Genomic DNA, 230,686 nt, shown 5'->3' on the forward strand with positions numbered 1-230,686 from the left:
GTGGAACTTCGAGTCGAGCGTGGTCGGCTAACCGCTTACGGTAAAGGCAAGGCGCACAAGCCTTATGAGTTCGGAGTGAAGGTGTCCGTGGCCACGACACTGAACCGTTCAAAGGGCGGCCAGTTCGCCCTGCACGCGACGGCGCTGCCCGGCAATCCCTACGACGGCCACACGCTCGCGACCGTCATTCCGGATATGGAAAAGATGATCGGCAACGAGCTCTCCCGCATACTGGCCGATGCTGGATACCGCGGCCATAATGCTCCCCAAAGTCACAAGCTGAGGGTCTTCACCAGCGGCCAGAAGCGCCGCATCACGCCCGCCATCAAGCGCCAGATGCGACGACGATCGGCGGTCGAGCCCGTCATTGGACACCTCAAGAGCGAACACAGAATGGACCGGAATTATCTCGCTGGCGAACAGGGGGATGCCGTCAACGCGGTTCTGGCCGCCGCCGGCTACAACTTCTCCCTCCTGCTGCGATGGTTCAGGCAACTTTTGTGTCTGTTCGCCGCACTCTTCCTCGCGTTCCAGAGCCGACCACTGCCGCAGCAAACGGCTTGAAAGCGAGTTCTTCACGATCGACTATTCAACACCGGCAGGGATGACAAGCAAGCTGAATATCCGCGCATTCCTGCTTTTTACGCGCTCCCTCACGCGCGGGCCTCGAGTGTCTTTGTGCGGTGGCGTCTCCTCTTCGGCACTCTCGACGGCATTATTGTGCATTTTCCGACGTATCATTAGTCCGGATGAGCATCGAACTATGAGTGGAGCGCTGCTTAGCCGCAATCGGCGCAACAGGGTCGCCGCCTGTTCCGGGATACATTCGCTCATGGATCTCACGCGTCCGGGAAATCGCCAGCTTATGATCGTCTTCCAAATGGACGCGCAACGTTGAAGAATCCAGCTCTGTCACTGCGAATTTTGAACCAACGGAGACCGAGCGGCTGCCGGTCAGCTCGACAATCCGAAGGGCAAAATCAACGTCGCTTAAAATGCATATGCCGGCCCCGCGGTTGTCCTCCGTGCAAATTGCGCTGATGTCCTCTTGGTCAAGAAGCGCGCGGAGCCTGTCGCGTTCCGCGATACTGCCGCACGACAACACCGCTGCGTCGGGAGCCAGTGTCACAGAAGGGGCGTTCCCATGCCCTGTGACGACCGTGCCACTAACTACTCCGCCGCTCGTGAGCGATTTGCAAGCAATGGTGACCGAGTGCTTTTCGGCATACTCCACCGCCCTGTGGTGCAGCACTTTCGCGCCATATCTCGACATCCGTGCGATTGTCCTATAGGCAATCTCCGGAATCAGTCTCGCTCCCGGCACGAGATAAGGGTCTGCTGTATAGACGCCCGGAACATCCGAGTATATTTCACAAATGTGTTCTCCCAACATGGAGGCAATTACGATAGCTGTCAGATCAGAGCTATTTCTGCCGAGAAACGTTAACCTGCCCGACTGATCAATTGCCTGTCCGCCTGTGGCAATGACAATGTCATTCTTCTGTAGTGCTGCGATAATTGAACAAGGATCTACGCTTTCTATTGAAGCGCGGCCGAAGTCTGAATTGGTACGTATCCCAAGAGAATAGCCGTTTAAAGACATCACGGGAATCCCTTCCCGGCTTACGGCGGCCTCCAACAGGCAGGCACTGAGCATTTCTCCGGTCGCAAGCGCCGCATCGAGGTTCGATGGTTTTGCTTGTTTATTGACGCCGAGCGTGAGTGCTTTGAGGTTGTCGGTCGTTCCCGACATTGCGCTGACCACGGCAACGATTTTGTTTCCACCGGCCGCGAGTCTCTCGGCTAAATGCCGAGCGACTCGACCGAAGTCTTCGGGATGCCGAAAACTAGAGCCTCCGAATTTCAGAACCGTTGCGTTCATTTTCCACCAATGACGTTGTTGCAAATTGCAAGCTTTGCGATGAGAAGTGCGTTAAGCGCCGCACCAACCTGAAGATTATCTGCGACGATCCAGAGCCAGAGCCCGCACGGATTTTGGGGGTTAACCCTCACGCGCCCGACGTGAACAATCGTAGGATCTTTGAGAAGGCGCGGCGTGGGGTATTCTTCGTGAGTTCCGTCTAAATAAAGCCGAACATCGGGCTCTATTGCCAGCAACTCATGAACCCGCTCCAGGGGAACGGGCTCGTGTAGCTCGAGATAAACCGCCTCCGAATGGCCATTTACTACGGGAACCCGAACGCAGGTGGAGGTTAACCGCAGATGAGGCAGACCCAAGATTTTTCGAGACTCTTGAACGAGCTTGCGCTCTTCTAAAGTTACCCCCTCCGAGGCGATCTCACCAACTTGCGGTATTACATTGAACGCAAGGGGAAAAGGGAAATGCTTCGCGCATTGAGGCGCTCGCCCAGCCAGTGCGGCTCTGGATCCTTCCAATAACTCGTCGATCCCTTTCAGGCCGCCCCCCGAGGCCGCCTGATAAGTGGTCAAAATGACCTGATGAACATCAAAGGCAGTTACCATTGGTCTGAGAACGCGGACCAGCTGAATTGTGGAACAGTTTGGGTTTGCCACTATCCCCGAACGCGGGCGAGCCGCGAGCGCATTAGGATTAACTTGTGGTACGAGGAGTGGTACGTTCGGATTCATTCGAAAGGCGTTCGAGTTGTCGATCACGAGGGCGCCTTGGGCGGCGAACAGATGTCCATATTTGGCGCTTACCGCGCCGCCTGCGGAAAAGAATGCGATATCGGCTTGGGTATCGTTGATCTCGTCGAGTGGCTCCACGATGCAGATTTCATCTCGAAACCTCAAGCGACGACCGCCCGAAGTGCGGGATGCCAGCAGCCGTAACCGAGAGACCGGGAATTCGCTCGATTCCAGCAACTTGATCAGTTCAGCTCCGACGGCCCCCGTTGCTCCAATGATAGAAATATCCAAGGCTCTCATGATACTCCAGAGGGCAGTTCCGGGCAGCTCGCTGCCCGCGTGGCTATGTTCTGCTCCTATAGAAGGCTGTGTGAGGCTCCTACTGGGGTATGGTGGACGACCACCGCACCACCACACTCTATGTGATGATGGAATCATCAAAAACTACTAGGTTCGGTAGGCGAGTAGAATGCACCCGCTGTGCATCACAAAGAAAACATTCAGCATACTGTACTATTTCTTGCAGGCGCCCTGTCACTGCCAACGTTGGTCCTAAAATATCCGAGACTCGCAAGAGCACCTTCGTGAAGCAGTGCGATCACTTGGCGCCTGCGTGCGCCGCAACATCGCCTGGCGTCAGCCGTTGCGAAAGGTATAGCTGTAACCATTGATGGCCGGCCCGCCACCCAGATGCGCGTAGAGGACCTTCGATCCCTCTGGAAAAAAGCCCTTCTGCACGAGGTTGACCATCCCTTGCATTGATTTGCCCTCGTAGACGGGATCGATGATCATGCCCTCCAACCGCGCGCACAAGCGGATGGCCTCCTTCGTTTCCTCGGACGGAATGCCATAACTGGGATACGCATACCCCTCGAGCAAAAGCACGTCGTCGCCGTCGATTTCCTTGCCGAGCTCAACGAGCGTTGCAGTATGCCGAGCAATTTTTAGCACTTGTGCCTTGGCTTGGGCGGGGGTTGCGGAGGCATCGATCCCGATCACGTTGCGCTGTCGCCCGTCTCTTGCGAACCCGACCACCATGCCGGCTTGCGTCGACCCCGTCACCGTGCAAACCACGATGTAGTCGAAGGCAAATCCAAGCTGCTTCTCCTGTGCACGGACTTCCTCCGCGAAGCCGACGTAGCCGAGACCACCCAATGTGTGAACCGATGCCCCGGCTGGTATTGCGTAAGGTCTACCCCCTCTGGACTTGACCTCGTCGAGTGCCGCTTCCCAACTGCCGCGGATGCCGATGTCAAAGCCCTCATCGACCAGCCGCACCTCTGCTCCCATGATACGGCTCAAGAGAATGTTTCCGACTCGGTCGTAAACGGCATCTTCATGTGGTACCCAGCTTTCTTGTACAAGCACGCATTTCATGCCGATCTTGGCGGCGACCGCCGCAACCATCCGCGTGTGGTTGGACTGCACGCCGCCGATGGAAACAAGCGTATCGGCTTTTGACGCGATCGCAGCGGGGATGATGTATTCCAGCTTGCGAAGCTTATTTCCGCCTAACGCGAGACCGGAGTTGCAGTCCTCCCGTTTGGCGTAGATTTCCACCTTTCCCCCTAGGTGCTTGCCGAGGCGGTCGAGCTTCTCAATGGGCGTAGGTCCAAAGGTGAGCGGGTATCGTTCGAACTTCTTCAGCAATGTTCTCTCCGGTGACGTACTTAATTAGACTTCAACCATTCGCCGGCTACCCAGGGTTCGGAACTGACCGGTGGGAACAGCCTCTGCAGACGTTCCAGCTCTCGGATGAAGCCTCAGCCGCCGCATCGGACCCGGCGGCAAGTGCAATCAATCATCCTCCGCCCGATAGCTTCAAGATCGACCTGTGGCGCCGCCGAAGGGCGAATTGAGGACATAGGGGACATCCGGGCGAAGCGATCGGGCAACCGCCGGAATGATCTCTTCCACGATCGTGCTCACCGACAATCGCTTCGGCAGGCCGAGCATCGCCGCCAGCTGGTGGATCTCGCTGCCGCCGCAACGACGGCGAGTGATGGCGACAGTCGCGTGGCGGAAAGAAACTGCGCCACTTTCGCATCGACAAAACATGATCCCACAAAGTGAAAAGCGACTTTTGGAGCAGATCATGTTCGACTACAGCTTTTGTTCAAGCAGGCCCATCATGGAATCCCGGGCGTCCACGGCCGCCTCAAGCGCCATCTGCAACGGCTCGAATTTCTTGCGCGTCACGGCTCTGGCAAGCTGGAACTGCACTGATTTCGCCACCTCCGAAATCCTCCGTGCCTCACCAGCCGCCTCAGCGAAATCCGCCGACAGCCAATCGAGATGACTGCCCGTCAGCTCGAAATTGGCCCCGAGCTGGCGCAGCGTATTGAAGGCATATTTATGGAAAAAGCCGAAGGACCGCTCGGCCACCGCTTCCGCCTGCGCCGGGAAAACCGCCGCGAAGGCACGTATGGGGTTGGCCGTGGGGCGGCGGCAGAAATGGAAACCCAGGAGCTGCCGTGACGTTTGCCGAATGGCGAATTCTCCCGGCGCCTTTTCCGGGAATTTAGCAAATTCGGTATAGGGCAGGAACGGCGGATCCTCTTCCGTAAGCTGCAAATGCAACAGTCCGTCGAAATCGTCGCCCGAAAGGCTGAAGAAGCCGCCATTGTGAAAATAGTCGAGCGAACGGCCAGCGATATCAAGCCGATTGATCGCCATCGTCGTCTTGCCGTGCTCGCAGCGATAGCCGAGGCCCTGCGTATCCGGCATAAAGAAGGGGTCCATCTCCACTAGGCAAAGCCGGCCACGACCGATCTGTTCGGCAACGTGATGATGGACCTCGTCGTAGATCGCCAGCTCCGTGCAGCGGATGCCGTAGATCGCTTCAAGATCTTCGAGCGGCACCTTGAAGAAGGGGAACTGGTCGCCCTCGAAATCCAGAGTCACAGTGAAGCCGAGCATGGCTTCTGGAGGAAGCCTAAGCGTGTTCAGCACTTCGATCCAGAGGTCGATATAGCAGTTGGTTTCGGGCCACATGCGCTCGCTGGCGTGCAGCGCGTGCGACTTATGGGTAGCGGGATCGAGGTCCCTGAAGACGGAAGCCATGATCAACCCCACAGTGCCTTGCGCACGCTCTCGGGCCAATCCACGGTATCGAGCCCATGATGATGGAGAAGGGCAAGCGCGATGCGCTCGAGACCGAATCCGACGCATGCAGTGTGCGCGACGCTGCCGTCCTCGAGGTTCAGACCCCATTTCGCGCCGAAGGCGTCCTGATGGTAGTTGAAGCTCATGCAAGCGGTCGGCTTGGCGGTGGAGGTGATCGGGATCAGCAGCTCGAACTTCAGTTTCTGGTCGCGCTGATTGTTGGCGAGCATCTTGCCGGCGCGGCCGAAGAACGGATCGTTGGCGACATCGATGGTGACCTCGAGACCGACGGCCTTCATCATCTCGGCGACGCGATCCATCCAGCTCTGGCGGAAATCCGTGACATGCTTGTCGGTGCCCATGCAGACATATTCGCGCATGCGAAATAGCTGCTGGCGGGCCGGGTCCTTGGAAGGCTCATGGCGGAAGCAATAGGACTGCAGGTCGAACAGCGCGCCGCCCTCCGGCAAGGGACCGCGCTTCGCGACTGTCGGGTAGAGGGGATAGCAGGCCGCCGGCGTCAGCACGATGTCCGTCGCTTCCTGGTCCTTCGTCCAGTCTTCGCCGACTTCCATGCATTTCAGCAGGCTCATGTGGTCGAGCTCGTTGCCGCAGAAGCTGTGCACGGTGCCGGCGAGCTGCGGAAAGCTCTTCATGTAGCCGCTCGTCTCAAAGAAGGCGCGGTTCATGCCCGACGGAAAGCGGATGACTTCGGCGCCATCGGCGCCGCCGAACCTGTCGATCAGCCGCTCGAAGGCGGCGATGACATCTTCAAACTGGGCGCTGCGGCCATAGAGGCCGTCAACGCCGGTGTCGATCAGAAGACCGGATTCGAAAAGAAGGTCGAGAAACGACGTTTGTATATCCATGCCATTACCCCAACAGGCTGGTATCTTGCTTATGGACGAGCAGCATGGTCGACGTATTGCCGAGAATACGTTCGTCCGAGATCATCAATTGAGCGGAATGCGCATCGCGCAGATGGCGACCGAGACTATAGGGCGTGCCGTTTTGGTAGCCCAAGAGGCCGCAGATGAGCATGGCGTGGTTGATGATCGGCAAGATCATCTCCGACGACGCGATTTTGACGTTATTCATGGCGACGGCAAAGGCCATGGAAGAGAGCCGATTGGGATCGGCCCTAGCCTCTTCATAGATTTTCAGGCCGCCAACTACATTGGATTTCACCATCTGCAACAGGCTGGAAACCTCCGCCAGACGCAGCGCCCCGGGCGGCGTGCCGGGCGATTTGCGGGCGGCATCACGCACGAAAGCCTGGGCACGGGCGACCGCATCGGCAGCAATGCCGTACCAGACGCCGCTCCAGAGCAGATGCGAGCTTGCCAGCATCGACTGCGCGGCGATCTCGGCGAACGGCGTCGGCAGGATCTGTGCGGCCAGCGCCTCGCCCTTGAAGAGGAAGCCGTCGGAGCAGGTGCCGCGCATGCCGAGTGCGTTCCACTCTATAGTGCGCTCAAGCCTGTATTGATCCCTGAGGAAGACAGTCAGCACTTGGTTGGAGGGGGCCGCCTCGGCATGGCTGCGCGAGGTGATCAGGATCGCATCGGCATGGGCACCATAGGAGATGACGGTCGCATCCTTCTCCAAAAAACAGGTGTCGCCCTCGAACTTGAGGGCGCAGATGCTATTGCGCAGATTGCCGCCGATCCCGCGTTCCGACGTCGCCGACGCCAGCAGAAGCTGTTCTTTAGCGATACGGCGCATGAAGTCCCGGTGCCAGTCGCTGCCGGCGCTATGTTCGACCAGGCTCGACAGCTTGATCTGGTGCATGGCGAAAACCATGGCGCTGGCAGCACAGGTCTGCCCGAGGATCGAGCAGAGCTCGGCGATCTCGGTGATCGACGCACCCTCGCCACCAAGATGGGTGGGGATCTGGATCGACAGAAGCTTCTCGGCCCGCATCGCCTCCACCGCCTCGCGCGGGAAGCGGCCTTCGACGTCGACAGGATCGGCATATTTGCCGGCGATCGCCGAGACGCGCGCGGCACGCACCGCCGCCGCGTCTCCGGCCCTGGCTTCCATCAGAGCGCCCTCGACGTTCATCAGACGACCTTTCGGCTATTAAGGATCATGCCGACTGTCTTTTCGATGGCAACGATGCTGGCAAAGGATTTACGGTTCAGCAGATTGTCGGGAAACTCGATATCGAAAGCCTCTTCGATGCCGAGCATGAGTTGCACCGACGCAAAGGAAGACAAGCCTGCCGCATAGAGATCAGCGTCGTCGGCAATCTGATCCATCGTGATGGGGAGCGCGCCACACTTGGCCAGCAAATCGCGAATAGTCTCATTCATCCTGTAGGCCCTCTAGGCAATCGCAAACATTATGACAGTCACGCCGTCTTATCCTGAGCCGAGAAGAAATAGGGAAAGCCCACCTAAGGGGGCGCCGATACTCGGAGTGTTGGACCCGGTTGGAGCGCGTCGGAGCATTCATTTGTCGCCCTCATGATACGCTTGCGATTGATAGCGTCCTTCCTGGCAATGATCGAAACGCTTAGTCTTTTGGCGACCGCTCTGAGCGCGGCTAGACCGCCAGATGAGAAAGAACATGCTTGCGAAATAAGCGACTTGAAGAAGGAGCCAAGCACCCATCGTTGTGACCACTACGCTGCGGATGGAATGCGAGACGAAGTAGCTCGTTAGGCCACTGGCGCCTACGACGAGCAGCAGGAGGCAGAAAAAGATTCTGGCGGGCAACTCTGTTCTCCTGATTTGTTCGCAAGATCACGCAGCAACCTTGTCTGCGGCAACATGAGTCTGGCAGTTCTTCGGGCAGACGCGGGCACAGGCTCCGCAGCCAATGCAACGGCCGGCATGGTCGACGACCATGATCATGCGATTGAGCTCGCCATCGAAGTCGTCGTCCTGGCCGTCGCAGATGCCGAGGATTTCACCGGTGTCATCGATGCCGTGAAGGTGCATGACCTCGCGCGAGCAGACCTTAAAGCAGCGGCCGCAACCGATGCAGGTCGCGCCATCGATAGCGCTCAGGTATTCCGGCATCCATCCGGAGCCGTCGCGGGTAACGAAAGGGCCAATCATCGTGAGTTCTCCAATGCGCCGAACTCTCGCTTGGCAGCCTCCAACTCGGCAAAAACCCCGAACGTCTTCTCGGCGACCGCCTTGATCTCGGTCCAGTTGACCGGGAGGTCCTCGGCTAGGTCGTGCAATTCCATCTTTGCATTGCCAGCCCGCGACTGCAGCTTGCGGACCTTCTTCTGCAGTTCCTCAAGGTCTGACATGATCTCCTTCCTCAAAAATCGGGCCCATCACGCCCGCGCCACATTGGGATAGACGTCGATGACTGCGATCGCATCGTCGACCATTTTCGTGCCAACCTCGGCAAGTTTGCCAAGCGTCTCAAAGCCGAACCGGTGGACATCGCGCAGGGTCTTCGACAGAACGACCAACCGCCCAGTCGTGAGAAGCACGCGGCCGAAGCCCTCGTGGCTAATTGACATGAGCGGCGAGGCCACCAGGCCGGCGCGCTCCTCGATCGCCAGTCCCACGCAGGTGTAAAAAGTCTGGAGCCGCCACAGCACGTCCGGATCGGGATCGCCGATGATCGGGATCTTACGGCGCTGCTCCTTGGTGAGGATGAAGGCGGCCAGCAGGTCGGCGTCGCATTTGCTCTCCCATGCCCCATGGGTGTCCTGAGCGCGGACGAGCCGTATGAGGCATCTGAGGAAAGGGGTGGCAAGGGCCCTATCCTCATTGACAGCACGGCCATTCGCAATACCAGTCAATGTTCCCATGATTAGTCGTCCTCATCGTCGAACGGTTTCTTTTTTACCGCGCCTGCTTCCGTTAGCACCTTGCGCAACCAGGGCGGCGGAGCCGTCCTGAGCATCGTCCGGGTTCGGGACAGTACGTCTTCGATTGATTGAGGATTGGGCACTTTGATCGGGTGGATCTTGGCCGAAACAACCTTAGCTGCCGAGGGTCCGCCGATGGCCAGGCAAAATAGCAGGTGACAGCCCTTCAGTGCCTCTACTTTCGGGGTAATGCGGTCCTCGCCCTCGGTGCGATGCTCCCCGCTCTCGTCGGAAACGTCTTCGAAGTCCAGGACTTCCACAAGTTTCCAGCCTTCGGGGCTCACGTCATAGATGGCGAAGCGTTTGGCCGATCCAAAATGAGCATTGAGGCTCTTCATATCTTGCGTGGCGATCGCTACACGCAATGAACCTGATTTCCCTTTGGGCCCCGGTGGGTGAACCTCGTCAGTGACGAGAGAAAGTCGGCGGGCGGCTGTCATCTGGCACTTCTCGGTTACGGAATGGGTCGAGTGATTGAGGCGTCGGCGCGTGCTGCCTGGCCTGGAAGATATTGGCAACATCGAAGATCAGGTCGCGCGTCCCCTGATAAAGCGTCGTGAGCCTGTGCTGGCTGCCGAGTCGGTCGAAAATCGGGAAGCCCGCGCGCATGAGCGGAATGCCCAGGCGCTCGGCCGCCTGCCGTCCATGCGAATGTGTGACAAGCAGATCAGCGCCCGCTGCAAGAGCTTCGAGATCACCAAGATCGCCGACCTGGACCTGCTCAGCCGGCACTTTCTCGAGAATTTTCGAGGTGCCGGTCGTGGTGACAGCCGCTGCGATCTCGGCCCCCATGCCGGTGAAGAACGTCGCGAGCTGGTAAAGTTGGTCCGGCTCGGCGGCGATGGCAATCTTTTTACCGCTGAGATGGAAATGTCCGTCGAGCAAGGCGTCCTGCAGCTGCGAGCGGCGGCGGCGGATTCTCGCCGGCGCTGAAGCACCGGAAACCGACGAAAGCAGCGAGACGAAGCGATCTGTGTCCGTCAATCCTGTAAGCGACTGGAACAACGCGTAAGGCACTCCGGTCAGCCCCTGCAGTACCTCCGCCGGGCGGCGCATATGTTCGCCGATTGCGATGCACTGCATCGCTGTTCCAAGCTCCTGGATGTCCTTGACGGTGGTTCCGCCATAGCTGGTCGGCACCCACCGATCGTCGGGCACCGTACCGTCGAGCGAGCCGGAGAGGTCGGGTAGAATCACCGCCTTAAGCCCGAAGCTTTCTACCGTTTCGCGCAAATGCTCGATGTCGGCGACGGTGAGATTCCACCCTGGCAGGATCGCGATCTTCTTCGACTGCCGCGCCTGCTCACCCCGCAGTGTAATCCTTTGGATCATTGCAGTGACCGCCCTGGCCCAGCCCTCCTCGATCGCGCCATCGAAATCCGGCGTGTTGGCCAGAACGATCTCGGTGCCTGCGAGTTCTCTGGCGCGCAGCATTTTGATGTTCGAGAGATCCCTTGCGAAATCTTCGCTGCGGGTTTCCACCAGCGCCGTTGTACAGATCCCGATCAGCTTCGGGTTCGTGCGGGTCTTTAGATTGAGGATCGCCTCTTCGAGATGGCCCATGCCGCCTAGGATCGTGGCCACCTCGTCCATCGCCGTCGTCTGCAACGGAATGACTTCCTTGAAGTGCCGCACGAGAAGTACCAGGGCGAAGCTGGTGCAGCCTTGGCTGCCATGGAACAACGGTATCGCACTACTGACCCCCAGAAAGGCGAGGGCGGCGCCAAGCGGCTGCGACGACTTTAGCGGATTGACCGCCGCCGATCTGGTTTGTGGAAGAATACGGGTCATAGGCTTTCCTCAGCGCTTGCCGAAGCCAACAGTTGCGGTGCGGATTCTTTTTTGGCGTGGACTGTCTCGGGTCCGCCCTGCGTACTCGGCAGCTCTTCCTCGACACCAGGTTGGTATTCCCAAGGTGCCGGCTCCCTCACCTGGCGCCAGATCGGGTTATGAATGGCAAGGTCGATCTGGCGTACGAGTTCTACCATGCCGTCATAACCAGCATAGGGATGGTGCCGCTCCTGGTTGATATCGAGCCAGGGGGTCTTGGCCTTCAGCGCAACGAATTGCGTGCGCCCGCCCGAGAGCATAATGTCGACTTGATGGTCCGCGAGCATGGTGTAAAGCTCGCGCGGCGCCATCGACTCGAACATGTGGTTCTCGTCCTTGAGAATCTGCTTGATGCGTTCCTTGTCTTCGACCGTCGATTTCTTGACGGAGGTACCGACGATCTCGATGCCGATCTCCATCAGTGCATGGACAACCGACCAGGACTTCACACCGCCGGTGTTGAGCAGCACGCGCTTGCCTTGGAGCCTCGGCCGGTATGCCGCGAGTTTCTTCCACGCAATCGCCTCCTCCTCCTCGATCAATGCCTCAGTGCGCGTAAGGATTTCCGGATTGGCGCCCTTCGCCACGAGCAGTTTGGCGATCTGCCTGAGTGCTTCCGAGGTGTCGGTGATACCGTAGAAGGAGCCCTCGAAGAATGGGATGTCCCAGCGCTCCTTCATCTCGCGGGCGAGATTTATAAGTGCCGTCGAGCACACCAACATCGACGCCTTGGCGCGGTGCGCGCAGGCAACATCCCGGTAGCGCGCGTCGCCCGGAATGCAGGCGCGCACCCGGATGCCGAGGCGATCAAGGAGCGGCTTCACCAGCCAGAACTCGCCGGAGAGGTTGAATTCACCAAGGATATTGATGTCGTAAGAGCCTACATCATCAGGTTCCACCGTGCCGATGACATGGTCCAGCAACGTCTCGCCGGCAAGCTTGTTGCCAAGATTCTTGGAACCGACGAAGCCCGGCGAATTGACCGGCACCACCGGCAAGCCGAACTTTTCCGCAGCACGCTTGCAGACCGCCTCGATATCGTCGCCGATCAGCGCCGTCACGCAGGTCGAATAGACGAAGATCGCCGGCGGCGCATACGCTTCGTTGATCTCGCGGATTGCTTTGAACAGCTTCCGCTCCCCCTTCCCCATTACCACGTCGAGTTCCGTGAGGTCGGTTGTGAAGCTCGTGCGCCAAAGCATCGGCCCGGACGAAGCCGTGCCGCGGTTGTCCCAGGAGTTGCCCTCGCAGGCAAGTGGGGCATGGATCAGATGCGCGACGTCGGTGATCGGCTGCAGCACGATCTTCGCGCCGTCGAAAGCGCAGCCGCCGGCTGCCGCCCCCGGTGTCAGCGGCTTCGAACAGCCGCTTTTGCGCGCCTTGGCATCCTTGCTGCGGTTCTTCTCGCATGCGGGCTCGTTGAAGACATCCTGGATTTTAGCAGTGAGCGAGGGCATTGCGCCGGGTCTCCAAGTCCAAATGAAGTCGGCCGGCCGTAACAGGGCCGACCGCCGCTCCTAGCGGGTCAGGTCATAAGAATAGTCCGTCACACCCGGCTCGCTCGTCTCGCGATCGAGCTTGTCGAAGATCTTGTCGAGGATCGTCGTTAAGATGCGCAGTCCGCCCAGGTAGCCCATGAGCGGGAAACGGTGGTGATGGTGCCGGTCGAAAATAGGAAAGGTCAGCCGGATCAATGGGGTGCCGGTGTCGCGCTCGAGATACTTGCCATAAGAATTGCCGATTAGCAGGTCCACGGGTTCGGTGAAGAGCAGCGAGCGCAACGCCCAGAGGTCCTTGCCCGCCCAAACCTGGGCATCCTTGCCAAAGGGCGAGGATGCGAGCAGTTCCTTCATCTCGGCTTCCCAGGCCGACGTTCCGTTTGTGGCGAGGCAGTGGGAAGGCTCACCGCCAGTTTCCATGACGAACCGGGCAACGGCGTAGACGAAGTCGGGATCACCGTAGATCGCGTATTTCTTGCCGTGCAGCCAGGCCTGACTGTCCGCAATAGCGTCGACAAGTCTGCCGCGCTCCATGCCGATTTTCCCGGGGATTTCCTTGCCGGAAATCTCCGAGATCTTCATCAGGAATTCGTCGGTCGCCTTGACACCCAGCGGATAGTGGAACGAGGCCGTCGCCTGACCGACCTCGTTGCAGTATTCCAGCGTTTTGCGGGTGTTATAGTGCTGCAGCGACAGTGTCGCTTCGGCGTTTAATGCCGACTTCACGTCCTCGATCTTCGTGCCGCCGTCATACATGCGGTACATACCGTCCGACGGCGTGTCGAACTGGTCGGAGGCATCCTGGATGAAGATGTAGAATACGCCCATTATGTCGAGTAGGCGCTTGAGTTCGCGGTTGTTGCCGACGCAGAAGCCGTCGAAGCCGGGAATGATGTTGATGGCTTTAGCCACTTCCTTGCGTGCGCTGCCGTTCCAGAAGTTCTCCAGAATGCCCTTGATCATGCCATCATAGCCATCGACGTGGCTGCCGACGAAAGCGGGGGTGTGGGCGAAAGGAACATCGAAGTCGGGCGGGACCGAGCCCTCGCTCTTGGCGTTCTCGATGAAGCTATGCAGGTCGTCACCGATGACCTCCGCCATACAGGTGGTCGATACAGCAATCATCTTCGGGTCGTAGAGCGCATAGGTATTGGCGAGCCCGTCGACCATGTTCTTCAAGCCGCCGAACACCGCTGCATCCTCGGTCATCGAGGACGAAACCGCTGATGACGGTTCCTTGAAGTGCCGCGACAGATGCGAACGGTAATAGGCAACGCACCCCTGGCTGCCGTGAACGAAGGACATGGTCCGCTCGAAGCCTGCGGCCGCGAACACGGCACCGAGCGGTTGGCAGGCCTTGGCCGGGTTCACGACGAGGGCTTCGCGGGCGAGGTTTTTTTCGCGGTATTCCCAGGTCTTGGTGTACTCGCGTTGATCGGTAACGATCTGGTCCGGGTGCGGGCATTCAAAATTCAGCTTCTTCTCGGCGAGCATCTGCCTATATTCCGGCTCGCGGAACAAGGGAGCATGGTCGAGAACTTTTTCGGCCGACTGCGGCATGGTGGTCACCTTTTCCTTCTGGCGCGCCGGGCGGCGGCACAGGACCTCGAGACATTTCAGGTTCCCGCGGATCAAAGGTCGCGGGCGTTCATCGAACCCCTGCTCCCGGGAGGCCAGTTTCTTATTCGGCCGCTACCGCCATCGGCGGCACGGCTTTTTTCTTCCAGGGGGCGTCGTAAAGGTCCCAGACAGGATTGTTGATGGCCAGATCCATGTCGCGGGCGAAAATGGCGAAGCCGTCATAGCCGTGATACGGTCCGGAATAATCCCAGGAGTGCATCTGACGGAACGGGATGCCCATTTTCTGCACCGGGTACTTCTCCTTGATGCCAGAACCAACGAGATCAGGGCGGATCCCCTCGATGAACTTTTCCAGCTCGTAACCGGTTACGTCGTCATAGATCAGCGTCCCCTTGTTCACGTAATGGCCGGTGCGCTGATAGTCATCGTTGTGGGCGAACTCGTAGCCGGTGCCGACGATCCTCATGCCGAGGTCTTCGTAAGCCGTGATGACGTGGCGAGGGCGCAGGCCGCCCACATAAAGCATCACCGTCTTGCCTTCGAGGCGTGGCCGGTACTTGTCAATGATTGCATCGACCAAGGGCCGGTACTTAGCTATGACAGCCTCGGTCTTGTCGATGATTTCCGGCCCGAAATGCTTGGCTATCTCGCGCAGAGAGGCTTCGATCTGGGAAGGACCGAAGAAATTGTATTCCATCCAGGGGATGCCGTACTTTTCCTCCATGTGTCGGCAGATGTAGTTCATTGAGCGGTAGCAGTGAATGAGGTTGAGCTTGGCTTTCGGCGCACGCTCCACCTCAGCGAGCGTTGCATCTCCCGACCAATTGCCGACCACGCGCAGTCCCACCTCCTCCAGGAGGATGCGCGTAGCCCAGGCGTCGCCGCCGATATTGTAGTCGCCGACGACGTTAATATCGTAAGGGCCGGCTTCGAACTCCACTTCCGTCTTGTCAAAAACCCAGTCGCGGATCGAGTCGTTGGCGATGTGGTGACCGAGCGACTGCGATACGCCGCGGAAGCCTTCGCAGCGCACCGGCACGATCGTCTTTTCGTGCTCCTTGGCTTTCTTGCGCGAAACCGCCTCAATGTCATCGCCAATCAGGCCGATCGGGCACTCGGACTGCACGGAGATGCCCTTGTTCAGGGGAAACAGTTCTTCTATCTCGTCGATGACCTTTTCAAGCTTCTTGTCACCGCCGAAAACGATGTCCTTTTCCTGGAAGTCTGAGGTGAACTGCAGCGTCACGAACGTGTCGATGCCCGTCAGGCCGACGTAGTAATTGCGGCGTTGCGACCAGGAATATTGACCGCAACCGACCGGCCCGTGTGAGATGTGGACCATATCCTTGACCGGCCCCCATACCACGCCTTTGGAGCCGGCGTAGGCGCAGCCTCGGATCGTCATCACGCCCGGAACGGACTTGATGTTCGATTTGACGTCGCATTCGGAAAGGGCCTTTCCCTCCTGGCCCGGCTGGTCGCCGCTCGTTGCGACGTTGAGGTGCTTCCTGCGGCGCTTCGCCGACTTGTCTGGATATTGTGACAGCACTTCCCCTATAAGCTTCTCATGGAGATCGCTGTCATTTTCGTAATCAAGGCTCATGGGCCTTTGCCCCCTTTCTAGGTTCGGATAACGCCCCGCCGGCGAGGCATCGTTCGTGGAAGGGCGCGCCGGGTGGTCCAGAGGGCCGGCGCGCCCTGTCGACAGCGGCGTTATTGGGCTGCCGCCACCGTCGCTTCCTTGGCCTGAAGTTCGGCAAGCATTTGCTCGTCGGTCTTCATGATGCCGAAATCAAGCAGCATGTCCTCGAGTTCCTCCATGGTAATCGGAGTCGGAACGGTGCCTTGGCCCGAATTGGCATGGATCTTTTCGGCTAGCGCGCGATATTCCCCTGCCTGCTTGGAGTCCGGCGCGTACTGGATCACGGTCATCTTCCTGAGTTCGGCGTGCTGGACGATATTGTCACGCGGCACAAAGTGGATGAGCTTGGAATTGAGCCTGGCAGCCAGCGCCTCGGAGAGATCGAGCTCGCGATCCGTCTGGCGCTCGTTACAGATCAGGCCGCCGAGCCGCACGCCGCCTGAGTGGGCATATTTCAGGATGCCCTTGGCGATGTTGTTGGCGGCATAGAGCGCCATCATCTCGCCAGACATGACGATGTAGATCTCCTGAGCCTTGTTCTCACGGATCGGCATCGCGAAGCCGCCGCACACCACATCGCCGAGTACATCATAGGAGACGTAGTCGACATCGTCATAAGCGCCGTTTTCCTCGAGGAAATTGATCGATGTGATGACGCCGCGGCCGGCGCAGCCGACGCCCGGCTCCGGACCGCCGGACTCAACGCACTTGATACCTTTGTAGCCGGTCTTGAGCACGTCCTCGAGTTCAAGGTCTTCCACCGAACCTTCCTGTGCTGCGAGATGCAGAACCGTGTCCTGTGCTTTCGCGTTCAGGATCAGGCGGGTGGAGTCGGCTTTGGGATCGCATCCGACAATGAGGATTTTCTGCCCTAGGTCGACGAGCGCCGCGAGCGTATTCTGAGAAGTGGTGGACTTGCCGATGCCCCCTTTGCCGTAGAATGCGATTTGACGCAAATCTGACATATTGCCTTCCTTCCTTCGTTCCATCCATCGCGAGTGCCGGTCGACAGTTCCCGCCTCGCAATGAATAGTTTCAAAACGCGTGCCAATCTGGTTGACCGAGTCGACGGATAAATCTTTTGCAAGTTTTTCAGCTACTTAGGTGTGACCAATATCAAGAGATTCGGCTAAACAATCCTATGTCGCTGACCCGACAAAACCCACAGACGGTTGTCGACACGGTCTACTGAAGACCGCTATAGGTCGATCTCGCGGAGAGAGGACGACGACTGACAGGAGATCAAGGGTTCGCACATCGAAGCTTCCCAATGGACAAAGGGGCGCTTACGATCCCGCAAACACCGAGGGAGATCGAATGCGAACATGAGTTTGATAGGCACATCGTGCGCTGAACGTCTTTTTCGGGTGAAAGACGACATCGGGTACGTTGCCTCTTCGGGCGCTGCCCACGAACCGCAGAATGAAAAGGAACTATTAAGTGCCCGACAAACTTGCCGCGATACCGCTTGGCCCCGAACTCGCTGAGGAAAGGCGCGACGATAATGGCCGCGGCTTAGCAGCCGCGTCCGCCAAGGTACGCCAGATAAGAAATGTCGCTCGACCCTATTGCGTCCCGCAGCAGCGGCAGCCACTTTTTGGGGAAGGCGAGCAAGCCCAAGCCTTGGGCACTCGGGCTACAGAGGATCAAAGACGGCAATCAGCTGACCAGCCCGCCCGAGACGCTGCTTACGCAGCTGAGCTCTGAATGCGTGTCTTATATCGAGGCCAAACCATTTCCCGCGCGGGAGCAGAAGAACCTTGCATCCGCTGTGAAGCTATCCGCGATGCGATCTCACGCTGGGTCCGGGTTCACCCGCTTCATCGACGACGGTCGCATCGAGAACGAATATCACATGGTCGAACGGTCGATGCTCCCGCTCGCCTTCAACAGGAAAATCCCTCTTCGCCGGTTCCAACGCCGCGACCGAACAATGGCCAACCATTCTTCGTTGATTGACCCTCAGTCTCCGACTGAGGGCCTCAGCTCTCTTCAATGAGTCCGCAGCCAGCAAGGGCTGAGACAAAATCGTACACGTCGCCACCGGTGACGTCATACTGTTCTGCCTTAAGCTCGCGCAGTATTCTCGGCATCGTATGTTCGCCGTCGAGTTTTGAAATCATAACGGCAACCCAAGGCGGAGGAGACTGGATGAGCTTTTTTGATTTTCCGGGGATCTTTCGGACGCAGATACTCCCGTCCTCTGCTACCAACACCTGATGAGAACGCTTTAATAAAGGTTTGATGTAATTCACGAGGTGCCTCACTCAAAACGAGGGTCGACTTCGCCACAGGTTTACAGCCTGGACAAGCACAAAGTCGCCTTTGTTGCAGTATTGGCTCTTCTTCGCCAATAGCAAAAATGCGCTTTTCAAGGTCCGAAAGTACAACGTCGTTCATGCTCCTTTCCTCTCTTCCTTAAGCGCCCACGTCATAGTTGGTGACATTTCGAGCGTATCAAGAAAACATGTTTTTGACGCGGCTTCGCGGAGGGGCAGACGGTTGTGATTGAGCACTCCTGCACGGATTACGCTCGACCGTTTTCGGCCGAACACTTGCTGACACCAAGCTCCTATCCCTCGCCACGAGGACACTCAAAAATCGTGCCAGCTGCGCACAGAGCCATGGAAAGCGTTATTCAATGGCTTAAACGAGGCTGCATCAGCAAGCTGGTCGGACAGTATCGTGTCGCGGATTCGACCAACTCGGCTGCGCCGCGTCCTCCTGCGTGCCGATCAACTGGAAGCTGAGGGGAACCCGCCGAGCAGCTTGAGCGCTGGCTGAAATGACACTTGTGGGTGGCCTCGAGGCATGCGCAAGCGGCGGGCCTTGCGCGGGTTGCTCGCCGCGGAAAACTACATCTAGCAGGCTGTTGAAAAAGTCTGCGGTTTGGCCTTGAGGATGGCCTCGTCGCCGTTGTTGTATGCGAACGTAATCTCGACCGAGCCATCGTCGAGTAGTTCAGCATGACCGTCGCCCGAGACTTCGTCCATCTCGTCAGATCCATACCATGTGAAGGAAACGGATGATGCGCCATAGCCGATGTCGAGGCTGGCTTGCATGGCACCGAAGGCAATTTCTCCGGAGTCATCTGGCCGAATGGTGATCATCGCCGGCTCGACCAGGTCGAGATATTCCCGATCCCAGATGTCTGCCGCTACAATCCGCCAACGGCCGACCAGGTTGCAGTTTGAACCCGCCTCACTCATGAGGACACCGCCATCAGCTTCGGTAACCGCACGAGATTGTAGGCCGCTGCCGCGAAGGTGAAAGCCCATCCAACCCTGTCGCGACCGCGGAATTTTGTCTTGTCCTGCCCCGCGACGGTTTTGATCCAGCCGAACGCCTGTTCGATACGCTTGCGAATGCGCAGGCTGACCTCATAGCCGGGATGGCGTGTCGTGCGTCCGTCGATAGCCGAGTGGCGACCATTGACGTTCTGTGCCACGTGGGGCGTCACCTTCATCGACCGCAAATCTTTGACGAAGTCTTTCGTGTCATAAGCCTTGTCGGCACCAAGCGTGATTGCCTGTGGCCGGTCGCAGAAGGGTTCAATCATGTGAAGAGCCGCGATGCGTTCGGCGTAACCGGTTGCTTCCGTCAGGTAAGCATTGACCAGAAGACCATGGCGGTTTTCCATCAACCCATGCCCCATGAAGGACAGCTTGGCCTCCTTGCCCTTTCCCTTCCTATACAGCTTTGCATCCGGATCGGTCGTTGATGCATGCGTCTCGTTGGAACGCTTTTCGCCATGGAAGTCTGCTTCCGCGTTGCGACCACCGCCATCCGACGGCGGTTCGTCCGAACCGTCCTTCGGCCTGAAGCTCTTCATCGACGCCCAGGCTTTGATCAGCGTGCCATCGACAGAGAAATGGTCTGTGGACAGCAGCCGCTTTACCTTGGGCTGGGAAAGGATTGCACCCAGGAACTTCACAGCGATGTCACCCTCAAGCAACCGGTCGCGGTTCTTCGAAAACACTGAATGGTCCCAGGCGGGATCGTCAACGCCGATGTCGACGAACCAGCGGAAGAGAAGGTCGTATTCCAACCGCTCCATCAGAAGTCGCTCAGAACGGATCGAATAGAAGGCTTGCAGAAGCATGGCGCGCAGAAGCTTTTCTGGCGCGATCGACGGTCGCCCGATCGGTGAATAAAGCGCGGCAAAATCTTGTTCCAATAAAACGAGCGCTTCGTTCACGATCTGCCGGATGGCCCGTAGAGGATGATCTTTTCGAACACGAGCCTCAAGATCCACATAGCTGAAGAGTTCGCCTGTCCTCACATCGCCGCCGCGCATCCATCAGCTCCAAATCGCAATAAAGCGAGTGAATCACGACAAGAGCCGATGCGCTAGGGCCCTTTTTCAACAGCCTGCTAGAAAGCTGGAAAAGGCCCACATAGCGGCCACGCATGATTTGCATTGTCGGTGTAATCAATTACCGGTCAGTCCACGTCGAGCGCTATAGCGCTGGCCTCCGGGAGAATGATATCGGTGAGGAGCATCGCGACCCGAAATCCAATTCGCGATGCCCTACCGCGTCGCACGACGCGATAGTCACATGACGGCTCTGTCGTCATGTAAGCGGCGAGCGTTGTTCTGTGCCACAAGCTGCCTCTCGGGATCCCGCCAGAAACTGCAGAGATATACCGCGGCAGGTAATCAGAGGGACCTTGACCGGTCAAAAGTCGCTGCCAAGCGTCTCGGAGTCGCCCCTCGAGCCGCGGCCCGCCGAAGTTTGCCAGACTTCTCGCCGATTGATTGGCGAACCAGAGAATGGCCTTCTCGCCATCAATGTCTTCGAGCCATGGATCGTTATCGGGCATTTAGCGTCGGGCGAGGTCTATTTCGGTGAAGATCCGAACTACTTCGGATCGAAAATCACTCCGTCGTCCGAGCAGGCGGCAATTCTGTCACTTCGGGCCCATGACCCAGCGACTTGTTGACCTCCGGGATGATCTTATCTCCCCAGAGCTCGATTTGCCGCAGCATCGTTTTCTGGTCGAAATCTCCCAATTGGGTCTGAATAGCGATCTGGTTCGGTTTCAGGATGTCTATCTCTTCCAACAGCCGATCGATCACATGATTCACGCTACCGATCGGCAGGTTTTCGCGCATCGTCTCGAAGGACAGGTCCCGCTGCGTCGGCGTTTCATGCAGCAGATAGCCATCTAGGCTTTGCTGGCGGCGCAAAAGCAGGGCTTCGGACAACCGGCGTTGGAAGCGGGCATTATCGAGATAGCTGTTGATCTCCTCCTCCTCGTCGCTGGCATAGCAGCAGCGCAGCAGCGATATCTTGGCGTCCGTAACATTCTTACCTTTTGAAACTGCTGCTTTCTCGATGCTTTCACGCAGCGTGCTCAAAGTGTCCAAGCCGTCGTGGAATGCTGTGACGAAGAGATTGTGTCCCTCACGATAAGCTCGACCCATGCTGTATCCGGACGCTGTCGCGATCCAGATTGGCAGTGTTGGCTCCTGGGCTGTGCGCACCGAAATCGATGTTGGAGGTATCTTTTTATACCGCCCGTCGTGCTCGAAGATTCTCTGATTGAGACCCTTGAGAAGGATGTCCAGATATTCCGAAAAGACAGACGGCGCCTCATTGATATTGACGCCAAAGCGCTCGAACTCGAACTGCTGATATCCCGAGCCGACGCCGAGCTCGAGCCGGCCGTTCGAAACAATATCGGCCAATCCGATCTCGGAGAGCAGGCGAAGCGGTTGATAGAGCGGCAGCACACAGACCGCGGTGCCGAGGCGAATAGTGCTTGTCAGGGCGGCGCAGTGCGCCACCATCATCAAGGGCGACGGAATTAGGCTATAATTGTTGAAGTGGTGCTCGGCGAACCATGCGGTGTTGAAGCCAGCCTGCTCCGAAAGGACTGCCTGTTCGATGGAGTTGCGGATGACCTCGTGGGACGATTGATGATAGCCGCGCCGAGCGGCCAAGAGGAATGTCGCGAATTCCATGGTGTTTCCTTGTTTACGGCAGATTAGCGGTCACGGGTGCGCCAGCCTTGGTAGCAGCTGGATCTGTTCGCCTTTGAAATTATTGGCCCCGATGAGCCGCAGCCAGTCACGTGGAAGACAGTCGAAATCATTCTGCGGCCTCCGTTAAATCTTCTGTGTTCGTAGGCTAATCCCGCAGCCCCGGGCGAGGTCCAACCACCGTACACGTACAGGGTTGAGCCGTTGACGTATGATGCGTCAGTCGATGCCAGGAAAAACGCTGTATCAGCGACCTCTTCCGGCTGTCCCAGCTTTCCATCGGGATGCGCCGTCTGATTGATGTCCAGTCGATGTGGCCGAGCTTCACCAACTGAGCAACACCAGGCGTGTGGATGTAGCCAGGAGCGACGCGCCATGTGTCCCATCGGCACGCGCGGGCGCACCGGGGCGAGGTCTATCTTGCCCGCGCGTTCAAGTTCCGAGACCATCGGCGTGCGTATGTAGCCCAGTGCTACCGCGGCTACGCGAATGCCGCGCGACGCCAACTCGCATGCTAGCGATTTCGTGAACGATATCGCTTTCGAGGCGGCGTAGGCGTTGCGTTTGGGATTGCCGAGCACGCCCGCCAGCGTGGCGACGTTGACGATGAAAGCGCCTGGCTTTATCCGTAGAGCTGCTTCGCGGGCCATTGAGAGGGGCCCGATCAGGTTTACAGCCAAGACGCGTCGGAAGGCGTCGATAGTCGTGTCAAAGGTCGCAGCCATAGTAGGCTCTATGGCGGCGTTGTTGACGAGCACGCCAGCTTGGCCGAATTGTGCTTCGATCCGTTCATAAAGCGCAAGTAACTCCTCTCGCGAGACATCGAACTCAAGGCCCGGATGCGGGTCGCCGAGCCCGCGGGTCAGGCTCAAGCACTCCGCCGCCAGGAGGTCCACAGCGACGACAATATTCCATCAGCGGCAAGGACATCGACCAGAGCAGGACCGATCCCGCTTGGGGCGCCTGTGATGATGACGATTGTCCTGCTTGTTTCATGAGATACGTTCTACTGACCAGCGTTGGCAACCTCAGGCCATGGATCCTAATGATCCGTCGCGCTACTGCAGCACGTCGTGCTGGCAAGGAGTTTCCGTTTCAGTAGAATTGTGCGTGCCGTCGATTAAGCCTCACTTTCATTTATGCAGCGCTTGCCCAGAGTGTAGACCGGGTCATCTGGATGCGATCCTCCGATCGGCTGCCGGGGGCCGAACCGCTCCTTCTCGGATGCCGCGGACAGGCTCTGTTCCTCGACCAAATCATAGACCACCGTGCGTTCGGCAATTCGCCAGTCCCCTCCCCTCTTCTGAAATAGATCACAATAACGACCGCAGATGAGGACCTGACGTAGCGTCCCGACACCGTCCGGGGCGCGTTGCAGTGCGGCGAAGTAGCTCTCGACAGCGGCCTCTGCCGGGCTAATGAACTCAATCAAAATGTTTGTGATCTGATGGATGTTGCGCGGTCCGGTCTTGAAGACGCCCATCGCAAACTCAACGAAGCCCTCTGCCGAGCCTGAATAGGCCCCGTGGCTGTCATGCGCATCGGGCCAGTAGGAACCGCGTAGCGCCGCTTCATCCGCGCGGTCTATCCCGCGGCAGTACCGATAGAGACAGTCGCGGATCGCCTCGCGGTCGAGCAATTGGGTAATTTTCTTGTGCTTCATCGCTTTGTCGCAAATCTGAGAATGGGAGAGGCATTTCGCGCATCCGGTTGCGCACCCGAGGTCTCGACTGTTCGTCGGTTTACGCAGTCGCACTGAAGGCAAACCCTCCTGTCGCTTGGGCATGCATGCCAAACAGCTGCCGTAGAAGTTGACCGACTGGGGCAGCTGAACGGGTACGGTGTCTGGACAGAGACCAGCGCCGACATATACCTGTGACGTTCAATTTAACTCCCACAGTGTTGATTGAACAAAAGGCGATCAAGCAATACATCGGAGCTGCAATCGATTTCCAGCGCACGTTCGGGGCAGGATCGAGCGCCTCGTGACGCGAGCAGTTCGTCTTTCTCCTCAACATCGATATCGCCGGGCAGTATGTAGCCCTCGTCATTAAGGTTGAAGATGTCGGGCGCTTGCGCCCAGCATCGAGCATGACCTTGGCATTTGGCATTGTGGACGATGATGCGCATGCGGTACCTCTATATCTGTGTCCCGGCGCCAATGGTCAGGACCAGTCCAGGATTAGATTCTCGATTCCGAACACATGACCGCCATAGGTGATAGGCGCGGTACCTTCCTTAATACGGAAGTCGGGGATGCGAGACAGCCACTCCTCCAGGCAAATGACGATCTCCCGCCGGGCAAGGTGCGAGCCAAGACAACGATGGGGACCGTAGGCAAAAGCGGTGTGGCGATTGTCTTCTCGCGCCAAATCGATCGTGTTGGGACATTTGAATTCCGCGGGGTCACGATTCGCAATCATCGTGGCGCAGGAAATATAGTCTCCCTTACGGATCGGCGCGCCTTCGAAATCGATATCTTTCGTTGCTACGCGGATCATCTGCACGGTCGAATAGGCGCGCAGCAATTCTTCGGCTGCGAGCACGATTCGACCCGGTTCACTCCGCAGCAATTCCTGGTCTTTGGGATTGCGCGCGAGATAGGACAGGTCAAAGCCTATCGCCGTTGCGACTGTGTCGAGTCCCGCGACGAACAGAAGCACGCCAATGCCGCGGATTTCCTCGTCTCTCAGCGGGCGGCCATCGACCTTTGCCTGCACGACGAAGGTCATGAAATCGTCGGCTGGTACCTTGCGGCGCATGGCTGCAAGTTCGTCGATAAACGCCAGAATTGTGCGGGCGGCTGCTGTTCGTTTGATGCCGTCGCCGTGGAGCAGATCCTTTCCCCAGCCGACAAATGTGTCGAGTCGCCCACCGGATAAGCCCAGAAAACGAAGGAAGATGCTGACCGCAAAAGGAAAGGCTAAATCCTTCATCACGTCGCAACTTGTGCTCGACGCGGAGATCGTGTCGATCAGCGCGACCGCGCGCTCACGCACAGCCGGTTCCAGTGCCATCACCCGCTTGGGCGAAAGCAGCGGATTGAGGAGTGAGCGAAACAGGCCGTGCGCAGGGGGGTCGAGTTCAAGCGGGATCAACGGCCAATTTTCGCCGAGCGCGGAAGCGAAAAGGCTGCGATGGCTGGAAAAGGTTGCGGTGTCTTGCAGCAACCTACGCTGATCTTGGGCACGAGTGATGACCCAGGTACCTCGGCCATCGCGTGTGTTGCAGGGGGAATAAAAGATCGGCGGCCCGTTATGGACGCAAGCGACAGCTGAATGCGGATCCCCATTTTTGATGCGTTGCATAGCAGGAGACGTGAACAGGCTGAAGTCCCTTACCATTTCGGGCGGGACATGATCCGGAACTGCGTTGCTCACCACTAGGTTTCTCCTGTCAGCAAACCACCCACCAGGCTGCGCGGCGCGTTGCTCACCCGACAATATTGTAAGCCCCTCGCCGGGATACGACATTCTCGGTGAAGAGCGTGGCTTGGTCGCTGGCCAAGCGATCGACACTCGTGTTCCACGGGTTTTACATCCCACCGATAGATACGATGTGACGCAGACCTGAATTGTTACTTTCCTTCGTTCTCATCCGGAGCGGTCACTGGCGAAGTGAATAGATCGACAACACTCGCAGCCTTGACTCAAAACTCGTGCCAATTTGACTCATCGAGCCGAGATACCAATTTTGCGATTGTTTCCAGGTATTTAGCCTGAGGCGAAACAAAGAGATTGGCTGTGCTAGCCTGTGTCGCGTGCCCGACAAATCGGACAAAAGATGACGCGCGTTTGAGACCACTAAAATGTGCCCTCACAGAAACGCGAGTTGTTTGGTTCGCGGTCTCGATCAGCGCGCCACGACGATTCTTAAGGCAGCGACCGGAATCGCCGCCACCAGGATGTTTTTCTGGAAGATGGCATCGCCCATCTTCGTTCTCAATCTTAATAACCATCGCCGACGCGATCAACATGCACGAGTCGACTGTGAGCCGGGTGACGTGGAATAAATACATGCTCACGCCCCGCGGTGTGTTCGAGCTGAAGTATTTGTTCGCAGTCGCGATCCCCTGGCGAGGCGCTCTCCGCCGAAGCTGTCCGCCATCACATAAAGGCGATGATTGCCCCAGAAACGTTCGACGATGTGCTTTCCGACGACGGCATCGTTGTCCGGCTCAAGGAAACCGGCATCCCATCGCTCGCCGCACCGTCGCATAATATCGCGAGGTGATGAACATCCCTCGTCCGTGCAACGCCGCCCGGAGAAGCGCGGCGGTTTGTGTTGATGACGGCTAAGGCGTGACGCTCTCATACCTTTGACGGAAGCTTTCTTAACCCAAATCGATCCCTTCCTTGAGTGCGAGGCGGCTGTTGCCTTCCTCTGGGCCGAAGCAGTCTTTCAAATCATTGCACTCCGGGCAACTGGGCGCGGTACACAGTGAAAAACCTTCAGCCTCGCAGAGCTTGCGGTAGAGGTACTTCTTCCATCTCATCTTTTGGGTATTACCGGCCGCCAGCTTCGGAAAATGTGTGGCAAGCAAGCGGCTGAGCTCGGCCTGGTTGGAGAGGCCGAGGTCCTGCCAGAGATGGTCGTTGCGTAAAGCACGCCGGGCGATGATCTTGGCAAAGCGGGCGCTCGTAATGTCGTCGGCGCGGGCATGCGCCAGCAGCATGCCGCGCAGAAGTTCTTCCTCAAGGCCTAGCGCGGGATCGCTCACCTTTTCTAGGGAGAAGGCCAGGGCAAGCCTTGCGGGGAAAAGGCGGGTTAGGATATCGTGCAAATCGGCACTCGAAAGGCCGGTTGCCTCGGTCGCCGTCGCCTCGCCAGCATCGATTTCCTCCAGCGCGCGTGAAAAGACACAGGCAAGCACATATTCATCGAAATCCACCTCCACGTCCATCCGCGGCAATCGCCCGGTGCTGCGCGATTGGTGTCGTCGCCGATTGTGCTGGTAGGACATTCGGACTCCATGGGGGATGCCCTTTTTCCAAAAACCGCGCATCCGAGGCATATCTGACATTGCGCTTTCATTCCTTCGTTCCATTGGTCGATGTCAATCGGTCGGCTCCTGCCGCTTCGTGACGAGGGCGATTCAAAAATTGTGCCAGCTCGCAAACGAGGCTTTAGGAAGCGGAACAATTTATTCAATTTTCCCAACGACCTAGGTTAAAACCAGCGGGAAAAGCCGAGGCCAAATACCAGAGGTCGCCTAATGGACAAGGCCGACAGTAGTTCCTCCTGCTCCAGAATGTCTTCTCTCTTTGGCACGGTACATGCACGGTCATCCGCGACCGCGCCATCGACTAAGGAGAAATCATCGCATGATCACGCTCACCGAAAATGCCCTCACCGTCATGAACTCTGCGCTTTCCCAAGCCGCCGCACAGGTGGAAGGTTTTCGCATCATGGTCGAGACCGGCGGCTGCGCCGGCTTCAAATACGTGGTGGGGCTGGAGAGCTCCGCGCGCGAGGGCGACGCGGTCGTCGAAACCGATGGGGTCAAGGTGTTCGTGGACTTAGGTTCGCAATGACATGTGGCCGGCATGACCATCGACTTCGTCACGGGGCTCGAATCCTCCGGCTTTGTCTTCGACAATCCCAACGCGGGGGAGAGATGCGCTTGCGGCAAGTCCTTCGGCTGATCATCGGATCTGAGGAAGGGCTATGCTGAATTATAGCGAAAAGGTCATGGAACAGTTTTTCCATCAGAGGGATGCCCTTATCAACAAGTTCACCACGATTGAGCGGGTCACTGAGGACGCCAAGCCTCGCAGCCAGGTCACATGCTTCAAAGCCATCGAAGCAGTGGTTGTCGGTCTTCACGCAGCGTTGGTCAACGAAGGCCACATCAAGAAAGAGGAGGCCTTCCCGACCGGCACAAAAAAGGTCCGCGCGCTCAAGAGCACGGCGCGGTCGGAGCCGCTGTGAAAGCAGCAATCGTTTCCTGGGGTTCGTACAACGGCGCCGCCCGAAACAGTTCGGGTCTCAGCGGGAAGGTCCGGCAAATAATGATGCTGCAGCGAATTAGACTGAATGGAACCGATGCCGAGGGCAGGCGTTCTCACCTGCGCGCTGACGGCGGAGACTGCGACCTTGTCCACGACAACCGCGATCAGGCTCCGTCAAACCGGCCTGCGCCTGGACCCGTGGTCTGCTCGCCTTGGTCACTATTAATCGATCCTCAACGAAACCACCGAGCACTTAGCCCTTTGCGTCGTTCTCATCCGCCGAGATTGCAACCATGAAATCTATCTATCTCGACAACAATGCAACGACACGGGTCGATCCTGAAGTGGTTGAAGCCATGCTGCCGCTCTTTACGGATCAATTCGGAAATCCTTCGTCGACGCACGCTTTTGGCTCCGCCGTCGGCGTGGCAGTGAGGAAGGCGCGCCGGCAGTTGCAGGCACTGATCGGCGCGGAGTTCGATGATGAGATCGCGTTCACCTCAGGCGGGACGGAAAGCGACAATGCAGCGATCCTTTCGGCGCTCGAGGTGATGCCCGACCGCACCGAGATCGTGACGTCCGTAGTCGAGCATCCAGCCGTGCTGTCGCTCTGCGCGCATCTTGAGAAGGCGCGCGGCGTCAAGGTGCACAGGATCCCAGTGGATCGCCATGGCCGACTCGATCTTGAGGCCTACGGGACCGCGCTCACTCATCGCGTGGCAATCGTTTCGATCATGTGGGCGAACAATGAAACGGGTACGATTTTCCCTGTGGTTATGCTTGCCGAGATGGCCAAGAAAATCGGCGCACTTTTCCACACGGACGCGGTCCAGGCAGTCGGCAAGGTTCCGATTGACCTGCAATCGAGTGCAATCGACATGCTGTCGCTATCCGGACACAAGTTCCATGGACCAAAGGGTGTCGGCGCACTCTATCTCAGACGGGGCGTGCCCTTCTCGTCGCTGATTAAGGGGGGCCATCAGGAGCGCGGCCGACGCGCGGGTACAGCGAATACGCCCGGCATTGTAGGTTTAGGTAAGGCTGCCGAGCTCGCGTTGAAATTCATGGACGACGAGAGCATACGGTTGAAGTCGCTTCGAGACCGCCTGGAGAAAGGCGTTCTCCAGCGTGTTCCAGACTCCTTCGTTACCGGCGATCGGCTGGAGCGGTTGCCGAACACGGCAAACATCGCCTTCCAACATGTCGAAGGCGAGGGTGTGCTTCTTCTTCTCAATCGTTACGGCATTGCCTGCTCTTCCGGCTCTGCCTGTACCTCCGGTTCGCTGGAGCCGAGCCATGTCTTAAGGGCGATGGACATCCCTCATGCTGTGGCACACGCGACAATCCGCTTCTCATTCTCACGCGATAGCTGTGACGAGGATGTCGACCGGGTTCTCGAAGTTATAACTGGCATCGTGGAGAAACTACGGGACGGTTCCCGGTCTCTGCCACGTGGCTAAAACCTGCAATCCGGTCCCTGCGGAGGAGAAGAGCAGGCGCTAATGAAACGACAAGTCTTTCTCAACGATACGACCTGCGAGACGGCGAGCAGTCGCCCGGCGTCATATTCACTGCGGCAAAAAAGCCGGGGCTCGTTCAGTCGATTGCCGTGTCATCGCCAATGCAGTGGTCATCGAGGACGTCCCGCGCCGTGTCACCGTAATGGGCAAGTCGGTGCATCGGTGGATCGATCTCAACCACCTGCCAATACGCGATCCAGTGCCGACGCGGCTGCCTTACCTTCGACCGCATCTCATTCCTCGAACAGCGCATTTCGCAGGTTGCAGCGGCAGCTAGCGGCGAATGGTCTCGAGATCACCGCTCACGACCAGGGAGAATCCAATGTGCCGTTGCTCCGCTAACTGCAATCCCATCAATGTCAACAACATCCTCGAGCGGCTGAAGCGCCTGTCGGCTGCGGAGGAGTTCTTCGCAGTCCTTTGGGTCTCCTATGACCCGAAAGTTCTTGATGTCTCACGACTCCATATCATGAAGCGCATGGGGCAGTACCTAGCTTCAGAGGACTTCTCCGATCTCCCCGACCGGGTGATCGCTGCCCGCGCAGGCGCCATGCTGGAACGCGCCTACGATGATTTCGCGACTTCCCCGCCGCTCACGCACCGGGTCTTCAAGGTGCTCAAGGACCACGATCCGGACAACCCCGCCACACCGGGCCGCACCTTCGTCCCGTTGGACTCCTTCCTGATGCCGTTCGAGAAGGAATGAGCGTGTCACTGTTGCGACACGACAATGTCGAGAAGTAGGCAAATCCAGCCATACGGCCGCAAGACTTAAAAACGCTTGCGTTTCAAAGCGATAGGGGAATGCAACGTAATTGGCACTTATGATGCTTGCAAGGATATGAAGTGCCAAGCCCGCCATCCATATAGGGAGGGAGTAAGAAATCGCCATGCACATCGTAATCTGTATCAAGCAGGTGCCGGATTCCGCACAGATACGTGTCCATCCGGTGACGAACACAATCATGCGTCAGGGTGTGCCAACCATCATCAACCCCTATGATCTGTTCGCCTTGGAGGAAGCCCTTGAATTGCGCGACTCTCATGGCGGAGAGGTCACCGTGCTCACTATGGGGCCGCCCATGGCAGAGGACGCGTTGCGCAAGGCGCTCACCTACGGCGCGGATCGCGCCGTACTCCTGACGGACCGCCATTTTGCCGGCTCTGACACTCTTGCAACCTCATTCGCTCTATCTCAAGCAATCGCGAAAATCGGAGAGACCTTCGGCACGCCTGACATCGTCTTCACGGGCAAGCAGACGATCGACGGCGACACCGCCCAAGTCGGGCCTGGCATCGCCAAGCGCCTCGACCTGCTGCAGCTCACCTATGTCGCGAAGATCGCTTCTATTGATCTCAATGCGCGTGAGATCATGGTGGAGCGTCGCTCGGAAGGTGGCATGCAGAAGCTGAAGAGCAAGCTCCCTTGCCTCGTTACCATGCTGGAAGGCACCAACGAGATCCGCCGCGGTTCGCTCGACGACGCGCTGCGCGCCGCGCGCAGCGAGATCGTAAAGTGGAGTGCTGCCGACGCTGGCATTGAGGACCTCACCAAATGCGGCCTGCGTGGCTCGCCAACCGTCGTCAAGCGAGTCTTTGCACCTCCTGAGCGGGTGGAAAAGGCGGAGCAAATCGACACCACCGAAAAGACGCCGCGCGATCTCGCGGATGAGTTGATCGCCGGGATCTTCTCGCGCCAGCCGGCGCTAGAAGACGAACTTGCCTTCAACGGCGAGGCGTGAAGGCAAGGAGCGACGATATTGAGCACGAATCGAGAAACCCCTCCTCCAGCCGCTGGCCGCGCCGGCATGAAGAAGGAGCTGCCCGAGCAATTTAAGGCCTATCGGCACGTTTGGGTCTTTATCGAGCTGGAGCGCGGCCAGGTCCATCCCGTCTCCTTCGAGTTGCTCGGCGAAGGCCGCAAGCTCGCCGACAAGCTGGGCGTCCAGCTAGCCGCCGTCGTTCTCGGACCGCCGGGAGAGGCCACCTGGTTTGCCATCGCCGAGGCCTTTGCTTATGGCGCCGACCTTGCCTACATCGTCGAGACCCCACTGCTCACCGACTATCGGAACGAGCCTTTCACCAAAGCATTGACGGATCTCGTTGTTACCCACAAACCCGAGATTCTGCTTTTAGGGGCGACGACGCTCGGCCGCGACCTTGCCGGTTCCGTGGCGACGACCTTGTTGACAGGGCTCACGGCCGACTGCACCGAACTCGATGTGGATGCGGACGGCTCCCTTGCGGCGACCCGGCCGACCTTCGGCGGCTCCCTGCTATGCACAATCTACACACTCAACTGCCGACCGCAGATGGCAACGGTGCGGCCGAGGGTCATGGCAATGCCGCAGCGCGGGAATAACCAGGTCGGGCGTGTCATTCAACACGACGTGCCGATGGTCGAGGAAGAGATCGTCACCAAAGTCCTCGGCTTCATGTCCGACGGTCAGTCGGCAAAGGCCAATCTCGCCTATGCCGATGTCGTGGTTGCCGGAGGCCTCGGTCTCGGCGCGGCGGAGAACCTGAAGCTCGTGAAGAATCTCGCGCGGGCGATCGGGGCCGATTATGGCTGTTCGCGCCCTCTGGTCCAGAAGGGCTGGATGCCGGCTGATCGGCAGATCGGGCAGACTGGCAAAACTATCAGGCCGAAGCTCTACATAGCGGCCGGCATTTCCGGCGCCATCCAGCATCGCGTTGGCGTCGAAGGAGCTGATCTCATTGTAGCGATCAACACCGACCGCAACGCGCCGATCTTCGATTTCGCGCACATCGGCGCCGTCACCGATGCGATCCGTTTCCTGCCGTCATTGACGGAACTCTTCACCCATCGGCTGTCGCCGCACAGTCGCGAAAAGCTTGCAAACTGAGGGGGCACGGCCATGACCGAGGAGAAGTTCGATGCCATCGTTATCGGGGCCGGCATGGCCGGCAACGCAGCTGCTTACACCATGGCAAGCCGCGGCATGAAGGTGCTGCAGTTAGAGCGCGGCGAGTATCCGGGCTCCAAGAACGTCCAGGGCGCCATCATGTACGCGGACATGCTGGAGAAAATCATCCCGGATTTCCGAGATGATGCGCCTCTCGAGCGGCATCTCGTCGAGCAGCGCTTCTGGATGATGGACGACACATCCCACGTCGGAATGCAATACCGGTCGGATGACTTCAACGAGTCGAGGCCCAACCGCTACACGGTCATTCGCGCCCAGTTCGACAAGTGGTTTTCGCGCAAGGTGCGCGAAGCCGGAGCGACGCTTCTATGCGAGACGACGGTGACGGAACTCGCCCGCGACGCAAAGGGCAAGGTGATCGGCGTCCGCACCGACCGCGGTGGCGACGCGATCCTTGCGGACGTGGTCGTTCTCGCAGAAGGCGTCAACGGACTGCTCGGCACGCGGGCGGGCTTGCGTGAAACGCCAAAACCCGAAACCGTGGCGCTCGCCGTCAAGGAAATGCATTTCCTGGCCGAAGAGGTGATTGACCAGCGGTTCGGCCTCAAGGCCAACGAAGGCTGCGTCATCGAGGCAGCTGGCACTATCTCCCGCAACATGGCCGGGCTCGCCTTCCTCTATACCAACAAAGAGTCGATCTCGATCGGCATTGGCTGCCTCGTTTCCGAATTCGCGGCGACAATGGAGAGCCCTTATGACCTGCTCGAAAGGTTCAAGAACCATCCGTCGGTCAAGCCGCTGATCGCGGGTTCGGAAGTCAAGGAATATGCCGCTCATCTCATTCCGGAAGGTGGCTACAAAGCAATCCCGCCGCTCTTTGGCAACGGCTGGGTCGTCGTCGGCGACGCGGCGCAGCTCAACAACGCCGTGCACCGCGAGGGATCCAATCTCGCCATGACGTCGGGGCGCATCGCCGGCGAAGCTATCGTCCAGATCAAGAACCGCAAGAAGCCGATGATCAAGGAGAACCTCGGCCTTTACAAGGCGATGCTGGAAAAGTCTTTCGTCATCAAAGACTTGCGCAAATACAAGGACATGCCGGCCCTGCTGCACACCAATTCCCGCAATTTCTTCACAACCTATCCAAAATTGCTGTCGCAGGCCGCGCAGAACTTCATGCGAGTGGACAGCACCCCGAAGATAGAGAAGGAACGGGCGACCATGGCCGCCTTCATCAAGGCGCGCTCGCGCTTGGGGCTGGTCAGTGACGCCGTCCGATTGGTGCGCGCCTGGCGCTGAAGGAGAGATGAGATGACGGTTGCAGTGACCAACATACGCGTAGAGGATAAGCTTTACCAAAACCGCTACGTAGTCGATTCAGGACGCCCGCACATTAAAGTGCGACCGCATCAGCGGCCGAGCGTAAATCTCTACGCCCTGACAAGTGTGTGCCCGGCCAAGTGCTATGAATTGAATGATCATGGCCAAGTCGAGATCACCGCCGACGGGTGCATGGAGTGCGGCACGTGCAGAGTACTTTGCGAGACAAGTGGTGAGATCGAGTGGAATTACCCGAGAGGCGGCTTCGGTGTTCTGTTTAAGTTCGGATAACCGCTTGCAATGCGCCGTCTGATTGATGTCCAGTCGATGTGGCCGAGCTTTACCAACTGGGCGATCCAGGCGTGTGGATGTAGCCAGGAGCGACGCGCCATGCGTCATTGACTCAAGGGCCTCGAACCAGCATCGCGATTTGCAGCCAAAGCCGCAGCAGTTTTGCAAGATCCATGTCAGAAGCTTGAAAATCCGCATTAAGGTTCATATGAATACTCGCAAACAGCCCGTGCGATCGGACGATGGAGTAGAACCTCTATCTGCACTACCTGCTAAACCTGTGCGCTAAGCGGGCATCCCATAGTCTACGAAGTATCGAAGGTTCTGACTGCCCCGGCCCGGCTAGAGATCACGCTTGCCAATGTCGTGAACCTTCTCTCTTCCTTTCTGCAGATACGGCACGGAGCAATCGTTGTCCCGGCCGCGGAAGGACAGCCCGAGATTGCCGCAACCGCCGACATCCCCCGTCCCTCTCAATCGAGCGCTCGCAGCGTCATACCAGAAGCGCTAATGGACCATATTGTGACAACGGGCGTGCCCCTCGTTATACAGGATGTTAGTAAGTCCAAATTATTTCAGGCTGATCTTCAAACGCGTTGGAGCAGCGGCACGGTCCCAATTACATTCATTGGCGTCCCGGTAAAGGCTGAGGACAAAATTCTTGGCACATTGGCGATCGACCGTGTCAGGAACGGCACCACGATCTTCCCCTCCGACGAGGACGTATGCTTCTTAACCATGGTCGCCAACCTCGTCGGTCGGACAATTCAACTTCATCGCATTCTGAGCCAGGAGGGTCAGCGGCTTATCGAAGAACAACAGAGACCCGAGAAGTCGCTCATCGCGGAAAGGAGCGCCCCGGGCCGGCATCCTCACATCAAAATCGACGGGATTGTCGGGAAAAGTCCTGCCCTCACGCAGGTCGTCGGATTTAGCCTGCAAGAACAGCCAGTGCCTTTCTTTACTCTCCTCTGGAAAAGGGGTCCACGGGTCGCACTGCGGCAATACCATTGATGACCTTGCCCAGAATAATGTGATGCTGACTGCATCGCCGCGCTCGAGCCGATACATCGGTGCGTCGCAGGACGACGCATCGTCCGTCAAGGCGTGTGATCCGATCCCGCAATGGGGTTGCGTCTGACGGAACGGGACCGGCTGATCGAGGCGATGGAGAAGGCTGGCTGAGTTCAGGCCAATGCGGCTCGTATCCTCGACATTTTGCCCTTCTTGCATTTTGTATGCTTGAAGTCGGTGGCTTTCACGACCAATCGCTGTCCATTGTCGAGAGCCTGACAAAGCTGTGTCCGAACAAACGGACGGAATGGGGCAAGAAAACCCAAAGATGTTGAAGTATACCGGCGAGCATTGACGCCGACTCGTCATGGGAACCCAGACAGCTAATTTCCGACTTATTGTGCCAAACGTTCGAGAAGGCAGTTCATGAGAGACACCTGGGTGTCGAACCGCGTCTTGACTACGACGATATCGTCGATCACTGCTGCCGCGCTTGGAACAGGCTCATTGATCGGCCGTGGAAGATCATGTCAATCGGAATGCTCGATTGGGGCGCATCGGTCATGATCAGCACACGTTGGTACAAAACCATTCTTTAAGTTGGCATCGCTTTTGCGATTTGAGATGCGACGTTACCTACCAACGGAGTCTTCAATGTCCACACCGATGATTTCGCTTGAGAGCCTGGCCAGCAGGACATCCTTGGATCAATTGCTGGCGACCTCGAAATCCGGTGGGTGCACATCCTCATCCTGCGGCGCCTCCACAAACCCGGACGACATCGACCAGGCGATCTGGGCGAAGATCAAGAATCATCCCTGCTATTCGGAAGAAGCCCACCACTATTTCGCGCGCATGCACGTTGCGGTCGCACCAGCCTGCAATATTCAGTGCAACTACTGCAACCGTAAATATGACTGCGCCAACGAGAGCCGGCCTGGAGTGGTCTCAGAAAAGCTGACGCCGGACCAGGCGCTACGCAAAGTCATTGCCGTCGCCAACGAAGTGCCGCAGCTTTCCGTGCTCGGCATCGCCGGACCGGGCGATGCCTGTTACGACTGGACGAAGACAAAGGCAACGTTCGAACGAATTGCCATGGAGATCCACGACATCAAGCTGTGCATCTCCACCAACGGGCTTGCGCTGCCGGATCACGTCGCCGAGCTTGTGGAGATGAATGTCGATCACGTGACAATCACTATCAACATGGTCGACCCGGAAATCGGCGCAAGGATCTATCCCTGGATCTTTTACGACAACCGCCGCTACACCGGCATCGAAGCAGCCAGAATCCTGCACGAGCGGCAGATGCTAGGCCTGGAAATGCTGACCGCGCACGGCATCCTCACCAAGGTTAATTCGGTGATGATTCCGGGCGTCAACGATGAGCACCTGATAGAGGTGAACAAATGGGTCAAGGAGCGGGGCGCGTTTCTGCACAACGTTATGCCGCTGATTTCCGATCCGGCCCACGGCACCTTCTACGGCCTGACCGGGCAGCGTGGCCCACGGGCGCTGGAATTGAAGGCGCTTCAGGATCGCCTCGAAGGCGGCGCAAAGCTGATGCGCCATTGCCGGCAGTGCCGGGCCGATGCAGTCGGCCTGCTCGGCGATGATCGCGGCCAGGAATTCACTCTCGACCAGATTCCCGGCGAGATCACGTACGACGCCCGCAAGCGCGAGGCCTATCGGGAAGTGGTCGCGCGCGAACGAAGCGATCACGTGACGGCCAAGGACGGGGCAACCGAAATAGTCAAGGCAGCCCGCGGCGGGTCTCTCCAGGTCGCAGTGGCGACGAAGGGCGGCGGCCGCATCAACGAGCACTTCGGTCACGCGAAGGAATTCCAGGTATATGAAGCTTCGCCGAAAGGGATCACCTACGTCGCGCATCGCAAGGTCGAGCAGTATTGCCTTGGAGGCGAGGGCGAGGAAGCCACCCTCGACGGCATCATCGCTGCGCTCGAGGGCATTGACGTCGTGTTATGCGCCAAGATCGGGGAGTGCCCTAGGAATCAGCTCATGGAGGCTGGAGTCCGAGCAACGGACGCTTATGGCTATGATTACATCGAGACCGCCATCGGCGCCCTTTACGCCGCCGAGTTTGGGATCGAACCGGTAGCGGCGACGGCGTGAGCGATCTTATTCTAACAATCTCAAGAGTTGAAAAGGGCCTTCAGGATCATCGTATCCCACTGCACCCAGTGCGGTGCTAGCGAGTTCGAATGCCCTCCGGCGCGATCAAGTTCAAGCGCGCGAGCTACGTGATCGATCCGGACAAGTGCACCGAATGCAAGGAAGCCTTCGAAACCCAGCAATGCGCCGCGATCTTTCCGGGGCCGAAGACCCGCGTTGCCGGCGCACCCTCATTTTAATCGCCGGCATGGTCGAGGGCTCCTGCGGAGCAGCCTTGAACGCCTTTATTGACATCCTGCAGCTCGCAAAAGGAGGAACGGTCATGGGCCTTGGACGTGAACAGGAGGTCGAAATCCGCAAGCCTCCACAATTTATACCGGGCGAGCGGGTGCGGGCCACACTCCACGTCAAGAATGACGGGAGCTATGGTGGCAAAAATATCGGCGAAAATCTGGTGCGGAAGGGCGACGAAGGCTATGTGCGCGACATCGGCACCTTTCTGCAGCAGTTTTACATCTATGCCGTCGAATGGGTCGGTCGCGGCACTGTCGTCGGCATGCGCGCGCGCGAACTAATAAGCCTCGACAAACCCGCGGCTTCGGGTGCTACTGAAACCGCCGTGCCCCCCCCAAGGAAAGAATTCCGACATGAAGGTAATGATCCGCAGAACGAGCGCCGGCCTGTCGGCTTACGTTCCCAAGAAGGATCTCGAAGAGCCGACCCTGAGACTGATGACTTGTGGGGCGGAGAAGCATCCATGCAGCTGGATAGATGAAAACATGCATTTCAAGGGCCTTCACCTGAACCTGCAGTTTCTGCATCAGCAGAAGACAACCCACGCGCTGCTCGAACTAGGATCGGCCCCGACGGTTATCGACCCGCGGATCCTCCGATCCGACCAGAGCGGCACGTCCCGACCTCAATCCCGACCATCCGTCCTGGCCAACCGCCTGCAACGATGTCCGTGCTGTACAAGGCCCATGGACAGCCCGCGGCAAATCCGCAATTTATGACGCAGTAAGGCTAGACAACCCCATCAGTCTGAATTCCCGGGTCGCTTCTCAACAGAAATCAACAAGTCATCCTGGCTGGCGAGCCGCTTCTCGTAGAAAATCACGGCATACCCATGCAACATCCCCTCACCGCGGCGGCTATAGCCAGACGTCTCATACATCATTTGAGCACCGACTTGGATGGTTGTTGTTTCGAGCATTATGCACTTGAAACCTAGGGCAGCGGCGCGCAGCTCCAATTCACTAAGTATTCTTCTTCCAAGCCCTCGTCGTTGAAAGGCGGGATCGACCCGCATCCGCTTCAGCTCTGCAACATTATCCTCGGCAGGTTTCAGTCCACCCATAGCGACGAGTTGGCCTCCAATATGCGCAACTACAAAATCTCCGCCTGATGCTAGATATACGTCACCTACATTGCGTAAATCATCCTCCCATGCCCCTTCCGGCACATGTACACCAACAGCGTCGGATGCGCTTCGATGCAACCGCCATACATCTTCAGCATCTCCTACCTCGAATCGGCGAAAGACCACCTCGGCTTGAGATATTGACCATTTTCGCCTGATGTCGGAGATATGCTTGATCGAGGAAAATGCCACCTCTAGCTTTGGTGCGCTCCCTAACAGCCGCTGCGACAACACATCCTCAATCCTTTCCGACATATCAACTCCAACAATTGGGAGACCCGGCCCTACCGTATATTTCAGGGCCGCACGACGATGCATCCGGGTAAACCGATCCAGCGCACAAACACAGGACGCGTGCAGCTCTCGGATTTCGCTGCTCTGGCGCTCCACGATGGACGAGACCGTTGCGAGCTTAGGGAAAGGCGTTTTCCCTTCAAGCCAGCTTGGCTGGGTTCTCGCGCGTACCTTGTCTGGTGATAACCAGCGAAATACGTCGTCAATGCATTTTTGAGGATAATATTCCCACAACCGATATACATCCTTGTAGAATTGCGGCTTCTGGCGCAACAGCTCTTCGCCGATCAGTAGAACCGAGACCGCCACGACGCGGGCAGAGAAACGACCGCTTGGGCCAAGCCTATCCTTGTAAGGGTTCTTTCCGTAGAACATGCGAAATTGGCCGAAAAGATCGTGCGACATATGTTCATAAAAACGTTCCAAAACATCAATGGCTGACTCCAGAGACTTCATGCACAGCGATAGACACTTGCGTGCATCTGCCGCGACCGTGTCTCGCAACTCAAGCAGAGCTTCTATTGCCGACTGTAAGTCACCCTCAATAAGTTGATGGCCGAGGCAAAAATCGCGCTCCTCGACCCCAGCTGAACCGAGGCAATATACGCGAGGATCGCTTTCCACTGGGTTGGTGAGGATCATGTCTTCATAGGAGAGGACATCAATGCTAGGCTGCCGCTGACGACTTAATTGTGCAATACGCATCAACGGTTCTCCTACCGTCAACTCCGCATCGACGGGATTGAGGCCGGCAAACGCGGACAACTGATAAGCACAATTGACGAGATACTGAATGTCTGTCTTAGCCACTGCGAAGTCGGACTGGGGCAGATTTATTAGCTGCGCCTCACAGTCTGTTCCCCGTATCATCGCGTTGATGCGCTGCCCAAGCGCCCTAACCGCTTCATCTGGCCGTTCATTCCCTTTGATCTGCGCAATATGGTGCGGGAGTTGCTCGGCGACGAAATCGCTGACAATCCCAAGCGGGCGTTTTGCCTGGCTGCGGTCGATGCTGTCGACCAGGTGAGAAAATATCCCCCGCGCCTGATGGGCGGGTCGATCTGGGATGGAAATGGACGAGGTAAAGGTCATTGACTAGGTCCCCCGACTTCACCGAAACACAGCTTGCATTTTCGCACTTAAGCCGCACCGTCCCGCTGGCGAGTAACGTGCTCTTCCAAGAGGTCGGTCTGGCAAGCAACTTCGCCGGCTCTCGACGGGGAGCAAAGTTCATGCCAATTTGTATTTTGGCGCTGAGATTTCCTTTCAGTTACTTAGCGAAAACATTGAGGAGGCCAGGCCAAACAAGCCTCCTAAATTCGCCAAAACAGACATAAATTGTCGGACACCCGTCGAAGGCCGCTGAGCCTCATCGTCGGGGACGAGTTGATCGCCGAGCCATGCCGCGAGGTGGGCCGGGCCGAGATGACGCAGATCGTCGTTGAAGTTACCGAGCTGCGGCCGCAACACCAAAGCGAGGATCCCGGACTCGCCTGCGCGCTGGCTGAGACGTACGATGCCGCGCCGGCCGGCAGAGTAGGCATCGGTTGCGATGTAGAGGCGACGGTAGCCAAGCGAAAGTTCGGGCCGGCGAGGTGATTGGCCGAGGTGGCGGCGGCCACCGGCAGCGCCGGCATTACCACCTTAAGCGACCGGGCACCACCATCAGCCCCCGGAGCCCTTCGCCGGGACGACGATTGGGCAAGGCACAAGTCCGGAAGCAGCACTAAGGTGACTGCGTGTCCCTAGATTTGGCCAAGCCGGTCCTAGCAGACCCCATAGCGGTGATAGTAGCGCCAGTCGAGCGATAACGCACAGGCATTCCAGTTTTGACATCTTCTTGACAAAAATTCCCCCTTCTTCCCTCCTAAAGGCGTTTCAGCACTGCTCCATTACACGGATCAAAGGCATCCGAGGGCCGGCGTAATGGAGGCACGAGTTCGCGGCAAAGCCTGATGACAGAGCGAACGGAGAGCGCCCGGCTTGATGATGTCGACTGTCCTCACATGGCGCAGGGCAATCACCTTCCGCTCCTTCAACTCGGTCATGGCACGCGATACGCTCTCGGTTGTCAGGGCGAGATAGTCCGCAATGTCCTGTCGCGACATCGGCAATCTTACCTGACGAACACCACCCATACGGTTGGAGAGATCCATCAAGAATGCCGCGACGCGTTCAACCGCACACTGCCGCCCGATAACCAACAGATGTTCCTGAGCGCGCTTCATGCCGCCCAGTGCAAGTGCAAGAAGGTCCGGCGAATGCTCCTGGATAGGATGCCGCGCAAACACGATTACTTTAGTATCGGCGATAGCCTCGGCAAAAAAGCGATGCTTTGAGGCCGCTTCAAAGCCGAATGTCTCCCCTGCGAGATGGAAGGAAACAACCTGCCGCCGTCCGTCCGAGATGAGGCCGTATACACGGACAGCTCCGGCACAAACCTGATAGCATTTATCCACGCTATCACCTTCGGCATATATCACTCGGCCGCGTTTATATGTCGCAACGAGGTGCGCCCCCGGAAATTGTGGCCGCGCAAAGTTCTCCGGCATTACGGTACTCTGCGCTGCGGGTTTGAAAGTGGCATACATCTCGTATTCCCCATGGCCAAGGAAGATTGGCAGTTCTTGCCACGGTGAAAAATTCGGTTAACTCACTAAGGGAAATTACTTAGACGAGATCCCGTGCGGTTTGCACCAGCGAGTCCCCAGGCCTGCGGCACGACGGGGATTGCGCGAGATCAACACCGCGAAGGGCCGAAGCCGGCCACGAGAGCCATGCGCACGAGATGTGGGAGGTTTTTTGCTTTCATTTTTGACATCGCGCTGGCGCGATGCACCTCCACCGTGCGGGCACTGATATCGAGATCATGGGCGATTGATTTGTTCGGAAAACCGGCCACCACGGCGCAGAGCACCTGGCGCTCTCTCTCGCTCAGGGTTTGGAGGCGCGTTTGAATGTCCGTGATCCCGTCGGCCTTGGCCCCTGGAACGATTAGATGTTCTGACGCTCGTTCGATTGCCTCTATGATCACGTTGTCCTCGAAAGGCTTTTCGATGAAGTCGACTGCGCCTGCTTTCATGGCCGCGACTGCCATCGCTACATCGCCATGTCCGGTAATCACGATAGAAGGGATGGGGATCTTTTTCACACCGAGTTGCCTGATGAGATCGAGACCCGAGATCTCCGGCATCCTGAGGTCAGTCACCAGAATTCCATTATGGATGCTCGGGGCGAAGGAAAGAAACGAGGCGGGCGATTGATGCAACTTCACGGCATAGCCGTTGATGGCCAGCATGAAGGCAAACGATTTCCGCACCGGCTCTTCGTCATCGACGATATGAACTGTGTAGTCAGTTATCTCCACCCGTTCGTCCTTCCCCATAGGCGGGCAGCGTGAACCGGAACGTAGCTCCGCCAGCCGCATTTTTCGAGACTGTCATTTCACCACCATGGGCTTCGACAATGCGTTTCGAGATCGAAAGGCCGATGCCCATTCCACTTGCCTTGGTCGTGACGAACGGCTTGAAGAGCTCCGCGGCAATTTCATCCGGAATGCCTCCGCCGGTGTCTTCCACAATGACGGCGACTTCGCCCGCATCGGTGGGCATCGTGCGGATCGTGAGCTCGCGATAATCGACATGGCGCATCGCCTCGATGGCGTTTCGCATCAGATTGATGAGGACCTGTTGGATTTGAACACGATCGACCATTACCATTTCAGCACCGGGTAGGTATTCGAACACAGTTATGACGCCGTTCGCGCGGGAACCCACTAGTGCCAGAGCGCCCGCTTCCTCCACCAGTTTGCGAATGTCTTCGGGTGCCTTTTCCGTTTCGCCTTTCGTGACGAACTCCCTAAGACGTTTGATGATCTCTCCCGCCCGTAAAGACTGGCTCGCAATCTCTTCCAAGCCCCCTCGCAATCTCGTTGCCAGGGAGTTGTCCATATCGCGCAAAAGCCTCGTACACCCCTGAGCGTAATTTGCGATCGCAGACAAGGGTTGGTTCAGCTCGTGCGCGAGCGTCGATGCCATTTCGCCCATTTCGCTCAGGCGGGCCAATCTCGCCAATTCAGCCTGAATTTGTTCGAAACGAGCGGCCGATTCTTCTCGCTCCGTCATGTCTCTGATGAAGCCTGTGAAAAACAGTTCACCGCTCGATTTCATCTCACCCACGGTTAGCTTCATGGGAAACGTCGATCCGTCCTTCCTGCGCCCGACGACACCGCGATCGATGCCGACGATGCGCTTCTCGCCGGTTCTAAGGTACCGTTGCATATAGCCGTCGTGGTCGCCTCGATAAGGTTCAGGCATTAATACTCGCAGGTTCTCGCCGATGACTTCCTGTTCCTCATACCCGAACTGCCGGACGGCGGCGGCATTGAAGGAAACAATCGTGCCATCGGCCGCACTGACCACCGTCGCGTCGGGCAATGTGTCCAGGATCGATCTCAGATGCGCATCGCGGGCTGCCGCGAGAGTTTCTATCCTGACAACGGCGTGTCTCGTCGCCTGGAGTGACTCTCCCAGACAAGCAACCAGAAACACCGACGCGCCAAAGAAGGCCAATTCAACACCAGTCGGATCGACCGCATTATGCAATCGCTGAACAAAGATAGCTGCGGCAAGCGACGCCACGGCGGTAAGCGCGACTGGCTTCAAACCGCCGACTGTTGCGACGATCACAATAGCAGGGATAAACGAAAACAGAATAAGCCTGTCGCCAACAAGCTCCGTAAGTGCCAATCTCAGTGCAAGAATAACCAATGGAGACGCGGTGATGATAATACAGGTCGCGACCGGCTTGTCTCGCCACTTGACGATCATCCTGCCGAATCGCATTCTCCCACCAACGCTTTGTGAATGCATTCCATGATCCACCATAGGATTAGTAACCTGGCTACGCCACCTCTCGACTGGCAGAGCGCAATTGAGTCCCATGCTTTTCATAGACCATACAGCTGCCATCAGTCATTCCGCCATTTGCCTATATGTCCGCGCTCGACCGCGGAGCATAAATCACCGGAAGTCCGCAGCACTCCTTGTTTTCGATCAACGAACCAAGCGACGCGCGCACCTAGAATGCGACACAATGCCCGAGCACCCTCCCGAAAGAAGGATTTCAAATGCAATCGGCTCTTGTTGCAAAATATGGCGAGGAGCGATTGCCTCGCTATACGAGCTACCCGACATCGCCGTGCTTCTCACCCGCTATTGACACCAGCACCTATGACGACTGGCTTACCGCCATTCCTCCGGAGAAGGCGGCTTCTCTTTACGTGCACATACCGTTTTGTCGGTCGATGTGCTGGTATTGCGGCTGTCATACGACCGTCGCCCGCGGCGACCAGCCGATCCTCAACTACCTGCAAATGCTGCGAGAGGAGATATGCCTTGTATCTGCCAGGACGAAGGCGCCACTCAATATCGATCATCTGCACTTCGGTGGAGGAACGCCAACAATCATGGGGCCGAAAAAAATGCTGGGCCTGATTGGGCTCCTGCAGGAGCATTTCGACTTCACCAGTACTAGCCAGATCGCATTGGAAATCGATCCAAGGACTCTGGAGCAGGAGATGGCGGCGGTCCTCGGGGAAGCGGGGGTTCACCGTGCAAGCCTCGGGGTGCAGAGCTTCGATCCGGTGGTGCAGAAGGCGATCAACCGGACTCAGAGCGATGAACAGACGATGCAGGCGGTGTCTCGCCTACGTCGGGCGGGCGTCGACAGCATCAATTTCGATCTCATCTACGGTCTGCCGCACCAGACGGTCGAATCCTGCATCGAGACGACTAAGGTCGCAATCGAGATGCGTCCTGACCGTCTCGCAGTCTTCGGCTATGCGCACGTACCTTCCTTCAAGAAGTGTCAGCGAATGATCGACGAAGGAGCGCTCGCCGACGCGGAAAGCCGTGTTGCCCAGGCGGAGGCAATCGCGGAAAATCTTCTTGCAGCCGGCTATCGCCGCATTGGGCTCGACCATTTCGCTTTGCCGGGAGACAGCCTAGCAGTGCACAGGCAAACGGCCAACTGCATCGCAACTTTCAGGGCTACACCACCGATGCCTGTGAAACGCTCATCGGTTTCGGTGCATCGGCGATTGGCCGCATGGCAGACGGCTACGTCCAGAATGAGGCACTCCCCGGTCGCTACGCGCAGGCGATCGCATCCGGGCGTTTTGCGACAATGAAAGGTTATCGCTTGTCGGCCGAGGATCGGCTACGAGCAAACGTCATCGAGCGCCTGATGTGCGACTTCCAAGTCGACATCCCGGCCCTCGCGGCCGAACATGGCTTCGATTCTGGCGCATTTCTCGACGATAATGACAGGCTCACCATGCTAGAAAGCGATGGAATTCTTGAAAACGCGGGCGGTGTCATACGTTTACGGGAAGAAGGGCGATTTCTGATCCGCGCCGTTGCTGCCGCTTTCGATTCTTATCTTCTGCAATCGGCGCGGAACTGCAGCAAGACGGCTTGACGTTGCTCTCCGCACTGCCGCAACCATGCCGGCTCTGGTTCGCAACCTGCCCAACTTATCAACGGGGTTGATCTCTTGTGTTGAGAACTATGAAATAATTCACAAGACATCGCGAACTGTTACTTTAAGTGGAAGACCGGCATGAATGAGACAAGAGATCCCTTACCCAGCTCAAGACAAGGTAGGAGAGTCATCGGCATCCGCTGTGCGCCTGCGCACAATCATCTGGAACAGGTCGATATCCTGTAACTTCGTTGCTTTGAGGAAAAGGTAGAACCAAAATTGGTACTCTAGCGCGCTTTCGCTGAACGCGGAATCGGAATTTGATGGCAGGTGCTGTGCCGTGATTCCCTGCCGGCGAGATAAATGTCATGTGCATTAAGCGACGAACTTCGCAGCCGTGTTCTGGCGGCTCTGCAGACGGGATGTCTGTACGCACGGCGGCGGCGCGGTTTGGAATTGTGATTTTCGACGGCTATTGTTTGGATAGCCAATGCATGACACCGTCAATTGACCGCAGACAAACAAGGCCGGCGTTCTGGCTCCAGCTGGATGCGAATGAGGCATTTCTAATCGGCCTGATCGATGACATCACGCTCAAGGAGATGGTTCTGCGCTTGCGCACCGATAAGTCTGTATCGATCGGCCGTAGTGCTCTTGATGTGTGGCTTCGCAAGCGGGGCTGTTAAAAAATGTATGGCCCACCCGTCTGCAAGAGGATTTTACAGCGTTCTGATCAGTCTGCGTCAAGGTAGACGGTCCCATGGCCAAGATGGACATCCGGTCGTTCAGAGCCCAATAAGACCGTCGGCACCCCTGCATTTTTTTAATTGGGCTTTCCAACCGCCGCTCAACTGTCAGGCCAACTTCACGATCCTTTCTGCAAATTGGCCTGATTATGCCGTCGCTAGCAGGTTAGGCGCGTTCAAAGCGTATCTGTTTAAAGCGGCGTACGTGCCAGCTTATTGGCCAACGCCACTACCACGGCATTAGGATGCATACCTCTCTTGATCATTGCCTCCAGCCATCATCCCATGGGCGTTTCGCTCTTTGAAAGCGCTGCAATGCCGCAAAGTACGCAGATAGGTGTTGCCGCGCTTGGATATCCCAAGCAGCCGAGCTTTGCCGCCTGTGCTGTGTTGTCTCGGACCAACGAACCGCAGGAATGCGCAAACTACTTCGTAGCAGCCCGATATGACCCGATTAAATGGACGTGCTCTAACCGCCCAGAACTTCACCGGATTAAAAACGGTAAGTGACGCCGGCGCCGATTAGCCATGGATCGAGCTTGGCCTTGCCGCTGACGCCGGCGCCGCCGACATTGGCATCGAAATCGGGTCTCAGAAAGATTTTCTTGGCGTCAAAGTTCAAGCCCCAATGGTCGTCGACCATATAATCGAAACCGGCCTGTAAGGCGACGCCAAAGGTGTTCTTTACATCAAGGCTGCGGGCACTCTTGCCGGACTGGTTGTAGAACAGCGTATAGTTGACGCCGGCGCCGACATAGGGCCGAAAAGTGCCGAAATCGGTGAAATGGTATTGTAAGGTGAGGGTTGGCGGCAGCAGCCATGTCTTGCCGACCTCGTCGAGCGCCGAAATCGAGCCACCGCCATAAACCTTGGCGTAAGTTGTGGCGAGGATCAGTTCCGCAGCGATATTATCGCTGAAGAAATACGAGATGTCGAATTCCGGTATGACCGTATTCGAAAAGGAAAGGTCCGAACCCGGCAATCCGTCGACGCGGCCAGAGTCGTTGGTGATCACGTCAAGTGCCCGCAAGCGTATCTGCCACGGACTCGGCTCTGCCCCTGCAGCAGCGGCAGGGGCCGCACCTTGAGCGGTCGCCATATCCGCCGCTTCCGCGGTACAGGCGGCAACCAAAGCTGTGACGGTCATGATGGCGCGGACGATGTTGCTGGATATCATTTTCCTCTCCTTTGATCCGAATCTCGTAACGGTCGAGAGAGATAGCACCGTTTGGCGCGTGGTGATTTGAGCTGGATCACATATGAAAACTAGAGTCTTAGCGAAGCCTCTGATATTTCTCATTTGCTCGCTAATCGACGATCATTTCCGATATCAGCGTTACGCGCATTTCCACTTCCGGCGCACAGATGCTGACCTGATGGCAAATCACCGTATGTCGAGATTCCGTCCTGTCCACGCCTCTGCGAAATATAGGCAATTGAAAATTATGCACGAAAAGGCCCGCGCTGATATTCGCACTTTCAACCACCGCGGTTGCTAGCCTGAGTGACATACGCTTCAGGTCGGCCAAGCATAAAATATGAGGGACTCTAAAATCGAACAGCACCAGCTGCGGCAGCGACGAATCTCATGCTACCGCCAGCAAGGCTAGGCGCTTCTGCTTGCAGGTCACGGAGCATCGTCATCATCGGCCAATATACGACATGAAGCACCCTCCAAATCATCGTACTGCCCGCTCTTCAGCGACCACCAAAATGCTTGCAGGCTAAGCGCACCCATAAACAATGCGAGCGGAATAAGATAGATCAGTATGCTCATGGTAGCGAGGAAACCTCGACTTCAAGTGTTCATTTTCCTGGCCGTTTCCAGCCGTTGAGCCGCAGCGCATTGGTCACGACAATGAGCGAAGACGTTGACATCGCCACGGCAGCGATGAGAGGCGTTGCATAGCCAGCGATAGCGACCGGGACGGCCAATACATTGTAGCCGATGGCAAGCGCGAAGTTCTGGCGGATCAAAGCGGCCGTTCTACGAGCGATCAGGATGGCTTCGGGAACAGCGTCGAGGCAGTCGCTCAGGAAGACGAGGTCTGCCGCCTGCCGGCCAATGTCGGAGGCGGTCGCGGGAGCCATAGACACATGCGCTGCCGCCAGCGCGGGCGCGTCGTTGATGCCGTCGCCAATCATCATCACCTTGCTGCCCGCTTCGCTTAAACGGGCGCATTCTTCCACTTTCTGCTTCGGATTCAATTCCGCAATTGACCGGTCCACATGCAATGCCCGTGCCGTCGCTTCGACGACGGCTTTCCGATCGCCCGAAAAGATCATCGTTTGCAGCCCCGCACGACCGAGGTCCCGAATGGCGCCAGCCGCTCCCGGTCGAAGCGTGTCTTCAAAGTAGAAGCGGGAAAGTATGATGCCGTTCCTCGACAGCACAACCTCGGAAAGCGAACCACTCAATTTTTTTTCGCGGGTCGGATTGGAACAAGCAAACTCGATCTTGCCTAGACGATACAGGCCGTCGGCGGTATCGACCCACAGGCCTGCGCCCGCAACCTCGACAACGCTGTCAAACCGGCGCGCGTTGCTACCGGCGCTACTCAGCAATGCCTGAGAGAGCGGATGGCGCGAATGCGCCGCAAGACCGGCTGCGATCGCCGTTTCCTCTGGTCCTGCATCCACCACCTCAAGGAGACGTGGCCGGCCAAATGTCAACGTGCCGGTCTTATCGAACGCGACAGCATCGACTTCCGCGAGGCGTTCTAAAGCGGAACCGTCCTTGATCACGATGCCGCGGCGAAACAGGTTCCCTGCGGCAACGATCTGCACGACTGGCACAGCAAGGCCAAGCGCGCAGGGGCAGGTAATGATTAGCACCGCGACCGCGATAAGCATGGCGAGCTTCCAATCCCCGCCAAAAAATCCCCAGGCAAGAAAGGAAACCAGCGCGATCAAATGAACCACCGGAGCATAAAGACCGGCGGCGCGGTCGGCTATCCTGCGATGGCGCGCCTTTCCCCCTTCTGCCGCCTCCATAAGATTAATGATCTCTGCAAGTAGCGAATTTTCCGCCGTCTTCGTGGCGCGAATAGTCAGCGAAGCCATGAGGTTCATCGCACCCGATCTCACCTCCGTGCCGTCCGCAACGGCGACCGGGGTACTTTCTCCGGTGACGATGGAAAGGTCCATCTCGCTCGCGCCGGCGGTCACGACACCATCGATCGGGCAACGTTCGCCCGCAACGATGAAGATGTTGTCACCAATGCCGATATCCTCTACGGCGGTGTAGCGCTTGCTGCCATCGGCGGCTATTACGCGGGCGCCGCGCGGCGCAAGTCTTGCCAGATTATTGACGGCAGCTCGCGCCTTTTCCCGCATGATGTGGTCGAGCGTGCGGCCGATGAGCAGGAAGAACAACAGCGACACGGAGGCGTCAAACCAGGTGTGCTCGCCGTGGTGGATAGCCTCCCAAAGCGATACGGCATAGGATAGAATGACCGCGAGCGAGATTGGCACGTCCATGTTGGTGCGCCCGTGCTTCAAGCCGTCCCAGGCGGACTGGAAAAAGAAACGTCCGGCGTAGGCAAGCGCCGGGGCGGCGATCGCCGCCGAGATCCAGTGGAACAGGTCGCGGGTCGCCGCTTCCGCGCCGGACCAGACAGATATGGACAGCAGCATGATGTTTGCGGCTGCAAAGCCCGAGACAGCGACAGCCTTCAACAGTTGGTCGCGCTGGGTATCGGTCTGGTCCAATGCCGAAGTGGGAGTAAAGACATATACGCGATAGCCTTCGGCCATAATCGCCGACAGGATACCTGTTGGATCGACGACGACATCCCCCTGTCGCTCGACATAGGTGCAGCTGACCCGCCGGGCCGTCAGGTTGACCCGCGCGCTTTTCACGTAGGGAAGTTTGCACAAAGCCCGCTCAATCGTCGAAATGCAGACTGCGCAGCGCACGTCTGGGACACTGAGGACCAATTGACGCAATCCGTTTGCAAGCGGGTGGCTGGCCAGCGCGATCTCCTCGGCACTAAGCGAATGGCTGCCCAAGGCCATGATGACTTCCGCATCCATGGTACAGCACGTCATAGCCCGAAATCCGCCATATCGATGCGCACGGCTTCATGCATCACCGTGACATCCTTGTTCCGTGAGATAATTTCAACGATCCAGTCGCCTGATCGAACGTGATGTTCCACTTCGAACCGGCCTTCGCTCTTCTTCGTGAGTGCGAGCTGGAAATCCTCGCGGTCGCCGACCGGCCTCCTGAACGTCAACGTCACATCCTGGACCGTTGCCGGCGACCCGTCGCGATTTTTAACATCGTAATGGATGCCGTCACGGCTGAGAGAGAGGTTTCCCGAAATGCCGGTGGCAGCCATTGCGCGCATCGCCGCGGCTTTACTGTTGAATTCCTGGCTTGCCACGTAGGTATCTTCAACCACAAGGCCGCTCCATCTCCTAGACGCGAATGTTGCCATCACAGCGTTCACTCCAATCACCACGGCGAAGAATGAGGCCATGGCGATCAGCATATGATGGCCGGTAAAGGTGCGATGAACGGCGCCTTGGTTCCTCATTTTGGTGCTCCCGGCGTGTTGAAGGCGGCGTGGTAGGTTGCCTGATCCGAATGATTTCCATCCTCTATGACAAATCGGAATTCGCTGAAGGTGGCATCCTTGGCTTGTCGCGTTACGAACACTTTGAACGTGGTGGCCGCATCCGGGTCCGCTTCAATCCTGAAGCGCCGGCCCTCCGCGGTGGAGAGCTCTGGGATTTTCATCGTTGCGCCATCGAGGCCCTCGAGCCGGATATCGATCTTCCTCGGTATCGGCACCATGTTGAGCACGCGAAGCGTATATCCGTTACGGATCGAGCCATCCGACTCCAGCACATATTGTGGATTCCGGTCGTGAACCACGTTCAGTCTCAGCCGCTCCCGGAGCGCCAAATGCACGAGCAGGGTTATTCCGATCGACGCCCAAATCGCCGCATAAAAAAGGACACGCGGCCTGAAGATCGCCCAGCAGTTGAAGTGCCGGATCCCCTCAACAAAGCTTCCGTCAGCGTGTCGGATGAGATTCGGCTGCACGGCGTTCTTTCCGCCATCGGTCGCAAGAATGACGTTGCCCGCATACTCACTCAGTGTCGCATAGGAGACCAGGGCACGCTGCTTACCGAGCTTGTCCATCACACTATTGCAGGCATCGATGCACAAGGCGCAAGTTATGCACTCCATCTGCTGGCCATTGCGGATGTCGATTCCCATGGGACAGACCGCAACGCAGGCACTGCAGTCTACGCAATCGCCGATCAGTCGCCCCGATGCCTGGGCCTTCTTAGCATGGCGCGAACGAGGCTCTCCGCGCCAGTCGTTATAGGTGACGACAAGGGAGTTTTCATCGAGCATAGCGCCCTGTATGCGCGGCCAAGGACACATGAAGGTGCAGACCTGTTCCCTCATCAGACCGCCGAGAACGTAGGTGGCCGAGGCGAGAACGGCGAGGGTTGCGTAGGCAACGGCTGGCGCTTCGCCTTTGAACAGGGCGGAAGCCAGGGAGTGCGCGTCCGCGAAATAGAAGATCCACGCGCCACCTGTAGCAGCGCCTATCAGGAGCCATATGAAATGTTTGGCAACCCGCTTCGCGATCTTGTCCATTGTCCAGGGCGCTGCGTCGAGTTTGATGCGCGCATGACGATCGCCTTCGATCGCATGCTCCACGGCAAGCATTAGATCGACCCAGACGGTCTGCGGACAGGCGTATCCACACCATGCTCTTCCCACCGCAGATGTCACCAGCAAGAGGCCGAAGCAAGCCATGAGCAATAGACCGGCGACATAGTAGAATTCCTGTGGCCAGATCTCGATGAAAAAGAAGAAGAAGCGGCGGGACGCCAGATCGACGAGAATTGCCTGATCCGGAGCATAGGGCCCGCGGTACCAACGGATCCACGGTGAAATGTAATAAACACCAAGCGTGATGATTATGACGATCCATTTGAACCGTCTGAACGGACCCTTCGCCCGCTTCGGAAACACCTTCTTTCGCGCCGCATAAAGTGGCTGACGCCTGCGCCGGGTGCTGACCTTTTCGACGTCGAACGGTTCGACGCGATCGTCAGGTGGGCCGGGAGCAACGTCGAGGTTCATCGCTTACTATCCTATTGATGATCCTCATCTCGCATTCGACGAGCCGAGCGTTCTTGACGTAAATCAAGGAGAGCCGAACAGCCGTCGGCTCAACCCGAGAAAGAGCCACGCTCCCGACGGGAGCGTGGCTCGGAAGAACTACGGTGAGAAACCGCAGGGACGTCTTCCAGCCGCGGATAATATCGTCTTGTGATCTGCGGTCTTTAATCGAAATCAAATTCGCGATGAAACTTTCTAAAGCGCATCCAATTTAATCGGGCTTTGGCTGCCGAAAACTGGTTGTCATGCCGTGCGTTCGCGATCCAGGCATCGCCGACGAAACCTGATCCCGCATCGCTTCGCCGCAAAGCGCGCCGACATCCCATCTTGGGCAGCAGCCAAACGCGGCTGCGAAGATCGTCACTCAGTGCTCGTGCCATCCATACCTCCGGATTCGAAGGCAGGGAATTATCAAGCACGCCAGATGTCACCAGGTCCGCGTTCAACGGACGCGCTCTAGCTTTTCGCGGTGGCCTTCTTGCCCCGCCAAAGGCAACTGCGTTGCTTGATCGCAAATGCGTTGGCGATCAACCGCACGGCGTCAAACATAGGAGGTGTAGAGGATTGTGATATGGTTGACTGTTCTTCTTTCTTCCTATTTCCCCCCGCCCAGCGAATGAACAAACACTGTGACTTCCTTTACCACGGTGTCGCCCAACCGGGCCGACCACGCCGGCATGACGCCGTGCTTAGGCGCAGTTACCTGGCGGATGATCGCCTCCTCCCCTCGCCCTTTGAGCCAGATGCCGTCGACGAGATTCGGTGCACCCATCTCCTGCTTGCCCTTTTTATCTTCACCGTGACAGACGGCGCAATTGTCGATGAAAACCTGCTTTCCAGCTTCCGCCAATGCCGGATTGGAAGGTGTGTTAGTCAGTCCCCACACATAAGCGGCAACCTGGCGTATCTGCGGGCGTTCGAGCACGTCACTGAAAGCGGACATCTCCGACACGCGCGTCTCTGGATCTTCGTCAAAGCGGATGCCGTGAGCGATAGTCTGTTGAATGGCCGTAAGATCGCCGCCCCAGAGCCAATCATCGTCGTTCAGGTTAGGAAAACCCAACCCACCTGTCGCACCCGAACCATGGCACGGGGCGCAGTTGACTTTGAAGGCAGACGCACCGCCTGCGATGGCTAACTCGCGCAGGGACGGATCCGCGTCGATTTCCACTACGGTCTTTGCGGCGATCTGCTGCTCGAACTGCGTCTGAACAGTCCTCGCCAGTCGCACTTGCTGCTGCAGCTCCGCGCGGCTGGAGAAGCCGAGCAAGCCCTTAGTAGTTTCTTTGATCATCGGTATCGACGGGTACGCGAATGCATAACCGATCGCCCACAGAATGGTGGCATAAAATGTGAAGATCCACCAACGCGGCATGGGATTGTTGAGTTCTCGAATTCCGTCCCATTCGTGACCCGTCGTCTCGACGCCGCTGATGTCGTCAACGTGTTTTTCCGGCATCTCATTCATCCTTCAGCGGTATGATCGCGGTGTCGTCGGCGATCTGTTTGCTGCCGGGACGGAGGGTGAAAGAGAGCGCGCCCACAAAGAACACCGCCATCGCCAGAAGTCCCCAACTGTCGGCGAAGTGCCGCATTGCGTTGTAAGTTTCCATAGTGACCCTCATCGATATCCCGTCGCGTCGTCGTACGTCGAAAAATCAACCAGAGTGCCGAGCATCTGGAGGTACGAGACCAATGCATCCATCTCCGTCAGTCTTGAGGGTTCGCCGTCGAAGTTACCCACCTTTGCTTCCGGGTAGCGGGCAAGCAAACCGGCCGTGTTGGCGTTTGGAACGGCCTGGGCGCGCATGTCGGCTTCGGCGTGCGCCAGCATGTCGTCGGTATAGGGCACACCCACGTCTTCGTTGGCCTTCAGATCCATGCCGATGTTCTTAACTGTCACCTCCCTTTCTTTGAGGAAGGCGTAGCTTGGCATGATCGATTCCGGGACGACGGCGCGCGGATCGGTCAGATGCTGCACATGCCATTCGTTCGAATAGCGACCCCCCACCCTGGCGAGGTCAGGCCCCGTGCGCTTCGAACCCCATTGGAATGGATGATCATACATCGATTCAGCCGCGAGCGAGTAGTGGCCGTAGCGCTCAACCTCGTCGCGAAATGGCCGGATCATTTGGCTGTGGCAGAGATAGCATCCTTCGCGGATATAGATGTTTCGTCCGGCGAGCTCGAGCGGCGTATAGGGGCGCATGCCCTCCACTTTCTCGATCGTGTTCTGGAGATAGAACAGCGGCGCGATCTCAACGATGCCGCCAATACTCACAACCAGGAGGGACCCAACGAGGAGCAGCGTGGCATTTTTCTCAAGGATCTGATGTTTTTCCAGGATGGACATCTTGTTTTGCCTCATTCGCCGGCGTGGGCGCTGAACGCTCCGGGGATGACGGCTTCTTCGCGCCGGTTTCCGCGGATGGTCATGGCGACGTTGAAAGCCATGACCACGGCGCCGGCCAGATAGAGGCCACCGCCGAGCGCCCGCAGGAGGTAGTAAGGGAACATCGCTGCGACAGTTTCCGCGAACGAATAGACCAGGAAGCCTTGAGTATTGTACTCGCGCCACATGAGACCCTGCTGGATACCGGCGACCCACAGAACGGCGGCGTAGATGGCGATGCCGAGGGTGGCGAGCCAGAAGTGCCAGTTGACCATGCGAAGGCTGTAAAGTCGCTCGCGACCCCAGAGCTTCGGCGTCAGATAGTAGATCGCACCGAAAGTGATCATGCCGACCCAGCCAAGCGCCCCGGAATGAACATGGCCAATCGTCCATTCCGTGTAGTGACTGAGGGAATTGACTGTCTTAACCGCCATCATCGGACCCTCGAAGGTCGACATCCCATAAAAGGCGATTGCCATGATCATCATGCGGATGATCGGGTCTGTGCGGATCTTGTCCCATGCGCCCGATAAAGTCATTATACCGTTGATCATGCCGCCCCATGAAGGCATCCAGAGCATGACCGAAAACACCATGCCGAGCGTCTGCGCCCAATCCGGCAGCGCCGTATAGTGCAGGTGATGCGGCCCAGCCCAGATATACATGAAGATCAGGGCCCAGAAGTGGATGATCGACAGGCGGTAGGAATAGACCGGACGGTTGGCCTGCTTCGGCACGAAATAATACATCATGCCCAGGAAGCCGGAAGTTAGGAAGAAGCCAACCGCGTTATGGCCGTACCACCACTGGGTTAGAGCGTCCTGCACGCCCGAAAAAAGCGAATAGCTCTTCGAACCGAGGAAAGAGACCGGCACCGCCAGATTGTTTACGACGTGCAACATAGCGATCGTGACGATGAAGCTCAGATAGAACCAGTTCGCAACGTAGATATGCGGTTCGTTGCGTTTCAGGATCGTTCCGAGGAATGCAACGAGATAGGCGACCCAGACGATCGTCAGCCAGATGTCGACATACCATTCTGGCTCCGCATATTCTCGTCCCTCAGTGATCCCAAGGAGGTAACCGGTCGCGGCCATGACAATGAAGAGCTGGTAGCCCCAAAATACGAACCAGCCGAGGTTGCCGCCGAAGAGGCGGACCCGACAGGTGCGCTGCACGACGTAGAAGGAAGTCATTATTAAAGCATTGCCGCCAAACGCGAAAATGACGGCGGAGGTATGAACGGGGCGGAGCCGACCAAAGTTAAAATGTGGCGCGATATTCAAACCAGGAAAGGCCAGTTGGAGGGCGATGACGACACCCACCAGGAAGCCGATCACACCCCAAAAGACGGTGGCGATCAATCCATACCGGATAACCTCGTCAAAATAGGCCCCCGATCCGGCCTTGGCGCGAGCTCCACTTGGCGAATCAACCCGCAGCAGCAGCACCGTGCCCGCCAGGAGGCAGAAGAACAGGACCCCCATGTGGGCCGCAAAAAGCTGATCATGAGCGGCCCCGGCACCAACCAGTGCCAAGAAAGCGCCGACCGCAACCAACACGGTTTCAGCGGGGTAATTCATGTCATGGCCTCCAAGCCGCAGATGACTGCGCCATGGACAGCCGTCTTTCTTGCCGCTTTGGGGAACAGTTCCCACGAGAAGGGAAACAAGTCCTTGATCTGTATCAACGAACGCTACAGTTTTCTCGTTTTGCTGACTTGGTCAAAAGACAGTGCGCTTATCAAGCCGATGGCTGTTGCGTGAGGGTCGCCATTCCGAGCGTGCTCATCGACTATCGAGCCGGGACAGGTGGATGCGCAGGGAGACTGCGTCCGAGAGGAGAGAGTGCGAGCTTACTTGCTGTCCACCCTCAAAATATGATTCGGAATTTGCTCAATCTCAAAGAATATCTGCCGATCTCCACCTAAAGTCGGGGGCTGATGGCTATTCGGCCTCCAAACGGAGATAACAAATGCGTTTTAAAATCGGTCCGATCATTGCAACGGCAGCCTTGGCCTTTTCGGCGATGCCACTCGTGGCGGCGGATTACCAGATCCGGATGCTCAACAAAGGCCCCGACGGCGCAATGGTCTTTGAACCGGGGTTCGTGAAGATTGCACCCGGCGACAACGTCACCTTCATTCCCGTTGACAAGGGCCACAATGTCGAAACATTCGAAGACCTGATCCCCAACGGGGCGGCCGAATTCAAATCTAAAGCAAACGAAGAATATCGGGCAAAATTCGACATTCCGGGCGCCTACGTCGTGAAATGCGCGCCGCATGCAAGTATGGGAATGGTGGCCCTCATTGAAGTTGGCGATAACCCGGCCAATCTCGACGCCATTAAGACTGCTAAACTTCCAAATCTAGCGCGCAAGCGCCTTGATGCCCACCTCATGCGTGCAGATAAGAAAGGGCCGAGCGAACAATAGATTGCTTGCAACAACCCTTGTAAAGTCGCAATGAGGAGCTTGAGAGCTATGTATATAGCTGACACGGCACTGCCTCGCTCCGCACTCGCGCGCGGCCGGTTGAGTTAGAAACCGGAGGCACCAGAGTTAGAGCTTGCGGCTTCCGCTGACAAGAGATCGGTCTGACGTCGCTGAACCCTCTCGGAAACAGCTGCCCGCCTCTGTTGCGGAACTTGACAGCTGTTTTCTACCGTCGTCTTTTCGCTGTCGTCGGAATTGGTGGCTTGTAGCGGGACTTGCGCTTGTGCCGGGGAGCTTGGCCGCGTTGCAGTGTCTTGATGTCAGAGAGCATCCAATACCTCAGTTCGCAGATTAACGCATCGATGATCCCGATCGGCGTTACCTCACCGGAAGCCCCACGTCCGCAATCTCCTCCGGGTCGGGCAAGGCGCCGCCGTCACAGCTGCCATCTGCCACCATTGGCTTTGTAGTCGGCTGGTTGATATTGGCGCACATGAACTCTCCGGCGGCGGACATGTCCGGGAGCAATCAGGCAAGGCTTCTTATTCAGTAGATGCGACAATCGGTGAGGCACCATCCTTATTACCACGTCGGCCAGTGCCTGCGTAACATGTGCCATCGCTACACGGAGACTGACAGAGGGGCCATTATTGGGTATCCCGCCGATGAGGTTTCCGTGACTGCTGATCGTCCTACAAACTGGCGTTGACGATCCGCTTTGGGCAATAGGTCGTCGATCGACTGGCGGCGGTGGTTAGGCTTCTGTGGCGCATAGTTGATCGCCTCGCGCAAGCCACCTCGTCTATCGGACTCCTCCAACCATTTGGAGCATGGATGGATCTCATCCAAACAATCGATTTTGCCACTCTGCGTGAATGCCGCATAACGTGTCCCCGCAGTGTTCCCCGGGAGATTGATCACCTTTGGATGCATTGAAAAGGAAATTTGCATGACGTGGCTTTGTGCAATTCGTGCTTTGTGCGCGGATCTCGATCTGGAAGGCGACCCAATTTTATCGGGCCGCGCTGGAGATACATAACTATTGGACTAGCCCTCGTGACGAAGACTACCGCGTAGATGAGAGTGACCCCGACTGAGGTCGGCGCATTCGCCGGAGCAAACACATGCACGTTCTCGATGTTAATCAGATGATCCAGTCCTTCGTGAAGTCGCTTGAGCTGGTTTCGATCTTCGCTACCTTTTGCGCCGCGCTGGAGCTAACCTTTCCGGCTTATCGATACAGTTTTGCCTCGTACGTGCGCGGCGTCCGGAATTGGATCATTCGACTCGGATTGGGTGCGTTCGTCTGGCACCTCTACGCCGTAAGCCTGGTCTGGTTAGGGGTAAAGCCGCTCGTAACAATCAATTTCGGCACATTGCTTCAGTCTGAGAACGCAATCATTAACACTGGATTGGCTGTCCTTTCAGGGGTCTTGGTCGCGATCGCCGGCGACTTCTTTTACTACTGGATGCACCGCGCTCAGCATGCTGTTCCATTCCTCTGGCGCCTGCACGCTACTCACCACTCGATCCGCGAATTGACGGCATGGAATTGCAATCATCACGTTACCGAGCCCCTCATTTACGCAACGTTAGTAGCACTACCACTCGCACTGATCCACTTCGAATCTGGCGTGGTGCCCGTTGTCGCCATGACCCTGATTACGTTCCAGGCTCATCTTTCACACTCCAGCACCCGCATCAATCTTGGGCCGCTTCGATACATCATTGGCGACAATAAGTTCCACCGCATTCACCACTCTATGGAACAGCATCACCGGCACCGAAACTATGGGTTCTTTACAACCATCTGGGACACGATTTTTCTAACGGCATACTGGCCAAAAAAGAATGATTGGCCGGAAGTTGGCCTCCGGGACCAGTCCGAGCCGCTCACCGCGCGCGATTACATTATGTTCCCATTTGATCGACGTCGCTGGCGTAGAGCTAACGTCGGAAGTGGTGTAGAGGCTCAGGATTGAACGAGTGGAGATTTGCGCTTCGAATATTAATGACCTCGTGTCGTGGACGGCCTCTGCTCCCGGCATGGCGGGCGGGCAGCCAATCGAATTGCCGCAGCCGACTCTGAAGCACTCGTCAAGATCGGAAGCTATTTCATGCCAAAGCAGCCGAGCCAGAAGAATCAATGAACTTATCCGTGGGATACGTGGATCCTCGAATAACGCGTGTGCGGAAGAACCCGATCAGGATGGGACGACGCATTGAAGTAAGCCTGATCCCGTGTCTGCCGGTCAAGCGTAAATGTGCGCGTCGTTGGTTGTAAAAGTTTATACTAACTCCGACACGCTTTTGTAGGCATGGAGATAGACCTCCTCAGATCGACCACAACGTCATAGGAGACCAGCTTACGCCGATGCCATCTTGGATCGTCTCGTCCACAATGCCCACCGCATCGCATTGAACGGCGACAGTCTACGCCGAAATCAAGGCGGTCAGGCCCAAGGACCTCGAGTATGTCAGGTTTCCCGCGTTCGGCGGAGGTGGTGGACGTTTGATCCATTGATGCCATCATGAGCTCCCCCTCGCAGCTTTTCAGCTGCCTTCACGCTTGCTGGATAAACCGGTCTTGGATGGCAAAAATCAGCGTTGCCTGAACGCCAGACGGTATATACGAGGTTAACGAAGTAAGCGACCTGAACCACCAGAAGTACTGGAAGCAGCACAAAAATAGTCCGAGTTATGGATAGTGAGGCTGCGTATGCTGAACCTCCACTTACGATGGCAACCAGCAGCAGGATACGAAAAAATATTCGGAAGGACACGATAAACTCTCCTAATGACGCGTATTATCAATTATCGACGCCTGAAGCGTCGACATGGTATGACAGTTCTTTGGGCAAACACGCGCACAGATGAACCGCCCTGGCTGGTCGACGACCATGACCATACGATTTAGCCGATCGTCTAATTCAACACCTTCGGACACCTCGAAGATCTCCCCCAGCTCGTTTACGCCGTGAAGACGCATCACTTGTCGCGAGCAGACCTTGAAGCAGCAGCCGCACCCAATGCAGGTAATCGCATCGGTGCTAGTCGGGTTTTGAGGTTCCCAGCTTGAACCATCGCGCGTGTAAAATGGCTCAATCATCGCTGCTTCCCCGAGATTGACAGCTTCTTGCGAGCGGCGTCCAATTCTGCAAAAGCATCAAATGTCTTCTCGGCCACAAGTTTGATGTCGGTCCAGCGAACCGGCAGGTCCTCAGCCAAATCATGCAGCTCCAGCTTCGCCGACGCGGCCCGGAACTGCAACTTGCGTACGATTTTGAGCTGTTCATCTAGGTTCAGCATGGTTCCCTCTTTTACGTCGAACTTTTTGCCCGCGCCACATCCGGAAAGGTAAAGATGATCTTCATGGCATGGCCGACTAACGCTTCACCACATCCAGATAACTTGGAGCCAAACCCAAACCGATGGACATCCCGAGGTGTTTTCGACAAAGCCACCAGGCGTCCGGTCATAACGACACGCCCGAACCCATCGTGGTTGATTGTCATCAACGAGGATGTTTGAAGGCTGGAACGTTCCTCCACTCCGCACGCTATGCAGGTGTAGAACAGCTGGATCCTGGAAAGCAGTGTCGAGTCAGGATCGCCAATAATCGCCATTGCACGGCGCTGTTCCTTCGTAACAACGTAGTCGGAAAGAAGCTCCTGGTCGTTCTTTCCTTTTTCGACCAAGAAGACTGGAGGGAGATCGCCATGGCCTCCGGCGCAGCCTTGGGGTCGCAACCGACGATTAAATTTCTCTGCCCAAGATCGACGAGGTCTCCGCTGGCGTATTCTTGCAGGTTGTGGATTTGCCGATCCTCCTTTGCCGTAGAATGCGATTTGACGCAGGTCTGCCATCCTGCCTTGCTCTTCCTTCATTGGTTTTCGGCGTCCGGTTGGCACCTCAGCCGCGCCGCTTGCAGTGTTTCAAAACGCGTGCCACGTGCAACATCAGCTTCAAGAGCGATCAACACGGTATTTCCGGGCATTGATGAGACAACTGCAGCCGTATTGCGAACAACCGATTGTCACAGGACGGACAAATTGATCATGGCTGTCCGGAGCAGGCCGGCCGATCAAAGCGGCCGCCTCGAAATGTCGCCCAGCGAGACCAAAGTTCTCTACTTTGCCGCTGGCCGCCTGGTCACAAAGTCACGAAATCAGCCGGAGCGACTGCCCGTTCGTGCTCGAGTTTATGCATCTCACACAGAAGCTGTTTCTGTCATAAGCGAACGTAAAGCGCCGCCTTCCAAAGCTGATCAGGCGGCTGTGGTTTCTAGGGACACGAATTGGCGTGCCAATGCCGGATATACCTGTTCTAAAGGCGCCATCCTTGCGGCCTCTTCAAGAAGCGTTTGGCGCATCCAAAGGCTAGCAGGATCAGTATTGTGAAGCATGGGCCACTGAACTGCCTCGGTCAGCTTCGGAATTGGCAGCGGTAGATTCAGAATGCGCAGCGGCGTACTCTGTGCACAATGCTGAGCAAGTCTCAAAGGCATCGTGCCAATACGACGCGTTCCAGAGAGCATTCTTGGTATTATGCTGAACGACTGGACCACGACCTCTACGCGCCTCGAATAGCCGCTTTCGCGCAAGTGCCATTCATCAAAGGCTGGTTTTAGGGAACAACCGAACTTAACAGCTACATGCCCCATCGACATGTACTGATCAAAGGAGAAAGATTCGCCGATGCAGTCGTTCCCTTCACAAGCCACGCATACGAAGACATCGTCGAAAAGCCCTGTGTGAGGGTGCTTCGACATGAATGACTCAGGCATGATCAAAAAATCGACGTCCCCGCGCTGTAGGAGCTCGTCGAAATCTTCGGCGATCGGCATGAATTCAAAACTTACCCCTGGAGCCTCTCGCGCTACCCGCTCCACTACATTTTCGATAAATACGAGCGTGACGTAGTCGGACAGGATCACTCTGAAGCGACGTTCGCTTTGAGCGGGATCGAAAGGCTGCCACGAAATAACCGATAGCTGGATGTGCAACAACGCTTCACGCACCGATGCTGCGAGTCCTTCGGCTCGGGGCGTCGGGACGAGCTCGCGGCCCACCATCATAAACAGCTCGTCTCGAAAATATGTTCGCAGCCTGGCAACCGCCGCGCTCATCGCAGGCTGGCTAAGGTTGATGCTACGTGCAGCCGCGGTAAGATTTCGTTCCGTCATCAGCGCGTCAAGCGCGACGAGAAGGTTAAGATCTAGACCCTTAAATCTCATAGATTTGTCTCTGCTTGGAACACTAGAACGCCTGCTGCTCAGCCACCATTAAAGTAATATAAATGGCAGAAATCAAGTAGAATGAGTTTCAAGTATTGGTAGATTTCTCCTCCTGGGGCAGTCATTCAGTTGTATAAGACGTATTCCGGCTCACGCTATCACGGTCATTATAAATATTGCGCGCATTTCAGGGATTTAAGCCGATTTCTACCCCGTTTTGCGCGCCGTTCGGTCAGCAGAAGCTGCTTAGGGGCCGTATCGGCAGTTCGACCTTCTCCGGTTAGGTTGAACAAACCGAGAAGCAGACATGTAGTTGCATATTTCAAGGCATGCAGAGAAGATCCCTCAGACCTTGCCCCTGTACTGGATTGTTCAAGATGGAAGGGTGTAGCGACCGGGATCCCAGGTTGGGATTAGGTATCCAGAAATCAAAGGTCGGCCACGCCACGCGAAGGCGTCTTAGTTGCTACGATGAATTGTTGCGGGTCGACTACAAACATCAGGTGAAATTCCTATCGCGGATGTCTGCCTCACTCAACCAAAGACGCAAATGCGTCGCGCTCCATGAAAAATAGCAGGTCCTGGTCGAGCTTTCATTTGGACAAGCGAAGCGGCCCCGGGGCACAATCTCTTCCAATCTCTTCCAATCTCTACCAATCTATACAAATCTCTATCAGCCTCTATGAACTCGCAGCAAGTCAACCACGACCGGCCGTGCATCGATTCCGAGAAAACATTTGCTTTGATCGGGTTCTCTTCCGCGCGAGATAGGTCGATGTCGGGGAGCTGCTATCACTCCGTCGACATTCCGACTTTATGCAAGGAACCTAACACTGCGGCGACTGTGGTGAGCTTTTAGGTCCTTGTGGATTCAACCCGGCATGGGATTTGCATTTGTCGGATCAGCGAGAACCGACCGCAGTGCTACGGTCTTCGGGGCGGAAATAGCGTAAGTGTTCGCCTCTGACTCTGGCCTGTGGGTGGATCATTTTAGGCTGGCAATAAGATGAGAATGTTCGAATGAAGTCGAAAGTTTGCGTTCCGCTCCCAGTGATTTTCGCGACGCTGTCGGGCGGCGCGACCAAGGGCGGGAGACGTTGAGGCTGAAGTGAGGCTCCCGTCAAGAATGTTGGAGCGGTGGGCCAGCTATAACAGTGAATACATCGACGTTTCCGTAGTTACGAGCCGGCGCAAATCTGCTCAGCGGACGTTAGTCGCTCTGTACTGCGGCAACTAAGTTGGGATCATCAGGTGCGTCTCCCGCAGCGTTCATGCGACGGAGAGGCCTCGGTCATTGCGAAAGGTGTCACGACGTCACACGTGCAAAACAGGGGTTGATTCTAAAAGAAGAAGCATCGCTTGGAAGGCGAAATACCATCATGCTAGAACACTCTTTGCCGACGCTACCGATGTGGCGCGTGGACCACATCGAGCCCTCGCCAGAAATGTTGGCGCTAGTGGAAGAGGGACCAATCCATCGCGTCCGTTTCCCCTCCGGGCACGAAGGCTGGTGGGTGACAGGCTACGACGAAGCCAAAGCGGTGTTGTCCGACGCGGCTTTTCGACCGGCGGGGATACCGCCGACGGCGTTCACGCCAGACTCTGTGATGCTTGGTTCTCCCGGCTGGCTGGTTTCCCACGAGGGAGACGAACATTCCCGCCTGCGCGCGATTATAGGGCCGGCCTTCAGCGACTTCCGGACAGACTTGCTCGCACAGCAGGTCGAGTCGATAGCCGAACAGTTATTCGCAACGCTTTCGATTCAACCGCAACCGGCTGACCTGCGCAAGTACCTTTCCTTTCCGCTTCCGGCTATGGTCATCAGCGCACTAATGGGTGTGAGGTACGAGGATCATACCTTTTTTGCGGAACTGTCCGATGAGGTGATGACCCATCAACATGAAACCGGTCCGCGCAGTGCGTCCCGCTTGGCCTGGGAAGAGCTGCGGGTCTACATCCGTGACAGGATGCGCGAGAAGCGCAGAGATCCGGGCGATAATCTCCTGACAGATCTCCTGCTGGCGGTGGAGCAGGGTAAGGCCAGTGAGGAAGAGGCAATCGGCCTGGCAGCGGGCATGCTGGTAGCGGGGCACGAGAGCACCGCCGCGCAAATCGAGTGCGGCCTACTGGCTATGTTTCGCCACCCGGAGCAGCGCGAGCGCTTGATCGCCGATCCATCTCTGTTGGACAAGGCGGTGGAGGAAATTCTGCGCATGTACCCGCCGGGGGCGGGCTGGGATGGCATCATGCGCTATCCAAGATGCGATGTGACCATAGCAGGCGTGCATATCCCAGCGGAGAGCAAGGTGCTTGTCGGTCTTCCGGCGACGTCGTTTGATTTGCGCCATTTCGACAACCCAGAAGTCTTTGACATCGCACGCGAGGGAAACCCGCACCTGGCGTTCTCCTACGGGCCGCACTACTGCATCGGCGGGGCGCTAGCCAGGCTGGAGCTGAAGGCAGTGTTCGGTTCGATCTTCCAGCGCTTCCCGGGGCTGCGCCTTGCCGTGAAGCCCGAAGAACTGGAGTTGCGCAAGGAGATCATCACTGGCGGCTTCGAAGAGATGCCGGTGCTCTGGTGATGCGGGGACGGGCTAGCGGCAGAGTTTCTGCACTTTGCGGCCGAGCCTCTGTGGCGCCGGCGGATCAGCCAACCAAACGGGTAACGAAGATGGACGTGAAAGAAACTGTGGCGGTATGCCGGGATGCCTTCGCCGAACTGGCGTCGCCAGCGTGTATCCACGACCCGTATCCGTTCATGCGTTGGTTGCGCGAGCACGATCCGGTCCATCGCGCCACCTCCGGGCTCTTTCTGTTGAGCCGCCACGCCGACATCTACTGGGCGCTTAAGGCCACGGGGGATGCGTTCCTAGGACCGGCACCGGGCGATTTGGCGCGCTATTTCCCTCGTGCAGCGACCAGCCTGTCGCTGAGTTTGCTGGCTTCTACCTTAGCGATGCAGGATCCTCCGACACATACGCGCTTGCGCCGACTGGTCTCCCGTGATTTCACCAAACGCGAGATCGACAACATACGGCCGAACATCGCGCGAATAGTCGAAGAGCGCTTGGACGCTATTGCGCCGGCCCTGGGACGCCGGGAGATAGTGGATCTTCATCGCGAATTTGCGCTTGCCCTGCCAATGCTGGTCTTTGCAGAGCTGTTCGGCATGCCCCAAGATGACATGTCCGGGCTCGCCGACATCATTGGTGCCATCCTGGAGGGGCTGAGCCCGCACGCCAACGATGCCCAACTCGCAGCGGCGGACGCAGCTAGCGCCAAAGTTATGGCCTACTACGGCGACCTGATCCAGCGCAAGCGCACCGATCCCCGCCAGGACATCGTCTCAATCCTTGTGGGCGCTCACAGCGACGACGCCGACAAACTGTCGGATGCAGAATTGATCAGCATGCTTTGGGGCATGCTGCTCGGCGGCTTCGCCACTACAGCTGCGACGATCGGCCATGCGGTCCTGGCGATGCTGGCATATCCGGAGCAGCGACACTGGCTACAGGAAGACGCCGGGGTCGAGGCATTCGTCGAAGAAGTATTGCGCTGCGACGCCCCCGCCATGTTCAGCTCCATTCCGCGGATCGCCCAGCGTGACATTGAGCTGTGTGGTGTGATGATACCCAAGGGTGCAGACGTGCGCGTGCTACTCGCGGCCGGCAATCGTGACCCGGACGCGTTTCCCGATCCTGACCGCTTCGATCCCGCACGATTCTACGGCAGCACCAGCCCTGGCATGTCGAACGACGGGAAAATCATGCTGAGTTTCGGGCACGGTATCCACTTCTGCCTCGGCGCGCAACTTGCCCGGGTGCAACTGGCTGAGAGCCTTCCCCGCATTGAGGCGCGCTTTCCGACGCTCGCACTGGCCGAGACGCCGATACGGGAGCCATCTGCGTTCCTCAGGACGTTTCGCACTTTGCCCGTGAGGCTACATCCCGGTGGAGAGAAGTGAGATGCGCGTTGTGATCGATCAAGAGCTATGCGGAACCACCTGGCAGTGCGTGCTGACCCTGCCTGGCATCTTTCGGCAGCGCGAACCGGATGGCGTGGCCGAAGTTCACGTGGCGACCGTCGCTGAGGCGCAGCACGCCGCGGTTCGGCTTGCGGCCAGTCAGTGCCCGGTGGGCGCCATTCGGGTCATCGAAAGCGACAATTGCGGTGGCGAGCCAGGCAATGTCGGCCCCCTGCCCTCTCCGGCCGAGCTCGGGCGGCATGCCACGAGAGATGAACACAAACCGGGACGACACGATGGGACGGTTTGAGGGAAAGGTGGCCGTGGTGACCGGCGCTGGCGCCGGCGTCGGCAAGGCATGCGCCCTCGCCATCGCGCGCGAGGGCGGCAGAGTGGTGGTGGCCGACATTGACGACTCAGCGGCAACCGCCTGCACCGCCCAGATCGCGGCCGAAACTGGTCACGCGCTGACACTGGCCGTCGACATCGCCGACGCGCAAGCGGTGGCAGCCCTGTTCGAGACGGCGGAGCGCCACTTCGGCGGGATCGACCTGCTGGTGAACAATGCGAGCGCCATGCATCTGACCCCGCGCGACCGCGCGATCCTCGACCTAGACCTAGCGGTTTGGGATCAGACGATGGCGACTAATCTGCGCGGCACGCTGCTCTGCTGCCGGCAGGCCATCCCGCGAATGATCGCCCGTGGCGGTGGCGCGATCGTCAACATGTCCTCGTGCCAGGGGCTCAGCGGTGACACCGCGCTGACTTCCTACGCCGCGTCGAAGGCCGCAATGAACATGCTATCAACCTCACTTGCCACGCAATACGGTCGCGCGCAGATACGCTGCAACGCCGTAGCGCCGGGTCTCATTATGACGGAACGTCTCCTCGCCAAGCTCGACGAGCGATTGCAACGGCATTTGCACCGGCACCAACTCCTGGCGCACGTTGGCCGCCCCGAGGACGTGGCCGCGCTGGTGGCTTTTCTACTTTCCGACGACGCTGCGTTCATCACCGGGCAAGTTGTGTGCATCGACGGCGGCATGCTGGCGCACCTGCCGACATATGCAGATGGCGGTAATAATCCGGCCGAGCGCCCCGTCGATAGCGTGGACGAAGCGCCCTTTGCCCATGAGAGGTAAGAGACATGCTGCTCAACCCGCTGAATCGCCGGCGCAGGCTGCAATACAACATCCCGATCATGCACGGCGCGTTCCCGATAGTGGGGCATCTTCCCGCCATTGTGAGCGACCTCCCCCGGCTGCTACGGCGCGCAGAAGGAATGCTAGGGAACCACTTCTGGCTGGATTTTGGCCCGGGGGGGCAGCTGATGATTTGCCTCGATCCTGATACGCTCGCGGCGCTCCGGCACAAAAACGTCTCTTCGTCACTTATCGGCGAAATGGCGCCCGAGATTCTCGGTGGAACGTTGGTCAGTTTGGACGGTAGCGCGCACCGGCGGGCGCGAGACGGCATCAAGGAGGCTTTTCTTCCCAAGGGGCTCACTGCGGCTGGCATTGGTGATCTGTTTGCACCCATCGTCCGGGCGCGGGTGCAGGCGTGGCGCGAGCGTGGAGGCGTCTCTATCTTACCTGAAACCGGCGACCTGATGCTCAAGCTTACCTTCTATCTCATGGGGATCCCACCGCAAGATCTGCCCGTGTGGCATCGCAAGTACCGGCAACTATTACAGTTGATCGTCGCTCCCCCCGTGGACTTGCCTGGAACACCGCTGCGGCGCGGCCGCGCCGCCCGCGACTGGATCGACGCCCAGTCGCGACAATTCATCCGCGACGCCCGCGCGCGCTCTACTCGAACGGGGTTGATCAACGACATGGTGAGCGCCTTCGATCGCAGTGAAGATGCGCTGTCAGATGACGTGCTTGTTGCTAACGTCCGTTTGCTACTGCTAGCCGGTCACGAAACAACTGCCTCGACGATGGCCTGGATGGTAATCGAGTTGGCGCGCCACCCCGATCTTTGGCACGCCCTGGTCGAGGAAGCGCGACACGCAGGGACGGTGCCCACACAGCACGAGCACCTGCCGCAGTTTCCGGTTGCCGAGGCCCTGTTTCGGGAAACGTTACGCCTGCATCCGGCATCATCGCTCGTACCGCGTCGCACGACGCGGGAATTGCATCTTGGCGGGCGCCGCCTTCCTGCAGGCACCAGGCTTGGTATCCCGCTGCTGCACTTCTCGACCTCATCGTTGCTGCACGATGCGCCAGATCAATTCCGCATTGAGCGTTGGCTGGGACGCGTAGAGCCCGTGGGACCCATTGATATGTTGCAGTTCGGTACCGGGCCGCACGTGTGCATCGGTTATCATCTGGTATGGCTTGAACTGGTCCAGTTTGCTGTGGCGTTGGCGCTGACCATGCAAGAAAGCGGCGTGAAGCCGCAGTTGCTTAACGACGCTGAGAAGGGACGACGTTTCTTCCCGACGGCGCAGCCGTCCATGAAGGTCCGAATCGGGTTCTCATGAACAAGCCTTGCTCAGTCGCCAGCTTGGCTACGGCACCAGCAACATTGCTCGTCGACGCAGTTCCGGGTGAGACATAGGACATGCACAATATGCAGACTGATCCCACGCTACACCAGCGCCGAATTCCCGAGCTTGGTCAACCCTCCGATCAGGCTGGCGCAACATCCGTCGGGCTGCACTCGGAGGCTTGGATGCAGGATGGAGTGAAACGGGTCGAACAGGCACTGACGCAGCTTCTTGGGGCAGGAGACGACGGTGAGACCGAACTCACGGCGGCAATGCGCTACGCCACCTTGAATGGCGGGAAGCGCACCCGCGCTTTGCTGTGTATGGCCGCCGGTGCACTAGCCGAGGCCTCGGCGGCTACTCTGGACGATGTCGGAGCCGCCATAGAGATGATGCATGCCTGTACCCTTGTTCACGACGACCTACCTGCGATGGATGACGATGTGCTTCGCCGCGGCCATCCAACGGTGCACGTCAAGTTCAGCGAAGCCACTGCGATCCTGGTTGGAGACGCATTGCAAGCACATGCTTTTCTCACCCTTGCTGGCTTGGACGCTCCGGCAGACAGCCGCTCCGCACTCGTGCGCGAACTTGCCCAGGCAGTATCTACCGGGGGTGCCGCTGGAGGCCAGGCTATGGACTTGGCACTCGTTGGAAAGACCGTCGAACTCGACACGATCCTGAAGATGCACCGAATGAAGACTGGTGCACTTGTGCGTGCCTCCGTTCGAATGGGCGCGTTGTGTACGATAGCAGAAAATGACGAGCACGCTGAGTTATACGAGGCGCTGGATCGCTATAGCGATTGTTTCGGGATGGCATTGCAGGTGGTCGACGATATTCTTGACGCAACAGCCGATAAGGCCACGCTCGGCAAAACCCCTGGAAAGGACGCGGCGGCGCAGAAGCCGACCTGCGCGTCGATCATGGGACTGAAGGCCGCCCGGCAGTTCGTGCTGGATCTTTTTGGCGAGGCCAGTGAGGCGATCGTGCCGCTAGGCCCGGACGCGCAGCGCCTCGGGCAGATGTTACAGCAGGCCTACGCGTATCTGGCTAAGAGCGCATCATGTATATGAACCCGCACGTGCGCATAGTGTCTACCGGCACCGACCGCGTGTGGCCCGCGTCGGCAATATCTCCTGTTCTTTATCAGAGTCCGCGGCAGAGGCAGGGCGGCCCGGTGATGGATTCGGCACCACTTGCTCGGGCGTGGACAGCGGAGATGCCAGGGCGGAGCAAGAGTGGCGCGCCTAGCGGCCGGTAAACACGGGTGTCATCACTTATGGAAGAAGGCAGCAGCGTGACCGCACCGTCTGACCAGATCCTCTCGGAGTTGCGCCACCTCCTCAGCAAGATGAGCGATGGTGGCTGCGTCGGCCCGTCAGTCTATGATACCGCACGGGCCCTACATTTCAGTTGCGTCGTCGGCGGCAATCATGAGGCACGCGACTGGCTTATCGCGCAACAACAGCCCGACGGCGGTTGGGGAAGCTCGGACTTCCCGTTGTTCCGCCACGCGCCCACTTGGGCAGCCTTTTTAGCATTGCAGCGCGCCAGTTCTTTTCCCGGTGCTGCTGACGCGGTACAAGCCGCAGAACAGTTCCTCCGGCACCAGCCCGATCCATACGAGCATGCGGTACCGGAAGACGCGCCTATCGGAGCAGAGCTGATCCTGCCGCAGCTTCTGGGCGAGGCGACGCGATCGAAAGGATTGAACCTTCCGCGCCACCAAGCATTGGTACGGCTGCGGCAGTCTCGCCTCGCCAAAGTCCACACATTAGCGGCATTGCCGAGCGGGCATCCTCTGCTTCACTCGTGGGAGGCTTGGGGATCATCGCCGGCTATGGCTTCCCCAGATGAGCACGGCAGCATCGGTATTAGCCCAGCCGCAACCGCGGCGTGGCGTGCCCAAGCAAGTGCACAAGCGAGTTCACCGGAGCTGCTCAGGCGCGCCGACGCATACCTGCATGCCGCATCGCTGGCGACGGCCAGCGGCCTCGACAATATCCTTCCCAACGTGTGGCCAATAGATATATTCGAGCCCTGTTGGTCGCTGTTCAGCTTGTATTTGGGTGGCCTTTTGGCGCATCCCGCCCTCGCTCAGGCGGTGCACCGGATCGTCGCGCAACTCGAGGCTTGCATGAGCAAGAATGGCCTAGGCCCGGCATCACATTTTGCAGCCGATGCCGATGACACTGCTGTAGCGTTATGCGTCTTGAACCTCGTGGGCCGGGTGCCTGGCGTCCACGCGCTACGCCAATTCAAGATAGGTGAGGTTTTCGTCACCTTTCCGGGCGAGCGCAATGCTTCGGTGTCCACAAACATCCACGCTCTTCATGCCTTGCGATTGGCCGGCCAGACCGCCGCTGGCACAAGCGCTTTCGTCGACGCCAATCGAAATCCACAAGGTGTATGGGACAATGAAAAATGGCACGCCTCCTGGCTGTACCCGACTTCGCATGCGGTCGCTGCTTTGGCGCAAGGCGCTCCGACGTGGCGGGACGAGCGGGTCTTGGTGGCGCTCCTAAAGGCGCAGCGCTCCGATGGCGGCTGGGGCGCAGGGAGCGGATCCACATTGGAGGAGACCGCCTATGCGCTCTTTGCCATGCGCGTGCTGGACGAGAGAGAGACGCCAGCTGCCCGCGCGCGTGCTGGCCAAGCGGTAGCACGTGCTTTGGAATGGATGCTGGCCCATTATGTAGCGAACACTTCGCCTCACACTGCACTTTGGATCGGCAAAGAACTCTATTGCCCCACACGTGTCGTCCGCGTGGCAGAGCTCGTAGGCTTGTGGCTAGCGCTTTCCTGGGGGAGTAAGCCGGAGCACCGTAATGAAGACTGAGTTTGCGCTGGAACTAGTATTGGATTGGGGCCGAAGCCTGAGCGGGTTCGCCGCGGATCATGCCGTGGAAGCAGTCAGAGGCGGCCAGTACATACTGGAGAGTATTCAACCTTGGTTGGACGAACTTAACGCGCGCACGTTTCGCGATCCGCGGGACGAAACCCTGATCTTAGCCTTCTATCGCGAACTAGCACTCCTGTTCTGGCTCGACGATTGCCACGATCACGACTTGATCGCGCCTGAGCAGCTTGCCGCAGTGGAACTCGCGCTAGCGCAAGAGGCACCCCGTGCTCCCAGCGGATTCGAGTCGTGTGCTGCGCAGCGCGCTTCACTCGCCCAGCTCGCCTACGATCGGCGCGACTATATCCAGCTTCTGGATGATACCCGTCGCTACTGCGGGGCGCTCCGCGCCGGTCACACGCAAGCGGCAACGGGGAAGCAGTGGTCATACGCTGAATACCTTGACAATGGGGTAGCCTCGATCGCCTACACCAACGTGTTTTGCTGTCTCTCGTTACTTTGGGGATTGGACATGGCATGCTTGCGCCGCCGTCCAGCTTTCCGCCAGGCGGTCTGGCTTATCTCAGCGATAGGCCGCTTGCAGAACGATCTGCATGGGTGCGATAGAGATAGGTCGATCGGCGAAACTGACAACTCAGTGATCCTTCTACTGCGGCGCTATCCCGCAATGCCTGCAGCGAAGTTTTTAAACGACGAGCTGGCTGGCCTTACGCGCATGCTGCGCCGGCTTTTAGTAGAAGAGCACTTTCCCTCTGCGTGGGGCGCCCTCATAGACGCTATGACCGGCATCCGAACACATTTTTATGAGACCTCTCGCAGTCGCTACCGTAGCGACGGCACGGGGAGCACAGCAAGGACTGAGCCTCCAGCGTAAGCCGGCCGAAGCAGTTGCAGCGACCCTGCCCCGAACGGATGCAAGTGCACCGGATTTGCTTGAAGGCCGCCCTCGGCTGAAGCAGCAGGCCAATCCTTCGCCCGAGCGGGACAGATCGCGCTATCTCGCAAGGGCTGAGTGGTCCAATATTCAAGATTTTAATCGCCTTCATCCAAACAAATGATTTGTCAGACCCAAGGCGATCTGGAGTAACAGTGGCGCCACGATCGGATTTCACGAAGAAGATGATGCGCAATGGCGAAAGCTGAAATGTGTCCAGTGTCCTTTACCGGGACAATCGGTATCGCGACAGGTTCGAACTTTCACATGGGATTAGGAGGTTAGTCGCAGCGGTTGAAAGTCTATCAAAGCTTCGAAAAAGCGACGCGCCCGGGTCAACATGCCAAGGCGACCCGTGCAACGTCCGAATAACAGCACAGCAAAATTGGTTAGCACTGCGAGACGGCGCTGAGAAAACTGCCGTGACGCAAAGGTTAGAAAGGCCGCTAAATGCAACGTTCATCGACTCCCACGGGTCAGGACCTGGAAGCTATCTCGCGCAACGGCGGAGTGTTCCGCCGCATGGCGTCCCGAATCCCAACATACATGACGGATCTTCGAGAGAACCCCGCTTGGCTGCCGATGTTCCTTTTGGCACGCACCATCCCTTTTCGCAAAGCCCATTGGCTTACCGCCAAACCCGCTGCAATTGTGTCACGCACGCGTGACTCGATGTTCGGCGACCTAAAGGCAGACGCTATCGCGACAGAGCTAAAACGCTCAGGCATTTACCCAGGATTGACGCTCCCAACTGCGATCATAGAAGAAATTGCTCGTTTTGCGCGTGAGACACCATGCTTCGGAAATTTCGACCGGAAGCTCGAATTTTTGCCCCAAGATCATGAAGAGGCCGAGCGCCTCTTCCGCCGGGCGATACTTAGCGGTCACCACTACGAAAGGGTGTTGAAGTGCGACGCCGCCATCGCTGTCCAGCAAGATCCGCTGCTCCTCGAGGTTGCCCGCCACTACCTGGGCGACGGTGCGAAATTGATCACGACGAGGACTTGGTGGAGCTTTCCGACAAGCAGCCCATCGGAAACTGAACTGAGCAGGGCGTCGTTCAAGTTTCATTTTGATTTAGACGACTGGCGAATGCTGAAATTCTTCTTCTATCTTACTGATGTTGATGAAGAGGCGGGTCCGCATGTTTATGTCCGCGGAAGTCACAATCGCCGACGCCTAAAGCATCAACTGACTCTCCTCGTCGGCCACCCGGCGCACGAAGTGGTGGGTTTCTATGGACAACAAAATGTGATGACCCTCACCGGAAGGGCGGGAACGGGCTTTGTAGAGGACCCATTTGGTTTCCACATGGGCACACCAGCTAAAACCAAGCCGAGACTAATGATGGAGGTAGGCTTCGGGATTTCAAAACCCTCAAGGCGGCGCTTCCATGGTGAACCAGTTGTGCGCTGAGCGCACGCCAGTGCTTGTCATGGGGCTCTAGCACAAGCTCTGCTCAAGGAGAGGATGGAACCGCGCAACGCCACTCATGCTGCTGTCATTTTGGTAGCGTTAGCAGAGTGGCGCCATTGCCGATGCGATGCCAAGGGCGTCGAGTTCGCTACCCTCGAATGGTGGATGCGTTCCAACACCGAGGGAGCTTGGAGCTCTTAATGACCGCGGCCGAAGTCGCGTGAAAAGGCTGCACTTCACCGCAACTGATCACATGCCGGATGTCCGAAACCCTTTGCTTGAGCAGGGCATTCAGGAGGCAACCTCTGTATGCCACCCTCTCCGGATCACTCTTCCTCGTATTCCTCCGCGCAAGCCGGGCTCAGACAAGTTCCTCTTAACGCCCCTCAGGCACTAGCAACCACAAAGGTAAGCCCATCCGCCGTCTGGATGAGGTCCCCTCATCGAAACGATTTGCCAGACCGTTACTGCCTCGGGGTAAAGAGGCGCTGCATCGGGAGTTGTTACCATGGAATGCTGCCCCCTCCTGGCCGCAAGGGTTCTTCACCACACCATTCCCAGCACTGATTAGAACTTCGTCGATCCTTGGGGCGGGCGTTGGCATGACTTTCGCATAGCCCTACGGCAGACTGGCTGGAATGATTTAGAAGGACACTGCTACGATGAATACTGAGGCCCAGAAACAAGCACTTAACTGCGCCGGCAGCCCGATGGCCGATCCAACATCACGTGGATCGACGACGCGGATCAGAGATCGTGGCTCACGTCGGACATCAAGACGGCGGCGTACCGAGCAGCACGTTTTCCCTTAGCAAAAATGTCTCTGCAACTGAAACATAGAAAGCGACTGGCAGCACATGTGCAGCACGGGCTTTACACCCTACGGGTTCTCACTAGTAGTTAAGTTCGGCGGCAGCCTAATGCGCGACATTCCGACATGCAAAGATGCGATAGCTGAGTTGGAGCGTCTCGTCGAGTTCGGATACCGGATTTTGCTGGTGCCCGGTGGCGGCCTGCCGGATAAGGCAATAGAGGCGGTTGACGCGAGCTACCCGCTGGCGGCGTTCACAAGCCATCACGCCTGCGCCCTCGCTCAGGATCAAACCGGCTATTTGCTGACGGACCGAGCATTCTCGTCAAAACTCGTCGCAACCTCCGCTTTAGGCGAATGCCGAAAGATATCAGCGGCAGGCATGGTCCCAGTTCTGCTTCCCTCGCGTATTCTCTTCGCCATGGATCCAGTAGACTGGAGTTGGGACGTCACCTCGGACGCCGTTGCCACATGGATCGCTTGGGTAACTGGCGCTGCTTCCGTAGCGTTTCTAACGGATGTTGACGGCGTGTACCGCAGCGGAGGCGCTAGCGAGCCCGCAGAGCTCATACAGCATATAGATGCTGCTGACCTCGCGCGGCTTGGTCACACCTGCATCGATGCCTGCGCCGCCCAATTTATGGCCGCTCGCGGCCTCACGGGCGTCGTCGTCAACGGGTCGCACGCGAACCTCTTGAGGGACTGGCTAGATGGTAAGCCGGTTAAAGCAACCTGTATCACCGCATCGGGTAATCGGGATTAGAGGCATCATGACAGGCGCGGAAAGCGGGATAACAGCTTCTGTGGGCTTGACGGTTTACGGACCGGAGGTAGCGAGATCAGGACTCACAGCCTCTCTCGACAATTTCATCCAACTCAAGAGCGGGCTGAAAATTGATGAACGATCCTTTTCCATTCATGGCCGAAACTCAATCGAACAATTTTATAGCCTAACAAAGTCTACATCTGGAACGCATTGGCCGATCGTGGTCGATCTGTTCGATATGAGGCCGGTTTGCGTCACCATCTGGAAAGGTCACGACGCACTTCATCTTCTGCAGGATCTTAAGGGAAACTCCCATCCCGCGAAAGCAGCGGCGGGAACGGTTCGTAGTTTGTTTTACTGCGATAACGCCGCGAGTAATCTCATCCACGTTAGCGATAGTGCCGAGATAATGGAAGCGGAATTGGCGATCCTTCGCAGCCGCTCCTCCCGCGAAATGGATACGGTGTGGAGTTCTCTCGATTGCGGTCGCGTGACCCACTCCTCGTTACGCATCCTACTTGAGATCCTCGGTGAGCAACTACTCCCGACTCTCTTCAATGGTGACGCTTTGGCGAATGTGCGCTTCTGCGCTAACCGTGCGCGCCTGTTGGCGGCGAGGTCAACACTATTGGGGAGCGTGGAACAGTATCTGGCTGGGCAGTCCGAAGGGCTGGACGAGCTCCTTGAACACGCGGGGATGCTCTCTGGATGGGATCGGCTGATCTTGTCGGCTGGACTGCTTGCAATGCCGGCCTGGCAATATCACCTGGCCGCGCAGCCCGCTATTCATCAGATGGATCACTATGGTCCTTACCGCGTCTAGCCCACGGCTCTAAGGAGGCACGGAATGGATACTCTCAATGAAGTACGAGCCAAACTGGCCCGCAGTCAGCAACAGTCATTTCCCATTCACATGGAAGAGTTCGGCCTGAACCTCGTCGTGAACGAGGGCGTCTTTCCGCCAGCGGAATTCCAAAGTTGGCGATGGCTTGGTGAAAATTTCCCTCCATTTCAAGGCAAGGCGATCCTAGAGATTGGCTGCGGCTTCGGGCTTCCTGGACTTCACCTTGCCAAGAGTGGAGCAAAGTCAATCTTGACATGCGATATAAACCCGGCGGCAGTCGCTAACACGATCGAAAACGCGAGGCGCAATGGTATTAACAACATCCGCGTTGTCCAAAGCGACATCTTTAGTAATATTCAAACCGACCAGCTTTTTGATCTAATTTATTGGAATTATCCATCCTACTATGCCCCGGATCAGTACCAGTTTCGTGATCATCTCGAGCGGGGTGCGGTCGATCCCGGATATCGGTTGCTGGAGCGCTTCCTTTCAGAAGGGCCCTCGCGTTTGAATGGAGCCGGAAGAATCCTTCTCGGCTTTGGGAGCAACGCGAGGGACGATCTTTTCGAGGCTATCGCTAAGAGGAATTTGCTCAGTGCCACCCTTCTTAGATCATCCCCTTCATCCGATGTTGGAGTCACGTATAGGCTTTTCTCTATCCAAAAGACGGCTCCAGCTTCATGATGAACGCAACGACAAGATTGGCCATGTTGGCAATTTCAGGTAACCGTTCCGGTGATAGCTGGATTGCTGGAAGCATGATCCTCGCAGATTTCCTTGATCGTGTCCCGAACGACATCGATATTCATCACGCGAGCGGCAACGCTCTGTCGGACGCGTTCGACAGAGATCTTAGGTCGCTAATCCGAGCAGGCTTTAAAGTGTCGAGCTTCCTTCAGCTTGAAAACGAGCTAGAGGTAAAATTCAAGAGGCTTGGAACCGCGGTTGTATTAAATTGGGTCATAGGAACCGGAGAAGCCCCACAACTCGTCGCCGACAGGGAGCTTGGCACGCGCCTAACGTTGGCGGAGGTCCTTGCCTATAAAGTGGCAAGGTTCAAGGAAGACCCTCTAAGCAAGCATGGAGAAGATCTTCGAGCGCTCCTTCCCCTCCGTCGGCAGAGGATCCCAGAATTCATGTCACTAGGCATTCTTGATATTGGGCCGGTCGAGCGCGAGCAAGAACGCTCCGGAAATAGCACTTCTCGGCCCGCACCTGAAAAACCGTCAGCCGACGCCGACGTGAAACTACTGTCGGATCGAACATGAGAGGCACAGTGCATCTCGATCCTCTTCTGCTCGATAGGATTCGCGCAGCTATCAGCGCATATCCTCCGGCGCTCGCACGTGTGGCCGCATCAATAATTGAGGATCCAGAGTTCGTCATAAATTCATCCATCGACGATTTTGCTCACCATGTAGACAGCGGGTCTGCGTCGATAGTGCGATTTTGCCGCAGACTGGGATATTCCGGCTTCCGGGAGTTCAAAATTGCTCTTAGTGGAGAACTAGAAAAAGCGAAGTTTATCGGTTCATGCGGTGAATGCTCCACAGAGAACCTGTATATCCCTAAGGAGCTCGCTCTTCTCAGCGAGACGCTGCAAAGCGCTGTCGCCGCCTCTGCTCGCTTGATCGATGAGCAACAGGTCATCAAGCTGGCCGGTCGCTTGCGATCTGCAAAGAGGATCGTCGTGCTCGGGGCCGGCGCGTCTTCCGTCTGCGCCGACATTCTCGCGTCCCGCCTCGCCTGGACCGGTCTCCCCATTATCTGCGCGAGCTCACCCGAACTTGCTCGAACGCTCAATCAGTCTTGCGTCGCCGTCGGACTACTCTGGCCAGCGGCAACGAAAGAATCATGGCAATTCCTTTCATGGGCGAGCACTGCCGGCGCGCACTCCATTGCGATAACAGCCGACGAGGCGTGTCTTGTCGCAAAAACCGCCAATGAGACCATCACCATAGCGTCGGATCCCGCCATACGAAAACCCGGATCCTGCCTCCACATTTCGTCGATCCTCCTCCTGAGTGAATACATCCATCGCTGTCTACAGAGCCAATGAGCGCGTGCATGACACTGCTGCAATCGCGCCCAGGCGGAAGGCTGACTTCCCTGGTCCAAAAACTGTTGGGTTCCCGACAGACCGAGGGGCGAAACCGTTCACTTGGCGGCAATCGCGGTTAGTCATTCCCCATGCAGTGCAAGGAGTGTGACAACGCATACGTTGAAGGCTTACGTTGTTCTTACCTTCCCTTGCTTGTGGACCGTCGCACCAAAGATACCAGTGCTAGTCTGTAATCGCGGCCAGTTGGCATCATGTTTGCTTGCTATGATTAAGCCGAATGACAGACCGACGAGGATGCACCGTGACCGCTAGAATGAAAGTACCCTCCGTCATATTTCACACTCGTGTACGCGATGAAGCTATGGACGGCTCAAATCCCTACCGATGGGAGAAAAAGGCATCTTCGGATTTCTTCGACCATAAGCGGGTATTACTTTTCGCCCTTCCCGGCGCGTTCACGCCAACATGTTCAACGTTTCAAGTCCCGGATTTTGAGAAGTTCTATGACCGATTCCTGGAGATAGGCATCGACGAGATCTACTGTTTAGCCGTCAACGATGCCTTGGTGATGAATGCTTGGGGTAAGTCGTTGGGTTTGGAAAAAGTGAAGCTTATCCCAGATGGCTCTGGTGAATTCACCCGCAAGATGGGCATGCTGGTAGCAAAGGATAACATAGGGTTTGGCATGCGCTCTTGGCGCTATGCGGCAGTGATCGATGACGGCGCTGTCGAGCAATTGTTCGAGGAAGAAGGGTATTCCGACAACTGCGAAGAAGATCCATACGGGGTTTCCTCGCCTCAAAATATCTTCGAGCGGTTGAAGCGGGGCGCCGAGGCTTAATGTAGTAAATGGTCTGCCTGCCCTAAGTCAATCAGGAGTCACTCTTAGGATGCAGTATTCAGCAAACCTCACACAGCGGCAGTCCCAATCGCTGGTTTTCACGCCCCAGCTCATACAGTCGATCCGTCTCCTTCAGTTTGCCCATGGTGAGTTACGCCAGTTCATCGAACAGGAACTGGAGAAAAATCCTTTCTTGGAACTTGCGCCCGGCAGTGGGTCGTGTCCCCTGCCGCAGGGCAGCGCGGAGCCTGGCTCTCTTGAGAGCCGAGGTGCTATGTCGGCGAGTTCCGACGGATCGACGTCCCAAAGCGAATGGAAATCCACCCGTAGCAGCCCCGACGTATCGGCGGGCAATTCAATGCCGAGCTTTGAGGAGTATGCTGCCGCGCCCGAAACCCTTCACGAAAACGTAGACCGCCAGATCGCCCTTACACCCTTTAGGTGCGATGAGAGACTGATCGCGCGTGCACTTGCAGATCATCTGGATGATACGGGCTATCTTCATGCCGACCTTCGCGAGATCGCTGCGGTGGCCAACTTTCCGGAGAGCGAGCTAGAGCGAATACTCAGAATTTTGCAAGGCTTTGAGCCAATCGGCATTTTCGCGAGAGATCTCAGAGAATGCCTTGAGATACAATTGCGTCAGCGAGACAGGTTAGATCCTGCCATGGAAGCGTTGGTTGCAAACCTTCCGCTGCTTGCGCAGCGAAACTTTCGTGCCTTGAAGCATCGTTGCGGCGTCGGTGAGGAAGATCTCCTGGAGATGCTGCAAGAGATAAGGTCCCTTGATCCCAAACCCGGCAACCGGTACCACTCGGGCGCACCTGAGGCAATCATCGCTGATGTCCGAGTACTGCCATCCCCTGTCAGCGGATGGCAGATCGAGCTCACGCCTGAGCTATTACCGAGGGTGCTGCTGAACCAGAGTTATTTTACGGAAGTCTCGCGATTTCGACACAATTCAAGTGAGCAAGCGTTCCTCAGCGAGTGTTTTCAAAGTGCGAACTGGCTTGTTCGCAGTCTAGATCAGCGTGCAAGAACCATACTCAAGGTGGCGAGCGAAATCGTGCGCCAGCAGGGTGCCTTCTTCGAGCATGGCGTTGCTCACCTTCGCCCGTTAAACCTTAGAACGGTTGCTGAAGCTGTTGAGATGCACGAGTCGACTGTGAGCCGTGTGACTGCGAATAAGTACATGCTCACGCCACGCGGTGTGTTCGAGCTGAAATATTTCTTCACATCGTCGATCGCGTCCTCAGAAGGAGGCGAGGCTCATTCTGCGGAGGCAATTCGCCACCGGATCAAGGCGATGATCGCGGCAGAGGATGCGAATAGCGTTCTTTCCGACGACGAAATGGTAGCCGAATTAAGACGCGTCGGAATCGATATCGCACGGCGGACGGTCGCGAAATACCGAGAGACGATGAATATACCGTCTTCCTTTCGCCGACGTCGGGAGTTCCAAACGCGACCCACTGTGTGATCAGGCCTAGGCGAGAAGATCAGCTGGGATCATCAGGCTCAAAGCATGCTTCACGGTCCGCGCAGTCGCTGCAGCCTGGGGACTTGCACAAAGCGAAACCCTCTGACTCGCAAATGGTTCGGTAGAGATACTTTTTCCACCTCATGTTATCTTTATTGCCAGCAGCGAGGCGGGGGAAATGCGTAGCCATCAATCGATGGAGTTCGCCCCGCTCGGCGAGTCCAAGCTCTTGCCAAAGATGACCGTCTCTCATACAGCGTCTAGCGACTATTTTGGCGAAGCGGACGCTCGCTTGGCTATCGGGACAGGCATGAGCCAGAAGAATGTCGCGAAGTAGTCCCTCCTCTACCCCGGGCTCCGGGTCCTTTATTTGGTCGATCGCGAGGGAGCCGATCAGCTTTAGAGGAAAGCAGCAGTATACGATGTTTTTGACCTCCTCTCGGGAAAGACCCGTCGCTTCTGTCACGGAAGCCTCTCCCGCTTCGACTTCTTCGAGTGCTCTCGAGAAGATCCTCGCGAGGACATAATCGTCAAAGTCCATCTCCACATCCATTCTCGGCCAACCCCAGGTGTCCGCGAGGCGGAATTTTCTGCGAGAACTGCGCTCTGTGACCGTCCGAACAACCCTGTTTCGAAATCGGTCGGTCACCACTGTATTCTCGCTGCCATCCCACATAAAAATGATTCTCCTCAGGGTAAGTCGACCACAAATAGCCGGCTATCGGGTAAGCATCAAAAACCGTGCCATTCCGTTCCGCAATCGCCAACCTTTTTTGTCGACTCTCCGGCTACAGCTTTGAAATACACAAGACGCAATATCCCCTCGCCCGCTTCCCTCCGTGTCATACTTTCTTGCGACCGCAGCTCCGGTTTCGCGCCTACCTCTCAACGGTGAACCTCAAAGCAGCATCAGGCGAGCAAGGTTGGCACGACAAATGCAGCAAACACAAAGACGAAGATAGGAAGAACCATGATCACTCTCACTGATAGCGCTATTGCGGCAATGAAAGCCGCCATTGAACAGACTGCGGAGCCTGCTAAAGGCCTGCGCATTAAAATTGAGGAAGGGGGCTGCGCGGGCTTCAAGTATGTGATGGGGGTAGAGACCAGCCGAGCGCCGGGCGACGCCGTTGTAGAGACGGGAGGTTTGTGTTTGTTTATCGACAAAGGATCGCAAGCATTCGTCAATGGCCTGAGAGTCGACTTCGTAACCACCTTGGAGGATTCCGGTTTCGTATTCCACAACCCGAACGCCACGGACCCCTGCGACTGTGGCAAGTCGTTTGCCTAGCGAGTACGGTATCTGAATCTGCACTGTCGCCGGGTGCCCGCGTCATCGCGGTCTCCTAGGGCTCGACCAGATAGGGTGGCCGCACGCCAAAGCGACTGCCTGGACACAGCAGACTTGTCGGGCGCCGCCTGCAGATCGGGATCAGTTCGACCAAGTCATGTTGTTTCAGCCATGGGCGTTAAAAAAAGCCTCCGCAAGGGGGGCCATCCGCTTCTCCTTTCGCGGGACAACTCTGATGTGGATATCGACCACGTGCTCGGCGTTAACCAGAGATTGTGGCGTGTCTCCGGTCCATTGCTGGACACCCTGAGAAGAAATTCCGCCTGGTGAGGTGGGCTCCAGCAACCCTACAAGCGAGAAGAATTTTGCACCGGCAGAAGAATACAATTGGAGAACGCAATGAAAACTAATCCCGATAACAGCAGGCCGATAAGCGTTGTAGAAGTCCTTTCGCAGCTGAGAAATCTTTCGGCAGCGGAAGATTTCTTCGAAACGCTCGGTGTCGCATATGAGCGCAGGGTGCTTGAGACGTCCCGTCTGCATATCATGAAGCGCATGGGCCAGTATCTTGCAGACGAGGATCTCGAAGATGCGCCTCAAGAACTTGTTGCCGCGCGCGCTCGCGCCACTCTCAAACGAGCCTATGAAGACTTTGTGACTTCGGCGCCGCTGCACCACCGCGTTTTTAAAGTCTTGCAGGATCATGACCCTCTTTGTGCTACTGAGCACAATATTGGCCGCAATTCCACGTTTGTGCCCTTCGAGAGCGTCCTCAAGCGCTTCGGCGAGGCACCGACGTCGTAGCGGAACATCCTATTGTCGGAAAGCTTACGCTGGCGTTCAAGATCCCCTTGCCATCTAAGCCTTTATGGGGCGAGAGGTGAGATCGAATTGCCCGCGGAAGGTTTTTGGGGTGCTGTTCAAGTTTGGATAGACAGATGGCGCGAGTGTGCCACATCCGCTCGTTGAATCGTATTTGTCAAAGAAGCTTGTAATTTCAGGAATGGCCTCTAAGATACATGACGCTGTATATATACACACACGTTGGTTGCGTTAAATACCAAGAGCAACCTGAGGAGTAGAGCGACCGCGTCTCGTGCTCGCATTGATGAAGTTGGTCCTTTGCGAAGATTTTCGAGCGAAACGCCAGAAACGACGAAGGGCAGCGAGCTCCACGAAATATCGAGGCTACTCGCTGCCCCTATGCGTCTGGATAGAAAATTGGCCAGTGTCGCTGAGGTGCTTCCATCTCTTCTACCGTTGCGCCGTGGGGCAATCACAGTAAGTGCTGGAAAAGAAGACCCTGCCCTCTCGGTGATGATCGAAACTTCCAACAATGCCGCCGATCGCGGCCTTCCGGAAGGTCTACTTGAGCACATCGTCAAGAGCGCCCGGCCCCTTATCGTAAAGGACATTGGAACGTCAGCGCTATTTCTGCATGAACCTTCTAAGGCTACGCGTGGCGAGACGGCGGCTGTGACGTTCATCGGCTTGCCATTACAAGCTGAGCAGGAAACACTAGGAGCACTTTGGATCGATCGCTACCTTGATGATTCAGGCGCAGGTTGCTTTGACGATGACGTGCGATTTTTGACAATAGTGGCAACTCTCGTCGGCAAGGCAATTAAGTCGGATCGTGAGCTTAGGGGATCGGATCGTCAAGTCGTCGCGGTAGGCTCGAAGCCGGACGAGGCGGTTCGAGAGTCGCGATTGGAGCAGCGAAGCAAGGTTGACTGGATCGTCGGTGAGAGCCCTGCATTAAAGCAGGTCCTCGAGATCGCTTCGGCCGCAGCTATGACGAACACCACCGTGCTTCTGCGCGGTGAAAGCGGGACCGGAAAGGAATTCTTCGCGAAGGCGATCCACGCGCTTTCTCCACGCGCAAAAAAGCCATTCGTCAAGCTGAATTGCGCCGCGCTGCCGGAAACACTCTTAGAGTCGGAGCTTTTCGGACATGAGAAGGGTGCATTCACAGGAGCTACTGGGCAGCGCGCGGGCCGGTTTGAGCTGGCGAATGGAGGAACCCTGCTACTCGACGAGATCGGAGAAATCTCGGCCGCCTTTCAAGCTAAACTTCTGCGCGTTTTACAGGAGGGTGAGTTAGAGCGCCTTGGCGGAATGAAGACGTTAAAGGTCGATGTCCGTCTTATCTGCGCTACGAATAAAGATCTAGAGATGGCGGTCGCCAGAGGAGAATTCAGGGCAGACTTGTACTACCGAATCAGCGTCGTTCCAATTCTTTTGCCGCCTCTTCGGGCAAGATCGGGTGACATACCGCGCCTCGCGCAAGTATTCCTCGACCGGTTCAACGAGGAGAACGCTCGTAGCATGGAGTTTGCGGCTTCAGCGATCGATCTAATCTCCCGATGCTACTTTCCGGGTAATGTTCGGGAGCTCGAGAATTGCGTCCGGAGGACCGCCACCCTTGCCCGCTCGACAACGATTGTCTCGTGTGACTTTGCGTGCCAAAACGGGCAATGCTTTTCCGCGCGCCTCTGGAGGGGGGATGCAGATCCAAGCACCATTAGAGCAGTCGATGAGCTTGCTAAAGGTGGTCAATCGCCCGAAGGCGCTCACGTCCTTGGCGTAGAGGCTGGACGCGAACCGCACCCAATCGCAGCTCCCGTGAAGATCTGTGATCCCGCTGATCCGTCTTGTCCGGCGATCTCACCTCGTCTAACCGAGCGAGATCGCTTAATCAATGCTATGGAAAGAGCAGGCTGGGTGCAGGCAAAAGCGGCCCGGCTGCTTGGTATCACACCTCGGCAAGTCGGTTACGCCCTCCGGCGGCACCGCGTCGATGTGAAGAAATTCTAGCGATACTTCGGCAGGATGCGGCAGCATCAATTTTGGATAGTGTCGGCACCTCTTGAAGGGAGGTGTTCATGACCGTTTTCTCATCGCAAACGAAAAAGAGCGGAATGTAACGTTGGGATCACTACATCCAGCTGTTGCCAAGACGTCAATGCTACAGCAGCGGTTTCTTGCTGCCAACGAGATCCCCATCAGCCTAGTCGGCTTGGCAACCATCACACTTGGCACAGATGTTGCTAATTAGCCCGTCATGTTCACAAAGGACGAAGGTGTTTAATGACCACATTATTGATTTCGCCTGACAGCCTGCCCAGCGCAAAACCCTCACCGGGAGGGACGCCACTGAATATTGCACAGGCGGCAGATGCTGAGCCTGGAAATGCTGGCGGAGCGGGGCATCCTAACAAAGATAAACTCGGCTATGATACCCGGCGTGAATAGTAGGCATCTGATTGAGGTGAACAGATGGGTTAAGGAGCATGGAGCGTTTTTGCACAACATTATGCCGCTCATTTTCGGATCCAGCACACGGCAATTTTTTGGCCTCACAGGACGGCGCTCTTCTACCCCAAGGGACTTGAAAGCACTTCAAGATCGCTTGGATGACGGGGCAACGCGGACATCCATGCCGTTGACGAACAGGGGTTCCAATACATTGAAACTGCCATTAGCGCAGTCTACGCGGCTGAAACAAGTGCCGGATACGCGAGGCTTTAGACCCTTCAAACAGGAAAGGAGCGGATGAATGGCTTTCAAGATCATTACTTCTCAATGCACACAATGCGGTGCATGTGAATTCGAATGCCCTTCGAATGCGATCGAATTTAAGGGCGACAATTATGTTATCGACCCGAAGAAGTGCACGGAGTGCAAAGACCAATTCGACACACAGCAATGCGTCTCAATCTGTCCGGTCGCTCAAACCTGCGTACCGGCCTAACCGCAGATCACGCACATGTCGGCCATTTCGGAACAAGAGGTAAATTATGCGAATCGCAATTTCGCCGCGGGTAGAGATCGTCTCAAGGCCAGTATTCTTGGCCGGTGACCTCGTGATAGCCAGGATCGACGTTAAGAACGACGGCACCTATCCGGGAAAGACCGAAGCGGCTATTGTCGGTATGCGAGCAAGAGAACTCGCCTGCGGGAAAGACCGCATGGGCGCGTATTTGCTGCCCAAGGACTAGCAGGATGAAGGTCATGATCCGGCGTTCACCTGAGGGCTTGTCTGCATATGTACCAAAGAAGGATTTGGAAGAGCCAATAGTCGAGTTCGAAAAAGAGAGCCTCTGGGGCGGCTCCGTCCTGTTACGAAATGGGTGGCGACTTCTCCTGCCAGACCTGCCAGATGACACTCGCCTGCCGATAACTGTTGAAGCACGTCGTCTGCTCGACTAGGCAGGCCAGAATACTGTCATGCCAGATGAACTTGCCGTACACGATTTCATGGTCCGGATGTTCACCTGTCGATAGGTTGTCCTAACCAGAATTTCGTCCCAATATGCGTCCTGGTCCGCTCCCTGAGGAAGCTCTCGATTTCACGAGCCAGCATCGTCGGTTCATGACCAACCGTCTTGAGGTGGAGTTCGGGTTGTTCAGGAGGTTCGTACGGCGACGAAACCCCTGTAAACTCCGTGATCTCACCTTTCAACGCTTTCTCATAAAGTCCCTTCGGATCACGTCTCACACATTCCTCAAGCGGCGTATCAATGAAGATTTCCACAAACTCGCCCTCATCCATAAGCTCCCGAGCAATACGGCGCTCCTCTCTAAAAGGGGAGATGAATGAGCAGATGACGATGAGCCCCGCGTCGGCCATGAGTTTCGCGACCTCAGCCACCCGCCGGATGTTCTCGATTCGATCCACGACACCGAACCCAAGATCACGATTGAGCCCGTTGCGCAAATTATCGCCATCAAGAATATATGTATGCTTGCCACTGGCGTGGAGCAACGTCTCCAGCGCGTTTGCAATCGTTGACTTTCCAGATCCGGACAGCCCCGTAAACCATAAGACTGCTGGTTGCTGTCCCTTAATTTCGGCACGGGAAGCTTTGCAAACGTCAAGGGATTGCAAATGTATATTGCGAGGGCGGCGAAGGGGAGAAACCATCATTCCGGCGCCGACGGTCGCGCCACTTGCTCTGTCTACTAAAACAAAGTTTCCGGTCGAGCGATTCTGCTCGTATGCGTCGAATGCGAGCGGCCTCTGCGCCAAGATGTTGCACACTCCGATTTCGTTCATCTCCAGCGTACTTGCTGGCTGGCAGAGTAGAGAATCAACATCAACGCGGTGCTTTAACGCCGTAATGGTCACTTCGACACTGTCGTTCTCCGTCCTCAACAGATAGCCCCGGCCTGGACGCATTGGATCAGGGTCGAACCAGATGAGGCAGGCTTGGAAGTGATCATCCACATAAGGACACGACGAGGGAGATACGAGGATGTCGCCTCGGGAGACATCCAGTTCATCGGAAAGGACCAGTGTGACTGCGTCCCCCTCTCTTGCGGACAAAACGTCCCCGTCAGCAGTCACAATCTTCGCAACTGACGAATGCGAGCCTGATTTGGCAACAACGACGGGGTCACCGACGCGAATCGTACCAGATGCTACTCTACCGGCGTAGCCGCGGAACTCGGAATGGGGGCGAATGACAAGCTGAACCGGGAAACGCGGCACCTTATGCTTCTCAGTGGAGCAAGCCTCGAAATCCTCCAAATACTCAAGAAGCACTGAGCCCGCGTACCACGGGATGTTTTCCGACCGAAAGACAACATTGTCTCCAAACCGCGCCGACATCGGAATGGCATCTACGGTTGCAAACCCGAGGGTTTCGGTGAAGGCCCTAAAGTCGTTGAGAACAGCCAGATACTGGGATTCGCTATATCCTACGAGGTCCATCTTGTTGACCGCGAGAACAATGTGACGGATCCCGAGAAGTGATAAGAGGTGCGTGTGCCTCTTCGTCTGACGAAGAATTCCCTGCCGGATATCCACCACAATAACAGCGAGATCCGCGGTAGACGCTCCCGTCGCCATGTTCCGCGTATATTCATCATGGCCTGGCGCGTCCGCCACAATGAATTTGCGCTTCGGGGTCGAAAAAAACCGATGCGCGACATCAATCGTGATCCCCTGTTCCCGTTCAGCTTGGAGGCCATCCAACAACAGCGCAAAATTCAGCTGCTCACCGTCGCCGTGACCCCTGGCAGAACACAGGCTGGCCAGTTGATCTTCGCACACCAGTTGCGCATCGCACAGCAGTCGTCCCATCAGCGTTGACTTTCCGTCGTCGACTGAGCCACAGGTTATCACCCGAAGCGGTGACTTCGCCGGAGCGGGCGGAGTGTCCGCGCCATGGAGTTTTGGAGCAACTACTGGAGAGCCTGACATCAGAAATATCCCTCGCGCTTCTTCATCTCGAGTGCGCCAGCCTCGTCCTGATCTATCAGCCGCCCTTGGCGCTCCGAAGTGCGCGTGGCGGAGATCTCTGCCAGAATTTCGCGCACATTCGTCGCTCGCGACCTAAGCGCCCCAGTCAAAGGGTAGCAGCCGAGGGTGCGGAAGCGCACCATGGAGTGCGAGATTTGATCGTCGGGTCGAAGAGGCATACGCTCGTCATCGACCATGATGATTAGGTCACCCCGTTGAACGGTCGGGCGGCGTGCTGCAAAATATAGCGGCACCACCTGGATCTTCTCCATCTGAATGTAATGCCAGATGTCGATCTCAGTCCAATTCGAAAGGGGGAAGACACGCATCGTTTCACCCGAGCCCAGTCGGGTATTATACGTCCTCCACATCTCCGGGCGTTGGCGCTTTGGATCCCAAGCGTGCTGCGCGCTTCGGACCGAAAAGATGCGTTCTTTCGAGCGCGACTTCTCCTCGTCCCGACGAGCACCCGCTAACGCTGCATCGAAGCCGTGCTTGTCAAGTGCTTGGCGGAGAGCTAACGTTTTCATAACGTGCGTGTATGTGTTAGCGCCGTCCTTGAAAGGGTTGATGCCCTGTTCAACACCCTCGCGGTTAACATGCACGATGAGCTCCAGGCCAAAGTGGTCTGCGGTACGGTCACGAAACTCTATCATCTCGCGAAACTTCCATTGCGTATCCACATGCAACAACGGAAAAGGCGGTTTCGAGGGGAAAAATGCTTTCATTGCAAGGTGAACCAGAACCGAGGAATCCTTACCAATGGAATACAAGATAGCGGGGCGCGAAAAGTTAGCAGCGACTTCCCGGATGATATGGATCGCTTCAGACTCAAGGTATCGAAGATGGCTTTGTCGCATATCAGAGCTCAACGTGCTGGCAGGGGTCGTCAAAGAATTTGGAATACGGCCCATCTTGGAAGTGGAGTCTTAGCTCGTCATAATTTTGGATAGATCGCTCGAGCGGTCTTGTTTCCTGACGCTCGATGGCTGTTTCAAGCACCCGCTGCAATGGTGCTAGCCCCATAAACTTCAGAACCTGGGAGAGACACGCGTTAGTATCGCTGATCAGATCCTCATAATCGATAACCAGCAGGTTGGATGGTGCGAACGAAGCTCTTACCTTTGACAGGAATTGCTCCGCCTTTTGGAAATAGATCTCGCAGTCCTCAATCCGCAGCCGAACGCTCGGCGGAGGTGCTGCATCGTGGATCGACCGTAACTTTAACCACTTCCCGCTCTGTCTCGCTTGTACTAGCGAGCGCAAAGACTCGAGAGTGTTTCGCCGTTTGAGGAAAATAACTCTTAGCCCCGGCCACCCGGCGAGCTCATCGAAAAAACCCGGCCGCTCCTCGAACTGAGGTTCGTTAATCTTGCAGCCGATGCGTAGCAAATTCTTGTCAATCCGCGGCAGGCTACGATATGCGTATTCCAGTAGTTCTCGGTCGGGCAACAGCAGCCGATCCTTATCTGACCAATCTTCATCAAAGGTGTTGAGGAGTTCGCCACTGCTATGCACCTCGGGGTGCTGGTTGAGGAGAGCTTCGAGATAATGCGTGCCACTTCGCGGCATGCCGAGAATGACAAATGGTTCTGCCAACCTTGTCGTAACGTTCATTGCACTATTTCCTTTAAATGTCCGCGTCCATAAAGGCCAAAGCTGATGGCGCAATGCCGTCTCGTGGCATCATGGCGAAGGAGATCCGTACTGGCGATAAATGTCTTGCAGGCCGACCAAAAGCTCCTCCGACAGTTTCACGTCCGCCGCCGCGAGATTATGTTCCAGTTGTGCGAGCGAGGTCGCGCCTATGAGAGTGCTGGCGACAAATGGCCGGCCGATGACGAACGCGAGGGAGCCATGCACTGGATCAATACCATGCTTCCGGAACAGCGCCGTGTATGCGAATGCGGCATCTTGGGCCCGCTCATTGCTGTAACGAAAAAAACGGCCAAACAAGTCCAGCCTTGAGCCACCCGCGCGTTCGCCACAGAAGTACTTCCCCGTCAGCATGCCCATGGCCAGCGGCGAATAAACCAGGACCCCGACCTTTTCGCGCAACGCCATCTCCGCAAGTCCATGCTCGAAATCGAGGTTGAGCAGGTTGTAAGAGTTTTGTATGCTCGTTACTCGCGTGTAGCCGTGCACATCCGCAAAATGCAGGAAGCTGGCAAGCCCCCAAGGCGTCTCGTTGGATAAGCCGATGTGTCGGACACGGCCGCTCTGGACAAGAGCGTCCAGTGCTTCCAGCGTCTCGACGATAGAAACAGCGGAATCATCGAGCTCATACTTGTAGTCTAGTGATTGGAAGACGTTCGTGCTGCGGTCGGGCCAATGTAGCTGAAAAAGATCTACGTAATCAGTTTGTAGTCGACGAAGACTCGCGTCGACTGCTTCAAACAGGTGTGCCCGTGTGTAGCTGACGCGCCCTTCGCGGATGTAAGGAAGGTTAGCCTTACCGGCGCGCGCGGGACCGACGGCTTTCGTCGCGATAAGAAGGTCACGTCGGCGTCCGGTTTTACGAAGCCAATTGCCAAGGATCGATTCTGAGCAGCCGTAGGTGTCAACGCGGGGGGGTACGGGGTACATCTCCGCCGTGTCCACGAAGTTCACGCCAGCCTCTAGAGCAGCATCCATCTGGGAGTGTGCCTCATCTTCCGTATTTTGCTCGCCCCAGCTCATGGTTCCGAGGCCGAATTCGCTAATATTCAGGCCACTGCGGCCGAGTGCGCGGTACTGCATGACAAAATCTCCTTTCGAAGGCTATGTTGCTTCAGGGCATTAGGCGCCGTCGCAGCAGCGCCACTGCCAGAAAAAATGGTAAAAGAGCATAGAGACAGAGGGCACCCAGATGCAGGCCAAAGCCAAAGCACGGCCCCCCGAGTATGGCTGGCCGGATAAGGTTGATGGCGTGGGCAAGCGGCAACAGATGGCTTGCGTACTGTAAAACTCGTGGTAGTTGAGTGGCCGGGAAGACAGCTCCGCATAAAAAAAGCATGGGCGTCAGAAATAGCGTCTGGTAGAAGATGAAGTACTCGTAGCTTGGAGCAAGCGCCATCACCACCATTGCGAGGCTGGCAAATGCCAAGCCAGTCAACGCCACGACTGGAAGTACAGACCACAGCGCGGCCCATGGAGCATAACCCAAAGCGATCGCGACTATCATTATGCCGGTACCAGCAAGAAACGCCTTTGTGGCCGCCCAAACCAGTTCACCAAGCACAAGGTCGCCGAGCGTGAGTTGGGTGTAGAGAATGGCCTCCCACCTTTGCGTCTGCATCCGGGCAAAAGCGGCATAAATGGTTTCAAACGTTGCCGACGTCATGGCGCTGGCGGCTACCATACCGCCTGTCAGGAATGCCATATATGGTGCGCCCCCCACGTCGCCAACCATCATTCCCAGACCCAATCCTAAGCCGAACATATAGATTATCGGGTCAGCGAGATTGCCCAGGATCGATGCAACGGCAACCCTTTTCCAGGCCAGGTAATTTCGTAGCCAAACCGAAATCCAGTTCCATGCATTTGCCGGCAGCGTCATCGCGATAACATGCCTCACGCTCTCGTCTCCAAGTCGCGACCTGTCAATCTTAAGAAAACGTCTTCCAAATTCGGCGGACGTTGGAGGACACGCAACTCTGGCCTGGCTCTGAAGTGAGCTAGCACGGGCTCCGGATTGCGGACATAGCAAAACACCGTTTCACCGCTGACCTCGACCCGCTCGGCATGGGGAGCAACGAGTGCCTGCATTTCATGTGGATTGCCCCCATATACTTCGATGACATGGCAGCCGATCTGCTCCTCGATAAGCGAATGTGGAGGACCTTGCGCTATTATGCGGCCTCGTTCGACCACACAGAGGCGGTCGCAAAGTCGCTCGGCTTCTTCCATGAAATGGGTTGTCAGAATTATTGTCTTGCCCTGAGCTAATAGCGCGCGCAATCGCTCCCATATGAGATGGCGCGCATGGGGGTCCAGTCCCGTTGTCGGTTCATCCATGACCAATAAAAGCGGGTCGTTGATCAGGGCGCGCGCGAGGGTCAGGCGTCTCCTCATGCCGCCAGATAAGTCGCCTACGCGCGCGTGCGCCTTGTCTTCCAGACGAGCGAACTCGAGGAGAGAGGGTATAGTTCTTTCTACTTCGCCTCTTCTCATTCCGAAATAGCGGCCGAACACCAGTAGGTTCTCGCTAACCGTAAACTCGCTATCAAGATTGTCGAACTGAGGGACAACCCCGATCCGCCTTCGCGCCAGGCGGGCGCGGGCAGGTACCGAAATGCCAAGCACGGTGATCTTGCCTACGTCCGGCTGCGCAACTCCCAGTATCATCCGGGCGATCGTGCTTTTCCCCGCGCCGTTCGGACCTAGAACGCCGAAGCACTCCCCGGCGTTCACACTGAATGACAGGTTTTCCACGACTAAGTTGTCGCCGTAAGATTTCCGGACGCCCTCCAGTTTGATTGCTACCGAAGTCATGCGGTAGCCGTTCCAGGGTATTCACCCTCATCACCACGGGGCCGTTCGTTACGTTCGTTGCTGAAGAGGGTGCCGTCCGACCACACATTCGCAACCTTTCCCCAATCACAGGCAGAGCGGACGTCTGGAAAGAAGCCGCGCCCGTGGTGATTGGCGCTTGTGTTGCAGAGGAGCGGAATGCCGGTGAGGCTTTCGTACTCAACAAGTAGCTGCGCGACTAGATGTGTCGAGCTTCGAGACACGGTCTGCAACCTTGCCGAGCCGTCAAGATGTACAACTGCAGGGATCTCGCGGCGCCAATTGGCACGAGTTTGATGGTCGAACAACATGTAGGGATCTGGTGTTCCCGGATCGAATATCTCGGGCGCCCGGTCTTCCAGACAGATTGGTGCAACCGGCCTGAAATGCTCGCGTAACTTTATGTCGTTGAGGAGATCCTTCATGACCGGTGATGTCGGCGATGCGATAATACTTCGGCCGCCTAAGGCACGTGGCCCTAGCTCCGCATGACCTGTCAGAAATACGACAGGTTCGTTCTTGGCAAGGAGCGCCGCAAGATCCGCTAAGCTGCAGGGCGCGGCTTTCCATCCGGGTGGAACATCAGCGTCTCTCAAAACAGGGCCGCTATAAACGGACCAGTCGATTGAAACAAAGCCGTCACTTGCAGCCATCGCGCTACACGCTGCACCAATGGCGGACCCGCTGTCGTTAGGAAATGGAGGTACAAAGACTTGCGCAAAGAGACCGGTGTTTCGAAGAGCGCTGTTCCATTTGATATTGAGTCCGCAACCGCCCGCGATACAGAGGTTCTGCGGTCCCGGATATGGATGGCGTAGCATCGCCGCGCCCATCTCGCGGACCAAAAGACGTTCGAGGAAGGAATGGAACGAAGCCAGCACGTCCTCGGCCGGCTTACCGGCCAATCGCGCGACACTTGCATCGAAGAATTTGTGAATGGACGCCAACGAGGTATCAGGGTCGCCGGTACCGGGTCCACAATAGTCGTCTGTGCTAGCACGCGACAGAAAATGCTGCTCGTAAAGTTCCTGGAATACGGAAATAACGTCTTCGTGCGGCGATCCGAGCGCGATGAAGGCCATCAGCTTGCCGGCTACCCCAAGGTCCCAAGTCAATTGGCTCGAGCGCTTGTACGGCCCGAAATAGTGCCCCGCAGCCGCATAGGCCTGGCCTATGATTGGAAAAAGCGACTGGAGGAACCGGGCGCCGCCGCGGTCCACGTAGTAGAGGCGCGGAAAGATGCAACCATCCCATATTAGGCAATAAGCGGGCTCTGCGGCGGCAGCGAACGGGCTCGTGCAATAAGCAGAGGCGATGTGGCCGGTGACATGAGAAAAACTCGTATAAGGAAACGACTCGCCGCCGATAACTAGCCCTGTCCCTTCTACAGGATCAAGCACTCCATCAGGCCGACGTTCAACATAGGGTCCGCCCCTCAGCACCAGAGGCGCCTGACCGCTGGATACGTTGAAATGAGACTCCGCTTCGCCGTCCCAGCCATCAATAACGAATTGGTCAATATCCTCGGTTTTCAGTCCGTGATCGCCCAGAATATCGATGACTGTATCGAGGTTGTCGATAGTCTGATATCGCGGGTTGTTGTCGCGCTTCTCCTGTTCTACGGAGAAAATTAGCCGGCGATCCTCTAGCAAAGCTATTGATCCGTCATGTGTTAGCTTAATACCACAGATACGCATAATACCTCCAGGTCTCAGCGCTCAGTAATTCGCGGGTCAAGAAGGGGCTTAAGAAAGCGAGCCAGTACACAGTCCTCGTTGTCAGAGCCGCCCTTCAGCTCAACACGCTCCACTTCGACCAACGTTTCGTTGAGCAATGTCATCACGGTCTCCGCACCGGCAGCGTGCCCCCAACGTTTGCAGTTGGCATCACGCGCGGAGCCAAATAAGAGGTGCCCTCCGGGAGCAAGTATTCGCAACAAGTTGCTGATAGCTGCTCGCATCTGCGCTATCTCTCCCAGGTAGTAGAGAACTTCTGCAACAACGATCAGGTCGTACATCTCTCTTGATGAGAACTGTCCAACGTCTGACACTATCCAACTGACGTTCTTTGGGTTGTTTATCCTGCGACGCGACCGGGCAATTGCCTGTGGTACAATGTCAATTACGGTCAAATGCCGGCAGTGAGGCGCAAGTTTCTCAGTGAACGCCCCAGCAGCACAACCAACCTCGAGTGCGTTGTCAATCGATCTTCCTGCAAGTGCCAGCCTTAACATTTCGGCGTGGCGCTCTCGTTCAAAAGGGTTCCCATCCAGCCGCCAGGGGTCATCCGCAGCTAACTCGCGGCTCAAAAGTTTATAGTTTCCACTCGATTTCATAGCCGTCTCTCTCCTGCATTAGTCTTCGCTGCTGAGGCTGTCGTAAGCCATCGGCCTTGAAGCATCCCGCGCAAGATTTTGTCGACGAAAGGAAGCATGACTGCCGCGCGCACGAGTATTCGGCGAGAGGGTATCCGTGGCCGGTGTCGACATATCGCGGGGGGACTTCTTGACTGTGGATCCTCGCGATAGCCAGTCGCTGTTGCTCAAAGTGCAAAGGGCGTAGGCCTTCACCGGAAGGAGAAGAAAAATATTGATGAGCGTGTGCAGAGAAAAGCCAAGGAACCTAAACTGACGTGCCCGAGCCGCAGTAACGGAGCAGCGAATAATCGTCATTACGCCGATCATGTAAACGGTCCACAAAGGGACTGTCCAAGTCTGAGCGAACTGTGCAATGCCCGCAAGAACCGCTATCGCTAGTAACAAAGGGCCGATGTTCTGGCCAAGGACGTCCAGCGTGAGGAAACGATCGAGGCTGGGCAAGAGGCGTAGCGCCAGAAACGTATCCCGGAAGGTGCTACGCGCCCAGCGGAGTTGTTGACGAAGGTACGGTCGCATGCCTGCCGGGACGACAGTCGCTGCAATCGCATCGGGTACGTATTCTGTTCGAAAACCTGCCTTCAACATCAGGATGGTCAGATGTCGATCTTCGCCGAAGTCGCTTTGCTTCCCCCTGAACATCTGCGTTTCATATTGATCGAGCACCGAAGTCAGCGCTGTCCTGCGATACATCGCGCACGGACCGCAGCAACACATGACCGCGCCGAAGCGCGCTTGTGCGGCGCGCTCTTCGTTGCATGCCAACCAGTATTCCATGTCAATTAGCCGTGTCAGCCATGTGTCATGGCGGTTGCTTGCAGCTAACTGCCCCATCGCTGCGCCGATCGAAGTGTCTCGCATTGCCAAAGCCAGCTTCTTGACAACCTCAGGCTCAAGGATGGTGTCTGAATCAACGTTGAGAACTAGATCTCCGGATGAGCGACGGATTGCGGTAATCTGCGCCTTCCGTTTACCTACGTTCTCCTCCAACAGAATTATCGTAAAACGTGGATCACGCGCAAAGTCCGCATGTACAGCCGTGACGGCATCAAGGTTGCTTGAGCCGTCGTCGACGAGGTAGATAGAAAGCTGTCCAGGGTATTTTTGGCCTGCAATTGAACTGAGGCAAGCGCGGAGAGCAACCGGACTTTCGTTAAATGCCGGTATGATAACGTCCACGCTCGGGAGCGCCACGGGTCCTCTTGGCTCACGACAAGCTCGTTGGTATCCCGAAGGGCGCGCGTAGATAGCCTGCATGCTCTTATAAGCCGCCGACAACGCCGCATATAACGAAATTGCCACTGTGCTGGTAGTCTCAAGCAGGAACATGGAGTTGGCCTCTAGTAGTTTTGCGGAAGCGGGCTGATCGAATAACCGCGAGTGCGCAGGGCAGGGATGAGATGGGCAAGCGCTGCTATCGTTTGGGAGCGGATGCAGGCCCCAGAGGCGGCGTTCAACTCATTCGGAGGACAGCCGTCATGCAACAATATCACTGCCCCAGGCCGGACACCTTCGAGTACCGCAGTGACGATGGCGTCGACTCCTGGGCAATCCCAGTCTCGCGGGTCAACGGACCAGTGGATCGAGACCAAGCCGGCGCGCTGGCACGTTTTGAGGACTTCTTGAGTCCATATCCCATATGGCGCACGCATGTAACGAAGGCAGGCTTGGGGACAGACCGCAGAGATTGTGCTACCAGTCGTGAAGATTTCATCTTCCAATTCGGACGCACTGCACTGCGACAGATCCGGATGTGTCATAGTGTGGTTGGCGATCTGATGGCCTTCGGCGATCATTCGCTGAAGAATCTGTTTCTGGGCTTTGGCATAGACGCCAATTGCAAAAAATGCGGCAGGCGCCTGATACTCCGAAAGGATATCGAGAATTTGTGGGGTGCATAATGGATGTGGACCGTCGTCGAACGTGAGGTACACTGTCGGCGCAGCCGCCCTATCTGCACAAGGTCTTGAGATCTCGTACAAGCAATCCAATGGCGTCATAGCTCTGGTCCGTTTCGATCGATTGTACTCCCCGCTGGCCAGTCCGACATCGACTTTCCAACCGGAAGTACGATGACCAGCGCGTCCTCGAGGCGAACAGGAGCCTTGTCGACTCGAGCCTCGCGCAACGTTGAACGCACTCGGATATCTTTTATGATGGTTAGCGGACTGTACCGACCAAACCGCTCAATGTGTTTGTGGAGCTGAGGCCGAACAGTTCCGAACGCGAAAGGAACAGCGAGCTGCTGCAATACCGGCAGCACCGCATGGATCGAGTGGCTGATACCGAGACCCTCCAAGTCGCGGCGCACCCCGTAAAGTCCAAGTTCCGCAACCAGGACGTCGGTTGAACCAACCCGAATGAATCTCCGCAGGAGACCCATATGAGCCGCAACGCCATTGGCGTCATAGCCTATAGCCCGAAGCTCAGGTCTCGCTCCCGCCCAGCTCCGCGCGTCTATGAAGGGCTTGGCGTTGAACGTTCCTGTGGGTCCGTAAGTTTGGCGAAAAAAATCTGCCAACTCGAGATGATCCGCTAGATCCAACTCGTTTTCCCAGCGCAGCTTCCAGTCCACCTGCGAATTCATGACTTGGCCCTCTTGTTCTGGCATCGCGCCGCAAGGGCGACTTCTCATGCCTAAACCAGCATCCACCATTCCCCGGGAGTCACCTCGACTACCCAAACACCATGCGTTCGGCAGCTACTACTTCTCCGTCCGCGGACATCAACTATCTGCCCCGCGCAGCTATACAACTAGCGCCGGTTTTATACTTGTTTTCTTCTTGACACGCATGTCGACTTAACGACATTTTCGTAATGCACCATCGTGCAAGATCGGTAAAATTGATTGTTTGGATGACACCCATCCATGAGTTGGATGACTAGTATGCGATTTAAGGGACTTGATCTAAATCTTCTGGTGGCGATGGACGCGCTCATGACGGAGCGCAATCTTACAGCTGCCGCGCGCAGCATCCATCTAAGCCAACCAGCCATGAGTGCAGCCGTCGGCCGGCTTCGTGCCTACTTTAAGGACGACTTGTTCCGGATGAATGGTCGTGAGCTTGTGCCGACGCCCCGCGCAGAAGGCTTAGCACCCGCAGTGCGAGAGGCACTACTTCAAATACAGCTGTCAGTGATATCGTTCGAACCCTTTGATCCCTTTAAGTCAGATCGCCGCTTCCGGATAATCCTCTCGGACTTCATGACGCTCGTCTTCATCGACAAAGTGGTGAAGCGAGCGGCGCGCGAAGCGCCAGGCACCAGCTTCGAGTTTCTTCCTCTGGCAGACGACTATGATGAGCTTCTTCGACGCGGCGAGGTTGATTTCCTCATCTTACCGGAGGTTTTCATGCCCGCCGCTCACCCGCAGATGAGGCTGTTTGAAGAGAAGCTTGTATGTGTTGGCTGCGGCAATAACGAGCAACTTACGGAGCCGCTTTCATTTGACAGATATATGTCCTTGGGCCACGTAGCGGCTAAATTTGGCAACTCGCGCAGACCGTCTATCGAAGAGTGGTATCTGCTTCAGCACGGATTCAAAAGGCGAATCGAGGTCGTCGTACAGGGATTAAGCATGATCCCGCCGGTCCTATCCAACACGAACCGGATAGGCACTATGCCGTCGCGCCTCGCGCAACATTTTTCGCAGACCTTGCCGCTCACGATAATGGAGCTGCCGCTACCGCTTCCTTCCTTCAATGAGGCTGTGCAATGGCCTGCCCTCCATAATAGCGATCCGGCCAGCGTTTGGATGCGCGAGATCCTGGCGGACGAGGCGTCGCAATTGTTCCCGACGTCTATTCGGAAACTGAACGAGCTTTAGCCCGGCTCTCCGCCAAAGGATCCTGTTCGGCGCTCTTACACATGAGGCGACCTCGACTCATGAGTCATGACTTTAAGCGCATCGTCGGTCGGTCTCTCGTCACCCTCGCTTAGTCGAGCCAATAAGCTAAACACATCACGCAACGTCTCTTCATCAAAGCACCTGAGCTTTTCGATGCATGCTAGGATCAGTTCCGCCCGGCCTTTAGTTTCGCCCCACAGATGGGGCGCGGCGGGCGCGATGATTTCTTCAGGCGTAGCGCCAAGAACTTCGCAAAGATGTATCAAGCGACCGACTGTGAGGCGTGAGACCTTGTTCTCATACCGGCCATAAACTTGCTCGCTAAGGCCTAGCATGGGAGCGAGTTTTGATCGCGGTAGCTTTCGTCTATCCCGCGCTTCGCGGAGGCTGAGACTGATCTGCCTCTCGAGTTCAGCGCTTAGGACGATCATCCCCTCAAACGGTTTTCTGTATATCGTCTTGCCTGTAGTCGGATCGTCGACCTCCCGCAACCCATGCTCTTTGACCCAATGCTTCAATGACCGTCCCACCCATTCGCTACAAAATAAATTGCTATAATCTTTATAAGCGAAAGTTTGCAGGGTGAAACCATTAAAGTGTTCACCGTGATCATTTTTGGCGCAATCTGGATAGCCCCTGATACAGGGCTTTGTCACGTCCGCGTGCTGTCTTCTACCGCTCAACACAGTTAAGTGGATACCCACCTGGCGACCTTTCAAAGAAAGCTGACAGAAAAACATGAGGATTAGCCGAGGACGGACGAGATTCAGGCAGGCGACCAGCAAACTTGTTGGAGCCAATTTGGCTCAATTCTTCCGTTGCTGTTCAAGGGGCTGCGTCCGCTTCAACGCAGCCGCATCAAGGGCTGGAACCTAACCCCACTAATCGGCGCTGCAGTTGTAGAGTAGTCGCCCACCGCGGCATCGCCACTGGGGGCTTTATTCGCTCGCCAAGGACCAGAACGAGACGCACGAACAAATCACAACGGAGCCCCACCGTCCATTTGACGCAATCGCCGTTGAACACTGCGTCGCTGGCTCGCCTAGAACAAATGACCAAGTGGGTGCCTCTGACGCGCGAGCTGATCAAGGAGCGGCTTGCCCCCACCTGCTACGCTAGCCAGTGTTCCGGCGGTGGCCACCTGGAAGAGCGCCTGGCGCAACGAGCCTCGGCTAAGCCAGCTACAGCCGTCGCCAAAGTTTGATAGACCTAAGCGGACCCGCACCGCCCCGCTCTTGTGTCGGGGCCTTGCACAGGGCCGGAGGAGCCGTCGAGCCAATTTGGATCTGCGACAAATCGTCGGCCCTCAGGGTTTCGAGCCACAATTACCGCGATTTCACAGGGTTCCGGCCGAGGATGCAGCGACTATTTAGCAAAACTTGGCCATAGCTTGCGCCAAATTGATATCTTGCGGTAAGCTTGAACTGCATTTTTGCGCAACGTTACGCAGCCCGCGAGTCGGGCTGTAGATGGAGAATGGATGTAGGAAACCAGAAAAGGAAAACCGCTCCCGAAAAATTCCGGAAGCGGGTCTGAAAGAGATCAATTAAGCCAAATTTGTTCTCGCAGACCCTTCCTTCCTTGTCAACAAAAAACGCCCTTTCGGTGAACGGCGGAGCTTTGCCTGGTCCCAACTGGAGACGGGACATGGAAGATTACACGGACGACCGGCGGCCGGTTGGACGAAGAGTTACCCCTGCGCGTATAGCGTTTCGGCGCTTGGCAGAATCAACTGAACTCGGCTCGGTGACCCGCGGACAGCTGGCCGTGCTCGCGCAAACACTGCCTTGCACCGGGCTCATAAACGGAACTGAGAGCCACCTTTTGACAGTTTTGGTCAACACCGCTCCAGCCGACGCTTTTTCCAGGTCCGGGCGGCCAATCGTCTTCAAGTCAAACCGACAGCTGGCTTTCGAAGTAGGCCGTTCGGCCGGGCGTGTAAGTCGTGTTCTTTCCCGACTTTTCGACCTCGGCCTCGTTACAATGCAAGACAGTGGGAATTATAAGAGATATCCCGTGCGAAACCCGCATGGCGAGATTGCAGAAGGATTTGGGATAGATCTCCGGATCTTGGTAGCACGCTATGGGGAACTCAATGAGAACGTGAACCGGGCACGAGCTGAAAAGAGAGCTAAGGATGCCGCCGCCCGGCGATACCGCGGTGCGCTGCGCAACGTACGCTACGCAATTTCGTCCCTTCAAGGGCACACTTCAGTTCAGGCGATCGGTGACCGCATCAACCGGGTTGCCAATATTGTGGGCATCCCTACAAAAGCAACGGAGGGCAAGCTCCGCCGGGCCATTGCCGTCATCGAATCTTGCGTGGATCGGCTTATGCTTCTGACAAGCGGCGGAAGTAATCCGAGGGGAAAAACGACACGCCCGTATGTCTCAAACGACAAGCAACACGAGAATACACTCCCTAATCAATTAGCAAGTAACGGCTTGCAAGCGGGAACAGTGGCGGCCACAGCCCAACGTCGAGCAGGAAAGGAGCATGCGACATCGGTGCTCGATCAGCATCAGCAAGAAATTCGGACAAGGCCCTTTAATTTCGATCGACCAGTCTTGGTAGGTATTCGCGATGTCTTGCGCGCTGCGCCATCGCTCACTGACTTCGGGTGCGCTCCACGTAACTGGTCGGACCTTGTTCAGGTTGCGCCTCTCTTGTGCCGTTTCATTGGAATAACAGAACTGGTTTACTGCAGCGCGATAAATCAGATGGGGCAGCAACTGGCCGCTGTTGCCGTCGCCATTACCGTAGAAAAAACTAACCGGCTCGAAGTGAAATCACCAAACGGCTACCTGAGAGGCATGACCAAGCGCGCCGCGGCTGGTGAGCTACGTCTCAGTCGCTCAGTGTTCGGGCTCGCTGCTCGTAGCCCACCACAAGAGATTTGTTGAGGATAAAGGGTGCGCTGCGGTTTATCTGTACTCAAGCATCGGTGCCCTCTGTGCGGCTGGATGCCAAAGCAGTTTCATGGACTTGTGAAACGAGACGCCTAAGAAGACGTAGTAGATCACCGACCACTTCGCCCGGTAGCTCCCTCGTGAGACGGTCCACAGCGATTCGATCTGCAGCTTCCTCTGGCGTGGCGCCCCAAAGGTGAGGAGCGGCATGGAAGATAATATCAAGCGGCTTGAATCCTAAGATCTCGCAGAGGTGGATCATTCTCGTGACGTTCATCTTTGAAAAGGCGCGCTCGTAGCGCCCATAGACCGCTGTTGAGAGACCGAGCATCCTGGCAACATCGGCCCTAGGGAGACCGACGCCCTCGCGCGACCTCTTCAAAAATCCGCTGATGAGAGCTTCCATCTCTCCCAGTTCCGTGATCGCACCATCGAAACCAGGCTTTCTGTAAACTCGTTTATCTACCTCGGGATCCGTGGTCTCCACCAGCCCTTTCGCTTCTGCGTATCTTGTCAAACTATCTCTCACCGAAATCCTTTTCCAACAGCTCACTTGTTTACGCGATATACGGCCATGAAGACCTTTGCTCAGTCCAATCGGACCTGGGCGACCGATTTTTTTCTTGTTATAGCAACAATGCCTCACTTAGCCAATTTGCTTCATTGCGCCCCTGAATAAAGATGTCAAACTCGCCCATGGAGGCGCCGCAAGCTGGAATTGGCACCGATCAAAGCGCAATATCAGCACTCGTTAAAATAAAAATAAGCCTCTGAGAACAAACGACGATCACTCTTCGACAGCGAGATGGGCGGAAGGACGGAGGCTTGCAACCGCTCGACAAAGCCTCATGCCGACCGCCAGAGATGGCACTACCTTCTTGGCATAGGCCGGGCTTTGCCCATCTTTCCAAACCGAGGGATAGTGGCAGTTCGAAACATGTACAAGTGCCACCGGCGCCCAAGTTCGGATCTAGGGACGGCCAAGTGCTCCAAGCCCTCCTCGCACCACGTGGGTGACATCGCAAATTGCGACAACGGCCGATTGAAAAAAGTGGAGTAAATTATGGAACTACCATATCGGAAAAGGACATGTCTGACTCTGGTAGCGGGTCAACGGCGCCCGAATCGGTCATAGGCGATCAAGGCTTTATCCGGCATGCGATGCCAATCGGGCGGTTACGGTTAGAACTGAACGGCGAAGGGCCCGGCGTTTCGGTCGTTGGGGCTGGCCCTGGAGCGTCAATGCGAACCTTGTTCGGAAGTTGATGAAGAAGGCCGGCGGACGTCCTTTGCCTTTGGCCTTCGTTCCGGTTTAGATTGCTCTCGGTATGCTTTCGGTTCTGCCGGCGATCGACTGACGAAGACCGAGCCAATCGGAGCGCTGGGTCATGTTTAGATTAATCGCTGATCTCAGGGTCTACCTGCATCAAGAACCCATCGACCTTCGCACGGGCATCAACAGCCTTGCTATCATGGTCAAGGAAACGTTGGAGCTTGACCCGTTGGACTGCGTCTTTGCCTTCTGCAATCGCCGGCGCGGCCGGGTGAAGATACTGTCGAGCGGCAACCGAATGGCGAGCAACACTTATGCCGCATTGCGAGATTTCATTGAGATTATCGCCGTATGCTCATCACTTGTTTCCCTCTACTCGCTTGAAAGCGACCACGGCGTTTGTCCCGCCCATCGCGAGAGCATTGCTCAAGGCAACTTCCACATTTCGATCGCGCGCCAAATTTGGGGTGACGTCAAGATCGCAATCTGGATCTGCCGTACCGTAATTTGCTGTCGGTGGGATAATGCCGTCCTGAATAGCAATTACATAAGCAATCATCTCGAGCGCGCTCGCCGCGCCAAGACAGTGACCATGCATGGACTTCGTTGACGATATGGAGAGGCTAGCGGCATTTGCGCCGAAACGCGTTTTATCGCCTTCTTCTCGATCTCGTCGTTGATACGGGTGCTAGTGCCATGGGCGTTCAGGTAATGGACATCCTCAGGATTGTAGAGCAAGCATCAGCGAGGCAAGCGCGCATAGCAGCCTCCGGGCCCTCAACGGCCGGCGAAACAATGTCGAAGGCGTCAGCAGATATACCGGCACCGGCGACCTCAGCGAGAATAGTGGCACACGAGCGACTGCGTGCTCGAAGCTTTCAAGAACCGCCATGCCCCCCGCTTAAAACTACCCCTCTACGATCGGCCGAAAATGGTCGGCAAGTATCTGGCGCCAAAACACGAAGCGCTTCCCATGATTTAAGCACTCCCTACCGAATGCGCCTCGCTCCCTCCTGCAAGCAAAACGTCAGCCCGGCCCAGTCGAATTTGGTCGCAGAAGCGATCGCGTGGTTGCCCGAGGCACAGGCCGACGTCACACCAAAAACGGGCCCGCGCAGACCGATATCCATACTCACGTGAGCGGATGCCGCACTAGGCATAACGCGCGGCGTGGTAAAAATATGGGCTCTGCGGGCGCCCCCCAAAAGGCGGGCCCGATAGTTATCCTGATGGCGTCGCAGCCATAGACTCCAACTCCTACGACTGCCCCGATGCGATCGGTGTTGACGTCGTTAAGGGCAAGGCCCGATTGCGCAACGAACGCCGCAAGGCAACGAAGCCGTGGAAACGTTTCCATGCTTCCGTCAGGAAGTGTGAAGGTATTGCCCAAATCGCCCGGCCATGAGCGCGGCAGCCATCGGTCGGTTTACCAGGATTAGAGTTAAGCATGGCATATTAAAAGTCAGAAGGTGAAGCGTCTGTCCTTGCTATACCTGCTTGAATGCCACAACTGCGTTCGTGCCGCCCATGGCGAAGGCGTTACTGAGGGCAACGCGCACCTTGCGCTCGCGCGGCTCATTGGGAGTAACGTCGAGATCGCAATCGGGATCTGGCTCACGATAATTTGCGGTCGGCGGCACGACGCCCTCGCGGATCGCCATCACGCAGGCGATCATTTCGAGGGCGCTCGCTGCGCCGAGGCAATGCCCGTGAACGGACTTGGTGGAAGAGACAGACATCGAGTGGGCATGATGACGGAAGACCCGCTTTATTGCCGCAGTTTCTATCTGATCGTTGGCCCTGGTGGCGGTGCCATGGGCGTTTAGGTAATCCACATCCTCGGCATTCAGCCCTGCATCAGAAAGGCAGGCGCGCATCGCGTCCTCCGGGCCTTCGACGGCGGGCGCGACGATGTCGAACGCATCAGCGGAGAGGCCAGCACCCGCGATCTCAGCGAGAATTGTGGCACCGCGCCGTGCCGCATGCTCATAGCATTCCAGCACGGCCATGCCCGCTCCCTCACCCAATACCACCCCCTTTCTGTCGGCCGAGAAGGGCCGGCAGGTATCCGGTGAAAGTACGCGTAGCGCTTCCCATGACTTCAGCACGCCCCACACAAGCGGCGCATCGCTGCCGCCGGCAAGCATTACGTCGGCGCGGCCAAGTCTAATCTGATCAACCGCGGAAGCAATCGCATGGTTGGCCGAGGCACAGGCGGACGTGACACCGAAGACCGGCCCACGCAAGCTGAGGCTCATGCTGACCTGAGCGCAAGCCGCACTCGGCATAACCTTAGGTGCAGTGAGGATCGCAGCGCGCTTCGCTCCGTTCAAAAGCATAGCACGATAGTTTTCTTCAATCGCATCCCAGCCACAGACACCGACGCCCACTGTTGCGCCGATGCGGCAGGTGTTTCCTTCATCAATGGAGAGTCCCGCCTGTCTTGCGGCTTCGCGCGCGGCAATCACCGCAAGCAAGCTGAAGCGGTCCATGGAGACTAATTGCTTGCGGTTAATGTCATGCTTCGGCAGCGCCTTGATCTCCGCGCCGATCATGCCTTTCAATTCATGAAGTTCTGAATTGATGATGGGGCCGATAGCGGAACGTCCCTCACGCATTGCTTTCCAGATGGAGGCAGCGTTGGTTCCTAGCCCGCATAGGCCGCCAATGCCGGTAATGACGACACGTCTTCTCATTTAAACCTCCCTAGCGGCCAAGCCGCGGACGGCTTCAACCAAATCGCCGACACTCTGGAGATTTGACCAGGCATCGACTGTGCTATACTCGATCCTGATGCCGTAGGCCTCCTCTATGTCCCAGAGGAGATCTGCCAGTCCCAATGAATCGATCCCCAGCGACGTCAGTTCGGTTGCAGCTGTTATTTCATGATCGCCCACGGGGGAATCAGCACCGTTAGATGCGGCGCTTCTCTTGATCATGGCGATGACGTTATCTGCGATTTGATCTGGCATCTTGTTCTCCTATTGGTTTTTGTTTGGGCGCCAGGGTGCGCACTACATTCCCTCGTCACTGGAAGGATTTCCATTTGCCAACATGCTTTAACGGGCAGCCCTGATGAGCCTTTCAGCAAGTTTTGTCTGGCGAGCGATGATCTCCGATCCTTCATAAGAAAGGTGACCGCTATCTCGGTAAAGAAATTTGCCGTCGATCTCGGTCTTGCATGTTGTCTCATCGCAGAGAAAGTCGTGGTAAGAAACAACCTCTACGCCGGCCTTCAAGGCCACTTGGTTCAACAACTCGAGAGTGCGGGATCTGAACCGGCGGTATTCGGTGACATATATTTTACAGTCACTGTAGCGCCCGAGAATAACGCTTCCCCGTGCCTTTCGCTCAAGGCAATCGCCGATATCAAAGCTGGCGACTGGCGGAGGAGCAACAACAACCACTTGCTTGCCGAGGGCTCGAACGGCTTCGACGAGAGCCTTGATGCCTTCGACGGCTACATCTAGAGAAACTTCGTTCTCCGTGAAAGTATCACCGCTCCTCTTAAGCAGCACAAATTCGCTCGATACAGGGGCATCAAAAGGGCTTGAAATGGCAACGGTGCTGATCTCCGGTCGATTTTTCAGGATAGCCAAAACACCGTCATTGAAGCGAATACAGTCCTCGCCAAAGGCATGGGAATAGGGCGACGCTGACGCCTTCGAGAAGGCAGCAACTCCAATGGCGGGGAAGCACCCGCTCATCGTGAGCTGAGCCAGCCCGGCTTCTCCGACTGTCTTGGCCAAGCCGGGAACCACTGCCATGGCAAATGAATCGCCCCAAACCAACAATTCAGGCTTGCCCGTTGTCTCGCAGTTCTTTGGGATTTCCTGAGGGGGCGATCTGGGACTGAAATCACATGCTTTTCCAAGGCCGTAGTTGATCCGCCGGATCTTCGCAAAATCAACGTTGCTCTCGGTGGCGGCGATAGCGACGGAGGGCGAGAGGCCGAGAAGCACCGATGCGGCAACGAGTCCTGAGGCCAGCCGTACGCGAGACATAACGTGCCCCCGCCGGAATGGCTCCTCCACGAATTGATAAAGAGCCCAGCTCGCAACCAATGAGAAAGCAACCGCCGCATAGATCGCAAAGGCAGGAGGCTCCCCCATCCAAACCGCGTTCATATAGACAAGCACGGGCCAGTGGATCAGATAGAGTGAGTACGATATATCCCCTACCCTTGCCATGCCTCGAACCGCCACATTGCTCCTGCTTGGCGCAAGAAGGAGGATCAGGCTTGCCAAGCAGACCAAAGCGCCATCCACTACGGGATGTGCGAAACCCATAGGGGCGACGAGGATAAATGCGAGCGTCGGGAGGCGCAGCTTCGAAAGCCTGGCAGCCACGAGAGGAGTGGTGGGAAGCAAGGCTCCGAATGAACCAATGGCCATTTCCCAAAATCGGGTCGGCATAAGATAAAATGCAGCGGATGGGTCACGAAAGACCACATACAGACATAGAACCAGGCTGGCAACGAGGAGCGAACTAACGCCTGTCAGCCACCATCTCTTGGGAGCAAAGGCCAAGAAGGCAGGCAGCAACAGATAACCCTGCTCCTCGACAGCAAGCGACCAAAAATGCAGGAGGGGCTTCGTTTCGGCGGCTCCACCGAAATAGTCCGCCTGGAACCAGAAAACGATATTGCCGGAAAAAGTGAGCGCCCCGTAGACTTGATTTTGGAACTCCCTCAGGCCCACATCTGACAGAAAGAAAGGCGCAGCGATCGTCGTAAGAGCGATGACGACGTAGGCCGCTGGCAATAGTCGCTTCGCACGTCGATAATAGAATTCCGAAAAGCTGAACCGCGATTGCTCGAGCTGCGTCTTGATTAAATTTGTGATAAGAAAGCCCGAAATCACGAAAAAAATATCGACCCCAAGGTAACCCGCTGCGAAGAATCCAATATGTGCGTGGTAAAGGACAACCAGCAAAACAGCCAACCCCCGCAGGGCTTGGATATCAGTTCGAAATTCTCGCGGCATTAGCAGGACCTATGGCTTTCGGTTGACTGGATTGACTGAGAGCTCCGCCGCGGGGTGGCAGCTGGAGCTGCCCCGCTGCCAGGATTCGAGTTTCGAGCCCTTCAGCTGCGTGCGTTGGATTGAGCTCTGCCCCTGCCCCACATTGAGGATTTCCGGCGTGCGATATTGGTGATGACCGTCGGCGGTCGTCAATAAACGCTGCCCTAGTCGGCGCCATCGGCGCACTCACCGTGCACTTCGAAGGTGCAATCAAGGCAAGTCACAGCTCCGGTCCGTTTCGATCGATTATTTCACCTGTGGGCCCCTCGGAGATCGGCCGTCCAACCGGCAGAACGATGACAAGTGCGTCGTCGAGACGCGTGGGTGGCTTATCGAGACGGAGCTCCCATATGAGCCGCGACACCACTTGAGTCATAGCCGATTATCCGGAGCTCGTGCCTGGCTCCGGCCCAACTTCGACTACCTTCCAAGGGCTTTCCATTGAAGACCCCAGTCGGCCCATAGGTTTTGCGAAAGAACTCGGCGAGTTCTACATGGTCAGCCAGTTGCAACTCGTTTTCCCAGCACAGCTTCCACCGCACCTCAGAGCACATGCCAACTCCTTATTTTTTGCCGTTTGCCTGCGGCCAGATCACACAATCGAAGCAGCAGGCGATTGTGAACGCCCAGTGTGTCGTCAGTGATCGTGATAATAGCCATTGAGGCGGCAGAACCATTGGTAGCGCCGTGTTTCCGATGCCATATGCGCTCTAGCAAGTTGCTACTACCCTCCTGCACCGCTCGTAATAGGCTGTCGATGTACTTGATTTCGATCAATTGATGTTCTTCTAATGGCATCCCATTTATTTCGTAAAATCGATTGTTTGGATGATATGCATCCACATCTCGGATGAAGGAAAATATGCGTTTCAAGGGCCTCGACCCAAATCTTCTCGTTGCGCTCGACGCTCTGATGACAGAGCGTAGCCTCACGGCGGCGGCACGCGGCATCAACCTCAGTCAGCCGGCGATAAGCGCGGCCGTCGCCCGGTTACGCGGTTATTTCCAAGATGAGCTGTTTACGATGAATGGCCGAGAAATTGTCCCAACGCCGGTGCGGAAGAGCTCGCCACTGCAGCCCGCGAGACACTGCTGCACATCCAGCTCTCCATTAATTTCTGGGGCCGTTTAACCCGGCCGCCCAATCAGATCGTCGCTTCAGGATCATCCTTTCGAATTTCGTCACCCTCACGTTTTTTGAAAAGGTCGCGAAGGGTGTGGCGCGGGAAGCTCCCGCCCCCAGCTTCGATTTCCTGCCACTTGCCGACGACAGGAGGAGCTTCTGCTGCGGAGTGACGTCGATTTTCTCATACTGCCGGAATTGTTATATGTCGAACGCGCTGAAACGGTTCGACGAGACACTTGTTAGCATAGGGTGCCAAGAGAACCCAACAGCTATCACAGCCGTTTACATTTGAAAAATACAGTACATGTCGATCGGGCATGTTGCGGCCAAATTCGGAAATGCGGGGAGGCCCTCCGTCGAGGAACGGTAAGCTAAGTCTAGTGCCGCCAATTGATCGGCCGTCGAAGAACAACGCTGCGCGTTCCTGCCCATCAGCAGCAGCCGCTCGATCATCGGGCTGGAGCGGTCCGGCTTCGAAGGATAGTCTGGGTCATCCTCAAGTTCGACGACGCGAGTGTTGATAGGCTTGTGACGTGCGCGAAGTGAAGGATGCTGGGCCAGCAGCTCATTGATTTTTGTAATGAAGAGCAACTCCTGACTGGTTGCCAGGTTGGCAGATAGCTCATTGCGACGGTCGATAATCTCCGGCATCGACGTGAGCGCAAAAAATGGCCCACGGCTTTCATGATCGACAGATAGGTTTTCTGGCGCTCGGTCAGAACTTGTGCTTTGCCCGCTTCGGCACAATGTAGGTTCGGGTATACGAGTGCTTCAGCGACGTCAGCAGCATCCTGGCAGGTCGCTTTCGTTTTGTCTCGCCGAGACTACGGATGGGTGCAATGATATCGCCAGTGACGGCATGACCTCGAAGAACCGGCTGCCAAAGCCTGGCGCATACCCTGTCGCCAGCAGAAAGCAGAGGTCCCAATCACGGACCAAACGCCATTCGGCGAATTCGTAGTCTTCACCCGGAAGGCTGGCGAGGGGAATGAGGCCGTGCGGCACGGAATAGAGGAAGGTTTTAAACTCGACGTGATAATCGGTCGAGACACCGCTTGGCGAATGGCGGCATTTGCCTCGGCCAGTGAGAAGAAAGTCTGCTTGCGCAACCGCCCCAGAATGCAGGTCTGAGCAAAACGGACTCCGTTCTCAACTTTCGATTTATCCCGCGGCTTTTTTGGCCGTGCTGGAAGAACTCCGACGCCATAGTGGGAGGCCATCATGCCGTAGCTGCGATTGATCTCGGGATCGTAGAAGCTGGCATGGTTGACGCCCGACTTCAGATTGTCGGGGACGATCAGTCGCGGAACACCGTCGAAGAAACGAAACATCCGGACGTGTGAACCGATCCAGTCGGGCAGCGTTTGCGTCCAGGTCGCCTCGGCATAGGTGAAGCTCGATGCACCGAGCACCGCCACGAAGATCTCTGCCTCGCGGATCTCACCGGTCTTGCGATCAACGATTGGGATCTTCTTGCCGGAATAGTCGACGAAGACCTTGTCGCCGGCCGCATGCTCCTGGCGCATCGTCGGCGAAAGTCGCTGCTTGAAGCTTCTAAAGAGCTCACAAAAGCGGGAATAGCCGTAACCTTCGGGATACGACCCACGATACTCCTCCCACAGGATGAGCAGCGTGACGCCGGGCTTCTTGAGCTCGACGGCAAGATCGGCCCAGTTGGGTTCGACGCGTCGTCTCGTGCCCTGTTTGATGCCGTTGCGAGCGAAGAGCTTGTTCTCGAGCGCATCGTCAGTGAGTTCGCCCGGCAAGGGCCAGCTCAATCCAATTGCTGCTGCACGCTGCAAATTATCCTGCACCGTACTGCGCGCTATTCCCAATACGGCTGCAATCTCGCGGGAGCTGGTCCCGCTTCCGGCAAGTCGCAGCATTTGTCGTAACTGTCTCATGGTCAGCCTTCTCTTTGCCGGCATCAAAATGTCCTCGCTTATCACGAGGTATCGATGCCAAAAGTTGCTGACCCAGGAGGTAATCTTCAGTGCCGAAAACTGGCCGGTCTTTGATTGGAACGGTGGCCGGCTTCAAATCGGAATGGTGGCCGGTCTTTGATCCGATTGCCGGCCGGCTTCACGTCGGAATCCGCAGTGATCCTGGCGAGGATCGAAAAAGCCTGCGAAGAGCCGGTCATCTTAACGACTTCGACGAACTTGCGCCGAGCATGGGCAAGGCAGAAGGCCAGTCGCATGGCGGCGACATTGCTCTTCCCCCGGCGTTTGGCCAAAGTTTTATAGGCTTGGTATCCGTCCACTTGCAGCACGCCGGCAAACGACAACAGCTGCCCCGCGACCTCGCGAGCGCTACGGTTTCAGCAAAAGTATAGGCCACCGCCGGCGGCGCCGGACCATTCCACGGCCGATCGTGGGTCGCTTGCAGCCACAACTGGCAGACCTTGGTTCGTTTGCGGCCCGGATCGAGCCTCGAAAGCGGCGTCTCATCACAGAACGCCTTCGTCTGGGAGCGGATGAAGAGCGGGCGACACCGTGGCGGAGCATGTCCGTGGCCTGTCGGGGACTAATTCAATGAGTCGCTACCTGCGGCCAAGCTCCGATCACCAGTAAAGGACCGGGGCAAGCACATCGTAAACTTGATGACGACACCTTATTGAATGGTCGCGATCGGACAGTGAATCAACTGTTTGGATGGAGCGCATCCATCCTATGGATGTACGCAGGAAATGCGGAGCCGGAGCAAACGAGCCAAGCTACGGACAGTAGACTGGGGCGCCTCTCACGCGCTTTCGCGTTGCCGATGGGCACTCTCCGTAGGTCGATCTGTAGATGGCCGAAAACCTGCCGAAGTGAAAGAAACCCCATTTCAGGCAAATTTGCTTTGTCGTGTTTGCGTTTTCGGGATCAAGCAAATCCAAGCGGGCGCCCCGCAAACGGAGCATGGACAAATATGCAGCTGGAGTGGTTTCCCGGAATGCACGGAAGCCCAACTGCAGCGCGCGTGTAGAAACGCCAGCCGCTTCTGCGACCATTGGCATTCGGATTGGCCGGCTGACGTTAGCCTCCATGAATTCTATTGCCCGCCGTATGTGCCACGGTGCTATCATGCAGGGCTTCCTCTCGAGAAACTGAGAAAGCCGGTGGGGCACTGCGCGAATGATCAAATCAGCAAGGGCTTGGGTGATATGCGCCAGCGCTACCGGAGAATGAATTGACGGGTCGCGCAGTGACCGTATAGCGGTCTCGGCTAATGCAGCAATCATCTGCCCGCCCGCAGTGGTTTTTTCGAGCTCTGGCACGAGCGCCAACGATTCCCCAATGGGCCGTTCAAATGTCTGATCCAGTGTCTGCTGTATGATATTCCAATCGATCAGCAGCTCATCGATGACGTTTGACTGACCGTACATCCTCACTTGTTCGGGCTCCAGAGTGTTGTACAACAGGAGCCTGTCTCGACCAGCATCAGCTTTCGTTGAACCGTGGCTGAACCCCATACCTCCGCTTCGCGGTAAAACGATTGACAGATACTCCACTGAACTTTCCGTAGGCTCAATCTTGAACTGGAACTCGTGTTGATGATATCCCGTGATCACAGAGGCCCAGTCGCTGGAGGAATAATCAAGGCTCCAATGAAAGTCTTCCGCGCGGTCAATCAGCTCGCCCTCAAATTTCCCGAACGCGCCACTGAGCTTATCGATCATTCCATCGAACGATGATCCGAAATATTTGAACGTCGAAGGGCGAATTTCCTGAGGCATCTCACGTTGTCTCCTCGATCTGTGATGAGTGGGCCCGTTGCGCTGCGGCTGCGGATTTCGTCTCGCGGGCTGGCTCATGTCATCTTCTTAAGAAACGGCCCTGATTGCCAATTCCTGATGCCTGTTCAGTTCGTGGCAAAGCTTCATCTAGGTTCTTAGCTTCTTCCAGCATTATCTGACGCAGCCAAGCACTTCCCGCGTCAGCGTCATGCAGGAACGGCCATTGAACGGCTTGGTCGTATCGTGGAAGCCTAATCGAATGATCGATAACGCGCAGCGGAGCGGAGGACGCAACTTCCCGCACGAGTCGCGAAGGTACTATCGCCAGCCGTTCTGTTCCCGAGATGGCAGCTGGCACCATGCTGAGATTGGGAACTATCACGTCAATACGGCGCTGAAGACCAAGCCGGCGGAGATAATTGTCCTCGATTGAATAAGGTTGGCCAAGACCTGTTCTTGCTGTGACGTGGCTCGCACCAACATACTCTCTAATGCTCATTCTCCCTGAGAACTTTGAGTTGTTCGCGCACCCTACCAGTTCAAGATTCTCTTCAATAAGTGTTGCTCGAGGATGGCCACTGGCGACGAACAATTCCGGCAGTATCACGAAGTCAACTTTCCCACGCCGGAGAAGCTGGTCCGGATCTTCAGGCAAAGGAAGTAGCTCAAAGCTGACTGCAGGTGCTTCGGATGCGACACGCTTGATCACCCTCTTAAGAAAGACCGTAGTCATGAAATCACATAATGCAATCCTGAAATGACGACATCTGAGCTGAGAGCATAGACTAGGCCCTGAAATTATGTTCCGCTGGATGTGCTGTAGGGCATTCCGAACCGCTGGGAATAGAGCCAATGCCAATGGAGTGAACACGAGCTTTCCTCGTCTGGCGGTAAAGATGTCATCTTTGAAAAAGAGGCGCAACCGACGCACAGCGGCACTCATCGCCGGCTGGCTGAGGTTGATGCGCTTTGCCGCAGCGGTGAGATTGCCTTCACTCATCAAGGCGTCGAACGCGACAAGAAGATTAAGATCAAGACCTTTAAAACGCATGGGTGGTGTACCAGTAGCAAGGCGACAACTCGCATCCAAAATTCGCTCGGCACATCTGACCTTAGCGCGATTGATTGCAAGTGAAACAAGGCACTTACGAATGTTTGATGCGCCATGAGGATACGATCGGGTCGATCTGGATATGCGCGCACAGGCGGATGACCGTAAGCGGCGCCTTAACCCCCTTCGGGATCGGAATGCGACTGTTGATGTTGTTTTGCCGAACGAGGCTTCGACATATGATGATTACAGGGTTTCCGCACGGCGCCAGTCTAGATATGCCGGTTGCAAAAGGACCGCATCGTCGCCGAGAGCTATAACGGCGAGATGTCGATCAGTGCTGTTGCGCGTCGGCATGTGTTGTCGTCCAGACAATTGTTTACCTGCCGTCTGCAGGAAATCTACGCGGGGCTCGAGCCTGTCCTGCTATTGCGCGATATTCGCGCCCTGCAGGAGCGACTTGCTGCGCTTGCCGACACTCCGCCCGCCACGCGCTCTGACGGGCTAACTCAGCCGATCGACCTTTTCCTGGCGACTTTGCGGACGACCTGGAAGGACGGAGCTACCCGGCCGACGGACCGACCGAAAAGCCAAAAGAGGGCGGCGGCGTCCTGACCCTCTCGTTAAGGCGACTGCCGACTTGCGAAATTGTTGATGCCGAACCATGGCGAACCGGCTGTGAACTTCTGTCACGACTGCAGGCCGAGAATTCCGGCGATTACCCCGACAAACTGCTTCGAACACTTCAGCGCCGGCTGAAGGTCTGGCGCAGCGAACAGGCGACGCGTTGCTGTTTGGCACCTTGAACAAGGAGCTGCCGCTCCAGCAGATCGCCAGGCCACGCTGAGGCGCCGTGGCGCTCGCGCCGCGAAATCCCTGCCGTCTCGCGCCCGGCCTCCTTCGCCTTAACACGGGAGCAAAATGAATGAGGCAACGTGCGAATGTCGGGGAGCATCATTACGTGCGGCAATACGAGGGGTCATTTCCCCGTGTCGCTTGACAAATGCCGCGGGGCGTTGCCGCGGCAGCTATCAGCGTTTTTGAAGATCAGGGCTTCAAGTGGCTTGGTCGGCAGAGCCCGTCGTCCTTGGGCGTTGATTTTCATCCTCTTGTGACGACCAGGTTATTTGCCGCTTGGATCGATACCCATAAAATCAATTCATTATACCGTCAAAACGATAATGGCTAGAAAGGCGACCCAGGATCTGATCCGACGCCCAACGGGAGACGGCGGTTTCCTACCGATGCTTGCTTTATCGCGGTTGGCCTTCGCCTGCTGGTAGTTTCTGGGAGGCCGTCAGAACGAGAGGGCTTTAACTGTGCCAGCTGCCCAGAGAGGCGCGTGGTTGAAACGGAGAAAGAAATGTCTGACGCAAAACTAACAGATGTGCTTTCACCTCTATTAGAAGCGACGGGGGGCCTAGATGCTGCGCCCTCCAGTGTCTCCGGTGCCAAGCATAGATCAATTAAATTGGACACAAACGAAAACCCTTTTCCTTTGCCTCTGCCCGTGATGCAGAGTGCAATTGCGGCACTCAAACACCATCATCTATATCCAGAAGATGACAATGTCGGTTTGCGAGAAGCCGCCGCCAATGCATACGGTTTCGACCAAGATCAGGTAATAGCTGGCAACGGCTCCTCAGAACTTTTAAGTGTTATTTACAAAGCCTTCCTCGCCCCGGGAGACTCGGTCGCGATGCTGTCCCCTGGCTTTTCTTTCAATCGAAAACTTGCAAAACTCCAAGGAGCTAGATTCATAGAGGTGGAGTGGGGCGAATCTTACACGCTTCCGATGAAACAACTGCTTTCTGGTCCAGCACAAGATGCAAAGTTCATCGTATTGTCTAACCCTAACAACCCTAGTGGCACGTTCGTCCCAGTAGCTGATGTCGATAGTCTGGCCGCTCAATCGAACCGCCTCATCGTTTTGGATGAGGCGTATGTCGATTTTGCACCCGATGACGCTTTACGCCTCGTCAACCGCCATCCGAACCTTCTGGTCCTGAGAACGTTCTCCAAAAGTTACTCTGCTGCCGGCCTTCGCATCGGGTTTGGCTTCGGTCATCCTGATTTGATCGGAAGGCTACGCAACATCCAAAACCTCTTCAATATGAATGTTATCGCACATGCAGTCGGCATTAGTATCCTTTCGAACCGTAGGGCCTATTCAAACAATCATAAGCACATAAAAGAGGAACGAGAACGCGTTACGACCGCTCTGTCGGATCTGGGGTTCTCAGTGATCCCATCTCACGCAAATTTCCTACTCGCCCGTGTACCACCCGGTCGAAACGGCACTTGGTTGCAAACATCCTTGAGAGCGGAGAATATTTTCGTTGCTGCATTTCCCGAGGATGGCCTGGAAGATTACATCCGTGTGAGCATTGGTAAAAAAGACGAGATGGACGCCTTCATATCCGCGGCCGGTAGGATCTTAAAACAATTAGTACCGCACGAAACCTCTGTCACGAGCCAGTAATCCTTGTGTTGTCGCCACCGACCCGGGCAGGTCAGTGGTCAAGGGACCGGCTACACAGAGCCTTCGGCCTTGCAGGCCGGAGCACTTTACAACTGAACAGGAGACAACTCGATGGCGAACAGCCGCTCAAATATAACTTTCGGAATCTTCGATCACCTCGACGATAATCATACAGACATCGAGCGGCTGTACTCGGAGCGTCTAGGACTAGTAGAATCGTGCGATCAACTTGGCTTCTACGCGTACCATCTCGCTGAGCATCACTGTACACCCCATGGAAGGAGCCCGTCGCCCAATCTGTTTCTGTCCAGCGTCGCGCAGCGCACTCGTCGGCTTCGTATGGGACCGCTTGTCATGCTGCTACCGCTTTATCATCCTTTGCGGGCGTTCGAAGAAGTCTGCATGCTAGATCAATTGAGTGGTGGTAGACTCGAGCTGGGCATCGGACGCGGCTCCCTTCCCGTCGAGCTCGGCTACTTCGGGATGAGCCCCGAGTCGGCCCCTGGATGCTACGCGGAAGCAAGTGAGATCTTGCTTAACGCCATGAAGGGCGGCACGCTCAACCATCACGGTGAGCATTTCGAGTTTAGCCGCATACCCCTTGCGCTTAGTCCTCATCAGCGCCCGCATCCGCCGATATGGATTGCAACGAACCGCCCCGAGCCTGCACGTTGGGCCGCAGCCAATGGGGCAAATATTGCATGCATCGGACCTTCGTCATCTGTCCGCGCGGTTACTGACGCGTTTAAAGCCGAAGGCAACAAAAGCTCGGACAATCAAGTTCTATTTCGCGGATTGCTCCGTATGGTCGTAATCGGCCGGTCAGAATTGAATGCTCGCTCGCTCGCAGCGTCTGCATACGATCTTTGGCTTAGCAGCTTCAAATTCCTTTACGACCTAAACGATCTACCGACACCTCCAAACCTGCCGCTGACCTTTGACGAGGCGGTAGAGAATGAATTGTGCGTAGCCGGAACTGCAGATCAGGTGCGGCAAACGCTGCACGGCCATCTGGAGGAGGCTGGCGCAAATTACCTTCTTTGCCAGCTCGCGTTCGGGAGCCTTCCGGTGGAAGCTTCGTTGTACACCGCTGCCACAATACAATCAGAAATGATGGCGCGTGCTGGTTGATATGAGTAATTCCACTAATCACGGTCAGCAGTGTGGGCTAGGACTGTCGGTACTGTCAATCGGCGTCCAAAAATTCACCCTTGTAAGGTGCGGACGAATTCTTGGACTACTTTGCTGCAATTCCCTGGTTCGGCGGTATTAAGACTTTGATGCGATGCCGATTGTACCGACGGATATAGGAATCTACCTGCTGCATGAGGTCTTCAAGCGTCAAGAGAGCCACATGGTCTGTCGAGCTCTGCGTTCCGGTCATCAAGGCAAAGCAGAGACCGAGCATAAAATAGGAGCTGCGGGCGAACTCAAGCCGCGTGAGGAGTTCCGGTAATGATAGATTTGTCGCGGGCCATCAACCAGCAGTGTCTTTTCCCGGTTTTCCAGGAGCCGCCGGTCGATGCCCAAATCTTTTTTTATAAATTCGTTAGCCTTCTCCAGCAGGTCGTGCTCGAGTTGCAGGCGCTGCACATCCCTACGCAGTGCCTCGAATTCGCGCTCCAGTTCTTCACGGCTGGCTGTTGGTGGTAAATCGCCATTGCGTGTCATGGATGCAGGAACCTTACAACCAAGTTGCTGGCTTTCCAGTCGTACAAAGTCTGGCGGCTGATGCCGACCTTCTGAGCCACCTGCGTGCAGTCTCACGCATAGAGCACAAATCAATCACGCCCGTTCGCTTCTGTTGCTCCGATCTTCGGCGTAGCGGTTATGATTTTGCCAACAACCCACTGCCTGGATCATATCCATCGATACAGGCCGAGAGCTTTTGACGACAAGGGTAACCAAGCGTCTTCATGGTGCCACGCAACGGCCCTTGCTCAGATAGTGCTCAACGGCAATCCGCTTCTGCTCATCTGTCATTTGGCGCGTACTGGACTGCACGAGCTTGGTTGGAGGGCCAAGCGTCTAGCGAAGGAATTTGGATGTGCTCGCAACACTGTCCGCCGATATCTTCGTGAGGGTGGGGCGGTAGCCTTCAAGAAGCCGGTTTGGCGGAGTGCTTTTGATGGCCTTGCTGATTGGCTTCGGGCGTGTCGCCTAATTCTGCCATCGAAGCCACCCATTCGTTTTGCTCGTAGAGCCGTCTTTCGAAGAGTCCAGGTCAAACCGCGTAAGCATTGTTCTAAGCTGACCGTTCTCGCGGCGAAGCCGTTCGGCCAGAAGGGCTCGCATACGCCTGTTTTCGGCGTCCAGGACGTCGAGATCGTCAACCGACGGGGCCTCGATATTGAGGACCTGCGGCGCGGGTTCCTGGCGACGGAAGTCGAGAGCGGACGATCGCACGGCAATCTTAGCTGGGCGTAGCTTCGAGTTCTTGTGCTTTTTGACGGCCGTCGTCGCGTGGCGACGTTTTTTAGGGGATGGTCCTCCGACCGGGTGAGCAAGTGCCTCGGCAGCCTGGGCTCTTGCCGGGAGATCGGCGGGCGCGCTGAGGCTTGGGGCTCCATCCACAGATGTGGAAGAAACCACAGCCACCTTGACGGTTCCCGGTCCTTCACCTGCAGGATTGCTTGTCGCAATCGCCGGTTCCACTCCATCGGAATCGCGCTCCGACGTTCCGAAGAGGTGAGAGGTTTCTTCTTCTACCTCACGGGCAATAGCTTTGAGGTCCGCATTGCCCCAGATTGAAGTTGCCGATGGGTTTTGATGACGACGGCGAGACTTGAATTCGACAACGAAACTCCGCTGCGGTGTTCGCATATCCTAGCCGGGAAACGATGACCGGCCCAGCGCGGGCTTGCCGTGGAAGCCAGAGCCGGCAAATCATGCTAGAACCGATGGGCCGGCACTGCGCGAACGGTTCGTTTTAATCAGACCGAGGCGCTTTCGCAATTCTGCATTTTCCTCGCGCAGTTTCTCCGCCAGCAATTTGCGCAGCCGCTGGTTCTCCGCCTCCAGCTGGACGAGATCGTCCGCTGCGTCGGCAATCGGAACAGACTGGGCAGCGGTCTTGAAGGTAGATTGTGTTGAGCGCTTCCATTGATAATAGGTCTGTTCGGAAATGCCTGCGTCGTGGATGGCTTGTTTCCGCGTGCCCGGGCCGGCGGCGACGGCCGCTTCGATGAACGCGATCTTTTCGCGTCGCTCCTGTTCGGTATATCGGCGTGAGTTGCCGGCGGCAGCGGCTTTCGATCGATCGAGCCGAAACGGGAGCCGTTCTCTGACGCCGTAGCGCCTTAGTCTTGTTCGAAATGGGCTCCCTGTGTTTTCCACCTCCGGAACGATCAGTGCTGCTTCCATATCGTTATCGCCAATCATTGTTGCCTCTCTAGCTCGTTCGTCTTTTCCCGAAGTGAGCTAGGAGTCAAGCTCTGTCGCTCTCCGTCTTCACGGGGCGATGCGATAGACCTTCGCATCAGACCTTTTTGCAATGGGCATGTAAACGCGGGTCTCAGCCGCAAAGCGCAGATAGGCGGTGCAGGTCAGTACGCGAATGATGAACCCCAGCACAGCGGCTACATCTCACCGCGCACCTGCCGGACGCCGTCGCACGTCATAGGTCGTGCCCTACGTGCTGCCCGAGGCGTTCATGATGTCATTTAAAGGCCCACGGCTTTGCGCGGCAAGCGGTCACGCGACAGACCAGCATCCGGGCCCTTTAGGATTATCCAGCAGATTAGTTGAGAGACAACACCTGCGTTCAACTTGCCATTGCCTCCGTGGCCGACACCGGTGCCAAGGAGGAACGGCAAAGCATTGCGAGGTCTAAGAAGAATGCCAACTTCCGGGAAGAGAGGTTCCGAGACACGAAACGCTTCTTCAAGGTGCTCGGGCGCTCCTGGCGAACGCTGTTTTCGCATGCCTTCGCCGCTGAGATCGATGCGATAGGCATTGTGAACGAGGATCCAGGACGGCATCGGCGAGCATTGGGTTTGCAATAATCTCGTACCAGCGATCCAGGCACACCTGGCTGATGACGTTCGTCGATCGCCGCTCGTAGCGGTCTTCGATGTTCTCGAGGAGATCGCGCGCTGGTCATCGTTGAGCTTTTCCAGTCCCCAATCATCGAGGATAAGCAAATCGGTCTTGAACAGGTTGCTGAACATCTTGAACACCGCACCACGTGAGGGCAGATCCGTCGACGGCAGCCTGGCGGCACCTATCGACCGCGGCCAGGTTCGGCGAGACTTACTAGCGCACCTTCACCGTATTACTCTACTTGGATCCACAACTGCTTAGGCTTCGCGTCCTTTGCCCAGAACAATTTTGAGATTGAACGGCCTTGGCGGCTCCTGCCGTTTAGCCGGCCTTTCGTGGCGCGAAGCCGAGCGCCAGGACTAGAAAGATCAAGGTGCCCGTTCCAACCTGCTGCCAGTAGAAATTCAGGCCGCTTAAGAGCAGGCCGTTTGCAACGATCGCAAGCAGCAGAACGCCGAGTACGGTTCCCCAAATATTGGGGCGAGCGTGGGTATGGATGGTTGTCCCTATAAATGCGGCGCCAATGGAATTGAGCAAAAATGCGTTGCCCGAATTGGGCACATAAACTGTTACGGTCGAGGTCAGTACCAGACCTGCCACCGCTGCGATGACGCCAATCAGGACATAGGTTCCTGCAAGAATGATGCGCAGCGGCAGTCCGGAATAGCGCACAATATCGGCCTGTAGGCCCGCGGCAACGACCACGCGGCCGAACCGGCTCTGCGAAAGCACAAAGGCGGCGGCGGCGGCAGTGGCGAGCGCGATGACCAGCGGCACTGGGATACCAAGGATCGTGCCATGCCCGATAGCGCGAAAGGAATCCGGTATCGCATTTTGCGGGAGGTAGATCGGATTCCCGCCGTTGGTGAGCAGCTGCTGAATGCTGCGCCCAACAAAGAGCGTGCCAAGCGTCGCAAGAAAAGGCGAAAGGCCTGCCCAGGAAATGAGAAGCCCGTTGAACGCACCGACAAGTGCCCCCGCCGCAAGCCCCCCCAAAGCCGCAATGCTGACGGGATGGCCTGTCAGCACCAATGACACGAAAGCAAAGCTGGAAAAATCGATCGCCGCGCCGATCGACAGATCAATACCGCCCGAAGCGACGGCGAAGGTCATGGCGACGGCAACGATTGCCAGCAAGCTGAAATTGTTGGCAAGCAGGCTGGTCAGGTTGCTAGGCGTCAGGAAGCTCGGTGCTAGCGATGCAAACAGCGAAAAGACGCAGATCAACGCGATGAAGAGAGCAGATCGGCCGCCCAGCGCGACAACATTCCTTGAAAGAGATTTGGTCGCCATGGTCAAACGTCCCTGCGAATAAGTGTGGTAGCCGATACAGTCAGCAGGATCAGTACACCCTCGACGCCGCTGACCATCGTGCTGGCGAGGTTGAGGAGCTGAAAGCCGTTGAGAAGAATACCGACGAACAAAGCCGATAGCAGGGTGCCGCCGATGGTCGGAACAAGCCGGCGGGAAAACACCGATCCGAGCAGCGCGGTGACGACCACAGGCAGGAGCATCTCGCCCGAACCCGTACTTGCGCCACTGAGATATGCTGTGTTGAGGATGCCGGCGAGACCACCGCAAAGACCGCTGATCAGGAAGGCTGAGGCGAGATAGGCCTTCACCGGAATGCCTGCGGAGCGCGCGGCTTCCGGAAATTCACCAACCGCATAAAGTCGCAGCCCATAGCGCGTACCCTGCACGAGAAGAGACATCGCCAGCGAAAAGGCGATCAGCACATAGCCAAGCACCGGGATACCTAAAGGCCCCTGGGAGGAGAGTGCTGTGAGCACATCGCTGGAGGCAGGAATGACCGTGTTTTCCGTCAGCACAAGCTCGAGCCCGGCAATGATATTCATGACCGCCAGGGTCGCCAAAAGAGGCACAATGCCGATCCCGGCCACCGCAATCGCGTTTACCGCGCCGACCGCAAGGCCTGAACCGAGCGCCGCGATCACGGCGGCGCCGTCACCGTAGCCTGCCTGTATCAAGCTTGCGTAAATGGCTGCACTAACACCCATGTTGGCGGCGAGCGAAAGATCGATGCCGCCGGTCACGACATTCGGACCTCCCGCTATTACGACGACCGTGAGGCCTATCGCCAGAACCCCGGTGATTGCCGTCTGGCCCAGGATATTGCCGATGTTGAACACCGAAAGGAAGAAGGGCGCCGAAACGGAGAATATGACGAGGATCAACAGAAAGGTTATTAAGGCGCCATAACGCAGCAGAGTGGCAGCGAGCCGGGTCTTTTGCTGAGGCCTCTCCGGTTCCGCTCCGGAAACGGGAGCCGCGTAGCTTTCGATATCAACTGACATGACGCAACCTTTCCCGAGCGCCGGTGGCCTCGGCCAATATGTCGTTTGCCGTGGTGTGGCTGGATTGAAGCTCGCGCGTGACGCGCCCGCGGAACATCACGAGGACCCGATCCGTCATGCCGACGAGTTCATCGAGATCCGTGGAGAGAAGGATGACGCTTGCTCCGCTCGAAACGAGGTCGGCGATCAGTGCATAGATCTCGGCTTTTGCGCCGATATCGACGCCCATTGTGGGTTCGTCCAGCAGATAAAGGTCGGTGTCGCGAGCCAGCCATTTCGCTATCGCCACCTTCTGCTGATTGCCGCCAGACAGTGACCGGACCAACGCCTCTCGCCCGTCAGCCTTGATCTGAAGCTTTCGGACGAGTTTATCCGTCTCCCCTGCTTCAGCCTTCCTGTCGAGCCAGCCGAACCGCAAGAATCGGCCGAGGCTGGCGATGGTCACGTTTTCTCTGACACTCATATCGAGTGCCACCCCGTGGCGACGACGATCCTCCGGGACCAGGGCAAATCTTGCCTTGGCCGCGTCTCGCGGCGAGGCAAGTCGGACGTTACGACCTTCGTAGACAATTGTCCCCGAGGTTGCGCGTTCCAGCCCAAAGAGGACACGCATCAGGTCCTTGGCACCCGATCCGAGGAGCCCGGTGATCCCGAGCACCTCACCGCGGCGCAAGGTGAAGGAAACCGGCTCGAACTTGCCTGCCACCGACAGGTCTTGCACGCGAAGAAGGTCCTCGCCGAGACGCACCTGACGAGCGGGAAAGAGATCACCTGTCTCGCGCGCTATCATCAACTGACCGATTTCCTCGGCAGAGGTTTCGGACAAGGCAAGCGTCGCAACATCACAGCCATTTCTCAAGATCGTGACGGTCTGGCAGATTTCTTCGATTTCTCTAAGGTAATGAGAGATGTACAAGATTGTGACGCCTTCGCCGGCGAGCCGCCTGATCAGCCGAAACAGAATATCGGCCTCCTGACGCACGAGCGCTGCTGTTGGCTCATCGAAAACGAGAACCTTGGGCTTGCGGATCAATGCACGAGTGATCTGGATGATTTGCCTTTCCGCCGTGGTCAGCTCCGAGATCAGCGCGTTCTGAGGCAGTTCGATCTCGAAATAGAACTTGAGCAATCGCGCTGCTTCGTGTCGCATGCGCCGACGATCGAGAAAGGGTGTTGCCCCAAGGCTTGGTTCGTCACCGAAGAAAAGCGCTTCCCCGACAGTGAAGCTTGGCGGCAGGAGCCGATCCTGGTGGATAAAGTGGATGCCAAGTTCTTCCGCAAGCTTCGGGGTCAGCCGGGTGAGTGTCGTGCCCTCGATCTCTATTGCGCCATCGTCTGGCTGGTGGAGACCGGCTAGGACCTTGATCAGTGTGGACTTGCCAGCTCCGTTTTGGCCGACCAACCCATGCACTGTTCCCCGTCTTACAGTCAGTCCCGCGCCATCAAGAGCGCGCGCTCCACCGAAGGTCTTGACGATCTGGCTCAGCTTGAGAATGTCGGCAGGGTCAGTTTCCGCTGTGATAATTTGGCTCATATTGGTTCTCCACACGCTGAACGATGGCAGCGCCTTCGAACAGAGGCGCGGCCTGACCGCTAAAGTCAGCCGATGCCAAGCTTTTTGGTGACCTCGCCGACATTCGCCTTGTTGGCGAGAAGCGCCGGCACGTAGGTTTCGCGTGGCAGTTTTTCGCCAGAAAGCAGGCGGGCAACGTTGCGAATGGCGGTGCGCCCGAGTTCTGCTGGTTGCTGTGCAACGTCGGCTGCGGCTGGAGACTTGGGGTCGGCAACCAGCTGCAGGACTTCCGGGCTGCCATCGACGCCATAAGTCTTGATCTCGGTTCGCCCAGCAGCCACAAGAGCCTGCGTTGCGCCAAGCTGCGGCACATCCCAGGCCGACCAGATCGCTTTTATCGAACCTTTATCCGGATAGCGATTGAGGATCGCGGTGACCTGGGTAAAGGCATCTTGGACGGTATTGGGGATGACATCGCGCAGTTCCGGCTTGATAATCTCCACCTTGGGGAAGTATTTGACGACGTTTACGAGCTGATCGTAACGGATCGCGCAAGGTGTGACGCCGTAGAAGCCGTTGAACACGACGATCTTACCTTCGCCGCCGATATCGGACACGAGCTGCAGGGCAAGGTCCTTGCCGAGGCCCCAGTTATCTGAGGTCGAGTTGTTCAGTGAATAGGTGGAGCCGACGTCGATGGTCAAAACCGGTATGCCTGCATCGCCGGCCTTCTTGAGCCAAGGGTCGATGACCGACAGCGTTCCAAGAAGCTGGACAATGGCGTCCGGCTTCTGCCCGATAAGGGTCTGGAGCTGCGAAACGAGTTTGCCGTCGTTGCGCCCCGCATCCACGGCGATCGGCTCGCCACCCAGCCGCTTTACCTCCTCGATCTGGGCATTGTAGGCCTGGAGGTCGAAAAAGTGGTCAGTGCCGGCGGCGCTGATGCCGATACGCTTGCCTTTGAGCGGCAGGTCTTCGTCAGCCAGTGTCGGACGAATCCCGACCGCTGCGACACCGGCAACCGCTGCGCCCGCCAGTGCGGTAAACTTCAGAAAGTCGCGGCGACCTAGACCTGAGCCGAATTTTTCAATCATCATTTACTCCTTTGATTGTGGGTTGCTTTGGCTGTTGGGATGCGAGGCGGAGATCGTGGCAGTTGCAGCTAGCAAGGCCACCATCGTTGTCTCGCAGCTTCAAAACGACGGCTGTCGATCGTTAAGAGACAAGACGACATATTGCGGAAGCACTGGAATACCGTCTCAGCCCCGACTCAATGCACCCCGAGTTTCTCGATGACCTCTTTGACGTTGCCCTTGGTCGCAAGCATGGACGCAACATAGGTTTCCCGCGGCAAGGTCTCGCCAGCCAGGACACGGGCAACATTGCGGACCGCGGTACGCCTAAATTCGGCCGGCTGCTGGACCACATTGGCCACAGCAGGGGAGTTTGGATCGGCGAGCAGTTGCAAGGTTTCGGGGCTGCCGTCGATGCTGTACGTTTTGATATCCATGCGGCCGGCTGCCACGAGGGCCATGTGTGGCTCCCACTTGAGGGATATCCCAGGCCGACCAGATCGCCTTGATCGAGCCTTTTTCCCGGTAGCGGTTCACGATTGCGATGACCTGGGTAAAGGCATCTTGAACAGTATTGGGGATAACGTCGCGTAGCTCCGGCTTGATGATCTCCACCTTCGGGAAAATACTTGATCACATTGACCAGCTGATCGTAGCGGATCGCGCAGGGAGTGACCCCATAGAAGCCATTGAAGACCACGATCTTGCCCTCGCCGCCAATGTCCGAAACCAGCTGCAGAGCGAGGTTTTTGCCGATCACCCAATTGTCCGATGCCGCGTTGTTAGGCGAGTTCGTCGATCCGACGTCTAAGGCGAGGACGGGGATGCCGGCATCAGGGGCCTTCTTGAGCCAGGGATCGATAACCGTGAGCGTGCCGAGCTGCTGGACAATCGCGTCGGGCTTCTGCGCAATCAGTGTCTGAAGCTGGGAGATGAGCTTGCCGTCGTTGCGCCCGGCATCAACACCGATCGGAACGCCGCCGAGGCGCTTCACCTCCTCGATCTGGGCGTTATAGGCCTGGAGATCGGCGTGGTGGTCTGTACCCACGGTGCTGACGCCGATGCGCTTGCCCTTAAGAGACAGCTCGCCGCTAGCCAGGCTGAGCCTGGCGCCGACCAAAGCGGCACCTGCGACCGTCGCGCCAGCAAACGCGGTCAGTTTCAGGATTTCACGGCGGCCGAGACCGCGATCAGCACTTTCCATCATGGATATCTCCTACAATTGCGAAATTGCTGCCCGAGAGGCTCGGGAGGGGAATGCACTTCATGCGTCCTGCACAATATACTTGCAGGACTGCGCGCCATGAGCAGTCAAGTTGCCCAGGTGAGGCCTGGGAAAAGCGGCAACCTCCGCTCGCCCCGTGGGGGCGGTCAGGCCGCAGCGGAATCTTCATCGACTTAATCAGGGCTCTCTGTGCTTAACGCCGGCGCTTGGCCGATGCGCCACTGGCCGGGCGGCGGCGTTCCATTCACTGCGAAGTCACCGACGATCCGGTCCTTGTAAATCCGGGGATTGTGTGACGATATCGTCCGGGCGTTACGCCAGTGGCGGTCGAGGGCGGTGGACGATTTAGCTGCCGAGGCGCCCAGCGTGTCGAACAGGATTGTCGATGCCTCGAGAACAAGATTGGTCACCACGCCGAGGGCTTGTGATGTTTCCAGTTCGGCGACGGCGTTTGCGCGGTCCACGGCCTCGTCATTGCCCGCCAAATAGGCGACATGGGCGCGTTCTTGGGCCGCCGCAACCTGCAACACGATTGCAGTGGTGGCGTAGGCATTGGAACGAATGCGGCCAACGACCTGGAGCACCTGTGGATCCTGGCTCGATCGGGGACCGGCAGCGTGCGAAAATTGGCGTATTCGCGCCGAAACCGCAGCGGCCGTCTCAATGGCTATAGCGCGACCTATTCCGGCCAAGGTCGCCAGATGAACAGTCTGGTAGAATGCAGGGCTGTAGCCAAACTTCGTGTCGTCGACCACGACGTCAAGGGGATCTACGCTCGCCTCGAAAAATGTCGTGGTTCCGCTTGCCGTCAGCTTCTGCCCGAACCCGTCCCAGTCATCGACAACGCGCACACCCGGGTCGTCGCGCCGGACGAGCACGGTGACGCCCTCGCCTTCCAGGCCTGTCGCGCCGACGTCGATCCAATCGGCAAAAAGCGAACCGGTCGTGTAATATTTCTCGCCGTTGAGCACGAGGCCATCGCCTTTGCGAGCGATATGGGTTGCAAAAGTGCCTTGTTTCGCATCGCCAATTTCCGTCCAGGCGTTGCCAGCAATCTCACCGTTAGAAATGCGCTCAGCCCAACGTCTACGGAAAGCACTCGGAACGGTGTTGACGACGTTTTCCACAAAACCAAAGTGGCCGCGCAGTGCCTGTGTTATGTTTGAGTCGGCGGCCGAAAGCTCGATCAAGAGATTGAAGAACTCCGGCAGCGTCGCTCCAAGTCCACCTTCGCCCTCCGGCAGGCGAAGTGCACCGAAGCCCGCACGTTTTAGCGACGCGATCTGGGCATCAGGAAGGATGCGGTTGAACTCGCGAGCAACGGCGCCTTGCCTGATCTCCTCGAACAGTGGACGAAATTTCTTGGCGAGGTTCTCGTAGCGGGCGCTCGGCCCTGCTCCCCAAGCTTGATCAACCTGTGACATGATGCACCTAATGTTTAAGAGGCTGTGGCAGCGATAACGCACCAATCGTTTTCAGCTGGGGCGTCCAGGGCATCGGCTTCGCGGCGCTTGACCGCCTCGATGTCCCGATACGCGTCAGCCGGATGAGTGGCTGGTAGATAGGGACCGTTGCCGAACAACTTTTCGCGGAGCGTTCCGGGGCGGTAGGCTGTCGGATAGGCGCCTCGTTTCTGAAGTTGTGGCACAACGTGCTCGACGACATCTTCGAAGCTGCCGGGCGTCACCGCATAGGCGATGTTGAAACCATCGACGCCGGTTTCAGCCACCCATTCTTGCAGAATATCGGCAATCTGCTCGCCCGAGCCAACAAAGACCGGCCCCATTCCGCCGATGCCACCGAATTTCGCTAGTTCATCGATGGTCCATGATTTGTCGCCGCCGGCAATGTGCTCGACGAAGGAGTGGATCGCGTTTGTTTCAATCCGCTCGACGACATCGGTGGGCGCATACTGACCGAAATCGATGCCACTCCAGCCGGACATGAAGGTCAGCGAGCCGTCATAAGACACGTAGCGCTTGTATTCCTCGAACTTGGCCCGCGCCTTCGCCTCGGTCTCATCTGTTATGATCGTGATCAGCGTGTAGATGAACACCTTCTTCGGATCGCGCCCAACGGCCGCGATACGCTCGCGGATATCGGAGACGTAGCCCTTCAGGAGAGATTTTGTCGGCGCAGCGACGAAGATGCACTCGGCATGGCCGGCCGCGAAAGCCTTGCCGGGACCTGAAGCCCCAGCCTGATAGAGTACCGGCGTTCTCTGCGGGGACGGCTCCGACAGCTGGTAGCCGGGCACATCAAAATATTTGCCCTTGTGCCCGATCTCGTGGACCTTTGTGGGGTCTGTAAAGATGCGCCGATCCCGATCCCGCACGACGGCGCCTTCTTCCCACGACCCCTCAAGCAACTTGTAGAGTACCTCCACGTACTCGCTCGCGATCTCGTAGCGGTTGTCGTGACGTTTCAGCCCTGCCTGGCCAACGTTCTTCGCGCCGCTTTCGAGGTAGGACGTAACGATGTTCCAGCCGACACGGCCCTTGGTATGGTGATCGGCCGTCGCAAGCCTGCGCGCAAAGGTATAGGGATGCTCGAACGAGGTAGACGCCGTGATGCCGATGCCAAGATGTTCGGTGGCAAGCGCGATTGGCGCGGCCAACTGCAGGGGATCGTTGACGGGGATCTGTGCCGCCTGGTGAATGGCGTGGTAGTTGGAACCTTTGTAGACGTCATAATAACCAATCACATCAGCGATGAAGATGCCATCAAAGATGCCGCGCTCGAGTGTGCGAGCCAAATTCTGCCAGTATTCGAGATCCTTATAGGTCCACGACCTGTCGTCGGGATGAGCCCAAAGACCGGGCGACTGGTGGCCAACGCAGCTCATATCGAAGGCGTTAAATCGGATGTGGCGAGTCATGGTGTCCCTCTTCATCGGGACAACCTAACATCGCGCGGTCAATTATATAGATTTTCTATGATTTTTATAGATACATAAGCGGAAGATTTTTTCGTCCCTGATGGAAAAATTCGTATCGGTGACCTTCGGGGGCGCCACGTGAGGGTTTGTAGCTTCACATTGTGGAAGATGGCCGCCCAAACTCATTGTTGGCGATGTCATGAGATCTGACTTTGTGGTCCCAAGGGACTACAGCAAGAGCGTCTGAACGCAAGCTCCTTCAGGCAATCATTCGGCCGCCGTTCCGTAGGCGATGTTGCGGCCGCCATAACGCCTGACGCGCACATTGGCTTGCTCCGCGTGACCGATGAAGCCTTCCAGCATACAAAGCCGCGAACAATATTGGCCGATCATCGTGGCCGCCTCATCCGTCAGGACCTTCTGATAGGAATGGGTCTTAATAAATTTCCCCACCCATAGGCCACCGGTGTAGCGGCCGGCCTTCTTCGTCGGCAGCGTGTGGTTCGTGCCGATGACCTTGTCGCCATTGGCCACGTTTGTGCGGGGGCCAAGGAACAGGGCGCCGTAAGAATGCATGTTGGCAAGAAACCAGTCATCCCGGTCAGTCATCACCTGGACATGCTCCGAGGCGATATCATTGGCAACGTCGAGCATCTCTTCATAGGTGTCACAAACGATGATCTCACCATAGTCCGCCCAGCTCTTTGACGTGGTGTCGGCAGTGGGCAAGATTTTCAGGATGCGGTCGATTTCCGCCAGCGTTGCCTGCGCAAGTTTGTGAGAATTGGTGACCAGGACAGCTGGCGAGTTATAGCCATGTTCGGCTTGACCTAGCAGGTCAGTCGCGCAGACCTCGGCATCGACGGTTTCATCGGCAATGACCATTGTTTCCGTCGGGCCGGCAAAAAGGTCGATCCCCACGCGGCCGTACAGCTGGCGCTTTGCCTCGGCAACGAAGGCATTGCCAGGGCCGACGAGCATATGCACCGGCTCAATCGTCTCGGTGCCGATAGCAAGCGCTCCGATGGCCTGGACGCCGCCCAGCACGTAGATTTCGTGAGCGCCGCCAAGATGCATCGCCGCGATGACGGCCGGGTTCGGTTCACCCTTGAATGCCGGCGTTGCGGCAGCAATCCGCGGCACGCCGGCCACAGAGGCGGTCGCAACCGACATGTGAGCCGAAGCCACCATAGGAAACTTGCCCCCGGGGATGTAGCAGCCGACCGACTGAACGGGGATGTTCTTGTGGCCAAGAATAACGCCCGGCAATGTCTCGACCTCGATATCGAGCATGGAGTCGCGCTGAGCCTGCGCAAAATTGCGAACCTGGGCCTGCGCGAATTTGATGTCTTCCATGTCACGAGCCGAAACCCGGTTCATTAGCGCCTCAATCTCGCTCGCAGAGAGCTTGAAAGACGCTGGCGAGTATTTGTCGAATTTTTCCGAGAGTTCGCGGACCGCGGCATCGCCTCGCGCCTCGATATCCTTCAGGATATTTTCAACGGTGGAACGGACCTTCTGATCATCTTCGGATCGTTCGTTTTCCGGCTTTCCGCGCTTGATATAGGTACTAGCCATCGTCTTCTCCCTTTCTGTGGAGAGCATAAGCTGCTACATCTATGTTGCAAGTTTTCATGCCCGTTATGAAAAATTTTCAGGACGACATCGATGAAGCCGACCGCAAAACAAGTTGCTCATGCAGCCGGCGTCTCCATCGCTGCTGTTTCCCGGGCCTTCACACCAGGGGCCTCGATCAATCCCGAAAAGAAGAAGAAGATCTTCGCGGTGGCGGAGGAGATCGGTTACATCAGCCCGGCCCGACGGACCGCCAAGGCCGTGGCGGCAAGCACGATAACGCTGGTTGCGGGGGACCTTCACAACCCCTTTTACCCGCTCGTGCTCGATACGCTTGCAAGACACCTGCAAGAGAGCGAGCGCCAGTTGCTGGTTTATGCCCTTCCCACTGACTGCAACATCGACGCGGTCACAGACCAGGTGCTGGCGGTACGTCCATCTGGCATCATCGTAACTTCCGCATCTCTGACATCGAACATGGCGCGTGCGTGCCGGCAAAATCAGATCAAGGCCGTTCTGCTCAACCGGATACAGCGCGACATGCGCATCAACGCGGTCTCCTGCGACAATTACCAGGGTGGTCGAGATATCGGTCGGCTGTTGCTCGAGCGTGGTTACCAGAGGATCGGCTTAATCGGTGGCGTCGCCAATACATCGACCCATGCCGAGCGCGTTCGAGGGTTTCGTGATGTGCTTGCCGAGGCGGGGCGAACCATTCACGTGCAGGCAAGCGGAAACTATCAGTATGAGATCGCAAAGCAGGCAGTTGTCCACCTTCTTTCGGCCATCCATCCGCCGGACGCGATCTTCTGCTGCAACGACATCATGGCTTTGGCGGTCATCGATGCGGCAAAAGAGCGGGGATTGCGCATCCCGAAGGATCTCGCCGTCGCCGGTTTCGACGACATCCCGATGGCGAGCTGGAGTTCCTACCAACTCACGACGATCCGCCAACCGGTCGAGCGGATGGTGCAGGAGGCAGTCAGTCTGATCGACGATCCCAACATCAAGGCCTCCGATTATGGGTCCACGCGCATGTTGTCGGGAACGCTAGTCATGCGTGCCAGCACTTGATCGCAGTCGGCGGGACGATCGTTTGCGTGACGCAAGCGCATGAAATCTGCGATACAGGTATTGCGAGGGCCTTTGCATATCAACGGGTCGTGCTGACGTGATGCACGTGGACTGCAACCGTCGGAAACGGTCGAGGGTAAGCATCAAATCAGGTCGCCGAAAGAGCCATAGGCCGCGAGCCCGACGGGTTCGTCTGTTGTTTTCCCGCCTGGAGTTAACACGACCGCCTCGCACGTCCGCTATTCTCCGCCTCGCCTAGCCTGCCCGCAACGTTCGCCAGACGTCGGGTCGCCTTTACGCCGAGGTCGTCGGCACCGTAGACACAATATGCTGAGCCAAGCTGCGCGGCCCCGTCACGCAGCCATGACAACCATTTGTGAAGCCTTACCTTCAAGGGAACCGAGGCTGCGGCTCTCTTCGCGCCGATTTGGTAGAAAGGATGATCAGTCATAGACAACACTCCTTCGCCGGGTTGCGGCCCTGTGGTGCTCCGGAAACCTGCGGACCGGCTACCATGATTTCGGCGAGCACCGACACCGCCAGCGACTTTGGATCGGGCGATGAGGGGATCACACCGATCGGCCCGCGAATCCGGCTCGACCGTTCAAGGGGGACACCAATCTCTTCCAGACGCTGCAATCTTGAGCGTTGAGTGGCGCGACTGCCCTGGGCTCCGATATAGAATGCAGAGGACGTCAAAAGATGCTTGAGAATTTCCGGCTCGTAATCGTGATCATGATAAAAGAGGACGGCTGCTGTGCGCGCATCGACCTGCAATGCAAAAAGCTCTGAAAGGTTGGTCAGCTCGCGGCACTTGTTACCGGAGGCGCGCGTCGATGCAAGTGTCATGGCGTCATGAGAGACCAGCAGCTGTTCGTAACCGAGCCCCTCGACTAAAGCGGCAAAGACCGACGCCTCCGGTCCAGCTCCGAACGTCAAGAACTGCAGCGGCGGCTCGAACCCGAGTGTGAAACCATGCGCATCGTTCTTTGTTTCGCGGACCGGCGCGAGCGTAAGTCGCCCTGATTTCGAGATCTGCAGGCTGACGGGCCGCCGGAGCTTCCTGGCCTTGGAAAGCTTCCGCAGCACCTGGACATCCCGCAGCGGAAACAACATGACATCGATGCCACCGCCGCAGGGTAGACGGATGTCGATGAAGCTCGATCCCTCGCCATAGCGAAGCACCCGCACATCGCCGCCAACGCGAATATCATTTGCATGCAGGATGAGGTCCGCTTCAACACAGCCCGAGGTGATCGCCCCGGCAAAACTCCCATCGGGAAGAATTGCCATGGCCGCTCCTGGCGAGCGATAGGCTGGACCACGAGTTTCCGTCAGAACGGCCAGAACCACACCCTCGCAGGTGGCATTGCTGGAAAATTCCCATGGATCGGCGAGCGCCGGATGCGCGCCTGACAGCAAAGGCGCGGCTTGCAATTCACATCGCATCGGCAATCCTCCGAATCCGTCGTCGCGAAGTGCTCTCTGATCCTTGCGCAGGCGGCTATGGCGCGGGTGCTGGCTCGAAAACCCTTTCGGCTCCGCGGCCCTCCTCCCAAAGAACCTTATTTATCAGTCGAACACTAAACGCCTTCTATGTCAAGTATCAACATCCGCAACAACCAAGTTTCGCGTGGCGAAACAGGTGGTTATGCTTGGCCATCCGGCGTGATTTGCAGGCGGCGCTGCGGCGTGACCGCAGTCCCCCGTCACGATCATTCCGCGGTCCATCCGCCATCAACCAGGAGAGCGCTTCCCGTCACAAGCGCCGAGGCATCCGAAGCAAGGAACAGCACCGCTCCCACCACATCCTCGGGCGTACCCAGGCGGCCAAGCTTGATTTTGGAGACCATGGCGTTGCGGGCAGCGGGATCCTCCAGAAACGGTCTCGTCATTGGCGTTTCGATGAATGTGGGCGCAACCGTATTGACGCGGATCCCGACAGGGCCAAGCTCAACGGCAAGCGCTTTCGTAAATCCTTCCAGAGCCCACTTGGAGGCACAGTAGATCGTCCGATTGGCAGCGCCGACATGCCCCATTTGCGACGACATGTTGATGACTGAACCTTGTATGCGGAGATTTGCCATACGGGTCGTGATTGCCTGGGCCGCAAAGACAGCGGCCCGCAGGTTCAATCCCATCACAGCGTCGAAGTCCTCAACAGTAACATCTGAGAGTGGCCTCGGCCTGTTCGTGCCGGCATTGTTGACGAAAATGTCGTAAGCGGGCATTGCGTCGACGGTTGCGCGAAAGCCGGCGATATCGCGGACGTCTGCAACAAGCGCCTCAGCCTTGAAACCATGGTCGCGGATGGACCGGGCGCCCTCTTCGACCTCGCTTTCGGTCCGGGCGCAGAGGGTGACCTCTGCGCCGGCGCTTGCCAATCCTTCGGCGATCGAGCGACCAAGCCCCCGGCCAGCGCCGGTGACGAGAGCGCGACGGCCGGATAGCGAAAGCCGATCAAGGATGTTGAAACCAGACATGGTTTCGTTCACTTGATCGCTTGCGGATTGATCGGAGAGCCAGCGCCGCCCGGCAGATGCAAGGGCGGGGCCAGGAAAAAGAACTCATAGACCTCGTCCTCGGCGCAATCCTCGGCCAGCTCCTTGAGGTAGAAGATCTCTCCCATCGCGATCCCCATCGCCGGAATGACGACCCAGTGCCAGGGCTGGTTGGCTTCCTTGGTTTGATTTGGACGCACTTCGCATCCCCACGTGTCGGTGCAGATGCCGGCAACGTCCTTGTCGCGAAGCCAGAAGCAGGTATCAAAACCCATACCGGGCGCATCGCCTCCGGCATAGCCCGCCCAACTTCCCATCGCCAGGCAACGCTCCTGATGGCCGGTGCGAACGATCACGAAATCGCCCTTGCGGATCTCCACGCCCTGCGAGGCCGCGCAGCCATCGAGGTCGGTAGGCGTGATCGCGTAACCGTCGTCCAGAGAATCGACACCTTTCCAGCGAGCTATGTCGAGAAGCACGCCGCGCCCGACCATCTTGTCGCGATAGTGCTCGATGCCGAGCTTCTTGGCGCCTTTGACGTCGACCAGCTTTGCGTCGTAGCCGTTATACATCTTTTCATCGAGGAAGATGTGGCAGAGCGCATCCCATTGCGTCGAAGCCTGGCAAGGCATGTTGATCGCGTCATCGGCGTAGCGCAGATAGGGTGCTGGTTCGTCCTGATTGCCGGCGGCCGCATCCGTGCCCGTTGCCAGCATCGTGTGGATCGGGTTCCAGCGACCTCCAAACATGCCTGACTGGATCGGCTCCTTCAACGACAGCCCCAGGGAAAAGGTCCTGCCCTTCCTGACCAGTGAAGCAGCCGCAACGATGTCGGCGGGCTCAATATTGTTGAGAGTGCCGATCTGGTCGTCGTCACCCCAGCGCCCCCAGTTGGAAACCTTCTTGGCGGCGTCATAAATCGCCTGACGGGTGAACGTCATGATGAACCCTCCTCCTAAGTTATCGTTCGATAAATAACCCTCATCGGGCATGGTAGTCAAGAGATCTTTTTCCGTGTTAGAAGGGTCGCATCGGCAACACCCTGACCTCCGAAGGAAAATGGTTCCAAAGCAACCCGCCAAGAGACGCCGCCTACCGCCCACCGAAAGGCGCGAAGAGATCCTCCAGAAGGCCATCAACCTTTTTTCGGAGCATGGTTTCGAGAGCAGTACCCGCGAGATTGCCCGGCAGCTGGGCATTACGCAGCCCCTGCTCTATCGCTACTTCCCAAGCAAGGAAGACCTCATCCGCGAAGCCTATCGATCGGTTTATCTGGAACGCTGGGACGTCGAGTGGGACCGGCTACTCTGCGACCGGACCAAGCCTTTGGACTGGCGGTTGAAAGCCTTCTACGATAGCTATACGCGCGCGATTTTCACCCGCGATTGGATGCGCATCTATCTCTTTTCGGGCCTTAAAGGCGCCGACATCAACCGCTGGTACATTGGCCTTCTGGAGGAGCGGATCCTCCAGCGTATCATCAAGGAATACCGCCATTTGGCAGGTCTCGACGCCGAGATGCAGCCGGAAGCTGAAGAACTTGAGCTTGCCTGGGCATTGCACAGCGGCATCTTCTATCTGGGCGTTCGAGAGCACATCTTCAGCCTTCCGCCTCCCAAAGACCGTCAAAAGATCATCGCCAACGTCGTGGACGTCTTCCACCACGGAATCCAGGTACATTTTTCTAAGATTTCCGCAATGAAGCCGGCAGCGATTGCGGCGCAATCCAAGCGATCAATCGATCATTAGAAGCGCTCGTATGACTGCGTTACTGCGAGTCTTCCACCGAACCCAGGGAATATTACTGTTGACAAATTAAATTATCGAGCGATAAATATAGGCGCTGATGTCCTCCCCCGCGCCGCCTCCCGTGCAATGAGAACATCCAACCAAAGCCCGGGAGGCGGCAGGGGCGCGGAGTTTGTGCTGCGAAAGACTGCATCATCCGCCCACTGGATGCGGACGAAACATCGGTGGGAGCGCACTAACAAAGCGTCACTCGCCGCGTCGCAATTATCCTGCTTGCGGCCGGTCGGGCGGCCAAAATTGGGTCCAACTGGTGGGCGCAAATTGCTTAAGTTCGACGTCGTTCCGCTGGTTCGCCGCATGGCGGCAGTTGCACTCGGGTCGAAGGCGGCGGCTGTCATCCTTGTGACCGGCCACCGTCGGACAGAGGTGGAGACTGCAGTTGAGGGTCTGAACATAGAGGTGGCGGAAAATCCGCATTATCTCACCGGGAATGGCGAGCTCCTTGATCACACCTCTCATTTCAAAAGGTTGCCATATCGACGGGACACTGATCATGCTCGCAGATATGGCCAAGCCTGCTGTTCGCACCTCGATGAGCTAATCGCCGCCTTCAAAACTTCTGGAGAGGATTGCATCGTGCGCGCCGCGTGTCAGGGAAGGCATGGGATCCCGGTAATTTTTCCAATATCGATCCACAAATTTTGCAGTTTGAAGGCGGCGTCGCAGCGCGCCAGATCATCGAAAGGGCCAGCTTGTCTGTTATTCAGGTGGAGATCGGCGAGGCGGCGCTCCTGGGTCTCGACACGCCAGAAGCGGTGAAGGGGCCAGCGGCATCATCAAATGTAAAATGTTCAAGCGAGCGTGCAGCCATCATGGCGGAGAACGATTTCCGCGGTCCATGTTACACCAACGTTAGTGCGGGAGATAAACCAGGCGGCCGGCTGACGTCAACCGTGTCGAGCCAGCGGCTCGACACGGCGTGGCCGTGGATCCCCCCGAAGCGTCATTCGATATCGACGCATCCTGTCGCAGTGGAGCTTGTCTGAACGTCATCGTAGTCGAAGCTCGAGGCGTTCGCGCCGCTGCGCCAGTTGACGCCTCTTTCAACTTGACGGCATGATATAAGCAAAAGCTGAACAGGGCGGGAACACAAGCATGAATCTGCGGCAAATCCGGTATTTTCTCGAGATCGCCGAACACGGCAATTTTACGCGTGCCTCTGAAGTTCTCAATATCGCTCAGCCGGCTCTTTCAAGACAGATCCGACTTCTCGAAGAGGATCTAGGTGAAGCCCTTTTCATTCGATCCGGCCATGGCGTTGCCCTGACCGCTGCGGGCAAGGCTCTGCGTGAAAGAGCAACAGTGCTCGTCTACGAATTTGACAAGCTTCGGGATGTCGTTGCCGATCAATCAGAACCCCGAGGCCATCTCACGGTCGGATTGCCCCCCGCCATCTCCCACATGCTGAGCATCGAACTGGTCGACGCTTACTGCCGGCAGTATGCCGATGTTCATCTTCATATTCGCGAAGGGATCAGTTTGGATCTCATTGCCGGTATCCAGCAGAGCAAAATCGACTGCGCAATCGTCGTCTCCGATGAGAACCAGGGCTTGCGCTCCGAGTTTCTATTCAGGGAAACTCTTTTCCTCGTGGCCCCTGCTGCTGAGAAGTACGACCTTAATCAGCAGCTTACTCTCGATAGAGCTGCTGGCAAGCCGCTCATCCTGACCAATAGAATGAACAATTTCCGGGTGGCGATCGAAGACGCTTTTGGGCGCAGCCAGCTTCCGATGCGGGTCTTGGCTGACAGCAATTCGACGAGCATGATTGCAGCACTCGTCGCGAAAGGCGCGGCTTACAGTATCCTGCCCTATTGTGCGATCGCCGCGGCCCTTAGCCAGGGGCTTATTTCAGCAAGCCCTATTGAGGGCCTCTTTGTCGACTGGGCATTTGTAAGCCCTCCGCAGACGGAACTGACAATTCCTGCCAAGCTCTTTCACCAAATGCTTCTCGATCAGATCCATCGAAAGGTTGAAGGAAACAACTGGCTGGGCGCCGTGATGACAACCACGCCTGCGCCGATCAGGGCAGATGATCAGCAAGCTTCCATCGACATGCTTGGCAACGGTCCATGAGCATTAGCCGGCGGCGGCCATCTTGGGCGTGACGTGAGATATCGCGCCGCCACCGACGTTGAACTGGGCCAGCAACTGGAACAGTGCAGCCGCTTCGGCTGCAAGACTGTGGGCGGCTGCAGCGGATCCTCGACCATCGCCGCATTTTGCTGGGTGCCGCGGTCAACGACGTTGATTGCCTGGTTGATCTCGGCGATTCCGAGAGACTGCTCCTTGGCAGCTTCAACAATCGCCTCGACATTGTCGCTCACCTCCTTGACCTGCGACACGATAGTACTGAGCGCACTGCCTGTTTCACCAACCAAGGCGACTCCGGTTTGGACGTGGACGTTCGAGATGGCAATCAGCTGATTGATCTGTTGCGCGGCCTTGGCAGAGCGCTGCGCAAGTTCACGCACCTCCTGGGCAACGACCGCGAAGCCTTTCCCAGCATCGCCCGCCCGCGCTGCCTCGCCCCCTGCGTTGAGAGCCAGCAAATTGGTCTGAAAAGCGATCTCATCGATGACGCCGATGATGCCGGAAATTTCTGCTGAAGAGGCTTCGATTTTGCTCATCGCCTCGATGGCACGGCCAACGACTGTCCCTGAAACCTCGGCGTTCTCCCGTGTCCGGCGCACAAGACGCCCTGCCTCTTCAGCGCGCCGGCTCGTCTGCGCCACCGTCGTCGTGATCTCATCCAAGGCCGCAGCCGTCTCCTCGACGGAGGCTGCTTGCTGTTCGGTGCGCTTCGACAATTCGTCCGATGCACTGCGGATCTGCTCCGAGCCCGCCGTGATGGCACCGGCATTGCGTGCGACCGCCTGCATTGCCTGAAGGAGCCTGCTTATGGCAGCGTTGAAATTGGCGCGCAGGACATCATAACGGCTTCCGAGATCTGAGCAACGCACCGTCAGATCGCCTTCAGAAAGTGCCGCGAGTGCTTGGCTCAGCTGTTTGACGACATGTGCCTGTCCCGCGGCTTCCTCTTCTTGGATCCGAGAGGCCTCGGAACGCTCCTGTTCGATCAATCTCTGCTGGTCTGCTTCACGCTGTTCCATGGTCAGACGATCACGAACTTTGTCTTGCAGGATCTTTGTGGCCCTCGCCATCATGCCGATTTCGTTCGGCAGGTTCGTGTGCGGAATCGCAATTGAGACGTCGTCGTTCGAGACCGCTGATAAAGATGAATGTATGTGAGTGAGCGGTCGCGTAATGCCACGCACCACCGCAAGTGCTCCGATCAAGCTGATAATGAGGACGGCCGCCACGATCCCCAATGCCTGAATGTAAACCTGATTGATCTTTTCGTCGATGTCATCGAGATAGGCGCCCGTGCCGAGCACCAGCTGCCAGGGGTCAAATGCTTTGGCGAAGGCGATGACAAGGCCCGTTGTCAGCAGGATCAATTTACTGGAGATGCGGAAATTTGACATAGAAGCCTCTGCTGAGGAAAGGAGCTGATTCAGTTGAAGCGCTTTTTTGAAATGACTCAGGAGTTAAGACAGGTTTTAGCAGTCAACCTCCCAGATAAAGTTGGCTGATGAGCTCGCTGTCGCGAAGTTCAGCCGCGGTCTCTGCGGAAAAGGCGACCTCACCGTGCACGAGAACATAGCCGCGGTCAGCAATCCGCATCGCTTCCTGAAAGTTCTGTTCGGCCATGACGACCGTTAGCCCGAACTGCTCCTTCAATTCACCGATCTTCGCGATCGCCTGCGACACCATGATCGGCGCCAGGCCGACGGAAGGCTCGTCGACGAGGAGAACCCGCGGCGAAGACATGATCGCCCGGCCAAGCGCCAGCATCTGCTGCTGTCCGCCCGACATCGATCCCGACAGCTGCCGGCGTCTTTCCTTCAAAATCGGGAAAGCGCCATAACAAAATTCGAGATTGGCGGTGATCTTTCTTCTCGCCGCTTTGCGATAGGCGCCGAGGAGCAAATTTTCCTCCACGGTCAGCTGAGGAAATAGCCGCCGCCCCTCTGGGACGATGCTGATGCCGTGCTCGACGATCTGATCGGTGTCGAGATGGGTCAGGTCGATCGCCTGTCCGTCAAGCTCGAGCGTGATAGAGCCTTGCGTTGGCCGCACGTCGCCGATCAGGCACTTCATCAGTGTGCTCTTGCCGTTTCCGTTGGTACCGAGGAGGGCAACGGTCTCGCCTTCCCGGGCTTCGATTGACAGACCATGTAGGACTTGCACCGTGCCGTATCCGGCATGCAGGTCGCGCACCACTATCCTAACTGCCAAGATATGCCCTCCGCACCTCTGGATTGGCCATGACATCGGCGGGCGCGCCATCGCATATTATCCGTCCCGCAGTCAGGCAAACGATGCGCTGCGAGAACCGCATGACCGCTTGCAGAATGTGCTCCACCATGACGATCGTGATGCCGGAGGAATTGAGGTCCATCAGAATATCAAGGATCTCGTGGACTTCCTTGGTGGCAAGGCCAGCCATGGCCTCGTCGCAGATCAGCAATTTGGGACGAGTGGCGACTGCCCTCGCCAGCTCAAGTTTGCGCAACTCAACCTGCGACAACTGTCCCGCTGGCGCATTCATGCGATCGGCGAGCCGCACACGCCGTAGCAGATCGCTCGCTTCGGAATGAACCGCGTTTTGGTTTTTCGCATCGATCAGACGGTGGACGATGTACTCGAGTGGCACCATCAGGTTCTCGATGACCGTCATCGAATGGAACGGCTTCGGGATCTGAAAAGTCCTCGCCAGACCTGCCTTGGCCCTGCGATAGGTCGCAAGCTTCGAAATGTCTGCGCCATCGAATGCGATTGCTCCCGCTTCGATCGGCAAGACCCCGGAAATGCAGTTGATAAGGGTCGTCTTGCCTGAGCCGTTCGGGCCGATCAGACCGAGGCGTTCGCCCTTGGCAATGTCGAGGTTGACGTCGGTAAGGGCCGTGAAGCCGCCGAACCGTTTTGTGACACCGTCCACCTTCAAAAGGCTAGTCATGCGCTTTTGCTCCTTCGACGAGGCGGATTGACTTAGCGCCTGGTTTCAGGCTTTTGCGCGCGAGTTTTGCCAATCCGACCAGCCCCTCAGGCGCCGCGATCACGAAGATGACCATCAGCAGTCCAACCACCAGCAGGTGAAGCTCTGGGCTTGCAGAGGCAGCCAGTTGCTGGCTGCCGGCGATCAGGATTGCGCCGAGCACGGGTCCCCACCAGCGCGACATTCCGCCGACCACAGCCATCGAAAGGGCCATGACCGAGTAATTCAGGCTGAAGGTCGAACTCGGCTCGACAAAGCTCGTATAAAGCGGGAACGGAGCCCCGGCTGCAGCCATGAGGGCGCCCGATATCGCGCAGGCAATCAGCTTGAGCCGCAATGTCGGGACGCCCGAGCATTCGGCTGCCGCCTCCGCATCTCGCACCGCATGCAGGCCTCTGCCGAGCCAGGACTGCTCGATGTAGCGGGCAATGATGACTGCAATCACCGTGAGGATCGTCATGACGAACAGCAACAGCCTGGTATAGGTGTCGAAACCAAACGGGACCTCTGGGCGGATGATCTGCATACCGGTTGCGCCGCCGACGAAGCGCCAGTTGAGAATGAACGTCTCGATGACGATTGCAGCTGCGATCGTCGCGATCGAAAAGAAGATGCCCTTGAGGCGAAGCGTCAGTAAACCGGCCCCAATGCCAAGCAGGGAGCCAACAACCGCCGCACCGACAATCTGCAAGAAGAGCGGCGCATCGAATGCCTTCATCAGCACCAGTGCCGTGTAGGCGCCAAGTCCAAAAAACGCCCCCGTGCCAAAATTGACGTAGCCTGCGGAACCCCCAAGAATGTTCCAGGCTGTGGCGAGCACGACGTATTGAAGAATGACATACCCGACATAGAGGTAGTATTCATTGAGGCCTAGCTTCGGCAACATAAAGGCCAGGACCGGGAGCGCGAGTGCGAGTAACCAGAATGGGATCGAGCTGTTTCTCATCGTCCAAAAAGCCCCTGTGGCCGCAAGCCCAATACGAGCAGGAGAAGTCCGAAGGCGACCGCGGGCGCCCATGAGGCTCCCAACGCTGTTAGTACGAGCGACTCCATCACCCCCAGCAAAATGCCGGCAATCAATGTCCCGTTCATACTTCCCAGGCCTGCCAGGACCACGACGCAGAAAGTTCTGCCGATATAGACCCTGTCGAGACTGGGCTCGACTGGGCTAACGATGATCAGGAGCGCCCCGCCGACCGCTGTAGCGGCAGTGGCAAGGCCGAAAGCCCACTGTTTGGTCAGAACCGGGTTCGCCCCAATCACCTTCAAAGCCCAGGGGTCTTGGGCAACCGCACGGATCGCGGGGCCGCGGAAGGTTCTGGACAGGTAAAGGTTTAGGCTAAGAACCAGTCCGACAGCCACCACTAGCGCGACAATCAGGCGCCAGGGTATTCGCATTTCCCCAAGCGCGAGACTGCTGCCGATATAGGGTGCGCTCACACTTTGCTGGTCGAGACCGAAGACGAGTGAAAGCACGACCTGAACAATGAAGGCAATGCCGAAGAAGAAGGCGATGCCCCGTACCCCGGCATCGGTGCCCCGTTTCTCGAACGCCTCATAGTAGAAGCGGTAGACAGCGGCGCCGAGGAAGAAGAACGGGATCAGGATAAGTGCTCCGGCCAGAAGCGGATCTATCCCGAAGGATCCGAGCAGGAAGGTCATGTAAGCTGCCAGCACAAGGAAGGAAGCGTGGGCGATATGGGGCACGTCAAGCAGCCCGAATGCAATTGAAAGCCCGATGCTGACGGCTGCATAAAAGCAGCCGACAAGAACACCGAAGACGAGCCCTTCAATCAAAAGATCGATCGAAACCATGGTCAATTCCCCCTCGGCAACGCAGGTTTACCTGCCCTGCGCCTCGGTTAAGGGCGAAACCAGATCGCCGGTTTTATATTTGTCGGGGTAGACGATGACCTGCTTGCCCTCCTGGCGAAATTGTTCGGCATCGCCGTCCTTGACGTCGCGGAACTGGACCATCACGACCCGGGGCTGCGACCATTCTCCGTCAGTGCCCCAACGGATTGGGCCGACGATCGTCTGGACCTCATTGCTTCGCAGATATTTTGCGAGTTCTGCATTGTCCAGGCTTCCGGTTGCCTTAACGGCCTGTTCCAGGATCTGCCCCGAGGCATAGGAAAATGGGGCGACATAGTAGCCGAGGGTTTCGACTTTGGCTGCCTTGGCTTTTTCAGCAAACCGGTCCAGGAATTCCTTGACGCCCGGAAACGCCATGGTCTTTTCGGGGACATAGGTGTGATAGTTGACGACCCCGTTCAACTGGGTCCCCAGGGCCTGCATCACCGAGGCATACTGAAGTCCGACCATCCCGCCGCCGAACAGCTTCACGGAAGATCCAACGCCGATCTCGTTGACAGCGCGAATGATCGCCGTCGAATCTGCAGGATAAGAGGCGACGAACACCATGTCGGGAGTGGCCGCGCGAATGGCCCGGATCATCGCCGAGAAATCCACGGTCGTGGGCGGATAAGTTTGCTCATAGACCGTCTCGAAACCGGCTTTGCCGGCGAGCGCCTCGGCGCCTGCGAGGATGTTCTGGGAAAACTCCTGGTCTGCCGCCAGGAACGCCACTTTCTTGACGCCGACTGTTTCGCCGAGCTTGAAGAAGCCGCCGACCCAGCTTTCCGCGTCGCTCCAAGGTGAATTGTTGAACCACATGTCGTGGTGTACCTTGGAATTGATCTGATAGCCGATCTGCCCGATCAGAAGCCGGCCGCGTTCCTTGACCAGCGGCATAACTGCAGCCGCCGGCACCGTCCCGTAGGGCGCAATCAGAAGGTCGGCCTTGTCGAGGTCGATCAGCTTGGAAAAGATACCGGGACTCTGTGCTGGACTTCCCTGGTCATCATAAGTGACAAGCTCCACCTTTCGGCCAAGAAGCCCGCCGCGCGAATTGACGTCCTCCACCCACATCTGCAATGCAAGCTGCGATTGCCGGCCGCCTGCAGCAAGCGACCCGGACAGAGCCATGCTCGTGCCGATCTTGATCGGCTGATCCTCGGACCAGGCAGGCGGGGTCAAGGCCAGGGCTCCCATAGCGAGAGCCATGACGCGAAGCAATTCGCGTTTCGTAAAATCTGACATGGTTTCCTCCCTGAAATCGTCAGTCTGTGTCTGCGGAACTTAGGCGATCGAGCCTCTCGAGGACGCGCTCCGGCGTCATCGGCATGTGTCGGAGACGAAGGCCGACGGCGTCAAAGATCGCGTTCGCGATGGCAGGCGCCGTTGGCGACGTCGTTGCTTCCGAGAAGCCCTTTGCCTTGTAAGGGCCGTCGAACTGGGGGATCTCCACAATGTGGGTCGAAACGTGATCGTTCGACGGCGCATCTTTTGCCGTCAGAAAGCGATAGGACGAGAAGTCGCCGTTGGCGACACTTCCTTCGCTGATCTGCAACTCCTCCGAGATCGCCTGGCCTAGCCCCATTGAGATTGCGGCATGCATCTGACCTTCGCACGACATAGGGTTGATCGCCTTGCCGAGATCGTTTGCGATGGCGATCTTCTCCAGCTTGACCTGGCCAGTTTCGATATTCACGGCCACCTCCACGGCCTGGGCCGCGCGGGTACAGAAGGAGAAGATCTTGCGCATACCGTCGTTGGCGGCATGCCCGGTCTCCGGGTCGATCTTGCTAGAGGGCACCGTGAAGGTCGCCTTGCCCAACAACTCGCCGCCAGTCGGCAGGAATGAGCCGGTAAAGAACACCGTGCGGAAGAGGTCCCTGACGCGCATGGAGCGACCCGGATTCTCCTTCACGAAGACGATCATATCGGCTAGATCGAGCTCTTCTGGCGTCGCCTGCATCATCTGGGCCGCCATCGTCAGGATCTGGTTCTTCACATCTTCGCAAGCCATCAGGACGGCGTTGCCGGCCGCGAATGTGAGGCGGCTCGACCCGGTCAGCTGGTCGTAAGGAGTGACCCAAGTGTCGACTTCGGCCGTCCTGACCCGCTCAGGCCCGACCTTGAAGAACTCCGCGGTGATCTGGATAAGAGTCGTCGAGCTGCCTTGGCCGATGTTGCCAGCGCTATGGCGAATTTCGACAGTCTCGTCGTTATGGATCTTGACGATGGCAGAGGATGCCGACGGGGCAACGCTGTCCTTGTTGGCAAAGGCGATGCCTCTGCCGCGGCGCCAGGGTCCGTCTTCCCGTTGCAAGGGGCCGTGACGCTCCAGGCCAGCCTTTATCTCGTCCAGCAGCTCAGCGCCCGCGACCGAATGCTGGATTTCGCCGGCTGCGTTTATCTCATTCTCCTTGAGAACATTCTTGCGGCGAATCTCGTAGGGATCCATTCCGATTGCATGCGCGAGCTCATCGATGTGAGATTCTAGTCCGAAGTGGATCTGGGTGTTGCCGAAACCGCGATAGGCGACGCCCGGAGGGTTGTTGGTATAGACAACGTAGTTGTCGAGCTTGAAATGCGGGAAGCGGTAAGAGCCTAGTGGACCATAGCTCGCCTGGCGGGTGACGAGGAAGCCGTGCTGAGCGTATGCGCCACCATTGACGAGCACGAACATCTCGCACGCCGTGATCACGCCATCTTTGCGCACGCCAGATTTGATACGCATTTCGAAAGGATGCTGCACCCCTGCCCAGCAGAGTGATTCCTCGCGGGTATAGATGATCTTGATGTGTCTGTGGCCGGCGGCGCGGGAAAGCACGGCACATAAGCCTTCTGCCTTCATTTCTATCTTTCCGCCAAAACCGCCCCCGACATATTTCGGGATGATGACGCGGACGCGCGAATGCGGGATGTCTAGCGCCTCGCTGATCTGGTTCAGCAGCGGATAGGCGGCCTGAGCTGACGACCAAGCTGTTACCTTGCCGTCGGCGTCCCACAGCGAGATAGAATTGTGCCGCTCCATGGTGGCGTGCGCCATCATGGCGTTGGAGTAGGTCTTCTCCAGGACGACGTCCGCTTCCGCAAAGCCTTGCGACACCTCGCCGGTGCGGATCCTGTAATAACCGAACGCGTTGGGGTGCTTCGGATCGTATTGCGCGGGTCCGATAGGCACGCGGCGGTAGTTAGCCTGGTCCTCGTGGATGATTACCTTGGGTTTGGCTCCGAAGGCTTCCCAGGGATCGAAGATTGCCGGCAGGTCCTCATAGTCGACCTCGATCAGATCACAAGCTTGCTCGGCAATCGCCTCACTCTCGGCTGCGACCGCTGCGACCGGCTCGCCGATATAGCGGACCTTTCCACGGGCGAGCAGCGGCTCGTCATAGCAGCCAAACCCGAACAATGTCTGAGGGCAGTCCTTGTCGACTATGACGGCATGAACACCCGGCAATGCTTGCGCGCGGCTGATATCGATGCCGATTATCTTGGCGTGAGGGCGCGTACTGCGCTTGATTTTCGCCCAAAGCATCCGTGGAAATTCGAGGTCGATGGCATATTTGCCAAGGCCGGTGACCTTTCCCGGACCTTCCTCGCGGATGACGTTCTTGCCGATGACGTTGAATTCTTGATCGGGATTATTCATGTGCGTGGCTCCGCATTTCGCTTGCAGCTGCCAAAACGGCATCGATGATCTTCACGTAGCCGGTGCAGCGGCAAAGATTGCCCCTGAGTGCATCGCGCACTTCGGCTTCCGTCGGGTCTGGATTGCTTTTCAAGAGTGCGTCGGCAGTGACGATCAAGCCCGGCGAACAGAAACCGCACTGGACAGCGCCGAGCTCCAGGAACTTCCGCTGGAGCGGATGAAGCGTATCACCATCGGCCATGCCTTCAATCGTCGTGATCGATTTGCCGTCCACCTGGACCGCCAGCGTCAGGCAGGATCTGACCAGTTCCCCATTGACATTGACGGTGCAGGAGCCGCAAACGCCCTCACCGCATCCTTCCTTGGTTCCCGTCAGGCCGACTTCCCATCTCAGGAGGTCGAGCAGGAGTGTGTTTGCTGGCACGTCCAGCGAATGTGATCGTCCGTTGATCACAAGGTTGATGTTGCTGTGCATGATGTGGTTCCTCCTCCTAAAGCCTACGCCGCGCGGCTTGCTGCCGCCCTCAAGGCGTCGCGCACATAGACACCCACCAGCCTGCGTCGGTAATCGCCGGATGCGTAGACGTCGCTGTCTGGCGAACAGTCCTCCGCCGCGATGGCCGCTGCTTGAAGGATAGCCACATCGTCGAGCTTACATCCGATCAGTGCCTCCTCCGCTCGCGAAATACGGACAGGCGTTTCATCGGCTCCGGCAAGTGCGATAGTTGCACTGCTGCAGATGCCGTTCCTGGTTGAAACGATTGCTCCTGCCGCAACAAGGGGGGTTTCCATGGCAGCTCTTCCACTATGCGCCAGATATGCCATCCCCGGCTTGTCATTGCGTCTGCGTATGCGCACTTCGCGAACCAGCTCGGCGGCGTCGAGGGAAGTTGACATATGGCCCACGAAGAATTCGCTGATTGGAAGGATGCGTTCCCCCTGAGGGCTCACGACGACAAGTTCGGCGTCGAGGGCGAGCAAGGCCGCGGACGGGTCGCTGGCCGTATGTCCGACGCAGATATTGCCGACGATCGTCGCGGTGTTGCGGACCGCTGTCGTTGCGATCCTGGCAATGGCCTCGGCCAGCAACGGGAATTCCTTCTGGACGATGTCGTTGCCTAAGGCGTCGCTCTGTGTTGCAGTGGCGCCGATACGCAGCGTATCGGCATCACCTTCGATGTAGCGCAGGCCGGGTATGGCCTTTACATCCACCAGAAGCTCAGGCGCCATGATGCGGAATTTCATGACGCGCAGTATCGACTGTCCGCCGGCGAGCAATTTCGCCCCGTCCGGATTAGATGCCAGTGCTGCGCAAGCCTCTTCGATACTTTTTGGTGCGAAGTAGTCAAAAACCGGTAGCGCCACGTTCGTTTGCCTCCCTTAAGCGATCTCTGCGATGCGCTCTTGCGGCGCATCCGCCTTGAGATAGCGATCATACCACTTGATCGATTCCGCGATCACCTTCTCGAACACGTCCGGATTGACGAATTGATAGACGTCGTAATGGTCGGCGTTCGGAATCGTGACGAGTTTCTTGGGCTCCTTGGCCTTTGAATAAAGTGCGTAGCACTCGTCGATCGGCACGAGGCCGTCGCATTCGGTATGCATGAAGAGGATAGGACGGGGAGCAATGGCGTGCGCGAAATCCTCTGGTTTCCAGCGCAAAGTCGCTTCGGCATTTTCCAGAGGGTAGCCTTGCGTATAGGTTTCCGCCGCTTTCACCTTCTCCTGGATGACTTGCCGTGAGTGGGGATCGCCAGGCATCAGCTCCGTGACGTCAACGCGGCGGGATTCTCCCGTCAGAACCCGCTGGCGGCGGTCCTCGGCCAGAACGTCCTGAAACTTCAGCCACTCCCAGTGCTTGCGAAGGCTCTTCAGCCAGCGCTCACCATTGCCAACGGGCACAACAGAAACCACGCAGCGGACGCGATCGTCGGTTGCTGTCGCGACCACGACATTGCCCCCGCCGAACGACGTGCCGTAGAGTGCAATGCGGCCGGTATCCACTGATGGCAAAGTGGAGACAAAGGTGATCGCGTTGCGAATATCCTCTACCTGCTCCGGCGGTATCAGACGCGCCCGCACACCCTCGCTCTTGCCGAAGCCGCGATGGTCGAATGCGAATGAGACATAACCGTGCACGGCCAAGCGCTCAGGAACGGGGAGAAGATATACGTCCTTCATGCCGGTGTAGCCGTGGCAGCACACCACGGTTGGGCGATTTTCTCCCGGCTTGAGATCGTCCGGCTCATAGAGCAAGCCCTTGAGCTTCAAGCCTTCACTAAAGAACGTTAATTCCGTAACCTTGGGCATAGTTCTACCTTTCAATTCGTCGATTGAATGAGGGGTCGGTGAATTTGGAAATTTCTATTTCGCTTCAGCCGTGACGGCCCCATTTTGCAGATGCTTCACGAGTGTCTCGAAAAAGCGATCGGCAATTTTCTTGCTGGTACTGGCGATCAAACGCTGTCCCAGCTGAGCGATCTTGCCGTTGACGTTGGCTTCGGCCTCGTAGGACAGAAGCGTTCCGCCTTCGCCTTCTGGTGCCAACTTCAGAGCCGCACCTCCCTTGGCGAACCCGGCGATGCCGCCGTCACCCTCGCCGATGATCCGGTAGCCGTTCGGAGGGTCCAAATCCTCCAAGCGAACTTTACCTCGGAAACGCGTCTTCAAGGGACCAAGCTCGAGCCGGACGACAGCCGCGAATATGCCGTCTGCACGAGCTTCCAGCTCCTCGCAGCCTGGAATACATTCGCGAAGCACGTCCGCATCATTGAGCGCGGCGTAAACCTCATCCTGGCTTACTGGCAAAGAATAATTTCCCGATAGCAGAACCGCCATCATCAACCTCCCTGGGTACGTGTGGCCGGCCACACTCTAGATGCGCCGTGCCTTACCAAACCTGCCGAAGACGCTTCGCGCCTCGAACCTGAATTGAAAAAGAATTCAACAAGCCGTGCGGCGCCCCGCGTCAGCTCCCGTCCATCAAGCCGCTAATGTCACAGACTGCGAAATCTCATTGGCGGCTTCACAAGATGAAAAACCGCTTCGTCGATCGAAGCTCTTACTAGGCGGCGGTCGGGGCATACGTGCTTTGCCTCTACAAAGAGGCCGAGCACCGTGCTCTATTGCGGGGCCGCTGCGTTATCGATGGCGACCGGCACTTCGTAGATCGACAGTGTCGGGGGCGCCCCGTAGCGTTGTGTCAGCGACTGGCGCCACTCGTCGGTGTATAGCGCTTCCGCATCAGGCCGGCTCGACCAGACGTAGAAGGCTCCGCCCTGACCGGCGCCATCGAACAGATAGTGCTTGCTTAGAAGACCGGGCATACCGGTAAACCGGGGCGCGGACAGCTCGTACGCTTCCTTTATCTGCTCCATCGTCGTTCCAGTGGGAACGGGGAACAGCACCAAAGCTGCGATCAAGATTTCTCCTCCTATATCTCCCAAAGGCGGCTCCATTCCGCCTGTCAAGGAACGAGCCCTTGAATGATTGTCACGGTAATCCCGGCTCTGATGCCGGTCCAATATCATTTTGCTACGAGCCGATACCGGACTACTATGGCTGTCTCTAATCCCTCACGCAGATCAGATTAGCGGCAAGATAGCGCGCCCTTGCAATGGGGGACGGCGAATGATCAGTTCAAGAGACCGTGCAGAGTAAGTCAGCGGCTCCATCTCAGCCGATAGCAGGTGGGGATGGTTAGGGAAGCTTAGCGCGGGGCAGACGAGTCGATCGCCTGAAAAGCACCTCTTGCAGCGGCGCCGCGAAAGCCTACTGCTTCCGCGGCGCCGCTGGAAATCAAGGCTTGGCTGCGTCCCAAACGCCACCGACGCCATCGCCGGTGACATCGCCTTGCTTGGCGTCCTTGGACCAATAATAGAGCGGCTTACCGTCCTTTGCCCACTGCTTCGTGCCGTCTTTTCGGGTCAGGATCGAGTAGGCACCGTGACCCTTGGCGCTGGCCGCAGCAATAGCCGGGAGCCAGTTCTGCGCGCATTCATCGTAGCAATTCGAGGTTCCCGCTTCGTCCTTCTTGAAGGTATAAAGCGTCCGGCCCTTTTCGCCGGAAAGGACCACGCCTTTTTCGGTCTTGACCACCTTGAAGGGAGTAGCGGCGAAGACGATACCGGTCATCGAGGCCAAAAGGATCGGTACAAGAATGAGTCCTTTCATGATGATCTCCAAAATCTAATGTCTGATTAGCGGCCGTAGGCGGCTGTGAAGGAGGCCTTGCCGAGCAATTTGTCGCCGAGGCCCTTGTTCAGCACGAAGCCATGCAGCGCCGCCGTGCCCGTTTTCGGAACGCCCGCGGCCGCGTCGATATCATCGACGGCCAGCGCGTAAAGCGAGAATTCGTACCTGTGCGGCTTGTCGCCGACGGGCGGGCATGGGCCACCATAGTTGCCATTGCCGCCGGTTGCACCGGTGTCATGGTAGTCGTTGACGCCGCCATAGGCGCCTGCCGGCAGATTTGCCGGTGCATTGCCAGCACCTTCGACCAGCTCAGTGACATTGGCGGGAATATTATAGACCGTCCAATGCCAGAAACCGCTGCCGGTGGGCGCATCCGGGTCATACACTTGCAACACGAACGACTTGGTGCCCGCCGGCGCGTTTTTCCATTGCAGGGCGGGTGAGATATTCCCGCCCTTGCAGCCAAAGCCATTGAGGACGAATTTGTTGTCGATCTTGCCACCAGGCGTAATGTCAGGGCTCGAAAGCTCAAACTTATCTGACGAACCGGCGACGGCCGGCACCGAGGCAAGGCCGCTTGCGCCCACAAGGAGGGCGGCAAGCAGTGAGAAGCGGGTAAATAGTTTCATGGTCATGTGATTGCTTTCAAAGAAATTGGCCGAGTGTCTTCGGCTCGATGGTCAGTTTGCGGTCGTTTGGTTTTTCAGGCCCAACACCTGGATCAGCTCGATGGCGGGTGCCACAGCAAAGAGATCCGGTGCCTTTGCCATCAGGGTTTGTGCGATCGGGCCGGACAGGTGGTCCTGCCGTGCCTTCTCGTCGTGGAACGCGTCGAAGATGCCGAATGTCGTGTTCGACAGTCGCAATGCGAACCAGATAGGGGTTGAGCCCTCATCTTTAGCCAATTCGAGCGCGGCTTTCAGGAACGCTTCGACATCAGCCTCTTTGCCGGGTTTGGCTTCGAGGCGGGCAAACAGGGCGTACTGGATCATGGGTTAACTCCTTCACTCGGTGTCGGACAGCCGACGAGAGGGACATTAGGTCCCGCAATCTTCAAACGGTATTGCCGCAAATGACTTTTTCGATATCATAAGCGCCATGAAGATCGTTGTCCTTGCCCACAACAACGTATTCGACACCGGTTTGGCAGCAGTGCTCGACACCCTTGGCACAGCAAACGAATTGGCCGAGCTGGAATCATTTCCGGTTCCCCGGTTCGAGTGCGTCGTCGCCGGCGTCAGAGACACTGTGCAAACCTCTCTCGGTCTGACCGTACCCGTCCAACCGGCGGTCAACATCCGGCAGCCTGACTGGGTAATTGTCCCGGCGCTCGGCACCAAGATGCCGGAGCCATTGATCGGAGTATTGGACGGCCGCGAGGCGCAGGACGCCGCCGAACAACTGCGGGTCTGGCACGGTCATGGAGTGCGGATCGGCGCGGCATGCATCGGCACGTTTCTCCTGGCTGAGTCGGGCCTTTTGTCTGGGCACGAGGCGACGACGGCCTGGTGGTTAGGGCCGCTCTTTCGTCAACGCTATCCTGAAGTCCGGCTCGATGAACAACGCATGTTGGTTCCATCAGGTGACGTCGTCACTGCCGGCGCTGCAATGGGGCACCTAGAGCTCGCCCTGTGGCTAGTGCGCCAGACGAGTCCGGCACTGGCCGATATGGTGGCACGCTACCTCCTCGTCGATACAAGGCCGTCGCAAGCCCCTTACATGATCCCGATGCACCTGGCCACCGCCGATCCGCTTGTCCAGCACTTCGAACGTTGGGCGCGTGGCCGTTTGCACGAAGGTTTCTCTCTCGACGTAGCGGCGGACGCCCTGCATGTCAGCAAAAGAACCCTCCAGCGGCGCATGGAAGCTGTGCTCGGGAAATCGCCGCTATCGTATTTCCAAGACCTGCGGGTTGAGAGAGCGGTTCACCTTTTGCGCACCAGCCGCAAGGATATGGACGCGATTGCCGCCGAAGTGGGATACGCCGACGGGGTGACCTTGCGCACTCTCATACGGCGGCGGCTGGGTCGCGGTGTGCGCGAGCTGCGGACTGTTTATGATCCCTGAGCGAGAGGGAGGAATGCCGCGCCCGATCTCTCTGCGTAACGCCCCGCATCGACAGGCGCGGTTCGGGTCCCTCCTTCAGAAGCCTCCCCGGTCCTCCCCCTCGGCCAGCACGACGATGTCGTCGATTAATGCCTAGAATTCCGGAGTGCTGACGCGTTCGCTCGGCACGGCGATAATCGACACGATCGCGCCATGGCGCGAGACGATAGGGCTCCAGCGGCAGGACAGCCCGTTGAGGTCATGCCGCCCAGGAGCTCTCGGCGTCCGGCAAGGTGACCGGTGAGATGCGCGACAGTTTCGCCCGCTCGGCCCGAAGCCAACACTCAAGCGCATCGACGATTGGCCGACTTTCCTGGCGCCGCAGCAAGCGTTCGTCTGCAAGTCAGTCGATCTCACGTCAGACATCGAACAGAGCGTCGTTGCGTTTGACCGCCTTAAGCCCGATCGGCGAGTTGGTGGCAATGTTCGCGAGCACGAAGATGAGATGACCGGTTCCGGTAGGGACGATGGTTGCCCATCGCCCCCCGGCCAGATCCGTACGTGCGGAACTACCGCATACGGCTGTTTTGACGGTGAGCCGAGCATCTGGATGGGGATGCACCAGCCGGCATGGCGGCAGGTATTTGCGAAGCAGTCTCTGGAAACGCTCCCAAGACAGGCGGTTTCGTTGGCTTCGACGCATCAAAGCGTGTCGCCAAGCGCGACCGACTTCCCAGCGGAACCCACCCAATCTTCGTAGATTGCCGGGAACCGCATGGTAGTTCAAATACCCCTGTAACACTTGCCGTAGCCACCGACCTACTACTGCCACCGGTTCATGGCGTCGTCGCATTAGCGTTCCTCGAATGGCCTCCAGCGTCGTGCGCATGCGCTTCTTGATCGTCAGACGGACAATCTTGAAGCCTCCATCATTGCGCCGCCTGCCACAGCAATGTGTGAATCCCAGAAAGTCGAAGGTCTCTGGCTTGCGGATACCACGCTCCCGGCAGTTTCTCGCAGCATACCGCCCAAAGCGTATTAGCCGCGTCTTTTCCGGGTGTAGCTGCAAACCAAACTGAGCGAGACGCTCCCGCAATGCTTGCAGGAAGCGCTGCGCCTCTCCTTCGTACTGGAGCCCAATTACGCTGTCGTCGGCATATCGTACAATGATCACGTCGCCTTTGGCATCTCGAGTACGCCATTGCTGGACCCATAAATCCAATGCGTAATGCAGATAGATATTCGATAGCACTGGGCTGATTACAGAGCCCTGAGGAGTTCCTCGCGTTGATGCAACGCGACGGCCATCCTCAATCGTGCCCGCTTTCAACCATTTGTGGATCAGACGTATCAGCCGGCGGTCACCCACTCGATGCGACAGGAAACGAACCATCCACTCGTGATCGATTTCATCGTAAAACGAGCGAATATCCGCATCCAGTATCCAGTTGATTTTCCGCTTGTCGATCCCAACCCACAAGGCGTCCAGCGCGTCATGCTGTCCCCTTCCTTGCCGGAACCCGTATGAGAAGCCGAGGAAGTCCTGTTCATAGATCGCGTTCAGAACCGTGGACACGGCCATCTGCACGACTTTTTCTTCCAACGCTGCAATGCCGAGAGGACGGAGTCTTCCGTCATTCTTCGGAATGTAGACCCGTCGGGACGGTTGTGCACGATATGCACCGGATTGAATCTCCCGGTGCAGTTCGTGCACGCGCCCTTCGAGGGTCTTCTCATAGTCGTACCACGTCACCCCATCCACACCGCTTGCCGCTTGCTTGCGAAGCGCATGGAAGCTCTTCACCAATAGCGCCGGAGTGATGTGGTGCATCAGCGCCGTGAAACGCATCTTCGGGTCCCGTTTGGCGGCTTCCCGTACGCCCTCGATCCCCATCGAAGCGTGTTTGATCCGGCTCTGGGTCCGGTACGCTGGGGTTTCGATGACGTTCCCTCCGATTACACCCCTTCCCTCCATTGCCTCCGCAGGATCATCTCCCTTGTTCGGCAACTTCTCCGGTACTATGGGCGTATCCGACTTCTCATCAGCGTCGATGACTGGATTGTGGTCAAAGACCTTCCCAGCCCCGTCCAGTAGATTGCTCCGGATATGCACTCGTCTTCTGCCCGCGGTCGACTGACGAAGGCGGAGCCGATCGGCAAACGTTCTCATGCATCCAAGGTGAGCGCGCTGCTGCCGAACGGGGTCAGTCTGACGGTGGAATGCAGCGATGTCGATGGACTGGCGGCGATCATAGGAGCGTTGGGTCATGTTCAGACTGGGCGCTGACCTCAAGGTCTACCTCCATCGGGAGCCGATCGACTTCCGCGCGGGCATCAACAGCCTTGCTGTCCTGGTGCAGGAGGTGATGGAGCTCGATCCCTTTGCTCCCGCGGTCTTTGCCTTTTGCAATCGCCGTCGTGACCGGATGAAACTATTGTTCTTTGACCGGTCCGGTTTTGTGATGGTCCTGAAGCGGTTGACCGAGGACAAGTTCAGATGGCCCCGCCGCGAGGTGCCGGTCGTTGTGCTGACGACAGAACAGCTTCACTGGATTCTCGACGGCATTGATATCGACGCGATGATCCGCCATCCGATGCGGCAATATCAGATCGCCGGTTGAAGGTGGCGAATTGAACTATCGACGCAAAGGGGCGGTTCAGATTCAAGAATCGGATGGTACGAGCCGGCGATCCTGATATTGCAGTGCTGATGGCGCAGTTGGCGGCAAATGCTGCCGAAATCGCTGCGCTCAAAGCCGAGAAGGAAGCGCTCTCGCTACGGGTCGTCAAGCTGGAAGAGGAGCTGGCACTGGCAAAGCTGCATCGCTTTGCCCCGCGCAGCGAAAAGCACATTGATCGCCTCTTCAACGAAGCCGAAGAGGCCGCGGACGAGGATGATCGTGATTACGGCGATGACGTCGCCGATCTCCCGGATACGGGCTTGCCGACGGTCGATAGCGCGGCGGGTAAAAGCGGGGACGCAGACCTCTGCCGGAGGACCTGCCACGCGAGCGTGTCGAATATGACCTCCCCGACGATCAGAAGGCTTGTCCCTGCTCAGATGCATCGCATGGGCGAGGCCGTTACCGAACAGCTCCATATCGAGGTCAAGGCAAAGGTCCTGCAGAATGTCCGGTTCAAGTACGCTTGCCGCCATTGCGACCGCACCGGGATCAACACGCCGGTCGTGATCGCGCCTATGCCGAAGCAGCCCCTGCCAGGCAGTATCGCTACCGCCTCGACCCTAGCCTTCGCGCTCGTCCACAAGTACGTCGATGGCACACCGCTCTACCGCGTGGCGCAAACATTCGAGCGTGCTGGTGTTCCGATCAGCCGCGGCGCTCTCGCTCACTGGGTGATCGGCTCAAGCGAGAAGCATCTGCACCGCATCTATGATGCGCTGAAACTGCGGCTTAGATTACAGCCTCTCATTCATGGCGATGAGACGACGGTTCAGGTCCTGAAGGAAAAGGACAAGGAGGCCACCAGCACATCGTACATGTGGGCCTACCGGAGTGGCGAGGATAGTGACCAGCCGATTGTGCTGCTCGACTACCAGCCGGGCCGCGGCCAGATTTACCCTCAGACCTTCCTGGGTGATTATCGCGGCATATTGGTGAGCGATGGCTACACAGCCTGGCGCACATTACATGGCGCAACCCACGTCGGATGCATGGCTCACTCCAGGCGGCGCTTCGTTGATGCCCTCAAGGCGAGAAAGAATGGCGGAGGCCCGCCGGAGCAAGCTCTCAGGTTCTTCGAGCAGCTCTACCGGATCGACAGGCAGGCGCGAGAGATAAAGCCCGAAGTTGGTGAAACGCAGGCCGACCGCATTCACCGCTTGCGGCAGCAGCATAGTTTGCCTGTCCTGAACGCTCTAAAGACGTGGCTCGATAACATCGCCCCGAAAGTTGTGCCGGATACCAAGCTCGGCGACGCCGTGTCCTACACATTGAACCAATGGGATTATCTGACCCGTTACGCCAGCGACGGCAGGATGCCGATCGATAACAACATTCTGGAACGCGACATCAGAGTTTTTGCGACCGGAAGGAAATCGTGGCTGTTCAGCGACACGGTTGACGGAGCCAAGGCCAGCGCAGTGATCTATAGTTTGATGCTGACATGCCGCGCCTGTGGCGTCGACCCACTCACCTGGCTCCGCCACGTGCTCACTGAGTTGCCGAAGCGCGACGAAGCGGCCGACATCGGCGACCTGCTACCGTTCAACTTCTCCAAAACCACTACGGCCATATAGCGCCGGATATTCCTACCGATACGGGGCGATTCAGCGGTGCTGCAGCCGTCAATGCGCATCGAAAATCGCGCTTACAGATGACCGTCTTACGCGATGTCGCAATGATAGCCCGCACTGTAGCCTCCATTTGCGCCGATCGCGCCTCACGCCAAGGAGGATATTGTGATGCCTGTCATGCATTCATTGGACTGGACGTTCACAAGGACACCATTTCTGTCGCAGTCGCGGGCATCTTGTCGACACGACAGAAGCGGTAAAGCGTGCAAGTGCGTCCAGCACAGCGCCTGTGTCAATGGACGGGAATCGCGGTCCGATTTGAATAGCAGTTATGGCCACCACAGGCGTTCGCCTACAGGATACCGGTGAAGGCCTTCAGATGGCGCTCGGGATGCTCTTGCCGCCGATCGCGCGAAGCGAGTAGAGTGCCGCTGCGGCGATTGTTCTCCGAACGGCCGGTCATCCCTGACTAGGTCCAGATGCGGCCCGTATCGGTCTTGCCGCGGGCGAGGATCGGTGGTGTCCTCGCCATGCAGGCGCTCGGCGGCCACCATATGGCGGCTTCAGCGCCGCGGCGCGGCCCCCTACCCGGTCGGCGGGTGTTTAGCTCGTTCATCGGTGGCTCTGATGAAACGCGAGGATGCCGTCGCGGACAGTCGGACAGTATCTGCTGCATGATCATTGGCGAGGGCGATGTCACGTTATCGGCGCCTTACCGTTGGCGGATAATTCGGTTAAGATGAACGCATCGTCCATCAGCTACAAGAACCACCGCTTTCCACCGCAGATCATCGCGCATGCGGTCTGGGCTATATTTCCGGTTTCCTTTAAGCCTCAGGGTTGGTCGTGGAAATGTTGTTGGAGCGCGGCAATGTTGTGTCTACGAAACGATACGGCGATGGGGTCACAAATTCGGGGCCGGTTACGCCAAACGGTTGCGTAGTAATCTACGTCGTCGGCGTATTTTAGCGCTCTGTGGTAGTCGTCGTGACCTTAGCTCTTTGTTCTTCCAGGATCAGGCGGGTAGGTTTAGAAAACCGAGATGACAACTTCGTCCCCATAACAGGACATTGCCCCCTGGGCGAGACGGCCGGAGCGCCGCGAGCCTGACTATGCTGCCTGGCACATTAGAATAATTCCAGCCATCCGGCGACCGATTCCCCCCAGGAACGGCAAGCCGCAGAGCGGAAGCAAAGCCGCAGCTTGCCTTGAGGGGCGCTTCCGTTATGCCTCTTGAGGATCATACGAAGGTGAAGTTGGACGCGGTAAGGTGCATATTGGCGAGGTCGGACTCGCTGTGTAACAAGTGAGCAAACACATCTACATGATTAGCCGAGGTAACGTAGGCTAGATCCGCGGTGTTGGTCTCGGAGTTGTGGTAGACAATGATGTCGCCAGCTCTCTCACTGGATATCGCGATCGCGGCGGCAGAGCCATTGGCGAAGCTCCTGTCTGTGATTACTACAACGTGCTCGCCATCCGCACCCGAGGCCTTGCCGCTATAAAAACTATCTACCGGGTAACCTGACTGAACAGAGGCGTTGTTGATGAAGTTTGCGCCAAAGCCATCGTTGTAGAGCCCCGCTGCATCGAAAGCGAACGTATCATGTGCAGGGTCGAAATCCAGGATCAAGGATACGTCCGGTCCCTGCGGCCGGTCTGGGTAATCCCCGATAACAGGATTGTGGAGCCCTGGTGTCGGATTGTGGAACTGGAACACATATGTGTCGGAGCCTTCTCCTCCTCTCAGCCAATCCTTACCGTCCCCGACGTAGAGAACGTCATGGCCGTCCCCACCGGAGAGATAGTCATTGTCCTCGCCAACAATGCGGGGATTGGAGCGGCCGTCGTCGCCAGAGAGACGATCGTTACCCCCTTCGCCATAGACTTGATCACTGCCCGCACCACCGATTACGCGGTCGTTTCCCGCCCCAGCGAATGTACGGTCAGCACCTGCACGAGTGTCGATCCAGTCATTGCCACCGTAGTCAAAGATCACATTGTCACCATTGTCGGCGATGACCGTATCGGCGTCTTCACCGCCCCAATAAGCTTTCTCCATCTAGAACGTCTCCTTCTGATGCAGGGCCTGGCCCCTGCGGGAGGCTTTCATACCTTTCATCGAACGCGTCGTGTAATTAATTGTTTGGATCGAATGTATTGACCGCGCGGATGGTTGCGCGCCACTTCGAGAAGGAGCCGACTGGCGGTCCCGATGGGCGCCCGCGACAATGCAGAATTCAAAGAGCGTTCGTGAACAACGTGACACCGCCTTGGCGAGACATGCTCCGTGACCGCATCTAGCAAATCGCTTAGACCCTCCCCGCAAGACAGAAAGATTATAAGCTCCTATGCAAGCTTCGTGGCATGGAACTGACAATGGACTCCTCACTCGCAGTTCACGTTAACGATTTCGAGCTTCCGGCCGAACGCCCCGCGCTGCTCAGGCGTGACCTGACCGTCCGTCACGATCTGCGTGAGCTCCTCGACCCCGCAGACTTTCGCGAACGACCTTTTGCCAAATTTCGAACTGTCGGCGACCAGGACAGCGCAGTCTGCCGCCCTTATCATTGCTTGCTTGACTGGCACCTCGAGTACATTCACGTCGCTGAGTCCCAGCTCCGCCTCCACTGCTTCGGCGCCGAGGAACGCAACGTCAACATGTATTCTGTCGACGAATTCGACGGTGGCCGGACCAGCAAGCGTATATAAGCCGTCGACTTGCGCGCCTCCAGTGACATGAAGATTAATGTTGGTCCACTCGCAGAGTAATAACCCGATTTGCAGATCATTCGTAATTACAGTGAGGTTCCTGGTCGACTTAAGATGATTTGCCACATGCCACATGGTTGAGCCGCCGTCGATCATGACAGTCTGACCTTCTTCCACCAAGTTGGCAGCGTATTCGCCAAGATGGTTTTTTACGGACGGACGAACCAGGCGCCGAGGTCCATAAGGATAGGTGTGGTTTTCCTTGCGTTCGACGGGAAGAAAACCTCCCTGGGTGCGAATAATAAGACCTTCTGCTTCCAACCGTGCGAGGTCACGCCTTATTGTCGAGCTATCGACACCGAACTCATCCTCAACTATCTTGGAGGGAACGTAGCCGGTCTTGCGCGCTCGCTCCACCATAGCATGCCGTCTCTCGGAGGCGTTATTCATGCTTCTCTCAGATCCTTGGTTGCACAATTTCGCGTACGGAAACAGCCCTCGCGCAAAAAATGGCGAGAGACATTCCCGGATGACCCTTACCCTCCCCTAACGAACCTTTCGTCTCGTGATCACGGAAATAAGATCGTTGCAGATGAAATTGGCACCTAAGCTGAAGCTCCCGAGCCGGTGCACGAGTACGGGAAAATGTAATTCTATGGTGGAGGCTGTTCGAATTGCCGTGACATCATCGAGCCCTGATAACAGAAAATCACAGCGAAGATTATCGTCCGGTACAGTTCCTAATACTCCTATCACCCGCATACCAGCCGCTCGCGCAGCCGCAACTCCCGCTGGCGCGTCTTCAAACACGACGCAATTCGCCGGGTTGACCTCGATATGGCGAGCGGCGGAAAGATAACCCTCAGGATCCGTTTTACCGAAAGTGACATCATCTGACGTTATGACAGTGTGGGGGATACTGATACCTTCTGCCTTGAGGCGTATTTCCGCGACAGCGCGACACCCGGATGTAACAATTGCCCAGGAATTCAGAGCCAATGAATTGACAAATTCAACCGCACCCTTTTTTGCACAAGTGTCAACGGCTTCAGCAACCTCATGCGCTTGAATAAGGCGTATTTCTTTCTCTACATCAAGGCAGGGTGCCGCGAGCTGAACAACATCGCGGTCGCAACGGCCATGTGAGAGCTCTACGATATGTTCAACATCTAGATTGAGCTTGGACGCCCAATGACGCAAGCAACGTTCGATTTGTGAGATTGAATCAACCAATACGCCGTCCATGTCGCACAAGACCGCTTGACAGTTCAGCTGTACGAATGTTCTCGGCATCTAAGAACCTCAGCTCGGCATCGAAATCTTGGTAAGTGGTCACCAGCAGCAGAAGACCCTCCGTCTAGACGCCGTGGTTGTTAGCGAGCGTCTAGCTAGCAAAAAAAGAATTGATGCTGTCGCAAACGAGATGAAGCTGATCGTCGGTCATCGCTGGATGAAGTGGCAGGCAAAGTGTTTCTGCCGCCAAAACCTCCGCAACGGGCAAGTCGCCCACCTGGTATCCGAAATCAACGAAAGCAGGTTGCAAGTGAATTGGGGTTGGATATCGTATAACAGCGTCAATACCATCTTTCCGCAAATGGGACAGCAGATTATTGCGAGAGTCTGTTCGGACCTGGAATAAATGGTAGGCGTGCTCTGCAGGTTTAGCGCCCTCTTGAAATGCGAGCGGTAAACCTTCCAATCTTTCCTTGTAAGCCGATGCCAGTTTAGCGCGGGCGGCGCCCCACTTAGCGACCCGCGCCAGTTTTCTTTTCAGAATCAGAGCCTGGATCGTGTCGAGCCTGGAATTATAGCCGAGAGTAAGATGTTCGTTTTGAGTTGTCTGGCCGAAATGACGCAATTGACGTATTCGATCCGAAATTTCCGTGCTGTTCAAAGTGACAGCGCCGGCATCGCCGCCCGCAGCTAGATTCTTCGCCGGAGCGAAGCTCCAGCAACCCGCGTCGCTTGTTGATCCGACGTTTTTTCCACCGGATAGCGCGCCGATCGCTTGCGCGCAATCCTCGACCACAAGCAATTCGTTACGTTTGGCAATGTCATGGACAAGGGCCATATCAACCGACTGACCAAACAGATGGACCACGATGAGAGCTTTCGTTCGTTCGGAAATTTTCCTTTCGACTTGTTCTAGATCGATCAGAAACGTGTCCGTTCTGCAATCAACCAGAACCGGTATCGCCCCAACTCTAACAATTGCTAGCGCAGTCGCGTGGAAGGAGTTTGTTACGGTAATGACCTCGTCACCCCGGCCGACTCCCAACGCATGCAAGGCAAGGATCAACGCGTCCGTCCCGGAATTCACGCCGACAGCATGTTCTGTCCCAATGTATGCTGCAAAGTCCTGTTCAAAGTCGAAGACCGCATCTCCAAGGACGTATTGACCGTTGTTTAGAAGGTCCTTGATTTCCTGCAGTAGTCCGGCTTCAATGCCAGCGAACTGCGAGGGATAATCATATCGCGCCACCTTGAAATCCATCTTGTTCAACCTGCTCCCCCAGAATGTTCGGACTCGATGCGACCGCTGCCGCGGTTCCAATCGTCTTCGAGTCGAATGACATCATCCAATTCCGGTGTTGAAACTTCTATTAGTGTTACGTCGGTTCGTGCGTAGATGCGGTGCACTTTACCTGGCAAGATATGGATGATGTCACCAGCGCTAAGATCCGCCTGCTTTAACGGTTCGTTCGATGCGTTGGCATAGAGGAACACGCCGCTTCCTCTCAGAACTAGGTTCGCCTCTTCCTTGCGTTCATGGTACTGAAGGCTCGTCTTTTGACCAGCCCTAATGTTGATGACCTTAAACCCAAAGGGGGCTCCTTCAGCTATGAGCCAACGCTCCTCGCCCCATCGCTTAGTGACCTTTTTGGCCGTGGTCACGTGCTCAATTTTGGCCGCGCTCGAAGCACTGCTGCCTGGGCCTGGTGCGCCGGAAAAGATCTCATGGAGGTAACTGTCAATCATGTTTAGCACCTACATTTCCGACCGACGCGAGGACGTATCGCTCGACCGATTCTTCGACCTTACTCTGCAAGAGTACGTCCAATGTTTTTCCGATCCTGCAGCATGCTGACTCAGCGGCGTCCTTGATAGCTCGACATTCGTCAGTGCCAAATACGTAATGGCCTGCAATCATCGCACGATCTGCATCCGAGGCTTGGGAGTTCGGCTTCATCCACTTCTTCCACGCAAGCGATTCGAAGGCTAGTTGCAAGAACTGTTCCAGCTGAGCATTCAAATTAAACTCTTTAAGGACGGCTACGAGCGCTCGCGTTTCGGCAACTCCTAGCTCCGGCGCAATGTTCATCGAGGAGACCCCACAGCGCTTAAGCATTGTGATTTTCTCCGCCGGCAAATAATCCGCATTGTGGGCCTTTAACGCGACGCCCCGCTTGCTGCAACTTTTTGCAAGCTGCTCGATTGAGTGTCGGACCGCAAGGGGAGCCGATTTGATCGCTCCCACATTTTCTGTTTCGAGCACTTTCGTGCCTGTCTGAGCGACCACAAACAATGGCAACGGTAGTTTGCGGTCAGTCAGGTTCCTTAGAACATCATGCAGCTTGTCGGAAAATTCCGGGGGATAATCCGTGTCGACACTTTGATCTTCAAATCCGATTTCAAAGTGAACCGATCTGCCAAGGCCTCTCGCGAAATCATGACAATGCGCGTATAACTCCACCAGCCTTTGCAACGCTTTTTTTGTTTCGGCAACTCCCCTTCCCTCGAGGCTGGTGTCAATATGAACTATCTGGAATCCCGATCGGATATCCTCTTCGAAGGACGCTAGGGAAGATTTCATAGCACTCTCGTCGTCGAGCTCCGTCTCACTTGGATGTTGCCAGGGACCCCCGTGGTCACGGCAAATAAGCAACGAATTCGGCGGACACTCTTTCCGAACGTATTCACAAAACTCACGCGTGGTCCAATTCTCCACATATCCGCCGCCCAGTTTCTTACTTTCAACCTGACGTCTGCTGGCAATCAACATCAAAGGAATGCCGTGGCGGTTCGCAATTCTACCGCAAGCCTGCACTGTGTTTTTTGACATAGGTCCAACCCCCAACGAAGGATTGCCGAAGATTTCCGTCGGCTTAGCGCTTGAGTTGCCCATGTCGCTCCCATGTATCGCTGCATGCTCGAAATGGAAAGCAAGATGCAGGCCACGTCAGACCAGCCTATTCGTCTCAAGACCTTCATTTAGCGGTTATGACCCGGTGGGCTCGCACAATCCGATTGCGGCGCGGCGACCAAAAGTCGATCGCTCTGAACTCAGTTGGAGTGTAGACTTTCAAACAGAATTGACCGAATCCTGTTGCCGCGAGTTTGAGGCGGTAGGACAAATGTCGGAAGGATGGCCGTGGCGACTATAAGAGGCCATGCATGTGTTTGATACGACCAGATTGACTTATGCCGAGAGCCACAAGGACTGAAGCTGAAGCTCTGCTTTGGGATGTTAGCCCGAGTGCTTCGGCCTCGTAAGGCCTTGGCACCGAGCACCATGAGAGGTGTACGGCAGCGTTCAGATATCCTGAAGCTGAGGTAAGATCACCAAGTCGCGAATGGTGACGTTGGCGGGTCGCGTCAGCATATAGACTACTGCGTCAGCCACGTCTTCCGATCGGAGGCCCTCTCGCGCCTCCACCTTGGCATCGACCGCCATGGAGTCGGTGTAGCCCCAGAGCTCATTTAGCACAATACCAGGCGCCACTGAACCGACGCGAATATTATGTTCCATCGTCTGCCGCCGCAAACCATGCACAAAAGCCTGGATCGCATGTTTTGAAGCAGAATAGATCGGCTCTCCCACGAGGGCCTGGTGGCCGGCTACGGATGATGTGACGATAATTTGCCCGCTTGCTTGCTTTATCATGCTCGGCAATACAGCGCGGGCCAGACGGAAGACCGCACTGACATTGATAGCGATTAACTTGTCCCAAGCGTTAGGATCGCCTTCAGCAACCTCCCCAGGGATATAGATGCCCGCGTTAGGAAGCAATATGTCAATCCGCCCAAATCGCTCTGTCGTCGCAGCGACGATATGTTTAACGGATCCCGGAGCGGCAAGATCAGTCGACAAAACAAGCGTTTCGCTGGCTGATTTATTCGCGACCTGCTCGAGCCTTTCGGCAGAACGGCCGACGAGCGCGAGCTTCACACCGTGTCTTCCAAGAGCCAGCGCAGTAGCTCGGCCGATACCTGAACTTGCGCCTGTTATAAGCGCTACCTTGCCTTCAAGTTTCTGTTCCAAGACTTCCTCCTCGATCGCAGTCGAAAACTTGCTTTTCACGCTCGTGCTCGTCCCAAAAAGGCTGTTGGGTCCAGAGACTCCGGCGAGCGTCGTAAAGCTTTGGAGTCGACCGCTTGGTAACTGTGGTCATATGAAGCCGATAGCAGACGCACCCCATTTTCCGTAGCTAACATGTAGAATTCTTGCACAAGCTTTTGAGCAGCAAACGGTTAAGCTAGACTACGTCTTTGCAATAGCCGTGCCAACCAAAACCGCGCAACTTGGAACCTGCCCTCAAGGAGTTATTCCAGGACCGGAACGTCGCATAGCAGCGACATCCACAGGGTTATTTAGACCCATCAGGTTCTCTCCACACCACTAACATTGCCCTCTCGGATCGCCCGCCTCGTTAGCATGATGGCGATTGCGTCACATCGAGCTGGATTGATCACGCCATAGCAGGCAAAGGCTAATGCCGCTCGACACATCGAGTTCATCGGACATCTGTATTTTAACTAGTCTTCGAGTGAGCTTTGAACGGGTCTGCGGCCTTGACCCCTCTCAGTGGCTTTCCCAGACGCGCAGGTTTTTCGGCGTTCGTAGGTCCTTTGACGCGCCCCGGGGAGCGTCCAGATCAGTAACCAGTCATAGCTCAGGACTATGATCTTCAGTTCTGTCCTCGGGGCCCTGCGGAAGCTGCCAGCGAAGACCTTCCGGGCGTTCTTCATTCATAGGACGAATTCGTTCCATGCAGAATATGGATTGGATTGCGGATCCTTACCAATGCTAGAGCGGCTTTTGGGCGGGGTAGATGCACTAAAAAGGAGACCCTCAATGACACTACATACTGGACCTAATGGCGAGGTAGTGAATGTACCTAAGCCCGGCGCCGAATTGCTCGAATGGGCCGCCTCGCACCACTTCGACGTCAGCCAGAACACTTGGGTTCCCAACGTCAGTGGGCCGGCAGAGCCCGGCTTCCACCCAATCGCCGACACCGTCGCGAGTTCAGAGCCCTCACCAGACTGGTGGCATCTCTGAGTGACTTAGATTGTTTAAGGAACCGGCAGCCTTCGCTGCCGGTTCCGACGCCATCGGCCTTTGTCTTTGTCGAGCGGCGGCACGTTTTGTGTTTCCGCAGATGCAGTCGGCATGTTGATTGAGTTCATCCCGCCTCTTTCTCTTGGGTAAGGAATCGGCCGGCCGCTAAGGTTGTACGGTCAGATATTGCACAGGCTTCGGCGAGGCTTCCACGTCTCATGGCTCTGTTGAATTGCCTAGGTCCTCAAGGGCAGTTTGGCTTCAAACTCCGCACCTCGTCATGCCACAAGGCGAGCCTTCTCGTGCTCTGGCGCGGGTAATGGCGTTGCTTTTTTTGCCGCCGAGCGCGGTAAGGCTAAGTGCGGCCGGTTATCCCGTGGGGAGACATTAGTGACAGACTTTGCAGCAACATCGAGCAATAGGAGCGCCAATCCCGCCTCCGCCCTACGCGACTGCCGAACGGCCTTCATCGGCGTCGGCGTTGCAAGCGCACTCGTCAACATTCTCTATCTCACCGGCTCCTTCTTCATGCTCGAGGTTTATGACCGCGTGCTGCCGAGCCGGAGTATTCCTTCGCTCATCGCCCTCTGTCTCCTCGCACTGCTCCTCTATGGATTCCAGGGGATATTTGAGCTGACCCGGAACCGGATGCTCGTGCGTATCGCCGGCGCGCTCGACGAGAGCCTCAGCGGCCGCATCTATCGAGCGCTCGTCAAGGCACCGCTGAAGCTCAAGACGCGGGGGGACAGCCTTCAGGGCCTGCGCGATTTCGATCAGGTCCGGTCATATCTTTCAGGCACTGGACCGTCCGCGCTCTTCGACCTGCCCTGGCTCCCTTTTTATGTGGTCATTTGCTTCCTGTTTCACCCGATCATCGGAATGGTTGCCGTCGGCGGCGGGCTGATCCTCACGCTTCTCACATACCTCACCAATCGTGGCATCCAGGCGCCCGCAAAGAAGGCGGCCGAAGTCGGCGGATACCGCAACGCCTTTGCGCAGGCGTCGCAGCGCAATGCAGAGGTCGTTCAGGCTATGGGCATGTCTGGGCGCATGACTGAGCGTTGGGAGCGCCGCAACGCCGAATACCGTGAAGAGAACCGCCGTACCTCCGACATCGGCAACGGCTATGGGGCGATGTCGAAGGTGTTCCGTATGGCTCTGCAATCGGGAATGCTCGCGGCTGGAGCGGCACTAGTGATCGTGGGACAGGCGTCGCCCGGCATCATCATCGCTGGCTCCATCCTGACTGCCCGAGCGCTTGCTCCGGTGGAGCTCGCGATTAGCAATTGGCGCGGTCTCGTGTCTGCGCGCCAGAGCTGGCGGCGCTTAAAGGAATTGCTGGAAGCCCTACCCGAGACGGAAACGGCCTTGGCTCTGCCGAGCCCGCAACAGCGACTTAGCGTGGAGGCTCTAGCGAGCGGTCCGCCGGCGGCGCAGCGCCTTACCGTCCTGGACGTGACCTTCACCATGCAAGCGGGCAGCGCCCTTGGCGTCATTGGCCCGAGCGCATCGGGAAAATCGTCGCTGGCGCGCGCCATCATCGGCGTCTGGCCCACCTATCGCGGCTCCGTCCGGCTCGACGGCGCAGCACTCGACCAATGGGATAGCGATGCTCTCGGCAAACATGTCGGCTACCTGCCTCAGGATGTCGAGCTCTTCGCCGGAACCGTTGCCGAGAACATCGCTCGCTTTGTCCCGGATGCTACCTCCGAGGGGATCGTTGCCGCGGCCAAGGCTGCCGGAGTCAATGATCTGATCCTGCGTCTGCCGAACGGCTACGAGACCGAGATCGGCGAAGGCGGCATGGCACTTTCCGCAGGCCAGCGCCAGCGCGTCGCGCTGGCCCGGGCGCTTTACGGCGATCCCTTTCTGGTCGTCCTGGACGAGCCGAATTCCAATCTCGATGCAGAAGGCGAACAGGCGCTGAGCGAAGCGATCATGAATGTACGTACGCGCGGCGGCATCGTTGTGGTCGTCGCTCATCGCCCAAGCGCGCTTGCCAGCGTCGACTTCGTCCTGTCGATGCAGGAGGCCCGCATGCACGCCTTCGGCCCGAAGGAAGAAGTCCTTGGCAAGGTGCTGCGCCAGCAGCAGAGGCCGCTGAAGATCGTTGAAGGCCAGGAGATGAAGCAATGAACCGCATGCGCCAGACATCCAGTTCGCGCCGTTCGCTTTCACGTCACATGATCGGCGTTTCCGTGCTGGCGCTTGCGCTGGTCGGAGGCGTCGGCGGCTGGGCGGCGACAACGGAGCTGTCTAGCGCCGTGGTCGCCGGCGGCGTCGTCGTCGTCGACGACAACGTCAAGAAGATCCAGCACCTGACAGGCGGCATCGTCGGCGAACTCCTCGTCAAGGAAGGCGATCGTGTCAAAGCCGGACAGGTTCTGATCCGTCTCGACGGCACCACTGGACGCGCCAATCTCGCAATCGTTGAAAGCACCCTCGCGCAGCTCTATGCCCGTCACGCCCGGCTCCAGGCGGAGCGTATCGGTGCTGCCTCTTTCTCAGTCGATAAGGATCTCGGCCAGTTCATCTCCGGCGCGGCAGCGTCGAAGTTCATCGAAGGCGAGCAGAAGCTTTTCGCAAGCCGCAACTCGGCGCTTGCCGGCATGAAAAGCCAGCTCGCATCGAGAAAGGCGCAGCTCGCTGACGAGATCGAAGGCCTTACGGTGCAGTCGAAGGGAAACGAGGATGCGCTCAAGCTGATCGAGGAAGAGCTAACTCGCGTCGATTCGCTCTATAGCCGCGGACTCGTGCCGGTCCAGCAGGTTACGACGCTGAAGCGCCAGCGCGCGGAGCTCGAAGGCGAGCGGGGACGGCAAGTCGCCGCGCGCGCCGCGGCCCGTGGAAAGCTGAGCGAAATCGACCTGCAAATTCTACAGCTCGATGAGGACCGGCGCACGGAGATTTCCAAGGACCTAACTGAGGCCGAGGCGAAGATCGCCGAATATGAGGAGCGCCGCACGGCCGCAATGGATCAGTTGCGCCGTCTCGACATCACGGCGCCGGTTCCCGGGCGCGTCTACCAGCTCGCTGTCCACACCATCAACGGCGTCGTCATGGCAGGGGAAACGCTGATGCTCGTCGTACCTGAGGCAGATGATCTGACCGTGGAAGCCCGCGTAAACACTCGCGACATCGACCAGATCCGCGTTGGTCAGCCGGTCGAAATCCGCTTCAGCGCCTTCAACCAGCGCACCACGCCTGAGGTCGAGGCAGAGGTCGCGACGGTCGCTCCTGATCTCGTGACTGATCAGCGCACAGGGGACACCTATTATCCGCTGCGGATCCGCCCCAAGCCAGAAAGTCTCGCCAAGCTCAAGGGCCTCTCACTGTACCCTGGAATGCCCGCCGAGGTCTTCATCAAGATTGCCGACCGTACCGTCATCTCCTATCTGACGAAGCCGCTCACCGACCAGATGCAGCATGCGTTCCGGGAGGATTGAATACCGCGTGGCTGGAGCGGCGAGGTGGATATCGGCGAAAGAGGTGGGCCTGGGCGGGGCAGCGAGCGAGGGTCGGAGAAGCTACCTGGCCAGACTTTCGCCTTTGCTCAATGGAAGTCGACGATGCTGCTCCTCAGCTTCACGCGCTGTTATCGGAGATATGGACATGGAGAGAGGGGGCTTGCAAACCATCGACGACCCGTTCGGCACGAGGTCATCACCATGTCTTACGAGCTGTGTTACCTATATCGCCGCCGTCTGGCACGATAAACTCGGTCACCTTGAGATCCCATCAGAGGTGAGTAGCCGCCTCGCACAGTGGCAGTAGTGTAGTCGCTAGCTCTCTGGAGGCTAATGATGCAAATAACAGTAGATCGAACTCAAGCACGGGCCGCTACCCTTGCGATCTTGGCTCAATTTTCGTCTAGTTGGAATTAAAGCAAATCAACATGGCTCGTCACAGCTCTGTCGCCTGGCAGCGAAAAGATGTCTCGCCACACTGCCAGCGGCGGCGATATCGCCGACTTGTTCTCGTGTGTCGCGGCCCATGGAATCCGGCAAAGTTCCACCTCACCTATTCCCCGATGCTCGGCCGACTTATGGCTTCGGCGGATCGCTGCCCTTCTCACCAGGCAGCGGCGAGCGCCGATCAGACGGCCGTTTTGAGGACGCGGGCAACGGTGTCAGGGTCGAACTTCAGATCGACAAGAATGGGCGGTTTTGCGGACATAATCGTCTTTACTGTTGGACGGCGGGCGTCGAGACCGTCTCGATGTTGAAGGCGGCAGCCATCAGCGCCTTGGTATAGTCGTCCTTCGGTGCACCGAAGATATCGGCGGACGATCCCTGTTCGACGACCTTGCCGAAGCGCATGACGATGACGTCGTTTGCCAGCGCCTTCACCACCTTCAGGTCGTGGCTGATGAAGAGATAGGCGAGGTCGTGCTTCTTCTGCAGGTCACGCAGGAGATCCACCACCTGCGCCTGGACGCTCATGTCGAGCGCCGATGTCGGCTCGTCCAGCATCACGAAGCGCGGTTTCAACACCATGGCGCGGGCAATGGCGATACGCTGGCGCTGCCCGCCGGAGAACTCGTGCGGATACCGCCAGCGGGTCAGCAGATCGAGCCCGACTTCCTCCAGGGCCCAGCAGACCCGCTGGTCGCGCTCTTCGTAGGAAAGCGAGCGCTCATGGACCTTGAGGCCTTCGGCGATGATGTCGCCAACCGACATGCGCGGACTGAGTGAGCCGTAGGGATCCTGGAATACCACCTGCAGCTGGTTCCGGAGGGGGCGCATTTCCGTAAATGAATAGCTGGCTATATCCTTGCCGACGAAGCTGATCCGGCCCTGCGAAGAGATCAGCCGCGTTAGCGCCAGACCGAGCGTCGTCTTGCCGGAACCGGACTCGCCGACGACGCCTAGCGTCTGGCCGGCACGCAGCTGCAGGTCGATGCCGTCGACGGCCTTCACATGGTCGACCACCTTGCGCATCAGCCCGGCCTTGATCGGGAACCAGACGCGGATATCCGATCCCTGCATCACGATCGGCTTCGAAGAATCGGCAACAGGCGGTTCGCCGCGCGGCTCGGAGGCAAGGAGATGCCGGGTATAGTCGTGCTTCGGATTGCGGAAGACCTCTTCCACCGTGCCGGTCTCGACGATCTTGCCCTTGGTCATCACGCAGACCCGATCGGCAAACTTTCGCACGATGCCGAGATCGTGAGTGATGAACAGCATCGACATGCCATGCTGGCCCTTCAGCTGTCGCAGCAGTTCGAGGATCTGCGCCTGCACGGTCACGTCGAGCGCGGTCGTCGGCTCGTCGGCGATCAGAAGCTCTGGCCGGTTGGCCAGCGCCATGGCAATCATCACGCGTTGCCGCTGGCCGCCTGACAGTTCGTGCGGATAGGCTTTCAGCCGCTTCTCCGGCTCGCGAATGCCCACCTGGTTCAGCAATTCGAGGATACGCTTGCGCGCCGCCTGTCCCGTCACGCCCTGGTGCAGCTCGAGAATCTCGGCGATCTGCTTCTCGATCGTGTGCAGCGGGTTGAGCGAGGTCATCGGCTCCTGAAAGATCATCGTGATGTCGTTGCCGCGCACCTCGCGCAACGCCTTGTCGGATGCCTTGAGAAGGTCCTTGCCCTTGAACAGGATTTCGCCAGAGGGATGGCTGGCGGAGGGGTAGGGGAGCAGCCGCAGGATCGAGTTGGCGGAGACCGACTTGCCCGAACCGGACTCGCCGACCAGCGCCACGACCTCGCCCTTGCGGATATCGAAGGAGACGCGATCGACAGCCAGCGATGTTTCTCCACCCTGGTGGAATGCCACCGAGAGATCGCGAACGGACAGCAGTGTTTCAGCAGCGTCACTCATTGAAACGTCTTCCTGGGATCGAATGCGTCGCGAACCGCCTCGCCGATGAAGATCAAGAGCGACAGCATGATCGACATGGTGAAGAACGCGGTCAGCCCGAGCCACGGCGCCTGCAGGTTGGCCTTGCCCTGGGCGATCATCTCGCCGAGCGAAGGGGAGCCCGGCGGCATGCCGAAGCCGAGGAAGTCGAGCGACGTCAGCGTGGTGATCGAGCCCGACAGGATGAACGGCAGGAAGGTCAGCGTCGCCACCATCGCGTTCGGCAGCAGGTGCCGCCACATGATGGTGCGGTTGCCGACACCGAGCGCGCGCGCTGCCCTGACATATTCGAAATTGCGTGCTCGCAGGAATTCGGCGCGCACGACGCCGACGAAGCCGACCCAGGAGAACAGCAGCATGATCCCGAGCAGCACGAAGAAGCCGGGTGGCAGGATGGCCGCGATGATCAAGAGGATGTAGAGCACCGGCATCGACGACCAGATCTCGATGAAGCGCTGCAGAAGCAAGTCCGTCCAGCCGCCGAAATAGCCCTGGATCGCACCGGCGGTGACGCCGATGACGGCCGAGCAGATCGTCAGCACGAGGCCGAACAGCACGGAGATGCGGAAGCCGTAAATGACGCGGGCAAGCACGTCACGTGCCTGATCGTCCGTGCCGAGCCAATTGAGGTTGCCGAAGTTGCAGCCGGGGTCGGTCGCGCCCTGCCGATATCCGGAGCAGCGCTCCTCCTTGCTCATCAGCCAGAAGGGCGCGGTCGGCGCCGAATGCGGGATATTCGAGTTGACCGAACGATAGGAGTAGTGGATCGGCGGCCAGATCATCCAGCCATTGGCGTTGATCTCGTCCGAGATCACGTCGGAGCGGTAGTCGGTCTCGGCGAGGAACCCGCCGAACTTCTCTTCCGGATAATTGACCAGCACAGGAAAGAGTATCTCGCCCTTGTAGGACGCGACGATCGGCCGGTCGTTGGCGATGAACTCGGCAAACAGGCTGAGCACGAACAGCACGAGGAACAGCCAGAGCGACCAGTAGCCGCGGCGATTGGCCTTGAAATTCTTCCAGCGGCGGATGTTGGTCGGCGACAGCAGCCCCTTGCGCGGCGGCTTGACCGGCGTTGCGGTGGTTGGATTGGCGGCGGTGTCCATCAGACGTCCCTCCGCTCGAAGTCGATGCGCGGATCGATCCAGGTGTAGATCAGGTCGGAGATCAGGCTGACGAACAGGCCGAGCAGCGAGAAGATGTAGAGCGTCGCAAACACGATCGGGTAGTCGCGGTTGACAACTGAGAGGTAGCCGAGGCGCCCGAGGCCATCGAGGGAGAAGATGTTCTCGATCAGCAGCGAGCCGGTGAAGAAGGCGGAGATGAAGGCGCCGGGAAAGCCGGCGATGATGATCAGCATGGCGTTGCGGAAGACGTGACCGTAAAGCACCTTCCGCTCGTTCAGACCCTTGGCCCGCGCAGTCACCACATACTGCTTCTTTATCTCCTCGATGAAGGAATTCTTGGTCAGCAGCGTCGTCGTCGCGAAGGCGGCAAGCGAGAGCGAGATCAGCGGCAGCGTCAGGTGCCAGAAATAGTCGAGCGGCTTCTGCCACCAGGCGAGCTGATCGAAATTGTCGGAGACGAGGCCGCGCAGCGGGAACCAGTCGTAGAAGGATCCGCCCGCAAAGAGCACGATCAAGAGGATGCCGAACAGGAAGCTCGGAACGGCATAGCCGATGATGATGACCCCCGAGGTCCAGACGTCGAAGGTCGAGCCGTCCTTGACAGCCTTGCGGATGCCGAGCGGGATCGAGATGCCGTATGAAAAGATCATGATCCAGACGCCGAGCGAGGCGGACACCGGCAACTTGTCCTTGATCAGTTCGAGAACCGTGGTGTTGCGGAAGAAGCTCTCGCCGAAATCGAAGCGAATGTAGTTCCACATCATCTCGCCGAAGCGCGTCAGCGGCGGCTTGTCGAAGCCGAACTGCTTTTCGAGCTTGGCGATCAATTCGGGATCGAGCCCTTGGGCGCCGCGGTATTTCGAACTGCCTTCATCGAGGCCACCGCCGCCGAGGAGATCGCCGCCGCCGCCAGAAAGACGAGAATCGGCGCCCTGCGCATCGCCGGTCAGCTGTGCGATGACCTGCTCGACCGGACCACCGGGGGCGAGTTGAACGACGATGAAGGAAATCGCCATAATGCCCACGATGGTCGGGATCATCAAAAGCACGCGGCGAAGAATATAGGCGCCCATCAGCTTTCAGCCTCCGGAGCCCACAGCCCCTGCATTGCAAGCCTGCTCATTTCGCGGTGGTGGACCACCAGGCATCCGGAAAACCAAGGCCATAGGTCGGATATTCGGCCGGGCGGGTGATCGTGTTCCAGTAAGCGATCGATTGCGTGTCGCGATAATACAGTGGCACGACATAGTTCCCCGCCAAGAGCACCCGGTCCATGGCCTTGATCGCGGCGACCTTTTCATCGCGGTTGGGCGCGAAGATGATCATGCGAATGAGCTCATCGACGGCCGGGTTGGCGATACCGGCATAATTGCGAGAACCTTGCTGGTTGGCCGAGCGGGACCCCCAAAACATGGCCTGCTCGTTGCCGGGATTCATTGTCTCAACCCAGGTATTCCAGATCATGTCGTAGTCGAAGCTGCGCACCCGGTTTGCATATTGCGAGGCATCCACAGTCCGAACCCGAGCATCTATCCCGATTTTCTTCAGGGTGTTCGCATAGGGCACCGCCCAGCGCTCCAACGTAGGGCTCGGCAACAGGATCTCGAAACTCATCGGCTGGCTAGTCTTGGTGTTGACCATCTGGTTGTTCTTGAGCTGCCAGCCGGCTTCTTTCAACAATGAGATCGCGGTGCGGAGGTTTTCGCGACTTTTCTGCGGATCACCACCGACCGGATTCGTATAAGGCGTGGTGAAGACCTCCGGCGGAACCTTGTCCTTCAGGCCCTGCAATATTTCAAGTTCCCGCTCCCGAGGCAATCCGGAGGAGGCGAGGTCGGTGTTCCAGAAATAGCTGTTGATGCGCTGGTAGCTGTTGAGAGCAAGCGAGCGGTTCAGTTCCTCAAAATCGAAACCGTAATTCAACGCCTTGCGAACCCTGATGTCCTTGAACAGGTCGCGCCGCATGTTGGGTACCAGAGCCTGCATGACGCCCTTTGCGCGCAGTGGATTGGCGACGTCCTCTTTCTTCACGCGCCCGTCCTTGACGCCGGGGAAATCATATCCAGTCGCCCAGCGGGCAGCGGTCGTCTCCTGCCAATAGTCGCTGTTACCGGCCCTAAAATCCTCGAACTGCGCGTCCCGGTCAGCGAAATAGGTGTAAGTGATCGACCCGAAATTGTTCTGCCCGACGTTCACGTTGAGGTCCTTGCCCCAATAGTCGTCGCGCAATTCGTAGCGGATCGTTGCGCCGGGCGAGAAGGAAGCGATTTTATAAGGACCCGAACCCATTACGGGCTCTAGCGTCGTCTTGGAAATATCGCGCGGCTTGCCGTCCGGCCCCGTGCCCTCCCACCAGTGCTTCGGCACTATGGTCAACTGTCCAAGAATATTGGGAAGCTCCTTATTGTTCTTCTCGTCGAAGATGAAGGTCACGTCGCGTTCGCCCGTCTTCTCTGCCTTAACGACATGCTTGTAGTAGTTGGACAGGAGTTGATTGAGCTCCTTCGATCGGTCGAAACTGAAAACGACGTCCTCCGGCGTCACCGAGCTTCCGTCGGCCCACTGGGCCTCCTTGCGCAGCCGGAACGTCGCTCGCGATACGTCCTCGGGAAAGGAAACGCCTTCTGCCAGCAGCCCATAGGAGGAGAGCAGCTCGTCATCAGGCGATTTCATAAGTGTTTCAAAAGGCAGCGTCAGGCCAACCGCCTTTACCCCCTTCGAAAGCAACGGGTTGAAGGTATCGTAGGTACCGGAGGCGGAAAGGCGCAGATTGCCGCCCTTAGGCGCCTCGGGATTGACGTAGTCAAAATGCTTGAAGCCGGGCTTGTATTTCAGCTCGCTGATGACGGAACTGCCGATCTGGAAATTTGGCTCCTGGGCTTTGACAGGCAGGGCCGCCGCGCCCAGCACCACAAGAGCGGCAACCAGTCTTCTCCTCGACCCGACAAACGCTATTCGCAAACCGCTATTTCGGCTAGGGCGAGAATAAGGGAAATAGAGGCGCAAAAGACGGTGCGCCAGCCCGACAACCGGTAACTTGAGTTTCTCCTGTTGTTCGGTCAGCCTACCTCGTCCCTGTAGGGTGCGGACGATGCCATCCTGGGTAAGGGCTGTAAAGTCATTGCGGAGCGTGTGGCGGTTGACACAAAATTCCTCTGCAGATGTAATTTTCGGCGGCGCTATGCCGATCTCGTTGTCAACGCTACTTCCGATCGCTTCGCGGACCTGATCCGCTATCTGACGCCAAAGCGCCACCCTGGTCTGCCTCTGAACTCGCTTCACTTCAGCCATCGTAAACCCTCTACCTGCACAAAAATTGCGGGAACCAAAACGTCGCTAGAATCGGCGACTGCATATAGCCGGCGGTCACTTGTGCGGAGACCGCTGCAAACACCGCATAAGCTTGATGAAGCTACCTTCATGAATAATCGCCATCGATCGGTAAAATTCATTGTTTGGATAGGGGCAATCCATTCCATGAATTCCGGCAGCAAAGGCAGAAGGTGAAAAAGCGGCGACCACCGAGTCGTCCATGGGAGTTCTCTAATCACGGTTGTCAGGCTGGCTTCCGTTTGCATCGCTGGTCAGGTCCATGGTTCTCTTCGAGGTCGGCTCTTTGACCGCCTCACCATGGCATTGGATTAGGCTCAAATCATCCGCGCCCTGAGAAGCTCTGGTCCCGCCCTGCCTTACATCACGCGCTAGATCGTCTTCAAGCGGTTGATCTGGCCTTCTGCCTGACTCGTTGCTCCAAGGCAGGTCGATGGCGGTATCGCGGCGAAGTACACGGGCAAAACTGGCTAAGAAGGCGAGACCAGAATGAATGGCATCATCGATCCATTGGTCCAGTTCCGCCGAGGTTCGGGCACGACTATGCCGCGAAATCGCATGGCGAAGCAGCGCAAAACAGCAAACGTCCGTGATCCCTGTTTGAGGCGTTTCCGCGCCTGATTGATGGTCAGTGCGCCGCGCGGCTTGATGCAATAAGCAGCGACGACAATAGGTGTCAGGTGCTCTGTCGGAGAGCCCAATCCGATCCGACGCCTCATCCTCCGTATCCTCATCCGTTCGGCCTTTCGGCGCGGCGCGATGTTGCCAGGAAGCACTCAAGATTAGAAAAGCTCACGGTGTACCCTCGGTGCTTTATGTCATGAAACAATGCCGACCATGGCGGTTATCATTATTCTAACACTAGGTGAGGAACGCTTCGAAGTAGAGAGGAGATGTCGGCTGTAACGCGCCCCTGCGTCGATCGGGTAGGGTTTCGAACGTCAGCCATTTCATGATGCCTCATCGGCCATATCCTGTGCGATGTGCAATGTCCGAGCAGGTCAGGCCTTCTTTGCTCAAGGCGTGTACTGTCTCGAACACATCCTACCGTGGCTGTCGATGCGCCCGGCGAAGCCAATTGCGAAAAGGCGTCTCAGGCGTCCCCTCATGCAATGCCCGATCGTCATGATCGTTCTCAATATCCTCGTCTGGTAGCAGTGCCGTGCCTGTAGCTCGGCCGGAAGGGCTCAGCGGTGCGCTCTCCATGATTGCCAATCTCTACCGCACTAGGAAGCGTGCGATCCCGGACAGAGCTCCGATCTCCTTCGCTCCCAAAGGCTGGATGCTTCTCATTTTGCAGGATGGCAAGATCGATCGCAGAGCCTACGAACTTTGCCTGTTCAGCGAGCTGAAGCGCCCGCTTGATGCTGGTGATGTCTGGGTGGAGGGGCGAAGCGGCTTCCAGTCCTTCGAAAGCTTTCCCAATTCCCAGGCCGATGTTTGATCTGATGCGCAAGATGTCGGGGGCCGACCGCGCGAAGTCTGACCACAGCGGCTGTGTTCCAGATCTTTAATCTCGCTCGACTTGATGATACCGCCACGCTATCACAGCGATCTTTTATTACGAATTTCAAAAAGAGCGAAGTTAAATGACAGTCAGAGCCTGAAAAACAATTACAGGTTAGGCGCAATGACACATCGCTCTCTTCTCGACCGCCTTGCGGGGCTCGACACCAACACGGTGTCAGACGCGCTCGACTTCCTTAATCTTTCAGGCGCTACGGTTGGAATTCGTCCCCTCTGGGCCTGCCCGAAGATCGTTGGTTACGCCAGCACCATCCAACTCGGACCGAAAAGCGATACGGCGCCGACCGTTCATCTAATTTCCCCCGTGATCGCGCGCGTCAACAGCGATGACCGAGTTCTCGTCATTGCAGGCGGCATCGATGGAATTTCCTGCTGGGGCGATATTCTCGCCAATGCCGCCAAGACGCGCGGCCTGCGTGGCTCCGTCATTGATGGCTTCAGCCGCGATATCGAAGGCAGCGAAGCAATCGAGTATCCGGTCTATGGGCGCGGCGTGACAATGGTCAGCGCGCGTAACCGCCTGATTCAACTCAACTCAGGCCAGGCCGTTAGAATTGCAGGGGTCCTAGTTCACGAGAACGATTACGTCATTGCCGACCGATGCGGCACTGCGTTCGTACCAGCAGCCCGCATCGAGGAGGTGCTCGATCTCGGTGAGCGGATCGCGCGGCGTCAGGACGGGATGGTGGCGGCCGTCAGGTCCGGCCGCTCCGTGGAAGAGGTGATGCACGACAAGGAGTTTGAAGCGATCAGACAGGAGCAATCGAAATGAGCAGGGAAGACCGTGAACTCGTCAAGCTCTTCGAAGGCCTTGATACACCAGGCGTGTCCGACGCCCTCGACAAGCTCGGGCTTGGCGGACATTGCTTTGATGTGATGCCCCTTGCAAACTACAGCCAAACGATCGTCGGACCGGCCTTCACAGTCAAGTATGTTCCCGCAGCCAACCCGCCTGGAACAGTTGGTGACTTCGTAGATGACGTGGCAGAGGGCGACGTGGTCGTTATCGACAATGGCGGCCGCTCCGACTGTACTGTCTGGGGCGACATCATGACCCAATATGCCGGCGCCCGGCGCTTCGCTGCAACCGTGATCGACGGAGTTTGCCGTGATGTGTCGAAGGCGCTCGGCGACAACTACCCTCTTTTCACCCGCGGACGCTTCATGCGCACAGGCAAGGACCGGGTCGAGGTTGGGTCGGTCAACGAGGTGGTCTCCATTGGCCAAGCCCGGGTCGTGCCGCGCGATATCGTTGTCGCGGATGCAAACGGTGTCGTTATCGTGCCCCGCCGCCGGGCCCGGGAAGTTGCGGAGATCGCTTGTCAGATTGAAAGTGTCGAGTCGAAAATCCGTGAAGCCATCGCAGTCGGCCAAACGCTGAAGCGGGCTCGGGAAACCTTGGGCTACCACCTCCTTCAGAGGAAGCCGTCATGACAGTCGTTTCTCCTATGATGGACCTGCCCGCTGATGTGTCGTCGCGGGCGCTCGCTTTAGGAAGCTCGACGCTCTTCGAAGCATCTGGTCTCCCCTGCTCTGTCGATACGGAAATACGTCCCGTGTGGACGGGCGCTGCAGTCGCCGCACCCATCTACCCTTTGGCCTGCGCACCTGGAGACAATCTCGCCATCCATGTTGCAATGGAGCGTGTTCCACGGGGGAGCGCCCTGGTGGTTGTCACTGGGAATTACATAGCGGGGTACTGGGGCGAGGTTCTGACAGTTGCTGCCGAAGCAGCAGGCGTTGCGGGACTGGTTATCGACGGCGGCGTCCGGGATGTGGCAGCACTTGCGGCTCGTCGTTTTCCGGTCTTCTCGCGCGGCATCTCCATGCGTGGCACCATCAAGGCAAGTGTTCCTTCAGTTGGCGCCCCACTTCTGTTCGGCGGCGTGCCCGCGGCGGCTGGAGATTTCCTGGTCGCTGACGATGACGGCGTCCTCATCCTGCCCAGGAGCGAAGTCGAGCGGACGCTGTCAAATGGCGAAGCGCGCGCGGACAAAGAGCGCAGCATGATGGAAAGGCTCGCCGCAGGTGAGACGACACTTGAGTTGATGGGGCTTGGCGCCTGGAGAGACAAAGCATGAGCGATGCTGCTATGCTCAATCGGCACCTTGCCGCGGCGAAACCCTGCGCGACTTACCGGATGATCGACCGGGTTGCCGCGCGCCGCGAAACAGGCGCAAAGATCATTTCACTGAGTGCCGGCGAGCCATGCTGAACGAGACTCCTGGCATGCGTTGCGACACTCCAGGTAGGGCTTTCTATGGATTTGCCTCCTGCGCAGGACTGATCGGACGAGCAACGCCAGCATCCCAGCGCCCGACGTCGGCACGAACGCGCAGACGATGGCGTGTATGATGGACACCTATGAACGTCGGGGGCACTGCCACCGGTGTCGTGACAGGCAAGCCCGTGGCACTCGGCGGATCTCTTGGACGCCCTGAGGCAACAGGTCGAGGGGTCCTTCATCGCAGCGCAACAAGCTGTCGATACCGGATCAATACTCCCCAGAAGTGCCGTTTGAATCTTCCCCAATTTAGCGTTGCCGCCGGTCTTCCGGGGCGCGCCCCGGAAGACCGGCGGCGCGTCATCACCGATACTGCTCTCGATGGTCGAGAGGGGAATGTTGGTGATCAAACTCGGGGAGATAGTCATGATTTTAGATTTGCACCGGCAGGGGTTGTCGGTGTCGGCGATCGCCAGACAGACCAACGTCGATCGAAAGACAATCCGCAAATATATTGAGCGGGGTCTCGAAGCGCCTGCTTATGGGCCACGCAAGCCGCGCGCGACGGTAATTGATCCGTTCACAGCTTATCTGCGTGAACGGGTCGCTGCCTATCCCGGCCTGAGCGGCCGGCGGCTCCTGCGAGAGCTGAAGGAGCGCGGATATGCGGGTGGCTACACGGCCGTCACGGACTTTCTCAGAGATGTTCGCCCGATCTCAGAACAGGGATTTGAAGTTCGGTTCGAAACAGCTCCCGGCGAACAGGCCCAGGTCGATTTCGCCCAGTTTCAGGTCATCTTCACCGACGAGCCGCTAACGCCGAGGATCGTCTGGCTGTTTTCCATGGTGCTGGGCCATAGCCGTCTCATCTGGGCGCGCTTTGCTATGCATCAGGACCTTCCGACGGTGCTGCGATGCCACGTCGCCGCATTCGATGCAATTGGCGGTGTTCCGCGCGAGATCCTTTACGACCGAATGAAGACTGCGGTCATCGGCGAAGGCGAAACGGGTGGCATTGTTTACAATCGCGCTCTGCTCGATCTTGCCCGCCATTACGGCTTTCATCCAAAGGCGTGCAAAGCATATCGCGCCAAGACGAAGGGAAAGGTCGAGCGGCCATTCCGCTATATCAGGGAAGACTTCTTCCTGGCACGCTCGTTTCGCAACCTCGATGACCTTAACAACCAACTGCGGTATTGGCTTGATACGGTTGCCAATCCGCGGGTGCACGCCACAACGCAGCGGGTCGTCATGGAAGCCTTCGTTGAAGAGCGCTTTCATCTGCGCCCCTTGCCTCTGGCTCCGTTCCGATCCGTGTTGAGACTGGAGCGCAGGATCTCTCGAGACGGCATGGTCAGCGTCGGCGGAAACGCCTACAGCGTGCCCGACGCCACCAGAAGGCGTCTCGTCGAGGTTCATACGCTGGCCAATGAGGTTAGGATATTCGAAGACGGTGCGTTGATCGCTGTGCATCCGGTGTTGGAAGGACGCTATCAGCGCCGTGTCGAACCCGGCCACAGAACCCTTCGCTCACAGCCGCGATCGCGACCGCACGTCAACAATGACGAGATCATTCTTCATGGATCCGGAGACAGGGTCACACAGCGGCCGCTTGCCTTCTACGACGCTGTCGCCCGAGCCATGGCGCAGGAGAACCGCACATGAGCACCGCTCTCGATTCTGTGCCGTCGATGATCGACCGCATTCGTCATGATCTTGTCGGCTTGAAGATGCCGCGTGCCCTTGAAGCTCTCGACCATGTTGTCCGTCGATTGGAACAGGGTGAACTATCGGCTCTCGAAGCAATCGACATCCTTCTTTCCGAAGAGCTGACACTGCGGGAGAACAGCCGCATAAAGACCGCCCTTCGGATGGGACGCCTGGCGACCATCAAAACACTGACCGGCTTCGATTTCACGTTTCAACCATCGCTCGACAGAGATCGGATCTTCACGCTCGCACAACTCGGCTTTGTTGACCGCCACGAGGCCATTCATTTCCTCGGGCCGCCGGGAACCGGCAAAAGCCATCTGGCAATCGCGCTCGGCGTCGAAGCTGTCAAAGCCGGCAAGAGCGTCTACTTCTGCACGCTGGCCGATCTCATTGCTGCCCTATCAAGAGCCGAACGCGAAGGACGGCTGCAAGAACGCATCCGCTTCTTCTGCAGGCCCAGTCTCCTGATCGTCGACGAGATCGGTTATCTCCCGGTCATCGCCGGCGGCGGCAATCTGTTCTTCCAGCTCGTCAATGCTCGCTACGAGAGAGGCGCGATGATCCTCACATCCAATCGCGGCTTTGCCGAATGGGGCGATGTTTTCGGAGATGCCGTGGTCGCAACGGCCCTCCTCGACAGACTTTTGCATCATGCCGTCGTCGTCCAAATCGAGGGTTCAAGCTACAGGCTGCGCCAGCATGCCGAATTGATGCCTGAACACGTGCGATCAAAAGCTTTGATCACCCCGCCATCCTTCGCCCCGCCACAACGCCCGCGCGGCAGACCGCCGAAAAATACCCAATTCTCCACGTCGTCCGGAGCGGCATAATTGGGGAATTTTACTTCGGCACTTCTGAGGAAATTCCACCCGGCATTGACACAAGCTGGTCTTCGGCGCGTCGTCCCCATCGAAGGAGCACGCGTCGCTGTTCAGGGATTTGGCAATGTCGGAGGTATCGCCGCACGGCTCTTCGAGCAGGCAGGAGCCAGGATAGTGGCTCTGCAAGATCACTCTGCGACCCTCGTGGACGAAGCCGGAATCAATGTACTGGCGGCAGGCGAGCACGTGGGCCGGACGGGACCGTTGGAAGTTTTTTGCCGAGTGTAGAAGTTGCGACCGAAACCTTTTGGCTCGTCCCCACCGAGTTTATGGTGCCGGCGGCGTTGGAAGGCCAGCTTCTTTCCGAGCGGGCAAAGCGTCTTGAAACCAAGATCGTCGTGGATGGTCCCAATGGACCGACGACACCGGCTGCGGATGACATCCTCAATGACCGGGGCATTCTGGCTGTGCCAGACGTTCTGGCCAATGCTGGCGGAATGACTGTATCCTATTTCGAATGGGTGCAAGACTTCTCGTCCTTTTTCTGGACCGAAGAGGAAATCAATGCCTAGCTGGAGAGGATCATGGTCTGCGCCTTCGATTCCATCTGGACCATTGCCGACGAGCCGAAAGTTTCGTTGCGCACAGCCACTTTCATCATCACGTGCCAGCGTATCCTCTCGGCTCGGGAGCAGCGCGGCTGTATCCTAAGTTCAAAATCTCGCGCGCTGCTCTTTAGACAAACGAGGAAGTTCCACGGATGAGTCAGATGTTTCAGAAAGTCACATTTACTCAGAACCATTCCGGCACTGACCTGGTGATTTCCGCTATTCATCGCGAAGGAGAGAAGGCTCCCCTTTTGTTTCTTCACGGTTTTGGGTCGACGAAAGAAGACTATGCAGATTTCGTTCAACTACACGCGTTGCAAGGACATTCTTTCCTGGCCATTGACGCTCCTGGCTGCGGTGAGACGTACTGTTCCGACCTGTCAAAACTATCGATTCCGTTCCTGGCGGAAACCGCACTGCGCGTCGCCGACGCAGCCGGATTCGATCGTTTTCATCTCGTTGGTCATTCCATGGGCGGGCTGACCGCCCTGGTACTTGCTCACAAGCAACCGGATCGAATTCTTAGCTTCGTTGATATTAAGGGAAATCTGGCCCCCGAGGACTGTTTTCTTTCGAGGCAGATCCTGGATTATCCCGATGCCGACGACGAGCGGTTTTTTGACGATTTCATCGAGCGAACTCACAGCTCGCCGACATTTTCAAGCGCTCTTTATGCGGCCACTCTTCGCTCCAAGGTGCGCGTAGAGGCGGTACGTCCGATCTTCGAGTCGATGGTCGATTTTTCAGACAATTGGGATTTACTTCCCAAATTCCTCGACTTGCCCATGCCGAAGATGTTTATGTTTGGAGAGCAGTATGCAACGCTTTCCTATCTCCCGGTACTTCGGGCAAATCGGGTCCGGCTCGCAGAGATTCCCCACTGTGGACATTTCCCGATGTATTCAAATCCTCCTGCTATGTGGGATGAGATTGCCGACTTTGTCGCGACGGTATAGCGAGCGCTCCACATGAACTTGCAGCGGGGAAGGTCCAGCTAACGCGCATTCATGTCTTTTTTGTTCGCTTCTGGTTCAATTGGGACACAACCACGTCGACCATGGGATGAAACCGGTTCCTGTTCCATGCCAGCGCTGCGGTGACGACCACCACTCTTTCCTTAAGCGGACGGACCACAACGTTATCCGGTGCAAGTTTCCGCATGGAAGCTGGGACCAGCGCCAGGCCCTGGCCGCAACTAACATAGGCAATCTGCGACGCAACCGACCTCACTTCATGTAGAACGCGAGGTGCGAAGCCGTGCGAACGGCAAACCGAAACCAACATGTCGAAATAAACCGGGCTCACCTGGCGAGAGGACATGACCAGTTGTTCGGCTTCCAACGACTTTAGACGGACCCTCGGCAGAGTGGCTAAAGGGTGCTCCTTCGGCAGCGCAACGGCAAGGCGATCCTCCGTCAGCGGCATGGTGGCGATTCCGCTGCCCAATTCGCCCTCGAGTCTTACGAACGCAAGATCAAGCTCACCGGCTTCCAGACCGGGGATCGCCTCGACGCTATCGATCTCCCTTACGAAGACCGTAAGGTTGGGGTGGGTTGATCTAAGATCATCGAGCAGCGGCGGAACTGTGTCAAGCATTGCAGAGGTGATAGCTCCGACGTGCAGCACCCCGGACTGGCCTGCGGCAACCTCTTTGATAACCGTTTCCAGTTGTTCAACCTGGCCTGCAAACCTTCGGACAGCGGGAAGGATTGCTGCACCAGCTGCGCTGAGCTTGGTGCCGCGCCGCGAGCGATCGAAGAGTTGCAGCTTGAGTGATTGCTCCAAAACCTTGATTTGCTCGGTGAGCGGTGGCTGGGACATCCCGAGTCGGCTCGCTGCGCGGCCAAAGTGTTCTTCCTCGGCTACCGCGAGAAACATCCATAGTTGACGAACAAGCCGGAAGTCGACGACGCTCAAATGCTAGCTCCCAAAATCGATGCCTATTCGGCATTTTATATCGCGGAGCCACTACTACAAAAGATTATAAATCACGTTCTTCGCGATTCCGGTTCGATCCCGAGCACCCCTGCCCGTTCTCGGTAATCACCAGAGCTCTTTGTGATTCCCAGGCCAAGTGCCGCGGTTAACTCTGCGCCAACGCCCCCAGTGTTCCGCATTTCCTATCACAGAGATAGGTTGGTAGAATTTCACATGTCATTAGCAATGAGTAAATTTGCGTGTCCGGAGTCCCACCAATTCGAAGAGACGTAAGGTGCGAGCCAAATTGTTGATCGCTCAGAAACGTGGTCGGCCGATCTGCTGAGGGCCGGCTTGAAAGGCTCGACCACATAGCATTGCCAACCTGGACGCAAACGTTCAACCGCTTCCGGGACGCGTCGGTGCGTACGGCGGCGTCATACCTCCCCATAACCTATGCAGATCAAAGGATTACAAACTTAAGGCATCTATAGCACAGCAGCCGGCATGTCATATTAGGCGGGCCGATTTATGGCGGTTGCCCTCGAAAAACCGCGTCGTCTTTAGCTCGTGGTCCTCACGTGAGAAGTTCGGAATCGACGGTGGACTTCAAGTCCATGGCACGGACACCCGCGGATGATCGAGGTGCCGTTGGCCACCGATTTTCTAAGGTGAACATGAAACTAATTAGCTCCGCCTCACCAGCAGGCCGTTAAGCAGCAGGTCGAAATAGGCTCGCATAAAGGCATCCTTGTTAGGCGTTCGCGCGCGGCGGTCGTCAAATATCAGGCGCAGAATTGTTGTTGTCAAAATGGGCGCGACCACGATGTCGGAGAATTCCACTGGCATCTGGCGAAATTCTCCAGACGACATACCCTCGCGCATGAGATCCTCGATTTTTGCTATGATCGGTGCGATGAACTGATCGTGATGACGATCGATCAGGTCGGGAAACCGGTGCCCTTCCGAAATGACCAGCCGCAAGAGCTCGCGGGTGATGCGGTCTTCAACGATCTGATCGTAGAGCAAACCAAGAATTGCTTTCAGCCGGTCCGTAACGCTGCCGTCGAGCCGGTCGGTGTTGTCAAGCAGTTCATGAAACGCCACTGAAAAATGGCTAATCATGGCTTCGAAAAGCTGCTCCTTCGTCTCGAAATAGACGTAGACCGTGCCCTTTGTGACCCCAACTCTGTCGGCAATGTCTTCGACACGCGTGGCGGTGAAACCATTTCTCACAAACTCCTCGAAGGCAGCATCCAGGATTTGTGCGGGCCGCAACGCTTTCTGTTCGGCGCGTGTGAGTTTTTTCTGGGCTGACATTCCTCGCTCCCCGTCGTCAGTCATCGCATCCATGCGACCTAAGTTTCATTGACTAATACGTCAGTCAATTATATAGGACCTGCCGTTGAGAGCAAGAGGTCAACTATGAGAACCATTCGGATCGTCACAGCGATCGTATGCGCGATCGGTCTCGCATCCTGCAGCGATGAGAGCAGGCCAACCGAACCGGCCCAGAGGGCCGTCGGCGTCGTCGTCGCAAAGCCTGAACCGCTAATCCAGGGCGGCGCGATCACGGGCGACGTCCGCGCCCGCGTTCAGACCGATCTGTCCTTCCGCGTCAGCGGCAAGATCGTCCAGCGGCTGGTCGAGGTTGGGCAGTCCGTGAAGGCGGGACAGTTGCTTGCCCGCATCGATCCGGAGGAGCAAAAGGCCGATCTGGATGTGGCGGCGGCCAATCTTCAGTCGGCGCAGGCGCAGCAGATCCAGGCGCAGCTTGCATTCGACCGCCAGCAGAGCCTGTTTCGCACGCAGGTGACAACGCGTGCGGCGCTCGATCAGGCGCAGGAAGCGCTTCTGACGGCGCAGTCATCCACCAAATCAGCGCAGGCACTATTCGAAACCGCACAGGACACACTGTCCTATGCGGAGCTGAAGGCCGATGCCGATGGCGTGATCACCGCCCGCAACGCCGAGGTCGGCCAGGTGGCGCAGGCAGCCCAGGTCGTCTTCACCCTTGCTCATGACGGCGACCGCGATGCCGTCTTCGAGGTGGTCGAAAGCGCGTTCCTTCGACCGATTGACGGTGATGGGACCATTACCCTTCTGTCCGACCCCACTCAGAAGATCGCAGCGAAGCTTCGCGAGATCTCCCCGACGATCGATTCCTCGACCGGCACCATCAGGGTCAAGGTCGCGATCACGAGCGACGCTCCCATTCCGCTCGGCGCTCCCGTCGTCGGAAAATTCAATTACGTCCCGCAGGACGTCATTCAGCTGCCCTGGTCGGCAATGACGTCCAAGGACGGCAAGCCGGCAGTCTGGATCGTCGATCCCGCGTCCTCTGCCGTTTCGCTTCGAGCGATCGACGTCACGGGCTACGAGACGGGCAGCTTCATCACCAAGTCGGGCGTCTCGGCAGGGGAGGTCGTCGTTACCGACGGGACCAAATTCCTCAGGCCCGGTGAAATCGTGTCTTATGTCAAGGAAGCTGCCAAGTGAGCATACGTCAAAAGATAATCCTCCTGATGATGGGGACTGCCCTGATCTCCTCTTGCACCAATCAGGAGGAAGGCAAGGAAGAAGCGCCCCGTCCTGTGCTGTCGACAATCGTCAAACAGACGCCCGCAACGACACTCGGCCTGACCGGCACGGTCGAGCCGACGATCGAGACCGAACTCAGCTTCCGGATTCTCGGGCGGATGATCGCCCGCAATGTCAATGTCGGAGATGTCGTCAAGCGTGGTGATGTCGTTGCCGCCATCGATCCCGTGGCGCTGGAGCTTGCGGTGCGCAACGCCCAGTCCGACGTGGAAAACAGCGATGCTCAGCTCAGAAACGCGGTGACCACGGAGCAGCGCCAGCGCGCGCTGGTCGAATCGCGCTCCGGCACAGAAGCCTCGCTCGAAGAAGCAGAACAGGCGAGACGGACGGCCGCAGCCGCTGTCGCCAAGGCGCAGGCCAATTTCGACAAGGCCAAGGAACAGCTCGGCTATGCGCAGCTTCAGGCGGAATTCGATGGCGTGGTGACGGCGACCTCGGCCGAGGTCGGCCAGGTCGTGTCGGCCGGTCAGACGGTCGTGACCATCGCGCGGCCGGACAAGCGCGACGCGGTCGTCGACGTGCCCCAAGCAGCCGTTCAGAAATTGAAGATCGGCGCCCCGTTCGAAGTGACGCTGCAGCTGGATCCCGAGATTCGCGCGTCGGGAGTGGTGCGCGAAATCGCGCCGGAGGCGGAAACCGCCACCCGTACCAGCAGGACCAAGATCGCACTCAGCGACCCACCTGAAGCCTTCAGGCTCGGCGCGGTCATATCAGCCTCGGCAACCATTGCCGCCAATCCCGAGATCGTGCTGCCGTCCTCAGCGATCCTTGCCGGAGCCGACGGTCCAAGCGTCTGGATCGTCGACGAACCCGGCAAGAAGGTGTCGCTGCGCCGCGTGAAGATCGACGGCGACGTCGTCGACGGCGGCACCGTGCGTGTCACCGAAGGGCTGGCCCCCGGCGAAAGAGTGGTCGTAGCAGGCGTGCATAAACTTGAAGATGGTCAGGCCATCAAGATCGACCAGGAGATCAGAAAGTGAAGTCCTTCAATCTTTCCGACTGGGCGCTCGAACACCGTTCGCTCGTCTGCTACTTCATGATCGTCTTCATTCTCGCCGGCGCCTTCTCCTACCTGAACCTCGGCCGCGAGGAGGATCCGAATTTCACCATCAAGACGATGGTGATCACCGCACAGTGGCCGGGCGCTTCGGCCGAGGAAGTGACGCGGCAGGTGACCGACCGGATCGAGAAAAAGCTCCAGGAGCTGGAATCGCTCGACTATACCAAGAGCGAGACCGTCGCCGGCCAGACGACCGTCTTCGTCGAGCTGCTGCCGACCACCAAGGCAAAGGATGTCGCGCCGACCTGGCTGCGCATCCGCAACATGATCGCGGACATCAAAAGTGATTTCCCGAGCGGCGTCATCGGTCCATTCTACAATGACCGCTTCGGCGACGTCTTCGGAAACATCTATGCCTTCACCAGCGACGGGCTGACCAAGCGCCAGCTTCGCGATCTCGTGGAAACTGCCCGCTCGGAAGTTCTGACCGTGCCCAATGTCGGCAAGGTCGATGTGATCGGCGCGCAGGACGAGGCGATCTATCTGGAATTTTCCACCCGCCAGATCGCCGCTCTCGGCATCGACCAGCAGTCGGTCATCCAGACCCTGCAGGCGCAGAACGCCGTGACCCAGTCCGGCTTCGTCGATGCCGGGCCGGAGCGCATCGCCTTGCGGGTGAGCGGGCAGTTCACCTCCGAGGAAAGCCTGCGGTCGATCAATCTTCGCATCAATGATCGTTTCTTCCCGCTGACCGACGTCGCAACGATCACGCGCGGATATGTCGATCCGCCGTCGGCGCTGTTCCGTTTCAACGGCCAGCCGGCAATCGGACTTGCCATTGGCATGAAGCAGGGCGCCAATCTCCTGCAGTTCGGCGAGGCGCTCGACGCTGAAATGAAACAGATCGTCGTCGATCTTCCAGTAGGTGTGGATGTCAGCCGGGTTTCTGATCAGCCGGCAGTGGTTGACGAGGCTGTATCGGGCTTTACGAGCGCGCTGTTTGAGGCGGTTGCCATCGTGCTCGTCATCAGCTTCATCAGTCTTGGCCTTCGTGCCGGGATGGTGGTGGCGATCTCCATTCCTCTCGTGTTGGCCATCACCTTTGTTGTGATGGAGTACTCCGGCATCTCGCTGCAGCGCATTTCGCTCGGCGCGTTGATCATCGCACTCGGGCTACTCGTCGACGACGCCATGATCGCCGTCGAGATGATGGTGGCGCGACTGGAGGCCGGCGACGACCTGAAAAAGGCCGCCACCTACGTCTATACATCGACAGCCTTTCCGATGCTGACGGGAACGCTCGTCACTGTCGCGGGCTTCATTCCAGTTGGCCTCAATAGCAGCGCCGCCGGCGAATTCACCTTTACCCTCTTCGTGGTGATCGCGGTGTCGCTGGTCGTCTCTTGGATTGTCGCGGTGCTGTTCACGCCGCTTCTCGGCATCACCATCCTGCCGAAGACAATGAAGTCGCACCACGAGAACAAGGGCCGCTTCGCCACAATCTTCTCCTGGCTGCTGCGGCTGGCGATGCGCTGGCGCTGGGTCACCATCATACTGACCGTCGGTGTCTTCGGCCTCTCGATCGGCGGCATGGGGTTGGTGCAGCAGCAATTCTTCCCCAATTCCGACAGGCCCGAGCTGATCATCGACTGGAACCTGCCCCATAACAGCTCGATTGCCGAGACTAACAGGCAGATGGCCAAGTTCGAAAGGGAAATGCTGGCCGATAACAAGGATATCGATCACTGGACGACCTATGTCGGCCAGGGCGCGCCGCGCTTCATCCTTTCCTTCGACGTGCAGACGCCCGACGTGTCGTTCGGACAGACGGTGATCGTCACCAAAGGCCTCGACGTGCGAGACAAGGTGCGGGCGGAACTGCAGGACTATCTGACGAAAACCTTCCCTGGCACCGACGCTTTCGTGAAGCTTCTCGATATCGGCCCACCGGTGGGCAAGCCGGTCCAGTACCGCATAAGCGGCCCCGATATCCAAAAGGTCCGGGATATCTCCCAACAATTTGCAGGCGTTGTCGGTACCCATCCGCTGCTGTCGAACATGGTGCTGGACTGGAACGAGCCCTCGCGCGTGGTAAAGGTCGATGTGCTGCAGGATAAGGCGCGCCAGCTTGGCGTCTCCTCGGAGGATATCGCCACCGCCCTCAACGGCATCGTTGAAGGCTTGACGGCGACCCAGATTCGCGACGATATCTATCTGGTCAACGTCATCGGGCGCGCGAAGGCTTCCGAGCGCGGCTCCATCCAGACGCTCGAGAATCTGCAGCTCTCAACCTCCAACGGCAAGATCGTGCCGCTCTCGGCTGTGGCGAACTTCCGCTACGAACTGGAGCAGCCGACGATCTGGCGCCGCGACAGGCGGCCGACCATCACACTGAAGGCGGCCGTCATCGGCTCCACGCAGCCGGCGACGATCGTAGACCAGCTGAAGCCGAAGGTTGAGGAGTTCCAGAAGGGGCTGCCCGCGGGATACGAGGTCGAAATCGGCGGGGCGGTCGAATCCAGCTCCGAGGCCCAGGGACCAATTGTCGCCGTGGCGCCGCTGATGCTGTTTACGATGGCGACGATCCTAATGATCCAGTTGCAGAGCTTCAGCCGCCTCTTCCTGGTGTTTGCGGTTGCGCCGACCGCGCTAATTGGCGTAGTCGCGGCGCTTTTGTTGAGCAATGCTGCGATGGGCTTCGTAGCGATCCTCGGCGTCCTAGCCTTGATCGGTATCCTGATCCGAAACTCGGTCATCCTTGTCGTGCAAATCGAGCATCTGCGGGCCGAAGGGGTGGCTGCATGGCAGGCGGTTGTTGAGGCCACCGAACACCGTATGCGGCCGATCATGTTGACGGCGGCGGCTGCGACCCTCGCGCTGATCCCGATCTCGCGCGAGATTTTCTGGGGACCGATGGCCTACGCCATGATGGGCGGCATCGTTGTGGGAACGGCGCTCACTCTGCTGTTCCTGCCGGCGCTCTACGTCACCTGGTTCAGGATCCCAAGGAATGAAGGCGTCTGGGCCGAAGCCGCGGCTGAGACGTGAGGGGTGCCATCCGTAAGGAAGGGCACGGCGATCGCCTATCCGGCTGCGAAGCCGGACCCCGAAAGACAGTTCGCCGCTGTCCAGCGCAAGCAGCTACTCAAGGATGCCTTCCTTCCAGGAGGCGGCGTTCGCCTCCGCTCAGCCCGACGGCACCATCGGCGTCTTCGTGCTTGGCTACAATTACAGTTATCAGGAGGCGCTCTATCGCACCGCTCAAATCGCCGCGGACGCTAGCTAAAATTCGCGCGCTGTCGATCCTGTTCTGGCTTCGGCCGCAGCTGTTGCCGGATATGTTGCCGATCGCGACGCCGCGCTCGCGTCGAGAAGCGATCTCGATGCTCACGTCGCTCTCCGAATCCGGCAAGGCGAAGCGCATCACGTCGATTCAAGCGTCTGACGGCCTGGGGCACGACCGCTATACCGACATGTCACCCCTCGAACCGCTCCAGCATTTGCCTCAACTGCGCGTTTTGCAACATGAGCTTTGTGGCCAGCTGACTCCTGAGCAGATTGATCTCTTTATCCAGGCTCACTTCGTTTGTAGTGTCGTTGACGTGGGGAGCGTTTGGAACCGCAATCGCTTTATTGCCGCGACCTCTTTGCTTACGCTGTGCGACCTCAACAGCTCCCTGAATGTGTAAAGCACGATGAGCGGCGATGATGGTTGTTCCAGTCTCGCCGGGCGGAGCTGGATCAGCGACCTGCGCGACCTCAGCATCTTCGCCGTCGACCTGGCCATCGTTTTCGACTTTTTCGGAATGTACACGCTCTGTGACAATTGTAGCGGTTTGTTCGTGACGGTGTGCCGCATCGCTTCTCGGCCCCTCCCCACTATTCAGGCTCTCCTCAACAGGCGCTTCAGTCGGATCGGCAGTTTCCGACGGGCACCCTTGCGTAGCGTTCTCGGTCGAGCTGTTTTCTCGCCTTTGCTCGCGTTCCGGTGAGACCAGTCCGACAAGAAATTTCCAGGGAGACGCCATCTCTCTGACCTCGCTTTTTATTCCGACAGCAGGGTGCAAGCTTTCGATCCGGCAACGGCATCGACCGCTACCAAACTTTATGTTTCGATAAGCATAGCAAATGCGGCCGGCGATTGACCGGCTACTATATCAATCGAGCTTGAGCCGTTTGCGCAGATCGGCATTTTCAGCGCGAAGCTTTTCAGCGAGAAGCTTGCGCAGTCGCTGATTTTCCTCTTCCAGCTGCAAGAGATCCGCCATCTCATCGATCGCGGTCATTGGCGCGGCCGAGGCGTTCTGAACGGCCTTTGGGGCACGACTAACACGCGGACGTTTGGCACTCGACGCGGCTTCGGTCGCCTTTGCCTTGGGCCCTCTCCTCTTCACGCCACCGGCGCCGGTCGGCGCAACTGCCGCCTCTGCCGTAGCGTCAGCTGACGACGTCTCGAGCGCCGCTGCTTTCTTGGCGCGGGGTTTGCGCTGTTTCTTCGGCGCGGTAAGCGTCTCGACGACGGTCGGTCCATCGGCCTTGGTTGTCGCATCAGTCTCGTCGGCCATGCTCGTCTCCTGTGTAACTGATACAGTAGTTGACGTCCCAAGAGGCGATGTCAACAACGACTTGCGGTCAGGTTGCAGGACAGACATGTCACCGTCAGATTCGCCACGCTGAGAGCTATCTGACAGATGCAGCGATGTCTCTTCCTCCAGATCGCGAGCGACTGACTTCAGGTCCATGTTGCCCCAGATCGAGTTCGACTTAGGATCGAGTTTTCGCCTACCGTTTTTATACTCGACGGCAAAACTGCGTTGCACTTTCTTCAATATAAGAGACCTTGGAGAATCGACGGGATGGCTGGTGATATGCCGAGGCATCCGAAATAGCGCTTACTGAACCGTCAGTCTATACCCACGGAGTCGCCTGCTGCCAGTTTTTTGGCGTCGAATTAGGGGGTTCCTCTCGAGCCGAAAGACGAAGAGGCTATTCCGACCTCGAGCTGCGCGCTTCAGGTTCGCGAGATGCTTTCGTCGAATATCACCGGCCGAATCTCGAAAGCTTAAACCGTTGTGACTTCTCCCGTGCAGGCGAACGGGTTTCTTCCGTCGAGAACCACTTGACCGTACCAATGATGCAGGGGAGCGTCCGGCGCCGCGAAACGCTTGTTCGGCAGGCTAGAGCGCCATGAGAAGGCAAGCGCAATGAGCTGAGCTCCGGATCCGCCGATATTATCCAGGAGAATGAGCAAGGCAGCGCCGGGCGGGGCGCCGTCGCGGGCATGCACCAGTTGCTGTACGATCACGGCCGCGACGGGGGCGAATGTCACCGGGCTGAAACGGAGCGCCAGCTGCGTGTCACGCTCCTTGCGGCCCGGCTTGGCCGGCAGGGTGAAGGCAAGGTTTGCCGCAACTGGCAAGGCATCGGCCATGGCAAACAGCGACGGCTGGTCTTTGCCGAAACTGCGGTCTTTGGCAGCGTGTACGACAAGATCTACATTGGCAGGCCTTCGAGTGAAGGCCTCGTAGATATCGCTTTCGCGATCGGCAATGACGGTGATGTGGCGCGCCGCCGCAGAAACTTTTGCCGCCTGGTCGGCGCCCTCCAGCCAGCGGTAGCTCTCCTTCTCCTTGATCGGACGCGCACGCTGGGTGCCGCGCTTACCCTGGTCGCGGATGATGAACTGTCCGTGGATCGCCCGACGATCGCGCCATCGTGGGCGTCGACCCCGATCATCGCATGTAGATAAGACCGCCATCGCCGTTGGAGCGGACCACCGTCGTGTACTGAATGGCCAGGATATGCCGATCCGTGCAGCTGCCCCCCGTGCGCAAGGCCGCCTCATCGATCATCGCCTGCGGATCAACCCCTCCATTGCGCAAGAACCGGCTCAAGCGGATCTCTCCGGCCCGATTGCGCCGAGCTTGCGCACCCGCACGCCCTGGCCTGCCGCCGAAATAAGGCGCTCCGGCAAGATCGCCCCCTTTTCCAGGCAACGGTCGCCAAACCGTTCGAGCCGCAAATCATCCATCGCTCAATTCTCCTGCGCGCTGCAACAGAATCAGAATGGCATTCCATAGGCAATTCTAAATGTGTGAATGCCATAGCCCGATCGCCGGGAAGCATCTTCAGCTTTTCCTCGACAAAGACGATGCAGCGAAAATCGGCGATGCAGATCACCACGGAATCGGTGTTATTGACATGCCGAGAGAGTAAGCCGCCTCCGGCACCAGTTCGATGGTTGGGCTCGGCTGGCCCCGTGTTCCCCCTGCCTTCGAAGGGCGTTGTCGGTAATATTCCGCTGACGAAGATTTTGCCCAACATGGCCAATTACAATCCGGAACTGGGAGAGACGGTGTTTGGCAAATTGCATGGTGGCTCAGCAGGAGCAATGCTGGTCTGCCTGCAGGCGGAGAGATAACAACCAGGGAGATGCTGACAAGCCAACACCACCGGCGGCGGCAGAGGCCTTCGATACTGTTCAGAAGAATCGACCTTGACTGCCGACAGCTGCCTGAATAGTGGGATAGTCCCTGGCGAGAGACGCTTGGGAAAGAAAGAGGCGCGCTGAGGAAACATCGAGACCGTGCGCGACCGAGAACTTTTGTTTGTGGCATGCAGAATGACGCAGCATGAGACCTTTCAACGGCAGTTTGCCGTGGTTGGGATGGCCGGACTGCCGAAATAACCGGTCGCGGTTGAAAGCCGTGCTGCTTCCTGCGGGCACAGCAAACGCTCGTTCGGTTCGTGTTCGGAAAGGCCCGCACCACTCACAGCACTGCCATCCTCGGAGAAAATTGCCGTCGTCGTTAGGCGCTTTGTCCCGGGCCACTCGGTGAAACGGTGCGGGAGGACCGGGGCATCAATGTGGCAACCTATGAAGGCGACGGTCGCATAGGCGCCCCAGGGCCGGCCGAGGCTCACCATACGCACTGAAGGATCGGTTGTCACATCGCAATTGCTGAAGACGAAACTACTATCCTGATCAAGGCGAGCGCGTCGCTGGGCTGTGAAGGTCACTGCCGGCCTTGCTAATCCACGCAAATGGGCGTGGTCGAAATAAGCCTTTGCGTCGCCGAAGATAACGTCGACCGCACCGTCAATCTCGACATTGTCGTACAACTGCCGAGCAGGCGCGCACTTGCCGCTAGCGTCGCAGCCGCGGCTGCCGGCATAGAGAGTATCTTGATAGCTAACGAGATGCAGATCCTCGAAAGTCTGCAGGTCGCCAGAAGCGTAGAGGGCAACTGCCTGGATGTCGCTGGTTCGATTCGGATGTTCCTGATGATAGCTGTTGACGATGGTCATGTTGCGGAGACGGTCGCCGTCGCCTTCTGCAAAGACGGTTGCCGTATTGTGGGTGCCACCGCTGGCCGAGGCCACATGGTTGTAGATGACGACGACATCGGCTGGCGAGGAGCCAGTTCCTTCGAGGAGCAGATCTGGCTGACGCAGGTGAACGACCTCGCGATAGGTCCCTGGCAGAATACGTATCCTGTCCCCTGGACGGGCGGCGTCCACTGCCAGCTGGATGGTGGGAAAGGTGGCCGTGGGGCCGACGGTGAGGGTGCTGGCGCGTCTGATGGTTTCGGCCGGCGGCGCTCGTTCTATAGGCTGCTGGAGCGGTTGGAGTGGCTGGACTTGCGTCGACGGGAAAGGAACCCAACGTCCAGAGCAATCGATGCCGCTGGCGGCCGCGGCGGCGATGCCGGGCACAGCAGGCGTTACGCCGCCCCTGGCGACCAGCAGCGCTGCGTAGGTCACCTGCCAGTGCGAGGCATCGCCGAAGTCGACATTATCAAGGAGAAGGCCGACAGAATGCAAGGCATCGACACCGCGTACTACAAGCGGGCCCCCGGTCCCCTGAATGTTGCGCAGCGTAATGCTGCTGTAAACGGGCAGGAGCATGCCGGTGGCGGTGGCGTCATAGGTCGTGTCGAGGACCAGTGGAGCACGAGTGTTCCGCAGACAAACATTCTCGAAATCGATGTTCCGGACGAGGCCACCACGGCTGCGATCGCTCTTTATTCGTAAGCCGTTCGTAGTGCCATCGAGCGTCATGTTGGTGATCAGTACGTCACTGACCCCGGACTGAGTCTCGCTGCCAATTGACATGCCGTGGCCGGCATAGAGATGATTACCCACAATGGTGACGTGGGCGGTCGGCCCGGCGCTGCCACCCTTGATAGCGATATTGTCGTCGCCAGTGCTTATATAGCTTTCGGCTATCGTCACATCGGTGGAGGACGCGGGGTCGATGCCATCAGTATTCCGCGCCGATGCTGGCGTATTGATGCGAATGCCCCAGATCGTCGCGCCTCTGACACCATTGAGAAAAAGGTGGAAATTTGCGGCATTACGCAACGCCAGGCGATAGAATGTCACGTCCTCGCCACCGTTCACCTGGATCAGGCGCGGGGCATTCTGGCTGCCGTTCTCAGTCTGGGCACGCCTGGCGAGCTGCCACCATGTCTCTCTTTTTCCCTCGATGAGCTTGTCGCCCTGTCCGTCGATCTCGCCATCACCGACAAGACTGGCGTGACTAGCGTTCTCCATGGCAATGAAGGGAGCGCAGCCATTTCCCTTTGGCCCGATCGTGCCGCACCTACCCTTGCCGCGGTCGTAAGCCCTCGGATCGGTGGTGGCGGCGAGCGTCGCGCCCTTGTCGATCCAGAGTACGACGCCGGCGGGAATGGTGAGTGGCCCGGAGACGAAGCGGTCTTTGTTCGCATCGGCTTCGAGACGTACGGCAGCGCCGGCTGGGCAAGCCGAGAGGGCGGCCTGGATACGCTTCTGGTCTCCACCATCAAGCGGTCCGTTGGGGAGGTCGGGAATGGGCGCCAGCTCCGTGCAGATTGCCTTTGGAAGTACCGGCTCCGTGACCACTCGCCGGTCACCCGCCATGGCGATCGTCGTGAAGGAAAAAAGTGCGCCGCAAAAGCCTGCAACGATCAAGTGAAAAGCGAGTCTTTCGGTGGATGGCATTGTGAAAGGTCCGGTGACGTCTGTGTTTCTCTGCGAAACAGCCTCGCGCCGACATCGATCGAAGGCATCAACTGTCTTTTGGCGGCGACAAGAATTTCGGTATTATCGCCCGCCCAGAGCCGCTGTATTCTTCGCATCTGTCGGAAATGTGGTTTTTAGATATTGCGGGCTTGCCTTCCGTGCCACCGAACGACGCGGCAAAATTGAGCCTTTTATTTCCGCGAAGTGCGCATCGATCCAAGAATGACACTGGGTCGGGTTGGGCTCACTTGTCGTTTTGCATTTAACCGGGTTCATCCTCAAGTTCTGTGATTCAGCGGCAGCATTCTCGCCCTCATCAATTCTGGGCCGGCGCGACCATACATTGCTCGCTTCAGCATCTTGAGGCGATTGATCTGACCTTCGGCTTGACCGTTACTCCACGGGAGTTCGATTGCATTTTTTACGGCGTGGATATCTCGGCGCAAAACGCTGGCGAAACGCATAATTGCTGTAAGCTCGGTGTCGACGGCGTCGTCGATCCATTCATCCAGTGCTTGCGAGCTCCTGCCGCGCAAGATGCCATTGAAGCGCATGGCCAAGCCACGCATTATGGCGAATGCTCGAGAGCCCTGCGTCCCGTAGCGTGAGGAATGCCGCCAGCTCCAATCATCGATGCCCAGAACCCGGATAGTGTCGTTTTGAATAGACGCCGGATTACCGCGCTTCAATTGCCGCAAGATCGTGTCGTCGCTGACCGGCATGCCGAGCCGATGCATCAAGTTCTCTCCCGGACGACCTCACCTGGGCCGGGTGACCATTTCAGTTGCGCTCGCATCCTCGCAGATAGCAGTCGAGGCGCTAATATCCTGATAACCACAGAAATTGAGGATGAACCCGTTTAAATGCCAAACGACAAACGTGCTGTTGGATCGTCTGGGAGATTAGAACAATGACAATGCCAACTGTAGCCGATGTAATCGAGGTTCTGTGCTCTCCCCCCAAGAGTCCGCGCCTTCTCCTCGTCGGTCCAATTCCGTCGCTGCCGACGGCCGGGGATAACCTTGATCCGCCGATAGTCTCCTTCATTCAGCTATGGCTTCAGTGCGATCTTTAGCATTCCGGTTCGCTCCTGTCGATAAAGGAGCAGATCTTGCCGCTTCGGTCAGAAAAGGAAAGGTGGGCCGTTCATCACGCTCACGAATTATCGCATGAGCGTCCCCGCCAGAACCCGTCAGGGCCGGGTTGATCGCCGTACGGCCGGGGCGATACTTCAGGATTGGCTTAGCTCCTTCGATGCGTCAAAACTCCACTTGATGAGTGCCATATCAAGGCATAACCAAATCGGCCATTCTCCGATTCCCGGAGAATTGCCGGACATGACTTGGAGCAGGTGCCATTTCTCCGCAGCCATCCCGGATATTGCAAAAGGAACGATACCATGTGCTTTAAATGCAATTCCTCCTCTCTCAGCCGTCGCTCCCTGCTGAAATTTGCCGGCATCGGAGGCGTGGCCGCCATGACTGCAGGCTTCGGCATGACCATGCCGGCATTCGCCTCGAACGCCCCCGCCCTCCTGCCGGATGAAGCACTGGCAAAACTCCAGGAAGGCAACAAGAAATTCGTCGCGGATGCGGAAGCCTGCGCCGCCAATATTTCCAAGCGCCGGCAGGACGTCGCCAAGAGCCAAGCACCCTGGGCGATCGTGCTCACCTGTTCCGACAGCCGTGTCGTGCCGGAACTTTTATTCGGCGGCGTGACGCTCGGCGAACTCTTCGTCGCCCGCAATGCCGGAAACGTGGTCGACATCGATGTGCTCGGCACGATCGAATATGGCACCGAACATCTGCATGCGCCGCTGATCGTCGTCATGGGCCACAAGCGTTGCGGGGCGGTCTCCGCCGCCTGCGAGGTCGTGTCCAAGGGCACCAAGCTCGATGGCTCAATTGGCAAGATGACTCAGCCGATCCTGCCCGTGGCTTTGGCGGAGACCGATCGCGGCGACAATTTTGTCGACAAGACCGTCCATGCCAATGCCTTCAACGGCGCCGAGCGCATCCTCACCGAAAGTGCGATCGTTTATCGCCTGGTCGAGGAAGGCAAGGTGAAGATCGTGCCCGCCTATTATGATCTCGATACCGGCGTGGTCGATTTCCTGCACAAGGTCTGACCTACGAGGCTACTTCATGTTGCCGACGGCTATCCGCGGGCGTCGCGCTCGCGGACCCATAGTCGCGGATGACACTTGCCGCCCGCTGCATCACCGGGCGGATTACACTGACCGACGCGGCCGCGAGCTGAGATCGCGAGCTGGCTGCCTGGGCGACGCTGTTCTGTGACCATACGCCTGCGCAACTTGGTGAGCTCTATCGACAGGTCCGACAGCTGCGCGATGACATCTATCGGAACCTTAGGCAGCTGGGCCGCTCCCTCCTGAGCCAGTACAAGCACATAGGCCTCGCTCGCAAACCCTATCGGTCGTGAAAATAACAGGGCTCCTGTCACGGCGTCCGCCTTCCTGCCGTCAGGCCAACGGAATAGAAGATTGCGTAAATGCCGATGGAAATCGCCGATTGTCCGATCTGGCCGAAATGCTCGACGCCGTGCGGGATTGCGCCGTCATGATTGAGACCATGGAGGCGGAACTGGCCTGGTGACCACGGGGCTAAATGTCGCCGACTTTCCGCCGAACGAGGTGGGCGTGGTGGATCATCGAGTGAGAACGCCAGAGCAAGCGCTGTTAGATCGTCTTCAGGTGCCGCGTGTCGGTCATGTCGATGCCCCGCGAGACAAGGTAAAGGGGATGGCAGGTCGGGCGAGAGCTTGTGCAGCGGCGCTGGAGTTGGCCGGGACCGAATACGCGCCCGTTGTGTATTTTTCCGATCGGAAGGCGCGAGTTCACCTCCAATCGCTGCCTGATCATTTCTGATGGCTTTCATGAGTTCACCGATCCGAAGGACCCGAAAAAGAAGCGCAAGGACAAGTGACTGTTCACCAAGAAGGATGAACCGATCTTTTGTATGCCGGCATCTGGCGCGACACGCCGGACGTCGGCCAAGCCTTCACCATGCTAACGATGGCGCCGGGTCCGGACATCTCGCCCTACCACGACCGGCAGATCGTCACCCTCCAGCGCAACGCATGGGCCGGCTGGCGATCCGTCGATTTCGGCAAAGTCGCTGATCAGGCCGCTTTCCGGGGGCACACTCGCTGTAGAACAGGTTGGGTAATCTCCGGAGCGGCGGCAATATTGCATCGCTCCATCTCGCAGCAAAACGGTTTGTTTGCCGTTTCGGCAAAGGCCGTGTGGATCAAGGTCCTGGCACCGGCGATCCCGGCCTCGAGTAATCACTCGCGATCACTCGACTGAAGGACTCGACTCTTCAGATCCACTCTGATGCACTGCCAGCATGACCAAGCCGGCAGGAAAGAAGACGCAACCGCGGTGGGCGCCGGGCCTGATAGAAGCTTTTGTGGATAGTGTTGATCTCGCGTGTCGCGAAATGAAAAACCCACGATGGCGGGGCTTGATGATCTGCTCTCAATGGTTGGTCAAAAAGCAATCCGGTCGACGTTCTGAGGGATGCACGACGATCGATCGCGGCCGCCATCAAAACGGTCGCGATCGATTCCGGAGACCCACAATATGTGCGTCAAGTAACAGCCACTCCTTCTGCAAAAGGTCGGCCGTCGTGCACCCATGGGATCTCAATTTTAATTTGAGACCACAAACAGCGATTGTATGCTGAATGGAGGGCGGACGCCGGTGCTGTATTCTGCAGCTGCAGCTAGCGCCGTCATGATTCGCGATTCTGGCTTTTCACCTACTGTTGAAAACATTGAACCAAGCGCCGTGTTTTCCCCGCACCCGCATGCGTCGTGTCCCGCCAATGCTTCTGCGACTTGATAATCTGTTAGAATTTTAAAAAGCCTTCCTTCGTATCCAACAAGAAAGGTGCCTCCCGACTCTTTTTTGTTTTGGCTCTCAGCCCAGCCGCCAACCTTCAGGCATCGACGCACTTCATCTACGAAATCTGTTACCATGAAGGCATACACGTCCGCGTCGGCATGATGCGTTGGCGGTCGAAAAGAATGCGCTAGCAGTTGCCCCATTCGAAAGGATGATGTGAAGCCCATAATGAACGGACCATTGCGGAACACCTTCACATCCTTGCGTACCGTGCTGGAATATCCATTGCTGGCTGCGCTGTCGCCACCAATCCATACGTTACCATCCTGTGCGACTCCTACGATACACGTCACGCTGCCGCCCTCCTATTCGCCAGATCCCCGAACGTCCTCAAAAAATCTCCCTCTGAAACCTCTGGAAACCGGCAGCCGATACGAGCGCCAAGCCGGATTGTGTCCTTGCTGTGCCAATCTATTGGATCCAAGTTGACGAGCTCGTCGCCAATGAGGCGGTTGTCGGCGTCGTGAAACTCTGGCGGCGTCTCTCGAGACGGGCCAAAGAGCTGCGCGATAGCCAACCAATTGCGTTTTTCGATCATTTTGCTGGTGGTCATGTACTTGCCCTCACGGAACCGGCCCTTAGTGTTGCCGCAGACTTGGCCGTGAAGGCGCGGTGCTGTCGGATCCTCGCCTTTCGCCACGCCGCGGTTTTTTTCAAAATACCACTGATGGTCATATAGTCTCCTCTTCATGTTGGCTGCAGAATGGTGGTTAGGCTGCCAGGTTGATGGCTGTGTTGTCGTTTACGGCTATTGGCTTGCCGTCGATGTCGCGGGCCGTCGGGTTCGGCAGGCCAGTAAATCCAAGCGCAATTCGCGCCGAGTTTTATCTGGTATGGGTATTCGGCTCACGCCAAACTCCGGGGCTAGAAGGTGCGGCCGCTCCCAGGGTTGAGGCCGAGCTGCGACATCGCGGTCGTGCCGATCTCGAGCTGGACCGATGGATGACACCCGGCAATCACGTCGTGCTGAATTTGGGTGGAATGTCGACAAAAAAACGAAACTGCCGGCGTCCATCACAGCATCGATCAATTCCGGAAACTAAAAAATATAGCCCCACGGCGTGGGCAATTAACTCCAGCGGAAAAGCGATGTCAGCGATAGAGTGGATCACGGTCTGTCATGAACCTTCATCGCACATCGAATTCCACATGCCGTTAAGTTGACGATGCCCGATGGCCTCGTGTGCTGGCGTCTGTGCTAATCGAAACCACGTTCTTCCACAGGTGTAATCTTGCTTCTGTCAAATAAAATCACCTCGTACGAGCTTCCATATTCCGTCTTCACTCCATCTAAGCCGTATCTCTGCGCCAAGGTAGCCCATGCGCCTAGTTCGTCAGGTTCCACTTGGGTACCCTGCTCGTCCATGACCGCTAATTTTAGGGGCTTTTGCGCCTCGATAACAAAGTACTTTCCAGAACTACCTGCATAGCCGCGTGCAGCGTTTACATCGTTTTCTGAGGTCATCCAAATTGCTTCGCCCTTGTACCCGCTTTGCCCCGAACCGCCCCACACCCCATCCCTGTTAGCGTGGTTGAACTTTGTTCCCGCTGGAAGTTCTTCCATCTTCTTCCTCTTCCAACCAACTGAGGCTGCAAGTTCTTCCATCTCCTTGCTCTCCCAACCAACTAAGGTCGCCTGATGTATGTGGTGAACGGTTTGCCCGGCTGTCGCGGGTCTTACCGGGCTCGTGACCTCGTCACTGACTGCTCTCAAAGTTCGGCGCGGTGGATTCTCGCGGCGACTCTCCCGGTACCACTCTCTCATTATTTGCATGCATCCGTTAGATATTTCGCCGTGATAACAGGCAGGTGTTTGGTATCCTCCCCATTCTTCGCGCGGTTCAAGTTCTGTATCCGCGCACTCAATCTTCCCATTCTCACAAGCAAGGCATGCCCCCTTGTCCTCAGCCGAAACCCCACTACTCGGTACGAGGACGATTACCGTCGCAGCAAAGATCATCCCCTTCCAGAAAGACGGGGGATGCACTCGATGAATCGGGATGGCCGCGGTGGCGGTCGCTTTCGGTGAGGATCTCACGTAAGGATTTCCTTGTGCTCGTTTGTAAATTGTCCGCCATCGCATCGGTGTGGCGATGCGACTTTATGCAAATCTCATGCCAATCGAAGCACAGAGCGACGAAGCTCGGGTTTACAGCCTCAGGGCTATGACAATCGAGTTTTGCTCGAAGGGCAGTTGTGGCAATCCCGACAAAGCCGGCAGGAGGTGCCTTGAGGCGTCGTCAACTTAACGGAATATGGAATTCGATGTGCGATGAAGGTTCATGACAGACCGTGATCCACTCTATCGCCGACATCGTTTTCCCGCCGAAGTCAATTGCCCACCGTCGTGCTGGGAATTGCGCGAAGCACGGTGCAGGATAATCTGCAGCGCGCAGCGGCGGTTGGGTTAAACTGTGTCGTTTTGCATTTAATCGTGAGACTGCTCCCCAACACTTTCAACAAGGGGAGTGGGAAAAAACTGGGGGTCACGCTGCAAGATTTAGCTTTGCCTTCTTAAGTCGACCATCCGCTACGGCGGCCCGGACTTGAAGAACCCGATGAGCGCCAATCGGCGACCAACGCATCTGACGCTTCTTGTTCATGCGGGCATTGACGAGGCTGTTGGCGGCACTTTCAGCCGGCGAACTGGATATCGGCAGGCCGGACCAGTATCGCCGACAGTAGTTGACGATAGAAGCTTCATTCTGGAGCAGGTAAGTGTGAAGATTGCCAATCAGCTCGTAGAGGCGCCTGATTTTGCCGAGGGCGTCGCGAGATCCGGGATGCTGATCCAATTGGGCGAGCATCTGTTTTACGGCCTCGCTTGCCTCTCGGACATATCCACTCCATAGGAGATGTCGAAGCCTGGGCACATGGATCGCGACGTCTCGAAGATAGACGTTCAGATCCTGGAGATACTTGATGCCCTCCCAGGCCTGTTAATGTGCCGCAGACGCATCGATAGATGAAACCAGTCAAGAATATGCGTAACGGACTGGCGTGTTGCGCTGACAACGATGTTTTGCAAGCCGACTTCTCCATCGCTGAAAACACTGACGGCTCGGCCGGGCAGCCATCCCTGTGCGCGCATCGCCGCGCGAAGGATATCGTGTTTGCCCGTGGCGATATGCGGCGCGCCGGCAAACTGACGCGGTGCTCGGCCTTCCGAAACAACGCGTCCCATCGCGATCTCGAAATGCCGGCTTTGATAGCCGGGAACAGCGCGAATGTAGGCGCCATCGATGAAAACGGAAACGGGAGACCTACCGGCGCGACTGAGACGATAGGGGCTCGCGACGTCCCACTTTTCGATCTGATCGGCAACCTTGGCCAGCCGGTTACTTAGCGTCCGGTGATTATGGACTCTTGCCGTCGGCAGAAAGATATCAAATACGCGAGCTGCTTCTCGAAAGGACAAACGGGAGCCAAGCTCTGCCTGAATTCGCTCCAATTCCGGCGTTGCTCTTCCATCCAACAGGGTCGGGGTGCAATCGGTGGCCAATCTTGCGCTCGATCCGCATTCGCGGCGTCGCCACCGTGGCACGCGCACACGACAAAGGCCGAAGAGCGAATGGATCGTACGGAATCTGTAATCGTGAACCTGGCGAGAGCAATCGCAGTGCGGGCACTGCCGATCACGCTGGACGGCCTGATCCGTCTGAAACTGCGTCAGCTCCTTCTGCAGATGCAGCTGAATTTCTTTGGCTTCTTCGAGGGAAAGGCCAAAATCGTCAAGACCAGCAACAGCCTTGGCGAACCCTGCCGGGATGTGGCATAGATGAGCAAATTCGGGAGCTTGAGCGTGCAGACCACCCCACTGATCAACACATTGGCGGACCAGATCATTACCTATATCCGTACTGACAAGCTTCCCGTGGGCGGGCGCCTGGTCGAGCGCAAACTCGCCGAGCAGTTCCGCGTATCCCGCTCGCCGGTTCGCACGGCCATGAAGCTGCTGCATGACGTCGGCGTCCTGAAGCAGGGTGAAGGCGGAGGTTATGTCGTCGGAGATGTCAAAGCTGCTGAGAAGCTCTCCCTGGAAACCCCGTCGGCCGACGAAGAAGAGAACATCTATCTCATGATCGCGGATGACCGTCTGAACGGCCGCCTGCCGGAGCGGATCTCCGAAAGCGAGTTTCTACGCCGCTACAAACTAACCAAAGGGCAACTCGGGAAAATCCTGCTACGCATGACGAATGAGGGCTGGATCGAACGCCTCCCAGGAAATGGATGGGCCTTTCTGCCCGTTTTGACCTCGCTGCAGGCTTACGAAGACAGCTTTCGGTTCCGCCTCCTCATCGAGCCAGCCGCGCTGCTTGAGCCGAATTTCAAACTGAACCGTCCCGCTCTGATGCGCTGCAGGGAAGAACAGCAATGGCTTGTCGACGGCGGGATCTGGACCATCTCGGATGCCAAGCTGTTCGAACTTAACAGTGGCATGCATGAGGCAATCATCGAATGCTGCCAGAACAGCTTCTTCATCGATGCACTGAAGCGGCTCGACCGCCTGCGTCGTCTAATCGACTATCGCCAGATGTTGGATCGAAAAAGCGCGAGGATGCGGTGCGAGGAGCACCTCGATCTTCTTGATCTCATCCTCGATGGCAGGAACCGCGAAGCCTCAGAGTTCATGGCGCGACACCTTCAGGATCTGAGCAACCTTAAGACCGTGGCAAGAGAAGCACGGACAGAGCAGCCTGGTTAGGTTGCCGTGAGGAATGCCCTTGATGGTAGTCCAACCGACGACCTAGCAGTTTTCTAGGACGGGCGCCTTGAAGGGAATCGAACTCCCGACCCCATCGTTCGGTCGTTGTATTCGCGGCGAATTTTCCTGTATAGGCAGATACTTGCTGTTCGAATGGCCGATATGGCGCCGGGAGTGGATTGACGGCTTTTCGGAAGCCGGCCAGGAAGTGCAGCCAATGGGTGGATGTGTTTCGGCGATGACGGGCGCGGCACCAGCTGCCGGAGAAGTTTCCAACAGTTAAGCCTTCCGTCTGTGTCCCAATTGGGCGACGCCTTCCGGTTGAGAATTGAGGCCGGAAAATAATTCGTTAGTATAAACGAAAATTCAACGAAGATTGTAAAAAATGAAAAGCATCTGTCGCGCTCATGGGGGACCTTGCGTGAACAAGCTTTACTTCGGGGACAATCTCGATTGGCTGGAGAAGATGGCGGAAAACTCCGTCGATCTGGTTTACTTAGACCCGCCATTTAATTCCAAAGCGTCATACAACATCCTTTATAAGTCACCTGTCGGGGCTGATGCGCAGCGTATGGCGTTCGAAGACACTTGGCGCTGGGAAGATGGGGCGGAAGCCGCGATGGAATCGGTGCGCCGATCCGATGTCTCAATCTTCCGAATGTTGCAAGCTCTCCAAGGTTTTCTGGGCCAGAGTGATCTTATGGCTTACCTCGCCATGATGACTGTTCGCCTGATCCATTTGAAGCGCGTCTTGAGGCCAACTGGCAGCATATTCCTTCACTGCGATCCCACGGCCAGCCATTATCTAAAGACCGTCATGGACTCGATATTTGGAGCCTCGAACTTTCGGAACGAAATTATCTGGCTCAGGTCTCGAAATCCGAAGGGATCACAACATGCAAGCAAGAAATTCAGCCCGAGCACTGATACGATTCTCTACTATGCGAAGTCAGACGCGGCGCCCTTTTACGAAGACGCGATACGTGTACCTTTGTCACAGGCCGAGCTCCTGGAAAAATATGATAGATCGGACGAACTTGGTCCCTATGCCGACGGCCCAATTCTTCGATCGGCGAGCATGGGTGTTCGCCCAAACCTCGTCTACTAGTATAAAGGCTTCACACCTCCCCCATACGGATGGCGTGTAGAGTTGGAAAAACTCCGTGAGATTGACGCGGAGGGTAATTTGTCGTGGAGCAGATCAGGCGCGCCGCGCCGTAAACTTCGGCCGACTGATGATCGGGGAAACCCTATCGGCAGCTTTTGGGGTGATATTCCTCCTCTGAACTCGCAGGCTGAGGAGCGCATCGGTTACCCCACACAGAAGCCCCTCGCTTTGCTAGAGCGTGTCATCTTATCTTCAACGGCGCCAGGCGACGTTGTGCTGGATCCCTTCTGTGGCTGCGGGACGGCGCTGCATGCTGCGGAACGGCTGGGAAGAGCATGGGTCGGAATTGATATCACCTATCTGGCGATCCAGGTAATCCAGGATAGAATGAAGACGTGGCTTCCCTTCGCTAACTATTCCATTGAGGGAATTCCAAAGGACGAATACGGTGCGCGTCAGCTTGCAGCCACTGAGCCGTATACATTTCAGGAATGGGCAGTCGGACGAATTGGTGGTCAGGCTAAGGGTCGTGGACCTGACAAGGGCATCGATGGTGAAATCGCCTTTGTGACCGGCCCCGGCAAATACGGTCACGCAATAGTTTCCGTAAAAGGTGGAAAACACATCGGCCCAGACGCGGTTCGGGTATTGAAAAGCGTTGTCCAACGGGAAGCGGCCGACATGGGTGTCCTTATCTGCCTAAACGACCCTACTCAAGACATGCGTACCGAAGCAGCAACAGGCGGGAGAATATCACTTCCGGGCGGAGATCGAGCGCGAATCCAAATCATAACCGTGAAGGATCTGATCGCAGGACCAAACCTTGGTATTCTGACCGAGCTCAATACGGTAAGAGCCGCTCAGGAGGCGCGTGTATTGCAGCGAAAGCGTCCCCCGACAAAGCCTACGCCAGCGGAAATACGGGAATCCCCATCTCTTCACCTTCCAATTTCAGGTGGAAAATCAACCAAGCTCCAAGCCTCATTGCCGCTTGACGAACCGCTCTTAACACCGCCGCAGGAGCATGCTCCAAATCGCCCAAGACGCCGCCGTGTCTAGCGTGTTCTGTATCGTCAGCGAGGTATGTCGGCGCATCAAAAAGCCCCATGATCGGTGACTGAGCGTTCGAGCGAGTGAGCATGACGCATACAGACATCCGAGAATGGCCGGTTGTGACGCGACCGTGAACTTTAGGTGGTCGCCGCTTTGTCTGCTTCCGGGTGAAGGCTAAAATCGCGTTAGTGGCCGAGATCAAGGCGCAAATCTGCGGTAGCCATGCGCGTATTTCACCTTAAATGGGAGCTGAACCGACCACCTGCTATTTCGAAATCTCAATTGCTTGAAAATATTTCATAATCCCATCAACGGCAGCCTCGGTGTCGGATTGGGAACATATCTTCGCCACGGTGATGAAGACGGGTGTGATGTAATCGGCAAAGCCAACGTACTTTCAGAGGCTCGTCGTATCGGTCATGATGAGCGTCGACGGCACCAACCCCACAAACCTCGCACGTTTGCTTTTCCAGTTCGCCCGCTTTCACCGCCCGCTGCACGGCAAGATGAGCATCATATTTGGCCGGATTAGCTCGGCGCCAATTCGCTTGGCGAGTATCGGTTTTCAGCATCGATGCATCCCAAACAAAGTTACGTCGCAACAAGCTCAGCGAGCTTGTCCGCCACCACTGCCATCGTATCCTCTCCAGTGCTCAGGCCACTTCGCGAGGCCAGCAGGGGGCTGACGTTGCGTAAAGCTTCATAGCTCGTGTTATGAACGATGGGTACGAGCTGTTCGGTCGCTAAAAGCGCTGAAAGCTCTTTGTCGGCAACGCCTGCTACTGGAAGGCGGCGCAGTAATGCTGGCGTCACCAACACGATCCCGACCCGCGACTTCGCCAACCCTTTGTCGATTTCGCGAAGCAACGACGTACCGAGAGCAACGTCCTTTTCGCTAAACCAGACTGACACACCACGTGCTTCGAGCATATCATGCAACGTCTTCGCGTCGCCCTGCCGGTCGTCCCATGCATGGCACAAGAATACGTCGCGGAGATCCGGTAGTTGCGCTCGGTTCTCGGCGGTTTCGCGGATTGGCGTGAGCGCCCGCACCTCGGTAGGGGTGTATAAAATGGAAGAGCCTGCCTTCGACCATTTCGCGCGTATCCGGCCTGACCCGCCGCTGTTACTTCCCGACGACGTGCTGGGAGAAGGTGAGTAGGATCCGTAACCGCTACCGTAGCTGCTATAGCTGCTATAGCCGCCATAACGCCTGCTACCGCGGCACGCAGGGCAGTTTGCGGCCGCGTTCGCTGAACGATGCCCTTCTCGAGGTGCTGTACATTGAGCCATGGGAATATCCTCCTCAATCCCGCATTCAGCTATCTTTGATGGTGGTGCGCGGGTGCGACTTGCCATAGGCCGTGGTCACAAACCTGCCTGAAACAGCACTCCTGTAAGTGCCACCTGTGCTCCCTCCGCCTTTCGCTTCTTGCACGGTTGTTCTCGGATTTGCGCGCCCAGTTCTGGCTGTGACAAACTTTCCAGTGATTGCGCTGCGGAAGTTGCTTCCGCTTCCTTTCCCTTTTGCCATCTGTCTTCTCCTTTAAGAAATACCCGGTGAATCAGGCCATTTCGATAATAGAGGAGCGTGGGTGTCAAAAACTGTCACCCCGACGAAGCACGAGAGTGCGACCCACTTGAAGCAGTCGTCCGCGCAGCCGCTTATGGCAATGAATCGAAGTCGGTTCTGCGGTGGTTTTCGATGAAGTTACGCAGCCCTGCGGGCGCTACGACTTCGACTGCATCACCCCATGAATAGAGGTGCCATGCCATTTCAAGCCATCCTGCCGCATGAAAGCGCACTATCAGGCTTCCATCTTCTTGCGACTCAGCGGTTTGCCTTGGATGGAAAGAGAACTCAGCCGCCCGCGCTGCGGCGTGTGGAGCGAAACGCCAGATGACTTCGTCGTATTGCTTCGGATTCTGGTAAACGCCGAACGATTTCGCCGTGTAGTCTTCAAGCGAGAAACCGGGCGCAAAGCTGAAGCTCTCGTCCAAACTCTGGGCACTGAGTATTCTATCCATCCGGAAGGTCCGCATCTCGTCGCTACGTTCTGGCTGGCGTGCTACAAGATAGCTTCGATGTCCAAGTAAGAAACCATGAGGCTCGACGACACGTTCCGGCGCATCCATAGTTCCGTAGCGCATCCGCAATCTGAAGGGTCCCCGTAAAGCCTCAATAACAGCGTCGACGACAGCCGGGACTAGATTGACCCGCGGTCCGGGGCGTGCGACCGATCCCATGCCTAGCAGGACGGCTTCGACATCTGCCTCAGTGCGACGAGCATCTTTCGGGGTGAGGCGCGCAAGCAGTCCACCGCGCAGGTCATCTAGCGCAGCAGCGTGGCGCAAACGCCCGTCGCCGCGCGCTGTTCTGCTCGCGATGTCCAGCGCCTCGACCGCTGTTTCCTGTCTCAATTGCAGTTTTTCCAGAACCGGATCTAGAACGCGCCACCGTCGTCGACGATCCGTGCCGGTAACCGCCTCCACGTTATCGAACACCGCCTCAAGCGCCTCAGTCATACGCTGTGCTGTTCGGTGCGAGATGCCAAACTCATCACGAATTTCATCGAGACTGATTCCGGTTCGCCGAACAGCAGCCAGCCGCGCAAGTCTAATGAGGTCTTGAGACTTGGAGAACGGCAAGACAAATTTCCCTCTTGAACAAGTATGTCAGATATTGACACCCATACACGTTATGAATGAATTTCGAATCTGTCGATATGCAATTGCTTTCATCGCGGATTATTGCTGCGCCTACTGTTTCCAACGATTTCACTTCATACAGATAGCTATTCATCGGAGGCTCCTATGCATTATCCCTTTCTCGTCGCCGATGCACGCTCTGGCCTCCAATACCGATTGTCCGACACCGCTTTGGCCGAACTGAGTTTAGCGCCAAAAGTGACCGAGTGGACACCCGGTCGCGCCATCGCAAACTCCTCTGATCCAGTTTGGGCGGATAGTCTCTCGAACGCGCCCATTGAAACGATTTCTGCGGTGACCGCAGCCTTGGAGGACCTGATACTTGCTACGCAGGATTTGCAGGTACCGACGGTCGATTCCCTGCCTGATAGCAGGGCGGGACGGCATCTGACGGCACTGGTCGGATTGTGGCGGGAAATGGGGGATGCGCTGCCCGAAGGCCTGCCGCCGGTACGCCATGTCCTGACGTTGTCTCATGGAGGCTTTCTGGCTTCGATCCCGGTTGTCGAGGGTTCTCTCGATCCGCTCGCGCCCGCCGCAATGCAGATGCTTTACGCCCGGCTAAAGGACGAGTTCGGCTCAGTCCCCGCCTCGCCACGCGATCGCACCGCCGTGATCGGTAGCCGGCTGCACGCCCTCCAGGGCGGAGTGACGGCCCCTCAAATAGAGACGGGCCCCATCGATTCTAGCCTCTCTTTTTACGGCTTGAGAGATCCTGCCGCCTGTGCGGATTTCGCCGCTGCCCGTGCTCGAGCATTGATTGACGAAGGGACCCCGGCTCGCGAGATTGCCGTTCTTACGGCTGGAAGCCCGCAACAGATCGCCCGTGCTTTCTCTGCACAGGGTATTCCGGTGTCTGGTCTGCCTGCAGACCTGCCAAAACGCGATGTCGTTGGCGAAACTGCATTGCAACTGGCGCTTGCCAAACGTCCGCCAACTCCAGCGATGGCACTGGCAAGCCTCGTGCTATCCCCACTTATGCCTTGGTCGTCTGTGACGGGGCGAAATCTCGCTGAAAGCCTGATGAGCGGGGACTTCCGGGGTGAAATCCTAACGGCAAACCCGACGCACAAGGCGCTTTGGGATGATATTCGTGCCTCTGCAAGTAGCCTGGCGCAGTTACGTTTTCTTCTCGACCGCATATGCGATCAGATTACAGAAGGTAACAAAGTTGGAGCCCGCCTATCGGTCCCTCCAGGCGAGGGTTCGCCGGATTGGGAAGGTATCCTGCGCGGCATTCAAGTGATGGCGCCTGGAAGCGCCGATCCGGTGCGCAATTTGGAAGGCGTAAGCCTGTGGCTCGCGCATGAGAGCCCTTGGCGTCCCTGCAAGCATTTGATCATCTCCGACTTTACTGACGGACTTTATCCAACACGCCCGCGCGCCAATCCGATGTTCTTGGACAGCGAAGTTACCTGGATCCGCGCCGCCACAGGTCTCGCATTGCGGGGGCGGGCAGCGAGCCTCGCACAAGGGCTTGCGCTCTTTGATCATCAACTGCAGGCGACCTCCGGAACTGTCACATTTCTGATCCCTTGGCGCGATCTGTCCGGCACTAAACTGCAGCCATCCGCAGGGCTGTCACTTATCGCGCGCTCGATCCATAACCTCGACGACGCGAGCGATCTCATCACTGATTTGTCGCGGCTCTCGCCTTCAGACTGGCCGATCGTGCATCACCATCTCCCGCCATTACGCATGCAGCCAGACCTCCCCGAGGCTCTGGACTTTCCTGGGCAAGATCTTCTTTCTCTTCGTCGTACGGATGACGGAACGGCAAAGCCGCAATCGCCTTCGCGGCTGGAGACATTGCTCGTCAGCCCACTTGCCTGGCTCCTTGCTGAGGTTGGAGCCGAGGATATGTCTTGGTCGGCCGACCAGCTTGATGTTATGGCGAAGGGCAACATCGCCCATGACGTCTTCGAACATATCTTCTTGAAGGATCGGCCGGTCCCGGATCCCGAAACACTGACCGCTGCGGTCCCCGAGGCTTATGATCGTGCATTGATGCGCCATGCTGGCTATCTGCGCAGCCAGTCGTGGGAGATGGAACGCAAGGGACTGGAACGGGAAATCCTGGCTGCCGCGCTACGCTGGCGAGATCATCTGTTGGCACTAAATGCGAAGATTATCGGCAACGAGATCTGGTTGGCGGGAGAAGCACACGGCATCCAGCTGCATGGCAAAGCAGATGCAATCCTCGAGTTGACTGATGGCACTCTGTTAGTCGTCGATCACAAGAAGACAGGAACGTCGGGTCGACGTAAGCGAATGGAGGCGGCCTGGGATCTGCAGGCCGGGCTCTACCGCGACATGATTTCCCGGCCAAACCGACGCGAGAACGACGGGATGAATCCATTGGTTGGACGCAAGGTTGCCGTAGCATATCACCTTATGAATGACGGAGGCTTCCTGACCTCTGGGCTAACGCTACCCGACGGTTCTCCCGCACGTGACATGGGAGATACTGTGAGTGACAGCGCCGTAGAAAAGCTAACGACGCGACTGGCGGAGCTGGGCGTAGGAAGGGTGGTCCTCAACACGTCCGGTGATGAAAAATTCTTTAGGAAGGAGGCAGGGTTTACGCCCTATGCGCTGACCGACGGCTCTCCCCTCGTCACAGCCTTCATTCGTCAGGTCGAGGAGGAATGACCATGGATCAAGGATTAGTAATCGTTCCTGCGGGCGCCGGCGCCGGGAAGACGCACCGAATTAAGACCCAGCTTTCTGATTGGGTCAAACGCGGTGTGGTTAGGCCCGAGCGCATTCTGGCCGTGACTTTCACGGAGGCCGCTGCGGCGGAACTTCGTGAACGCATCCGTGCCGGGCTTCTGGCAGATGGTCTCGTTTCTGAGGCTATGGCGGTCGAGCGCGCATATGTGTCGACCATCCATGGGCTGGGCCTTAGGCTTTTGACCGAACATGCGCTAGCGGCAGGCGCCTCGCCGCAACCGCGACATCTGGGTGATGCGGAGCGAGACCTGTTGATCCGTCAGTCATTGGCGCATGCGAAATCGCTCGATCCCATCAAGGCCGAGCCTGAGCGTTTTGGCTACGAAGCAAACTGGCAGACAGGCGATACGGTCGAAGATTCTCTACGCGGCCGGGTAATGTCGATGATTGATCTCTTGCGTGGTCTTGGTGACAAAGGGCGTGATCGCGGCCTGCTCGCACCGGCCCTGTCGCGACTGGATGCGATCTATGGCAAACCTCTGTCAGATCCGACAGCTGCCCGTGATGCGTTGGGAGCGGCCATTCAGACAATGGTTGCGAGCTTCCCTGAAGGGGGCATGGCTCACATCACTGCCAAAGGCAATGTCGAAAAACTTGAGAAAAATCTAGCGCTATTCAAACGGGTTCATCGCTCGCCCGATCTTCTCGACCGGGACTGGAAGCTTTGGAACGACTTACGCGGCTTGTTTGTCTCCAACCGAAGCAGCAAGACGCCGGAAGGATACGACGACCTTGCCACCGCAATTATGGCGGCGGCTGACGTTCTTCCCGCCCACCCCGGCCCTCTTGCGGATGCAAAGTTGCACCTCTCCTGCCTGATCGCCTGTGCTCAAGAGGTTATGGAAGCCTACGAGACTCGTAAAAAGGCACTGGGCCTTATCGACTTCGCCGACATGATTACCGGCGCGGAACGACTTTTGCGCACCGACCCAGCCGTTCTCCAAGCAGTGCTCGGCGAGATTGATTGCGTCATCATCGATGAGTTCCAAGATACCAATCCCGTGCAGTTCGCCCTTCTTTGGCAGCTTGGCGCACATGCGACGCGCACACTGCTGGTCGGCGACGTTAAACAGTCAATCATGGGGTTTCAGGGCGCCGACCCGCGCCTGTCACAGGCTCTCGCGACAGCGAATCCCGATGCAACACAGCCGCTTGATCGCAACTGGCGATCGACGCCGGCTGTGATGCAGTTCGTCAATGCAATGGGCGTTGGCCTGTTCGGCGCGCGCTACAACTCGCTGACACCAACGCGCGATCCGATCTCAGGTCCGGCACTCGAGGTGTTGATCGCAACCAAATCGCGTAGCGTTCGCACCGCATCGAAACCACAAGAACACATTGCTGAACGCATCGCGGCCATCCTGATGGATGGTGAGACAATAACGGATCGGTTTACCAAGACATCGCGCCCAGCGCGGCCATCGGATATTGCACTGCTGGTTTGCCGGCACACGACTGCTGCCCGCTATGCCGAGGAGCTACGCGCCCGCGGCGTCCCTGTCCGCATCAGCGAGGACGGCTGGGCTACTAGCCCCGTTGTCACCGCTGCTCGTGCAGCGCTTGCGTTTGCCGCGAACCCGGCCGATATTCACTCTGGGCTGCTATTGCGCACGCTGGGTCCCGATCCACTACTCTTGCAGACTGCACTTTCCGCCCAGACTGCCGGGCGGTTGGCCGATGACCCGGTCCTGATCCGCCTTGCAGCCTTGTCCGATCAGATGGCAAGTCTTCCGGTCAGTGCGGCTTTGGATTTGGTGCTGTCGGTCGCAGGCCTACGTCTTTGGGCAGATTGCCAACCTGACGCGGCGGGGTGCCGCGCCGATCTCCTTCGACTGGAGGCTGAAGCAAACGAGTTTGAGGGCGCGCACCGCGACCTCAAAGCTGCTTCCGGATTCCATGGCGAAACCGCGAAGGTGTTTCTCGGCTGGCTCGATGCACGAGCGAATGAACGCGATTTTGATCGTCGACCCGATCCCGCTGCCAACAACGCCGAGGCCGTCGAGATCGTAACCTGGCATGCCTCGAAGGGTCGCGAATGGCCGATCACTGTGGTGGCCGAGCTCGATAACGGTATTGAGGATTGGCCCGGTTCCACGACGACACGCTTCGATGCATTGGACCGGATCGACAACATGGCAGTGGTGCTCGGCTCGGCGGCGCTTGTTCATACACCCGGGTTCGCGGCGCCAGAGGCTACGCGCCGCTTTATCGAAGATCGACGGGAAGATTTCGAGGCCAATGCGAAGAACTTGCTCTACGTCGCGCTCACTCGTGCGCGCGACCGGATAGTGCTGGAATGGCCCGGCTTCTTGAAAGACCGAGAGGACGACGCGCCAGAAGCGACAAACCTGTTCCATGTCTTTATGGACAATTGTGCACCGCAGATCGGGACCAACTGCTTCAAGGTCGGTGGTGTCGATTGCGCCGCTGTCATTAAGCAATTGCCAGAGCAGGCGGCCTTCACCGAATTTGCAAATGGCGTCGCAAGCGCAACACCCCGGTTCGGGCCGGCGACGCCTTTGGCTGAAATGCCACTATCGCCCTGGCGGCTACAGCCTTCGCAAAGTCGCAGCGCGGGAGAAGTGCCTGAAACCCGTAGAATTACTCTTGGTGCACCTTGGCCGGCAACGCTCAATGACGCAGCACGCGGTACTACCCTGCATCTGGCGTTGCGCACTTACCTGACCCGACCCGACTTGGCGCACGGGTTGCCATCTGCGACGGGACTAGAAGAAGCCACGCTCGACATGATGTCTCAGCGCGCCACCGCACTGAAAAACTGGCTCGCGGCGGAAGGCTATCCAGACCTTGCCACCGAAATCCCGGTGCTTGGTTTCACTCAAGATGGAGCCGAGATCCCAGGCACGATAGACCTTCTCGCCATCGGACCCAACGGGTGCCTTCTCATCGACCACAAAACCGGCGGCAGTGGTGAGGGCCTCGGTCCCTACTGGTCCCAGTTGTCGAGTTATGCGACGTTGGTACCAGAGCTTTTCCCGCAGCATCCGCTTAAGGGGCTAGCAGTATTTTGGGTCGATCACGGGCGGTTGGAATTGGCTAATCCGAACCACAACTCAGCGGATTTCTCGAGAAGCGTCACATGATGGATGAACTGGGTAGCAATGCGAGCGAAGCGTCCATCTCGGAAGACGACGCGATATCCGACCTGGGCGAAGAGGATATCCTGGGGTCGTCAGAAGAGTGGGTTAGTTGGGTTCGGGACCGAATATCGGAAACAGACCGCGCCTACACGATCAAGCCCGACTTCATGCTCGGTCACTTCCGCGGCGAGTTATCAACGGCGAAAGATTACGCTGGTCGCGAAATACTCGAACTGGTTCAAAATGCGGCAGACGCTGCGGCGGAGGTCGGCGGTCAGGGCAAGGTCCTGATTGAGGTCAATAGATACGGACTTTGCGTAGCCAACACTGGGCAGCCCTTCCGTCCGGGTGGTGTGCGCTCCTTGATGACCTCGCACACGAGCGACAAGCCTGGCCGGCAGACGACTCTCATCGGCGCGAAGGGGCTTGGCTTCCGAGCACTGCTAAATTGGTCAAGCGAACCATTCATCACGAGTGGCGCGCTTGAAATCGGGTTCTCTCGCTCCTTTGCTGAAAAACACGTAGAGGAACTGGCCGTCGAAAGCGGAACAATCAGAAAGCTTTTGGGACGGTCCGATCAAAAGCCTGTTCCAGTGCTTGCCTTCCCAGCCGTCGGATCAGCGGTCGAAGACATTGGCGGGCCGGCAGAGCGCGAGCTGATTGCTCGCGCACGGGCACTTCGGGGACTTGGCTACCAGACCGTTGTCGTCGCCGCCTTCTCTTCGTCCAAGGCTCAGTCGAGAGCATTGTCTCAGCTAAGGGAATTTGAGCCGAATTTTCTCCTTTTTGTAGATTCCCTCCAAGAGATTACCCTTTCTGCAGAGGGAGAACAGGAAATTCGATGGATCAAGAAACCGTCTTCGGATGGCAGATACATCATTGAAATACATAGTGGTGAGGTCGTCGCCCAGCAACACTGGATCTGTCATCGCCGCAAGGGAACCATCTCGCCCAAGAACTACGAACTGGCCGTTGGGCTGAGAACCGATGCAACGAACGCACCCGGTAAACTTCACAGCTACTTTCCAACGGACATCCCGCTCCCGTTTCCCGCGCTTTTTCATGCAACGCTTGAACTGGACTCGCACCGAAAGACATTGAACGCCGACTCGGACGTGAATTCCGATGTTTTGAGCGCCCTGTCCGTTTTCTATGCAGACTTTCTGCAGCTACTTGTGGAGTCTGGCGTCGTGGTTAATCCAATAGAATTCCTCACTCGCGCCACATATTTCCCGAGTCCGCTTCATTCGTTCGAGGAAGCCACTTACCGGGCAGCTGCGCAACGGCCACTGATACCGACTATGCGGGGTAGACGAGTGCCTGCAATTGACACTCAACTTGGCCCCAAGGGCTATGGGCTATACTTGCCAAAGCGCCTATTCGGATCCCTTGCCGTTTGTCGCAATGATGCGGACAGAGGCACGTTGGAGCGGCTCCGCGTCGCTGAACTCGATCCGTTCCAGGCTTTGGCAACTCTTCGCCAAGCCCAATTGACGATCGCGGAGCGGGCAGCGGCCGTGGTTGGCATTGCGACCCACCTCCCCGGATCATACCATGACCGATCTTTGTTGCTCGATTCAAACGAGCGTCCGCTCACCAGAAACAATAGCTGTTTCCCCTTGCCCGCTAGCGGGAAGCCGCCGAAACTACCGCGTTGGGCGCGAGCCAAGTTTTTGCATCCCGAGTTATGGGCAAAAATCAACGCGGGACTTGAAGGACAACCTCGCGACCGGTTTCGGAAGCTTGGAGATTTCGGAATTCATGAATTCAATTCGGAGGGCGTCATTGCGTCGCTGAGACGCCAAGCGGCTGACGTGATCAAGCGAGGAAAGGCTGATCTGGATCGCATTCGTCGAGAGCTGATCGAAGCTCTATTTAACCTACGTCAGACCGTCGCCCGGGAGGTTGCATTCCCCCCTGGCCGGATTGAAGTCGCATGCCGCGACGGGCAATGGCGCGATGCTTCGTCGGTGCATCTCTCGGAAGATTATGGAGTTAACGGAGGCATCACGGCTGAGCTCTATGCGACTCAGCCGGCGCGCCTGCTAGCGAAGCCGGAAGACAATGGCCTGACTCGGAGTTTGGATGGCCTGTCCGATTTTTTCCGGTGGATCGGTGTACAAGAATGGCCCGTCGCTTCAGCCGCAGTCCTGCCGGGATCTCTTCAATCTAGGCTAATTGCGGCGCTGCCACCCACTGTCGAGGTCTTCGACGACAATCATCGGCAGGTGATAGACCGTTCCGAACTGCGTTGGGGGGCCAACTGTAAGGCTGAATATCTCTCAATAATGGGCTTGGACAAGATTTTGGCCAGCGCTTCCAGTACCGCAATTCTTGCGTGGCTGGCGCGTGATCCTCGTTTCGACGTTGTAAATGGCATGTCCTTTTGGGCTAAGTTTAGCGCCAAGTCGGGGCGCGCGATGTTTCGAGACTACGGTGGCAAGTTGCCGGATTTCGTTCGCGAGTCTTTGTCGAGGACTCCGTGGTTAGACACATCAGACGGGAGACGGGTCGCACCTAGCGATGCAATGATTGCTCCTGGCCGCCTCGCAGAGCTGTTTGCCACGCCGCGCCCGCCCCGGAGCGATGAAGGAGCTAAATTTGGTCTTGATCGCGCTCACTGGTTGAGGGGCCTTTCCTACGCTGGCGTTCCCACGAGCCTTTCCGATCTCTCTGAGGAACGCTTGCTTCGCTTACTCGGTTCACTGCACGCTCAGAAGCCAAGTGCGGAACTCGTTCGCCGGCTTTATCTGCAGGTGCTGGAGCTGGATACGTTCGATGCATCCAAGGCTGTTGACGCAACGAACTGGTATCAAAAGAACGGGATGGTTCAGGTTCGCAAAGGCGGCAGCACTGAATGGGTGCGCCCCTCCGAAGCTCTGTATCTCGACCGTGACAATTTTCCCGCAGCCGCTCGCGCATACTTCTCATTGATCGATTTGCCACCGCGACGAAGCGCAGCCGATGTTCTGACGCGCTTCGCTGTGGCACCGCTTAGTAAGCAGAACTTCAGTCTGACCGTTAGCCGTGTAGTCGAGGATGAGGGCGCGATATCGGCCCGGTTGCGTGGCCGGCTCAAGGAAGCCCTACCTTTCATCAAAGTGTATCGCGCAGCGCACTCCGCCGAAACACAGCGTCTGCGTCGCCTCGATCAACTCGAACTGAAGATCTCAGTCGAGGTGCAGCTTGAATTTAGCCTAGGCAGCAACGTTTTTCAGGGTACGCTTGAACCAGGCAAATACGTGCTCGACCATGACATACTAATTGTTGCTGTGAATGTCGCGGAAGCCGAAGATGAACTCATGTTGAGGGCGATCACCGCAATCAGCGACGGGCTGGCAGAGCTTTTCGAACTGCAAGCTGGCGATGATTTTGAGAAGCTTCTCGCCGCTGAGACTAATTCGCTGAGGACACTGCAGCTGCGACGTCTTCTGAATAATCAAACGGATGAAGAGGTCGATCGACTGCTCGCAACGATTGAGGACGAAGTCACTACGGCTGCAGGTGACGTGTTCGCAATTGACGCCGACACATTGGCGCGCGGGGAAGGGCCCGGCCAAGGCGCGAGCAATGACGAGACGACCTCTCATCATGCCAGCAAAGTGCCGCAACCACCTACATCGCAAACACCCATCCCGAAGCCGCAGCAGCAGGTGGCCGGGGTTGCGGTGACGAAGCTGGACACCCCGGAAGGATCTTCGCGAGGCGGAGGCGCAGTTGGCCTTCGGATTGCGAGTGGTGGTGGAGGTGGATCGCCCAGTCGGACCGCCGACTTAAATGCACCAACGGATGCCGAACAATGGGCTATCTTTTTCGAACAGCGAGAGGGCCGCTTTCCCCTTCAAGTGTCAAGACTTCAAGGCCGCGACGCCTACGGATGCGACTGCCTGAGCTTCGCAACAGAGCAAGATCTGATCGCGTTCAAATCTGACCCCAAGAAGCTTTCTCTGGTTGAACGCTTCATAGAAGTGAAATCGGGGACTGTTCGGCTTACTCCCAATGAGGTTACCGCAGCGGAGCGGCAGAAAAATAAGTACTTCGTCTACCGCATCCAATTCGATTCCGGCTCCAGGATGGTCGCCCACCTGACAGTCGTTGGGCATCCGCTCAGTCACAAATCGGCACTTGCACGCGAATGCGAGGTTCGCATCGACGACGTTCCGGGACGTCAACGCTTTCGGCTTGAGCCAATGCTACAATAAGAGTTCGGAGAGACCGCCTGGGGTATCGGCAACACTAATCACTTGTGTCCCGACGGCCCCGACGAAACTCAGCCAGAAAATGTTGTCGGTAGATTTCGGTTATGTGGATCCGTTTCCGGAAGAGGAGCCTGGCTACGACTTAAGCGTGGTTTCGACCATCAATTAGCGCCCTTAAACATCCTGTTGCGGATCGATCGTGATGGTTGACCGCGCAACTTTTTCCCTGGGTTGGCGGGGGCTATTTCGTCGAACCATGATAGAAACAACCCGCCCGGCTTGCGCCTTGTGCCCCGTGCGACGTGAGACGCATCGGACGGGGGATTGCACGGCTGACGGATAAAACTCGGGCGACGTCGGTCGCTGTGCCTGGTCTCAGAATTTTCTGACTATCTCTGGGCCTTGGCTCATCACGAGATGGGGTCGGAACAAGAGGAGTGCGAAATCGTACGCTAAGGGCGAACGGATTGAGAACTTATGCGACCCGCCGTAACTCGGCTGGCAGTCGGAGCGATCGAAATCCGTTGGGCATCTGATGTTCGGCATCCCAGGTGTAGATGCCGGTAAGGTTGATATATGCTCCCAACTGAGTGGCGAGATGTGCTTCAACAGAGTATCAGGAACATCTCGACCCGCTCGCTTCAGCTGTGTGACCGCACGGTCGAGATAGACCGTATTCCAGTGGACGATCGCACTGACGACGAGGTTGAGACCAGAGGCGCGGAACGCTTGGCTCTCGAACGACCGGTCGCGGATCTCGCCTCGCTCGTGGAAGAACACAGCGCGTTTCAGCTTATGAGCGGCCTCGCCCTTGTTGAGACCAGCTTGGCATCTCCGCCGTAATGCCGGACTTGAGTACCATTCGATCATGAAAAGCGACCTTTCGATACGGCCGAGTTCGCGGAGCGCCCGCGCGAGATGGCTTTGCTTCGGAGACGCGAACAGTTTCTTGAGTATCGTAGACGGCACGACGGACCGCGTCGTGATCTACGCCGCGAGATGGAGCAGATCGTCCCAATGATCGAGGATTATAGTGGCATTTATCGGCGCCCCGATGTGGTTCGACAGCGCCGGATATGCACCGCTCTTTTCGAACGTGTGGAACTTCCGGTCTTTGAGATTGCGCAGTCGCGGTGAGAATCGCTTTCCGATCAAGGCGAACAGCCCGAAGATATGATCACTGGCCCCGCCTGTGTCGGTAAAGTGTTCCTGGATGTCGAGGACCGTGTCCTGATCGAATAGTCCATCGAGCACATAGGCCGCCTCGCTCTCGGTCGGACTGATGGGCAAAATGCTGAAGTAGCCGTATTGATCTGACAGATGGCTTTAGAATATCGATCCGGGTTCGCTGCCGTAATGCAAATTGATGTCGCCGCGCTTTGCAGCTCGGTCGCTCGCACGGAAAAATTGTCCATCGGACGATGACGTTGTGCCATTGCCCCAAAGACGGGAATGCGGATGCTGGGTGTGGGCATCGGTGATGCACGCTTGCGCCGCGCGATAGGTCTCTGATCGAGCATGGAATGTGCGCATCCACCCAATCTGGTGAGCGCTGATCCCCTTGGATGCGCCCGCCATTCTCTTCGGGCCGAGGTTCGTCGCATCGGCCAGTACACCGGCGAGCATGGCAGAGACATTTTTTGGGACGTCCCCGGTGCGAACATGCGTGAAGTGATCCGCAAAGCCGGTCCATTCATGCACTTCCCTTAACAGGTCGGGAACCTCGACCAACGGATACATGTCGCTGATCTCGGCATTCAGTCCCTCGGCTGCCAAAGGGACTTCGCCGACGGTTGGTGTGACGATCAACGTTCCGGCCTCAAGACGAACTCCTTCGAGCTTTCCGGATCGTGCTCTGTGCGCCAGACGCGTCAGGTTGAAGTCGAGCATCTGACGCGCTTCGGCAAGCCACGGCACGCGGTCGCTCTGGACGCCCAAACCGAGACGATCGCCTTCCTTCATCGTGATGAATGTCGACCGCGGCATCAGATGCTCATCAATGGGCCGGAAAGATCGGCTGCCATCGACCCAGATCTCCGCAGATCTAAGCCGGTCTCGCAAAGCAGCGAGCGTCGCGATCTCGTAGAGACGGCGATCAGGTTTCCCCTGTTGGGCGATAAGCCGTCGATCAGTTTGGCTGAGGTGGGTGAGCGGCACGCGATCCGGGAGTGTCCGCCGCTTCTCGACATAAAGCCGTTTCAGCAGCGCAATTGCCGCCAGAAGCGGATCGTGGCGATGCGCCGAGCGGAACGTGAAAGCCTGAAGGAACGCACCAGCGTATTTGTGGACGGTCGCATATTGCTCGGCTGCTACGATCAACGACGGCGCCTCGTTGTCGTCGACCATCGACTCGAGCTCAGGCTTCATCCGAAGCAGCCGGTCCCAACCGACTCTTTGGTCGAGAACATCCAATGCGTTCCGACCATAGTCGTTGGCAGACTGCAGGGCGGTGATCGTATCCAGAAACATGCGCAGCGCTTTGGCGGTGTTCGCTCTGCAGTCCATCTGCCGCTGCTTCTTTCGATTACTGGCTTTCGAGAACAACTTGCCCATCAGCTTGATAAACATCGTCACCGCTTCGTCCGTGAGCTTCTGGCAAAGCTTGATGACTTGAGCCACGATCAGAGCCTGGCGACGGCTGGCGTTGAAGTCGCTGGCAAGCCAGGCCGGCATTGCGTTGCCCTCCCGTATCATCTGGTCCCACCGCCCGGATGATACGCGCGCCTGCAGGTCCGGATGGATCTCCAGCCGCCGCAGAAATGCTATTCGCTCGGTCAGCCCGACGAGGTTCGACGCAGCCGGCGCTTCTGGCGCCGAGCGCAGCCAATGAAAGCGCGTCTGGCCGATCGACGGGTCAACCTCTAACAGCCTATCCAATGATTGAAGCCCATCGAGTGGGATGTCTTCAGTCAGAGTTCTTTCTGCCCGGCGCCGGGCTATGGCACGGCCGGCAAGACCGATGCGTTCGATCGTGTCGATCGCCGGCAGAAGAGCTCCGCGTTCGCGAAACGCGGCGAGAGCCGAACGGGCTATCGCAGCACGGTCGTCGGACATGGTCGCTGCTTGAATTGCCGCCAATAGCGCGGCGCGGCGATCTTGCGGCGTCGCGCTTCTCTTATCCAGATACATCATTAGCCGCGCCATGTGATCGCGACGGGTTTCTTCACGACGTGCATAAAGGGCAAATTCGTCTGGAGCGGCGCCGATCTGATCAGCAACATACTTCAGCATGGCGCGAGGGGGAGTTTCTTCTGCTCCAAGCACTCGACCCGGGTATCGCATCAGACATAGCTGGATGGCAAAGCCGAGCCGATTGTGATTACGTCTCCGCAGTTCGATCTCCAGGCGATCGGCCGGTGACAACGAATAGTGTCGGATCAAGCTGTCCTCGTCGACTGGGATATCGACAAGCTTCCGGCGATCTTGATCTTTGAGAAGCTTGCGCTTTGCCATCGCCCGACTCCATTCATGACCAATCTGCGTCGAGCGTTGTCGAGTCGGGACAGACAGAGAAATCAAAACTGGCGCATGTCGATAGCAATCCACAGAGATCGGATGTTGCCCATCCGATCTACGGCATGGTTCCTGTTTCGTTCGGCCTTAGCGTAGGATTTCGGACTGCTCTTGTTCTGACCCCATATTGTCGCGCGGGAACCGAAATGCCTTCGATCATAGAAGGCCACCATAATTTTGAATGCATCAGGCCTAAGCCTTTCGCGCGGGTATCCCGCAAGTTGCCAAGAGCGTATAAATTCCCCAGGTCGCATCTGTTTTTTGCACGGAGGTAGCGATGAATCTCGCGGAAATCTGGCGTCTCGGGTCGCTTCCGCTTTACCTAGCCACGGTAACAAGTCTCCTGACGAATTTTTGTGAAACCAATCTATCTCTAAGAGCTAACAGAGCGGTGCGTGATATCCGGAATTCTTCACGACTCGGATCTGCGTGGCGAGGCAGCCGCTTTAATTTATTAGTTTTGATGCTGATGACTGCCGGGACCACTGCCGCCCATGCCCAGGCAGCGACCTCGCCTTCGCCACTCTATTATGTCCTGCAATCGCGCGGTTGGGACGATCCTACGGAAAAAGCCATTGTCTACGCCGAGCAGATCGCCGCCGCCCAAGACCATTATCGTGCGGACCCGACACGTGCTACAGCTGAAGCCTCTCGCGGCGATATTTACGCGCTTGGCCCCTATGCCCAGACGGGTCAGCTTATGACAGAGGAAGCATACATACGCGAGGTAGCACCACAGGTCAAAGCACGTGTAGATGGCTATAATCTCGCCGACACGCCTATCGGCGCAGCACTGTCGGTTGCAGCTACCGTCGGCGCCGCTGTTTTCACCGACGGGGCCAGCGTATTTGAAACGTCCCTCACCACGGGAATCGCGGACAAAGGATCCGCAGGCGTGCTTAAACTCTTTCAAGTCGAAGGCCAGCGTTTCGAGCCGCTTTCGCGCGACTCTCTTCCACAAATGACGACGGAAATTGAATCTCGTGCGAAGTCCGATCCGGAATTCGCCAAGTACGTAGCGCCTTACTTTCAAGAAAAACTGGGATTCGATCTCACAGTGGATTTGACCAAGCAACCCGCTTACGTGAACTCAAAGCTCAGGCAAGACATCGTGGCGATGCAGGAGCATCAATCGGAGTTCGAAGCGCAGATGGGCAAGCGTTTTGCGGAAGCCACGCAAGCTCATGAAGATCGTGTCCAAATCGATCTGACGTTACGCTTGAGTCAGGGCGCCCCTGACACCAGAGAAATCGATAGAGCCAGAGCTCGACGGCAAGAAGAATTCGAGATGCGCGAATACTTTTCCGACATGGATGCCATCGCCAATATTCTCCAACTTTCCAAGGAGCAATATTGGCTATTGCAACAATTCGAAAATCTCACCAAAAACGCTTACGAGTTCACGAATCCCGCCTTCAACTCTGCTGATGATTACAGCGCCTATGTGAACTTCACGCTGTCATTTATCAGTACGGCGGTTCAGGTCATGCGCCATCGCCATGTACAACCCGATGATGCTCTCGGCAAAGCCCTCGCTCAAATTGCTAAGCAGATCGACGACCTTCATCACGATATGATGGAGCAGTTTCGTTACCTCAACGTGAAAGTGGACGCTGGCTTCCGCCAGGTGAATTCGGTTTAACGCGCACTCGTCTTGGCGCAGAAAGGACAAACCCAGGAGCTGGATCTGATCGCCAATCAAGTTACCGGCTTGCAGAGCACATTGGGCGCGCAGACCGCGGCTTTGGCGCAACGGCTTTCCGACAAGTTGCGAATCGAATGCTTGAGCCTACCCGCGCTCCCAGCCAATGCCTCTGCCCAGGAAGTGCGCGCGCAAAGAGCTCAGGTCATGACCTGCCGTCGCGAGGCCGTCGCGTTAGCCAGCGTATGGTCGCGCGACGCAATCAGTTTGGAAGCTGTGGACGGGGCGAGCTTAATAGGTGCACTCGGGAAGGCGCCTACCAACTCGCTCTGGGATTCACCGTCGCGTTGGTTCGGAAGTTTACAGAGCTTGCGCGATCCCGGTGCCGCCTTTGTTTTGCCTAATCCCAACACCTGGTTAGCTGGCACGGCGTTCTACTTGAGCTTAGCTGAAAACTTCCCGCAGTTTCCCAGGGACATCGCGGCCGCCGATTTGCAGGTCCTAGTTGCCGACGGCGATAGATTGCAGAATTTCTATCGAAACGCGTTAACTAACAATCAACATTTGGACCTCAGCCTTCTGTGGCGCCTCTTGCAAAACTATCAGAACGCCGCTGTCGCCTTTTTGCATGAGATGGCCACTCAACCGCTGGCGGACTTGGGCCTGGGAACGTCGGATCATCCCTTACCAGAGGAAGTGCCGCACGCCGCGCTTTTGGAAGCCTCCGCCAATATGGGTCAATCCAATGCGAGCAGTTGCGGTACCGTCGCCTCAGCCAGTTACGGTACTTTTGGAGCCTCTGCTAGTTTCCGCAGTATTCAATCCAGTGCGATCAATTGCCATCCCGAGGAGATCGCGAATCGCGGGGACATTCATGACGGCCCCGGCGCTCATTTTGCCTTGGTGGATGCCGCGCTTGGAATGTGCCCTGGGAAGAATCCAAACTACACCACGCAGAACCCCAATAACCCGCCTTACGCAAAAAAAATGGCGTCGATTATTTCTAATTTGGCGCAAGCTATACATCTCGATAATTCCATTCTGCCTTTTGTTCCGCGCGTGGCGCTGTGGCTTGAGAAGCTCGGCGGCGGGCAAACTAAGAGTCACGCCTGTTTCGAAAAATACGACGTGGATTTTTCGGCTTCCGATCCCAGCTGGAGAACATTTAACGGCACTTACGACTTTGTCCTCGATATCTACTTGGATGTCGTCGACGCGAAAGGAAAACCGGTAGGCACCTTTCTGGTCTCGCAAGTCAGTGGCCATCAGACCACCACGTTTCCCTGGTGCACCCGCGGTGATTGGCCCTCGGGTAATTTGAAGGCCATGTGGGAAGGCGGCAATTACTGTGGCACGAAGATGCCGGGAATTCGTGGCGGATTTCGCGATGTTTTTAACAAGCTACCTAATACGCTGGAGATCTCGACGAATATCGTGAGTTTAGTCAGGCTCTGCGACGCCACTCGGCTCGCTCGCGTGCGCGACCTCGATGAGAAAACAAGGATTGGCACCCCGGGATTGAGATTCAACGAGCTGCAAGCCAGCTATCAAATTCTACAGTTCTTCACCGAGGTCGGCGCCCGCCCCGAGTACTCACGCACGCTGCAGATGTTGCATGAACCGGTTAAATTTGTGACGCCCGAACGTCTGCGGGGTGCCATTTTCGACGGCGTTACGACGGTTGCGATGGAGTCCTTGATAACGACTAAGATTGGCACCATCCGTGCCCAAGCCAGCCGAGATGGCCAGACGGCGGTGGCCTCGCCTGTTAAAACTCCGATGGACGATAATCTGGCGGCGCTCAAGCTCCTCAGTCAGGTTCTGCAAGTCACCCAGTAAGGTCGCACCACAAAAGGCACAGGTGTACTTGCACGGAGAAAACCAGGGTAGCCCTGCATCTCGCGACGCATTAATAAAGGCGGCGGTGTCCCAGATTTTGTTCAGGGCAAGCCCAGCCGCCCCTCGATCGTAACAGCGCGTGGAAACATTGCAATGAACGGAACGACGTGGAAGCCACCGTCCATGACACGGTGGCCTCGATTTTAGCTCAGGGGCAGATGACCACGTAGTGGTACAGCCATCCGGTCATAAGCAGCCTTGCACAGTCGGAATTGACGAAGCCTTGACCGTTGTGTTTGATTTTGACGATGTACATGTTTGTCTCCAATGTTGGGTTAATGTCCTACCGGTTTTGGTAGGTACATCTCTATTTATAAAAACCGAGATTTTGACCGTCGGCCGCAGGCGATGCGGTTTCCGGCTCCTGGCTGTCAGGCGCGGCGGACGGCCAGTTGCCCGCGAGCCGGTCGTACATACCGGCGCCGGCGCGGCGCAGCAGCTTGATCGTGCATGGATCGTCCGGCGCCTGGTCGAGTGCGTGGAAAGCTTCAAGGAGCATGGTTTCGGCCAGCAACGGCCAATCGGCCGCATTGCCAAGGTCGCGATCGAATAGCTTCACCAGGAATTTCCGAAGGTGCGGCGCGGCTTCGATGGCTGTCGCCGGTTTCCGCAAAGATGGTCTGGATCTTCGGCGCTTTCGCATCGGTCCATTATACAAGCTGACGATCATCGTCATGCCGACGCATGCGACGGCGGGTCGGCGGCACCATCGCGCCAATGGTCGGCATCATGACGGCGATGATCGTCGCCGTCGTCGCTCCAAACGGTGATAATACTAAATTATGCAAAAGAAATAGGGATTTCGATTATATATCAGCTAGATAGATGATTTTTGATGAAGGTTGCGATATCGAGGATTGTCACTATCGCGTATTTCAGATACGCGATAGTTACAATAATCTTGATGACGCGGCGTAAATCCTGTAACTTTTCCGTATCTGAAATACGCGAAAGTAACATAATATGCCCCTTTATCTCGTTGGCGAAAATATCGATAAAACCCGTGGCCACCGTCAAGCGGAGGCTGGGAAACTGGTCCAGCTCATGCGCGGCATCTACGTTGATGCTGACGATGATATAGATCAGACGGTACGCGCCCATGCGGTGCGCATCGCCAAATACCTCTATCCGAATGCCTACCTATCGGCCGCCAGCGCCGTGCTGCTCGGCCCCATGCGTGATGGCCGCCTGTTTCTGACCGGCCGCCGCGTGCAGCGCCAGCGCATCAGAGCGCTCGAAATCATTCAGAACAAAGCGCCGGACCACCCCTCCATCGCGCAGGCGGCGGTCGGCGATGACATGGGCGAGTTCCGCGTGGACGTGTCTTCGCTGCGCCAGCGTTTTCTGGAAGCCTTCCGCATCCGTAGTGAACATGCGGCCTCATTTGACGAAGACATGAAAGAGGCAATCGCTGCGCGGCTGATCGAAGAATACGGAAGTCCGGAGAGCGCCGCCGATGCTGTGTTTAAGCTTGCCCGCGACAATGACTGGCTTGACGAAGGGAGTGCGGCTGAGCGTTTCCTAAAACGGAAGCCAACGGCCGCTGTCGCCGTTACCAACCAGGCTACGCTCGACCTAATCGTGGCGTGGCATGGCGTCGCGATCGGCAACTTGGTGCATGATGGCT

Annotated in this window: 187 protein-coding genes and 41 pseudogenes (1 of these 228 cut by a window edge); 91 read left to right on the plus strand and 137 right to left on the minus strand. The window is 57.3% G+C overall.

Translation table 11 applies throughout. The features are described from left to right. On the plus strand, positions 1–564 hold a 564-nt coding region (locus RGCCGE502_RS32160), incomplete at its 5' end, for an IS5/IS1182 family transposase (RefSeq protein ID WP_019280561.1). Positions 565–715: 151 nt separating this feature from the next. Here RGCCGE502_RS32160 and RGCCGE502_RS32165 read toward each other — a convergent pair. The 26 genes and pseudogenes from RGCCGE502_RS32165 to RGCCGE502_RS32295 all read right to left on the minus strand — a co-directional run bounded on the left by RGCCGE502_RS32165 (position 716) and on the right by RGCCGE502_RS32295 (position 25,435). Next, positions 716–1,882, minus strand: coding sequence for an amino acid kinase family protein (locus RGCCGE502_RS32165; RefSeq protein WP_016558408.1), 1,167 nt, complete (start codon positions 1,880–1,882; stop codon positions 716–718). Then, on the minus strand, positions 1,879–2,910 hold the full coding sequence (locus RGCCGE502_RS32170; protein ID WP_016558409.1) for an aspartate-semialdehyde dehydrogenase: 1,032 nt from the start codon (positions 2,908–2,910) through the stop codon (positions 1,879–1,881). The genes RGCCGE502_RS32165 and RGCCGE502_RS32170 overlap by 4 nt, the downstream gene beginning before the upstream one ends. A gap of 336 nt (positions 2,911–3,246) precedes the next feature. Next, complete coding sequence (locus tag RGCCGE502_RS32175; RefSeq protein WP_016558410.1) at positions 3,247–4,260, minus strand: 1-aminocyclopropane-1-carboxylate deaminase; 1,014 nt, start codon at positions 4,258–4,260, stop codon at positions 3,247–3,249. 186 nt (positions 4,261–4,446) lie between these two features. Beyond that, a pseudogene (locus RGCCGE502_RS32180) lies at positions 4,447–4,661 on the minus strand (hypothetical protein); the annotation flags it as partial. A 52-nt stretch (positions 4,662–4,713) separates the two neighbouring features. Next, positions 4,714–5,673 carry a DUF1839 family protein gene (locus tag RGCCGE502_RS32185; protein ID WP_019280563.1) on the minus strand — a complete coding sequence of 320 codons (960 nt, stop codon included), beginning with the start codon at positions 5,671–5,673 and terminating at the stop codon, positions 4,714–4,716. Positions 5,674–5,675: 2 nt separating this feature from the next. Beyond that, positions 5,676–6,584 (minus strand): amino acid--[acyl-carrier-protein] ligase, encoded by a 909-nt coding sequence (locus RGCCGE502_RS32190; RefSeq protein WP_016558413.1) that lies wholly within the window; start codon positions 6,582–6,584, stop codon positions 5,676–5,678. Positions 6,585–6,588: 4 nt separating this feature from the next. Continuing rightward, entirely contained in the window at positions 6,589–7,779 is a 1,191-nt protein-coding gene (locus RGCCGE502_RS32195) for an acyl-CoA dehydrogenase family protein (protein WP_016558414.1), read from the minus strand. Beyond that, positions 7,779–8,030 carry an acyl carrier protein gene (locus RGCCGE502_RS32200; protein WP_016558415.1) on the minus strand — a complete coding sequence of 84 codons (252 nt, stop codon included), beginning with the start codon at positions 8,028–8,030 and terminating at the stop codon, positions 7,779–7,781. Before RGCCGE502_RS32200 ends, RGCCGE502_RS32195 begins: the two co-directional genes overlap by 1 nt. Positions 8,031–8,168: 138 nt before the next feature. Then, positions 8,169–8,330 carry a hypothetical protein gene (locus tag RGCCGE502_RS39140; protein ID WP_369333334.1) on the minus strand — a complete coding sequence of 54 codons (162 nt, stop codon included), beginning with the start codon at positions 8,328–8,330 and terminating at the stop codon, positions 8,169–8,171. A 132-nt stretch (positions 8,331–8,462) separates the two neighbouring features. Then, the gene (gene fdxB, locus RGCCGE502_RS32210) at positions 8,463–8,780 is read right to left on the minus strand and encodes a ferredoxin III, nif-specific (RefSeq protein ID WP_016558417.1); all 318 of its coding nucleotides are present in this window, start codon (positions 8,778–8,780) and stop codon (positions 8,463–8,465) included. Then, positions 8,777–8,980 carry a CCE_0567 family metalloprotein gene (locus tag RGCCGE502_RS32215; RefSeq protein ID WP_016558418.1) on the minus strand — a complete coding sequence of 68 codons (204 nt, stop codon included), beginning with the start codon at positions 8,978–8,980 and terminating at the stop codon, positions 8,777–8,779. Before RGCCGE502_RS32215 ends, fdxB (RGCCGE502_RS32210) begins: the two co-directional genes overlap by 4 nt. Before the next feature lie 27 nt (positions 8,981–9,007). Beyond that, the gene (locus tag RGCCGE502_RS32220; RefSeq protein WP_016558419.1) at positions 9,008–9,493 is read right to left on the minus strand and encodes a NifX-associated nitrogen fixation protein; all 486 of its coding nucleotides are present in this window, start codon (positions 9,491–9,493) and stop codon (positions 9,008–9,010) included. 2 nt (positions 9,494–9,495) lie between these two features. After that, complete coding sequence (gene nifX / locus RGCCGE502_RS32225) at positions 9,496–9,993, minus strand: nitrogen fixation protein NifX (RefSeq protein WP_016558420.1); 498 nt, start codon at positions 9,991–9,993, stop codon at positions 9,496–9,498. Continuing rightward, the gene (gene nifN / locus RGCCGE502_RS32230) at positions 9,959–11,344 is read right to left on the minus strand and encodes a nitrogenase iron-molybdenum cofactor biosynthesis protein NifN (protein ID WP_016558421.1); all 1,386 of its coding nucleotides are present in this window, start codon (positions 11,342–11,344) and stop codon (positions 9,959–9,961) included. The genes nifX and nifN overlap by 35 nt, the downstream gene beginning before the upstream one ends. Next, positions 11,341–12,840: a nitrogenase iron-molybdenum cofactor biosynthesis protein NifE gene (gene nifE / locus RGCCGE502_RS32235; RefSeq protein ID WP_016558422.1), complete on the minus strand. Its 1,500-nt coding sequence runs from the start codon at positions 12,838–12,840 to the stop codon at positions 11,341–11,343. Before nifE ends, nifN begins: the two co-directional genes overlap by 4 nt. Positions 12,841–12,900: 60 nt before the next feature. Continuing rightward, positions 12,901–14,442 carry a nitrogenase molybdenum-iron protein subunit beta gene (gene nifK, locus RGCCGE502_RS32240; protein ID WP_016558423.1) on the minus strand — a complete coding sequence of 514 codons (1,542 nt, stop codon included), beginning with the start codon at positions 14,440–14,442 and terminating at the stop codon, positions 12,901–12,903. Between the two features lie 121 nt (positions 14,443–14,563). Further along, a complete protein-coding gene (gene nifD / locus RGCCGE502_RS32245; RefSeq protein ID WP_016558424.1) occupies positions 14,564–16,066 on the minus strand; it encodes a nitrogenase molybdenum-iron protein alpha chain in 1,503 nt (500 codons plus the stop codon). 110 nt (positions 16,067–16,176) lie between these two features. After that, complete coding sequence (gene nifH, locus RGCCGE502_RS32250) at positions 16,177–17,070, minus strand: nitrogenase iron protein (protein ID WP_016558425.1); 894 nt, start codon at positions 17,068–17,070, stop codon at positions 16,177–16,179. 1,017 nt (positions 17,071–18,087) lie between these two features. Continuing rightward, positions 18,088–18,372, minus strand: coding sequence for a hypothetical protein (locus RGCCGE502_RS39030; RefSeq protein ID WP_341875060.1), 285 nt, complete (start codon positions 18,370–18,372; stop codon positions 18,088–18,090). 594 nt (positions 18,373–18,966) lie between these two features. Next, the gene (locus RGCCGE502_RS32260; protein WP_016558427.1) at positions 18,967–19,314 is read right to left on the minus strand and encodes a hypothetical protein; all 348 of its coding nucleotides are present in this window, start codon (positions 19,312–19,314) and stop codon (positions 18,967–18,969) included. Continuing rightward, positions 19,311–20,402 (minus strand): IS5 family transposase, encoded by a 1,092-nt coding sequence (locus RGCCGE502_RS32265; RefSeq protein ID WP_016558428.1) that lies wholly within the window; start codon positions 20,400–20,402, stop codon positions 19,311–19,313. The genes RGCCGE502_RS32260 and RGCCGE502_RS32265 overlap by 4 nt, the downstream gene beginning before the upstream one ends. A 582-nt stretch (positions 20,403–20,984) precedes the next feature. Next, a complete protein-coding gene (locus tag RGCCGE502_RS32275; RefSeq protein ID WP_016558430.1) occupies positions 20,985–22,073 on the minus strand; it encodes an LLM class flavin-dependent oxidoreductase in 1,089 nt (362 codons plus the stop codon). 23 nt (positions 22,074–22,096) lie between these two features. Next, positions 22,097–23,087: pseudogene (locus RGCCGE502_RS32280) on the minus strand (SDR family oxidoreductase). A gap of 124 nt (positions 23,088–23,211) precedes the next feature. Beyond that, complete coding sequence (locus tag RGCCGE502_RS32285; protein ID WP_016558432.1) at positions 23,212–23,754, minus strand: nuclear transport factor 2 family protein; 543 nt, start codon at positions 23,752–23,754, stop codon at positions 23,212–23,214. A gap of 224 nt (positions 23,755–23,978) precedes the next feature. Then, positions 23,979–24,221 (minus strand): ferredoxin, encoded by a 243-nt coding sequence (locus RGCCGE502_RS32290; protein ID WP_016558433.1) that lies wholly within the window; start codon positions 24,219–24,221, stop codon positions 23,979–23,981. 35 nt (positions 24,222–24,256) lie between these two features. Beyond that, entirely contained in the window at positions 24,257–25,435 is a 1,179-nt protein-coding gene (locus RGCCGE502_RS32295; RefSeq protein ID WP_051158765.1) for a cytochrome P450, read from the minus strand. Positions 25,436–25,911: 476 nt separating this feature from the next. Between RGCCGE502_RS32295 and RGCCGE502_RS36090 the strand changes: the two are divergent. After that, positions 25,912–26,308: pseudogene (locus RGCCGE502_RS36090) on the plus strand (RNA polymerase factor sigma-54); the annotation flags it as partial. Between the two features lie 116 nt (positions 26,309–26,424). On the opposite strand, the gene RGCCGE502_RS32300 reads toward RGCCGE502_RS36090, so the two are convergent. After that, on the minus strand, positions 26,425–27,054 hold the full coding sequence (locus RGCCGE502_RS32300) for a nitrogen fixation protein NifQ (protein ID WP_141652461.1): 630 nt from the start codon (positions 27,052–27,054) through the stop codon (positions 26,425–26,427). 361 nt (positions 27,055–27,415) lie between these two features. On the opposite strand from RGCCGE502_RS32300, the pseudogene RGCCGE502_RS32305 reads away from it, so the two are divergent. The 3 genes and pseudogenes from RGCCGE502_RS32305 to nifS all read left to right on the plus strand — a co-directional run bounded on the left by RGCCGE502_RS32305 (position 27,416) and on the right by nifS (position 29,502). Continuing rightward, positions 27,416–27,736, plus strand: a pseudogene (locus RGCCGE502_RS32305) (HesB/IscA family protein). Between the two features lie 22 nt (positions 27,737–27,758). Continuing rightward, the gene (locus RGCCGE502_RS32310; RefSeq protein ID WP_016558437.1) at positions 27,759–28,022 is read left to right on the plus strand and encodes a hypothetical protein; all 264 of its coding nucleotides are present in this window, start codon (positions 27,759–27,761) and stop codon (positions 28,020–28,022) included. Positions 28,023–28,335: 313 nt separating this feature from the next. Beyond that, entirely contained in the window at positions 28,336–29,502 is a 1,167-nt protein-coding gene (nifS, locus tag RGCCGE502_RS32315) for a cysteine desulfurase NifS (RefSeq protein WP_016558438.1), read from the plus strand. Between the two features lie 136 nt (positions 29,503–29,638). Here the strand turns inward: nifS and RGCCGE502_RS37645 are convergent, their stop codons facing one another. Then, positions 29,639–29,794 carry a hypothetical protein gene (locus RGCCGE502_RS37645; RefSeq protein ID WP_019280570.1) on the minus strand — a complete coding sequence of 52 codons (156 nt, stop codon included), beginning with the start codon at positions 29,792–29,794 and terminating at the stop codon, positions 29,639–29,641. 90 nt (positions 29,795–29,884) lie between these two features. Between RGCCGE502_RS37645 and nifW (RGCCGE502_RS32320) the strand changes: the two genes are divergently transcribed. The 6 genes and pseudogenes from nifW (RGCCGE502_RS32320) to RGCCGE502_RS38485 form a co-directional block, all read left to right on the plus strand. Next, entirely contained in the window at positions 29,885–30,268 is a 384-nt protein-coding gene (gene nifW / locus RGCCGE502_RS32320) for a nitrogenase stabilizing/protective protein NifW (protein ID WP_016558439.1), read from the plus strand. A 184-nt stretch (positions 30,269–30,452) separates the two neighbouring features. Then, positions 30,453–31,304, plus strand: a complete 852-nt coding sequence (locus RGCCGE502_RS32325; RefSeq protein WP_016558440.1) for an electron transfer flavoprotein subunit beta/FixA family protein — start codon at positions 30,453–30,455, stop codon at positions 31,302–31,304. Positions 31,305–31,319: 15 nt separating this feature from the next. After that, the gene (locus tag RGCCGE502_RS32330) at positions 31,320–32,429 is read left to right on the plus strand and encodes an electron transfer flavoprotein subunit alpha/FixB family protein (protein WP_040676168.1); all 1,110 of its coding nucleotides are present in this window, start codon (positions 31,320–31,322) and stop codon (positions 32,427–32,429) included. Between the two features lie 12 nt (positions 32,430–32,441). Further along, positions 32,442–33,749 (plus strand): FAD-dependent oxidoreductase, encoded by a 1,308-nt coding sequence (locus tag RGCCGE502_RS32335; protein ID WP_016558442.1) that lies wholly within the window; start codon positions 32,442–32,444, stop codon positions 33,747–33,749. A 12-nt stretch (positions 33,750–33,761) separates the two neighbouring features. Continuing rightward, positions 33,762–34,061, plus strand: coding sequence for a ferredoxin family protein (locus RGCCGE502_RS32340; RefSeq protein WP_016558443.1), 300 nt, complete (start codon positions 33,762–33,764; stop codon positions 34,059–34,061). Between the two features lie 366 nt (positions 34,062–34,427). Then, positions 34,428–34,772 (plus strand): annotated as a pseudogene (locus tag RGCCGE502_RS38485) (GAF domain-containing protein); the annotation flags it as partial. 21 nt (positions 34,773–34,793) lie between these two features. On the opposite strand, the gene RGCCGE502_RS38490 reads toward RGCCGE502_RS38485, so the two are convergent. Continuing rightward, positions 34,794–35,165, minus strand: a complete 372-nt coding sequence (locus RGCCGE502_RS38490; protein WP_244441848.1) for a hypothetical protein — start codon at positions 35,163–35,165, stop codon at positions 34,794–34,796. Between the two features lie 564 nt (positions 35,166–35,729). Between RGCCGE502_RS38490 and nifB the strand changes: the two genes are divergently transcribed. The 4 genes and pseudogenes from nifB (at position 35,730) to RGCCGE502_RS39340 (ending at position 38,221) form a co-directional block, all read left to right on the plus strand. Further along, entirely contained in the window at positions 35,730–37,208 is a 1,479-nt protein-coding gene (gene nifB, locus RGCCGE502_RS32350; protein WP_016558446.1) for a nitrogenase cofactor biosynthesis protein NifB, read from the plus strand. 27 nt (positions 37,209–37,235) lie between these two features. Beyond that, a pseudogene (locus RGCCGE502_RS36105) lies at positions 37,236–37,447 on the plus strand (4Fe-4S dicluster domain-containing protein). An 83-nt stretch (positions 37,448–37,530) separates the two neighbouring features. After that, a pseudogene (locus RGCCGE502_RS32355) lies at positions 37,531–37,836 on the plus strand (nitrogen fixation protein NifZ); the annotation flags it as partial. Positions 37,837–37,864: 28 nt separating this feature from the next. After that, positions 37,865–38,221: a NifT/FixU family protein gene (locus RGCCGE502_RS39340; RefSeq protein WP_439332356.1), complete on the plus strand. Its 357-nt coding sequence runs from the start codon at positions 37,865–37,867 to the stop codon at positions 38,219–38,221. A gap of 23 nt (positions 38,222–38,244) precedes the next feature. Here the strand turns inward: RGCCGE502_RS39340 and RGCCGE502_RS36115 are convergent, their stop codons facing one another. Further along, entirely contained in the window at positions 38,245–40,014 is a 1,770-nt protein-coding gene (locus RGCCGE502_RS36115) for a GNAT family N-acetyltransferase (RefSeq protein WP_016558448.1), read from the minus strand. A gap of 246 nt (positions 40,015–40,260) precedes the next feature. On the opposite strand from RGCCGE502_RS36115, the gene RGCCGE502_RS39035 reads away from it, so the two are divergent. Beyond that, entirely contained in the window at positions 40,261–40,521 is a 261-nt protein-coding gene (locus tag RGCCGE502_RS39035) for a hypothetical protein (RefSeq protein ID WP_016558449.1), read from the plus strand. A 302-nt stretch (positions 40,522–40,823) separates the two neighbouring features. Here the strand turns inward: RGCCGE502_RS39035 and RGCCGE502_RS32370 are convergent, their stop codons facing one another. The 3 genes from RGCCGE502_RS32370 to fixL all read right to left on the minus strand — a co-directional run bounded on the left by RGCCGE502_RS32370 (position 40,824) and on the right by fixL (position 43,793). Further along, positions 40,824–41,513 (minus strand): helix-turn-helix domain-containing protein, encoded by a 690-nt coding sequence (locus RGCCGE502_RS32370; protein ID WP_019280576.1) that lies wholly within the window; start codon positions 41,511–41,513, stop codon positions 40,824–40,826. Between the two features lie 149 nt (positions 41,514–41,662). Continuing rightward, positions 41,663–42,283 (minus strand): response regulator FixJ, encoded by a 621-nt coding sequence (gene fixJ, locus RGCCGE502_RS32375; RefSeq protein WP_141652474.1) that lies wholly within the window; start codon positions 42,281–42,283, stop codon positions 41,663–41,665. Then, positions 42,276–43,793 (minus strand): PAS domain S-box protein, encoded by a 1,518-nt coding sequence (gene fixL, locus RGCCGE502_RS32380; RefSeq protein WP_051158758.1) that lies wholly within the window; start codon positions 43,791–43,793, stop codon positions 42,276–42,278. Before fixL ends, fixJ begins: the two co-directional genes overlap by 8 nt. A gap of 257 nt (positions 43,794–44,050) precedes the next feature. On the opposite strand from fixL, the pseudogene hemN reads away from it, so the two are divergent. Both hemN and RGCCGE502_RS32390 read left to right on the plus strand, forming a co-directional pair. Continuing rightward, positions 44,051–45,402, plus strand: a pseudogene (gene hemN / locus RGCCGE502_RS32385) (oxygen-independent coproporphyrinogen III oxidase). A 366-nt stretch (positions 45,403–45,768) separates the two neighbouring features. Continuing rightward, positions 45,769–46,085: pseudogene (locus tag RGCCGE502_RS32390) on the plus strand (IS630 family transposase); the annotation flags it as partial. A 257-nt stretch (positions 46,086–46,342) separates the two neighbouring features. Here the strand turns inward: RGCCGE502_RS32390 and RGCCGE502_RS39345 are convergent. From RGCCGE502_RS39345 to ccoN, 11 genes and pseudogenes are all read right to left on the minus strand, one after another. Further along, positions 46,343–46,550: pseudogene (locus RGCCGE502_RS39345) on the minus strand (IS110 family transposase); the annotation flags it as partial. A gap of 94 nt (positions 46,551–46,644) precedes the next feature. Next, positions 46,645–47,328, minus strand: a complete 684-nt coding sequence (locus RGCCGE502_RS32395) for an OmpW/AlkL family protein (protein WP_016558454.1) — start codon at positions 47,326–47,328, stop codon at positions 46,645–46,647. A gap of 450 nt (positions 47,329–47,778) precedes the next feature. Further along, positions 47,779–47,928: a cbb3-type cytochrome oxidase assembly protein CcoS gene (ccoS, locus tag RGCCGE502_RS32400; RefSeq protein WP_016558455.1), complete on the minus strand. Its 150-nt coding sequence runs from the start codon at positions 47,926–47,928 to the stop codon at positions 47,779–47,781. A 29-nt stretch (positions 47,929–47,957) separates the two neighbouring features. Next, positions 47,958–50,201, minus strand: coding sequence for a cation-translocating P-type ATPase (locus RGCCGE502_RS32405; RefSeq protein WP_051158759.1), 2,244 nt, complete (start codon positions 50,199–50,201; stop codon positions 47,958–47,960). Beyond that, positions 50,198–50,692, minus strand: coding sequence for a FixH family protein (locus tag RGCCGE502_RS32410; protein ID WP_016558457.1), 495 nt, complete (start codon positions 50,690–50,692; stop codon positions 50,198–50,200). Before RGCCGE502_RS32410 ends, RGCCGE502_RS32405 begins: the two co-directional genes overlap by 4 nt. Next, a complete protein-coding gene (gene ccoG / locus RGCCGE502_RS32415) occupies positions 50,689–52,263 on the minus strand; it encodes a cytochrome c oxidase accessory protein CcoG (protein WP_016558458.1) in 1,575 nt (524 codons plus the stop codon). The genes RGCCGE502_RS32410 and ccoG overlap by 4 nt, the downstream gene beginning before the upstream one ends. Before the next feature lie 203 nt (positions 52,264–52,466). Further along, positions 52,467–52,748 carry a hypothetical protein gene (locus RGCCGE502_RS32420; RefSeq protein WP_141652462.1) on the minus strand — a complete coding sequence of 94 codons (282 nt, stop codon included), beginning with the start codon at positions 52,746–52,748 and terminating at the stop codon, positions 52,467–52,469. Between the two features lie 149 nt (positions 52,749–52,897). Continuing rightward, positions 52,898–53,761: a cytochrome-c oxidase, cbb3-type subunit III gene (gene ccoP, locus RGCCGE502_RS32425; RefSeq protein ID WP_016558460.1), complete on the minus strand. Its 864-nt coding sequence runs from the start codon at positions 53,759–53,761 to the stop codon at positions 52,898–52,900. Position 53,762: 1 nt separating this feature from the next. After that, on the minus strand, positions 53,763–53,915 hold the full coding sequence (locus RGCCGE502_RS32430) for a CcoQ/FixQ family Cbb3-type cytochrome c oxidase assembly chaperone (protein ID WP_016558461.1): 153 nt from the start codon (positions 53,913–53,915) through the stop codon (positions 53,763–53,765). 8 nt (positions 53,916–53,923) lie between these two features. Then, on the minus strand, positions 53,924–54,655 hold the full coding sequence (gene ccoO, locus RGCCGE502_RS32435) for a cytochrome-c oxidase, cbb3-type subunit II (RefSeq protein WP_016558462.1): 732 nt from the start codon (positions 54,653–54,655) through the stop codon (positions 53,924–53,926). An 11-nt stretch (positions 54,656–54,666) separates the two neighbouring features. Further along, positions 54,667–56,277, minus strand: coding sequence for a cytochrome-c oxidase, cbb3-type subunit I (ccoN, locus tag RGCCGE502_RS32440; protein WP_016558463.1), 1,611 nt, complete (start codon positions 56,275–56,277; stop codon positions 54,667–54,669). Between the two features lie 391 nt (positions 56,278–56,668). On the opposite strand from ccoN, the gene RGCCGE502_RS32450 reads away from it, so the two are divergent. After that, positions 56,669–57,130, plus strand: coding sequence for a pseudoazurin (locus RGCCGE502_RS32450; protein WP_016558464.1), 462 nt, complete (start codon positions 56,669–56,671; stop codon positions 57,128–57,130). Between the two features lie 441 nt (positions 57,131–57,571). On the opposite strand, the pseudogene RGCCGE502_RS38505 reads toward RGCCGE502_RS32450, so the two are convergent. Then, positions 57,572–57,862, minus strand: a pseudogene (locus tag RGCCGE502_RS38505) (AraC family transcriptional regulator); the annotation flags it as partial. A 392-nt stretch (positions 57,863–58,254) separates the two neighbouring features. On the opposite strand from RGCCGE502_RS38505, the gene RGCCGE502_RS32455 reads away from it, so the two are divergent. After that, positions 58,255–59,112, plus strand: coding sequence for a sterol desaturase family protein (locus RGCCGE502_RS32455; RefSeq protein WP_016558465.1), 858 nt, complete (start codon positions 58,255–58,257; stop codon positions 59,110–59,112). 170 nt (positions 59,113–59,282) lie between these two features. Here the strand turns inward: RGCCGE502_RS32455 and RGCCGE502_RS39350 are convergent. After that, a pseudogene (locus RGCCGE502_RS39350) lies at positions 59,283–59,466 on the minus strand (hypothetical protein); the annotation flags it as partial. A 25-nt stretch (positions 59,467–59,491) separates the two neighbouring features. Here RGCCGE502_RS39350 and RGCCGE502_RS38510 point away from each other — a divergent pair. Next, a pseudogene (locus RGCCGE502_RS38510) lies at positions 59,492–59,665 on the plus strand (ATP-binding protein); the annotation flags it as partial. 259 nt (positions 59,666–59,924) lie between these two features. On the opposite strand, the gene fdxB (RGCCGE502_RS32460) reads toward RGCCGE502_RS38510, so the two are convergent. The 4 genes from fdxB (RGCCGE502_RS32460) to RGCCGE502_RS32475 form a co-directional block, all read right to left on the minus strand. Beyond that, complete coding sequence (gene fdxB, locus RGCCGE502_RS32460; protein ID WP_016558466.1) at positions 59,925–60,239, minus strand: ferredoxin III, nif-specific; 315 nt, start codon at positions 60,237–60,239, stop codon at positions 59,925–59,927. Beyond that, positions 60,236–60,439 (minus strand): CCE_0567 family metalloprotein, encoded by a 204-nt coding sequence (locus tag RGCCGE502_RS32465; protein WP_016558467.1) that lies wholly within the window; start codon positions 60,437–60,439, stop codon positions 60,236–60,238. The genes fdxB (RGCCGE502_RS32460) and RGCCGE502_RS32465 overlap by 4 nt, the downstream gene beginning before the upstream one ends. A gap of 11 nt (positions 60,440–60,450) precedes the next feature. Then, positions 60,451–61,017 carry a DUF269 domain-containing protein gene (locus RGCCGE502_RS32470; RefSeq protein WP_141652463.1) on the minus strand — a complete coding sequence of 189 codons (567 nt, stop codon included), beginning with the start codon at positions 61,015–61,017 and terminating at the stop codon, positions 60,451–60,453. A 380-nt stretch (positions 61,018–61,397) separates the two neighbouring features. Beyond that, a complete protein-coding gene (locus tag RGCCGE502_RS32475; RefSeq protein WP_016558469.1) occupies positions 61,398–62,366 on the minus strand; it encodes a LysR family transcriptional regulator in 969 nt (322 codons plus the stop codon). Positions 62,367–63,745: 1,379 nt separating this feature from the next. On the opposite strand from RGCCGE502_RS32475, the gene RGCCGE502_RS32480 reads away from it, so the two are divergent. The 16 genes from RGCCGE502_RS32480 (at position 63,746) to rpoN (ending at position 80,838) form a co-directional block, all read left to right on the plus strand. Continuing rightward, positions 63,746–64,948 carry a cytochrome P450 gene (locus RGCCGE502_RS32480; protein WP_040676172.1) on the plus strand — a complete coding sequence of 401 codons (1,203 nt, stop codon included), beginning with the start codon at positions 63,746–63,748 and terminating at the stop codon, positions 64,946–64,948. An 89-nt stretch (positions 64,949–65,037) separates the two neighbouring features. Beyond that, positions 65,038–66,330 (plus strand): cytochrome P450, encoded by a 1,293-nt coding sequence (locus RGCCGE502_RS32485; protein ID WP_016558471.1) that lies wholly within the window; start codon positions 65,038–65,040, stop codon positions 66,328–66,330. A 1-nt stretch (position 66,331) separates the two neighbouring features. Beyond that, positions 66,332–66,640, plus strand: a complete 309-nt coding sequence (locus tag RGCCGE502_RS32490; protein ID WP_016558472.1) for a ferredoxin — start codon at positions 66,332–66,334, stop codon at positions 66,638–66,640. Then, positions 66,627–67,472, plus strand: coding sequence for an SDR family oxidoreductase (locus tag RGCCGE502_RS32495; RefSeq protein ID WP_040676174.1), 846 nt, complete (start codon positions 66,627–66,629; stop codon positions 67,470–67,472). Before RGCCGE502_RS32490 ends, RGCCGE502_RS32495 begins: the two co-directional genes overlap by 14 nt. Positions 67,473–67,477: 5 nt before the next feature. Continuing rightward, entirely contained in the window at positions 67,478–68,815 is a 1,338-nt protein-coding gene (locus RGCCGE502_RS32500) for a cytochrome P450 (RefSeq protein ID WP_016558474.1), read from the plus strand. Between the two features lie 89 nt (positions 68,816–68,904). Further along, positions 68,905–69,897, plus strand: a complete 993-nt coding sequence (locus tag RGCCGE502_RS32505) for a polyprenyl synthetase family protein (RefSeq protein WP_016558475.1) — start codon at positions 68,905–68,907, stop codon at positions 69,895–69,897. Between the two features lie 224 nt (positions 69,898–70,121). After that, the gene (locus RGCCGE502_RS32510; RefSeq protein ID WP_016558476.1) at positions 70,122–71,663 is read left to right on the plus strand and encodes a prenyltransferase/squalene oxidase repeat-containing protein; all 1,542 of its coding nucleotides are present in this window, start codon (positions 70,122–70,124) and stop codon (positions 71,661–71,663) included. Next, the gene (locus RGCCGE502_RS32515; RefSeq protein WP_016558477.1) at positions 71,653–72,558 is read left to right on the plus strand and encodes a terpene synthase family protein; all 906 of its coding nucleotides are present in this window, start codon (positions 71,653–71,655) and stop codon (positions 72,556–72,558) included. Before RGCCGE502_RS32510 ends, RGCCGE502_RS32515 begins: the two co-directional genes overlap by 11 nt. A 510-nt stretch (positions 72,559–73,068) precedes the next feature. Then, positions 73,069–74,034 carry a phytanoyl-CoA dioxygenase family protein gene (locus RGCCGE502_RS32520; RefSeq protein WP_016558478.1) on the plus strand — a complete coding sequence of 322 codons (966 nt, stop codon included), beginning with the start codon at positions 73,069–73,071 and terminating at the stop codon, positions 74,032–74,034. Between the two features lie 857 nt (positions 74,035–74,891). After that, positions 74,892–75,608 (plus strand): amino acid kinase family protein, encoded by a 717-nt coding sequence (locus RGCCGE502_RS32525; protein ID WP_016558479.1) that lies wholly within the window; start codon positions 74,892–74,894, stop codon positions 75,606–75,608. A 7-nt stretch (positions 75,609–75,615) separates the two neighbouring features. Beyond that, positions 75,616–76,434, plus strand: coding sequence for a nucleoside-diphosphate kinase (locus tag RGCCGE502_RS32530; RefSeq protein WP_016558480.1), 819 nt, complete (start codon positions 75,616–75,618; stop codon positions 76,432–76,434). Between the two features lie 24 nt (positions 76,435–76,458). Further along, positions 76,459–77,139: a methyltransferase gene (locus RGCCGE502_RS32535; RefSeq protein ID WP_016558481.1), complete on the plus strand. Its 681-nt coding sequence runs from the start codon at positions 76,459–76,461 to the stop codon at positions 77,137–77,139. Further along, complete coding sequence (locus tag RGCCGE502_RS32540) at positions 77,136–77,723, plus strand: hypothetical protein (protein ID WP_016558482.1); 588 nt, start codon at positions 77,136–77,138, stop codon at positions 77,721–77,723. The genes RGCCGE502_RS32535 and RGCCGE502_RS32540 overlap by 4 nt, the downstream gene beginning before the upstream one ends. Next, entirely contained in the window at positions 77,720–78,514 is a 795-nt protein-coding gene (locus RGCCGE502_RS32545) for a MurR/RpiR family transcriptional regulator (protein ID WP_019280587.1), read from the plus strand. The genes RGCCGE502_RS32540 and RGCCGE502_RS32545 overlap by 4 nt, the downstream gene beginning before the upstream one ends. 304 nt (positions 78,515–78,818) lie before the next feature. Next, positions 78,819–79,358, plus strand: a complete 540-nt coding sequence (locus tag RGCCGE502_RS32550; RefSeq protein WP_016558484.1) for a peroxiredoxin — start codon at positions 78,819–78,821, stop codon at positions 79,356–79,358. A 49-nt stretch (positions 79,359–79,407) separates the two neighbouring features. Next, complete coding sequence (rpoN, locus tag RGCCGE502_RS32555) at positions 79,408–80,838, plus strand: RNA polymerase factor sigma-54 (RefSeq protein WP_016558485.1); 1,431 nt, start codon at positions 79,408–79,410, stop codon at positions 80,836–80,838. 19 nt (positions 80,839–80,857) lie between these two features. Here rpoN and RGCCGE502_RS32560 read toward each other — a convergent pair whose 3' ends face one another. After that, entirely contained in the window at positions 80,858–81,514 is a 657-nt protein-coding gene (locus tag RGCCGE502_RS32560) for a nitrogen fixation protein NifQ (RefSeq protein WP_016558486.1), read from the minus strand. 294 nt (positions 81,515–81,808) lie between these two features. Here RGCCGE502_RS32560 and RGCCGE502_RS32565 point away from each other — a divergent pair, with 294 nt between their 5' ends. From RGCCGE502_RS32565 to nifT, 7 genes and pseudogenes are all read left to right on the plus strand, one after another. Further along, positions 81,809–82,129 carry a HesB/IscA family protein gene (locus tag RGCCGE502_RS32565; protein ID WP_016558487.1) on the plus strand — a complete coding sequence of 107 codons (321 nt, stop codon included), beginning with the start codon at positions 81,809–81,811 and terminating at the stop codon, positions 82,127–82,129. A gap of 399 nt (positions 82,130–82,528) precedes the next feature. Beyond that, positions 82,529–82,933 (plus strand): nitrogenase stabilizing/protective protein NifW, encoded by a 405-nt coding sequence (gene nifW / locus RGCCGE502_RS32570; protein ID WP_016558488.1) that lies wholly within the window; start codon positions 82,529–82,531, stop codon positions 82,931–82,933. A 318-nt stretch (positions 82,934–83,251) separates the two neighbouring features. Beyond that, positions 83,252–84,946 carry a nif-specific transcriptional activator NifA gene (nifA, locus tag RGCCGE502_RS32575; RefSeq protein ID WP_280114312.1) on the plus strand — a complete coding sequence of 565 codons (1,695 nt, stop codon included), beginning with the start codon at positions 83,252–83,254 and terminating at the stop codon, positions 84,944–84,946. A gap of 343 nt (positions 84,947–85,289) precedes the next feature. Further along, a pseudogene (locus tag RGCCGE502_RS38515) lies at positions 85,290–85,556 on the plus strand (FeMo cofactor biosynthesis protein); the annotation flags it as partial. Between the two features lie 132 nt (positions 85,557–85,688). Beyond that, complete coding sequence (locus RGCCGE502_RS32585; protein ID WP_016558491.1) at positions 85,689–85,883, plus strand: 4Fe-4S binding protein; 195 nt, start codon at positions 85,689–85,691, stop codon at positions 85,881–85,883. Between the two features lie 46 nt (positions 85,884–85,929). Then, complete coding sequence (locus RGCCGE502_RS32590) at positions 85,930–86,130, plus strand: nitrogen fixation protein NifZ (RefSeq protein WP_016558492.1); 201 nt, start codon at positions 85,930–85,932, stop codon at positions 86,128–86,130. Positions 86,131–86,134: 4 nt separating this feature from the next. After that, on the plus strand, positions 86,135–86,341 hold the full coding sequence (gene nifT / locus RGCCGE502_RS36130) for a putative nitrogen fixation protein NifT (protein WP_016558493.1): 207 nt from the start codon (positions 86,135–86,137) through the stop codon (positions 86,339–86,341). A 61-nt stretch (positions 86,342–86,402) separates the two neighbouring features. Here nifT and cysC read toward each other — a convergent pair whose 3' ends face one another. The 11 genes from cysC to RGCCGE502_RS32645 form a co-directional block, all read right to left on the minus strand. Then, positions 86,403–88,337: an adenylyl-sulfate kinase gene (cysC, locus tag RGCCGE502_RS32595; protein WP_040676176.1), complete on the minus strand. Its 1,935-nt coding sequence runs from the start codon at positions 88,335–88,337 to the stop codon at positions 86,403–86,405. After that, positions 88,337–89,236 (minus strand): sulfate adenylyltransferase subunit CysD, encoded by a 900-nt coding sequence (gene cysD, locus RGCCGE502_RS32600; RefSeq protein WP_016558495.1) that lies wholly within the window; start codon positions 89,234–89,236, stop codon positions 88,337–88,339. The genes cysC and cysD overlap by 1 nt, the downstream gene beginning before the upstream one ends. A 1-nt stretch (position 89,237) precedes the next feature. Further along, the gene (locus RGCCGE502_RS32605) at positions 89,238–89,993 is read right to left on the minus strand and encodes a sulfotransferase (protein WP_016558496.1); all 756 of its coding nucleotides are present in this window, start codon (positions 89,991–89,993) and stop codon (positions 89,238–89,240) included. A gap of 69 nt (positions 89,994–90,062) precedes the next feature. Further along, positions 90,063–91,115: an aldo/keto reductase gene (locus RGCCGE502_RS32610; RefSeq protein ID WP_016558497.1), complete on the minus strand. Its 1,053-nt coding sequence runs from the start codon at positions 91,113–91,115 to the stop codon at positions 90,063–90,065. 31 nt (positions 91,116–91,146) lie between these two features. After that, on the minus strand, positions 91,147–91,914 hold the full coding sequence (locus RGCCGE502_RS32615; protein WP_040676223.1) for an ABC transporter permease: 768 nt from the start codon (positions 91,912–91,914) through the stop codon (positions 91,147–91,149). A 14-nt stretch (positions 91,915–91,928) separates the two neighbouring features. Further along, a complete protein-coding gene (gene nodI, locus RGCCGE502_RS32620; RefSeq protein WP_016558499.1) occupies positions 91,929–92,849 on the minus strand; it encodes a nodulation factor ABC transporter ATP-binding protein NodI in 921 nt (306 codons plus the stop codon). Continuing rightward, complete coding sequence (gene nodU, locus RGCCGE502_RS32625) at positions 92,846–94,564, minus strand: nodulation protein NodU (RefSeq protein WP_016558500.1); 1,719 nt, start codon at positions 94,562–94,564, stop codon at positions 92,846–92,848. The genes nodI and nodU overlap by 4 nt, the downstream gene beginning before the upstream one ends. 14 nt (positions 94,565–94,578) lie before the next feature. Beyond that, the gene (gene nodS / locus RGCCGE502_RS32630; RefSeq protein WP_016558501.1) at positions 94,579–95,202 is read right to left on the minus strand and encodes a nodulation methyltransferase NodS; all 624 of its coding nucleotides are present in this window, start codon (positions 95,200–95,202) and stop codon (positions 94,579–94,581) included. Between the two features lie 18 nt (positions 95,203–95,220). Beyond that, the gene (nodC, locus tag RGCCGE502_RS32635; protein WP_016558502.1) at positions 95,221–96,570 is read right to left on the minus strand and encodes a chitooligosaccharide synthase NodC; all 1,350 of its coding nucleotides are present in this window, start codon (positions 96,568–96,570) and stop codon (positions 95,221–95,223) included. Positions 96,571–96,581: 11 nt separating this feature from the next. After that, a complete protein-coding gene (gene nodB, locus RGCCGE502_RS36135) occupies positions 96,582–97,241 on the minus strand; it encodes a chitooligosaccharide deacetylase NodB (RefSeq protein WP_016558503.1) in 660 nt (219 codons plus the stop codon). Then, positions 97,238–97,828, minus strand: a complete 591-nt coding sequence (locus RGCCGE502_RS32645; RefSeq protein ID WP_016558504.1) for a NodA family N-acyltransferase — start codon at positions 97,826–97,828, stop codon at positions 97,238–97,240. Before RGCCGE502_RS32645 ends, nodB begins: the two co-directional genes overlap by 4 nt. 300 nt (positions 97,829–98,128) lie before the next feature. On the opposite strand from RGCCGE502_RS32645, the gene RGCCGE502_RS32650 reads away from it, so the two are divergent. Then, entirely contained in the window at positions 98,129–99,067 is a 939-nt protein-coding gene (locus RGCCGE502_RS32650; protein ID WP_019280592.1) for a LysR family transcriptional regulator, read from the plus strand. 35 nt (positions 99,068–99,102) lie between these two features. On the opposite strand, the gene RGCCGE502_RS32655 is transcribed toward RGCCGE502_RS32650, so the two are convergent. After that, positions 99,103–99,828: a helix-turn-helix domain-containing protein gene (locus RGCCGE502_RS32655; protein ID WP_016558506.1), complete on the minus strand. Its 726-nt coding sequence runs from the start codon at positions 99,826–99,828 to the stop codon at positions 99,103–99,105. Between the two features lie 907 nt (positions 99,829–100,735). On the opposite strand from RGCCGE502_RS32655, the gene repC reads away from it, so the two are divergent. Beyond that, positions 100,736–101,992, plus strand: a complete 1,257-nt coding sequence (repC, locus tag RGCCGE502_RS32660) for a plasmid replication protein RepC (RefSeq protein ID WP_016558507.1) — start codon at positions 100,736–100,738, stop codon at positions 101,990–101,992. Between the two features lie 31 nt (positions 101,993–102,023). On the opposite strand, the gene RGCCGE502_RS32665 is transcribed toward repC, so the two are convergent. Further along, entirely contained in the window at positions 102,024–102,527 is a 504-nt protein-coding gene (locus tag RGCCGE502_RS32665; protein ID WP_016558508.1) for a helix-turn-helix domain-containing protein, read from the minus strand. A gap of 859 nt (positions 102,528–103,386) precedes the next feature. Between RGCCGE502_RS32665 and tnpB (RGCCGE502_RS39145) the strand changes: the two genes are divergently transcribed. Continuing rightward, the gene (gene tnpB / locus RGCCGE502_RS39145) at positions 103,387–103,881 is read left to right on the plus strand and encodes an IS66 family insertion sequence element accessory protein TnpB (protein WP_016558509.1); all 495 of its coding nucleotides are present in this window, start codon (positions 103,387–103,389) and stop codon (positions 103,879–103,881) included. Here tnpB (RGCCGE502_RS39145) and RGCCGE502_RS39150 read toward each other — a convergent pair. The 7 genes and pseudogenes from RGCCGE502_RS39150 to RGCCGE502_RS32695 form a co-directional block, all read right to left on the minus strand. Then, positions 103,834–104,009: pseudogene (locus RGCCGE502_RS39150) on the minus strand (beta-ACP synthase); the annotation flags it as partial. The gene tnpB (RGCCGE502_RS39145) and the pseudogene RGCCGE502_RS39150 overlap by 48 nt on opposite strands. A gap of 251 nt (positions 104,010–104,260) precedes the next feature. Then, positions 104,261–104,431 carry a beta-ketoacyl synthase N-terminal-like domain-containing protein gene (locus tag RGCCGE502_RS39155; protein ID WP_369333333.1) on the minus strand — a complete coding sequence of 57 codons (171 nt, stop codon included), beginning with the start codon at positions 104,429–104,431 and terminating at the stop codon, positions 104,261–104,263. A 327-nt stretch (positions 104,432–104,758) separates the two neighbouring features. Then, positions 104,759–105,967 (minus strand): beta-ketoacyl-[acyl-carrier-protein] synthase family protein, encoded by a 1,209-nt coding sequence (locus RGCCGE502_RS32675; RefSeq protein WP_016558510.1) that lies wholly within the window; start codon positions 105,965–105,967, stop codon positions 104,759–104,761. After that, positions 105,968–106,243 carry an acyl carrier protein gene (locus RGCCGE502_RS32680; RefSeq protein ID WP_016558511.1) on the minus strand — a complete coding sequence of 92 codons (276 nt, stop codon included), beginning with the start codon at positions 106,241–106,243 and terminating at the stop codon, positions 105,968–105,970. An 87-nt stretch (positions 106,244–106,330) separates the two neighbouring features. Beyond that, positions 106,331–108,256 (minus strand): acyltransferase family protein, encoded by a 1,926-nt coding sequence (locus RGCCGE502_RS32685; protein ID WP_040676179.1) that lies wholly within the window; start codon positions 108,254–108,256, stop codon positions 106,331–106,333. 259 nt (positions 108,257–108,515) lie between these two features. Beyond that, positions 108,516–108,849 (minus strand): annotated as a pseudogene (locus tag RGCCGE502_RS35080) (GNAT family protein). Then, positions 108,839–109,168, minus strand: coding sequence for a hypothetical protein (locus tag RGCCGE502_RS32695; RefSeq protein ID WP_141652464.1), 330 nt, complete (start codon positions 109,166–109,168; stop codon positions 108,839–108,841). Before RGCCGE502_RS32695 ends, RGCCGE502_RS35080 begins: the two are co-directional and overlap by 11 nt. Between RGCCGE502_RS32695 and RGCCGE502_RS36145 the strand changes: the two are divergent. Next, positions 109,158–109,785: pseudogene (locus RGCCGE502_RS36145) on the plus strand (LysR family transcriptional regulator); the annotation flags it as partial. The gene RGCCGE502_RS32695 and the pseudogene RGCCGE502_RS36145 overlap by 11 nt on opposite strands. Positions 109,786–110,136: 351 nt before the next feature. Here RGCCGE502_RS36145 and RGCCGE502_RS36150 read toward each other — a convergent pair. The 5 genes and pseudogenes from RGCCGE502_RS36150 to RGCCGE502_RS32720 all read right to left on the minus strand — a co-directional run. Continuing rightward, a pseudogene (locus RGCCGE502_RS36150) lies at positions 110,137–110,351 on the minus strand (UPF0149 family protein); the annotation flags it as partial. A gap of 118 nt (positions 110,352–110,469) precedes the next feature. Then, positions 110,470–111,349: pseudogene (istA, locus tag RGCCGE502_RS32705) on the minus strand (IS21 family transposase); the annotation flags it as partial. A gap of 173 nt (positions 111,350–111,522) precedes the next feature. After that, positions 111,523–111,902, minus strand: a pseudogene (locus RGCCGE502_RS32710) (IS66 family transposase); the annotation flags it as partial. Between the two features lie 235 nt (positions 111,903–112,137). After that, entirely contained in the window at positions 112,138–113,142 is a 1,005-nt protein-coding gene (locus RGCCGE502_RS32715; protein WP_016558518.1) for a helix-turn-helix transcriptional regulator, read from the minus strand. A gap of 79 nt (positions 113,143–113,221) precedes the next feature. Further along, on the minus strand, positions 113,222–114,193 hold the full coding sequence (locus tag RGCCGE502_RS32720) for a LysR family transcriptional regulator (RefSeq protein WP_016558519.1): 972 nt from the start codon (positions 114,191–114,193) through the stop codon (positions 113,222–113,224). Between the two features lie 390 nt (positions 114,194–114,583). Here RGCCGE502_RS32720 and RGCCGE502_RS38530 point away from each other — a divergent pair. From RGCCGE502_RS38530 to RGCCGE502_RS32740, 3 genes and pseudogenes are all read left to right on the plus strand, one after another. Continuing rightward, positions 114,584–114,999 (plus strand): annotated as a pseudogene (locus tag RGCCGE502_RS38530) (ISNCY family transposase); the annotation flags it as partial. A gap of 557 nt (positions 115,000–115,556) precedes the next feature. After that, positions 115,557–116,675: a histidinol-phosphate transaminase gene (gene hisC, locus RGCCGE502_RS32735; RefSeq protein WP_016558521.1), complete on the plus strand. Its 1,119-nt coding sequence runs from the start codon at positions 115,557–115,559 to the stop codon at positions 116,673–116,675. A 111-nt stretch (positions 116,676–116,786) separates the two neighbouring features. Then, a complete protein-coding gene (locus RGCCGE502_RS32740; RefSeq protein WP_016558522.1) occupies positions 116,787–117,806 on the plus strand; it encodes an LLM class flavin-dependent oxidoreductase in 1,020 nt (339 codons plus the stop codon). 233 nt (positions 117,807–118,039) lie between these two features. On the opposite strand, the pseudogene RGCCGE502_RS36970 reads toward RGCCGE502_RS32740, so the two are convergent. Continuing rightward, positions 118,040–118,655 (minus strand): annotated as a pseudogene (locus RGCCGE502_RS36970) (IS3 family transposase); the annotation flags it as partial. Here RGCCGE502_RS36970 and RGCCGE502_RS36165 point away from each other — a divergent pair. Further along, positions 118,644–118,772: pseudogene (locus tag RGCCGE502_RS36165) on the plus strand (helix-turn-helix domain-containing protein); the annotation flags it as partial. The pseudogenes RGCCGE502_RS36970 and RGCCGE502_RS36165 sit on opposite strands and share 12 nt — an antisense overlap. Positions 118,773–119,561: 789 nt before the next feature. On the opposite strand, the gene RGCCGE502_RS32755 reads toward RGCCGE502_RS36165, so the two are convergent. The 10 genes and pseudogenes from RGCCGE502_RS32755 to hisD all read right to left on the minus strand — a co-directional run bounded on the left by RGCCGE502_RS32755 (position 119,562) and on the right by hisD (position 131,298). Then, entirely contained in the window at positions 119,562–120,056 is a 495-nt protein-coding gene (locus tag RGCCGE502_RS32755) for a transposase (protein WP_016558526.1), read from the minus strand. Positions 120,057–120,586: 530 nt separating this feature from the next. Further along, a pseudogene (locus tag RGCCGE502_RS38535) lies at positions 120,587–120,832 on the minus strand (ATP-binding protein); the annotation flags it as partial. Between the two features lie 205 nt (positions 120,833–121,037). Beyond that, positions 121,038–122,009: an ABC transporter permease gene (locus RGCCGE502_RS32765; RefSeq protein WP_016558528.1), complete on the minus strand. Its 972-nt coding sequence runs from the start codon at positions 122,007–122,009 to the stop codon at positions 121,038–121,040. Between the two features lie 2 nt (positions 122,010–122,011). Then, a complete protein-coding gene (locus tag RGCCGE502_RS32770) occupies positions 122,012–123,031 on the minus strand; it encodes an ABC transporter permease (RefSeq protein ID WP_016558529.1) in 1,020 nt (339 codons plus the stop codon). Continuing rightward, the gene (locus tag RGCCGE502_RS32775) at positions 123,021–124,565 is read right to left on the minus strand and encodes a sugar ABC transporter ATP-binding protein (RefSeq protein ID WP_016558530.1); all 1,545 of its coding nucleotides are present in this window, start codon (positions 124,563–124,565) and stop codon (positions 123,021–123,023) included. The genes RGCCGE502_RS32770 and RGCCGE502_RS32775 overlap by 11 nt, the downstream gene beginning before the upstream one ends. A 65-nt stretch (positions 124,566–124,630) precedes the next feature. Continuing rightward, a complete protein-coding gene (locus RGCCGE502_RS32780; protein ID WP_016558531.1) occupies positions 124,631–125,641 on the minus strand; it encodes a sugar ABC transporter substrate-binding protein in 1,011 nt (336 codons plus the stop codon). A gap of 173 nt (positions 125,642–125,814) precedes the next feature. Then, a pseudogene (locus tag RGCCGE502_RS32785) lies at positions 125,815–126,824 on the minus strand (sugar ABC transporter substrate-binding protein). A gap of 191 nt (positions 126,825–127,015) precedes the next feature. Further along, positions 127,016–128,266: an acyl-CoA dehydrogenase family protein gene (locus RGCCGE502_RS32790; RefSeq protein WP_016558533.1), complete on the minus strand. Its 1,251-nt coding sequence runs from the start codon at positions 128,264–128,266 to the stop codon at positions 127,016–127,018. 14 nt (positions 128,267–128,280) lie between these two features. Beyond that, positions 128,281–129,720 (minus strand): LLM class flavin-dependent oxidoreductase, encoded by a 1,440-nt coding sequence (locus RGCCGE502_RS32795; protein ID WP_016558534.1) that lies wholly within the window; start codon positions 129,718–129,720, stop codon positions 128,281–128,283. A gap of 267 nt (positions 129,721–129,987) precedes the next feature. Further along, a complete protein-coding gene (gene hisD, locus RGCCGE502_RS32800; RefSeq protein ID WP_016558535.1) occupies positions 129,988–131,298 on the minus strand; it encodes a histidinol dehydrogenase in 1,311 nt (436 codons plus the stop codon). Positions 131,299–131,388: 90 nt separating this feature from the next. Here hisD and RGCCGE502_RS32805 point away from each other — a divergent pair, with 90 nt between their 5' ends. Then, complete coding sequence (locus RGCCGE502_RS32805) at positions 131,389–132,369, plus strand: LacI family DNA-binding transcriptional regulator (RefSeq protein WP_016558536.1); 981 nt, start codon at positions 131,389–131,391, stop codon at positions 132,367–132,369. A gap of 447 nt (positions 132,370–132,816) precedes the next feature. Here the strand turns inward: RGCCGE502_RS32805 and RGCCGE502_RS32815 are convergent, their stop codons facing one another. The 3 genes from RGCCGE502_RS32815 to RGCCGE502_RS32825 all read right to left on the minus strand — a co-directional run bounded on the left by RGCCGE502_RS32815 (position 132,817) and on the right by RGCCGE502_RS32825 (position 135,811). Further along, positions 132,817–133,818 (minus strand): XdhC family protein, encoded by a 1,002-nt coding sequence (locus RGCCGE502_RS32815; protein WP_016558538.1) that lies wholly within the window; start codon positions 133,816–133,818, stop codon positions 132,817–132,819. Positions 133,819–134,084: 266 nt separating this feature from the next. Then, complete coding sequence (locus RGCCGE502_RS32820) at positions 134,085–134,852, minus strand: SDR family NAD(P)-dependent oxidoreductase (RefSeq protein WP_019280602.1); 768 nt, start codon at positions 134,850–134,852, stop codon at positions 134,085–134,087. An 8-nt stretch (positions 134,853–134,860) separates the two neighbouring features. Continuing rightward, on the minus strand, positions 134,861–135,811 hold the full coding sequence (locus tag RGCCGE502_RS32825) for a cyclase family protein (RefSeq protein WP_016558540.1): 951 nt from the start codon (positions 135,809–135,811) through the stop codon (positions 134,861–134,863). Between the two features lie 118 nt (positions 135,812–135,929). Here RGCCGE502_RS32825 and RGCCGE502_RS32830 point away from each other — a divergent pair, with 118 nt between their 5' ends. From RGCCGE502_RS32830 to RGCCGE502_RS32840, 4 genes and pseudogenes are all read left to right on the plus strand, one after another. After that, positions 135,930–136,619, plus strand: coding sequence for a TetR/AcrR family transcriptional regulator (locus RGCCGE502_RS32830; RefSeq protein ID WP_016558541.1), 690 nt, complete (start codon positions 135,930–135,932; stop codon positions 136,617–136,619). A gap of 629 nt (positions 136,620–137,248) precedes the next feature. Then, the gene (locus tag RGCCGE502_RS38540; protein ID WP_016558542.1) at positions 137,249–137,665 is read left to right on the plus strand and encodes a hypothetical protein; all 417 of its coding nucleotides are present in this window, start codon (positions 137,249–137,251) and stop codon (positions 137,663–137,665) included. A gap of 109 nt (positions 137,666–137,774) precedes the next feature. After that, positions 137,775–137,948 (plus strand): annotated as a pseudogene (locus RGCCGE502_RS38545) (LysR family transcriptional regulator); the annotation flags it as partial. Positions 137,949–137,981: 33 nt separating this feature from the next. Beyond that, the gene (locus RGCCGE502_RS32840) at positions 137,982–138,755 is read left to right on the plus strand and encodes a LysR substrate-binding domain-containing protein (RefSeq protein ID WP_244441845.1); all 774 of its coding nucleotides are present in this window, start codon (positions 137,982–137,984) and stop codon (positions 138,753–138,755) included. A gap of 3 nt (positions 138,756–138,758) precedes the next feature. Here RGCCGE502_RS32840 and RGCCGE502_RS32845 read toward each other — a convergent pair. From RGCCGE502_RS32845 to RGCCGE502_RS32915, 15 genes and pseudogenes are all read right to left on the minus strand, one after another. Then, positions 138,759–140,104 (minus strand): annotated as a pseudogene (locus RGCCGE502_RS32845) (methyl-accepting chemotaxis protein); the annotation flags it as partial. Positions 140,105–140,249: 145 nt separating this feature from the next. Further along, on the minus strand, positions 140,250–141,017 hold the full coding sequence (locus tag RGCCGE502_RS32850; RefSeq protein WP_071224944.1) for an ABC transporter ATP-binding protein: 768 nt from the start codon (positions 141,015–141,017) through the stop codon (positions 140,250–140,252). Then, positions 140,971–141,702 (minus strand): ABC transporter ATP-binding protein, encoded by a 732-nt coding sequence (locus RGCCGE502_RS32855; RefSeq protein ID WP_016558546.1) that lies wholly within the window; start codon positions 141,700–141,702, stop codon positions 140,971–140,973. The genes RGCCGE502_RS32850 and RGCCGE502_RS32855 overlap by 47 nt, the downstream gene beginning before the upstream one ends. Next, on the minus strand, positions 141,695–142,687 hold the full coding sequence (locus RGCCGE502_RS32860; protein WP_016558547.1) for a branched-chain amino acid ABC transporter permease: 993 nt from the start codon (positions 142,685–142,687) through the stop codon (positions 141,695–141,697). Before RGCCGE502_RS32860 ends, RGCCGE502_RS32855 begins: the two co-directional genes overlap by 8 nt. Beyond that, the gene (locus RGCCGE502_RS32865; protein ID WP_016558548.1) at positions 142,684–143,556 is read right to left on the minus strand and encodes a branched-chain amino acid ABC transporter permease; all 873 of its coding nucleotides are present in this window, start codon (positions 143,554–143,556) and stop codon (positions 142,684–142,686) included. Before RGCCGE502_RS32865 ends, RGCCGE502_RS32860 begins: the two co-directional genes overlap by 4 nt. A gap of 27 nt (positions 143,557–143,583) precedes the next feature. Continuing rightward, the gene (locus RGCCGE502_RS32870; protein ID WP_016558549.1) at positions 143,584–144,843 is read right to left on the minus strand and encodes an amino acid ABC transporter substrate-binding protein; all 1,260 of its coding nucleotides are present in this window, start codon (positions 144,841–144,843) and stop codon (positions 143,584–143,586) included. Positions 144,844–144,862: 19 nt separating this feature from the next. Continuing rightward, positions 144,863–147,241 (minus strand): xanthine dehydrogenase family protein molybdopterin-binding subunit, encoded by a 2,379-nt coding sequence (locus tag RGCCGE502_RS32875; RefSeq protein WP_016558550.1) that lies wholly within the window; start codon positions 147,239–147,241, stop codon positions 144,863–144,865. Continuing rightward, positions 147,234–147,716 (minus strand): (2Fe-2S)-binding protein, encoded by a 483-nt coding sequence (locus RGCCGE502_RS32880; protein ID WP_016558551.1) that lies wholly within the window; start codon positions 147,714–147,716, stop codon positions 147,234–147,236. The genes RGCCGE502_RS32875 and RGCCGE502_RS32880 overlap by 8 nt, the downstream gene beginning before the upstream one ends. A 23-nt stretch (positions 147,717–147,739) precedes the next feature. Further along, complete coding sequence (locus RGCCGE502_RS32885) at positions 147,740–148,606, minus strand: FAD binding domain-containing protein (protein ID WP_016558552.1); 867 nt, start codon at positions 148,604–148,606, stop codon at positions 147,740–147,742. A gap of 15 nt (positions 148,607–148,621) precedes the next feature. Next, on the minus strand, positions 148,622–149,554 hold the full coding sequence (locus RGCCGE502_RS32890; RefSeq protein WP_016558553.1) for an alpha/beta hydrolase: 933 nt from the start codon (positions 149,552–149,554) through the stop codon (positions 148,622–148,624). A gap of 54 nt (positions 149,555–149,608) precedes the next feature. Beyond that, positions 149,609–150,082 (minus strand): SRPBCC family protein, encoded by a 474-nt coding sequence (locus tag RGCCGE502_RS32895; protein WP_016558554.1) that lies wholly within the window; start codon positions 150,080–150,082, stop codon positions 149,609–149,611. 284 nt (positions 150,083–150,366) lie between these two features. Continuing rightward, the gene (locus RGCCGE502_RS32900; RefSeq protein ID WP_016558555.1) at positions 150,367–150,666 is read right to left on the minus strand and encodes a hypothetical protein; all 300 of its coding nucleotides are present in this window, start codon (positions 150,664–150,666) and stop codon (positions 150,367–150,369) included. A 376-nt stretch (positions 150,667–151,042) separates the two neighbouring features. Continuing rightward, the gene (locus tag RGCCGE502_RS32905) at positions 151,043–151,417 is read right to left on the minus strand and encodes a COG4315 family predicted lipoprotein (protein ID WP_016558556.1); all 375 of its coding nucleotides are present in this window, start codon (positions 151,415–151,417) and stop codon (positions 151,043–151,045) included. A 26-nt stretch (positions 151,418–151,443) separates the two neighbouring features. Then, on the minus strand, positions 151,444–152,073 hold the full coding sequence (locus tag RGCCGE502_RS32910) for a YbhB/YbcL family Raf kinase inhibitor-like protein (RefSeq protein ID WP_016558557.1): 630 nt from the start codon (positions 152,071–152,073) through the stop codon (positions 151,444–151,446). A 45-nt stretch (positions 152,074–152,118) separates the two neighbouring features. Continuing rightward, positions 152,119–152,430, minus strand: a complete 312-nt coding sequence (locus RGCCGE502_RS32915) for a putative quinol monooxygenase (RefSeq protein ID WP_016558558.1) — start codon at positions 152,428–152,430, stop codon at positions 152,119–152,121. Positions 152,431–152,536: 106 nt separating this feature from the next. On the opposite strand from RGCCGE502_RS32915, the gene RGCCGE502_RS32920 reads away from it, so the two are divergent. Next, the gene (locus RGCCGE502_RS32920) at positions 152,537–153,505 is read left to right on the plus strand and encodes a GlxA family transcriptional regulator (protein ID WP_016558559.1); all 969 of its coding nucleotides are present in this window, start codon (positions 152,537–152,539) and stop codon (positions 153,503–153,505) included. Between the two features lie 19 nt (positions 153,506–153,524). Here the strand turns inward: RGCCGE502_RS32920 and RGCCGE502_RS39040 are convergent. Then, positions 153,525–153,757 (minus strand): annotated as a pseudogene (locus tag RGCCGE502_RS39040) (DUF3095 family protein); the annotation flags it as partial. Between the two features lie 145 nt (positions 153,758–153,902). Further along, complete coding sequence (ltrA, locus tag RGCCGE502_RS32925) at positions 153,903–155,333, minus strand: group II intron reverse transcriptase/maturase (protein WP_500690644.1); 1,431 nt, start codon at positions 155,331–155,333, stop codon at positions 153,903–153,905. Between the two features lie 321 nt (positions 155,334–155,654). Here ltrA and RGCCGE502_RS39410 point away from each other — a divergent pair. The 3 genes and pseudogenes from RGCCGE502_RS39410 to tnpC form a co-directional block, all read left to right on the plus strand. Further along, positions 155,655–155,771: pseudogene (locus RGCCGE502_RS39410) on the plus strand (IS66-like element accessory protein TnpA); the annotation flags it as partial. After that, positions 155,752–156,105 (plus strand): IS66 family insertion sequence element accessory protein TnpB, encoded by a 354-nt coding sequence (tnpB, locus tag RGCCGE502_RS32930; RefSeq protein ID WP_016558562.1) that lies wholly within the window; start codon positions 155,752–155,754, stop codon positions 156,103–156,105. The pseudogene RGCCGE502_RS39410 and the gene tnpB (RGCCGE502_RS32930), both read left to right, overlap by 20 nt. 53 nt (positions 156,106–156,158) lie before the next feature. After that, positions 156,159–157,742 (plus strand): annotated as a pseudogene (tnpC, locus tag RGCCGE502_RS32935) (IS66 family transposase). Between the two features lie 266 nt (positions 157,743–158,008). On the opposite strand, the pseudogene RGCCGE502_RS36185 reads toward tnpC, so the two are convergent. Then, positions 158,009–158,342: pseudogene (locus RGCCGE502_RS36185) on the minus strand (IS66 family transposase); the annotation flags it as partial. Between the two features lie 136 nt (positions 158,343–158,478). Here RGCCGE502_RS36185 and RGCCGE502_RS36190 point away from each other — a divergent pair. Then, positions 158,479–158,677, plus strand: a pseudogene (locus RGCCGE502_RS36190) (IS6 family transposase); the annotation flags it as partial. Between the two features lie 302 nt (positions 158,678–158,979). Here the strand turns inward: RGCCGE502_RS36190 and RGCCGE502_RS32940 are convergent. The 7 genes from RGCCGE502_RS32940 to RGCCGE502_RS32970 form a co-directional block, all read right to left on the minus strand. Continuing rightward, positions 158,980–159,801, minus strand: coding sequence for a calcium-binding protein (locus tag RGCCGE502_RS32940; RefSeq protein ID WP_016558564.1), 822 nt, complete (start codon positions 159,799–159,801; stop codon positions 158,980–158,982). Between the two features lie 326 nt (positions 159,802–160,127). Then, positions 160,128–160,901, minus strand: a complete 774-nt coding sequence (locus RGCCGE502_RS32945) for a DeoR/GlpR family DNA-binding transcription regulator (protein WP_019280606.1) — start codon at positions 160,899–160,901, stop codon at positions 160,128–160,130. A gap of 96 nt (positions 160,902–160,997) precedes the next feature. Then, the gene (locus RGCCGE502_RS32950) at positions 160,998–161,744 is read right to left on the minus strand and encodes an HAD-IA family hydrolase (protein WP_016558566.1); all 747 of its coding nucleotides are present in this window, start codon (positions 161,742–161,744) and stop codon (positions 160,998–161,000) included. A 91-nt stretch (positions 161,745–161,835) separates the two neighbouring features. Next, entirely contained in the window at positions 161,836–162,945 is a 1,110-nt protein-coding gene (locus RGCCGE502_RS32955) for a DegT/DnrJ/EryC1/StrS family aminotransferase (protein WP_016558567.1), read from the minus strand. 5 nt (positions 162,946–162,950) lie between these two features. After that, complete coding sequence (locus tag RGCCGE502_RS32960; protein ID WP_016558568.1) at positions 162,951–163,430, minus strand: cupin domain-containing protein; 480 nt, start codon at positions 163,428–163,430, stop codon at positions 162,951–162,953. Then, positions 163,423–164,577 carry a hypothetical protein gene (locus tag RGCCGE502_RS32965; protein WP_016558569.1) on the minus strand — a complete coding sequence of 385 codons (1,155 nt, stop codon included), beginning with the start codon at positions 164,575–164,577 and terminating at the stop codon, positions 163,423–163,425. The genes RGCCGE502_RS32960 and RGCCGE502_RS32965 overlap by 8 nt, the downstream gene beginning before the upstream one ends. A gap of 408 nt (positions 164,578–164,985) precedes the next feature. Beyond that, positions 164,986–165,714 (minus strand): SDR family oxidoreductase, encoded by a 729-nt coding sequence (locus RGCCGE502_RS32970; protein WP_040676234.1) that lies wholly within the window; start codon positions 165,712–165,714, stop codon positions 164,986–164,988. A gap of 813 nt (positions 165,715–166,527) precedes the next feature. Here RGCCGE502_RS32970 and RGCCGE502_RS36195 point away from each other — a divergent pair. From RGCCGE502_RS36195 to RGCCGE502_RS32985, 3 genes are all read left to right on the plus strand, one after another. Next, complete coding sequence (locus RGCCGE502_RS36195; RefSeq protein ID WP_016558571.1) at positions 166,528–166,734, plus strand: hypothetical protein; 207 nt, start codon at positions 166,528–166,530, stop codon at positions 166,732–166,734. A gap of 390 nt (positions 166,735–167,124) precedes the next feature. Continuing rightward, positions 167,125–168,870, plus strand: coding sequence for a type I secretion system permease/ATPase (locus RGCCGE502_RS32980; protein ID WP_016558572.1), 1,746 nt, complete (start codon positions 167,125–167,127; stop codon positions 168,868–168,870). After that, on the plus strand, positions 168,867–170,180 hold the full coding sequence (locus RGCCGE502_RS32985; RefSeq protein WP_016558573.1) for an HlyD family type I secretion periplasmic adaptor subunit: 1,314 nt from the start codon (positions 168,867–168,869) through the stop codon (positions 170,178–170,180). Before RGCCGE502_RS32980 ends, RGCCGE502_RS32985 begins: the two co-directional genes overlap by 4 nt. Before the next feature lie 738 nt (positions 170,181–170,918). Here RGCCGE502_RS32985 and RGCCGE502_RS32990 read toward each other — a convergent pair. The 4 genes from RGCCGE502_RS32990 to RGCCGE502_RS33005 are packed head-to-tail and all read right to left on the minus strand — an operon-like array spanning position 170,919 to position 177,013. Further along, the gene (locus RGCCGE502_RS32990) at positions 170,919–172,556 is read right to left on the minus strand and encodes an ABC transporter ATP-binding protein (RefSeq protein WP_016558574.1); all 1,638 of its coding nucleotides are present in this window, start codon (positions 172,554–172,556) and stop codon (positions 170,919–170,921) included. Then, a complete protein-coding gene (locus RGCCGE502_RS32995; RefSeq protein WP_016558575.1) occupies positions 172,553–173,701 on the minus strand; it encodes an ABC transporter permease in 1,149 nt (382 codons plus the stop codon). The genes RGCCGE502_RS32990 and RGCCGE502_RS32995 overlap by 4 nt, the downstream gene beginning before the upstream one ends. After that, the gene (locus RGCCGE502_RS33000) at positions 173,701–174,795 is read right to left on the minus strand and encodes a microcin C ABC transporter permease YejB (RefSeq protein ID WP_016558576.1); all 1,095 of its coding nucleotides are present in this window, start codon (positions 174,793–174,795) and stop codon (positions 173,701–173,703) included. Before RGCCGE502_RS33000 ends, RGCCGE502_RS32995 begins: the two co-directional genes overlap by 1 nt. Before the next feature lie 46 nt (positions 174,796–174,841). Then, positions 174,842–177,013, minus strand: coding sequence for an ABC transporter substrate-binding protein (locus RGCCGE502_RS33005; protein ID WP_439332357.1), 2,172 nt, complete (start codon positions 177,011–177,013; stop codon positions 174,842–174,844). 1,201 nt (positions 177,014–178,214) lie between these two features. Between RGCCGE502_RS33005 and RGCCGE502_RS33015 the strand changes: the two genes are divergently transcribed. From RGCCGE502_RS33015 to RGCCGE502_RS33050, 10 genes and pseudogenes are all read left to right on the plus strand, one after another. Beyond that, on the plus strand, positions 178,215–178,496 hold the full coding sequence (locus RGCCGE502_RS33015; RefSeq protein ID WP_141652466.1) for a hypothetical protein: 282 nt from the start codon (positions 178,215–178,217) through the stop codon (positions 178,494–178,496). 186 nt (positions 178,497–178,682) lie between these two features. Then, positions 178,683–179,351 carry an RraA family protein gene (locus RGCCGE502_RS33020; protein ID WP_016558580.1) on the plus strand — a complete coding sequence of 223 codons (669 nt, stop codon included), beginning with the start codon at positions 178,683–178,685 and terminating at the stop codon, positions 179,349–179,351. Then, positions 179,348–180,013, plus strand: a complete 666-nt coding sequence (locus RGCCGE502_RS33025) for an RraA family protein (protein ID WP_016558581.1) — start codon at positions 179,348–179,350, stop codon at positions 180,011–180,013. The genes RGCCGE502_RS33020 and RGCCGE502_RS33025 overlap by 4 nt, the downstream gene beginning before the upstream one ends. Then, on the plus strand, positions 180,010–180,660 hold the full coding sequence (locus tag RGCCGE502_RS33030) for an RraA family protein (RefSeq protein ID WP_016558582.1): 651 nt from the start codon (positions 180,010–180,012) through the stop codon (positions 180,658–180,660). Before RGCCGE502_RS33025 ends, RGCCGE502_RS33030 begins: the two co-directional genes overlap by 4 nt. Then, positions 180,657–180,788, plus strand: a pseudogene (locus tag RGCCGE502_RS36205) (aspartate aminotransferase); the annotation flags it as partial. The gene RGCCGE502_RS33030 and the pseudogene RGCCGE502_RS36205, both read left to right, overlap by 4 nt. 97 nt (positions 180,789–180,885) lie before the next feature. Further along, positions 180,886–181,043: pseudogene (locus tag RGCCGE502_RS36990) on the plus strand (Glu/Leu/Phe/Val dehydrogenase); the annotation flags it as partial. Positions 181,044–181,205: 162 nt separating this feature from the next. Next, positions 181,206–182,468: an IS21 family transposase gene (istA, locus tag RGCCGE502_RS33035; protein WP_040676236.1), complete on the plus strand. Its 1,263-nt coding sequence runs from the start codon at positions 181,206–181,208 to the stop codon at positions 182,466–182,468. Then, positions 182,465–183,346, plus strand: a complete 882-nt coding sequence (istB, locus tag RGCCGE502_RS33040; RefSeq protein WP_016558585.1) for an IS21-like element helper ATPase IstB — start codon at positions 182,465–182,467, stop codon at positions 183,344–183,346. The genes istA (RGCCGE502_RS33035) and istB overlap by 4 nt, the downstream gene beginning before the upstream one ends. A gap of 51 nt (positions 183,347–183,397) precedes the next feature. Beyond that, positions 183,398–184,101: pseudogene (locus RGCCGE502_RS36210) on the plus strand (Glu/Leu/Phe/Val family dehydrogenase); the annotation flags it as partial. Between the two features lie 5 nt (positions 184,102–184,106). Further along, on the plus strand, positions 184,107–184,901 hold the full coding sequence (locus RGCCGE502_RS33050; RefSeq protein WP_040676237.1) for an alpha/beta fold hydrolase: 795 nt from the start codon (positions 184,107–184,109) through the stop codon (positions 184,899–184,901). Between the two features lie 49 nt (positions 184,902–184,950). Here the strand turns inward: RGCCGE502_RS33050 and RGCCGE502_RS33055 are convergent, their stop codons facing one another. Together RGCCGE502_RS33055 and RGCCGE502_RS33060 are read right to left on the minus strand one after the other, a co-directional pair. Next, entirely contained in the window at positions 184,951–185,862 is a 912-nt protein-coding gene (locus RGCCGE502_RS33055) for a LysR substrate-binding domain-containing protein (protein WP_016558589.1), read from the minus strand. Between the two features lie 687 nt (positions 185,863–186,549). Then, a complete protein-coding gene (locus tag RGCCGE502_RS33060; RefSeq protein ID WP_016558590.1) occupies positions 186,550–187,182 on the minus strand; it encodes a TetR/AcrR family transcriptional regulator in 633 nt (210 codons plus the stop codon). A gap of 105 nt (positions 187,183–187,287) precedes the next feature. Between RGCCGE502_RS33060 and RGCCGE502_RS33065 the strand changes: the two genes are divergently transcribed. The 4 genes and pseudogenes from RGCCGE502_RS33065 to RGCCGE502_RS36215 all read left to right on the plus strand — a co-directional run. Continuing rightward, complete coding sequence (locus RGCCGE502_RS33065; protein WP_016558591.1) at positions 187,288–188,361, plus strand: efflux RND transporter periplasmic adaptor subunit; 1,074 nt, start codon at positions 187,288–187,290, stop codon at positions 188,359–188,361. After that, a complete protein-coding gene (locus RGCCGE502_RS33070) occupies positions 188,358–189,443 on the plus strand; it encodes an efflux RND transporter periplasmic adaptor subunit (protein ID WP_016558592.1) in 1,086 nt (361 codons plus the stop codon). Before RGCCGE502_RS33065 ends, RGCCGE502_RS33070 begins: the two co-directional genes overlap by 4 nt. Then, positions 189,440–192,511 carry an efflux RND transporter permease subunit gene (locus RGCCGE502_RS33075; RefSeq protein ID WP_016558593.1) on the plus strand — a complete coding sequence of 1,024 codons (3,072 nt, stop codon included), beginning with the start codon at positions 189,440–189,442 and terminating at the stop codon, positions 192,509–192,511. The genes RGCCGE502_RS33070 and RGCCGE502_RS33075 overlap by 4 nt, the downstream gene beginning before the upstream one ends. A gap of 3 nt (positions 192,512–192,514) precedes the next feature. Further along, positions 192,515–192,888: pseudogene (locus RGCCGE502_RS36215) on the plus strand (alpha/beta hydrolase); the annotation flags it as partial. A gap of 51 nt (positions 192,889–192,939) precedes the next feature. Here RGCCGE502_RS36215 and RGCCGE502_RS33085 read toward each other — a convergent pair. The 8 genes and pseudogenes from RGCCGE502_RS33085 to RGCCGE502_RS33110 all read right to left on the minus strand — a co-directional run. Continuing rightward, a complete protein-coding gene (locus RGCCGE502_RS33085) occupies positions 192,940–193,491 on the minus strand; it encodes a hypothetical protein (protein ID WP_016558595.1) in 552 nt (183 codons plus the stop codon). Between the two features lie 129 nt (positions 193,492–193,620). Then, positions 193,621–194,292, minus strand: coding sequence for a transcriptional regulator (locus RGCCGE502_RS37665; protein ID WP_176705747.1), 672 nt, complete (start codon positions 194,290–194,292; stop codon positions 193,621–193,623). Between the two features lie 233 nt (positions 194,293–194,525). Beyond that, positions 194,526–195,221, minus strand: a complete 696-nt coding sequence (locus RGCCGE502_RS37670) for a hypothetical protein (RefSeq protein ID WP_051158760.1) — start codon at positions 195,219–195,221, stop codon at positions 194,526–194,528. Then, positions 195,196–195,357 (minus strand): hypothetical protein, encoded by a 162-nt coding sequence (locus RGCCGE502_RS37675; protein WP_019280613.1) that lies wholly within the window; start codon positions 195,355–195,357, stop codon positions 195,196–195,198. The genes RGCCGE502_RS37670 and RGCCGE502_RS37675 overlap by 26 nt, the downstream gene beginning before the upstream one ends. Further along, the gene (locus tag RGCCGE502_RS37680; RefSeq protein WP_019280614.1) at positions 195,354–195,494 is read right to left on the minus strand and encodes a hypothetical protein; all 141 of its coding nucleotides are present in this window, start codon (positions 195,492–195,494) and stop codon (positions 195,354–195,356) included. The genes RGCCGE502_RS37675 and RGCCGE502_RS37680 overlap by 4 nt, the downstream gene beginning before the upstream one ends. A gap of 41 nt (positions 195,495–195,535) precedes the next feature. Beyond that, a pseudogene (locus tag RGCCGE502_RS39045) lies at positions 195,536–195,729 on the minus strand (NagC family transcriptional regulator); the annotation flags it as partial. A 376-nt stretch (positions 195,730–196,105) separates the two neighbouring features. Next, positions 196,106–198,448, minus strand: a complete 2,343-nt coding sequence (locus tag RGCCGE502_RS34850) for a pectinesterase family protein (RefSeq protein WP_016558597.1) — start codon at positions 198,446–198,448, stop codon at positions 196,106–196,108. Between the two features lie 299 nt (positions 198,449–198,747). Further along, a pseudogene (locus RGCCGE502_RS33110) lies at positions 198,748–199,062 on the minus strand (transposase); the annotation flags it as partial. Positions 199,063–199,868: 806 nt separating this feature from the next. Between RGCCGE502_RS33110 and RGCCGE502_RS33115 the strand changes: the two are divergent. Both RGCCGE502_RS33115 and RGCCGE502_RS33125 read left to right on the plus strand, forming a co-directional pair. Then, positions 199,869–200,597 (plus strand): carbonic anhydrase, encoded by a 729-nt coding sequence (locus tag RGCCGE502_RS33115; protein ID WP_016558599.1) that lies wholly within the window; start codon positions 199,869–199,871, stop codon positions 200,595–200,597. Positions 200,598–201,246: 649 nt separating this feature from the next. Further along, a pseudogene (locus tag RGCCGE502_RS33125) lies at positions 201,247–201,657 on the plus strand (SOS response-associated peptidase family protein); the annotation flags it as partial. Positions 201,658–202,141: 484 nt separating this feature from the next. Here the strand turns inward: RGCCGE502_RS33125 and RGCCGE502_RS33130 are convergent. Further along, on the minus strand, positions 202,142–202,690 hold the full coding sequence (locus tag RGCCGE502_RS33130; protein ID WP_016558601.1) for a hypothetical protein: 549 nt from the start codon (positions 202,688–202,690) through the stop codon (positions 202,142–202,144). A 433-nt stretch (positions 202,691–203,123) separates the two neighbouring features. On the opposite strand from RGCCGE502_RS33130, the gene RGCCGE502_RS37010 reads away from it, so the two are divergent. Continuing rightward, positions 203,124–203,561, plus strand: a complete 438-nt coding sequence (locus RGCCGE502_RS37010) for a hypothetical protein (protein ID WP_141652468.1) — start codon at positions 203,124–203,126, stop codon at positions 203,559–203,561. Positions 203,562–203,595: 34 nt separating this feature from the next. On the opposite strand, the gene RGCCGE502_RS33140 is transcribed toward RGCCGE502_RS37010, so the two are convergent. Both RGCCGE502_RS33140 and RGCCGE502_RS36225 read right to left on the minus strand, forming a co-directional pair. Further along, complete coding sequence (locus tag RGCCGE502_RS33140) at positions 203,596–204,003, minus strand: hypothetical protein (RefSeq protein WP_244441838.1); 408 nt, start codon at positions 204,001–204,003, stop codon at positions 203,596–203,598. Positions 204,004–204,883: 880 nt separating this feature from the next. Further along, a pseudogene (locus RGCCGE502_RS36225) lies at positions 204,884–206,139 on the minus strand (ISKra4 family transposase); the annotation flags it as partial. Between the two features lie 36 nt (positions 206,140–206,175). On the opposite strand from RGCCGE502_RS36225, the gene RGCCGE502_RS33160 reads away from it, so the two are divergent. The 3 genes from RGCCGE502_RS33160 to RGCCGE502_RS38580 all read left to right on the plus strand — a co-directional run bounded on the left by RGCCGE502_RS33160 (position 206,176) and on the right by RGCCGE502_RS38580 (position 209,269). Then, positions 206,176–207,102, plus strand: coding sequence for a GntR family transcriptional regulator (locus RGCCGE502_RS33160; RefSeq protein ID WP_016558605.1), 927 nt, complete (start codon positions 206,176–206,178; stop codon positions 207,100–207,102). Positions 207,103–207,523: 421 nt separating this feature from the next. Beyond that, positions 207,524–208,210: a DNA methyltransferase gene (locus tag RGCCGE502_RS38570; RefSeq protein WP_019280616.1), complete on the plus strand. Its 687-nt coding sequence runs from the start codon at positions 207,524–207,526 to the stop codon at positions 208,208–208,210. A gap of 42 nt (positions 208,211–208,252) precedes the next feature. Further along, a complete protein-coding gene (locus RGCCGE502_RS38580) occupies positions 208,253–209,269 on the plus strand; it encodes a DNA methyltransferase (protein WP_280114313.1) in 1,017 nt (338 codons plus the stop codon). Positions 209,270–209,571: 302 nt separating this feature from the next. On the opposite strand, the gene RGCCGE502_RS36230 is transcribed toward RGCCGE502_RS38580, so the two are convergent. The 3 genes from RGCCGE502_RS36230 to RGCCGE502_RS33180 all read right to left on the minus strand — a co-directional run bounded on the left by RGCCGE502_RS36230 (position 209,572) and on the right by RGCCGE502_RS33180 (position 211,912). Beyond that, the gene (locus tag RGCCGE502_RS36230) at positions 209,572–209,835 is read right to left on the minus strand and encodes a hypothetical protein (RefSeq protein WP_040676186.1); all 264 of its coding nucleotides are present in this window, start codon (positions 209,833–209,835) and stop codon (positions 209,572–209,574) included. 19 nt (positions 209,836–209,854) lie between these two features. Further along, positions 209,855–210,556: a toll/interleukin-1 receptor domain-containing protein gene (locus RGCCGE502_RS33175; protein WP_071224942.1), complete on the minus strand. Its 702-nt coding sequence runs from the start codon at positions 210,554–210,556 to the stop codon at positions 209,855–209,857. Between the two features lie 372 nt (positions 210,557–210,928). After that, positions 210,929–211,912 (minus strand): helix-turn-helix transcriptional regulator, encoded by a 984-nt coding sequence (locus tag RGCCGE502_RS33180; protein ID WP_016558609.1) that lies wholly within the window; start codon positions 211,910–211,912, stop codon positions 210,929–210,931. Between the two features lie 165 nt (positions 211,913–212,077). On the opposite strand from RGCCGE502_RS33180, the gene RGCCGE502_RS33185 reads away from it, so the two are divergent. The 3 genes from RGCCGE502_RS33185 to RGCCGE502_RS33195 are packed head-to-tail and all read left to right on the plus strand — an operon-like array spanning position 212,078 to position 222,008. Continuing rightward, complete coding sequence (locus tag RGCCGE502_RS33185) at positions 212,078–214,624, plus strand: PD-(D/E)XK nuclease family protein (RefSeq protein WP_016558610.1); 2,547 nt, start codon at positions 212,078–212,080, stop codon at positions 214,622–214,624. 2 nt (positions 214,625–214,626) lie between these two features. Beyond that, on the plus strand, positions 214,627–217,809 hold the full coding sequence (locus RGCCGE502_RS33190; protein WP_016558611.1) for a UvrD-helicase domain-containing protein: 3,183 nt from the start codon (positions 214,627–214,629) through the stop codon (positions 217,807–217,809). Further along, a complete protein-coding gene (locus tag RGCCGE502_RS33195; protein ID WP_019280620.1) occupies positions 217,806–222,008 on the plus strand; it encodes a sacsin N-terminal ATP-binding-like domain-containing protein in 4,203 nt (1,400 codons plus the stop codon). Before RGCCGE502_RS33190 ends, RGCCGE502_RS33195 begins: the two co-directional genes overlap by 4 nt. Before the next feature lie 472 nt (positions 222,009–222,480). Here the strand turns inward: RGCCGE502_RS33195 and RGCCGE502_RS33210 are convergent. After that, positions 222,481–225,458: pseudogene (locus RGCCGE502_RS33210) on the minus strand (Tn3 family transposase). Positions 225,459–225,795: 337 nt separating this feature from the next. On the opposite strand from RGCCGE502_RS33210, the gene RGCCGE502_RS33215 reads away from it, so the two are divergent. Next, complete coding sequence (locus RGCCGE502_RS33215) at positions 225,796–227,160, plus strand: hypothetical protein (RefSeq protein WP_141652469.1); 1,365 nt, start codon at positions 225,796–225,798, stop codon at positions 227,158–227,160. Positions 227,161–227,172: 12 nt separating this feature from the next. Next, positions 227,173–228,999: a hypothetical protein gene (locus RGCCGE502_RS33220; RefSeq protein WP_016558614.1), complete on the plus strand. Its 1,827-nt coding sequence runs from the start codon at positions 227,173–227,175 to the stop codon at positions 228,997–228,999. A 367-nt stretch (positions 229,000–229,366) separates the two neighbouring features. Here the strand turns inward: RGCCGE502_RS33220 and RGCCGE502_RS33225 are convergent, their stop codons facing one another. Continuing rightward, positions 229,367–229,618 (minus strand): hypothetical protein, encoded by a 252-nt coding sequence (locus tag RGCCGE502_RS33225; protein WP_016558615.1) that lies wholly within the window; start codon positions 229,616–229,618, stop codon positions 229,367–229,369. Between the two features lie 404 nt (positions 229,619–230,022). Between RGCCGE502_RS33225 and RGCCGE502_RS33230 the strand changes: the two genes are divergently transcribed. Continuing rightward, positions 230,023–230,686, plus strand: partial view of a type II toxin-antitoxin system HipA family toxin gene (locus RGCCGE502_RS33230; protein WP_040676192.1) — the 5' portion only. The gene runs 1,178 nt beyond the window's last position; 664 of the gene's 1,842 nt are visible here — the first part of the coding sequence; it begins with the start codon at positions 230,023–230,025; its stop codon lies off the right edge, out of view.

It is taken from the genome of Rhizobium grahamii CCGE 502 (assembly GCF_000298315.2).
GTDB lineage: Bacteria > Pseudomonadota > Alphaproteobacteria > Rhizobiales > Rhizobiaceae > Rhizobium > Rhizobium grahamii.

Excerpts from the sequence above, each read along its gene's own strand:
- RGCCGE502_RS32895 (WP_016558554.1), bottom strand. The coding sequence starts at position 150,082 with ATGGCGGTTCTGCTATCGGGAAATTATTCTTTGCCAGTAAGCCAGGAT.
- RGCCGE502_RS32955 (WP_016558567.1), bottom strand. The coding sequence starts at position 162,945 with ATGGATTTCAAGGTGGCGCGATATGATTATCCCTCGCAGTTCGCTGGC.
- RGCCGE502_RS34850 (WP_016558597.1), bottom strand. The coding sequence starts at position 198,448 with ATGCCATCCACCGAAAGACTCGCTTTTCACTTGATCGTTGCAGGCTTT.
- nifD (WP_016558424.1), bottom strand. The coding sequence starts at position 16,066 with ATGAGCCTTGATTACGAAAATGACAGCGATCTCCATGAGAAGCTTATA.
- RGCCGE502_RS32265 (WP_016558428.1), bottom strand. The coding sequence starts at position 20,402 with ATGCGCGGCGGCGATGTGAGGACAGGCGAACTCTTCAGCTATGTGGAT.
- RGCCGE502_RS32165 (WP_016558408.1), bottom strand. The coding sequence starts at position 1,882 with ATGAACGCAACGGTTCTGAAATTCGGAGGCTCTAGTTTTCGGCATCCC.
- RGCCGE502_RS32720 (WP_016558519.1), bottom strand. The coding sequence starts at position 114,193 with ATGCGTTTTAAAGGTCTTGATCTTAATCTTCTTGTCGCGTTCGACGCC.
- RGCCGE502_RS32515 (WP_016558477.1), top strand. The coding sequence starts at position 71,653 with ATGAAGACTGAGTTTGCGCTGGAACTAGTATTGGATTGGGGCCGAAGC.
- hisD (WP_016558535.1), bottom strand. The coding sequence starts at position 131,298 with ATGGCTAGTACCTATATCAAGCGCGGAAAGCCGGAAAACGAACGATCC.
- RGCCGE502_RS32185 (WP_019280563.1), bottom strand. The coding sequence starts at position 5,673 with ATGGCTTCCGTCTTCAGGGACCTCGATCCCGCTACCCATAAGTCGCAC.
- RGCCGE502_RS32590 (WP_016558492.1), top strand. The coding sequence starts at position 85,930 with ATGCGAATCGCAATTTCGCCGCGGGTAGAGATCGTCTCAAGGCCAGTA.
- tnpB (WP_016558562.1), top strand. The coding sequence starts at position 155,752 with ATGTTCAGACTGGGCGCTGACCTCAAGGTCTACCTCCATCGGGAGCCG.
- RGCCGE502_RS32505 (WP_016558475.1), top strand. The coding sequence starts at position 68,905 with ATGCAGACTGATCCCACGCTACACCAGCGCCGAATTCCCGAGCTTGGT.
- RGCCGE502_RS32340 (WP_016558443.1), top strand. The coding sequence starts at position 33,762 with ATGACGGTTGCAGTGACCAACATACGCGTAGAGGATAAGCTTTACCAA.
- RGCCGE502_RS32825 (WP_016558540.1), bottom strand. The coding sequence starts at position 135,811 with ATGACGTTCACCCGTCAGGCGATTTATGACGCCGCCAAGAAGGTTTCC.
- RGCCGE502_RS32645 (WP_016558504.1), bottom strand. The coding sequence starts at position 97,828 with ATGAATTCGCAGGTGGACTGGAAGCTGCGCTGGGAAAACGAGTTGGAT.
- RGCCGE502_RS32450 (WP_016558464.1), top strand. The coding sequence starts at position 56,669 with ATGCGTTTTAAAATCGGTCCGATCATTGCAACGGCAGCCTTGGCCTTT.
- RGCCGE502_RS32865 (WP_016558548.1), bottom strand. The coding sequence starts at position 143,556 with ATGGTTTCGATCGATCTTTTGATTGAAGGGCTCGTCTTCGGTGTTCTT.
- ccoN (WP_016558463.1), bottom strand. The coding sequence starts at position 56,277 with ATGAATTACCCCGCTGAAACCGTGTTGGTTGCGGTCGGCGCTTTCTTG.
- RGCCGE502_RS32960 (WP_016558568.1), bottom strand. The coding sequence starts at position 163,430 with ATGATTGACAGTTACCTCCATGAGATCTTTTCCGGCGCACCAGGCCCA.
- RGCCGE502_RS32490 (WP_016558472.1), top strand. The coding sequence starts at position 66,332 with ATGCGCGTTGTGATCGATCAAGAGCTATGCGGAACCACCTGGCAGTGC.
- RGCCGE502_RS33025 (WP_016558581.1), top strand. The coding sequence starts at position 179,348 with ATGAGCAGGGAAGACCGTGAACTCGTCAAGCTCTTCGAAGGCCTTGAT.
- RGCCGE502_RS32500 (WP_016558474.1), top strand. The coding sequence starts at position 67,478 with ATGCTGCTCAACCCGCTGAATCGCCGGCGCAGGCTGCAATACAACATC.
- RGCCGE502_RS32455 (WP_016558465.1), top strand. The coding sequence starts at position 58,255 with ATGCACGTTCTCGATGTTAATCAGATGATCCAGTCCTTCGTGAAGTCG.
- nifB (WP_016558446.1), top strand. The coding sequence starts at position 35,730 with ATGTCCACACCGATGATTTCGCTTGAGAGCCTGGCCAGCAGGACATCC.
- RGCCGE502_RS32310 (WP_016558437.1), top strand. The coding sequence starts at position 27,759 with ATGCTGAATTATAGCGAAAAGGTCATGGAACAGTTTTTCCATCAGAGG.
- RGCCGE502_RS33030 (WP_016558582.1), top strand. The coding sequence starts at position 180,010 with ATGACAGTCGTTTCTCCTATGATGGACCTGCCCGCTGATGTGTCGTCG.
- RGCCGE502_RS32870 (WP_016558549.1), bottom strand. The coding sequence starts at position 144,843 with ATGTCAGATTTTACGAAACGCGAATTGCTTCGCGTCATGGCTCTCGCT.
- RGCCGE502_RS36115 (WP_016558448.1), bottom strand. The coding sequence starts at position 40,014 with ATGACCTTTACCTCGTCCATTTCCATCCCAGATCGACCCGCCCATCAG.
- RGCCGE502_RS39140 (WP_369333334.1), bottom strand. The coding sequence starts at position 8,330 with ATGGGTGCTTGGCTCCTTCTTCAAGTCGCTTATTTCGCAAGCATGTTC.
- RGCCGE502_RS32755 (WP_016558526.1), bottom strand. The coding sequence starts at position 120,056 with ATGATTGGCGATAACGATATGGAAGCAGCACTGATCGTTCCGGAGGTG.
- RGCCGE502_RS32190 (WP_016558413.1), bottom strand. The coding sequence starts at position 6,584 with ATGGATATACAAACGTCGTTTCTCGACCTTCTTTTCGAATCCGGTCTT.
- RGCCGE502_RS32685 (WP_040676179.1), bottom strand. The coding sequence starts at position 108,256 with ATGCCGCGAGAATTTCGAACTGATATCCAAGCCCTGCGGGGGTTGGCT.
- RGCCGE502_RS37645 (WP_019280570.1), bottom strand. The coding sequence starts at position 29,794 with ATGCGGTCGAAGGTAAGGCAGCCGCGTCGGCACTGGATCGCGTATTGG.
- RGCCGE502_RS32650 (WP_019280592.1), top strand. The coding sequence starts at position 98,129 with ATGCGATTTAAGGGACTTGATCTAAATCTTCTGGTGGCGATGGACGCG.
- RGCCGE502_RS32325 (WP_016558440.1), top strand. The coding sequence starts at position 30,453 with ATGCACATCGTAATCTGTATCAAGCAGGTGCCGGATTCCGCACAGATA.
- RGCCGE502_RS33085 (WP_016558595.1), bottom strand. The coding sequence starts at position 193,491 with ATGGCGTCTCCCTGGAAATTTCTTGTCGGACTGGTCTCACCGGAACGC.
- RGCCGE502_RS32525 (WP_016558479.1), top strand. The coding sequence starts at position 74,892 with ATGTGCAGCACGGGCTTTACACCCTACGGGTTCTCACTAGTAGTTAAG.
- RGCCGE502_RS33160 (WP_016558605.1), top strand. The coding sequence starts at position 206,176 with ATGAGCAAATTCGGGAGCTTGAGCGTGCAGACCACCCCACTGATCAAC.
- nifH (WP_016558425.1), bottom strand. The coding sequence starts at position 17,070 with ATGTCAGATTTGCGTCAAATCGCATTCTACGGCAAAGGGGGCATCGGC.
- rpoN (WP_016558485.1), top strand. The coding sequence starts at position 79,408 with ATGCAGTATTCAGCAAACCTCACACAGCGGCAGTCCCAATCGCTGGTT.
- RGCCGE502_RS33000 (WP_016558576.1), bottom strand. The coding sequence starts at position 174,795 with ATGGGCGCCTATATTCTTCGCCGCGTGCTTTTGATGATCCCGACCATC.
- RGCCGE502_RS32675 (WP_016558510.1), bottom strand. The coding sequence starts at position 105,967 with ATGAGAAGACGTGTCGTCATTACCGGCATTGGCGGCCTATGCGGGCTA.
- nodS (WP_016558501.1), bottom strand. The coding sequence starts at position 95,202 with ATGAAATCGAGTGGAAACTATAAACTTTTGAGCCGCGAGTTAGCTGCG.
- RGCCGE502_RS32295 (WP_051158765.1), bottom strand. The coding sequence starts at position 25,435 with ATGGTAAGGGACTTCAGCCTGTTCACGTCTCCTGCTATGCAACGCATC.
- RGCCGE502_RS32830 (WP_016558541.1), top strand. The coding sequence starts at position 135,930 with ATGGTTCCAAAGCAACCCGCCAAGAGACGCCGCCTACCGCCCACCGAA.
- ccoP (WP_016558460.1), bottom strand. The coding sequence starts at position 53,761 with ATGCCGGAAAAACACGTTGACGACATCAGCGGCGTCGAGACGACGGGT.
- RGCCGE502_RS32855 (WP_016558546.1), bottom strand. The coding sequence starts at position 141,702 with ATGACTAGCCTTTTGAAGGTGGACGGTGTCACAAAACGGTTCGGCGGC.
- RGCCGE502_RS32890 (WP_016558553.1), bottom strand. The coding sequence starts at position 149,554 with ATGCCCAAGGTTACGGAATTAACGTTCTTTAGTGAAGGCTTGAAGCTC.
- RGCCGE502_RS32820 (WP_019280602.1), bottom strand. The coding sequence starts at position 134,852 with ATGTCTGGTTTCAACATCCTTGATCGGCTTTCGCTATCCGGCCGTCGC.
- RGCCGE502_RS39340 (WP_439332356.1), top strand. The coding sequence starts at position 37,865 with ATGATCCGCAGAACGAGCGCCGGCCTGTCGGCTTACGTTCCCAAGAAG.
- RGCCGE502_RS33065 (WP_016558591.1), top strand. The coding sequence starts at position 187,288 with ATGAGAACCATTCGGATCGTCACAGCGATCGTATGCGCGATCGGTCTC.
- RGCCGE502_RS32605 (WP_016558496.1), bottom strand. The coding sequence starts at position 89,993 with ATGAACGTTACGACAAGGTTGGCAGAACCATTTGTCATTCTCGGCATG.
- RGCCGE502_RS32985 (WP_016558573.1), top strand. The coding sequence starts at position 168,867 with ATGAACCGCATGCGCCAGACATCCAGTTCGCGCCGTTCGCTTTCACGT.
- RGCCGE502_RS33020 (WP_016558580.1), top strand. The coding sequence starts at position 178,683 with ATGACACATCGCTCTCTTCTCGACCGCCTTGCGGGGCTCGACACCAAC.
- RGCCGE502_RS32395 (WP_016558454.1), bottom strand. The coding sequence starts at position 47,328 with ATGATATCCAGCAACATCGTCCGCGCCATCATGACCGTCACAGCTTTG.
- RGCCGE502_RS32405 (WP_051158759.1), bottom strand. The coding sequence starts at position 50,201 with ATGACGTGCTGTACCATGGATGCGGAAGTCATCATGGCCTTGGGCAGC.
- RGCCGE502_RS33005 (WP_439332357.1), bottom strand. The coding sequence starts at position 177,013 with ATGGCTGAAGTGAAGCGAGTTCAGAGGCAGACCAGGGTGGCGCTTTGG.
- RGCCGE502_RS32195 (WP_016558414.1), bottom strand. The coding sequence starts at position 7,779 with ATGAACGTCGAGGGCGCTCTGATGGAAGCCAGGGCCGGAGACGCGGCG.
- RGCCGE502_RS32215 (WP_016558418.1), bottom strand. The coding sequence starts at position 8,980 with ATGTCAGACCTTGAGGAACTGCAGAAGAAGGTCCGCAAGCTGCAGTCG.
- RGCCGE502_RS32300 (WP_141652461.1), bottom strand. The coding sequence starts at position 27,054 with ATGTCCTACCAGCACAATCGGCGACGACACCAATCGCGCAGCACCGGG.
- RGCCGE502_RS32200 (WP_016558415.1), bottom strand. The coding sequence starts at position 8,030 with ATGAATGAGACTATTCGCGATTTGCTGGCCAAGTGTGGCGCGCTCCCC.
- nodU (WP_016558500.1), bottom strand. The coding sequence starts at position 94,564 with ATGCGTATCTGTGGTATTAAGCTAACACATGACGGATCAATAGCTTTG.
- cysC (WP_040676176.1), bottom strand. The coding sequence starts at position 88,337 with ATGTCAGGCTCTCCAGTAGTTGCTCCAAAACTCCATGGCGCGGACACT.
- fixL (WP_051158758.1), bottom strand. The coding sequence starts at position 43,793 with ATGCATTCACAAAGCGTTGGTGGGAGAATGCGATTCGGCAGGATGATC.
- RGCCGE502_RS32950 (WP_016558566.1), bottom strand. The coding sequence starts at position 161,744 with ATGCCGAGAACATTCGTACAGCTGAACTGTCAAGCGGTCTTGTGCGAC.
- RGCCGE502_RS32560 (WP_016558486.1), bottom strand. The coding sequence starts at position 81,514 with ATGTGGGATGGCAGCGAGAATACAGTGGTGACCGACCGATTTCGAAAC.
- RGCCGE502_RS32470 (WP_141652463.1), bottom strand. The coding sequence starts at position 61,017 with ATGAAGGAAGAGCAAGGCAGGATGGCAGACCTGCGTCAAATCGCATTC.
- RGCCGE502_RS32535 (WP_016558481.1), top strand. The coding sequence starts at position 76,459 with ATGGATACTCTCAATGAAGTACGAGCCAAACTGGCCCGCAGTCAGCAA.
- RGCCGE502_RS33050 (WP_040676237.1), top strand. The coding sequence starts at position 184,107 with ATGTTTCAGAAAGTCACATTTACTCAGAACCATTCCGGCACTGACCTG.
- RGCCGE502_RS33215 (WP_141652469.1), top strand. The coding sequence starts at position 225,796 with ATGAATCTCGCGGAAATCTGGCGTCTCGGGTCGCTTCCGCTTTACCTA.
- RGCCGE502_RS33195 (WP_019280620.1), top strand. The coding sequence starts at position 217,806 with ATGATGGATGAACTGGGTAGCAATGCGAGCGAAGCGTCCATCTCGGAA.
- RGCCGE502_RS32715 (WP_016558518.1), bottom strand. The coding sequence starts at position 113,142 with ATGCCTCAGGAAATTCGCCCTTCGACGTTCAAATATTTCGGATCATCG.
- nifK (WP_016558423.1), bottom strand. The coding sequence starts at position 14,442 with ATGCCGCAGTCGGCCGAAAAAGTTCTCGACCATGCTCCCTTGTTCCGC.
- RGCCGE502_RS32920 (WP_016558559.1), top strand. The coding sequence starts at position 152,537 with ATGAAGATCGTTGTCCTTGCCCACAACAACGTATTCGACACCGGTTTG.
- RGCCGE502_RS33115 (WP_016558599.1), top strand. The coding sequence starts at position 199,869 with ATGTGCTTTAAATGCAATTCCTCCTCTCTCAGCCGTCGCTCCCTGCTG.
- ccoO (WP_016558462.1), bottom strand. The coding sequence starts at position 54,655 with ATGTCCATCCTGGAAAAACATCAGATCCTTGAGAAAAATGCCACGCTG.
- RGCCGE502_RS32770 (WP_016558529.1), bottom strand. The coding sequence starts at position 123,031 with ATGTCAGTTGATATCGAAAGCTACGCGGCTCCCGTTTCCGGAGCGGAA.
- RGCCGE502_RS32565 (WP_016558487.1), top strand. The coding sequence starts at position 81,809 with ATGATCACTCTCACTGATAGCGCTATTGCGGCAATGAAAGCCGCCATT.
- RGCCGE502_RS32655 (WP_016558506.1), bottom strand. The coding sequence starts at position 99,828 with ATGTTTTTCTGTCAGCTTTCTTTGAAAGGTCGCCAGGTGGGTATCCAC.
- RGCCGE502_RS32430 (WP_016558461.1), bottom strand. The coding sequence starts at position 53,915 with ATGGAAACTTACAACGCAATGCGGCACTTCGCCGACAGTTGGGGACTT.
- RGCCGE502_RS32410 (WP_016558457.1), bottom strand. The coding sequence starts at position 50,692 with ATGAGGAACCAAGGCGCCGTTCATCGCACCTTTACCGGCCATCATATG.
- RGCCGE502_RS32905 (WP_016558556.1), bottom strand. The coding sequence starts at position 151,417 with ATGAAAGGACTCATTCTTGTACCGATCCTTTTGGCCTCGATGACCGGT.
- hisC (WP_016558521.1), top strand. The coding sequence starts at position 115,557 with ATGTCTGACGCAAAACTAACAGATGTGCTTTCACCTCTATTAGAAGCG.
- nifT (WP_016558493.1), top strand. The coding sequence starts at position 86,135 with ATGAAGGTCATGATCCGGCGTTCACCTGAGGGCTTGTCTGCATATGTA.
- RGCCGE502_RS32475 (WP_016558469.1), bottom strand. The coding sequence starts at position 62,366 with ATGAGATTTAAGGGTCTAGATCTTAACCTTCTCGTCGCGCTTGACGCG.
- RGCCGE502_RS37680 (WP_019280614.1), bottom strand. The coding sequence starts at position 195,494 with ATGGATGATTTGCGGCTCGAACGGTTTGGCGACCGTTGCCTGGAAAAG.
- RGCCGE502_RS32880 (WP_016558551.1), bottom strand. The coding sequence starts at position 147,716 with ATGCACAGCAACATCAACCTTGTGATCAACGGACGATCACATTCGCTG.
- RGCCGE502_RS33190 (WP_016558611.1), top strand. The coding sequence starts at position 214,627 with ATGGATCAAGGATTAGTAATCGTTCCTGCGGGCGCCGGCGCCGGGAAG.
- RGCCGE502_RS32290 (WP_016558433.1), bottom strand. The coding sequence starts at position 24,221 with ATGCGCATCATCGTCCACAATGCCAAATGCCAAGGTCATGCTCGATGC.
- ltrA (WP_500690644.1), bottom strand. The coding sequence starts at position 155,333 with ATGCGTTTCACGGCGCTGATGCACCACATCACTCCGGCGCTATTGGTG.
- RGCCGE502_RS32615 (WP_040676223.1), bottom strand. The coding sequence starts at position 91,914 with ATGACGCTGCCGGCAAATGCATGGAACTGGATTTCGGTTTGGCTACGA.
- RGCCGE502_RS32790 (WP_016558533.1), bottom strand. The coding sequence starts at position 128,266 with ATGTCACAGGTTGATCAAGCTTGGGGAGCAGGGCCGAGCGCCCGCTAC.
- RGCCGE502_RS32915 (WP_016558558.1), bottom strand. The coding sequence starts at position 152,430 with ATGATCCAGTACGCCCTGTTTGCCCGCCTCGAAGCCAAACCCGGCAAA.
- RGCCGE502_RS32520 (WP_016558478.1), top strand. The coding sequence starts at position 73,069 with ATGCAACGTTCATCGACTCCCACGGGTCAGGACCTGGAAGCTATCTCG.
- RGCCGE502_RS32995 (WP_016558575.1), bottom strand. The coding sequence starts at position 173,701 with ATGGACACCGCCGCCAATCCAACCACCGCAACGCCGGTCAAGCCGCCG.
- RGCCGE502_RS33060 (WP_016558590.1), bottom strand. The coding sequence starts at position 187,182 with ATGTCAGCCCAGAAAAAACTCACACGCGCCGAACAGAAAGCGTTGCGG.
- repC (WP_016558507.1), top strand. The coding sequence starts at position 100,736 with ATGGAAGATTACACGGACGACCGGCGGCCGGTTGGACGAAGAGTTACC.
- nifW (WP_016558488.1), top strand. The coding sequence starts at position 82,529 with ATGAAAACTAATCCCGATAACAGCAGGCCGATAAGCGTTGTAGAAGTC.
- RGCCGE502_RS32335 (WP_016558442.1), top strand. The coding sequence starts at position 32,442 with ATGACCGAGGAGAAGTTCGATGCCATCGTTATCGGGGCCGGCATGGCC.
- cysD (WP_016558495.1), bottom strand. The coding sequence starts at position 89,236 with ATGCGACAAAGCCATCTTCGATACCTTGAGTCTGAAGCGATCCATATC.
- RGCCGE502_RS32860 (WP_016558547.1), bottom strand. The coding sequence starts at position 142,687 with ATGAGAAACAGCTCGATCCCATTCTGGTTACTCGCACTCGCGCTCCCG.
- RGCCGE502_RS36195 (WP_016558571.1), top strand. The coding sequence starts at position 166,528 with ATGACACTACATACTGGACCTAATGGCGAGGTAGTGAATGTACCTAAG.
- RGCCGE502_RS32370 (WP_019280576.1), bottom strand. The coding sequence starts at position 41,513 with ATGTATGCCACTTTCAAACCCGCAGCGCAGAGTACCGTAATGCCGGAG.
- RGCCGE502_RS32545 (WP_019280587.1), top strand. The coding sequence starts at position 77,720 with ATGAGAGGCACAGTGCATCTCGATCCTCTTCTGCTCGATAGGATTCGC.
- RGCCGE502_RS36230 (WP_040676186.1), bottom strand. The coding sequence starts at position 209,835 with ATGCTGAAAACCGATACTCGCCAAGCGAATTGGCGCCGAGCTAATCCG.
- RGCCGE502_RS32495 (WP_040676174.1), top strand. The coding sequence starts at position 66,627 with ATGGGACGGTTTGAGGGAAAGGTGGCCGTGGTGACCGGCGCTGGCGCC.
- RGCCGE502_RS32990 (WP_016558574.1), bottom strand. The coding sequence starts at position 172,556 with ATGAGTGACGCTGCTGAAACACTGCTGTCCGTTCGCGATCTCTCGGTG.
- fdxB (WP_016558466.1), bottom strand. The coding sequence starts at position 60,239 with ATGATTGAGCCATTTTACACGCGCGATGGTTCAAGCTGGGAACCTCAA.
- RGCCGE502_RS32220 (WP_016558419.1), bottom strand. The coding sequence starts at position 9,493 with ATGGGAACATTGACTGGTATTGCGAATGGCCGTGCTGTCAATGAGGAT.
- ccoG (WP_016558458.1), bottom strand. The coding sequence starts at position 52,263 with ATGAACCTCGACGTTGCTCCCGGCCCACCTGACGATCGCGTCGAACCG.
- nifE (WP_016558422.1), bottom strand. The coding sequence starts at position 12,840 with ATGCCCTCGCTCACTGCTAAAATCCAGGATGTCTTCAACGAGCCCGCA.
- RGCCGE502_RS32465 (WP_016558467.1), bottom strand. The coding sequence starts at position 60,439 with ATGCTGAACCTAGATGAACAGCTCAAAATCGTACGCAAGTTGCAGTTC.
- RGCCGE502_RS33175 (WP_071224942.1), bottom strand. The coding sequence starts at position 210,556 with ATGGCTCAATGTACAGCACCTCGAGAAGGGCATCGTTCAGCGAACGCG.
- nifS (WP_016558438.1), top strand. The coding sequence starts at position 28,336 with ATGAAATCTATCTATCTCGACAACAATGCAACGACACGGGTCGATCCT.
- RGCCGE502_RS32480 (WP_040676172.1), top strand. The coding sequence starts at position 63,746 with ATGCTAGAACACTCTTTGCCGACGCTACCGATGTGGCGCGTGGACCAC.
- fdxB (WP_016558417.1), bottom strand. The coding sequence starts at position 8,780 with ATGATTGGCCCTTTCGTTACCCGCGACGGCTCCGGATGGATGCCGGAA.
- RGCCGE502_RS32850 (WP_071224944.1), bottom strand. The coding sequence starts at position 141,017 with ATGTCATGGCCAATCCAGAGGTGCGGAGGGCATATCTTGGCAGTTAGG.
- RGCCGE502_RS32780 (WP_016558531.1), bottom strand. The coding sequence starts at position 125,641 with ATGATGATTGAAAAATTCGGCTCAGGTCTAGGTCGCCGCGACTTTCTG.
- nodB (WP_016558503.1), bottom strand. The coding sequence starts at position 97,241 with ATGACGCCATTGGATTGCTTGTACGAGATCTCAAGACCTTGTGCAGAT.
- RGCCGE502_RS32585 (WP_016558491.1), top strand. The coding sequence starts at position 85,689 with ATGGCTTTCAAGATCATTACTTCTCAATGCACACAATGCGGTGCATGT.
- RGCCGE502_RS32275 (WP_016558430.1), bottom strand. The coding sequence starts at position 22,073 with ATGGAATTCGCGACATTCCTCTTGGCCGCTCGGCGCGGCTATCATCAA.
- nifX (WP_016558420.1), bottom strand. The coding sequence starts at position 9,993 with ATGACAGCCGCCCGCCGACTTTCTCTCGTCACTGACGAGGTTCACCCA.
- RGCCGE502_RS32740 (WP_016558522.1), top strand. The coding sequence starts at position 116,787 with ATGGCGAACAGCCGCTCAAATATAACTTTCGGAATCTTCGATCACCTC.
- RGCCGE502_RS32795 (WP_016558534.1), bottom strand. The coding sequence starts at position 129,720 with ATGACTCGCCACATCCGATTTAACGCCTTCGATATGAGCTGCGTTGGC.
- nifN (WP_016558421.1), bottom strand. The coding sequence starts at position 11,344 with ATGACCCGTATTCTTCCACAAACCAGATCGGCGGCGGTCAATCCGCTA.
- nifW (WP_016558439.1), top strand. The coding sequence starts at position 29,885 with ATGTGCCGTTGCTCCGCTAACTGCAATCCCATCAATGTCAACAACATC.
- RGCCGE502_RS32485 (WP_016558471.1), top strand. The coding sequence starts at position 65,038 with ATGGACGTGAAAGAAACTGTGGCGGTATGCCGGGATGCCTTCGCCGAA.
- RGCCGE502_RS39155 (WP_369333333.1), bottom strand. The coding sequence starts at position 104,431 with ATGCCTAGTGCGGCATCCGCTCACGTGAGTATGGATATCGGTCTGCGC.
- RGCCGE502_RS32940 (WP_016558564.1), bottom strand. The coding sequence starts at position 159,801 with ATGGAGAAAGCTTATTGGGGCGGTGAAGACGCCGATACGGTCATCGCC.
- RGCCGE502_RS32815 (WP_016558538.1), bottom strand. The coding sequence starts at position 133,818 with ATGCGATGTGAATTGCAAGCCGCGCCTTTGCTGTCAGGCGCGCATCCG.
- RGCCGE502_RS32910 (WP_016558557.1), bottom strand. The coding sequence starts at position 152,073 with ATGACCATGAAACTATTTACCCGCTTCTCACTGCTTGCCGCCCTCCTT.
- ccoS (WP_016558455.1), bottom strand. The coding sequence starts at position 47,928 with ATGAGCATACTGATCTATCTTATTCCGCTCGCATTGTTTATGGGTGCG.
- RGCCGE502_RS32680 (WP_016558511.1), bottom strand. The coding sequence starts at position 106,243 with ATGCCAGATCAAATCGCAGATAACGTCATCGCCATGATCAAGAGAAGC.
- istB (WP_016558585.1), top strand. The coding sequence starts at position 182,465 with ATGAGCACCGCTCTCGATTCTGTGCCGTCGATGATCGACCGCATTCGT.
- RGCCGE502_RS37670 (WP_051158760.1), bottom strand. The coding sequence starts at position 195,221 with ATGGCGGTCTTATCTACATGCGATGATCGGGGTCGACGCCCACGATGG.
- RGCCGE502_RS32805 (WP_016558536.1), top strand. The coding sequence starts at position 131,389 with ATGAAGCCGACCGCAAAACAAGTTGCTCATGCAGCCGGCGTCTCCATC.
- RGCCGE502_RS32540 (WP_016558482.1), top strand. The coding sequence starts at position 77,136 with ATGATGAACGCAACGACAAGATTGGCCATGTTGGCAATTTCAGGTAAC.
- RGCCGE502_RS32260 (WP_016558427.1), bottom strand. The coding sequence starts at position 19,314 with ATGAGTGAGGCGGGTTCAAACTGCAACCTGGTCGGCCGTTGGCGGATT.
- RGCCGE502_RS37010 (WP_141652468.1), top strand. The coding sequence starts at position 203,124 with ATGGCTGTGTTGTCGTTTACGGCTATTGGCTTGCCGTCGATGTCGCGG.
- tnpB (WP_016558509.1), top strand. The coding sequence starts at position 103,387 with ATGTTTAGATTAATCGCTGATCTCAGGGTCTACCTGCATCAAGAACCC.
- RGCCGE502_RS32875 (WP_016558550.1), bottom strand. The coding sequence starts at position 147,241 with ATGAATAATCCCGATCAAGAATTCAACGTCATCGGCAAGAACGTCATC.
- RGCCGE502_RS32945 (WP_019280606.1), bottom strand. The coding sequence starts at position 160,901 with ATGAATAACGCCTCCGAGAGACGGCATGCTATGGTGGAGCGAGCGCGC.
- RGCCGE502_RS32285 (WP_016558432.1), bottom strand. The coding sequence starts at position 23,754 with ATGAAGCACAAGAAAATTACCCAATTGCTCGACCGCGAGGCGATCCGC.
- nodI (WP_016558499.1), bottom strand. The coding sequence starts at position 92,849 with ATGACTTCGGTAGCAATCAAACTGGAGGGCGTCCGGAAATCTTACGGC.
- RGCCGE502_RS32610 (WP_016558497.1), bottom strand. The coding sequence starts at position 91,115 with ATGCAGTACCGCGCACTCGGCCGCAGTGGCCTGAATATTAGCGAATTC.
- RGCCGE502_RS33140 (WP_244441838.1), bottom strand. The coding sequence starts at position 204,003 with ATGGAAGAACTTGCAGCCTCAGTTGGTTGGAAGAGGAAGAAGATGGAA.
- RGCCGE502_RS32775 (WP_016558530.1), bottom strand. The coding sequence starts at position 124,565 with ATGAGCCAAATTATCACAGCGGAAACTGACCCTGCCGACATTCTCAAG.
- nodC (WP_016558502.1), bottom strand. The coding sequence starts at position 96,570 with ATGTTCCTGCTTGAGACTACCAGCACAGTGGCAATTTCGTTATATGCG.
- RGCCGE502_RS32765 (WP_016558528.1), bottom strand. The coding sequence starts at position 122,009 with ATGGCGACCAAATCTCTTTCAAGGAATGTTGTCGCGCTGGGCGGCCGA.
- RGCCGE502_RS33185 (WP_016558610.1), top strand. The coding sequence starts at position 212,078 with ATGCATTATCCCTTTCTCGTCGCCGATGCACGCTCTGGCCTCCAATAC.
- RGCCGE502_RS32170 (WP_016558409.1), bottom strand. The coding sequence starts at position 2,910 with ATGAGAGCCTTGGATATTTCTATCATTGGAGCAACGGGGGCCGTCGGA.
- RGCCGE502_RS32530 (WP_016558480.1), top strand. The coding sequence starts at position 75,616 with ATGACAGGCGCGGAAAGCGGGATAACAGCTTCTGTGGGCTTGACGGTT.
- RGCCGE502_RS32965 (WP_016558569.1), bottom strand. The coding sequence starts at position 164,577 with ATGGGCAACTCAAGCGCTAAGCCGACGGAAATCTTCGGCAATCCTTCG.